We start from the raw sequence: 206,183 nt of genomic DNA, 5'->3' as shown, positions 1-206,183 counted from the left end.
TAAGGAGAGGTAAATGGCTAAGGCAGAAAAAATTGAAATTTACGTCAATCTCTGCAAGGGTTGCGAGATTTGCGTAGAACTTTGCCCTGTTGACGCCCTTGAAATGAAAGATTTCAAGGCCGCCGTAAAAGATCTCGACAAGTGTATCGCCTGCATGCAGTGCGAGCTTAGATGTCCTGATTTTGCTATCGAAGTTTATAAGAAATAATATTAGGAGGAATTTGTGGCTAAACAAGTAAAGTTCCTTCAGGGGAATGAGGCTGTATGTGAAGGTGCTCTTTATGCGGGCTGCCGTTTTTATGCCGGCTATCCTATCACACCTTCCACTGAAGTCGCAGAGATACTTGCTGCGAGACTGCCCAAACTGGGCGGAAGATTTATCCAAATGGAAGACGAGCTTGCTGCTATGGCAGCTACTCTTGGCGGCTCTATAGCCGGAAAAAAATCACTGACCGCTACATCCGGTCCCGGTATGAGCCTTAAAATGGAGAACCTTGGTTACGGTTATCTGACCGAGATTCCCTGCGTTATCGTTAACGTTATGAGAGGCGGACCCTCAACAGGTCTCCCCACAGGTCCCGGACAGTCTGACGTTATGCAGGCTCGCTGGGGTACTCACGGAGATCACCCCTGTATAGCTCTGACTCCTTCGACTGTACAGGAACAGCTCAACGAAACCGTAAGAGCTTTCAACCTTGCTGAAAAATACCGTATGCCCGTTATCCTTCTTACTGACGAGATCATCGGTCACATGAGAGAAGCAGTTGAGATGCCCGAACCCGGCGATCTTGCAGTTGTTGACCGCAAGCGTCCCACTTGCGATCCTAAAGACTATCTGCCCTACAAACCCGAAGCTGACGGCGTAGCTCCTATGGCCGATTTCGGTTCAGGCTATCGCTATCACATAACAGGTCTTAACCACCTTCCCGACGGTTTCCCTTCTAACGACGGTAAACTGGCTCAGGCTGACGAAATCCGCCAGCAGAAAAAAGTTGACGACAACTATGACGAGATCGTTGTTGTTGACGAAATGATGTGCGACGATGCAGAGATCCTTATCTTTGCATTCGGTTCAACAGCACGTTCTGCTAAAGAAGCGGTTCAGATGGCAAGAGCGGAAGGTATTAAGGTAGGTCTTTTCAGACCCCTTACAATCTGGCCTTTCCCCGACAAACACCTTCTGAAATACAAAGGTAAAGTTAAAAGAGTTATCGTGCCCGAAATGAACCTTGGACAGACAGCTCTTGAAGTTGAAAGAGTGCTGAAAGGATCCCCTGAAGTTGAAGGAATATTCCAGATTGACTCAGAACCTATCAACCCCATTACCATCCTCAACAAAATCAAGGGGGGTAAATAATGTCCTACGATTACAGCAAATACCTCAGAAAAGGTAAAATTCCTCATATCTGGTGCCCTGGCTGCGGCTACGGTATCATTATGAAATCTATGATAAGAGCAATCGACAGCATCGGCTGGGAAAAAGATGATGTTGTTATGACATCAGGTATCGGTTGCGCTTCACGTCTTCCCGGTTATGTGGATTTCAACACTCTCCACACAACTCACGGACGTTCACTCGCTTTCGCAACAGGCGTAAAAGTTGCGAACCCCAAACTCAATGTTATCGCTATGGGCGGTGACGGCGACATGACGGCTATCGGTGGTAACCACTTTATCCACGCTTGCCGTCGTAACATTAACATCACTTGCTTCGTGTTCAACAACTTCATCTACGGTATGACCGGCGGTCAGTATTCGCCCACAACGCCCAAAGGTTCACGTGCGACTACATCTCCCTACGGTAACTCCGACAACCAGTTCGACATTGCTCAGCTGGCTATCGGTGCAGGTGCTACGTTTGTTGCAAGAACAACAACTTACCACGCTGTTCCCATGGAAAAACTGATGAAACAGGCTCTTGAACACAAAGGTTTCTCTATTGTTGAGATCATCGCCGGATGCCCCACAGGCTACGGACGTAAAAACAAACTTGCGAGCCCCGCAGGTATGATCGAATGGCAGAAAGAGCACTCTGTGGCAATTGCACAGTGGGAAAAAATGACTGACGAAGAAAAAGCAGGCAAATTCCCGATAGGCGTTCTTCATGACGTTGAAAAGCCCGAATACGTTGAAGCATATGATGCTAACGTCGGGCTGAGCTAAGAGGTGATATAATGGCTAGACATCAAATCAGACTCAGCGGTTCAGGCGGTCAGGGTATGATCACGGCAGGTATCATCCTCGCAGCCGGTGCATCCGTTCTTGAGGGCAAAAAAGCCATCCAGTCTCAGTCCTATGGACCTGAGGCGCGCGGTGGTGCTTCCAAAGCGGAAGTTATTATCAGTGACGAAGAGATCTACTATCCGAAAGTAATGGCTCCCGACGTTCTGGTTGCTCTTACTCAGGAAGCGGCAGACAAATATTCCAAAGACCTTGTGGACGGCGGTATCCTTATTCTGGATGACCTTATGGTCAAAACTGCTCCCAAAGGCAACTGGAAAGTTTACATGATGCCTATCATCCGCACAGCCGCTGAAAAAGTGGGTAAAGCGATGGTTGCAAACGTGGTAACTCTTGGCGCTCTTAACGAAATCTGCGGATTCGTTAAACCCGAAACCCTTGAAAAAGCGGTTCTTTCCAGAGTTCCCAAAGGCACAGAAGAGCTTAACAAAAACGCTATCAATGCCGGTATCGAGCTGGCTAAGGCTGCAAAAGCGCAGTAAGCGATTTTATAAGTTATCAGAGAGCCCCGCTCAAAAAAGCGGGGCTTTTTTTGTTAAAGCATCTATATCCTTCGAATACTTACATTTAAGCCGGTATGTGATATTCCACATTCAATGCCATTTCCGTTTGCTCGTATATAAATATAAGCTAAACTTATTAATAATAAAAATATAACATTTATCAGTCAAATAGTTGCATATTTACAATTAAACACTAAACATCGGGAGGCTATATGAAGATGTCGTTTAAAATGAAGGTGCTTGTTCCGGTTATTACAGCGGTTGTTGTTGCGTTTATAGCCGCGGACATCTTTATTTACAACGGATTGAAGGGAGACATCCGGTCTATCGCTTCGGGGAGTGCGGAAAATCTTGCAAACAGATACGGAAACGAGTTGAAAGAGGACGTCGGTTCCGCTCTCTCCGTTGCCAAAACCCTTTCCGATACCGCCTCTATGCTCACCTCTTCAGGCGCTCCGGTTTCAAGGAAAGAGGTGCTGGACATGCTTGAGCACGTTCTTGAGAAGAATCCGAATCTTTTTGATGTGTGGATCGTATGGGAACCGAACGAATACGACGGGAAAGACGCTGAACTGGTTGGAACCAATGCCGACGGCACCAACGAAAAGGGTCAGTTCTGCCCTATGCCTTACAGGGACAAGGGCGGGATAGCAAGGTCTTTTACAACCTCCATGTATGAATCCGGCTCTGTCAGCGACTGGTATCTGAAACCTCTGAAGACCGGAAAACCGTTTATAGCTGAACCCGCGACCTATTCGTTTGACGGAAAGGATATTATGACGGTAACGGTGAGCTACCCGTTCTCTGTGAACGGAAAAGTGATAGGCGTTGCCGGAGCCGATCTGCTTCTCGGTGATGTCAGCAATATGATATCGAAGATAAAAGTTTATGATACAGGATTTGCGTTCCTCGCAACGAATGCTCTGACAGTAATTTCGCATAACGACAAAGAGAAAGAAGGACAGAAACTCACGGAACCGGAAGCTGCGGAGGCTATTGAAAAAGGTACTGCAATCAGCCTTATAAATAAGGATACGTTCACCATATACTGTCCTGTCAAAGTTGATGAAATTGACTACACCTATCTGTTCGGAGTACAGATACCCTATTCGGAGATATTCGCCGTACTTGGTATACTCAAAAATACCATATTCGTTATAGCGGTTCTTGCTACAGCAATTATAGTGATCATTGTTCTTGTCACCATAAACAGACTGGTTAACAGGCTCGGCGGAGAACCTGATGTGGTTATTGACGTTATGCAGAAGGTGGCAGACGGGGATTTCACTGCTGAAATGAAAGTCAGGCCTGACGACAGAACCAGTCTTGTCCACTCTGTGAAGCAGATGACAAACAGTCTTGGCGAGATGATAAAAGAACTTCAGGACACGGCTGAAACACTGCGCACATCCAGCGCAGACCTCTCATCCGGCGCTGTTGAGCTCTCTGCAGGTATGACGGAGCAGTCGGGCAGCACAGCGGTGATAGCTACCGCCGCAACGGAGATGACTGGTACCACAAATGACATAGCCCAGAACCTCAGTAACATTTCGGAGTTTGCGAGACTCACATGGGAAAAGGTTAATACAGGCAGAACTGCCGTTGAAGAATCACTCACCGGGGTAATGCGCATTAAGGATACTGTTGACGAATCCTCGGAGCTTGTGACAGGACTTGGCGAGAAATCCGACGAGATAAACAACATAGTAGGAGTGATAAGCGATATTGCCGACCAGACGAACCTTCTGGCGCTTAACGCGGCGATTGAAGCGGCGCGGGCGGGTGAGAACGGCAGAGGTTTTGCCGTTGTCGCGGACGAGGTGCGCAAACTGGCGGAGAGAACCCAGCAGGCGACCACAGAGATATCATCGCTGGTGTCCGGCACACGTGCGGAGGTTGGCAAGGTCACGTCCTCCATGAACGGTGTGACTAAGCAGGTGAGCGACGGAGTAGCCTCGTCAGAACGCATATCAGGAATTCTGAATGAGCTGGAGCAGGAGATATCCAAACTTCAGAGTATGGTGGACAATATCTCCTCCGCAACACATGAAATGGCAGCGACCAGCGACCAGATATACAACGATATAAAGAGTGTGGCGATAATCTCGTCTGAGGTTAAAAACACCGCGGACAACATAGCCGAAAACTCATCGGGTCTGGCGGAGATTTCCGACAGGCTGAAACGGAGTATGGAGAGGTTCAGAGTCAAATAATCCTTGACTAATTGGCATATGCCCATATGTTGTAAGTGGTGAAGATACACAACGAGGTGGTACCATGAAAATATGTTTTCCCGTTGAACAGGATAATGGGCTGGAAAGCCCGGTATACGGTCATTTCGGCTCTGCGCCCGGTTTTGTCACATTCGACACTGAAACACAGCAGACGGGGTTTATAAACAACCGCGACGCTGTTCATGAACACGGCGCATGTAACCCTGCGGCAGCGCTCTGCGGAGCCGGTGTCGATGCGGTTGTTGTGGGAGGAATAGGTCAGGGCGCCATGATGAGGCTTATGCAGGACGGCGTGAGCGTTTATCAGGCGAAAGACGGCAGAGTGAGTGCCGATGCCGAGAATTTCATGCAGAACAGACTGCTGAAACTCGGAGGCAGGGAAAATCTCTGCGGTGGCGGTGCCCACGCGTGCGGCGGTCATTAACGTTTTTTTCCGTCGAACTTTCAACACTCCAAACTTCTTGACAAACAACCCCCTTTGAGTAATTTTTAAGCTCAGAGGGGGTTTCTTATGAAAATATGTTTTCCCGTAGATTCTTTTCAGGGCATGAAAAGCACCATAACACACCATTTCGGCGCTGCGCCCTGTTTCATAACCTATGAGACCGATACGAGTGAGGCGGGACTTCTCTATGCACAGGATCTCCAGACTACGGGTTCGTGCAACCCCTCCATCGAACTTGCAAATCAGGGCGTTGAGGTTGTCATAACCGGCGGAATCGGTCCCGGTGCACTGCAAAGGCTTATGGACAACGGAGTCCACGTTATGCAGGCGAAAAGCGGCATAGTTGAGGAAGATCTCGAAAATTATACCAAAGGATGCCTCACCGTTTACGGTTACGACGAAGGCAAGTGTGACTGCAACGGCTGATGTTTAAACCTGAGCTGAAAGACGTCCCCGAAAATCCCGGGGTATACCTTTATATCGGAAAGAACGACGAGATTCTCTATGTGGGCAAAGCGAAGAACCTGAAAAACAGGGTCTCCTCGTACTTTACCGATATGGAGCACAAGCCGCTGAAAACGCTGAAAATGCTGGAGGCGGCGCGGGACTTTCGCTTCGTTGTAACAACCAGCGAGGCGGAGGCGCTGCTCCTTGAAAACAATTTCATCAAAACCGAAAAGCCGCGATACAACGTCCGGCTCAAGGATTCCAAAAGCTACCCATATATACGTATAACAGACGGGGAGTACCCGAAATTACTCATTACCCGCGAATCAGGACACTCAGGCGAATATTTCGGTCCTTATACGGACGTTACTGCTCTCAGGGGGATCACAGAGGAGATCCTGAGAGCGTTTCCGCTGCGCACCTGCACCGATACGAAATTTAAAGAGGGCAGGGTGTGCCTGAAATATCAGATAAAGCAGTGCTTGGGTCCCTGCGAAAACCTCATCAGCCGCAACAGATACGCAGATATGGTGAAAGAGGTGCGGGATTTTTTTAACGGGGATTACGAGAGTATCAAGGAGCGCCTGACGGCAGAGATGATGCGCCTTTCCGACCGGATGGATTTCGAGGAGGCTGCGAAGCTACGCGACAGGATACGCAACATTGAAAAGCTGTTCATAAAGCAGACTGTGGTGCTTTCGGAGGACAGACGGAGCATAGACGTTTTCGTGCCCCACACAATAGATAACGTTTCCGGTATAACGGTTCTGTTCGTCCGCGGCGGGAAGCTGGTGGGCAGCCGCACGGATATCTTTGAGGACGAAAACCCTGAGGACGTTCTTGAATCGTATATTTTACAGTTATACTCATCCGTTGTGAGCTTTCCTGATATGATATCGGTTTTCGGTCTGGACGAGACCGACACCCTTCACGATGCTGTGGAGCGCAGTGCCGGAAGAAAAGTTATTCTCCGGAAACGCGGGTTTTCACAGCTATATGCTCTGGGACTTGAAAACGGCAGGATACAGACTGAACTTTATCTGAGAAAACTCAGCAGACGCAGAGACATCAGCCTGCGACTGAAAGAGATTACCGAATACGATGGCGAGATAAAACGCGTTGAGTGCGTGGACATCTCCCACCTCGGCGGTAAGGGCACTGTGGGTGTATCCGTCGTCACTGTTGACGGGGATTTCGCACCGCCGCAGTATCGGAAATACAGGATAAAATCTGCTGAAAACGATGATTTTGTATCGATCTACGAGCTGTTTTCACGCAAGTTCGAAAATATAAAAGAGGGCAGCGAACCTCTGGCTGACCTCTATATAGTTGACGGTGGTATAGGGCAGCTCAACAGCGCTCTGAAAGCCATGCAGGAGCAGGGTGTTACGGCAAATTTCATCTCCATATCCAAAGGTCGCTCCATAAAATTCATGAAGGACAGGCAGGAGGATTCCATAGAGTCCATCCATCTTCCGGGCAGAAAGAACCCGCTGAACCTGAAAAAGAACAGTCCGGTTCTGCTCTTTGTGCAGAAGATAAGAGACGAGGCGCATCGTTTTGCAATAACATACAGCCGGAAACTGGCTCTGAAAGACTTCAAAAAATCGCCGCTTCTGGATATTGCCGGAATGGGAGAAAAATCACTCAAAAAGATACTTGAGAACTATCCTGACATATATAATGAGAAAGAACTCTCTGCGGATGAAATTGCAGCAGCGTGCAAAATACCGCTGCCACTTGCGGAGAAAGTGATTCTATTTGTAAAATCCGTTTAATTTCAGTGAATTGTCTTTTCTTCAAGTCTCTGTTAAGTCACACGATAATTTGAATTTTGCAGAAATCGTGGTAAAATATTGCAGAGTACTTAAAGGAGGACTTTATGAAGGTTAAAAGGTTATTGTTATCGGCAGCAGCAGCCGCGCTTCTGCTGCCTTCGACGGCTTTCGCAGGTCTGTTCGATCTGACGGTTTCGTCAGGCGGCGATTCATATTCCGAAAGCTATTCAAAGGTCGAAGATCTGTTCGACAACTTTGATGTAGAGGAGATTTCACCCCACTTTTCTGGCTTTAACGAGGACACTTCCGGTGCGGATATGGTTATCGATTTCAGAGGACTGCCCGCATATCTGACCATCGCCCCCAACTCTAACAAGTATATTCTGGATATCCCCTCGGTGGGCATCTATGAAGAGTTTGACGGCGCAACAAGAGACGAAAGTTCCGATAAACTGGAAGACTGGTTCAAAAAGGACGGCGGAGACGCCATCACAAAAATTATGAAAAAACTGGCGGCAGACACCGGAACAGACCCTATTGCGGGGAACCCTTCGTCGCTGATGAGCCGTATGTCCGCTATGGATTACGATATGGCCGTCAACCCCGAATCAAACGTTATGGAGCTGAACGGTCAGGCTTCTCCCGATCTGAATGCAAACCTTATCTCTGTTTTCGCCAGATACAGCAACTATAAGGTTGACGGCGTGAAGAGCAAGGAATATGCTCTTCCGCTCGCATACACCATCCGTTTCAACGGTTCAAAAAACACTCTGGCAATAAGGCTTCCCATGTCTCAGGTTACAGTTGAGGATTCAACCGCGTATAATGTCGGTCTGGGGCTTGCTCTCGGATATCAGGTTGCGGACAACTGGAGGCTGACTCCTGCCGTGGGTTACGGCGCTGTTGGTTCAATAGACCTTGGTTCTGTCGGTCAGATAGTTTCCGGCTCACTCACCAGTTCATACATGTTCCACCCCGGAAAATTTCTTCTGAATATGGGTAACATGGCTGGTTATTACAAAACTCTGCCCTTTAAACAGGGCGATTACGACATCGACCCCGACATTCAGAACACAGTTGTCAGAAACGGTCTGAATTTCATCATCCCCATTGGTGAGGCCAAAACAAAGTCTCTCGATCTGTTTGTCACCGATACAAGATACTTCGGTTCAGATCTTTACATTGATCAGTACAATGAAATAGGCTTCTCCTACGGCTATATGAAGAACACCATTAAGGAGAAGAACGGTAAATCCAAAAGCTATATAACCAATCTGCGTGCAGGTCTCACATACATGACGGCAGATAATGCTGACGGATTTACGGTTAATTTCGGCTGGTCGTTCTGATATCACCGCATTATTGCTTATAACACTTCGCATTTTTGCGTTGCCGGATGAAGAAAATTGTTCTGATGTATTCAATATACACTGCGAACAATTTTTTCACCGCCGCCTTAAACTGCCAGGTTCTAAGCAATAATTAATTTAACGCTTCGCATTTTTGCCAACATATGAAAAAAGCCCGTCAAAACAGACGGGCTTTTCTTATTTTCTGCGGCAGACTTGAGCAGTCGATAAATCAGGCAAGGCGTATGAGCAGGTCGCCAGCCTCGATCTTGTCCCCTTCCAGAAGCAGAATGTCTTCCACAACGGAGTCGATGGCAGCCGCAATTTTGGTCTCCATCTTCATGGCTTCGGTGATAAGCAGGATGTCGCCCTTTTTAACACTGTCGCCCTTTTTCACGTTCATTTTTGTTATCTTGCCGGGCATTGTTGCACAGACGTCTTTGGGGTCTGATATGTCGCCCTTGGCATTGGACTTGATTATTGACGCAAGAGTGTCGTCCTTAACCATTACGGAACGGGGTTGTCCGTTCAGTTCGAAGTAAACTTTTCTGCGTCCCTTCTCGTCCGGTTCGCTGATGTTGATATATCTGATGATGAGTGTTTTTCCCTCTTCAATGTCCGCTTCTATCTCTTCCTCTTTGTGCAGGGGATAGAAGAAGTCTTTTGTGGCGAAAACGGAAGCGTCGCCGTATTCGTTTACGAATGAAACATATTCCTTGAACACAGCGGGGTACAGAGCGTTTGAAATCTGCTCTTCGGGTGTGAAGCTGCGTCCGAATTTTGCTTTCAGCTCGTCGTGCGCCTTTTCAAAATCATAGTCCTCAAGCAGCTCGCCTGGGCGGCAGTCCAGAGGTTTATCGCCTTTCAGCACTATGCGCTGAAGCTCTTTCGGGAAACCGCCGTAAGGCTGTCCGAGCATCCCTTTGAAAAAGGATACGACTGAGTCAGGGAAGTTCAGCGTTTCGCCCTTTGTATAGATATCGTCCACTGTGAGGTTGTTGCGCACAAGGAACAGCGCAAGGTCGCCCACAACCTTTGACGAAGGTGTAACTTTGATTATATCGCCGAGCTCGGCGTTAACAGCCGTGTACATGTGGCGGACTTCCTCCCATCTGTCGATGAGCCCCATAGCCTCAACCTGAACGATGAGGTTGGAATACTGACCGCCCGGTATCTCGTGGATGTAAACTTCCGCTGTGGAGGCCTTCAGACCGGATTCAAAGGGGAAATAGTACCTGCGCACCCTGTCGAAATAGTCGGATATCTGCTGAGTGGTTGCTTTCTCCAGCGAGGACGATTTGGGTTGACCGTCCAGCGCCGCCATGATGGAGTTCATGTTCGGCTGGCTGGTGAGCCCGCTCATGGCGCTGACCGCAGCGTCGATTATATCTGCGCCCGCTTCAAAAGCCATCAGAGCCGCCGCTTCAGCGTTTCCGCTGGTGTTGTGGGTGTGGAAATGGACAGGCAGTCCGGTCTCCTCTTTAATAGCTTTGATAAGCGCTTTCGCTGCATAGGGTTTCAGCAGTCCAGCCATATCTTTGATGCCTATTATATCTGTTCCCGCCTCGGAAAGTTCTTTGGCAAGAGATGTGTAATATTTAAGAGAGTATTTTGTACGTTTCGGGTCTGTGATGTCTCCTGTGTAGCAGATTGCCGCCTCGGCGATGCGTCCGTGTTTCTTGACCTCTGCTATGGCGGGTTTCATCTGGTCAACCCAGTTGAAACAGTCGAATATGCGGAACACGTCCATTCCGTTTTCGCAGGCGAGTCTGATAAACTCTTTTACCACATTGTCGGGATAGTTTGTGTATCCCACTGCGTTTGAGGCGCGAAGGAGCATCTGGAAAAGGATGTTCGGGATGCGCTCGCGAAGCTGTGCCAGCCTGTCCCAAGGAGATTCTTTAAGAAATCTGTATGAAACGTCATAGGTTGCTCCGCCCCACATCTCCATAGAGAAAAGCCCGCTCATGTGGTGTGCGTAAACGTCAGCTATCTCAAGCATATCCTTTGTGCGCAGACGGGTAGCCAGCAGTGACTGGTGCGCGTCGCGGAATGTGGTGTCGGTGAACAGCGCCTCTTTTGAAGTGCGCAGATATTTCATAACGCCGTCAACGCCTTTGCGGTTCAGTATATCCTTTGTGCCGGTAGGCATCGGTGTGCCGAAGGGAACTCTGGGCGGATTTATCGCCGGAAGCACTATCCCTTTGCCGAGAACAGAGCCTGAAGGGTTGTTTACAATGTTGTTGGCAAGGAATTTGAGAGATTTTGTCGCTCTGTCCATGGGTCTTTTAAATTCGAAAAGCTCTTTTGTGTTGTCCACAAAGGTTGTTGAAGCCGCGCCAGATTTGAAAGTCTGGTGATTCAGCACGTTCTGCAGGAATGGCATGTTGGTTTTCACGCCTCTGATGCGGAACTCGCTTAGGGCTCTGACCATTTTCATTACCGACTGGTCGAAAGAGTGGGCGTGGGTGGACACCTTCACCAAGAGGGAGTCATAGTGAGGTGATATTTTGGCGTTTGCAAAACCATTACCGGCATCCAACCGCACGCCGAACCCTGTGGCAACTCTGTATGCTTCTATCTCCCCGGTGTCGGGGAAGAAGTTGTTTTCCGGATCTTCTGTTGTGACACGGCACTGGATTGCATATCCGTTTTTACGAATGGTATCCTGTGTCGCCATGTCTATGTGTGACGAGCTTAATGGCTCGCCGGAGCTTATAAAAATCTGGCTCTGAACAATGTCAATGCCGGTTATGTTCTCTGTTATGGTGTGTTCAACCTGTAGTCTGGGGTTTACTTCGAGAAAGAAAAAGTCCTGATTCTTATCGACGAGAAACTCTACGGTAGCAGCATTGACCAGTCTTGAGCGTTTGCCTATGGCGATAGCCGCATCGTACATTTTGTCCAGAGTTGACTGTGCAACGTTAACTGAGGGCGCTATCTCGATGAGCTTCTGGTGGCGTCGCTGAATTGAGCAGTCCCTCTCGAAGAGGTGCACGATATTACCCTGTTTGTCCGCGAGAAGCTGAACCTCTATATGTTTAGGCTGTTCAATGTATTTTTCTATTATGACATCGCCGTTGCCGAACGCTTTCAGTGCTTCGCTTCTGGCGGATTCGAAGTTGTCCTCAACGTCTTTTCTGTTGAACGCAACACGGATTCCGCGTCCGCCGCCTCCGGCGACTGCCTTCAGAAGCACGGGGTAACCGATTGATTCGGATGTGGTTATTGCTTCTTCAAGGGTGGGTACCACGCCCAGAGAACCCTCTATGACAGGGATTCCGCACTCTTTTGCAAGTATTTTTGCATTCTTCTTGTCACCGAACATTTCGATTGTTTCAGGATTGGGTCCTACAAATATGATTCCCGCGTCCTTGCACTTCTGGGCAAATACGGCGTTTTCAGACAGAAACCCGTATCCGGGGTGGATGGCATCCACCTTTTTATGTATGGCGATCTGAATTATTTCATCCATATTGAGATAAGCGGCAACAGGGTCGAGACCTTTGCCTATGAGATACGCTTCGTCCGCCTTGTATCTGTGGAGGGAGTATTTGTCTTCGTCGGAATAGACCGCAACCGTTCTGATACCCAGCTCGGTGCAGGCTCTGAATGTACGGATGGCTATTTCGCCTCTGTTGGCAGACATAAGTTTTTTAATTCTCATATTTACTCCCTGTTTCTGTACTTCTGCTCGGATAATATAACGCAATATCTAAAATGTCAATAGTCTAAAATCCCTTGGTAATCAAGCATTATGGCATATATGCTCTTTAAACCGCGTTATATATATGCTTTTTATTTGATAACAGGATTAAAATTATTTTTTATAGTTCAAAACAGGCAGAATTTTTACTATCTATTTGAATTCATAATAATGAGTGTGAGTATTAGTTGAATCGCCTTTGTTTCTAATTATTTATATGACTATAGGTGAAAAACCTATTTGTCTTTACAGAACAAAAGTTTGGTTATATAGTCAATACTGTTGAAAGAGGTGACCGATGAGAAATATAATTCTTATGTTAATGATACTGATCTCCGTTACTGCCTATGCCGAAACGGTTGAAAGCGTTCTGGCATCGCTGGATAAGATAAAAAGCTACTCTGCGGATTTTGTACAGAAAACCGAGCTTGAAGGTTTCGGCTCCGATACCTATTCCGGCAGACTTTATATCAAAAGCAGAAGCAGAGCCATGTGGGATTACCAGAAACCCTACAGACAGTTTTATCTTTTTGACTCCAAAATGATGCAGTTTTATGACAGCGAGACAAAGCAACTGATTAAACAGAAGCTCGATCCTACTGCTAACGCCTTCATGAGACTGATGTATAACCCTTCCGACATGAGAAAGGATTTCACTGCATCTTTCAACGACGCGACAGACAGGCTTACCCTTAATCCTGTTAAAAAGGATTCAGGAATCGGTGCAATAACGTTTACTGTAAAAAGCGGCGTGATAACCGGTATTACCACAAGGGATCAGAACGGAAATAACACAAGTATCGTGCTGACCAACATAAAGATAGATCCGGAAATTTCTGACAGCGTATTCAATCCTTCAGTGCCTAAAGATACCCAGATATTCAACCACTGATGTTGCTTGGCTGTGATATGCGGCGCACTTCTGCGTTGCCGCTGCAAAAAATATTGCTCATGTACTGACTATGTACACTGCGCATATTTTTTGCGTGTAGCCTTGAATTGATTGCGTCTGACAGCCATGCCGATTTCATATTTGCTCGTCACGCAGCCCTTCTGCTGTTAGAAGAATTCCGCGGAGCATATTTGCAATGATTTCTCCGGGCATAGGCTCTGTTCTGTATGACTGGTGAAAAAGGTACAGACCTCTATTTTCAGTTCAGATAGTCTGTGATGTTTGCTGTGGGTTTGCCGACGTGGTAGCCCTGAATATAGTCAATGCCCATGTCGATAACCTTTCTGCGGACGCTTTCGGAGTGGACAAACTCTGCAACTGTTTTGATGTTAAGTTGATTCGCAAACTTGATTATGGTTTCAACGATTATCTGCGACTGTCTGTCGTGGTCGATGTTCTTTATCAGCGAGCCGTCTATCTTTATGATATCTACATTCAGCTCAGACAGGTATACAAAGTTTGAGTAACCGGAACCGAAATCGTCTATCGCTACCATGGCGCCTGTCTTTTTCAGCTCTTTTATGAAATCGTTTACCACTGCGAAGCTCTCTATGCCTTCGGATTCCAACAGCTCAAAAATGACCCTGTTGGCTATCCCGCTGGTTTTCAGCGTGTCCAGGATAAACTTGGATGTGGATTCATCCATTATATCCTCTATGGAGAGGTTTATGGTGAACATGAAGTTATTATGCGCAAATGTTTCGAATGATCTTGTCATCATACGTTTTGTAATATGCTGGTAGAGTTTGGTTTTTTTGATGATGTCAAGGAACTGGAAGGGTGTTATCACCTCATCGTTGTCGATTATACGCACCAGACATTCAAATTTTTCCACTATTCCGGTTTTTGAATTTGCTATGGGCTGATAATAGGGCAGGAGGTTATTTTCGTTCAGTGCGCGTTTGACAATTTTTGTCCAGCGTATATCTTTCTCATATTCGTCAACCATGTCCATGGTTGTGTCGTATATGACATAGGGATGTTTTTTCTTCTCTGCAAGGCGCATCGCCATGCCCGCTTTTTCAAATACGTTTCCTTTTTCTGCGGAAACTCCGGCTGTGACTGATATGTCAATTTCAATTTCAAGTTCTTCGTATTTGACTGTAAACTCAAGATGGTCGCTCAGCTTGCCCATCAGTGCTTCCAGATCTTCGCGGCTCATATCGGAATCTGCCAGCATGGCGTATTCATTGCCGTGGAATTTGTAACATTCGAAGTTCACGTCGCACTGGAATGAGCTTATGCGCTCGCCCAAATCTATAAGAACGAAATCGCCGATGATGAAACCGTAGGTCTCGTTTATCTTCTTGAAAGAGTCGATGTTCAGCAGTATCAGCAGAGGATTTTTTATGCTGTTAAGGTCGCTTACGAGTTTGTTGCGGTTGGGAAGTCCGGTGAGGTGGTCTGTGTAAAGCTGATTGGTAAGCTCTATGTTCAGCTCTTCAAGATCTTTGTTTCTGGTCTCTATGTCTTTTTTATATCTGGAAAATATCTTTTGGACGTGTCTTGAGAAGTACCATGATATGCCCGCCGCAAAGAGTGCGGAAAAGAAGAAGAGCACAAGAGAGTACCGCGTGTTCCTGTTCAGTTTCTCCTGAACAGCGGTGTTCTTTTCCGCTACTATGTCTGTGAGGTCGTCAATGTTTACCGCGGCGCACATAAACCAGCCCCACTGTTCCATCATCCGGCAGTGGGCTATTACCTGTGCTTTTTCGTTCCAGTCTTTGTATTCCTGCTCATAAAAAACGTATTGGCTGTTTTCCTGCATGGATCCTGCGATGAGATCTTTAAAATATTTGACGCCGCTGGAGTCTTTTATATCCATAAGGTTTTTGCCTGAAAATCCGGAGTTTCCGGGTATTGAGAGTCCGGTTCCGTCGGCATTGAGCATGAAATAGTGTCCTTTTTCGTCGAAACGCACAGAGTCAACACGGGTTATAAGCTGTTTTGTAACGCTCTCTTTCAGTTCGGAACGGTTAAAAGCTGAACCGAGATACCAGTCTGTGTGGGGGATACTTCTTACATAAGCTGTCTGCTGTATGAATTTTGTTCCATTGGTTTCTGCTGGCATGGTGTTTTCAACATAAACGCCCTTGTCGCTGACAGCGCCTATTTCATCTCGCACAGGATACATGCCGTAAGGAGATTTCAGATTGTACAGGTTAGTGCCTTTGGGAAACAGCGGGTGGAAAATGACCGTTCCGTGTTTGTCGATGATATAAAGGTTTCCCGGCGAAGTGTCTCGGTCATACTGTGAAATGTATTTTTCAAACGCAGCGGTATAAGCGCCGTGTTTAAGAGGTGTGGTTTCTTTCAGAAACTGTGCCACGTCAATGGCGTGGTCGACTCGGTCTTTTATGATTTCGCACATGGTCTGCTTGTTTCTGGAAGCGTAATAATCAACCATGTTAAACATTCTGTCCAGTTCGCCTGAAAGAATGTTTTTCTTTGTTTCTATGAATGATTTGACCAGTTGTGAACGTTCGGCTTCATATTCGTTTTTCGTTTGATTTGCAATAAAAACAATCATGGCAACTGTTATTATAAGTATCACAATTACCATGTTAATCAAACTTATACGACCAATGTTATTCTCATTGAGATATTTGCCGAGCATGATACTTCCTGATTAACTACTATTTTTAATAATACCGTATCAGCTACGTTATAAGCAACTGATATTATTAAATTGGGTAAAAATACGCTTCCTGAATATCATAGTCTATGCGCTCGGCCATAACCTCTATGGGATCCGCCGCACGGTACATTATTCCGGTACGTTTCCCCTTAACAAGCTCGGCTTTTTTTATGTACTGATAAACGTCTCCCTGAATTGATTCCAGTGTCACGGTACCTTTAAGCATGAGCGTGGGCAGATATACCGACAGCCCGAATGGACCGACGGAGGTTATTATGGCTGCGAATGGTTCGTCCATATGTTTCATGAGGTATTTTATCTTTTTGAAACGTTCGATATCCCTTTCCGCGTTTTCCGCCCTCTGTTCGTTCTCTGTGGACTTCTGGCAGGCGGTGTCTATATCTGTTGTTGTATTGTAATGTGCGGAGAATAGTCTGTTGCATATGAGCCTGTGCACCATCAGGTCGGGATAGCGGCGGATGGGGCTGGTGAAGTGTGTATAAGACTCGGAAGCAAGACCGAAGTGACCTATGTTGTTGGTGTTGTATTCCGCTTTTGCCATGGTGCGCACGAGTGCCGGACCAAGGATATCTCCGTAGGGAGATGCGGCGACGATATCGCTGACCTTCGCAACTTCTTTCGGTGTGATGTCTTTTATGGATACCGCCAGCCCGAAGGTTTCTGCCAGTTCAGCAAAATCCCTGAGTTTAAGCGGATCCGGTTTGTCGTGTATCCTGTAAACCGATTTATCGACGTTCTTTTCCAGAAATTCAGAAACAACTTCGTTCGCTTCTATCATAAAGTGTTCGATGATGCGGTGGGAAAGGTGTCTTTCTGCGGCACGTATCGCCGTGACCTCACCGTTTTCGTCAAGGTCAAACTCGGTTTCCGGGAAATCGAAATCCAGCATTCCGTCCTTTTTTCTGCGTTTCATGATTAACAGCGCCAGTCTTTCGGAATCTTTGATTAGATCAAGAACGTTTTTGTCGTCCTCTTTCTCTTTTCCGTCCAGCACAGACTGAACGTAGGTGTATGTCAGCCTTCTGTCGCTTTTTATTATTGATCGGTAAAGGTCTGCGCGTTTCCTGTGACCTTTTTCGTCATATGTTATCTTGGCGGTAAGTGTCAGCTTTTCTTCGTTGGGGCGGAGACTGCAAAGGTTATTGGATAGCATCTCCGGCAGCATCGGCACTGCAAATTCGGGGAAATAGAAGCTGGTGCCCCTTGTGAAAGCCTCTTTATCTACTGGGGTGTCAGGATGCACGAAGTGACTTACGTCGGCTATATGGACGTAAAGGACGTATCCGGTGTCGGTGACTTCAACAGATATTGCATCGTCAAAGTCTTTTGCCGTTTCCCCGTCTATGGTTACGGTGGTCAGCTCACGGAAGTCAGTACGTTTTCCCTGTTCTTTCAACAGTTTCTGAGCTATGGAGGCGACATAGGTTTCAACCTCCTGCGGATATTCACGCTCAATGCCGTATCTGTTGAGCACGATGAGGTCTTCAATGCGCGGGTCTTCCAGCTTTCCCAGACGCTTTGTGATTTTGCCTCTGCCTGCTTTCTGACCATCCGGGTATGCGGTCAGCTCGACCATAACAACGTCGTCGTTTTCAATGCCTTTGGCGGATGCTGCTGAAACATATATGTAGGAGTTGAATTTTTTTGTCATGGGTACAACGCGCAGTATTCCGGCAAGGTTTTCCGCTCTGCCTATAATCTGCTGCACCGAGCGCTCGGTTATCTCCAGAACCTTGCCTTCGGGTTTGCCGCGGAAAGATTCAACTGACACTTTCACTCTGTCGCCGTGAAGAGCACCGCCCATCTTGTTTCTGGGGATGAAGAGGTCTTTCCCGCCGCCGTCAACTGTAAGAAAACCGTACCCGTCCGGATGCAGATCCACCTTGCCGGTAAGAGTTTTACGTTCCTCTCTTTCCGTCTGGCTCGATGCGCTGTATGTACCGTTACGGTTGGCTTTAACTTTGTGCTTGCGGGTAAGTTCCTTCAGCTCAGCCTTGAGCATTTTGGGATCTTCCTGCGTCATGGAAAGAAGCTGCTTGAATGTGAGGGGCTTGCCCGCACTTTTTATGGTTTTAAGAATCCTGCTCAAGGTCGTGTTCCCTCACTTTTTTTCTAAAGGTATTTCTGTTTATACCTAAGATTTTTGCGGAAATCGACTTATTATTTCCAGTCTTGTCAAGAACCGCTTTCATGAGAGGGAATTCCACTATTTTCATATATTCTTCATATGCGTTGTTGCCGTCTGAAAGTGTTTCGGACTCGATGATATCCAGCGCCAGCTTATAAAGGTCGTTGGATGTGCTTTTGGATCCTGCCGCCGGATTATGTTCAAAAATCTTTGCGGGCAGGTTCTCCGGCATGATAATGTCGGTTTCGGCGTTAACTATCGCGTATTGAATGGTGTTTTCCAACTCGCGTATGTTGCCGGGCCATCTGTATGCCGTCAGTGCCTCAAGCGCCTCTTCGGAGCAGGTGAGCACGCGGTCTTTGATGTTTTTATGTTTATGGAGAAAGTGATTTGTGAGGTAAGCGGTGTCTTCTTTGCGTTCATAGAGTGGCGGAAGCTCGATGGAAACGACGTTCAATCTGTAATAAAGGTCTTCGCGGAACTTGCCCTGCGCCACCAGTTCCTCAAGGTTTCTGTTGGATGCGGCAATTATTCTCGTGTCCAGTTTAAGGGTACGGCTGGAGCCGACCTTTGTAACCTCTTTCTCCTGAATGACCCTGAGCAGTTTCGATTGCAGCCCCATATCCATCTCGGAAATCTCGTCGAGGAAGATGGTTCCTGTGTGAGCTTCTTCAAATTTACCCTTTTTATCGGTGACAGCACCTGTGAAAGAACCTTTTTCGTGACCGAAAAGCTCACTTTCAAGGAGTTCGTTGGGTATCGCCGCCATATTTATGGGGATAAAAGGTTTGTCGAAACGGGCGGACTGACGGTGAATCATCCTTGCCACAACCTCTTTTCCCGTTCCGGATTCTCCGAGGATAAGCACGTTTATGTTCGTCTTGGATATCTTGCCTATGAGCTTGTATATCTCAAGCATCTTTTTGTTTTTCGTTTCGAAGTCGTATTCTTTTATATCGGCTATCGGGTGCTGCTCAATTTTTCCGCAGAGTGCAATAACCTTGTTTTTAAGCTGATTAAGGTCAAAAGGTTTCGGAAAGAAATCTTTTGCGCCTGATTTTATGGATTCGATGACGTTTGAACCTGTGTCCTGCGCCGTCATGATTATGAAATGAGTGTCTTTGTATATGGCTGCCCATTTTTCGGTCAGTCTTATACCGTTGTGCTCGCCGAGGAAAATATCCACAAAGCAGATGTCCACACCTTTAGAAAGGTAATTCTCTGCCATATAGGGATCTTCTGTGGTCAGAACATCAATTTTCTCGTCTGTAAGTCCTTCTTTTAAGAGCCATAGGATGTTCGTTTCATCGTCAACGGCAAGTACACGTATCTTTCTCATGGAGTGACTATACACCATGATGAAAAAATAATCAACAAAAGTAATAGGGAATAATCACATTAATGACTATTTAATGTGCAGTATTTTATATGAGGACGAAAAAAAAGGCACTCTTTTCAGAGTGCCTTAAATGATTTATGGATTTTTTAAAGCTCTATTTCCACTGTGCAAGTTTTTGTTTTGCAAGTCTTGCCGCATCCGAATCCGGATAGTCCGCAACGAGTTTTTGCAGTGTGGATATGCTGTTGTCCTTGTCGGAAAGGCTTCCGTAGCAGTATGCCAGTTTAAGCATGGCATCCGGCACCTTGTTTCCGTTGGGGTATTCGTCCAGCAGCTCTTTAAATTTAGCGGCTGCGCCGTTAAAATCCTTCATGCCGTAGCGGATTTCACCTACCCAGTACATTGCGTTGTCGGAACGTTCATCTGCGGGATATTTTTTAAGGAATTCATTGAATTTCGCTTCGCTTTCAGGGTATTTCCCGTTTCTGTACAGCTCATATGCGTATGTATAAAGGCTCATCTTGTCCTGCATGTTGTCTTCGATAATGATGACATCGGAGGAACTTTTGACAGGTGCCGCAACGGAAGGCTCCGAGTCCATCGGAGAGGGCAGGGGAGCGCCCTTGGCAGTGGTTGTTGTGCCTTTTTCAAGTGCGGTGACACGGTCTTTCAGGTCGATGATATCTGTGTTCATCACAGTCATCTCTTCACGAAGCTGTGCCAGTGCGTCTGAGTTTTTATTGATGTTTTCGGAGTTTATCCTGATGTTTTTGTCAAGATCTTGAATTTTGATCTGCATGTCGCCCATTGTGGACTGAATGCCGAGCATTTCATCCTTGATGTTGTTCATGCTTTTCTGGATAAGCAGTTCGTCGTTTCCGCAAGCGGAAAGCGCCAGTCCGGCAAGAATAACTACGGCGGCCTTTTTCATTACTCCTCCTTTCATTATAACAGGAAAGCGTCTACTTTCTGTACAAGTATATCTGTGTCGGGCTTGCCAATAAAAAGATTTGCGCCGACTCCCAGCACCTTTCTTTCGTTTTCTTCGGAAGCCAGAGAGGAGAAAACGATTACGGGTATTGTTTTTGTCGCTTCCATCCCGCGGATGGTCTTAACAACGAATGCGCCGTCGGTGACGGGCATTTCAAGGTCGGTTATCACCAGATCAGGTGTTTGTTTCATAAGCTGGTCAAGCAGCAGCTTTCCGTTTTCAAAAGCAAAAACGGTGTAGCCGGCCTGTTCAAGGTGCGAAGCGAGGAATCTTCTTATAACGGATGAATCCTCGGCAAGAAACACCACTTTCCCCTGACGCTGTTCTGATTTTGAATAATCAATGTTAACGTCTTTAAGGGCTGTGTCGGGGTTCAGTTCCAGAACTATCTTTTCAAAGTCAAGAAGCTGTATAAGGTTTCCGCCTATGTCGATAACGCCGAGAACCGTTTCCACAAGGCTGAAATCCGTCATGGAAGAATAGTCTTTTATATCCGCCCATGTAATTCTGTGTATGCGTACAACTTCATCCACAACAAAACCGTTGTATTCGTGGTTGAAGAAAGTGACGATTATTTTTTTGTCGGCATAGTCGTTTTCATATTTGAGTCCCAGCCACTGGGCAAGATCGATGATAGGGATGAGCTTTTGTCTGATATTAGCGGTTCCCACAACGGACGGATGTGCATCAGGAACGCGTACTATCTGGGGAAATCTTATTACTTCCCTGACCTTTGCAACGTTTATGCAGAAATGGTGCTCTTTGTTGTCCGTGCGTATGATAAATTCGACGATTTCAAACTCATTGGTACCCGTTTCAAGAAGTATGCCGTGATCTAATGCCATATACGACCTCTCATATTGTAATATGCTAGCATGATTATTCATTACTTTCAATCTTTTTACTGTTTCGCTGCCGATATGCGTCGCATGATGTCGTCAGTTCTTCCTTAGAACTGCTCACATATTTTTTATATGCTCGCAGCTCCTTTGTAAGCCCTTCCTTATCCTGCTCGCATCTCGGCAGCGAAAGCTATCTTTTGTCGCATGATGTCGTCAGTTCTTCCTTAGAACTGCTCACATACATTCCTTACGCCCGCAGTCCTGTGTAAATCCTTCCTCATCCTGCTCGCATCTCGGCAGCGAAAGCTATCTTTTGCCGCATGATGTCGTCAGTTCTTCCTTAGAACTGCTCACATACATTCCTTATGCCCGCAGTCCTGTGTAAATCCTTCCTCATCCTGCTCATCTCACAGATATCGTTCTTGCACTTGCCCTCTTTTGCTCTATGATGTAGTATTAAAAAATGCGAAAACTGTTCGGGATATTTCTTATTTCATTATTGTGCGCAAATGCGTGGGCTGCGGGGATTTATCTGCGCAGCAAAGGGCATTTCAGCGAGCTTGTCATCACCGGTATTGCGGACAAAGTGATGTCTGTAAGCAAGGGCAGCGACATGCTTGCCGTTGAATCGTCCGTGGTTCTTTCCGGTATAGACGGAACACGTATAAAAGACCCCTTCATCCGCTCCATAGCGGTAAACGGGCGTATACTCACAATTTCACTTTTCCCCGGCAACGATTATACGGTTAACACCAGAGGAAAGGATTTCAGGCTGGTTGTTGCCAAGAAAAAACAGACGGAAACCATCAAGACCGGATACGGGATAGAAAAACCCATAGCAACGAAAGACATGCTTCAGATTGAAAACACCAAGCTGGATACGGTTCTTTCCAGAATAGACGGACTGATGGCATCCAAAAACTATACCGAGGCGATGAATCTTGCCGAAAGCGTGGTTAAATCGCAGCCGGACGGCTATTACAAACAGGAAGCCTATTTCCGTCAGGGACTTATTTATCTGTATACCGGCAAGGAAAATTATAATAATTATGTATTCGCATCACAGGTTTTCGATAATTTTCTGAAACAATATCCTGATTCTTTCCGCAAAAAGGACGCCATGATAAAATCTGCCGAGGCGAAAGAATCGGCTCAGTTGTACAACGAAGCGATTTTTGCATACAATAATGTAATCAAAACCCTGCGCGCACCGGATGTTATAAAGACAGCCTACGAGCGGATAGCGGATATATACACCGAAATGGGCAAGTATAAGGACGCCATCGAAACCCGCAGGGAACTGGTCAGCAATTTCAAATCAGAGGCGGGACGCCAGAGCGCGCAGATAGGTATGCTGCAGGCAAAGATGAAGGATTATGATCTTGCATACTCCTCTTTTCTCACGGTTATGAACAGCGGAGCGGATCTTGAAAAGCTGGGACCGGAAGTTCTTTATACCATGGCGGAAGTATTTGAAAATAAATCCCAGCCGGAGACGGCGCGGGGGCTTTACGAAAAGGTCTATTCAAGATTCCCATCAAGCCGCGAGGCGGATATGGCGGCATACAGATCTGCAATGCTGCTGAAAACCACAAATCCGCAGATAATGGATGCGCGTCTTGAATACTGTTCTAAAACATTCGGCAAGAAGAAAGGCGGTATGCTCTGTTCCGTTGCCTATGCCGCAAGGCACCTTGCTAAAAAAACGTCTGATCAGTGGGCGGACTACCTTAAAGTTCCGCTTGCCTCGCAGGATATAGACCTGCGTTCCGAGGCGGAAATACTTATCATACGTTCTCTTTTCAGAGAGGGACAGTATGATGCTGCGGACAGGAAGGTTGCCGAGTTCATAAAACGCAACTACACATCCGACCACCTTCAGGAGATATACAATATCCGTCAGCGCATCCTGCTTACCAAGGCTAAGGACGCTTATCAGAAATCGAATTATGCACAGGCTAAAACCATAACCGACGGTATTCTTAAAGAATATCCAGATACTCCTTATAAGAAAGAGGCTCTTGAGATATTGCAGGATATCAGCTTCGGAAACATCAGAGACCTGTTCAAAGCCGGAAAATATAAAGATACGGTTGATAGGCTGAACAAATATCTGGCGGAAAATCCGGATCTTGTCAACCCTTCCAAATGGCTTGCCATGCTGGAAGAGGCGAAATACAACTATACGAAACAGGTATACGCAGCAAAAAACTATAACGGAACCATAACCGTCGCGGGTGAATATCTTGTGTCATTCCCCAACGGAAAGCACAAAGATAGTGTGCGCAAAATGCTTGAATCCGCAATTTCAGCCGTTATAACAGACAGCTACAGAAAACAGGCATATATTCAGCTTGTGGGCACATATGACAAAAACCAGACGACGATACTCACGAGCCGCAATCCTGATTTTAGAGACAGAATGAACAGTTATGCCGCATTTGCGCTTTATAAACTTGGAATGTCGGCGAAAGCGGAGAAGATACTCGACCGTAACAAAAACGGTAAAAACCCGTACTATGTGCTGACGTCACTCATGCTCGGACGTGCTGTACCGAATGCGAATCCGAATATATTTTCCACAGGTATGATGGACTATCTTGTTCAGGAGCTTGAGAAAAAAAATCCCGACCTCCTGCTGCACCTGCTGTCAAAGTATACTAAAGACCCTGCATATGCCGCGAAAGAGACATACGATATCAGTAAGGGCGTTTTTGACGATATAAAACGTGAAAAGATGCTTTTTGACCTCTATATGAAGGTTGATTCCGACCCGAAAGCACGTTTCAAAGGCTATGATGAAATATATCTTGATACAGGAATATCGTTCTTTAAGAGGAATAATTTTGACAGCGCTGTTAAGGTTCTTGAGCAGTTTAAGCTGATACATACACCCCGTGATGACAAACGTGCCGAGGGATTGTATTATCTTGGAAAGGCTTATCAGAAAATGGGCAAAGCGGATCAGAGCAGGAATGCTTATATGGAGCTGATGGAAACTGTGCCCAAATCCGTTTATGCGTCTGCGGCTAAGTCAGAACTGGAGGACACTAAGTGGCGGAACTCCCTGAAAAACTAGATAAATCAGGTGAAATGGAGATGCTCGCTCAGGCGTTTGCCGCCTTCAGCGAGGCTTCGGCAAAACTGGAGCAGAAATATTCCATAATAGAAGAGGAAGCAAAGAAGCTGCGGGAAGAGGTTGAAGAGAAAAACCTTCAGCTTTCAAAACTCAGCAGTCTGCTGGAGTCTGTGCTGAATAACTCAAACAGTTGTGTGCTCGCTGCTGACGACAGTGGTGTTATTCTTGTGAAAAACCCTGTGGCAGAATGCTTTATAACAGAACTTGGAACTGATGCTTTTACTTCAATGCTGAATATGCACAGGGAATCAGGAGTTTTTGATCACGAAGAGGATGGGAGAACTTTCCGCATCTCTGTGGGGCGGCTGGAAAACCTTGAACAGAAGGGCTATGTATACGTTATAGACGATGTTACACATATTAAGCAGCTTGAAACCGAGAGGCAGAGGGATGAAAAACTTGTTCTGATGGGGGAAATGGCAGCGAATATTGCCCATGAGATACGCAATCCGCTGGGCAGCATAGAGCTTTTCGCATCTCTTCTGGAGCGTGATCTGAAAAACGATGAATCCGGCACCAAGCTCACCCGCTCCATAGTTAAAGGAGTGCGGACCATAAACTCGATAATATCCAATATCCTGTTGTTCACCAAAGAAATAAAGCTGGAACCGCAAAACAGGTTCGTAGCCGATATCGTGGACGATGTGGTACTATATCTGCAACATCTTATGAAAGAAAAGAATATCAGATTTATAAACAGGATAAATGAAGAACACGTTGTCCGCTGCGATACCGAGCTTTGCAAACAGGTGGTGATGAACATTGTTCATAATGCCATTGAGGCTGTGCCGGAAGGCGGTATGATAGTCATAGAATCGTTCAGTGAACCAGAAAGGTCCGGCTTCACTGTAACGGACAACGGAAGCGGCATAAGCGAATCAATGCGTAAAAAACTGTTCATTCCGTTCCAGACCACAAAGGCGAAAGGAACAGGGCTTGGACTGGCTATCGTTTATAAAATTTTGAAGGCGCACAGCGGACAGATTTCCGTTGAAAGCGACGGAGCGACCCACACCAAGTTTATTGTGGAATTTCCCGTTTAAAGATAAGGGGTTGGTATGGATCTTTCATCTAAGAGATTACTGATTGTTGACGACGACGACAACATGCGCGAGGCTATGATAGAGACTGTCCGGCGTATGGGTGTTTCCGTGGATCATGCCTGCGACGGTCAGGAGGGCTTTGAAAAGGCTTCAAGAACGCCGTACGATCTTATAATCAGCGACATGCGGATGCCAGTTGTTGACGGGATGGGGATGCTGAATCTCATGATGAGTTCGGGGATAACGTCACCCGTATGTTTCGTGACTGCCTTCGGAACGGTGAACAACGCGGTGGACGCCCTTAAAATGGGCGCATTTGACTATATACTGAAACCGTTCGCTCCGGAGGTTATAGAGGAACTGGTGCGCAGGGTGCTGGAGCTTGAAGACGTTGCTCCATCGTCCAAACGGAAAAAGAATACGGCAATATTCCGCAGTGCCTTCATGGCACAGCTCTTTTCCCTTGCACGCGACGTAGCCGCCAGCGAGGCGACAGTGCTTATCACAGGGGAATCGGGTACAGGTAAGGAAGTTTTTGCCAGATACATACACGAAAATTCAAACAGGAAGAATGGTGCGTTTGTCGCTGTAAACTGCGCTGCTCTGCCGGATAATCTCATAGAATCAGAGCTTTTCGGTTATGAAAAGGGCGCGTTCACCGGAGCGGTGAACCGCAAGCCGGGCAAGTTTGAGCTTGCCGACGGCGGCACAATCCTGCTTGACGAACTTGGCGAGATACCGCTTCATCTGCAAGCTAAACTTCTTCGCGTATTACAGGAAAAAGAGATTGAGAGGCTTGGCGGCACGAAACCCGTTCGCATCAATGTGCGGATACTTGCCACGACCAACCGCGACCTGAAAAAAGAGGTTGAGGGCGGGAATTTCCGCGAAGATCTGTATTACCGTCTGAACGTCATATCCATAGAGCTTCCACCCCTGCGCGACCGCAAGGACGATATTCTGGAGCTTGTTTCATTTTTTATAGAAAAATACTGTCAGATAAACGGAAAAAATCTTTGCAGACTTGGGGAGGACGCCAGAAACGCTCTCCTTGCATACGACTGGCCTGGCAATGTCCGCGAACTGGAACACACGATTGAACGTGCCGTGGTTCTCTGCCGCGACGATATGATAAACGAAAAAAACCTTTTCCTGCATGGCATTACCATAAATCAGTTTCTGCTTGATAAGCAGGAGATTTCAGTCGCTTCCGGCGATGTGCAGCCGCAGGAAACAGCGGCGGTTGCAGTTCAGGAAAGGGTGACAGGGATGACGCTTGGCGGCACCATTGCCGATATGGAGCGGGAGCTTATCCTGAATACGCTTAAACAAACCGACGGTAACCGTACACGCGCGGCGGAGATGCTCGGCATCACTGTCCGCACCCTGAGAAACAAACTGAACGAATACCGCGAAATGGGCATCGACGTTTCAGGCGACTGAAAATAAATGTTTATCGTGTAAACATAAATTTGTCCGCAGGTTTTTTGCGTGCTGACCGTTCGGCATAATTCATGAAATCTTTAATAAAAATCCATATTTTCTGCATTTTTTATTAATTCAGGCACAAATATTGCTTGCTATGATGCAGGAGGAAAAAATGGACGGTTTATTCAGCAGAATGGGAATCGACAAACTTGGATACGCGCTTACAACGGCGTCTGTCCGCAACGATGTTATCTCTCAAAACATTGCTAATGTTGATACTCCCGGATATAAGGCGAAAGACCTGAAATTTTACGATGTTATGAACGAGTATCTGGGCGAAGGGAAAAAATTACCACTCGCAAGAACAGATGCGAAACATCTTCCTCCGGCAGAAATGGTTTCAGATCCGCAATCTTTCGTTTATGACCAGAATAACCCATCTGTCCGCAACGACGGAAACGATGTTAACGAGGACTACGAAATGAGCCAGATGGCCGAGAACAGCATTCGTTATCAGATGCTTTCGCAGCTGACAGCGGGTAAGTTCACTAAACTGAAAGAGATACTCCAGAGCAAGTAGGGTAAGAGGCAGACATGAGCTATTTTGACATAATGGGCGTAGCCGCCACCGGAATGAGCGCACAGCGGATAAGAATTTCCGCTATTTCGTCTAACCTCGCAAATGCGCAGACAACAAAAACTGCGGAAGGCGGACCATATAAACGCAAGGATGTTATCTTTCAGACGATTATGGATGGGGAGAACAGCGGCGGTGTCAAGGTTGACAGGGTTGTTCCCGATGAGAAGCCGCCCCTCCTGAAATATGAACCGGAGCACCCGGATGCCAACGAGGAAGGATATGTGGCATATCCCAACATAAACCCCATTGAGGAGATGGTGAATATGCTGGAGGCGTCCAGAAGCTATGAAGCGAACACAACAGTGCTTAACACGGCGAAACAGCTTGCCCTGAGAGCGCTTGAAATAGGAAAGGCTTAACATACGTCTGAAATCGCAGGAAGTTATTTCCTGATTTGATAAAAAGGTTGTAAAACAAGGGTCATGTATATTATATTATAGGAGCAGGGGTCAGGTATGTCCGAAATAAATAAAATGAATTTTTTACTGCCCAACAAGCTGGAGACAACCACCTCCTCTCAGTCTGCCAAGACTGACGACAAAGTGGATTTCTCTGCTATGCTCAAAGATGCCCTTAAAGACGTTAACGACGCTCAGCTTACGGCTGACGACGCCGTTCAGAAAGTGCTGAGCGGAGAGAATAAAGACATACATTCCACCATGATAGCCCTGCAAAAGGCTGATGTTTCTCTTAAAATGATGCTTGAAGTGCGTAACAAGATAATGGACGCATATCAGGAAATAATGAGGACTCAGGTCTGATTTTTTCTTTTATCTGATGTTGTTTTAAGGATAGCTATAGGCGCAGGAAGCGCCTCACGGATCATAAATTTTTGTTGTTCACGGCAAAAATTATGTGTAGTGTGAGCGCAGCAATCGGTTTATCCGATGCGGAGCGTTACCTTAAAATGACAGGACGTCATTTTAAGGATAGCTAGGCGCAGGAAGCGCCTCACGGATCATAAATTTTTGTTGTTCACGGCAAAAATTATGTGTAGTGTGAGCGCAGCAATCGGTTTATCCGATGCGGAGCGTTGCCTTAAAATGACAGGACGTCATTTTAAGGATAGCTTAATTGTGAGGGTGTATGGCTCTTGGGGACATAGTTTCCCAGTTTCAGGAAACTTTTAAAAAACTTACTCTTCTTCAGAAAGTATCTGTTGCCGCTGCTGTTGCGGCCGTTGTTATTTCTGTCATCGTAATCGTCTATTGGGCGAACCGTCCAGTTTACAAAATGCTTTTTGCCGGACTCACACAGGAGGACGCGGCGTCTGTAATCGAAAAACTCAAAGGCGAAAAAATTCCTTATAAACTGGAAGATAACGGCGGAAAGATAACCGTTCCTGAGCAGTATGTCTATGAAACGAGGCTTAATCTCGCAAAAGAGGGCATACCTACCGGAGGCGGCGCCGGTCTTGAGCTTTTTGACAAGTCTTCATTCGGCATGACTGAGTTCATGCAGAACATAAACTATCAGCGTGCCCTTCAGGGGGAACTTGCCAGGACAATCTCATCCATTAAAGAGGTTGCGGAGGCCAGGGTGCATCTCACCCTGCCAAAAGACAGACTGTTTATTTCAGACGAAGAGGAGGCAAAGGCCTCCGTTGTTTTGCGTCTCAGAAACGGTGAAAACATCGGACGCGAAGAGGTTAAGGCGATTGCCGCTCTGGTTTCCGGTGCTGTTAAGGGGCTTAAAAAAGAGAACGTGCAGATTGTCGACACGTCGGGAAGGCTTTTAAGCGAGTTTCTGACAGACGATGCGGAACCTCTGATGCTCACCCAGACACAGCTTGAGTACCAGCGCAAGGTGGAAAAGGATCTTGAAAACAAGGTTAACGAGATACTCGGAAGCACTCTCGGACAGGGAAGCGCCGTTGCAAAAGTTACGGCTGACATAGACTTCGCAAAGCGCGATGTCACCAAAGAGGAATATGACCCTAACCCCGTGCTTCGCTCTCAGCAGTCCCTTGAGATTAACAGCACAAACAGTCCGCAGACACCGGAAGGCGTACCAGGCGTGCAAAGCAATCTTGCGGAGCCGGACATAACTCCGGCAGGACAGAATCAGGAATACAACAAGAGCGAGGAGACACAGAACTTTGAAGTGGGCAAGACTGTAACGGTCGAGCAGAAGCCCTATGGAACTATAAAAAGAATAACTGTTGCTGTTGTTGTTGACGACAAAAAAGAGCCGGGAAAAGACAAGGACGGAAACGATATTCTTGTTGGTAAACCGAGAACGCAGGCGGAGATACAATCGATCAAAAATCTTGTGTCCATGGCTGTCGGTTTCAACGCCGACCGCAAGGATCAGGTTGAGGTGACGAATATCTCTTTTGACACCACAGCGAAAGATCAGGAGAACACCGAACTTAAAAGGGAGAAAACAATGGAACTTGTCACCATGCTTTCAAAATACGCCCTTGCGGTGGTCATTGTGCTTCTGTTTTATTTCCTTGTTGTCCGCAGGATACTTAAAAAGATGGACAAACCTGTCACCGTTCACGAGGACGGTTCAATTACATACGGTGATCTCGGACGCGATGACGTCGGGCTTGACCTCAATATGAACGAGAGATACCCCAAGTCGCTTGAAGAGCTTGAAAAAGAGATTGAAAACGAGCTGAACGAAGGCGCTCCGCTTGATGTGGAGACTGTGAAGTCCAAAGTCATGCTCAAGAAGATAGAGGAATTTGCATCGGAAGACCCCGAAGCAATGGCAAACCTTGTGAAAACCCTTTTGAAAGGAGACTAACGGCTTATGCTGTCTGAAGAAGGACTCAAGCGGGCAGCCGCTATCATGATTGCACTCGGCGAAGAAGTTATTGCGCCCGTTATGGCACATCTGGACGAAGATGAGGTTGCCGAGCTTTCAAAGGAAATTGCCACAACAAGAGTGGTTTCTCCGGAAAAAATGGACGAGTACATCGAAGACTTCTACAATATGATGCTCGCCAAAAAATTCATTGCAAAAGGTGGTCTGGAATATGCGAAGAGTGTTCTTGTAAAATCACTGGGACCTGAACGCGCCAGAAAGATCATCGACAGACTTACAAAAATGCTGGAGCAGTCATCGGGATTCGACTTCCTTGCGAAGATAGACCCGAAACAGCTTGCAAAATTCATACAGACAGAGCACCCTCAGACGATTGCGCTTATCCTTGCGCACCTTGACCCTTCACAGGCTGCGGAGTCTCTGGCACAGCTTCCCGAAGAGATGAAAGCGGACATAACCCTGCGTATCTCCAATTTGCAGGATATTTCGCCTTCGGTCGTTAAAACACTTGCGCGTGTTCTTGAGGAGAGGTTCGAATCGCTGTCCTCCTATAACGTTGAGGTCGGCGGTGTCAAATCCGTTGCGGAGATATTCAACCGTATGGACAGAACCACGAGCAAGAACACTCTGGAAAAACTGGAGAAGGAAAGCCCCGAACTTGTCGCAGCAATCAGGGATATGATGTTCGTTTTCGAAGACATCAAGGCTCTCAACGACGTTGCCCTTCAGGAGATACTGAAAAAAGCCGACAAAAAAGCCCTCACCATGGCTCTCAAAGGAACCGACGAGGAGATGCAGGAGCGTTTCTTCCGGAATATGTCCAAGCGTGCAGTTGAGACCATGAAAGAGGAGATGGAATACATGGGACCCGTTAAGCTGAAAGAGGTGGAAAAGGCTCAGCACGAGATTGTTTCCATCGTCCGCGAGCTTGAGGAAGAGGGAATCGTCAGCATCGGCGGAGGCGACGAAGAGCAGTACGTTTAACAGCGGGTGTGGGGTAGCGTATGTCCAGAATAATCAAAGACCAGAACCTGAACCCGAAAAGACTGCGAAGCTATGACTTCACCGTTTATGAAGAGGTGGAGCGCGGGCAGAAAAATTACGACTATAATAAAATCGGGGAGATGGAATATACCCCCGGCGAGGTCGGACTGACCGTCCGCAGTTTCGATGAAGACGTGGAACTGCACAGGGCTGTTGTCGTTCAGGATGCTGTTGTCCAGTCAAAAAAATTCGTGCCTGAATCATTCGATAATCAACCGAAAGAGATGGTCGTTCATAAAGAACCGGAAGAGGTTGTCGAACCTTTGCCCGAACCGGAACCGGAGAAGCCGGCAATAACCGAGGAACAGCTTGAGGCGGTGCGCCGCGACGCTTATCAGAAAGGCATGACAGACGGACTTGTCCGAGGTCAGGCTGACGGTGAGCAGAAGGCAAGAAAGGCATATGAAGCCCAGCAGGCGGACTATCTGGCAAAATTGCAGGCTACCTATAACGATGTCATCAAGCAGGTCAGCATCTATAAGGACGCCGTGGGTCAGCTCGACGCACAGCTTCCAGACATAGTTTCATCCATGGTTGCGGATATTATAGGTACCGAACGCAAAATAAATGATAAAATAGTCATTTCCGTCACAAAAAGGAGCATTGAAGCGCTCAAAGAGATGGAAAAGGTTATTTTTATGGTAAATCCCGACGATGTGGACGCTATGAACAGCGTTTTTCCCGACTATGAAACCTTGCCCGACAGAAACGTCATTAAGGGCAGTCTGAAAGTTCAAACCAATGTCGGCGAGCTGAACTTCTGCATTGAGCGGATGCTTGCCGAATTTGTGGAAAGGATACATGAAGAATTTAGCGCGCCTGAAGGCAGTTGATCATAAACCGTCCATACAGATAAAGGGTAAGGTTACGAAGATTGTCGGTCTCACTATCGAGGCGGACGGACCTCTTCTTGGTATCGGTACTAGATGCAAGATTGAGGGATACGGCGGCAACGAGATACTTGCTGAAATCGTCGGCTTCAAAGACGACAGGATAGTGCTTATGCCATACGGGGAGAGCGAGGGTATCGCACCCGGAGCGCCCGTCACAAACGAATCTTACGGAAACACGGTGAAAGTGTGCGACGGACTTCTGGGCAGAGTGCTCGACGGTCTGGGCAATCCGCTTGACGGTAAAGGTCCCATAAGGGATTTCGAACTGGTGAACGTCTATAACAGCCCTCCGCAGGCGCTTGAGCGTGAAATAATCAGAGATCCGATCGCAACGGGTATAAAAGCGATAGACAATCTCATTACAGTGGGCATGGGGCAGAGGGTGGGCATCTTCGCCGGTTCCGGCGTAGGTAAATCCGTAACCCTCGGTATGATAGCCAGAAATACCAGCGCCGACGTTAACGTTATCGCCCTTATAGGTGAGCGTGGACGGGAGGTGCGGGAGTTCATAGAGCGAGACCTCGGCGAAGAGGGACTCAAGCGCAGCGTTGTGGTTGTGGCGACATCCGACCAGTCTGCACTTGTGCGTAAACTGGGCGCGTTTGTCGGGACGGCAATAGCTGAATATTTCAGGGACAAGGGACTGAACGTTATGCTTATGATGGACTCTGTCACCCGTTTTGCCATGGCGCAGAGGGAAATAGGGCTTACTGTAGGCGAGCCTCCCACCACGAAAGGTTACACCCCCTCAGTTTTCGGTCTGCTGCCTAAGCTGCTTGAACGTGCAGGTACCCGCAAAGGACCCGGTTCGATAACAGGGCTTTACACCGTTCTGGTGGAGGCGGACGACATGAACGACCCCATAGGCGACACTGTGCGCTCCATCATCGACGGGCACATAGTGCTTTCCCGTGCACTGGCGGGTAAGAACCACTATCCCGCCATAGACGTACTCAACAGCGCAAGCAGGCTTATGAAAGAGATAGTCTCCGAAAATCAGTATGAAAACGCTGGACGTTTCCGGGACCTTCTGGCTACATACAATGAAGCGGAAGACCTTATCAATATCGGCGCATACGTTAAGGGCAGCAACCCGAGAATCGACGAATCGCTGGCGAAAATAAACGACATGAACGGATTTCTTAAACAGAGGATAAACGAATCATTCTCCCTTGAGCAGAGTGCGGAAATGATCAATAAAATAGTCGGCACCGCATGAAAAAACAGTTCAGACTGCAAAAAGTTCTTGAATACAGGGAACGCATTGTAGAGATTGAAAAGGGAAAACTGTCCGCGCTGAATACTAAACTGCTGGAAAACAGAAACGCCATTATGGCGATTCAGAAAGAGATAGATTCGAAAGTTGAGGAGAGCGATTCGGCGCCCGCCGCAATGATGCTTCTTTACGATAAATATATAAAAAAACTGAACGATCAGAAGTCTGTCCTTATCAAAACAAGAAAGCAGCTTGAAACCGCGGTGGAGATCCAGAAGAAAAAAGTTCTGGACTCAATCGAACGTCACAAGGTTATGGAAAAGCTGAAAGAGAAACATATAGAAAATTTCAGGTCGTACCTGAACAAAGAAGAGATGAAGCTGATAGACGAGCTTGCAGTCTCAAGGAGCGGAAGAGGAGATGAATAAACTGTTTGCTGCCGTGCTTTTTGCGGCGCTGTCATTCGCATCGGTACACGCGGAAAATCTGGCGGATCTTCAGGCTATTTCAAAGCAGCTTGATGCCAGAAAAAAAGATCTTGATACGCGTGAAAAAAACATAAGAATTAAAGAGGAGAGGGTTAAGGCGCTTGAAGAAAACCTTATCCAGAAAGAGATAGAGATACGCAAGATGCAGGATGCCGTTACGTCGCGGCTGAAGGAGATAAAGGTTCAGGAGGATAAAAACCTCGACAAACTTGCAAAGGATTACAGCTCCGCAAAAGCGAAAAACGCCGCGCAGGTCATAGTTAAAATGGATCTGGACAAGGCTGTTCAGCTTTTCCAGAGGCTCCCCTCCATGACAGCGGGAAAAATAATTTCAGCTATGGGAACCATCGATGCGGAATATGCGGCGAAGATATCTGAAAGACTTACACCGGACAAGATTCAGGGTGTTCAGAAGTAATGTATCCGTTTCTGCACGAAGAGGCTGTGAAGTTCCAGACACCCTCCGTTGAACCGGACGTGGGCGAGTTTCTGGAAACCTTCACGATGGCACTGAGACCCGCAAAGATACTTGAAATAGGCTGCGGAATCGGCGTTTCAAGCTATTATATGGCAAAAGGATCCGGCGGTGCGGAAATGACCTGCATAGACCGTAATGAAATGCGGCTGGAGCAGGCGCGGCGCATCTGCGAGGAATTTCCCGATACAAAATTCATAAATGCCGACGGGGTTGAATATATGCGTGACTGCAAAGAGAGTTTCGACATGATATTCATAGACTCCATGAAGCGGCAGTACCCGATTGCTTACTATTATGCCGAAAAACTGCTTAACGACGGCGGCTTTATCGTGCTTGACGACATGTTCATGTACGGGCACGTTTTTGATGCCGACTGCGAGATACCCAAGCGCTACGCCGGGGCTACCGTTGCCCTGCGCGAACTCATAGCACATATAAAGAATACGACGGCGTGCAGCGTTCTGCCCCTTACGGGCGGTGTTGTCGTCGCAGCGAAGAGGAAATGATGAAAAAACCGGAACTGCTCGCTCCGGCAGGAAGTTTTGAAAAACTACAGGCGGCTGTTCAGTACGGCGCGGATGCTGTCTATTTCGCCGGAAACGGCTTCGGGCTTCGCGCACGGGCGGGCAACTTTGATACGGAAGAGATGGAGAAAGCTCTCAGGTTTCTCCATTCGAGCGGAAAAAAAGGATACGTAACCGTCAACGCGTATCTGAAAAATAACGAGTTCGACGGTCTGAAAGAATATTTCGGTCGGCTTTCGGAGCTTAAACCGGATTCGGTGATAGTTTCCGACCCCGGCGTGTTCCGCTATGCGAAAAAATACGCGCCGAACATCCCTATACACATAAGTACGCAGGCGAACGTGACCAATCTTTCCGCCGTTGAGTTCTGGCATGAACTGGGAGCGGAACGGGTTATACTCGCGCGGGAACTGTCAGGCGAAGAGATAAAATATATCTGCAAAAACACCTCCTGCGAAGTGGAGGCGTTCGTTCACGGCGCAATGTGCATCTCAATGTCAGGCAGATGTCTCATAAGCAACTATATGACAGGCAGGGATGCCAACGCAGGGGACTGCGCCCAGTCCTGCCGATGGAACTATGCCCTTGTGGAGCAGAACCGCGATGGTCAGTATTATCCCGTTGAAGAGGACGAGCGAGGCACTTATTTCTATAACAGTAAGGACTTGTGCCTTATAGACCGTATAGGCGAACTTGCGGATGCGGGCGTTAAGAGCCTTAAAATAGAGGGGCGCATGAAGAGCGTCATGTACGTTTCCGTTGTGACGGGGGTGTACAGAAAGGCTATCGACAGAGCCGCAGAAGGCGACCACACCGCGGACAAGGAATGGTTTCGTATGCTTCAAAGCGTCAGCCACAGGGAATATACCGAAGCCTTTTATGACGGAGATGCAGACCATAATACCATGAACTACGGCACTTCAAACTATATCCGCGGATGTGAATATCTGGGGCAGGTGCTTGAACCTGTGGAGGGCGGCACGCTTATTGAGGCGAAAGCGAAATTTGCGCCGAATGAGGCAGTCAGCGTCCTCACGCCGGACATGGAGGAGACGGATATTCTTACAGGAAAAATAACCGAACCTAACGGAAGTCCTGTGGAGTTCACCAAACCAGGTATAAAATGTATCCTGAAAGGGCTGACACTCCCCGCAGGAAGCATAATAAGACGATACGAGAAACAATAGATGCGTTACAACGAACTGGTAGACCTTCTGAACCTGTACAGCAGAAAATATTATACAGAGGACAATCCTCTGGTTTCCGATGCGGAATACGACAGGCTGTACAACGAACTTGTGTGCATGGAGACCGAAGACCCGTCAATAATCAAACCAGACTCACCTACACAGCGCGTCGGCGACAGACCCGTCAGTGAACTTGAAAGCGTTACCCATGATGTGAAGATGCTCTCCCTCTCAAACGTTTACAACGAAGAGGAACTTGAACATTTCATAAATTCCGCGGAAAAAGAGGCGGAACGCGAACTGGACTACGTTGTTGAACCCAAGATAGACGGGCTTGCCGTGGTGCTCACATATGAAAACGGCGTGCTTGTCCGTGCCGCCACACGCGGCGACGGCGTGGTGGGCGAGGATGTCACCCATAATGCCAAGACTGTTCTTTCGCTGCCGCTATCAATAGACTATCAGGAAAAACTCACCGTCAGAGGCGAGATATACATGCCTGTGAAGGCTTTCGAAAGGCTCAACCGCCAGCAGGCGGAGAAAGGACTTAAACTGTTCGCAAACCCGCGCAACTGCGCCGCAGGTTCGCTTAAACTGCTGGACAGCAGGATAGCCGCTGCCCGCGGGCTTGATATTTTCGTTTACGGCGTTGACCACGGCGGCAGCAAGAGCCACCACGAAGACCTCGAATTTCTGCGTTCACTGAATTTTCCCGTGAACCCCCTCATAAAGAGATGCACGGACTTCAAAGAGGTCGGAGAGCACGTCGAATACATCGGAAGCGTTCGGACATCACTGGAATACGATATTGACGGTGCAGTTATAAAAGTTGACTCAAAAGAGGCTCAGGACATTCTGGGCGTAACCGTAAAAGCCCCGAAATGGGCTACCGCATATAAATACCCTTCTCAGGAGGCAACCACTAAACTCCTCGACGTTGATTTTCAGGTGGGGCGCACGGGAACAATCACACCCGTTGCTAAACTTGAACCTGTTTTTCTTGCGGGGTCAACTATTTCCAACGCTACTCTTCATAATTATGACGAGGTGGCACGTCTCGGTCTTCTCATCGGCGACAGGGTAGTCATACGCAAGGGCGGGGACGTTATACCCAAGGTTGTGATGGCTGTTACCGACGTGCGCAAAGGGGACGAACGGATAATAGTCTATCCGACTGCCTGCCCCGTCTGCTGCACCCCTCTTGAAAAGGACGAAGAGGACGTGTCCGCAAGATGCCCTAATATCAGCTGTCCGGCGCGGGTGAAGCTGTCCATACTGCATTTCGCATCCCGCAAGGCAATGGATATTCAGGGATTCGGTGAGGCACTGGTGGAGATGCTGGTTGACGGCGGCCATATTCACGATATAGCGGATATATATGAAACTGACTTCGATTTCCTTAAAACACGGGACGGTTTCGGTGAAAAATCCGTTGAGAATCTAAAAAGCGCCATTGAAGAATCCAAAAAACGCCCTTTTGACAAAGTGCTTTTCGGTATAGGGATAAAGCACGTCGGCGAGCGCACGGCACAGGTTCTGGCGGAGCATTTCGGAGATATTGACACGCTCATGCAGGCATCCGTTGAGGAGCTTGTCGCCGTAAACGACGTTGGCGAAGAGACGGCGAAAGCAATTTTTGAAGCATTTCGTACCGAAAGGGTGATATCATTGATAAACAGGCTGAAAAATGCAGGTCTCAGGTTTGTCTATGAAAAGGCGGAGAACGCTTCGGATTTGCTGGGCGGAAAAACCTTCCTCGTAACAGGCACCCTCAGCAGACCGAGGGAATATTTCCATCAGCTTATAAAGGACAACGGCGGTAAGCTGCTTTCCTCCGTTTCAAAGAATCTTGATTATCTTATTGCCGGTGAAAAATCCGGTTCGAAACTGGAAAAGGCACAGAAGCTCGGAATTGCCGTTATAGGCGAAGAACAATTTATGGAGATGCTTAATGTCTGACAAAATCTATATAATATCCGACGGTACAGGACAGAGCGCCGTTAACATCATGAAGGCAGCCCTTCTGCAGTTCAACGAGCCTAACATAAAACTGTCAGTCTATTCCATGGTGCACGAGGAGGTGCAGCTGCGTTCAATTCTCGAACATGCGAAGATAGACAATTCGGTTATCGCCTGCACAATGGTCGGAACGGTAAACAGAAGCATTGTCAGGCAGTTTTGTGAAGAGAACGAACTCCCTTTCATTGATATACTGGGTCCTTCTCTGGACACCCTCGCACAGCATCTCAACAAGACTCCGCTGGAAACGCCGGGTGTTCTGCGGAAAGTGGACGAAAAGTATTTTAAGCGTATCGAGGCTATGGAATTCACACTTACCCACGATGACGGAAAGACACTGCGCGGTATAGCCGAGGCGGATCTGGTTATTCTCGGACTTTCCAGAACGTCCAAGACTCCGACATCGTTTTATCTTGCCCAGCAGGGCTTTAAGGTTATCAACGTTCCCCTCGTTCCCGAAGTGCCCATCAGTGAGGAGATATACAAAATAGACCAGAACCGCATTGTTATCCTTATGATGGAACCGGAAGTTTTGCAGAAGGTGCGCAGTGCGCGTCTCAGACACTACAGAACCACCAGCACTTACAACAATATCAACAAGATATTCGAAGAGGTGGAGTTCTGCTATGAACTGGTGCGCAAAAACCGCAAATGGAACATGGTGAACACCACCAACAAATCCATTGAGGAAACCGCGAGAGAAATTATCCATTCGGTATACGGACGCGACATGGAACTTTAAACATATTTATGTCATAAACTTAACATAGTCATCTTAAATTATTAGCATATTAAGTAATTATTCTGTTTAATTAATCTATAAACTTTGTTGTTGATAAATCCTTTGCGATATAATAGTCTCTTCTGACCGTTATTGTGGAGGATTTATGAAAAAAATTTTATTATTTTCCGCACTGCTTCTTTCATCGGCATTTTCCGCCTTTGCAGGACACGTCGATACATATGGTATCGGCTCCAAGGCTACGTCGATGGGCGGTGCGGTGGTAGCAGGGATCGACGATCCCTTCGCCGTGTATTACAACCCCGCGGCTATGTCAAACATCCAACAGCCAATGCTCTCTGTTGGTACCCACCTTGTGGATCCGCACCTTACCATTAAACAATACAGGGTAAACACATCCGGTGCTCTTGCGGATGATTCATTCGGCGCGGACGGCATCAAAGACGAAGCCGATCTGCTCATCGTGCCCCACATGGGCTATGTTCACCCTATTACCGACAAACTTACTTTCGGCGTTGCTTTCTATGTTCCTTACGGTCTCGACCTGAAATGGAACGCGGATCCGAATGAAAACCCGGCAGCGTACAACACATACCACTCATGGTATATGAGAGAGGTTGTTACACCCTCTCTGTCCTATAAAGTGAACGATAAACTCTCTATCGGAGCAGGCATCTCCATCGGCAAGGCGAAGGCAGGCAACGAAAGAAAAAGATACGTTCCCGAAAAGATGAAGAACTCAACATATATGGCAGGCGTAGCACAGGCGAACGGGGTTCCCTCTGCTCAGGCTCCCGCTGTCGGCGCGGCTCTTGCGGCAGCATACACAGAGCTTGACGGCGCTGACATTGATATGGAATATGAGGACAACTTCAACTGGTCTTATAACCTCGGCGTTCTTTATAAATTCACCGACAAACTTACCGGCGGTATAACCTATCGCAGTTATTCAAACATCGACCTTGAGGGCGATGCGGAAGTAACTCCGGAAATGGCATACTGGAAAAACGAGAATCTGGGCTCCGATACGGCTGTGGATACCCCTGATTCAATTCAGTTCGGGCTTGAATACAAGGTCACTCCCAAGTTCAAAGTTGAGGCGGATATTGTGCGCACATTCTGGAGCCGCATCGGTTCCTACACAGTGTATATGGACGATTATCTGCTCCAGTCAGAGCTTGATCCAACATTTATTCCCGGTGCGAATGAGGAGTATTTCGAAAGGAACTGGAAGGACACATGGCAGTACAGAGTCGGTGCAGAGTATCTGCTTAACGACAAAGTAGCTCTCAGAGCCGGTTACTACTATGACCCTACAGTTGTCCCCGAAGACACCTTCGACGTTCTCTGGCCGGACTCTGACAAACACGTCTTCTCAGGCGGCGTTGGTCTTAATTTCGGAAAAGTTACAGTTGATACCGTTGTTCAGTACATACTGATAAGCGAGGTCACAATAGATTCAGGCTCAAGCCACAACCTTGACGACAGCTATTCCAGACCCGGTCTGCACGATGCGGATGTTTCCGCTGTTGCTGGCGGACATATCTGGAGTTTCGGTGTAACTGCTTCCTATAAGTTCTGATATCACAGGGCGCAGATTGACGCTGCGCCCTTTCCTTTTCTCTTTTCTTTGGCAATCAAATCCAGTATCATACACATAAAAATGAACAACGGAGACTGACCCGCCATGCTGTCAAGAAGGGATTTTTTAAGGATATCCTGCATAGCTGCCGTCTCGGCATCTCCTGCTGCTGCTTTCGGGGAGATTCTGCATAAATTCAACGCGGAACCGGAGGTTAAGGACAGTGTATTTTTCAGTAAAGACTATTTTAATAAAATAAAGGATTTCGACCGCAGTTTTGCCGACGATTTCATGGCGTCGCCGCAGGAATATGCGATGATCCGTTCATGCCATATGAAGATACGGGCGGTGATGAACTACGTCGGTTTCGCCAACTTCAACATACTGAATTATGACGATATGCTGAAGCTGATGGGGCGTATAGCGAAACTTCAGGGGCTTAACGCCCGTGAGCAGAAATACGTTGAGGAGCTTTTCAACCGCGATGCGGCGGTTTACGGATTTTACGGTGAAAAAGTGATGACCTCCCTCACAGACAGCATAGACAGAAACGAAATAGTTAAAATGCCCGGTACAGGACACTTCATATATAAAGAGGCGGTCGCAACCCATAACAAAATAATGAAGGACATGCGCAGCCTTACGCTTACATCCGGCATAAGGGGTATCGTAAAACAGCTTTATCTGTTTCTTAATAAAGCGGTTCAGACGAAAGGCAACCTCTCTATGGCTTCCCGTTCTCTTGCGCCGGTTGGCTATTCATTCCACGGGGTGGGTGATTTTGACGTTGGCATACGCAACTGGGGTGCTGACAATTTTACAGAGCGTTTCGCAACCACAAAAGAGTATGCAAGTCTTATCCACGGGGGATACATGCGTATCCGCTACGATGAAAAAAATCCATATGGCGTGCGATTTGAACCGTGGCATGTGAAAGTGGTCTGATGACGGGAGTTTATTCTGTTATAGAACGGCACGTCCTGTCGTTTTTTCAAAGGCTGACACTCAGCTACAGTTATTTTATCAGTAACGAACTGCGCAATCACGCGGCGGCTGCGGCTTATTATATGCTGCTTTCACTCATCCCTCTGGTGCTGTTTCTGTTTTATATATTTGACACATTCCTTTCTAAGTATCCTAATTTTTCGGAAGAGCTGTTCTATCTGCTTTATACCTTCAATGAAAATATTTCGCCTCAGATGTTTAAAGACCTTGGGATATCAGGCAGTGCAGGAAGCGCGTTAGGGATAGTCGGTCTTCTTAACCTTGTGTGGTCGAGCAGACTGATACTGGTTGCCATTCAGCGCGCGTTTTTCGTCATTTTTCCATCGGAGAATAAACGTAATTTCCTGATGGAGAACGTTATCGCGTTTGTTATACTCCCCGTAGTTTTTGCGCTGGTTCTTCTTCTGTCGGTTTTCAGTGGTCTGAAAGGGCTTATAATAGAGTATCTTACGTTCTTTAATATCACAGGGGTAATGGTTATTCATACCATTTCGGTTGTTTCCAGCGTAGTTGCTGCATTTCTCAGTTTTTTGCTGGTATTCGCCAGTTTTAAATATATACCTGTGAAAAAGCCGGATAACAAAAGCGCTGCAAAGGGTGCGGTTCTGTTTCTTGTGCTTTACGGTGCAGTAAAATTCGCGGCTTTCGGTATGTTTCATCTGTTCAGCGTCAGCACGGCATACGGTATTGTCGGGTCTGTTATCGTAATTCTTGTGTGGGCATATTTCGTTTTTATGATATATCTTTTCTGTGCCCAGTTTGTTTTCGTATGCTACCGCGCGGATATCCTTATACTTAACAAGCTGTTTTCACTGGAAAAACCATCGCCGCTTTTCATGCGGATGAACAGTCATCTCCTTTCGAAGTTCACCAGAACTCTGAAAGAGGGAGAGATACTCTTCAGACAGGGCGATTCCAGCTTTGACGTATATTATATAGAGGACGGCAGTATGCGCATCATCATCGACGGCAGGCAGGTCGGTGTTGTCGGGGCAGGGGAGATATTCGGCGAGATGGCGCATATCACAGGCGAAACAAGAACAGCAACCTTGCAGGCGGACAGCGAAACGCGGGTGCTGGTGCTTTCCCCCTATGAGTTCGACGAGATAATGAAAGACAGCTACGTTTTGTCGCGCCGTATAATGACCGCTCTCTGCGGGAGACTGCGCAAAACCGATGCCGCTTTAAGCAGGCTGAGCACGGGAGAGGAGTAGTGTGCCGGCTCTCAGTCTGTTCAGAAAAGTCAGAAAGTCTTTTCGAAATATTTATTGACAGACCTACCCGTTTCACCTATAAACTTTAGTTCACCCTTATAACGTCCTAGAGGTGCGTTTAAAAATGTTTGCTACTCTGAATGATAAGCTCAACGGCGTATTTAAGAAGCTGAAAAAGCAGGTACGTCTTGATGAAAACAATATAACAGAAGCACTTAAAATGGTGAGGATGGCTCTGCTGGAGGCGGATGTCAACTATAAGGTCGTTAAGAACTTTATAGGAAGCGTTCAGGCAAAGGCTATGGGCGAAGAGGTTTTAAAGAGCCTCACACCCGATCAGGTCTTCATTAAGATAGTGCATGATGAGCTTGTTGAAATTCTCGGCGGAAAGGACTACGACGAGGGCAAGATAAGGCTGAACTCGCAGCCTCCCACCGTTATCATGATGGCGGGTCTCCAGGGTTCCGGTAAAACAACTTCCGCGGGCAAACTCGCGGGTCTGCTGATGAAGCAGAAGAGGAATGTTCTGCTCGTTGCGGGCGATATATACCGTCCCGCTGCGATAGACCAGCTTGAAACTCTGGGTAAACAGCTCAACTGTGACGTTTACTCCGACAGACAGAGCAGAGACGCGGTTAAAATTGCCGCAGACGCTCTTGCATATGCTAAAAAGACCGCGAAAGACGTGGTTATCATAGATACCGCCGGACGACTCCACATTGATGAGGAGCTTATGGCGGAACTTGTCCGCACAAAAGAGGCTGTTACGCCTGACGAAATCCTTTTCGTTGCGGATGCGATGACAGGTCAGGATGCCGTTAACGTTGCCAAGAGCTTTAACGAAAGCCTTGAGGCGACAGGTATAATCCTTACCAAAATGGACGGTGATGCACGAGGCGGAGCTGCGCTTTCTATCAAGGAAGTGACAGGCAAACCCCTCAAATTCATCGGTACAGGCGAAAAAATGACCGAGTTCGAGGCTTTCTATCCCGACAGGATGGCATCCCGTATCCTCGGCATGGGCGATATCGTCACTCTGGTTGAAAGAGCTCAGGAATCCATTGAGGACGGCGATGCCGAAGACATGGCCGAAAAGATGGCTAAACACGGTCTCGACTTTGACGATATGCTCAAACAGTTCAAAATGATAAAGAAAATGGGCTCCCTTGAGAGCATTATGCGCATGATTCCGGGACTTGGCAACGTCTCTATGGGCGATATGGACGAGAAGCAGTTCAAAAAGATTGAGGCTATCATCTTCTCCATGACACGCCATGAACGTAAAAACGCCAAGATACTCAATTCCGGAAGAAGAAAAAGAATAGCAAGAGGCAGCGGAACATCCGTCGCCGATGTTAATAGACTTGTCAATCAGCTCAATCAGATGAACAAGATGATGAAGCAGATGAAAAAGAAACTGGGCGGCTCCAATAAGCTGAACCCTGCCATGATGAGAGATTTTCTCAAAATGAGATGACAATAATAACAGTACAATAATAAGTGAGGTACATTTAAGTGGCTACCAGAATCAGACTTGTAAGACTCGGACGTAAAAAAAGACCCTTCTACAGAATCGTTGTTTGCGATGCACAGGAAAGACGCAACGGTAATTTCATCGAGATCCTCGGCTATTACAACCCTATCCCCGCTGAGGCAGAAGTGAAAATAGACACCGAAAAAGCTCTTGACTGGCTGAAAAAAGGCGCACAGCCTTCCGACACAGTTAAAAATCTGCTGTCCAAACAAGGCGTTATAGCTCAGCTTGCAGCATCTAAATAAGCACTGTTGAATACAGAGGTGAACCATGAAAGAGCTTGTTGAATTTATCGTTAAGTCTCTGGTTGATAAACCCGAGGCTGTGGAGCTTAAAGAGGTTGAGGGTGAGAAATCCGCAGTTCTTGAGCTTCGTGTGGACTCTGCCGACCTCGGCAAAGTTATCGGCAAGCAGGGACGCACGGCAAAGGCTATCAGAACGATAATCAATGCCTCCGGCGTTAAAAACGGAAAGAAAGTCGTTCTGGAAATTCTGGACTGATTTTCCCATTGCAGAGGAGATAAAGATTCCCTGCGGCGTGGTTCATGAAATTTATAAAGATCGGGAAACTTGTTAACACACACGGGCTTGACGGACTTCTGCTGATGCAGGTGACCACGGAAAGCCCGGAAGTTCTGGAAGAGATGCAGTATATGATGCTTTCTAAAGAAGGCAAAGTGAAGGCGTCTCTTGAAGTAGAGTATATGAAGGACTACAAGGGAATGCTCCTTGTGGGCTTCAAAGGGGTGGAGGATATTGAATCCGCCCTGAAATACAAGGGGATGGACGTTGTTCTCCCTGAAGAGATGCTCCCTGAGCTTGAAGGCGAGATTTACTGGCACGAGCTTGAGGGGTGTCGGGTGTTAGACACTGACGGAAATATGGTGGGGACTCTCATCGACTATATGGAGGCGGGCGCCGCAGAGGTGTTCCGTATTCAGGGTGAAAATGGGACTTACCTGATTTCCAACAATAAGGATCACGTTACAGAGATTAACGTGAAAGAGAAAAAACTGGTTATCAACCGAGAGGGGCTTATAAGTGAAAACGTTTAATATCCTTACGATATTTCCGGAGATGTTCACTTCGCCCTTTTCGCAGGGTGTTCTGTCTAAGGCTGCGGACGCCGGCTTCTTTACCTTAAACCCCGTTGACATAAGAAGCTACACCACGGACAAACACAGAATCACCGACGATTACCAGTACGGCGGCGGACAGGGACTTGTTATGAAGCCTGAACCTATCGTGACTGCTGTCAGAGACCTGAAACAAAAGGATGGCGATACCCACGTCATACTCATGGACCCGAGGGGGAAGAAATTCACCCAGAAGGACGCCGAAAGGCTCCGTGAATATGATAGCCTCACATTCATCTGCGGACGCTATGAAGGCGTGGATGAACGGGTTGTCGGTCTTTGCGTTGACGAGTCGCTCTCACTGGGCGATTTTGTTCTGACAGGCGGCGAATTTGCCTCGATGGTTATGATAGATTCCATAGCTAGGCTTCTGCCGGGCGTTTTGGGTGATGAAAACTCGCCTCTGGAGGACTCTCACACCTCCGGAATGCTGGAGTACCCTCATTACACAAGACCCTATGAGTTCGAAGGTCAGTCGGTGCCTGAAATTCTTCTATCCGGGCACCACGCGGAGATTGAAAAATGGAGAAGACAGAAATCCATCGAAATAACCGCGAAGAACAGACCTGACATGCTCAAAAATGCAGATTTAAGTGCCGAGGACAAAAAATATCTTGACACAATCGCATTAAAAAAGAAAATATACGTCGCACTTCTGCACTATCCGATGAAGGACAAGGAGAAGACAAACGTTGCAACGTCCATTACCAACATGGATCTGCACGACATCTCCAGAACATGCACAACGTTTGACGTTAAAAAGTATTTCGTTGTGACACCTCTTCAGGCACAGAGAGAGATAGCCTCGCGGGTTATCGACCACTGGCTGAAAGGATACGGTGCAACATACAATGTCAACCGCAAGGAGGCCTTTGAGCGGACAAAGCTCGCAGAGGGACTTCTTGATGTTATATCAGAAATCGAAAAGCTCGAAGGCGAGCGTCCGGTGGTTATAGCCACCACGGCGCGGGATTCCAGGGCGAACATCGGTTTCGAAGAGACGGCGAGGCTTGCAGAGGAAAAACCATGCCTGATAATTTTCGGCACTGGCTGGGGCTTCACCGAAGACGTTTTCAAAATGTCGGACAGGGTGCTTAAACCCATAAAGGGGGTCGGACCTTTCAACCACCTTTCGGTCAGAAGCGCCGTGGCCATAATACTTGACAGGATACATAGTTTTTAGGAGGCTCATCCATGAAAAATAAACTTATCGCTTCTGTTGAGGCGATGTTTAAAACTGAAAAAGAAATGCCTGCTTTCCGCTCCGGCGATACAGTAAGAGTTTACTTCCGTATCATCGAGGGTAACAAAGAGCGTATACAGGCGTACGAAGGTCTTGTTATCAAGATCCACAGAAACAGCACAAACTCAACTTTTACAGTGAGAAAGATGGTTGGCGACATAGGCGTGGAAAGAACTTTCCCCTATTGCTCACCCCGTATCGACAAGGTTGAACTTATCAGAACAGGTAAAGTCCGTCAGGCAAGACTGTTCTACATGAGAGACCTGCGCGGTAAAGCTGCGAGAATTAAAGAAAGAAGGAAAGGTCTTTAATTTAAAATCTGCTTGACACAACGTCACAGATTAAATAAATTAAAAGGCTCACATTTTTGACGAGGTTTACACATGAAAAGCTATTGGGCAAAACCCGACGAAATAGAAAAAAAATGGTACGTTCTCGACGCTAAAGGCAAGGTTCTCGGACGTATGGCTACTGAGATCGCAATGACCCTTATGGGCAAAAAGAAACCGATCTACACCCCCTCCATCGACACAGGCGACTTTGTTATCGTTATCAACGCTGACAAATTCATCGTCACCGGCGCTAAGATGGACGACAAAATGTACTACAGACACTCCGGCTATCTCGGCGGTCTTAAAGAAAGAACCCTTAAAGAGCAGCTTGAGAAGAAACCCGAAGACGTTATCAGAATGGCTGTTAAAAACATGCTTCCCAAAACAAAAATGGGCAGAGCAATGATCAGCAAACTTAAAATCTACACCGGATCAGAGCATCCTCATGCTGCTCAGAACCCCGAAGTTTTTGAGATATAAGGAGACTATTGATGGCTGACTATACATACGGAACAGGCAGAAGAAAAACATCCTGTGCCAGAGTTTTCATCAAACCCGGCAAAGGTGTTGTCACTATCAACGGCAAAGAGCCTGAGGCTTATTTTGAGAGACCTACTCTCACAATGATCAGCCTCCAGCCCCTTTCAACTATCAGCGCTGAGGGCAAGTTCGACCTTTACATCACTGTTAAGGGCGGCGGCAAAAGCGGACAGGCAGGCGCAGTTCGTCACGGTCTCGCAAGAGCACTTTGCGAATTCGATGCAGCAAACCGTCCCGCACTGAAAAAAGAAGGATTCCTTACCAGAGACTCCAGAGCAGTCGAGCGTAAGAAACCCGGTAAACCGAAGGCGAGAAAGTCTTCTCAGTTCTCCAAACGTTAATGCAACAAGCCCGGCTTCATCGCCGGGCTTTTTTTTTATTGGCTTTTATATGCGGCGCATTACTGCGTCAGCTTCTTTTCGGAACTGCTCACGTACTTTTATGTACGCTCGCAGCCCGCTCAAAAAATCTTCCTTGTAGTGCTTGCATCAAAAAGCCAAGTTTAAAGCAAGCCCTGTCTCTGCAAGGGTGTCAGCCCGAAGCAGTCTCATGCCTCAGAACGTAAGCACCTTCCCGCTGCTGATAACAAGCTCCGCAAGTTCGTTCATTGTGCTTTTAACCTCCGGCGAGAAATAGGGTTCGTTCTTGTGTATGCCGCAGCGAGCCTGACAGGTTCCGCAGACTTTCAGAACAAGACCTTTCTCCATAAGTTCTTTCAGCATGACCACAAGGTCTGTGTCGTAATAGTCCGGCTTAACCGTCTTATCCCTTGCGAGGTCAACGGAATCGTTCATTAAAAATATGCAGACTTTACGCTCTTTCTGTAATAAAGTAGATGCCAGGCGAAGCGCGTTCCATGTTTTGTCGCTTCCGTCATAAGGGGTATTGTTGAGGATAATAAGTAAGTCCATGTTTTACCTCTGTTGCATATTTAGCTAAATTGCTAAATAATGTTAACTTACTATCATAGTTTAGGCAAGGGGAGTTATGAGCGATTCCGTAAAGTTCGCCAGAATTTTCAAGGCGCTGGGAAATAAGACAAGGCTTGCAATAATTCTTAAAATACTTAAAACGCCGTATGTGTGCAGTGCTGATATGTCTCCTGAAAACACCGACATCATCAGTCAGGCAACATGTGTGGGAACCATAGCGTCGGAATTCAACTACAGTCTGCCGACAATATCAAGACATCTCAAAGAGCTGAGGGATTCCGGTCTGATAAGGATGTATAAATCGGGCAACAGGATAATTGTCGAACCGGATATGGACGCTCTGCGCTCAGTCAAAGAATTCATCATTTCATTATAACCTTTCCAGACGGGATTCCGCCGGAATATGCAAATACTAAAAATAAACAGTGCTTTGTTGATGAAATCCAATCATGAGGTATAATATGTCTGGAGGCGAAATGAACTCACCAAGTGAAAAAGCGGAAAGGCTTGTAAAGCGGTTAAAGCGCAGACCCATTCTGCTCATTGGGTTTCTGGCGCTGACAGCCGTAATGGTGAACATCGTCCTCTTCGTCTACATCCAGTACATCGCGGAAGTTCGCTCCGCAAAACATTTCATCGAAGCGCAAGGAAAGATTGTTTCCTCTGATCTTGAAAAATACCTCGCGGAAGACAACGCATTTGGTATTTTTACCCTCATAACGCGCCTCACAGACGCAGTACCCCATCTTGACAACATTGCGGTCTATAACGCCGAAGGTCTTTATATGGCAGACGGCAAAGTGGACAGAGACAGTATTACCCCCGATGCCGATAATATAGTTTTCCGTTTGTCCCTAACCGACAAGGTCGGCACCCGAATAGGTACGATGGAGTTTTTCATCAGCAGGACATCGATAGTTAAAGGAATTGTGACAAACATAAGCGGATTGGTTCTGCTAAACCTGCTTATCATAGTTTCAGGTCTTTTGACGGGACTTTACCTCAGCCAGAGAATGACAAAACCCATCAGTGACTTTTCAAAACTTCACGAGGAAAACAGGCAGAAGCACGAAACGCGCATGGAGAACCTTTCTTTCGGTCTGGCGCAGGAACTCGCCGAGCCGATAGAGGAGATAAACCGTATTGTGGACAGCCTTGAGAGACAGGGTGTGCGCCACGGGGAGATAATGTCTATCCGCGGCGAAACCTTCCGTCTAGGGGAGAGAATAGGTGAGTTCGTTGAATACTCTCTTCCTGTAAGAATAACGACCGCAAACATAACTCTTGCGGAACTGGGCGACGACATAAGGCGTAAGTCCGCCAGATACGTGCAGAAGAATCTTATAACAGCAGTACATTATACCGATGATGTACGCGTCCGCGTGGACAGGGCGAAGATAGGAAAGATAATAACCGTGCTTCTCAGTAATTCACTTGAGGCGGGGGCTAAGAACGCTGTGCTTCATCTTAACGTTGTTAAAAAGGGAATGGAAATCATATATGAGGACGATGGTGCCGGGTTCGGCGAAGCGGATATGGATAAACTCTTTCTGCCTTACTACACAACAAAGGATGACGGTTCAGGTTTGGGGCTTGCGGTATGTGCAGCAATTGCTGAGGCGATGTCTGCGGAGATAACAGCCACGCACGGCGAAGAGGGCGGAGCTAAGTTTCGTATTATGATCCCCTGCGAGGTCAGCGAGTTAGTCTGACAGTATTCACAATATTGCCGAAATCATCCGCAGAAAGTGTCAGAGTTTTTTTAAACTCTATCCTGTTTTCGTCTATTTTGTATCGGATGCCTCTGTATCTGTCGCGCAGGAGGTTTTCAGCCCGCTCGACCCGATCCATTCTTTCGCTGTCGATTGGCAGTGTCAGCCTTGTGGCTTTGCACGATTCATCGTGAAAATCTATCTCAAGGGATTTAACTTTTTCCAGCGTAAAACTTTTGCCGAGTCCCAGGTCGCGCAGCGGCGAAACCACGCCTGTTTCGGCGAGTGCACGGAAACCAGGTCTGCTGGCAGGATCGTCGTCGGTGTTCGTGCCGTCAAATATAACTTCAGTTCCTGCATATTCGGCTATCTTAGACAGTACCGCCCTTTTGCAGTGGTAGCATCTGTCCGGAGTGTTCTCAAAAAATACGGCAGGCATGTCCGCCGGTGCTGTAATGTGCACAACGCCGACCTTTGCGGATATCTCCGCCGCTTTCTCTATTTCATATCCGAAAACATGTCCGCCTGTGCAGGTGAACGCCTTAACGTTCTCCGTACCCATATATTCAGCGGCAAGCATCAGTACAGCAGCGCTGTCCGCTCCCCCGCTGAGGGCGACGTATGCCGTTTTAAACCGTTTAAAATACGCTTCCAATGAATCCGCCGCCTATGACTATATCGTCTTTGTAAATGCACGCCACCTGCCCCGGTGTGGGGGCAAATTCCGGCGTATCGAATAAAATTGTCGCTGTGTTGGAAGGCTGAATCTCCACCATACATCCTGCGGGCGCCATGCGGTAACGCACCTTAACCTCTGCACGGAAGATCCTGTCGTGGTCGGAAGGGTATTCAACGTCGGTGAGCTTAACGCCTCTGCCTGTGACCTCATCTTTGTCCGAAAGCACTATGTCTCCGGTTTTTGGGTCTATTGATTTAACAAACAGCGGTTCATGATATCCTATATCCAGCCCGCGCCTCTGTCCGACTGTATAATAGATAATTCCTTTATGTTCTTTAAGTTTTTTGCCATCTTTAATAAACCAGCCTCTGCGTATCGTCGATGGGTCAATGTGTTTTTCGAGAAAATCACCGTAATCGCTGCCCATGAGGAAGCAGATGTCCTGACTCTCCTTTTTTTCGGCAACGGACAGACCAAGTTCTGCGGCTTTGGCTTTGACATCGGCTTTGGTCATTTCCCCCAGCGGAAATTCAACCACGTCAATCTGGCACTGACGAAGAAGTGAAAGGTAGTATGACTGGTCTTTTGTGTGGTCTGTGCCCTTTGCAATGCGGTAATTTTCGCCGTACATTACTTTTCTGGCGTAATGTCCGGTGACTACCTTTTCCGAGCAGGTGGATTTCATTTCACGGAACAGATAGTTCAGTTTTGCGTTCCTGTTGCACCATGCGCAGGGGTTGGGTGTTTTGCCTAGTTTATATGTTCTTATGAAATAGGATATAACATCTTCTTTAAAGAAGTCGGTGCAGTCGGCGGCATACCAGGGAATTCCAAGCTCCTGTGCGGCTTTTTCGCCGTCAGCAAGCGCCTGTTCCTGCCCTTCAAAAAATTTTATGGTAACTCCCTGAACGTCGTATCCCTGTTCTTTCATGATGTGTGCTGTGAGGGTGCTGTCAACGCCGCCGCTCATGGCGACCAGAACTTTCGTTTTCAAAATCATGCTCCGTTTCTGATGTATGGTCTAACATAGTTCAGTACAGGGCTTTTTTCAACAGAGGATATTTGACTTATTTCTGTTTTATAGTATGTTAATATAATCAGGAGAGAAACTTATGATTAAAGCGGTATTCTTCGATTTCGGCGGAGTTATGGCTGACGAGGGCTGGGTAAACGGTTTAACAGACATTGCCCATCACCATGGCTTCTTACCTCATAAATTTTTTGACGATGCGTGCGATGTGCTCTGGAGCACCGGATACATGTACGGGCGTGCGGATGAGGAGACGTTCTGGGAAAAACTTGGCGAGCGTTACGATTTTAAGATGTCTGTGGACGAGATGCGTAACGTTATATTCGGCAGGTTCACCATGCGCCCCAGGGTTATCGGACTGATAGAGCGCGTCAATGCGGCAGGGTACCGCACGGCGATACTGAGCGATCAGACGAACTGGCTTGATGAGTTCGACGACAGATACGACTTTTTTAAGCTGTTCGACCGTGTGTTCAATTCCTATGAACTGGGCATCGGCAAAAAGATGCCGGAGGTTTTTCCGCTTGTCTGTCGCGAGATGGGCATCGAACCGCAGGAGGCTCTTTTTGTTGACGACAACGAGGGACATATAGCACGGGCGAAGGAGTGCGGGCTAAACACTGTTCATTTTATTGATGTCGATGAAGGCATTAAAGAGATAGAAAAAATGATTAATCTTTAGGAGGATCATTCATGTTCAGACTGGATAAGGAGACCACCGCTTTTGTTGTTATCGATATTCAGGAGAGGCTTGTCAAAGCCATGGATCCAGAAGTCCTGAAAAAGATAACCGATAATTCCGCGAGACTTATTAAAGGCGCAAACGTACTTGGCATAAAGACACTTGTCACTCAACAGTATACCAAGGGACTGGGGGCGACCGTGCCCGAACTTGCAGAACATCTGAACTGTGAAGCCATAGAAAAAACCTCCTTTTCCTGCTGCGGGGAACTGAGTTTCATAAATCAGCTTAAAACTGCCGGAATCGATACAGTTGTGCTGTGCGGCATGGAAACCCACGTCTGCGTGCTCCAGACCGCTCTGGATCTGCTTCAGGCAGGATATAAAGTACACGTCGCCGCGGATGCCGTCTGTTCAAGGTCAAAATTCAACTGGCAAATTGCTCTCGGATATATGGAAAAGGCCGGTGCTGTTATCACAGTAACTGAAACGGTTCTCTTCCAGCTTGTGGGCGGCGCAGGGCGCGACGGATTCAAAGAGATATCGGGACTTGTGAAATAGATTGTGGGAAAGGCAGAGGTTTTTGCCTCTGCCTTTAACGATGTTAGTTGGGTTTAACTTCCTGTTGGGCGGGTTGTTCTGCTGTCTTTTCTGTCTGAGCCGTGTCGGCTTTTACCTCTGTTTTAACTTCTGACGCGGTTTCTTTTTTAACCGCTGAATCGGCTGCTGCAGCTTTGTCTGTTTCGGAAGCGAATGCGGATACTGAAGCGAGCATGAGCGCTCCTGCGAATACTAAGGTGATAAGTTTTTTCATGATCATTCTCCTTGTTATTAATTGCCGATATTTATAAAGCAGATTGCGTGCCATGTGGTTATTTGTCGGTAAGATGCTCATAACAAACATAAAATCATATTTTTTTTATCAGTTTTTAAAGCACTTTTTGTATGGATTATCAGTCATGTTTTTTCTGTCCGGTTAGTTATCAGTAAGTTAAAATGTATGAATTTTCCTTCATCTCAAATGGTGGTGAAATTATGAAATAATGTTATTTACGTTATACTTATTTTTTGCATGTTGTTTATTGAATGTGGTTAATGCAGGTGCTAAACTGCATCTATGAAACTTAACGGAATATTCGCACGGCTGATAGCTATGAATTTCATTCTGCTGGCTTTCCTTTCGATATTCATGTCGGTTATATTCATGAAGATCCAGAAGCTGAACGGACTCATGGAGCGCGTCACACTTGTTGAGATACCTGTTATAGAAAGGGCGGACAGGCTTAGCGGGATAATTCTGCGGCAGATAGAGTTCAGGGAGAAGTATCTGATATCCATGGATACGGATTTTCTGCGGCAGTATGAGCAGTACGGAGGTTCATTCCGCTCTGTGCTGAAGGAGTTGGATGCGATAATCAGCGGGGGGAGCAAAAAAGAGGCTCTGGAGCGGCTGAAAACGGCGTATGCTTCATTTTCTGCAGAAGAGAGTACATATATGCTCGGCGGGGGACAGGAGGAGCATATGCCCTCTGTGAACGGCGTGTCGTCGGCACTGGAACATCTGCGGGGCATAGCTGCACAGAAAAGGGAAAAGGGGCTGCGCACTTCCGGAAAACTTGTTGAACAGGTGAGAACCGAGGCATTCGCTTTCATCGTCACAGGCGGTGTTCTGATTGTTCTTCTTGCTCTGACGAACACAAAGAGCATAGCCGTACCTATCAGGAAGCTGAGTGAAAGCACCCGAAAGGTTACTGACGGGAGTTATCCAGAAATGGTCTGCCACGGAGGACCCTCCGAGGTCAGACGGTTGTCTGAGGATTTCGGTGTTATGGTGCGCAGGCTGAAAGAGAGCGACGAACTGCGCACAGAGTTCATCGGAAACGTGTCCCACGAACTGCGCACACCGCTGACCTCAATACGCGAAGCCTCTGCAATGCTGAAAGAGGGATATTTTCATGACGACAGGGAAAGCTCTCTGCGTCTTTTGAATATCATAGAGACGGAAAGTAATAGAATGATTAACTCTGTCAATAATATACTTGAAATCACCCGCCTTGACCTGGCACAGGATACATATGAAATAATTAAAACGGATATAAACCGCATTGTCGTTTCGTCCATCGAAAAAACAGCTCCCATAGCCGCCCGCAGGGGAATTACGGTTGTGAACACCATAGAACCTGATCTGACCGCTTTTGCTGATGCAGAGAAGCTGTCTCTGGTGTTTGACAATCTCATCGGAAATGCGCTGAAATATTCAGGTGCTGGTACACAGGTTAAAATTTCGGCAACTTGTTCCGGCGGAGTTGTGACCGTTTGCGTTGCAGACAGCGGCGCTGGTGTGGATGAGGCTGAGCTTTCGCTTATCTTCGAGCGCTACAGGCTGGGAAGCAACCGTTCGTCTGAGTATAAAGGTTCCGGTCTGGGACTTGCCATTTGCAGAAAAATAATCGAAAAACACGGAGGCAGTATATGGGTGAAGAGCGAAAAGGGCTGCGGAAGCAGGTTCTGCTTTACACTGCGTGCCTGATGTTTTTTTGCGGCGGCTGCGCGTTTACAGGGGCTTCCGATGGGGGCTTCGCAGTGAATCTTGGCAGAGGCGACTGTGAACAGGCGTATGCCGGTCTGGAAAACCTGAAAAGAGCGCTGGACGACAGGGATTTGTTCGGTTATGTGATACTTTTTACAGACAGTAACTGCCGCTTTTATGATGAATCGCTTGCACAGGCTTATTACAGCAGGATGAAAAGCATCTACCCTGAAAGCCGGTACACTGCATATGCCGGATACGTCATGGAACAGTTTGCAAGGGAGCGGACGGCAGGTGCCTTAAACTCGGAAACAACAGGAAAACTCAGGCTGGCTCAGAAGAAAATTCAGGAGAAGGAAGCCGAAAACTCAGCTCTTTCCGAGGCTCTGAAAAAGTCTGAGGAATCGTATAATAAAATTTCCGATGAAAACAGAGAACTAAACGAGCGTATAAAAGCTCTAAGTAAAGAAAATGAGAACATCAGGCAGCAGCTTGAAAAAATGAAAGAAGTTGATATGAAGATAGGCAGGAAAGTAATTGGGAAATAAAACGGCAAAAGTGCTCATCGTTGACGACGACAGAAGTCTGCTTGAGATTCTGCGGCTGCGGCTTTGCAGCAGCGGATATACGCCCTATGCTGCTGAAAGCAGTTCAGAAGCGTTGCTTCTTGCAAAGACGGAGATATTCGACGCTGCTGTTTTTGATATGCGCATAGACGGCAGAACGGGACTTCAACTCATGCGGGAAATTAAAACCATAGACAGCGGACTGCCAGTCATCTTTCTCACAGCATACGGAACAATAGGAGACGCGGTTCAGGCTATGCAGGAGGGCGCCTTCAGCTACCTTACTAAACCGTTTGACCATAAAGACCTGCTTTTAAAGATTGAAAAAGCCGCAGCACAGAGCGCATCGTCCCGCCGTATTCTCAGAGCAGGAGCCGGAGAGGACGATTCCGCCATGGCGGGAACAATCATCGGGGTGTCGGAGAAGACCAAAATACTGCGGGAGCGGATTGCCATCGCAGCAGAGAGTGATGCGAGCGTTTTTATATATGGCGAAAGCGGCACAGGAAAAGAGCTTACAGCTCGTATGCTTCATGAATCCGGTTTAAGGAAGGATGCACCGTTTGTCGCGGTAAACTCCTCCGCAATACCTGAAACCCTCATTGAAAGCGAGTTGTTCGGTTATGAAAAGGGTGCTTTCACGGGGGCGGACAGAAAAAAGAAAGGCTATTTTGAGCAGGCACACCATGGCACGATATTCCTTGACGAAATATCCGAGATGCCGTTTGCTATGCAGACAAAACTGCTGAGGGTGCTTGAAAACCGCGAGATTTCACCGCTTGGCGGGGAAAAAGTTACAAAACTGGATTTCCGGCTAATCACCGCTTCAAACAAGAACCTTCTTGAAAAGATAGAAAAAAAAGAGTTTCGTGCAGATCTGTTTTACAGAATTCATGTTATTCAGATAGAGCTTCCGCCTCTGAGAGAACGGATGGAGGATATCCCGCTTCTCTGTGGTCATTTCATCCGTAAATATGCGCAGCGGTATGGAAAAAACATCACCTCCATCTCTGATGAAGCCATGGACAGACTTATGATACACGAATGGGCGGGAAATATCAGAGAGCTGGAAAATGTTGTCGAGTGCGCAGTTGTGCTTGCGCAGAAGGACTTTATCAGGGCTGACAGCATCCGTTTTGCCGGTGATACGGATAGGCAGGTACAGATATACAGAGAAGCTAAGAGGCGTTTTGAGGAAATATTTTTAAGGCAGCTTATGGGCAAAACCAAAGGGAACATAAGTAAGGCGTCAAAGCTGTCAGACATATACAGAGCCGATCTTTACGATCTTCTGAAAAAACATTCGATAAATCCAGCCGATTTCAGATAAAAAGGCGGTCTTTCGACCGCCCTTCTGTTGTTATTTCTGCCATCCTTCCGGATTCTTTTTGTAGTAGTTTTTCATCTTTTCGGGGTCGGGAGTCATGGTGTCTTTGCCGGGTGTCCAGCCTGCGGGGCAAACTTCGCCGTGTTTACGTACGAACTGAAGCGCGTCGAGGTTTCTGAGTATCTCTGTTACGTTTCTGCCGATGCCGAGGTCGTGGATCAGTTCGAACTGAACTTTGCCTTCGGGGTCGATGATGAAAGTTGCGCGAAGAGCCATTCCGCCGTCAAGCAGAACGCCGTAGTCTGTTGCGATTGTTTTTGTGAAGTCAGCGACAAGCGGATATGCGATATCGCCGAGACCGCCCTCTGTTCTGGGAGTGTTAACCCATGCAAGGTGGCTGAATTTGCTGTCTGTGGAAACGCCGATTATCTGTGCGTCTCTTTTTGCAAACTCTTCGTTTGCGTCAGAAAGCGCTGTGATTTCTGTGGGGCATACAAATGTGAAGTCCAGAGGATAGAAGAAAAGAACTACCCATTTGCCTTTATAGTCTTCAAGGCTGACGTTTTGAAATTGTTTGTTGAGGACTGCCGCCTCTGAGAAAGCAGGTGCTTGTTTTGTTACAAGGCTCATTGTTGTTACCTCCGTTGTAGTATGAGTTACTAATAATTTTTATTAATAGTATCCCTCTTTTTAGAAGTTGTCAATATAAAAATGAGATTAAAATTGTCTCTTTAATGTCAGATAATTATAGTTCTTTCTGATATGCGGTGATTTCCTCTTCATCGAAGAAGAACATAAATCTGTTTAGAGATGAACGTTTTATGATTTTGCCGTCCGGCAGAAGCTGATAGACCGACTGAATATTGTAATTGTATGCGTCGCTGCGCCCTTTTTCCCAAATCCAGTTTTTCAGGACTATGGAATCGCCGGAACGGGTGAGAGAACAGCTTCCGAGGTCGCTGATATCAACGCATGAGTAGCTTTTGTTGTCGCGTTTTATGAATCTGTAAGTGTATTGTGTCTTTATTCCTGCGTTGTCCACAAGTGTTTCCTGCATATAGACAGCGCCGTTTTCGGAGTACGCCTTCATAGTGGATTCGAAAGTGTATTTTGCGTTGCCGAAGATATCCACGCGGACACCGCTGCCTTTGTATACGCCGTCAAACACTTTTTCGGGAATTGCGTATGCACCTGTCTGCATGGTGCTTTCCGCACCAAGGGTGGTTATGCAGCCTGTCAGCAGAGACATCATCGCCATCAGCATAATAATATGTTTCATGGGTTGATTATATCCTGAGTTATGCGGAAGTCAAAAGGAAATTAGAAGATGATAGGCTTCTGTCTTGAGTTCCTGACCTCTTCGAGGTGGCTGTCCCATACGATTTTGCTGATAACGTTTTCGTTGCGCAGAGACAGTTTATGGAATTTAACGCCTGCGATGCTGTCTGTTACCCACATTACAACGCCCTCAAGGGGTTGAAGTTCATATTTGCCGCTCATGAAATATACGTCTTCGCAGTTAAGGCACGCCTGTTTTGTCAGACAGCTTTTCGTGCGCAGTTCCACCATATCTCCTACCTGAAGAATGTTTTTCTGTCCGAAACAGATCCCTCCGGCACTGATATCAAGTGATTTCGTGCGGAAGCAGATGTTTCCCGTTTCCGTTTCGGGTACTCCGGGTCTTATGACACTGGTAATGCAGAGGTCAATATTGACCCTGACCCTCATGAATTCACGCCGGTTAACTACTTTTTCTGGTAGGAATGCCATGTTATCTCCTATGTCTATATCATCGTTATTTCTGATGATAAATCAAGGGAAAAATAACACGAAAAATGTTATTATATATGAAGTTTTTTCATATAATCCGAAATAATCATTCTGTGGTCGAAAGCTATTTCATCCGGCAGTTTGTCCAGAGGAAAGAACACTGCATTTTTCGCATCGTCTCCGGCTTTCGGCTGCTGCGCAGATTCGGTATAGTAAACTGCGGTTGCCGTGTGTCCGCGTTTGTCCCTTTTCGGGTCGGAATATATGCCGAGCAGATCTATAGTATCCGCTTTTATGCCTGTCTCCTCAAAAAGCTCACGCATAGCAGCGTCTTCAACTTTTTCGCCGTAGTCCACAAAACCGCCGGGTATCGCCCAGCCGAAGGGTTCGTTCATCCGTTCTATGAGAAGGATGCTGTCGCCGTTTCTGACTATCACGTCGGCTGTGAGTTTAGGAGTGTAAAGGTAGTGTCCTCCGTATTTGAACTGAACGCTTCTGAATACGGTCTCGCAGTATGGTGCGGACAGGCCGTGCTTTTCCAGCGTTCTGATGACGGGACCGAGTATTCCGTCTATCTCAGGATTTTTGAGTCTTTCTATGTCCTGAAGCATACTCGTTTTATAATTGTTGAGCTGGTCGCGGTATTGTATTTTTTCGCGCCACTCTTTTTCGGTGATTGTCACGCCCTCCAGCTTTGCGGCGGCGACAGTTTCTTTAACCATCTTCTCTATCAGTTCGAAGATGAGCGGGTTTTTCATCATTCGTCCGCAGGTGCTTTCAAGAAGCGCCGAAAGGGGATTGTATGCGACGTTCCAGACCAGTTTGCTCCACAGAGTGTGCTTTATGTCCGGTGAAATGGTTGATACTATTTCACTCTTGTCGAAAATTTCCTTGATGGGCTGTTCAAAACGTTTTGCACCTTCGCTCCACGCGCCGAAGATACATTCGCCTGTACTGGTGTGGTTTACGGTTCCCGCAGGCTCTATCCAGAGTCCCACGAAGAGGCTGGCACCTATTGTGCGGTCAGCGCCGAAATGCTTTGCAAGCACTTCCGGATTTTCCACTCCGTTCTGAAAGGAAATGATACAGCCGTCGTCCGCCAGATTATCTTTAAGCTGTTTACAAACATCATCGGTATCCTGTGATTTTACGCAGAGGATGATAAGCCCGTATTTACCTTCGGCTCCGGCAACAGCTCTCACCGGAATCACGGGCTCGCCGTATTTCCAGCTTTTTATTCTGAGTACGCCTGTTTCCTGCATGGCGGCAAGGTGTCTGCCGCGTGCCATAAGTTCAACGTCAAAACCGGCTTTTGACATCAGACCGCCGTAAAAGCTGCCGATGGCTCCGGCTCCGGCTATGAGAATTCTTCTATTCGAAAGCAATTTAATTCTCCGTCACTTAAATACTATTTCCGTCTCTGAAAGTTTCGCTTTCAGGTTTTTGCGTCTGCCGAGTTTACTGTTTAAGAGAAGTTCGCTCAAAGGATCTTCAATGAGAGATTGCAGCATACGCCTGATAGGTCTTGCTCCGTATGTGAAATCGTATTCGGAACTGAGTATGTGTTCCTTCACCTCTTCATCGATTTCGATTGATTTGCCGATGTCGGCAAGCCTTCTGTTCAGTTCGTTTACCTGCAGGTCGATTATTTTGAACAGTTCCTGTTTGCCAAGCGGTTTAAACACGATAACGTTGTCCACCCTGTTTATGAACTCCGGCGGAAAACGGTCTTTCAGTTCGCGGTTTGCGTTTGAGCTGAATGCGCCGTAGTCGATGGTATTAATCTTCTCCGCGGTTTCGAAGCCCAGAGACTTTTTGTTAAGGCTCAGTTTTGTGCCGAGGTTGGAAGTCATTATCACTATGGTATTTTTAAAGTTCACCTTGTGTCCTAAACTGTCGGAGATGTGTCCGTCGTCAAGGATTTGCAGGAGTACGTTGAGCACTTCAGGGTGCGCTTTTTCAATCTCGTCGAAAAGCACCACGCTGTAAGGTTTCCTGCGCACAAGCTCGGTGAGTTTTCCTCCCTCTTCGTATCCGACGTATCCGGGAGGAGCGCCTATAAGTTTGGAGGCGTTGAACCGCTCCATATATTCACTCATGTCTATGCGGACAAGAGCTGATTCAGAACCGAAAACCAGTTCCGCAAGTTTCTTCGCCACTTCTGTTTTTCCCACGCCTGTGGGACCCATAAAGATAAACGATCCCAGCGGTCTGTTGGGGTTGGAAAGCCCTGCAAAGCTGCGTTTAACGGCTTTTGCCAGTGCCTCCACCGCTTCGTCCTGTCCTATGACATGTTTTTTTATCTCTTTGTCGATTACGGATATCCGCGCAAGGTCGTCCTGCTGGAGCTTCTGCACCGGTATTCCAGTCATGTGGGCGACAACCTCGCTGATGTTGTCTATGTGCAGTGTGGGCCAGTTGTCCTCAAGCTGTTTTTCCCATTCCTTTTCAGTTTCAGCAACTTTTTTGGAAAGACGCTCAACATCCTTTGAAAACTTATGGATATCGTCGTAATCCGACGCTTTCAGCTTTGCGTCGCGGGTTGTTCTCGCCTCGTTCAGCTTCGCCTTGAGTTTAAGGAGTGCTTCCGGCACCTGACGTACTGCAAGTTTCAGTCTTGAGCAGGCTTCGTCCAGCACGTCGATGCTCTTGTCCGGCTGGAACTTGTCGGTTATATATCTGTCGGTGAGTCTGGCTATCTCCTCCAGAACCTCGTGACCTATCAAAACCTTGTGAAAATCTTCATAGTAACGTTTGATTCCTGAAAGTATCTCCACCGTTGCGGGCACAGAGGGCTGCTCAACGGGTATTGTCTGAAATCGTCTGTTCAATGCGCCGTCTTTTTCGAAATTTTTGCGGAATTCGTTAAGTGTTGTTGCTCCGATACACTGGAAAACACCCCTTGCAAGTGCGGGTTTAAGCATGTTCGAAGCGTCAATGGAACCTTCCGCAGCTCCGGCACCGACCATGGTATGTATCTCGTCTATAAAGATTATTATGTTTCCGTCAACCTCAATCTCTTTGATGAGGTTTTTCATCCTTTCCTCGAACTGACCGCGGTATTTTGTTCCGGCAACAACGTTGCCAAGCTCAAGCGAGATGAGTCTTTTGTTGCGCAGGAAATCCGGTATGTCGTCGGATACCATGCGAAGTGCGAGACCCTCCACTATTGCAGTTTTACCCACGCCCGGTTCGCCTATGATAACGGCGTTGTTTTTGATGCGCCTGCCCAGAATCTGGATAAGCCTTTCAATCTCCTTGCCTCGTCCTATGACCGGATCGAGCTTGCCCTCCCTCGCCTGCGCGGTCATATCTCTTCCGAATTCGTCTATGGTGGGCGTAGCTGCCTGTCCCTGTTTCTTGCTGTATGTGCGGATAAGTCCGGCTATCTCGTCGCGCAGGGGCAGAAGTTCAAAGCCCAGCTTTGAAAGCAGCATGGATGCTTTGCCTTTTTTCTCTTTAAGAAGTCCCAGAAGAATATGTTCTGTGTTGACATATTTTGTGTTGAGGATCTTCGCCTCATCCACAGCATAGTCAAGAACGTTTTTTCCTGCCGGGCTGAAAGGCAGACTGCCTTTTATCATGAGGTTATGCCCTTTCTCGCTTACGCTTTTCACATCGTTCATGAGCATTGTTACGTCTATGCCCCTTTTTGTGAAAATTTCGGCGGCGATTCCGGAACGTTCACGCAGAAGCCCCATAAGGATATGCTCTGTGTCGATAGACGACTGCATAAGCCTTTCGGATGCTTCTCTTGCGAACAGTATTACTCTTCTGGCTCTGTCGGTGAATAATTCAAACATGTTAATATCCCTAAATAAGTTAAATCTATTATATTGCGTGCGGGTATGGTTTATCAAGGACAATCTCAATTACCATGAATATATAACCCGACTGAAACGCTCGCAATAAAAATTGAGTTGACACATTGGTGAGTAATAACAATAATATTTTAAGTATTTAATGCAGCGGGGTGTTTTATGACTCAAAAAAATCTTTTCGCAGTAACGCTTATCGCGGCGGACAGACCCGGTATCGTCGCCGCAGTGTCTAAGATATTCTATGAAAACAGCTTTAACATAGAGGATTCAAGCTCAACCCTGCTACAGGGCTTCTTTTCCGCTATTTTCATCGTAAGCAAAGAGGGTGTGACAGCGGATGATGTTAAGAAAATATTCTCCGGTCTGGAAAAGACAATGAACATAGATTTCAACGTGCAGGCTATGAGCGAAGCTGGCGTTAAACCAATAGGCGAACACTTCATAATCTCTGTCTACGGTTCGGACAAGCCGGGCATTGTGAACAGGGTTGCCGAATATCTTGCCAACAGGGAGATAAACATAGTTGATCTGCAAACAAAAGTGGCAGGTTCGGAAAAAAGCCCCATCTATCTGATGGTGCTTGAGGTTATCATCGATCCCAAAATGATGGGAACAGGCTGGGAAGACGACCTGAAAAAAATATCCAGAGAAATGGGTACAGACGTAAATATCAGACAGATAGAAACATACGAGTTTTAATATATGGCAGTCAGAGAAGTATTGAAATATCCCGATCCCCGTTTGAAGGAGATTGCGGAAGATGTCGTTGAAATTAACGATTATATAAAACAGGTTATAACAGACCTGACAGACACAATGGAAGCCTCCGGACATTCCACAGGGATAGCCGCCACACAGATAGGCGAAAACGTGCGCATTGTGGTTGCGGATGCTTCAAAAAACGCGAAATGCGAGGTTAACCACGGCAGGCTGGTTCTTATCAACCCTGAGATAATCCAGTGGGAGGGCATGATTCAGTTCCGCGAGGGATGTATGAGCGTGCCTGACTATACAGGAAACGTTAACCGCGCAAAAAAGATACTTTTGCGCTATCAGGACGAGAACCTTGAGCAGAAAGTTATCGAGGCGGAGGATTTCGAAGCTGTTCTGCTCCAGCACGAAACCGATCACCTTGAGGGCACTCTGTTTCTGGACAGGGTCATTTCAAAGCGTACCGACCTTTTCCGCAGAAAGAAATTCAAGTAATTATCTTGTAAGTGTTTCGAGAGCAACCTGTTCGTTTTCCTGCGGATGAACGTTCTTCTGTCCGCCGTTTACGGCGAAAAGAACCATAAACCCTAAGAATATCACCATCGTTATGTGTATCGCATATCTGTCCATGTTTTCCTCCTTTTTAGTAATATAAAGCGGTCAGACGACAACTGCTGTCGTCTGTCTCCGGAAATTTTTGGCAGCGGGACATCTCTGACGACAACCGCTGTCGTTGTGGTATACTCCGTCATGAACAAACTTTACGTAGCCCTCAACCTGATAAGACTTCTGAACGAGAACAGAACCGTTACGTCGGCGATAGTCGCCGAGGATATGGGGATAAGCCTGCGCACTGCACAGCGCTATCTGATGGAGATGAGCCACCTGCCTGGCGTATGTTACGATGATGCCCGCCACTGCTGGTATATGACGGAAAAATACGGACTGTCGGAAAGTTATCTGAAACAGGACGAACTGGCTGTTCTGTCCGGTCTTTTCGATTACGCAGAAAACATTCTCAATAATGATTTTTCACCTGTCCTGCGCAAGATAAAGAAAAAGGTGATCTCCGCGTCGAAAAGGGAGCGTGTGGTACGGTTTTTAAAGCAGGATTCAATCGAGTTCGACAAGATTGCCGACGTCTTCACAGAAACAGAGAGCTATATAATGAACAGACAGGAGATTTCCTTCCTGTACAGCAAGAACGGCAGGATTTACACGATAAAGCCGTACAGAATAATTTACAGCGACGGGTTCTGGTATCTGGCGGGTGGAAAGGGTGCGGAACTGCGTAAATTCAGCCTCGACTTAATGACTGACATCAAGCCCACCGGAAGGCTTTACGATGAAGTGCCGGAAGGGCTTGACAGCGCCATCGACGATGCGAAAAGCATTTTTTTCGACGCATCCGGCAAGATTGTTGTCGAGTGCACCATGGCACACCCGATGGCTGAATACCTGCGGAGGAAACGTTTTTTTCCTAACCAGCAGATACTTGAGGAGTACGACGACCTGAGCGTGAGGTTTAGCTTTACGGCGGGTTCGGAGCTTGAATGTGTCAAACTCTGCCTTGAATGGCTGCCGCATATAAGGATAGTTTCACCTGCCGGATTCAGAGATTATCTGACTGATATTCTTAGACAATCCATAAAAATAAACGGGCTTTTGCCAAATAATTAGAGATTGACTTAGTAATGCCTCAGGGCTACTATATCCTATCATGACAGTTATTTTGCTTCTCATCGTCGGTTTTGTTACGGGTATAATAGGGGCGCTTCTGGGTATCGGCGGCGGTTCAATAATTGTGCCTATACTTGTGCTCTTTTTTGACGTACCCATGCACTATGCCGTTGCGGTGGGACTTATGACAATAGTTTCAACAAGCACTGCCGTTGTCCCTGTGAACATCATGAAGGGTTTTGTAAACCTGCGTTTCAGCATATTTCTTGAAACTCTTACGGTGCTTGCCGCCTTCATAGGCGGAATGGTGGGCAACCATACTCCGGAACATCTTCTTGAGATAAGTTTCGGGCTTATTCTGTTTCTGATAGCGCTGCTCTATGTGCGCGAAAGTTTCAAAAAATCCGATGCAAATACCTATGAAAATTCATATACCAACCGTTTTTCCGATGAATATTTTGATACTGAACGTGGCGAAAAGATAAAATATACCCCTGTCAAACTGCCTATGGTTGCGCTGGTATCATCGTTTGCCGGATTTGCATCCGGTTCACTGGGCATCGGCGGCGGGGTTATAAAAGTTCCTGTGATGAACCTTGTTTCCAGAATCCCCATAAAGGTTTCAATTGCCACCAGCAATTATATGATAGGGCTAACCGCCGCAGCCGGAAGTATTCCTTATCTCATTTACGGTAAATCCTCTCCCGTGACATCTATTACAATGGTTCTGGGGGTTATTTTCGGCTCAAGGCTTGGTGCTTCAAAATTTCAGAAGGTAACGGACAAAAGACTGCGGATTATGTTTGCTGTTGTTCTGGCTGTTATAGCGGTGCAGATGTTCTATAAGGGGATACAATGATAGACGAAGTGCTTAAAAGACGTATAGCAAAGATATATTCGTTTACTACAAGAGTCAGCATTGTCCTTGCGTCTGCCGTCATCATGCTGTCGCTGGTTGTCAAATATATCTTTAAGACCGATATCCCTTTAGACAGGTATACGGCGCTTTTCACCGTTTTTCTTCTCATTGCCACACCGTTCACTGGTGTTTTCATCGCTTTTCTGTTTTATCTAAGCGAAAAGAACAGAGCCATGACCTTCTATTCCATCGCCATCATACTCGTGCTCATAGTCAGCATCATCCTTAAAATTCATTAATATCAGCTGTTTCCATGTGCATATAAAAATCCGTTGCAAAATTACTAATTAGTAATATATTCATTGTCACAGGAGAAAAAAATGAAATCGAAATACTCATACGGACAGAAGGCTGACAGAGCGATGCGCACATGGATAGAGATTGCCAGAGCTTTTTCAACAATACGCGCAAAGGAGAACGAATTCATTGAGTCCAAAGGTCTGACCATACAGCAGTTCGGGGTTATGGAGGCGCTTTACCATATGGGCGGGCTTACAGTTGGCGAGCTGACAAAGCTGGTTCTAAGCACACCCGGAAACATGACTGTTGTTATTAAAAATCTTAAAGAGAAGGGACTTATAGAGACAAAACATCCGGAAACGGACAGGCGGGTAACAGTTGCATCAATAACTGAAGAGGGCGGCGGAATAATTTCAGAGATATTCCCTGATCATGCGAAGAACATGGAGGGGTATTTCGAATGTCTGTCGGACGAGGAGCAGGATACGCTTTCCGCTATCATAAGAAAACTGCGGAAGGCTAACAGGAAAGGAGGCTGATATGTCAATGAAGATACACAGAGCGAAAGACAGGGGGGGTGCAGACCACGGCTGGCTGAAATCTGCTTTCAGCTACAGTTTTGCTGAATATTTCGATTCGTCGAGAATGGGTTTCGGCGTACTGCGCGTGGTTAACGACGATATTATAGAGCCGTCCGCAGGTTTTCCGCTGCATCCGCACAATAACATGGAGATAATCACCATCGTGACGGAGGGTGCTGTTGCTCACGGGGATACCATGAACAACAAAACTGTTATAAAAGCGGGTGAAGTGCAGAAGATGAGCGCAGGAAAAGGACTTATGCACTCGGAATATAATCCGTCTGACAGTGAAACGCTGAAATTGTTCCAGATATGGATACGCACCCGCGACAAGGATATTAAGCCTGAGTATGATCAGCGCAGGTTTGATCTTGAGAGTGCCCGCGGCGGGCTTGTTACGCTGGTTTCAGGAGACGCTTCCGACGGCGGACTGGTAATACATCAGGACGCATGGGTGCACAGAGGGCTTTTCAGCGAGGGGCAGGAGTGCGAGTACAATCTGCGCAGAAATGGGAACGGAGTGTTCATTATGTCCGTTGACGGAAAAATATCCGTTAACGGTGAAACGCTTAACAGGCGCGATGAGGCTACGTTCACAGCACACTATACAATAAAATTCAGAGCTGAAACGGATGCCGACGTGCTTCTGATAGAGGTTCCTGATAAATAACCTGAGACGGCTCGTAAGAGCCGTCTGTTTCTATATATCCATAGCTGCCGGCGGCAGAAACTGTCTGGCGTATTTCACATGTATGCCCGATTCCAGCAGAAGATGATATAGGTTTTCGTCGATGTGTCCGTCGCGAACCATGTATCCCATTATCTCTATGGCACGGCTCAGGGTGCCTGGACCTTTATAGGGTCTGTCCTCGGCAGTGAGCGCCTCAAAGATATCTGCAATCGCTATTATCCTCGCCCTGATAGGTATATCTTCCCCCTTCATGCGATAGGGGTATCCGGTTCCGTTCAGCTTTTCGTGGTGCAGTCCGGCTATGTTTATTACGTTGCACATGTTTTCAGGAAATTTAATTTCACTCAGCATCATAACTGTTTTAACAACGTGGTCTTCAATTACCTGTCTTTCCGCCGCTGTGAGTGTTCCTCTTGCTATCGAAAGTTTTTCAACCTCGTCGTCATTGAGCAGAGGCAGAAATCTGCCGTCAGACATTTCTATCTGAATCTTTCCGAGGTCTTTCAGCCATTCAATTACGCTGGAATCAAGATTCTCTCCGCCTTTGTTAAGGCTTTCCAGGGTTTTCATATGCTGTCCGGCTTTTTCAATCTGAGCAGACAGCTTTCCGTCGTCATGAAGTTCACCATTCCGTTCTTTGTATGCTCCAAGAGTCAGATTCAGTTTATAAAGTTCCATTTTAAGCCGAATAAGCTCTATACCGTTTATAATTCCTTCCAGTTTCAGGGATTTATCCATTATCCATTCAGGTGTGCTTATCTTTCCGCAGTCGTGCAGAAGCGCCGCAACCTTCAGCTCGTTTATCTCGTCCTCGGTTACTGTGAAATCGGAGAAAACACCTTCCTGCATCTGATTGGCGGCGCTAAGAAGTTCGTGGGCAATCCATGGAACCCTTTTACAGTGTCCCGCTGTGTAAGGAGACTTTGCATCGATTGCAGTTGCAATGGCGTTAAGAAAAGAGTCGAAGAGTACCTTCTGCTCGTCGAACATAATAGCATTGTGCAGGGCGGTTGCCGCTGTGGAGCTGATTGTTTCCATTCTCTTCTTGTCGGATGACGAATAGAAATCGCCCTCCGGAGCCGCTGTGAGCATGTATCCCATATATGAGGTTCCGTCAGTGAGAGGCACTATCATAACAGATTTATAATAATAATTTTTTCCGCCTGAGGATATGAACAGACCGAAATCGTTGATTATCTGCACTCTGTCCATATTTGCGAATATCATACATGTACCTGAATCAACGAAAGAGCTGAAAATTCTGTCGGAATCTTCGCCCCTGTTCGCGAGCAGCCTGTATGTCTTTGTGTTTTTATCAAATTCAAGAACGACGCCGACCTTTCCCCCTTCGTAAGAAAGTCCAGTTTCGTCGAGCAGTATGGAACCTATACCGGAAGGTTTCAGTTCACGGTTAAGCCTGTCTGCGGTGCGCTGGAGAAGGGCAAGCTCTCTGTATGCGGAAAGAGTTTCCGCGGAGACTGCGCGGCGTGCGTGTTCGCACTCTATCATGGAGTTCAGGGAACATGCGAGAGCGTCCGCAATATTGCAGCAGAGTCCTTCATTGTCGCGACCGGAATAAACAAAGAGACCGCCCATGCGTTCTCCGCTGATGCCCAAAGGGCGTGCGGCAGAAAACTCATTTTCCGGGTTTTCAGGATACTGGCAGAATACGTTACCGCCGGAACCTATGCGGAACCCAAGAGCGTTTCCCGTTGCCTGAGCAAAGGAGCAGAGAATTGATTTTGCCTGCTGAGGGCGCAGATGTTTCTTCAGCAGGTTAAAATTATCATGCGAGTCCAAGGAGTTTCCCCGCAAGTTCAAGAACTTCGTCAGGGTCGAACGGTTTTGTCATAAAGAAGTCTGCGCCGTTGCAGACACCCTTTTCCCTGTCTGTTTCCTGTCCCTTGGCTGTGAGCATGATAATCAGCGTGCGCTGAAGCTCACCATCGGATTTAACAGCTTTACAGACCTCGTATCCGTTCATTTCCGGCATCATAACATCGAGAAAAACAAGATCCGGGCGTACAGAGGAGATCATGTCCAGTCCGCTTTTTCCGTCGGACGCCTGATGAATCTCCACTTCTGTACCGTGCAGAAATTCGATGTCTTCAAGCGTTTGTTCAAGGAGGGAGCGGATATGAACTTCATCGTCCACAATCAGAATGCGTTTCATTTTCTAAACCTCACTGTTTATGCGGCAGGATGAGCAGTTGAATGCTTTCGTATGAGCTTATCCTGTGCAGATCGACATATTCCATCATATCGGCGGGAATCACCACCAGACCCTTATAGCCGCTCTCCAGCTTCGTTTCGAGATCATGCGGCTGGCACATCTCGGCGTTTTTCGGAGAGATGGACGGAATTTCGACGCTACGTCCGCAGTCCTGTCTGCAAATTATCAGGCAGGCATGGCAATCTTTCAGTTTTTCTTTATTTATCAGCATAAAAACGCTGTCAATCAGTCGCTGTTCGTTTATGGGCTTGTCAAAGACAACATCTCCGTTGGCGGCGAAACTGTCGTTGAATGCGGAGAGCACTACAATAGGGATATCTTTCAGCTTTTCGTCCTGTTTCATGTTGTCGATGGCGGTCTTGCCGTCCATAACAGGCATTGCGATATCCATTGTGATAAGGTCAGGGCTGAACTTTTTCGCCATATCGATGGCAGTCCTGCCATTGTCGGCAGTTGCCACACGGAAGCCGTATGATGTGAAAAACTGAGTGAGCAGAGAGCGTATGGCCATTTCGTCGTCAACGACCAAGATCAGTTTTCCGTTCGCATCCTGCACTTCCGTAATACCTGTTTCCTGCACCATTGCGGGCAGGGTAAAGCTGAACGTGCTGCCCTGATTAAGTGCGGAGCGCGCCCATATCTTTCCGCCGAAACGGGTGATTATTTCGTGTGAAATGGAAAGTCCCAGTCCGGTTCCTTTCGGTTTCTCCTCAAGTGTATCGCCGTGGCAGACCTGACGGAATTTATCGAAGACAGCTTCCGCTTCTTCCGGCGGGAAACCGCAGCCCGTGTCCACTACGTCCACCTGAACGAATCCGCTGCCGGTTTCGTATGCTCGGACAGTGACTCTGCCCTCTTTTGTGAATTTTGACGCGTTGTTCAGAAGGTTGACCGTGACCTGAACGAAGCGGTCGTAGTCACCGAAGACATACGGCAGGGCTTCGGGGATATCTGTCGTAAGTTCGATTTCCGGTCTGTCGTCGAACTGCCCTTTTGCGGCGTTAACCGCGTGGCGGAGCATTTCGGACATGTTAACCGGTTCCTCGCGCCACTGTGCTTTCTGCGACTCTATTTTCGAAAGGTCGAGCACGTCGTTTATAAGTCTTGTAAGCCTTTCTGTTTCGCTGAGAATTATCGAAAGGTTCTCTTTTATCTTCTCCGATTTCGCTGCAAGAGCGGGGTTGTCTCCGGTTAGAGGCACAAAGAACCGTTCGAAATCCTTTCCTATGAGTTTAGAAAAACCCCTGATGGATGTCAGCGGTGTTCTTAGTTCGTGGGATACGGACGAGAGAAAATCAGATTTGAGTTTATCCAGTTTCTGAAGCCTTTCGTTGGCTTCGGAAATGTCTTTATAAGCCTGATGAAGCTCGCTTTCGGCTTGTTTCAGTGTTGAAATGTCCATGGCGACGGACAGACAGCCGACTATTTGTCCGTTCTCCTTTATGGGGGTTATGGCGAAGCTGACGGGGAAACGGCTTCCGTTTCTGCGGCAGAAAACCCCTTCGTTTATCTGTGATGATATCCGCGATATGACCTCTGCATGTTTGTCTCTGTCGGACATCAGTGTGTCGGTGTTCGCCATGAGGGTCACACAGTTGTTCAGAAGATCTTTGTTGTCGAAAATATCGAAAAAGCTCATTTGCCGGGCTTCTTTTTCTGTATAACCAAGCATGAACTCAGCCCCTCGGTTGAAAAGTATTATCTGACCGTCAAGGTCGGTGGCTATAATCGACATCTGCATGGCAGCATCCATTACAGCTTTCAGAAAACCGCTTGCAGACTCGAATTTCTGCATGAGAGATTCCGCTTTTTCAAACTGCTCTATTACAAGTTTGGTGGTAATCTCCGCCGCCTCGTGGGAAACGCGTATCTCCGAGCGCAGCAGGTTATTTTCAGACATAAGTTTTTCGACTATTCTGCCGTCAATCATACTGTTTCTGATACTCTCCATGTACTGATATTCCATAAGGAGCCGTCCCGGCTGACGATTTTGTCAGTCCTCTTTAGCATATGAATATCTTTTTTCCGCTGTCCAGCCTGTGAACAGCACAGACAAGGCAGGGGTCGAAAGACCTGATTATGTGCCCTATTTCGATAGGGTTATCGATATCCGCCACTTTCACGCCCTCAAGTGCCTTTTCCCATGCGCCGGGAAGTCCTGCGTCGTCCCGCGGCGAACCGTTCCATGCGGTGGGGGTTATTATCTGATATTTTTTTATTGCTTTGTCTTCAACGATTATCCAGTGTCCGAGAGCGCCCCTTGCGGCATCGGTCAGCCCTATTCCCCGTCCGTCTTTTATCTCTCCGTATGGAGTGTAAAACGGTGAATTGCCAAGCAGTTTTGCCATTTCGTCTATCCATGCAAGGGCTCTGGGGAAGAGTCTCGCCGGGCGCGCCAGCCTTGCCATCTGCCTTGTGAGAGACGATGTGCCTTCGGTTCTTACCAGCTCAGTAAAGAGCGGTATGCCGTTTATTATCATCTGAGCAAGAGGTCCGGTTTCCACAGGTTTTCCGTTGTAGCGCGGTGCTTTAACCCATGAGTATTTCCTGCCTTCCTCTCCGCTCGCCTCCGGTTCCGTCATGCCTTCAAACGGGTGCCGCGCTCCTTCATATCCGTTGAACCATGAGTGGGATATTGCTTCTGCAATACGGCTCTGGTCAAACTCAGTTACGTTTACCCCTTCCGCGTATCCGCAGCGTATCAGTTTTTCTCTTCCGTGGCTGGGGTTTACGTCCGAGTCTGTGGGTATGTCGAAAGCTCCGTATGAAAGGAAGTTGTCATAGCTTCCGCCGATGGCGTCAAGTCCTATGCTCCTGCCGAAACGGATGAGAAATCCCATGTCGCTTTCGCTGTGGTCCGCGGATGCGGCGAGCCATTCGTCAAGCTCCTGTTTCGTACTGATATCGTTAAATCTCTCAACGCTGCATCCGAGTATCTGTTTTTCGTATGCTTTCATACATTGAACGATGAGGTGTCTGCACTGTACAATGTCGTGGATTGTGGGAACGTTCGTAACGCCGCCGGGTACCATGAAAGAGGTGTGCGGCCACTGACCGCCGAGGATGGCTATTATTTCGACAATGGTTGCCGAGCTTTTGACGGCGGAAGCGCATCTAGTGCCCCTGAGTGGCGCGTATCTCATTGCCGCCTCAGTGTATAACTCATTTGATGCGTATGCGGGGTTAACGAAATCCGGCATGAACATGAGCACCGACTGACGGAGGTCGCTTTGTATCATTTCCATCATGCCCGTTATGTTCTTTATGCGCAGCGCGTTGTCCGGCGGAGTTGTCCCGCATAGACTGTCCAGCGCTGCTGATGCAGCCGTAAGGTGTGAAAGACTGCATATCCCGCATATTCTGGGGGTTATCACGAGTCCGTCCAGAGCACCGCGTCCGCACATTATTTTTTCGAAGCCCCTGTAAAGGGTGCCGACGCTGCGCGCCTCTGTTACTGTATTGTTTTCAAAATCTATTTGCAGCGTAAGGTCTCCCTCAACTCTGTTGACGGGGAAACTGCATGATATTTTTGCCATGGCAGACTCCTATATCCTTGTCTGGCGTTTTTTAAGCCGCAAAGGTGCCGCCGCGGCAGCCATGCCTTTGTATACCATGTAATGTGCGCGGCTGATGCCGTTCGGCAGTGCGATTGGGATGCCCTCGATGTTTTTTGTATCGAAGAACGGATATTCCTGCGGAAAGTCCGGATTGTTGCACCCGAAGCAGGGCACGCCCACTCTGGGTTTTGACGAGCGCTTGCTCCAGAGAAGTTTGTTGCATGAACCGCCTGTGAGCGGACCGTGGCAGCCGAGGTGAAAGAACAGGCAGCCCTTTTCACCGAAATCGTTCTCTTCAACGCGGTATTCATGGTATTCGTTGCGGGTGCACCCCTGATGTACCATCATTCCGTACCATGCGAGGGGGCGGTTGTATTCGTCCAGTTCTATCTCGATGCCGCTGTTGAGCATGGCGAGTATGCTGGTGAAAATTTCGGGGTGGCAGGGGCAGCCTGAAAGGTTGATTACAGGCAGTCCGCCGCCTGAAACATAGTCAGCGCCGAGAAGTCCGCCCTTTTCCTTTCGGGTGAACTGAATACCTGTCGCCTGTGTTTCAGACCCGACACCTATCCCGCCGAAGGATGCGCAGGTACCCAGCGCAATGATGTACTGCGCTTTCTTAGCAAGGGACATGAGTATATTTTTTTTCGGAACTCCGAACTTCAGGTCAAACATGCCTGTGCTGGCGGGACCTTTCAGCACATTTCCCTCGACAACGAGTATGTCCAGAGGGATTGAACCGTTTTGGAGAGATTCCAGCAGTTCGTGCTGTTCCTTGTGGGTTTTGATTGATAGGGAAGGGTGATAAAGAGGGTTGATTTCAAGATCAACGAAAATATCAACCAGATTGGGCTTATCGAGATTAAGCAGAGAGACACTGTCGCCATCACAGCCGCCGCAATGCAGCCAGTAGACGTTTTTCATAGGTTTCTCCAATAAGAAAATTAAATAATCATGAAAATATGCTTACAAAGTGCACATACTTTCAAAAAAAGTTTATCAAATATCGACACAAGGTGTCAATTATTCTTACATTTTTGCATAAAAACTGTAATCAACTGGTAATTATGCAAAATAAAATATTTTTCTCTTTATATGTGATATTTACCTACCCGATAGTGCAGGAGAGCCGTAAACATTTGCTCATTCCGGGTCTTTGTAGCGCTCTTTAATGAGTGCTATTTTTGCATATGCTCTGATAAGAGCGTCCACCGCTTTCGGGTCGAACATTTTTCCGCGGTTGTTCTCTATAAACTGAAGTACGTCCTCTTCCGCCCATGCTTCCTTGTATACCCGTTTACTTCCAAGCGCGTCGTAAACGTCTGCAAGGCAGACTATTCTTGCGGAGGGGTGTATCTCCTCTCCCGATATCCCTCTCGGATATCCGCTTCCGTCCCAGTATTCGTGGTGGTCGCGGGCTATGACAGCGCTTGTCTGGAGCAGGGGGCGGGATGAGTTTTTAAGCATGTTGTATCCTATCTCAGTGTGGGTGCGCATGATATTCATCTCTTCGCTGCTGAGTCTGTCGGGTTTGAGCAGAATGGAGTCCGAAATGCCTATTTTTCCTATGTCGTGCATGGGAGATGCCATCTTAAAAAGCTGCGCCTGTTCTTCGTGGAATCCCATTTCAATTGCTATGGTGTAGGTGTATTCGGAAACGCGTTTAACGTGGTAAGCGGTTTCTTTCGAGCGGCTTTCCACAACCTCGCCGAGGTGGTGGATTATATCTATCTGGGTTTCCTGTATCTCTTTGTTAAGTATGACATTGTCAAAAGCGATGCCTGCGTTGTGGTTGAATATGGTGAGCAGGTTTTCAATCTCCGGTCCGAGATCCTGTGAGCAGTCCTCAATGAAAAGCAGGTGTATCTTGTCCTTCATAGTGGGGAAATAGCCGACGTAGTGACTGTCGATGAAGCCGCTTTTCTCTTTTATTACAGCCTCTTTCAGATAAGGAACAATTTCTGTCGGGATCGGTGTGCATGTGTCAATATTCACACCTATGCACTGAGTGAATCTGCCTGTGGCGGCGATTATCCTGAAATCGCTCTCGCCTGTGCGCGCTGCTGTAAAGCCGGAAGTGCTGACATAATATGAGTTTTCCAGACCGAGTATTGACACCACCTGAGTGAGCACGCCCTGCGCGAGCTGTTCAAGGTTCTGGCGCTGGAAAAGGTTTGCTGTGGAATTGATTATCTGTTTCAGACCCTCGCTGTTGCGGTTTATGATGCGCAGGTCGCGGTATGAGCGCAGAGCGGAGAACATGGTGGTGTAAAGCTGCTGGCTGGTGAGTTCCGCTTTGTTCTTATAATCGTTGATGTCATATTCTGCTATGACCTTTTTTTCCGGCGCTTCGCCGGGCTGTCCCGTGCGCAGGATTATCCTGCTGAACCTGTTGCCCATCTCGCCGCGTATCATCTTCGCAAGGTTAAGACCAGCTATGTTGCTCTCCATCACCACGTCAAGGAGTATAACGGCGAAGTCCTTTATCTGGTTCATTATATCAATCGCTTCCTTTGCGGAATATGCGCTGTAAAATTTCAGTTTTCTGTCTTCGAAGATAAAATCGTCAAGAACCATCTTTGTGGTGGTGTGGATATCCGGTTCATCGTCCACGATAAGCACTTTCCAGAAATCTTCTCCATGGCTAGCCATGGGGCTGTCAAGGTCGTCTTCAAGTGCAAAAATAAGGTTGTCGCCGCTGTTAGTCATTTCTTTTCTCCATTAACAGGCATGGTTATAATGAATGTTGTTCCCTGTCCCGGTTTGCTTTGTGTTTTTATGGTGCCGTTCAGCTTTCTGCTGATCAGATTGTAAACTATGTTCATGCCGAGCCCCGAACCGCCCGCATTGCGTTTTGTGGTGTAAAAGGGTTCATATATGCGGGAGAGCTGTTCTTCGTTCATGCCGACCCCGTTGTCTGTATAGGTGAAAACCAGACTGTCTCCTTCCGGTTCTGCTTTAATCTCTATGACGCCGTTCTCTATCTCGTCGAATCCGTGTACGAGGCTGTTGATTATCAGATTACTGAAAATCTGCATAAGTGCGCCCGGATATGACTCTATCGTAAGATCTTCCGGGGCGTGCAGATATATTTTGTGTCCCGTGTTTTTGAACCGCGGGCTGAGACTCTGAAGTATGTCGTTGAAGTAGTTTTTTACATTAAAGATGCGCGGATGCTCGCTGGTCTGGTCAACGGCAACCTGTTTGAAACTGCGCACAAGAGCGCCCGCCCGCAGAAGGTTTGCGGAAATGCTGTGCAGTGACTGCTCGGCGGTCTCGAAAAATTTGTCCAGATCGCTCTTTTTCATCTGCCCCGCACCGTATGCGGCAGTGAGAGCTTTCAGCTTATCCTCAAGGTATGTTGCCGTCGTGACGCCTATACCCACAGGAGTGTTTATCTCATGGGCGACCCCTGCCACCAGATTACCCAGAGAAGCCATCTTTTCCGCTTCTATAAGCTGATTCTGAGTCCGTTTAAGGTCTTCCAGTGAGTCTTTAAGGTCTTTTGTGCGTGCCGCCACGCGGTCTTCCAGTTCGCGGTTGAGTGCCTCCAGTTCTCTTTCCCTAAGTAACAGCGCCTCGTTGGTGTGCACGCCTGACATAATTGTGTAACCGGAGAGAATGAGGATAAAGAAGAAAATGGAAATTGTGTAAAATATAAGTTTGGCGACCTGTGATGCCGCCTCTTTTTTTATGTCGTTAATATATATGCCGGTTCCGACGATCCATTTCCATTCGGGAAATGCTTTGACATAGGATATTTTCGGGATGATGGTGCCGGCGTCGTCCTTCCACTGCCACATATAGTCAACGTAGCCTTCGCCGTTAAGTTTTACAGCCTGAACCATGTCATTGAAGAGATGTTTTCCTTTCGGGTCGGTGAAATCGTCAAGCATTTTCCCGTCCAGATCAGAGCGGTAGGGATGAACAACCATGCGGGGTTCATAGTTTGTTATCCAGAAATAGTCTTTGCGTTCCGGACCGAATTTCATTCCGGCAATGATCGCCGCCGCCTGTGTTTTCGCCTCTTTTTCGGTTATTTTGCCCTGCTGCGCAAGTTTCCGCTGATATTCTATAACGTCGATGGCGGTCTGGGTGAGGTCGTGAATCTGAGCTTTCTTCTGTTCCAGCAGACGTTTTTCAACATCCGGAATGTGTATTCCGAAGATTATGAAAACAAAAAGAGTTACGGATATTCCGATAGGGAGTACGACTTTAACCCATACGGGGATAGTTGTTTTCATAATTGTCACCGCAACAAAATAAATAAAAGCTCATATGTTGATATGAGACAGGTTTTTGACAAAGGCTAAGAAAGATTAGATTGCTTAATCCTTTCAGTCTTCGCAAAGACGTAAGTAGCTGTCATTGCGAGGAAGCCGTCAGGCTGACGCGGCAATCTCATCGGGTTTAAGTTGTTTGTCATCAGTCCGGCTCGTATATAGATATGAGACAATGTATTATTTTAACACAGAAAAACAAAAATAAAAGTTAAAATATGTAAAGAAGCCCCCGCTTTTGGCAGGGGCATGGATGGGTTTAGCTTCTGTAGTCGGCGTTGATTGCAATATATTCCCTGCTGAGGTCGCATGTGAACACTTGTGCAGTTCCAGAACCACAGTTTAAATCCAGCGTTATGCTTATTTCGGACTGTTTCATTATTGCGGCGGCTTCTGGTTCCATCTTTTCGTCGATGATAAGTCCGCCCTTGGCATAGAGAAGGTCTTCAAAGTAAAGGTCGGTTGTGCTTTCGTCCGCTTTAACTCCGCTTGCGCCTACACAAGCCATGAGCCTGCCCCAGTTCGGGTCTTCGCCGTGGAACATTGTCTTCACCAGAGGGGAGTTGGCTATGAGGAACGCGCATTTTTTCGCGTCTTCGTCGCTGTCCGCACCTTTCACGTTCACTGTGATGAATTTCGTTGCTCCTTCACCGTCCTTAACAATCATTTTTGCAAGCTCAAGACATACGTGAGTCACAGCCTCTTTAAACTCTTCCATGTCGGGGATGATGCCGCTCATTCCGTTCGCCATAAGTACAACTGTGTCGTTGGTGCTCATGTCGTTGTCAACGGTGATGCTGTTGAAAGAGCCTTTCACAGCGTCCGAAAGTGCCGCTTGCAGATTTTTTTCGCTGACCATTGCATCGGTGGTGATGTAGCAGAGCATGGTTGCCATGTTGGGGGCTATCATGCCGGCACCCTTTGCCGCACCCGCAACGACGTATGCGCCGTTTGCGGTTTCAACCAGTACGCCCGCCTGTTTCGGGAAGGTGTCGGTTGTCATTATGGCTTCGGCAAACGTATCGGAGTTGCCGTCGTCCAGTTCGTCCACAAGCTCGTCAATGTGCTTTACCATCCGCTCAACGGGGAGCTGAACGCCTATCGTTCCTGTGGAACCCGTCAGCACCTTTGCCGCGTCTATGCCGAGGCTTTCCGCCAGTGCTGCCGCTAGTGTTTCACAGTTCTGAATGCCCGCTTCGCCTGTACAGGCGTTGGCATTTCCGCTGTTAACCAGTATCGCCTGAAAATCCTTCGAAGTTTCCATGGCTTTTATGGCGTGTCTGAGTGGGGCAGCCTTAAAGGTGTTCGCTGTGAACACCGCCGCAGTTTTGCACGGAACTTCCGAATAGAGGAGGCAGAGGTCTTTTTTATCCTTGCCTTTACCTTTAACATCCGCATTAACTGCGCTTGCGAGGAATCCGAGGGGTGCGCATACACCCGCCTTGTTTATCTTCTGTATCATTGTTGTCTCCTGATTTTTCAGATGAAATTGCCGAACCCGCTCCGTGGGGTTCGCAATGACGCTTACGTCTCTGCGAAGGCAATCCCTGTTATTTTAAAGTATACCAGCCGTCTCGTCCAGACCGCACATGACATTCAGGTTCTGCACGGCGGCGCCGCTTGAACCCTTTATCAGGTTGTCGATGCAGGACACGATAATCAGTTTTCCGTCTTTCAGAAAGAGCGATATGTCGATGAAGTTTGTATCAACAACGTCTTTGATGGACGGAACGTGTCCGTTGTCATAGATGCGTACGAAACGTCGGTCTTTGTAGAAAGCCTTCATACATGAGGCAAGCTCTGCAAGGCTTTTGTCGGTTTTCGCGTATATGGTTGTTTCTATACCCTTGTTTACGGGAAGCAGATGCGCCGTAAAGGTTACGTCCGCTTTTTGTCCTGTCCTTTCAAGGATATGGTTCATTTCAGGATTATGTCTGTGTCCGAATATGTTGTAGGGTCTGAAATCCTCGTTCACCTCGCTGAACGAGAGCGTAAGGTCCGCCTTTCTTCCTGCGCCTGTGGTGCCGGATTTGGAATCGGCTATGACGTATGAAGCGTCTATAAGTCCGTCTTTAATAAGGGGGAAGAGCGGCATTATCACCGTTGTCGGGTAACAGCCGGGGTTTGCCACCATGTCTGTATTCGCTATCTCTTCGCCGAATATCTCAGGTATGCCGTAAGCCGCTTTTTCAAGCAGGTCAGGGAAGATGTGTTTTGTTTTGTAAACGGTTTCGTAGAGCTGCGCGTCCTTTATCCTGAAATCAGCCGACAAATCAACCACTTTCAGCCCTTTGCCGTGGAAGAAATCCGCAGCCTGCTGTGCCGCTGCGTGGGGCAGACAGAGGAATACCGCTTCGGACTCCGCGGCAACTTTTTCATAGTCTCTGCCGATGATAACGGTGTCGCACAGGTTCTTAAAATAGGGGTAGACCTCGCTGAAAGCCTTGCCTTCATATGTCTCGCTCACAAGATGTCCGATGCGGAAGCGCGGGTGTCTTACCAGAATTTTGATGAGTTCGTATCCGGTATAGCCCGTTGCTCCGATGACGGAAACTATCATTGCGCCCCTCCGTATTGATTGATAATCAGAAAACATAGTACAAAATGCCTCTAAAATCAAAACAAATATATATGATATAATTAATTTTGCTTTGACAGTGAACTATAATGTCTTAAAATGAATCATATAGAAAAATTATATAGTAAAAATAATTGGGAGGGATTGAAAATGCAGGTAAAAGAGACTGATCTGCCGGGTATCGGGCGAAAATTCATTCTGGAAACTAAAGAGAAGGGCAGAGTTATCGTTATTGTCCACGACAACGGAACAAGGGAAATGTATGTTCCCGACCCGAAAGATCCGGATGAAAGGCTTTCCGTTGGGACTTTCACCGACGATGAGGCAAGAAAACTGGCCGGGATAATCGGCGGAATGGCTTATAAGCCGAAAGCACTTGAAAACATCGATATTGAGATAGACGATCTTGTTATAGAGTGGCACAGGATAGATCCTGCCTCTTCATGGATAGGCAAAACGATAGGCGAACTGAAGGTCAGGCAGTTAACAGGTGTTTCGGTTATTGCCGTCGTTGAGAAAGAGAAAAAGAATATCGTTCCCGGACCGGATTACAAATTCGTATCCGATTCTGTCCTTGTTGTTGCGGGGGAAAGACAGCACATAAAGCTGTTCAAAGAACTCCTCGCCGCGAAATAGCAGGGGAGGCTGAATGGATGCAGTTGTACTTGAAATAGGTTTCGCGCTTGTTCTTATAGCCTCCGTGGGGCTTATTGCCGAGCGGTTCAGGTTTTCCGTCATACCGTTTTACATAATTGTCGGGATGCTGATGGGTCCTCATGTGCCGCATATGGGAATACTTGATTTCCGGTTTCTTGAAAGCTACGAATTTATCGAGTTCATGGGCAGGCTGGGCGTGCTCTTTCTGCTTTTTTATCTTGGACTTGAGTTTTCCGTAAGCAGGCTTCTGAAATCAGGAAAATCCATTGTTGCGGGCGGCGCTTTTTATGTAGGGCTTAACTTCGTGTCAGGACTTTTGCTGGGCTGGATGCTGGGTTTTCCTCTTAAAGAGACCATGGTTGTGTGCGGAATCATGACAAGCTCTTCAACGGCGATCGTTGCGAAGGTGCTTGTTGATCTGAAGCGCACGGCGAACCCCGAAACGGAAATTATTATGGGTATGATAATGTTCGACGACCTTTTCATCGCCATACATATGTCTTTCCTGTCCGGTCTGGTTCTGAGCGGTGCAACGTCCGTCGGCGCAATAGCGAAAACTTCAGTGTTTGCTCTGGGCTTCATTCTGCTGTTCATTGCTGCCGGACGCAGGTTTATGAAATATATCGACAAATCTCTGGATATAAAATCCTCCGAGCTGTTCCTGCTTACGGTGGCAGCGCTGCTGTTCGTCACTGCGGGGCTTTCGGAGACAGTGCACGTTGCCGAGGCAATAGGCGCACTTCTGATTGGTCTTGTGCTCGCTGATTCAGTACATGGAAAGCGCATTGAACACATGATAGTGCCTTTCAGAGATTTTTTCGGAGCCATGTTCTTTTTCAGCTTTGGTCTGAGCATTGACCCAATGTCCCTCGGCGGTGCTGTCGGAGCGGCTTTTATCGGAGTTCTGCTCACCATAGCGGCGAATTTCATTTCCGGCAGGATAGCTGGACGCATAGCAGGTGTTTCGCCTAAAGCGTCCACTAATATAGGTTTTACGCTGGTTTCCAGAGGGGAGTTTTCGATAATCATGGCGAGTATCGGCAAAGCGGGCGGGCTTTTGCCCGTACTCCAGTCATTCGCAGTGGTATATGTGCTTCTGCTGGCTGTTCTGGGGCCGCTGCTCACGAAGGAATCTAAGAATATCTATATGTTTTTCAAATTCATCGGCGACAGATTCAGGCGGGTTCCGCAGGAAAAAAATTGAAGCGGAGGCGAAAACCTCCGCTTTTTTTATCTGCCGAAAATCTCTTTCAGATATTCCGTGAACCGTTTCCATGATTTTTCATCGGCATCCTTACGGTAAGATGGAGCGCCGAATACAGTGAACGCGTGGGGAGCGCCGCTGTAAGTGTGCATTTCGTGCTTAATGCCTGCTTTTTCAAGAGCCTTTGCAAGTTCCGCGAAAGAGTCCATGCTGACAGCAGTGTCGGCTGTGCCGTGGAATATCACAACCTCGCCTTTTGCTGTTGTCCAGTTCTGGTCGGGCGGGGTGTCGAGACCTCCGTGGAATGAGATGAAAGATTTCAGCGGAATGCCTGTGCGGGCGTATTCCAGCGCAACAGTGCCGCCGAAGCAATAGCCTATGATAACTGCGTTGCCGACGTCAGCGCCCTTTGCCTTTGCCGCTTCATATCCGGCGTTCAGCAGTCTGCGCATTTTGGCTCTGTCGGCGTAAAGCTCACCTGTGAGACGTTTCTTATCTTCAATGGCTTCGGGACGAACACCCTTGCCGAACATATCTACGGCAAAAGCGGAATAACCGAGTTTGTTAAGCATCGCAGCCCGCTGCATTTCATATTCGTCCAGACCGTTCCAGTCGTGGACAATGAACACCAGCGGTGCGGATTTCGAGGCGGGGGCGTAATAGCCTTCGTACTCTTTGCCTTCAGATTTGTAGGTCACGGATTCGCCTGCATAGACAGTTCCGGCGACGAACAGGGAGAAAATAAACATGAACAGCCGCTTCATATGAAACTCCTTTGGAGGTATTTGCAACTATAATCAGCGTCTGTATTCAAAACGGCAATAGATTTCTGTCAGCAGCATTCCGATTCACATTTTTCAAGGGCGTGGAGGGCGTCTTCGTCCTCTGTCCGGTCGAAAAGCTCGCCTATCATGGAAGCGCAGGAGCACACAAGGTAAAGAAGCTCCTCTTTCGGGTCTTTTTGCGGGTCGCGGAGGTAATAGCCTTCGGGTATGCGTTCCACAAATCTTTCCCAAAATGCGTTTGAATACTGTGTCTCCTTCAGAACTCTCAGAAGGTGGTCAACAACCTGACACGCATTTTCGAAACAGTTTATGTTTTTAAAACTGACGTAGCTCTCATCAACCTTTATCTCTTTTTTGCAGTCACACATTTTATACACCCTCGGATTTTTATGCTGTTATACAAAATAACGCTTAATATTTTAATGGTATTGTATGTATAATTACTGACATTTTGCGAAAGGGTGAAATATGACCGAAGTGTCGGGGATAACTTTTCAGTACGTTCTGAAGGCTCTTGAAGCGAACGCCGGAGTTGCTGTGGATGAGATGCTGGAGTTTCTCGGTCTTGACGGTTCCGTTTTCCGGAACGAAAAGATAGACGGCGGGCATCTTCCGGCTGTGTTCAGGTATTGTATGGAAAAGACGGGAAATCCGCATCTGGCGCTTGATATAGGTCAGTCCATTCCTTATCAGTCGCTTGGACTTCTGGGTTATCTGCTTCTTAACACACCTACTTTGAAGCAGATGATCGAGAAGTTCAGCAGATATCAGCAGCTTATCAGCAGTCTTTTGAAATTTCATTTCGCAGATGACGGAAAATATTATAAATTTGCAGTATACATCAACGAGAATATGAATATACCCGTTCCGGCGCACCATGCGGAGGTGCATCTCAGCGCTGTTCTGAATATTCTTTCACAGATTCTCGGTCAGAAGGTTGTTCCGGCATATGTATTTTTTTCACGGAAACGGGTACGGGACTGCGCAATGTATCATGAGCTTTTCGGCGAACATCTCTTTTTTGAAAAGGAGGAGAACGCGGTTTTTTTTAAAAAGGACGAACTGAATATTCCGGTCAGCAACGCGAACCGCACCATGCTGGAATATTTTGAGGCTCAGGCGAATGCTATTCTCAGCGAGATGGGGAACAGTTCATGGTTCAACCGTGCTGAGAAGGAGATTCTAAAGAACATCGGCGACAGAAACGTTACCATAGAGCTTGTGGCTGGCGGTCTGAAGGTTGGTGTGCGTACATTGCAGAACTACCTTAAAAATGAGGGAAAGAGCTTTTCGCAGGCACTTGCGAACGTTCGCCGCAGTCTGGCGGAGCATTATATAAGAAACACACGGCTGACCGATTCAGAAATATCGGCACTGCTTGGTTATTCAGAGGTCAGTGCCTTTTACAGAGCTTATAAAAAATGGAATTTTGACACACCGAAAAAACTCAGACGGGAGGTATAGTATCGGGCACCAGTTCATAACGGATTACAAGCGTTGAGATTTGTGTTAAAATTAAAGTGATTATTCGTTTTCATCGGAGTGTGTTATGAAGCGATTTTTACTTTTAATATGTATTTTAACCGTTTCTGTTTTTCTGCTGGCTGGCTGCGGATTATCCGGCAGTTCCGGCGGCGAAAACACCGAAACCGTTAAGGTAGGCGCCCTTCTGCCGATGACAGGTTCAATGGCATCCACCGGAAAAGGGATGGAAATAGCTGTTAAACTTGGTATCGAGGATGTTAACAGACACCTTGAGGTTTCAGGTTCACCCGTCCGTCTGAGCGCTGTCTATGCGGACTCCGCCACAGACCCGTCAACAGCCCTTGAAAAGCTGAAAGAGTTCCACGCGCAGGGAATAAAATTCGTCATCGGTCCGGGGAGCAGTGCGGAAGCGGCGGCTGTTCTGGACTATGCCAACGCGAACGGCATACTGCTTATAAGCAGCAGCACGGCACCGTCCCTCGCCATTGCCGGCGATAACCTCCTCAGACTCGCCCCGTCCGATGAAAATCAGGCGAAAGGGCTTGCCATGATGATGAACCGCGAGGGGCATACACGCCTTATCACGGTCAACCTCGACAACAATTACGGAAACGAGCTCTCAGCGGCTGTCCGCACTGAGTTCACAACCCTTGGCGGCAGTGTGGAGGCTTCTTTCACATATCCTGCGGGAACACAGGACTTTTCCGCTCTGGTTGCCCAGATAAAGACCGCTGTTGATGCCGCCGTCGGGACATACGGCGCTTCTGCCGTGGCGGTTCAGCTCTCCTCTCTGGAAGAGGCTGTCGCTCTTTTTGATGCGGCGCGGGGAACCACGCTTGAAAACGTGAGATGGTACGGAAGCGACGGAAACGCAGACCAGAGTATCTTTTTTGCAAATGCCGATTCTGCCGCTTTCGCCGCGGCTGTGTCCCTTATGAGTCCTGAGTTCACCATCGACGAGGAAGCACTCGCCATGCCCAAAAAAGTTATTCCCGACCGTGCCTTACGCGAGAGAATATATACTCTGAACAACGGAGTGACAAATGTTTCGTCCCTTGTTGGTTACGATGCCGCCTGGCTTATCGGTCTTGGTCTGATGGAAAAGGGTGCGTCCGCTTCTGCGGACGATATTATTCAGGCTGTATTCGATGTGACAAGCAACACCGAACCCGGTCTTGCAGGGGTCAGCGGAAGGCTGGAACTGACTGCGGCAGGGGACAAAGAGGACAGCGGATACAGCTTCCACAGGATGATAAGTTCTTCCGTGTCTCAGGTTACTGACGCTTACACATTTTCCGGCGTAACTCCGCAGATAATTACAGTCTCTTCAACGGGGATAAGTCTGCCGGATGTTCCGGGCGGAACAATAAAGCTGGGCGTTCTGGTTCCCAAAACCGGAGGACTGGCTCAGGCAGGAATGTCCGCACTGAAAGGCATTGAAAACGCCGCCGATTCCATAAACAGCTACTATGCGTTTTACGGATCGTCCAACAGGGTGGCGCTCTCTGTTGAAGACACTGCGACGGATCCCGACACTGCGGTTGCAGCACTTAAAAAACTGCACGGGGAGGGGATTACTCTGGTGACAGGAGTTATCAGCAGTTCCGTTGCCGAGGCGCTTCTGCCTTATCTCAGCTCATACGGCATGACCCTCATTTCGCCGGCGGCTACTTCCGATGCGCTTGCTGTGAGCGGGGATAATCTGTACAGATTTATCCTTTCCGATGCGGAGATGGCAAACGCACTCACAATGCTTCTGAAAGAGGACGGAAAGACTGACATAACAATAATATACAGAAACGATACTTGGGGCGGCGAACTGGCGCAGAGCGTAGCGACAGACCTTGCCGCGGCGGGGCTGACAGTTAAGGCTTCAATAACCTATGAACCGGATTCAGTATCATCATACAGGAAGGCTGTAGACAGCGCGGAGGACGCAGTTTCGTCTTCGACCGAGGGAAAAAGTGCCGTTCTTCTGCTTTCTTATGAAGAGGGTACGCAGATACTTGAATACTCGTCAGGATCGTCGGTTCTTAAAGGTGCCGCATGGTACGGCGGTGACGGATTTGCCAAAAACTCGTCGCTGTTCGATTCAGATAAGGCTGCAAATTTCGCAGAGGAGACGGGGTTCACATGCGCCATATACTCAATCATAGAGGTTGGCAGCAAGACCGTTCCTGAACCGATATCCAGAATGGTGGTGCGGGACAAACTGCATGAAAAACTTGGTTATGACCCCATCACATATGCTTATACTGCGTGGGATTCAGTGTGGATAGGTGCGCTGGCATACGGCGGTTTTGTGAACGATTCCGCAACAACCCTCGGCGGGCAGATAAACACGTTTGCGGGGAAATATATAGGACTCAGCAACTATATGGCACTTAACTCGGCTGGTGACAGGCGTTTCGGGGAATACGGCTTCTTCACTGTTAAGGATGGTAAATGGGCGCTTACGGCGACGTATCACCATACGCCGATAGATTTCCCGACACCTGCAATCACAAGACCATAAAATAAAACAGGGGCGGATTTTCCGCCCCTGATAAATATGAGAAATCAGTATCAGTTAGTTACTGATTTGAGGCAATAAGTAGAGGTGTCAAGAGCCGGCAGAATCTTACCGGGCAGATTTTCAAAATATTGCACAAGCGGGATATAGTAAAGTATTGACGTATCTTCATAAACTGAAGGGTCTGCATCACGGACTCTTTTGAAAGAAAGGTAGTTGTCTTTACCCTGCGCAGTGAACGAGTTGGTTGCTACCGTATACACTGTGTTTGCAGCGATGGTCGACCATGTTCCCGCTGTTCTGTCCTGAACCTCAACATTAGTTATTACACTTCCTTCGGCACCGCTCAGATTTACATCGTATCTAAGTCCTGACGCGTATGGAAATGCACCTGATGAACCTGAGTGCAGCGAGTAGTATGCGGCTTCGTTGAGTACCTGAACAATATCAGATCCTTTCATATTTATCATTGCGACAGTGTTGGAGAATGGGAGAACTGCTATTATGTCTCCCATTGTTATTGTCCCCTGATTGATCGTTGTGCGTACACCGCCTGCATTCTGGATAGCTATGTCTATAGCCGGGTTCGTTTGCTTAAACGCGTCGGTAACTATCTGTGCTGCATAGCTTCCTGTCGGTGTTGAGCCGGCTGTGAATGCGGACGGGATCCTGTCATATCCAAGAGTGGTTGTAACAGTTCCCACAACTTGCGACATAGCCGCTGTTATCTGGTCTCTGTATGGTTTCAGTATATTTTCAATGGTCGTGTTTACTTCTTTGGTTCTTAAAAGACTGGTTTTGTTAATGGCAGTAATAAGGGCTGTTTTTACAGTTTCTGAAACATCGACAAAGGTACCCGATCCATCTTTCTGCTGATAGGGACCGCCAACGGGGATGACCAGCTTTCCCTTTGCCATCTGTGCGATACCGTCGGCAGAGAAATCCACGTTAAGTATCCCCACCGCTCTGGCGTAGCACCATGCCGTCACAACATGAACAGGGTTGCCGTCCGGGGCGGAGACTGTGGTTGGATAAGAACCCAGATCTTCTTCTTTTATGCCGTCGTGAGTGTACCCTTCAAAAGGACCTGTCTGGTTGTCATATGTTTGCTTCAGTCCCACCTCTGCAAGCTGTGAAGGGTTGCCTAACAGGTCATGGGTGTCGCCGCCGACTATAACGTCGATGCCCGAAACATTTTTTGCAAGCAGCAGGTCGTTGTAGTATCCAAGGTGACTGACAAGGATTATCTTGTTAATTCCCTGAGCTGTGAGTTCGGCAACATATTTTTTCGCCGTGTCAATTTCGTCCGTAAATTCGACGTTATCTGACACCATTGACGAATTTTTTGTCTTTTCGACTTTCAGAATACCGAGAAGGGCTATCTTCTGCCCGTCTATTTCTTTGATTACATAAGGTTTTATCTTGTCCTTAACTCTGTAGAGAGGACTTTCAGGTTTGGGAGTTATGTTTGAAGAGAGGATAGGGAAGTTCGCTATCTCAATAAGTTTTGCAAGTCCTTCATCCCCTTCATCAAACTCGTGGTTGCCCAGAGTATACCCGTCAAGAGCAAGCTCGTTAAAGACTTTGAAGTCAGGTTCGCCTTTGAACATTGAGAAATACAGCGTTCCATTCAGCTCGCCGCTGTTCACAACGATGCTGTTCGATGTTCTTTCTTCCTGTATTACCTCTGCCAGTCTGGCAAAGCCGCCCATTTGTACACGTGTGGCCACTCCGTCGATAGTTAAATCATATGCCGAACTGTCCAGATACGAGTGGTGATCGTTAGTGTGGATCAACTTAACGCTGACTGCCGAGTTTTTTGGCGCATTGTCCTGTGGTTCTTCGTCATTATCATCGTTTCCACATGAGTACAGCAAAGCGCTGAGACTGATAACCAGTGCGAAATGCAAAAGCAGTTTTATCCACTTTTTTGAATACATTTTTGAGATACCCCCTCTAAAATTAGTAAGCGTACTTTATCGTGTATTTTTCATGGATTTATTATGCGCAAGTCAGGGAAATGAGATTTAATTCAAGTTAATATCATTTATAATTGGATATCTGTTCTGTGCAGGCGGGAATACCCGCTTATTTAAGCGAATTTTTGAAACTGGGGACAGGATAACAGTTGAGGTGCGCCCCTTAATTTAGCATCATATGCACAAATATATTTGGGGAATACGGCTTCTTCGCTGTTAAGGACGGTTAATGGGCGCTTACGGCGACATATCAACATACGCCGATAGATTTCCCGACACCTGCATCACAGGACCTTAAAATAAAACAGGGGCGGATTTTCCGCCCCTTACTTTTTCTATCGTGTTTTGAACTTATCTGCGATGGCACGCATGTGCGAACTTTTTTCACCGAGATATCTCGACGTTTCCGCGATGCTGTTCGACACCTTGCCTGTGTGCGCCATATTGTCGTTTACGTTTTCGATGCTGTTCAGCGTCACTTCCAGTGCAGAAATACTCTGGGTCATCATCTGGGTCAGACTGACAATGTTTCTGGTGATGTCCTCCATCGTCTTTTCAACCTCTCTGGTGAAATCCTGAATATCGGTGATGCCCTGATTCATGCTCTGGGCGTGGTCTTTGTTGCGGTCAATCTCGCTCACTATTCCTGTGATTATCTTCGTGTTGTCCGAAACTATCGACTTTATGTCGTTCGTTGCGCTTGTTGTGCGCTCGGCAAGTTTGCGTATCTCGTCTGCAACAACAGCGAAACCGCGTCCGGCTTCTCCCGCCCGTGCCGCCTCAATGGCTGCGTTCAGCGCCAGCAGGTTTGTCTGGTCGGCAATCTCGTTGATAAGGTTGGTTATGCTGTTGATATCGTTCGAGCGCTGTTCAAGGGCATAAATTGTTTTGCTGAGCGATTCAACAGACGATGTCATTTCGTTTATCATTCCTGTGATAGCCATTACGTTGTTAAGTGAAGACGATATCGCCTCTCTCTTTTCATTCACACTGTCGGTGATTGCGGAGAGGTTGTGTATGTTGTCGTGCAGGGTTGCTGAAACCTGCTCGGAAGACGCGGATATGGTGGCGATACTTGAAACGTTGTCCTGAACGGAGCCGTTTATTGTATCCATGGACGAACGGATGTGGGAAACGTCGCCGTCAACGTCCTCGATCTTGTCTTTCAGCTCGGCTATCATATCCCGCAGGTGTCCGATGAAATTGTTTATCTTGGTTCTCAGGGTGCCTATCTCGTCCATGCGCCTCACTTTCATCTCGATGGTGAGGTCGCCCTGACCGGAGCAGAGGTCGTCCATTATGTCGTTAGCCTTCTGGAGCCTTTCGAAAACCAGCTTCTGCATGACAGCTATGAGTATGACGACGAGGGATACCCCCGCCACAAGCAGGAGAATGTAGTTTATCCATGAAGCTGTTTCGATTTTTGAGATGGAAGAGGAGTCCAGCGACACCTTATAGAAGGAGTTGACACTTCCTTCCGACCATTCCCTGTGGCAGCGCAGGCAGTATTGTGCCGTTGTTACCGGGTAGTAGAATGTTGTTATGCCGTTTTCCACATAAAGCACCTCTTTGTCCTGAGATGCGTGGGACAGGTCTTCGGATTTTCCCACCGATTCGGGGTGAGAAGAATAGCGCACCAATCCCTGCGGAGTCAGCAGCGAGAACTCTTTCACGAGTTCGTAGTCGCCTATCTCGGTGAGCAGTTCGCTGAACAGTGTCATGTTCCCCTTTTTCAGCGAGTCGTATGTGGACATGAAAATCATCTCTTTCAGGTAGTCCATGTACTGATTCATGGCGGTTTTCGTGAGAGAGTTTTTGCGCATGTCCATAACGATGAGAACGGCGAATATCGCCAGCAGCGGGGCGAGGATATAGAGTGTTGCCCGAAATTTTATGGATTGTTTAAAGTCTTGTTTCACGGCTATTTCTCCATCTGTTTTTTCATTTCAGACCATGTAAGGTCTTTGAATGACTCTTCCTCAAGGTAGAGCGCCGTTCTGAACGGAAATTCCTGATGTATGCAGCCTATGCAGGGTGCGTTGCTTTCGATACAGACGCTGACTTTGCCGTTCCATCTTCTTGTGGGGCAGTCGGAATAGGTCACGGGACCTCTGCACCCGTTTTTCAGGAGGCAGTTCAGCTTCTCCGTTTCGAAGTTCTTCGTATAGTGTCCCTGATTGAAAGCCTGATAGCGTCCGCACTGGTTGTGTATCAGGTCTGGATAGTACTTTTTCGGTACGCCTTTAACAAGTTCGGGTATCTTGCCGGTTGCGACGATATAAGCCACAGTGCCAAGGAGCCTGTCGGGGTTTATGGGGCATCCGGGTATCTTTATCAGAGGCTTATTAACCTTCATCCGCCGCATGTATTCGTCGATTGGTATGGCTCCGGTGACGTTCTGATTGGATGCCGGAATACCACCGTAGCAGGCACATGTGCCCGAAGCAACAACCGCCGCCGCCTTTTTCATGAGCTTATGGAGATAGTCGTACATCGGTTCGTCGTTGAATATGCAAGCCTCTTTCATTCGGGCCGGAACTGAGCCTTCGCAAACGAGGTAGAATGGACCGGAGTTTGAAACCTCTATTATGGAGCGCATGTAGTCGGTGCCTTGACTGAACGAGAGGTTGGGATGCACCTGAAGCCGCACTATATTACTTATAAAATTGATGAAATCCTCTTCGTTGCCGTATGTCGCAGAAATGCTGCATCCGGTGCAGCACTGTGACTGGATAAAGATGAGCTGCGGGCGTTTCGATTCGGAAAGACGTGTGAATCCTTCTGCAACCTCATTGGTGAACACACAGGAACCGAACACCATGGATGAAACCTTTGCGCAGTTTTCCAGAAACTGCCTTCTTGTCATGTTCATGATGCGCCCCCTTAATGCACGGAACAGGCTGTGCAGGGGTCATAGCTTCTTATCACCCTGCCCACTTCGATGGAGTTTTCGGAGCTGTATGCAACCGGCGTTCCGACGAGGGACTGTTCCACAACACCCCGTTTGCCGTTTGCCGCGGGACCGAAATTCCATGTGCTCGGCACAATCATGTTATATCTGGTTATTTTACCGTTCGACGCTTCGATTTGGTGGATAAGGTCTCCGCGTGCCGCAAGAGAAAGCCCTATGCCCTTTCCGCTGACCTTTCTGGCGAAGTCCACCTGCCTTATGGTCGGTTCGCCGAAACGATATGAATCCAGAAGATTGTACATATGGTCGAGGAGTATCCTGGTTTCAGCAGCCCGCGCGACGTGGCGCGCCATGGTGGAAGACTTGACGGGTGCGCCGAGCTTTTTCATCATGCCGCTGAAATAGCTGTTGTTACCTATTATCAGTCTTGCCAGAGGTCCTACCTCCACAGGTTCGCCTTTATATCTGGGCGATTTTGTCCAACTGTAAGCGTTTTTCTTTTTCGGGTTCGGATTTCCGCTTCCGTCGTAAAATGAGGTATCGAGATATTCCTTAACGTTAGCCATGGAAAAGGCTTCCCTTTTGCCGTTTAAGATGACTCCGCTCTCGAATATCGGTTTACCCAGCGCTGTGAACGTTTTATTTGAGTAGAAGTTGCCGTAGCTTACCCCTATGTTGAAATATTCCTTGAAATGCTTCGCAACCGCCATAACGTCGGGGATGTAACAGTTGACGGTGAAGTGTTTCACCTTTTCAAGAACGTTGTGATAATACATCAGCTTATCCGGCGTTATGTCCGTCGTTATGCCGCCGGGCAGAACCGCATGGGAGAAAGGAGCCTTCGCGCCGATTATCGCCATGCCGGAAGCTCCCATGCTGCGTATCTTCAGCGCCTGAAAATAGTTTGCAACGATGCCGAGTGCCGTGGAGGTGTGGGTTATATAGTTTCCCGCGTTGCGCTTGAGAACGAACTGTGGCTTGGTCTTTGAAACCCAGTTTTTGAGCGCCAGAATCTCCGTGTCCCCGCCGTTATAGTTAAGTATCTGCGTGAAATCTACAAAGTCAGGTACGCAAAGAGTATAAAAATGAAGAAAATGGTCTGTGATAAGGTGCAGACCAAGAATCATGTCCCTCAGGATATGTCCGTTTCGGGGAGAGGGGTTGTTGTAAAGATCTTCAAGCGCAATAATAGACGCAACGCCGTGAACCTCGTGGCACACGCCGCAAACTCTCTGGGCTATTCTCGCCGCGTCAACCGGATGTCTGTTTTCAAGGAATTTTTCAAAGCCGCGATACATCTGTCCGCTGATAAAGGCATCGGTCACCCTTTGGCTGTCGGTGTGTGTTTCAACCTTGAGATGTCCTTCAATCCGTGTCAGCGGCTCGATTGCGATGGTTTTAGACATGCAGGAGCCTCCAATAAGAAAAAAATAAGATATCACCCTGTGGATGAATATTACCATGGTTCATTAGGCGCGCAACACGAATCGCATATCTTTTTAATCGTTGGCAGTCTATTTGTCTTATATTAAAAGGTTTAAATTTTTTTATACATGTGAAAACATGGTGATTTAAATGCTAACTATATCCTGTTTTATTCAACTGGAAGTTTAATTGTTTTATTATATCTCAGACGGGTAAATCAATTGGAGTGATTAAAATGCGTGGCTGTATAAGTTAACAGTTGAGAGACGCACCCATATCTTGTATTATCTGCACAAATATATTTCGGGAGATGACGATGAATATCTTCGAAGAATCCAAAAAATTTATTCCGGGCGGAGTTAACAGCCCTGTGCGTGCCTACGGCTCCGTGGGCGGCGACCCTGTTATTGTTAGGAGCGCGAAAGGTTCTAAAATCTACAGTGAAGACGGAAAAGAATACATAGATTATGTCTGCTCCTGGGGACCCATGATAACAGGTCACGCAGACGACGATATCATAAACGAGGTCAGGCACGCCGCTGAACTCGGCACAAGTTTCGGTGCACCCACAAAGGCGGAACTGGACATTGCTAAGCTCATCTGCGGCATGGTGCCTTCCGTTGAGATGGTTCGTCTGGTGAGCTCCGGCACGGAAGCGCTCATGAGCGCCATCCGCCTTGCCCGTGCCTACACAAAACGCGATAAGATAATCAAATTTGAAGGCTGCTACCACGGTCACTCCGACAGCCTGCTTGTTAAATCCGGCAGCGGACTTCTGACATTTAACCAGCCATCAAGCCCAGGTGTTCCGGAAGATTTCGCGAAACACACACTTATAGCTCAGTACAACGATATTGAATCTGTTAAAAAGCTGATATCAGAGAACAAAGGGCAGATAGCATGTCTCCTTGTGGAACCCGTTGCAGGCAACATGGGACTTGTTCTGCCGAAAGACGGTTTTCTCGCGGATCTTCGCAAGGCTTGCGACAGCGACGGAATAGTTCTGCTTTTCGATGAGGTCATCACCGGTTTCCGCATCGCTAAAGGCGGCGCACAGGAATATTACGGCGTGATGCCCGACATCACCACAATGGGCAAGATAATCGGCGGCGGGCTACCCGTAGGTGCTTTCGGCGGAAAGCGCGAGATAATGTCCATGATGTCCCCTATCGGTCCCGTTTATCAGGCTGGAACTCTGTCCGGCAACCCCCTTGCCACTGCGGCAGGGATAGCGATGCTTAAAAAACTTTCCGAACCGGATTTCTATAAGAATCTGAAAGCAAAGTCTGATATTCTTTACGATGCAATGGCTGACAACTGTAAAAAACTCGGACTGAACTATGCCTTCAACCGCGTTGAATCCATGGCTTGCATGTTCTTCACAGAGGGGCGTGTTGACAGCTTTCAGGATGCAATGAAGTCTGACACCGGCAAATATGCTAAATTCTTCCACGAAATGCTCAACCGCGGCATCAACCTTGCGCCCAGCCAGTTTGAGGCGATGTTCGTCTCTTCTGCGCACACTGAGGCTGACCTTGAAAAGACGGCGAAAGCACACTTTGAAAGTCTCAAAGCTCTGTAGAACGGCGTAATAATAATGGTGCAGAAAAGAGAGGTAGACAAGTTTGTAAAAAGAATGGCGAACGCCAGTTCGGTGGGAACATCTCTGGCGTTCTCGGTTATCATAGGCGGCGCCATGGGCTGGTGGCTGGACAAAACATTCGGCACAAAGCCATGGCTTTTTCTGCTTTTTCTCATATGCGGGATAATAGCTGGATTTAAAAACATGGTTTACTTTCTGAAAAAAACAGACTTGTTAGACGATGAAGATAGAAAATAAAATATTAATTCTGTCATTGATTTTTTGCGGAATATTGTATACAGTATTCACGTTTGTATTTGAACCTGCGTTTTGTAACGGTATAGCGGCGGGTTTTCTGCTGGGTGCCGTAAACTTCCGCTACCTTTCTAAGGGCGTGCGGAAAGTTGTTGACGAGGGCAGGGCGGGTCTGATGGTTCTCTGGGGAATGTTCAGGCTGCTGGTTTCCGGTTTTTTTGCATGGTACTGCATAGTACCGCTTGAATTAAACGTTACAGGTATGCTGGTCGGGCTTACTATCCTGCCCGTGTGTGTGCCGATTGTTGCGATATATAACAATTTAAAGGGGAAGAATGATGGAACACCCGCTTAATGTATCCATGCTCTTCGGCATGGGCTTTTCCCATACCTACTGGCACGTTGTCATGACGTTCATCGTTGTGCTCGTCTGTCTTGCGCTGGGCGGTTTTGCACTGCGTGCGAAGGCCGAAGTTCCAGGCAGAGGTCAGAACGCCGTTGAGCTTCTGGTCAAAGCTATCTACGGAATGTGCGACGACGTTATGGGACACCACGGAAGACCTTACATTCCGGTTATCTTCGGTATCGGTCTTTATGTGGCATTTTCAAACCTGCTTGGTCTGATTCCCGGTTTCCTTGCACCAACTTCAAACCTTAACTCAACCGTTGCTCCCGCACTGGTTGTTTTTGTTTTATACCAGTACATAGGTATAAAGACCCATGGTTCCCACTACATTAAACATTTCCTCGGACCGGTTTCGTGGCTTGCGCCTCTGATGCTCATCATCGAGCTTATCGGGCACCTCGCAAGACCCCTTTCTCTGTCCATGAGGCTTTTTGGTAACATCTTCGGTGAAGACCTCGTTATCATCATCCTGTTCATGCTTGTTCCTTTCCTTGTTCCGCTGCCCATGTTCTTTCTGGGCATCTTCACAGGACTGCTTCAGGCGTATGTATTTATGATGCTTTCAATGATCTATATCAGTGGTGCACTTGAAGAAGCACACTAAGAGATATAATTAACACGGAGGACAAAATGTCTAAACTTGTAAGAATCGTTCTTTCTGTTGCTGCACTTTTCGCAGTTGCAGGCGTAGCTTCCGCAGCTGAAGCAGGTGCTGTTGCAGACGCTTCATGGGCAAAATACATCGGTGCAGGTCTTGCTATCGGTGTTGCAGCTCTCGGTACCGGTATCGGTCAGGGTAACGCTATCAAAGGTGCTGTTGAAGGTATCTCCAGAAACCCCAGCGCTGCTGGTAAAATCTCTACAACAATGATCATCGGTCTTGCACTGATCGAATCACTTGCTATCTATGCACTTGTTGTAGCTCTTATCCTTCTTTTCGTTGCTTAATATCAAAAATAATGATGGGGCGGACATTTAACGGGTGTCCGCCCTTTCGGCTTTATCTAGGGGGTTGCCATGTGGCAAAAGCTGAAAGAGTTTAGCAGGAAAGATCCTCTCATCTTTACCTTGATATTGGCAGTGATAATCGCGGTCGGCGGTTACGGCTCATTGCAGATGATGCATGCGACAAGCAAGCCTGAGTTCTGCAAAACCTGCCACCCGAAAGAGGCTGTCGAGGTAAGAGGCGAGTACTATTCCTTCAGAAAAGGTATCCACAGCGAGGCCGGCGTCGGCTGTCTCGACTGTCACGGCGCACCCGGCATTCAGGGCTATTTAGACGCCCACGTTGTTGCCGGTATGAGAAGCCTTTATCACGAAATCTTTACGTCTGAAGAAGATGTCATCAAGCATCTGACAGAATTCGGTACCGATCCTAAAGCTGCTGCACATGCCGCATCTCTGGATTCATGCGTTTTCTGCCACTCTGACGATTTCAACAGAAAAATCAGACGCAACACTATGATCAAGGTTCTGGGCGAATTCAGACCGATTGACGATGTTGTGAATCCGGAATACCGCGAAAAATTCGGTAGACCCGATATAATGAAAGAAGGTCCCATCGGAGTTAACCCCGATCACCTTAAACACTACAAAGCAGGCGTAACCTGCTTCGACTGTCACCTTGGCATTGGACACGCGGGCGTTAAGAACCACAAACCCAAAATGGAAACCTGCTTCAAATGTCACGATGAAAACAGAAACGTTGCGAAAGTTCCCGCAAACGATAACTGTGCAGTGTGCCACACTATGCAGAAAGGCGTTCAGCAGGGTACATATTCCAAATCTGTTAAAGGCGACGCATGGTACATGGCAGACCTTCAGTGTTCAGACTGCCACGACGATGCGTTCTCCAAACCCACTCCTGAAAAATGCGCCTCATGTCACGATGCCAGCTACAGTGACATCATGAAGGAGACACAGTCCGCATATATGCAGAAACTGGCGAAAGCTCAGTCCACTCGCGACAAATATGCAGGTCAGAGAAGGGGTATGCCCGCAGCCAAACTTGCACTCTTCAATGAAATGAAAAACATCCTCCGTATTCTGGAGAACGACGGATCAAAAGGCGTTCACAACCCCGAATACTTCGATATGATGTTTGACAAGGTTGCAGAACTTGCAACAGCCATCGACACATGGACTCCGCCCGTTGAAAAGGTTGAGGAACATGCACAGCAGAAAAAACACGAGGAACCAAAAGAGGAAGCAAAACCCGCTGGTCCCGTTAACACTGCAGAAGATATGGCTATGCTCGAAGGTTCTGAAACCATAAATCTTGCAGAGCGCCACGTTCCGGCACCCACAAAAGCACCCGTTATCTTCGACCACAAAGGTCACGCTGAAAGGGTAGCATGTGCGGAATGTCACTCTGAACCCGGTGTTCTGAAGTTTGAAGTGAAAGAAGTTAAAGGTTCCAAAAACGTCTTCCACGACGAGCTTTGCATCAAGTGTCACAAAGAGAAGAAAGTTAAGACTTCCTGTAACACTTGCCATAAGAAGTAATCACCGAGGGGCGGCTCAAAACCGCCCCTTTTTTTTTGGGCGCTTATATGCAGCGCTCTACGTCGTCAGTTCTCGCTCGGAACTGCTCACATACTTGTTTGTATGCTCGCAGCCCTCTCTCTCGTTCTTCCTTGTATAACTTGCATCTAACCACCAAAATTCAGGAGAACAAACGCCTTGAACTGCTCGCTTCTAAAAAGCAAACCAATAGCTTGTTAACACTTATCAAATCACCAATTATAATGTCTTCATTCATTCTTTAATGGATTTTCCCACTGCGATTGATTATAACTGTAGATATTCATTGCATAGGGGAGAATCGATGAGCGCACAGGAAAAGAACGTCAAAAAGGTACTTATCCGCAGTCTTTTGTCTATAGTGATAGTTTTCATAGCGGCATGGAGTTTCAGCCTGCTGTATGAAGGCAACAAATACAGACTGCTGGATAAATTTGACAAACAGGCGGAAGAGAACAGCTCATTAAAGGCTTATCACAGACTGCACTTCGAAGCGAAACTGGAATGTGGAGCCTGCCATGAGGGCGGAGTTAAAGAGAACGAACCCATTAAAAAGACAAAAGAGGGTATGTGCTTCACCTGCCATGACAAAATAAGAAAAACAGCAAAAGTGCCGGACAGCACACTTTGTACCGCCTGTCACACAAAACCCGTAAAATGGTAATGGAGGAAAATATGATAAATGCCAGAGGGATGGCATGTCCCCAACCCGTTCTGCTCATGAAAGCGGAGCTTGACAAAATAACCGAGGGCGTTGTGTCCATAACCGTGGACAACAAAGGCTCGTGCATAAACGTGAAGAATTTTTGCGAGGCTAACGGATGTACGGTCTCTGTCAAGGAGATTGAAGGCGGCTGTTACCAGATAGACGCGGCGAAAGGCTACGACTGCGCCATTGCTGAAAAACAACCGGAAAGTTCTGCCAATGCAGTGGTCTTTATAACAGGAGAATGTGTCGGCAGCGAGGAGCAGGAGCTTGGTAAGATGCTCATGAAAGGCTTCATCGGCAATCTGAAACATGTAAATCCGCTCCCGAAAACTGTAATATTCGTCAATAACAGTGTTCGCATGGTAACTCTCAATCTTGAGACTGCTGAAATGGTGAAAGAGCTTGAGTCATTTGGTGTGGAAGTCCTTGCGTGCGGAGCCTGTCTTAACTATTTTAATCTGGTGGACGAGCTGAAAGCGGGCAAAGTGACGGACGCGCTTACAGTTGCCAACAGGCTTTTTGCTGCGGACAAAATTATAAGACTTTAACAGGTGCCAAATTGTTTCCACTGTCAGATTCCTTTAAAACAGGAATATACCCCGTCGTAACATGGGGTATAATACTGATAAACGTGGTTGTTTTCTGGATGATGTACATGGGTGTGAACCCGCATCCTAACCAGTATGTCATGGAATACGGATTGATAGCCCGCAATCTTTTTATGCCGTCCGAGGTTCTGCCGTTCTCTGAAAAGGTGACTCCGCTGATAGCCCATATGTTTATGCACGGCGGTTTTATGCACATCCTTGGCAACATGTATTTCCTGTTCATCTTTGGCGACAATGTCGAAGAGCGGATGGGGCATTTCGGCTTTGCCGTCATGTATTTTGTGTTCGGTTTGTGTGCAGCCGGTGTTCAGGTACTTTCCGATACCGCTTCGCAGATACCTATGGTTGGAGCAAGCGGTGCGCTGGCGGGCGTTATGGGCGCATATCTCATATATTTTCCCCAGTCGCAGGTGCGGACGCTTTTCCTGCTGCCGTTTTTCATCCGCATAATGGATATTCCGGCGGTGATATACCTGCTTCTGTGGCTTGGGATGCAGTTTCTCGGAGTGCTGGGCAGCGGTTCCGGCGTGGCTTTTCTTGCGCACATCGGCGGATTTGCCGCAGGGGTTGTTGCCGCACTGATACACAGAGGTTTAAGCGGTACGCCGCATAGAAGATATTACAGAATATAATATGAGATTGCTTCGCTTCACTCGCAAAGACGTCTCTGCGAGGAACATTGCGACGGGGCAGTCTGATTTTTTTTAAGGAGGGGGACTATGTGCCTTGGATTTCCCGGAAAGATAGTAACAATGGATGAATACTCCGCTGTGGTGGACATAGCGGGCACTAAACGCGAGGTGTCTACGATGATGCTGCCAGACGAGGTCGTCATAGGCGACTGGGTTATGGTGCACGCAGGCATGGCGCTTGCGAAGATGGACGAGGAAGAGGCTATAAAGACCCTTGAGGCGCTCTCCGAGCTTGCTGACGAGATGGACAGGATGGAAACGGATGAAGCTCGTTGAGGGATTCAGAGACAAGGAGCTGTGCGCCGCTCTTATAAAACAGATACAGAGGGAAGCCACAGGAAAATACAGATTCATGGAGGTCTGCGGCAGTCATACCATGGCGATAGCCAGATTCGGCATCCGCAGCGTACTTCCAAAGAACATAGAGCTGGTCTCAGGGCCCGGTTGCCCCGTCTGCGTAACTCCCCAGTGCGAGATAGACGGTATCTTCAAACTGGTTGAAAAGGACGCCGTTATCACCACTTTCGGCGATATGATGAAGGTGCCCGGCAGCAGGGGACAGAATTTGCAGGAGCTTAAAAGTGCCGGAGCGGATATCCGCATAGTGTTTTCTCCTCTGGACGCTATAAAGGTGGCAAAGGAGACAGGCAAAGAGACAGTTTTCATCGGTATCGGTTTCGAGACCACAGCCCCCGCAGTGGCTTCCGTTGCTCTGGTTGCCAAACAGCAGGGCGTAAAAAACGTGTCCGTAACACCATATAACAAGACCATGCCGGAGGTGCTCGGCATCCTACTCGATGACGAGAACCTCAACATAAACGGCTTCGTCTGTCCCGGACACGTCACAGTGGTGACGGGAACATCCCTTTACGATCCGATGGTGGAGCACAACATGGCGGCTGTTATAACCGGATTCGAGCCTGTGGACATACTGTCTTCAGTGCTTGAGATGGTGCGTCAGGTGAACACCGGAAAATACGAAGTGAAAAACATGTACGGCAGGGTTGTTTCTGAAGAGGGCAACAAAAAAGCTCAGAACATCCTCAACACCGTATATCAGAAGCAGGGATGCTGGTGGCGCGGCATCGGCTGGATAGAAGACAGCGGTCTGGCATTCAGACCGGAATATAAAGAATACGATGCGTTTGAGAAATTCGGCATCAGCCTTGAAGGGGAGAAGGAAACCCCCGGATGCAGATGCGGCGAGGTTCTGAAAGGATACATCAGAGCCAGCGAATGTCCCCTTTTCGGCAGCGCCTGCACACCGGACAGCCCAGTGGGTCCCTGCATGGTGTCTTCAGAGGGAGCGTGCGCGGCGGTATTTAAATACGGAGAATAAGAGATACTACACGGCAATATCATAGGGCTGAAGCCCCAGCAGATAAAAAGACTTGAGAATTTATACGGGCGCAAAGCGGGCACGCGGGAGGTTATCCAGCCGGAGCTTGCAAAGGCGCTCTGTTCAATTTCCATGGAGATAAACAGGCAGGTCGGCGTTCTTGCCGACAGGAAGGGTGCTGTTGAATTTGTGATAGTGGGCGATACCCGCGGACTTTTCATTCCTTCCCTGTCGCGTTTCAGGCTTGTGCCCGGAAATCTGCGCGGCATAAGGCTTCTGCATACACATCTTTACCGCGAGAACATCACCGAGGACGACATCACCGACCTTGCGCTTCTGCGTCTGGACAGCGTTACCGCCGTATATTTCGACCCGCAGGGCAACCCCAACGGGCTGAAAACGGCACATCTTCTGCCGCCGGATGCGGACAGCATGTACTCATATCTGCCCGATACCGACATTTACAGGCAGAAAACCGACTATGAACACTTCATAGCCGAACTGGACAGCGAAATAGCGTCCAAAACAAAGAAACTGCACAAGGTGCAGGACAAGCCCTATGCGCTGCTTGTGGGCTGTTATAAGTCGAAAAATTTCGGCGAGGACAACATGGCGGAGCTGAAAGAGCTTGCCCGTAGCGCCGACATGGAGATAACCGACACTGTTATTCAGGTGAAAGACCAGATACACCCCAAATATGTGATAGGTTCCGGTAAGCTGAAAGATATCGTTATCAAAGCTATGCAGACCGGAGCGGAGTTCCTTGTGTTCGACAACCCGCTTACCCCTGCGCAGTCCCGCTCCATTGCGGATTTCACCGATATGAAGATTATAGACCGTCCACAGCTTATTCTGGACATCTTCGCTAAACGGGCAAAGACCAATGAGGGAAAGATACGCGTTGAGCTTGCGCAGATGAAATATCTGCTGCCGAGGCTTACGACGAAGGACGACGCACTTTCGAGGCTCACAGGCGGTATCGGCGGGCGTGGTCCGGGTAACACTAAACTTGAGATAGACAAAAGACGCGTGAACGAGAGGATAGCCTTCCTTTCGGGCAAGCTGAAACAGATAGAGAAGAACCGCGAGACCATGCGTTCCCGCAGAAACCGGAACGAACTGCCCGTTGTATCGATCATCGGCTACACCAACGCGGGCAAGTCTACGCTTCTGAACAGCCTGACCCAGAGCGAGGTATACGCGGACAATCTTATGTTTGCAACACTTGACACCAGCTCTAAAAGGATACGTTTTCCGGAGGAGAAGGACGTTATAATCACCGACACGGTGGGGTTCATACGCGACCTTCCGGAAAATCTGAAAGGCGCTTTCAAATCCACGCTGGAGGAACTTGCGGAGGCTGACCTTCTGGTGCACGTTCTGGACATTGCGTCCGATGGGTTCAATGCGAGGGCGCGTTCTGTGGAGCTGATTCTTGCGGAGCTTGAGCTTTCTGACAGGGACAAGATACTGGTGCTGAACAAGATAGACCTACTGGAAGATTTCGAGCGGGAATATCTGGCAACGGGCATAGTACCCGACGGAGAAGAGCCGGAAAAATATTCGCGAATTTTCGATGTTGAAAACCTGATTCAACGATATAATAAGGTATGTCTCGTAAGCGCGACGGACAGAAGAACGTTCCGTCAGCTTCTTGAGATGATACGGCTGTCCCTCTTTTCCGGCGGGAAAGAGGTGGATATAGACATTGAAGGCTATTTCGGGCTGAGGGCATATGACGGAGACACTGACACCTTCTGAGGTTATTCAGTTTCGGGCTGAATGTTACCGCAATCTGGACGGAAAGGGCGTTTTCAGCCTCTATTCCGAGCGCAGCGATCTTTGCCGTTTTTTCAGTGAAGATTCGTTTTCAGAACACTTTTCAAAACAGACTGCCGGATGCACCCACGCGGGTGTAAAGATAGTTACCGAGCAGGAGAAAGGAGGGCTTGCCGAGGTGAAGTACATCGAGTACATCCACGAAGGCGCAAGCCTTGTTTCATACTATTCAAAAACCGCTCTGGTGACGGAAGACGGGCAGTGGAAGATTCTGCGGGAATCCAGAGAGGTTCGTAAAAACGCCATAACCGCTTGATAAAAAAAATTTACTTTTATGTCAAATAGTGCTTGAAAAATTGATGGGAATATCTTATAAGTATTCCCTGCTTACACGGAGGAGTGTCCGAGTCTGGTTTAAGGAGGCGGTCTTGAAAACCGTTGAGCGTGTGAGCGCTCCGTGGGTTCGAATCCTACCTCCTCCGTTTTATATGTTCTCTTGGGAGTGGTGGCCGAGCTAGGCCGAAGGCGCTCGCCTGCTAAGCGAGTATACGGCATTAAACCGTATCGAGGGTTCAAATCCCTCCCACTCCGTACCAACTTCTATTAAAGAGGATGTCATGAAAAAAATAATCACACTGTTTATTGCTTCCGTGTTCGCTTTCTCCTGTTCTCAGGGCGTTGTTGACAAAGACAAAGCAAAAGAACAGCAGGCTCCCGCAGCAGAATCCGCTCAACCCGCTGATCCTCATGCCGCTCCCGCAGACGCAGACCCACACGCTGGAATGAACGCTCCGAAAGAAAGAAAAGTGAACGTTCCCAAAGAAGTATCAGACAAATACAAAAGTCTCATCCTTGAAGTTAAAAACACAGCGGACAACTCAACCGTTCAGGCTGACGTAATTATCGGTCAGAAAGCCGAGGTTCAGGGAACACCCTTCGCTGTTGAAGTTGAATACTATATGCCCGACTTCGTTATCGAAGCTGACGGCACAATCACAACAAGAGGCGTTGAAGAGAAAAACCCCGTTGCCAAGATTAAAGTCTACAAAATGGGCGAACCTTTCTTCGACGGATGGCTTTTCAAAAACCACCCATCTGAGCACGGGAATTTTAACGATCCCAGCTACAGCATTACAATCGTAAAATCACAGACTAAGTAAATGAGAGCGGCTCTTAGGAGCCGCTTCATACTGCCTGAAACACGAGATTGCCGCGCCGCTGTGCTCCTCGCTGAGACATAAACTGATGTCATTGCAAGGAAGATTCAGGCTGTGAAGCAATCTCATTTGTTTTTATTGTTTGCAACCCTGAGTTGCCCGCATCTAAAAGGCAAGTTTCCTGGTATGTCTGCTGAATAATTCCATATAAATAATTCAATATTAATATGTATTAATTTCGAAAATTCACTGACTTTCATCCTGTATATTACCGATATTTTTAATCGGAGGATACAAGATGCAATATCGCAGGATACTCGGCGCAATACTTATTTGCGCGTCGGCTCTTTTTGTTGCCGCATGTAGTTCTGACAGCGACACAAAAACTACCGATGTCGAACAACCGCCATCAAACGAAGACAAAGCAGTTTCTGTTCTCATCAATGAACTGAAGGTCAACATTCCCGAAGATGAACACAAAATGCAGTTCATCGAACTGAAATCCACACCCGGTACAGTTTTAAACAACATCTATGTCATTGCTGTTGACGGTGACGACGACGAAGATGTTACAGGCGAAAACCCCGGCTATGTGGACTATGCTGGGAAACTCAATCTGACGGTCGGTTCCAACGGTCTCATAGTAATAAAAAATCCGAATGAATACAATGACATGCCCTCTGCCACAACTGTTGTGAACGACGCGGCAATCCGCACATATGATGAAGACGTGGACGGAGACCAGTTCAAAGACGGTATCCTTGAACACGACAGCATTACCTATATGGTTGTTTCAAGCGCAACCGCAATCACCGCAGGCACAGACCTTGACGCAAACGACGACGGGACTCTTGAGCTTCCCTCAGGAGCGGTTGTGATGGATTCCGTGGGCTGGCAGGCGGATGAAACAGGCATTGTTTACACCGAAGCCTCACTGACACAGTCCGCAAGCAGTCCAGACGCGGCAACAAGATTCTACGGAAACGAGGATAAAAACTCTGTTGACGCATGGGCAAACGGCGACATTTTCGAAGATCCGGCAAAAGATGAAGACGAAATGCCCGCAGAACTTCTTTACGACCCTGCGGAGGCAAGCGTTTCACTTCCTCCAAACGCAAAGCTGACCCCTGGGGAGGATAACTTTGTCCAGGCTCCATTTGTTCTTCTGAACGAATACAACAACGGCTATAACGGCGGACTTTACGAATATATTGAGATAACGGCGAACCCCGGTCAGTCTCTCGACAACATCTATGTGGCTGTTGTCAAAGGCAGCGCGGGCGGCGTTCCGGATTATGCGAAAAAACTTTCAGGATATTCCGTCGGGCTTAACGGTCTTGCGGTAATAAAAAATACAGCCTCGTACACCTCAACAGTACACAACAGCACCGTAACGATTTCCGAGCCTCTGTTTTCGGGCTCAGGTGCGCTTTCTGCGGGCAGCACCAGTGTTATGCTTATCTACAGCCCGGACAAAGCCGTTGCCGTGGGGACAGACCTTGACGCGGACAACGACGGTGAGGTGGACAGCGGCTATGTTGTCGATTCAATCGCATGGTCAACTGGCGCTGCCGGTGACATCCTTTACGGTTCAACCGTTTTTGACATAGCATCCATCGGCAATACGGTTGACGCGGCATCAAGATACATGGACAACAGGGCGGTTTCAGAAAGCTCATGGACATACGGAAAACTTGACACCGCAACGGCTTATTCTGTAACATCATCCAAAAACGTTCCCTCCGGCGCGGAGATAACCCCTGGGTTTACAAACGTTTCCGAGCTTACGTCATATCAGGTTAAACCAACACTCGAAAGCGCAAGAACAACCCAGATTCCGCCCGACGCAGACGACCCTGCGTTCTGGATTCACCCCACTGACAACACGAAATCACTGATATTTGCCACACAGAAAGAGGCGGGTTATTCTGTGTACAACGTCAGCGGACAGACACTTACTGACGTTAACCCCGGCAACGTAAGATATAACAACGTTGAAATCATGTACGGTTTCAGCCTCGGCGGGCAGACGGTTGATCTTGCTGTATTCAGCAACAGGCAGAACGACAGGTTCGCAATATACACGATATCCGAAAACGCTCCCTATCTGACCGACGTTACGGACTATGCGGCAGCAAAACTGTTCGGCGGAGATGACGGCGAAAACACGGCTTACGGTCTTGCAACCTATAAAAACCCGACCACCGGCGCTTTCTACGCGTTTGCTACCCAGAACGATTCGAACCTTGTCAGACAGTTCAGACTGACTGAAAACGCAGGAAAAGTGACATGGACTCTCGTGCGTACAATCACTATGAACGCGGGAGACGACGACGAATACGCGGAAGGAATGGTTGTTGATCAGGAGTACGGAATACTCTACATCAATCAGGAAGGCGTAGGCGTTTACAGAGTTACGGCGGAACCCGAAGGCGGGGATGTCACCCTTGACAACGCGCTTTTCGAAGAGGGCGACTATAACCTTTACGCGGACATAGAGGGTATTTCAATCTATTACAGAAGCGGCGGCGAAGGCTATATCATAATCTCCAGTCAGGGGAGCAATACCTTCAGCGTTTTTGACAGGGTCACTAACGCCTTTATAGCCAGTTTCACGGTTATAGACAACGGTAAAGGGGTCGACGGCAGTCAGGACTGTGATGGTCTCGACGTCATAAATTACCCCATAGGATCAACGTTCGCGCAGGGTGTTCTGATAGTCCACGACGGTCAGGATACCAACAGCACCACAGGCGATGTTTCCACAAACTTTAAGTGGATTAAATGGTCTGATGTTGCGGCTGAACTGGGTCTTGTCGTCGATACGGCATACAGTCCAAGAACGGCTGTAAAAAGATAAAATGTCCGGGGCTCTGTCTTTAAGGCAGAGCCCTTTTTTTATATTATTTCGCAGAGACAGGCGAGTGTCTCGCCATCGTATATTGAAACGATGCGGCTTTTCTCTTCGTCCGCAATCTTAACGTCAACGAACTTTGTTTCAGGCTTTATCTCGTGGTTATAGAACAGCCCCACCGTTCTTCCCGTAAAGTCCATGTCAGAGGAGGCAAGACTGAGTATCTCGCCGTATCTTATGTTGTTCATATGGGTGTTTATGTCGAAATCCGCGGGACGGAGTTGAACCTGCACCGACCTGTCATAGCTGTCTGCGTCTTTTCTGTCCCACCCGTCTATAATGCCGCACATGTTGCATACGTTTTCGCTCTGATAGTCCTCAAGCATCGCCTGTGTCACACGCACAGGGCGTTTTTTCTCTATGTCGATGTAAAGCCAGATGCTTGAGCCTCTTACGCAAAGCTCGCCGTCGGCGCGTATCTCATAGTTTCTGAAACCCTTGAACCTGTCCAGCCCGCGGGACCATGTGCGCACGGATATCTCTTTTGAAAAGTCGGGGAACACAACGGCATGGAGCATGAGTCTGTTAAGAACCCATATGTTTCCTTTGCCCATGTAGCTGTCTGCGGAATAGCCGACGCTTGCGGAGTGCGCCACTGCCGCTTCCTGAAAAATTTTAAGCACGGCATCGAAACGCATTTTTCTGTCCGCGCCGTAGTCCGAAATATCTTTATTTCTTGTATAATCGTAAAACATTTGTAATGTTAACTCCTAAATTCGCCAAAGGTCAATCTTTTACTATGCAGATAAACGTTTTGACGGGTATAATGCGCGGAAAAAACGGAGGTATTTATGGAAGTTACAGTACAGAAGTTTGAGAATATTAAAACAGCGAGTGTCCGTCACGTCGGTGCATACGATCAGTGTACACCTGCATGGATGACACTTATGATGCACCCGTCAGTGATGCCGCTTGTTACAGATAAATCCATGTTCATCGGTATATGCTATGACGACCCTTCAAAGACAGATCAGTGCCGCTATGACGCGTGTGTGACCTGCCCCGAAGATTTTCAGGCGGCGGCTCCCGTCGCCGTTACAGTTGTGGAAGGCGGCGACTACGCCGTATACAGACACGTCGGCAGCTACTACGGGCTGGCGGAAGTTTACAGACGGCTCTTTGAGGAATGGCTTCCTGCCAGCGGACGCGTTTATAAAAATGATATGCCCACAATCCAGATATACAGAAATCTGCCCATAAACACGCCGGAGGAACAGCTTATCACCGACGTTTGTGTTCCTCTCGGATAAATAATACGGCGGCTTCGCGCCGCCTTATCTCATCATGCCGAGAATATAAGGTACCGTGTATTCTGTTGTCAGAATTCTTTTGCCTATGGAAAACTGCTGAAATCCGTGCTTTTCAAAGGTATCCAGCTCTTTCTGAATGAAACCGCCCTCGCATCCCACTGTGAGGCACAGAGGCTTTTCAAATTTCTCAATTTCAGCCCCCGCCGGGTGCGCGATATATCTTTTTTCAGGCATTTCAGAAAGCCCGCTTTCTATGAATTCCATGAAATATCTGTGGAACGTTACCTCAGGAGGTAAGGTGTCCTTTGACTGCTGCAAAGCGTCAAAGATATATTCATCGGTGCGCTGAAGGTAGGGGCTTTCCCAGTAGCTTTTGTCCACGCGCCATGAGTTTATTATGTGGATGTTTTTTATTCCTGCGCAGACCAGACCGAAGAATATCCTTCTGAACACCTTCGGGCGGGGCAGTGCCAGAACGAGGCTGACGGATATGGGGGTGGGCGGTTCCTGCTCACAGTCAAGCCGCAGACCGATGCCGTCCGTCTGCATATCGGTGATCAGAGCGTTTCCGAGCTTTCCGCCGAGTATTCCGGCTTTCAGACTGCCGCCGATACCGAGTTTCAGTACGTGCCTTATATGTGCGCATCTTTCGCCTGTGATGTAAGCGGAATCGCCGTTCGTCTCTTCGGGTTTTATGAGGATGATGTTCATGAATGGACTATAGAAAAATCGGACGGAAAAGTAAAGCAGGCGGTCAGAGAACGACGGAAAGTATTCTGGAAACACCGGGTTCCTGCATGGTCACACCGTAGATGGAGTCTGCCTCCGCCATGGTTTTCTGGTTATGGGTGATGATTACGAACTGGGTGTCTGCGGAAAGGGTGTGCACCATCCTCAGGAAGCGGTCGATGTTGTTCTCGTCCAGTGGCGCGTCTATCTCGTCGAGGAAGCAGAAGGGGGTGGGGCGGTACAGGAACAGTGCGAAAAGGAGCGTGCAGGCGCCCATCGCTTTTTCTCCGCCGGACATTAGGTTCATATTCTGGAGCCTTTTGCCGGGCGGCTGTATAAAAATTTCAACGCCGCTGTTGAGTACGTCGTCCGGAGTTGTAAGAGTCAGGTCACAGGTGCCCTGTCCGAATAAGATAGAGAATACCCGTTCAAAGTTTTTCTTAACACCTTCAAATGTTTCACTGAATATCTGCGTGGTATTCTCGTCCATCTCGCGGATGAGGTTATGGATACTTGCCACTGCTTCTTCGAGGTCGTTCTTCTGCGCAGTCAGAAATTCGTTGCGTTCCTGAATTTCGTTGTATTCTGTCTCAGCGGTCATGTTAAGGGGACCAAGCTCGTCAATTTCCCGTTCTATGCCGGACAGCTCGGTTTTAGCCTTCGCAGGCTGGAAGTCTTCCATATCCATCTCGAAGTCTTTGACGTTCATCTGGAATTTTTCTTCGAACGCCTCCCGCAGATTCGATATGTCAGATTCGAAGCGTTCCTTTTTCTTTTCGGCGTCGAAGATGTCGTCCTCAATGCTGCGTATCTCAAGGTTGTATTTGTCAATCTGCTTTCCGGTTTCTTCCATTTGTTTTTCTGTTTCTGCTATGTCTGTATCCAGACGGAACTTCTCTTCGTTCAGCAGGTGTCGTTTCTTTATGATGTCCTGAAATTCGCTCCGTTTTGCGTCCAGCCTGTCTTTCAGGTTAACGATGTCGGATGTGAGAAGCTGTGAAAGTCTGTTTTTAGCTGCGTTCAGTTTGACAGTGGATTCAGATATATCTTTGTCAATGAAGCCGAGTTCCCTAACGAAACCGTTTATGCTCTCCTGTACGCCGCGCAGTTCCACCTTGTATGCGGAGTGTTCGTCACGCACGTCCTCGTACATGGCGTCGATGTCTTCCAGTTTGCTGTTCAGTTCCTCTTTGCGCTGTTCCGCCTCAGCCATCTGCGCGGAGAGGTCTTTGTTCTGTTTGGTGTAGAGTTCAATTTTTTCTTCGCAACGCTTTATCTCGTTGCCTATGTTAACAATTTCGCTGTCTATTATAGCTGCGCGCTTCGTCATGCGCTCGTGTTTCTGTTTTATGTCGGCTATGCTGCGTTCCTTGTCCTTTATGTCAAGGGTGGCTGTCTGTTTCATCTGCTGGAGTTCTTCCAGCTTGTCAGAGACAGTCTCCAGGTTGTCGGAAACGTCCGGTATCTGCTCCGAGATGCCTTCCAGAGCGGTTTCAGCGTCTTCAATCTCTATTGTGCACTGTTTTATCTCCGCCTGAAGTTTTACAACTGCTTCCCGTTTGTCGTCAGCACCTGGTTTTCTGTATATGAGTCCGTTTGCGACCACAGCACCGTATTCTTTAACGGACTGTTCCGCGGATTTCAGCAGTTCCTGTACGTCGGAGTCGAAAACGAAGCGCACCGTATGTTTGACGGACGCGACCCCTTCCAGCACAGTTTCTTTTTTTGATGACGGGAAAACCACAAGGTCGCCGTATTCCCGCACCAGCAGAGGGCTGAGTTTTTCGAGCAGAAGATATCCTCCGAATTTTTCCATCAGAGCGGAGTTGTCCTGACCGGAGGTCTCTGTTTTCAGTCTGTTTGTAAGCATGTTCAGCTTTGATCTGGCTGAGTTTATCTCAAGTTTCTTCTCGTTCGCTTTGTTTTCCAGAATATTCAGTTCGTCTTTAAGCTCCGAATATTTCTCTTTATAAGTGTCCAGTGTGTCGTCTATGGTTTCAATTTCTGTTTGCAGGCGTTTAATCTCCTGCTCGGTGACGATGATGTTGTTTTCGGTGAACTGTGTATCGCGGATGCTCTCTTCCTTCTCCTGTGCCAGCCGTTCCTTGTCCTTTTCATAACGGGTCAGCATGGTCTCGTTCTGGAAGATTGCGTTTCTGGTCTCTGAAGCTCTGTGGGCGGTTTTCAGATATTCATCGTCCGCGCCGAATAGTTCCTCTTTAATGTCTTCGCGCATGGTTTCGTAATCGCTGATGCGCTCTTCTATTTCGTCTATTTTTTCCTGCAGGGCGTTTATTTTGTCGGTCTGGTTAACTTTTGATTCCAGAATACCCGTTCTGCGGTCGGTGAGTTCAGCCAATTTTTTCTGCAGGAAAGAGATGTCGCTGTGAAGTGTTTCCTTGCTCTTTTCCGCCGCTTCAATCTCGTTTTCAAGCAGTCTTATGTCCGCTTCGGCTCTGCCCGATTCCGCTTCGGCTTTGATTATGGCATCGTTTTTTTCGTTAAAATTTTTGCGTAGTTCCGCCGCTTTCTGGCGAAGCTGCGTTTCTGCCGCCGTAAGTTTAGTGAAACGCTCCGTGTGACCGGAAAGGTTGATTTTAAGTGTGTTTATGGTGTTAAGAACTTCGGAGAGCTCTTCGAACGTTTTCTGGTATCTGTGGTAGATTATCGCCTTCTGCAGAGAGGACTGACGCTTTGCAAGGTCGCGGTATCTGCGCACCTTTTCCGCCTGAAGTGTAAGAGTTTCAAGCTGTCCGCGTATCTCGGCAAGGATATCTGTAACACGGCTGAGGTTGTCCTTCGTCTGGTTAAGCCTGCGTTCCGCATCTTTTTTGCCCTCTTTGAAGCGCATAACGCCTGCGGTCTCTTCAAAAAAAGCTCTGAGCTCTTCGGGGCTGGACTGGATTATCTTGTCCACTTTTCCCTGTTCTATGATGGAGATTGATTTTGTGCCGAGACCGGAGTCGTAAAATATTTCGCGTATATCTTTAAGACGGCATTTTTTCCCGTTTATGAGGTAATCACGTTCACCTGTACGGTAGTGCTTTCGCGTTACGGTTATTTCGCTGAACGATCCCCATTTTGAGGTGAGGTTTTCGGGCAGCTCGGACAGGGTAAGGGATACCTCCGCGAAGCCGGAAGCCTTTCTGTGCTGTGACCCTGCGAATATAACATCGTCCATGTCCGCGCCGCGCAGTTCCTTTGCGCTCTGCTCGCCGAATATCCAGCGGATAGCGTCAAGGATGTTGCTTTTACCCGAACCGTTGGGACCGATTACGCAGGTTATGCCGCCGGGAAACTCTATGACGGTCTTGTCCACGAAAGATTTAAAGCCCTGAACCGTAAGCGATTTGAATTTCATTTAATATTGTTATTTCAATTCAGTCAAAAAAACAAGCGAAATTGATTTTACAGCTTACGGATGTCTGGTAAAGTTATATTATATTTCATAACGTACCATAAAGGTAATACACAATGAACGATATCAAAGTCATGGTTGAGCGCTTAAAAATCGAGCTGGACAAGCTGGGGGAGTCTCCGAAAGAGAGCGAGGTGGGAGCACTTATAACTCATATATTCGGATGCAGAGGGTGTGATATCTCCTGCTTTCTCACCGACAGCGACGTTTTTCAGACTATGCTCGACGCCATCCCCGTTCCCGTATATTACAAAAACACTAACGGGATCTACCTTGCCTGCAACAAAGCACTCTGCGAGGCATACGGATTTGCCCGCAAAGAGATTGTCGGCAAGACCGCATATGACTTTTTTCCAAAGGACACCGCAGATTCCTTTGCGGAGGGAGACAGAGCGTTGATTCATGAGTGTTCGGAAGAGCGTGTGGAGCACAGGGGCAGGTTTCCGGGGATGGAAGACGGGTTCCATATCATACACAAGAGGGCTTTTATACGCGGCGGCAGGGTTGAGGGCATAATCGGGGTCATTCTGGATATGACTGAGAACAAAAGGGTTGAGGATACCGCATGGGCATCCGAAGCGTTCTTTAAATCTCTTTTCGAAACGTCGCCTATGCCGATTGTTGTTATTAACGGCTTTTACATGATTATGGATATGAACACCTCCGCTGCGCAGTTCTTTCATCCGTCGGCGGCTGTTCCCGGACAGGAGATTTCAGCTCTTTTCAGATACCATTCGGACTTTGAAAAGGTGATGTCAGCGTCCGGCGGCGGCACCAGAGTTGAGGTGCTGGGCAACGGCGGAGTCACTGAAATGATAGCGATGGTCAGTTCAAACGTTTTAAACGGAGAAACATGCCACGCTTTCGCCTTTATACGGACGGATATCTGATGGAACAATCCGACAATGCCAGCAGGGGTAAGGTTTTTGAAGAGTTTGCATACAAACAGAAACCTGAGATAGCGATATCCCCCGACAGAATGACAGTTGATGTTGTAATTCCTGACATACCGCTTTATGCCGATGTTTTCGAACTTCTGGCTGAAGCGGGAGTTGTTTACGGAATAGATACGGCCGTTGTGCGCGATATCAACAGTCAGCTTCTGCATGGCGACAGAATGGAAAAATCATATGTAGTTGCAAGGGGCAGGGAGCCTGCTCACGGGCAGGACGGCGAACTTATCCTCCGCTCCGCCAGACCGCAGGACATCATTTTGTCTTCCGACGAACTCGTAAGTGTTGATTACCGTATATACAAACAGAAACAGCTTGCTCTTGCGGAAAAGGATCAGCCCATTGCCATGATAATCAGCCCAACCGCCGGAAAAGAGGGTATGGATGTCTGCGGCAGGGTTCTTCCGGCAAAAAACGGAAGAGATGTGGAATTGGAACTAGGCAGGAAAGTATATAAAGACGGTAAAAAAGTAATAAGCCGCATAGACGGACTTGTGGAATACGGCAAGGTTCGCGGAGTGATACATCTTAACGTAAGTCCGGTCTACCTTGTGCCGGAAGACGTGGACTTTACCACCGGAAATATAGATTTCCCCGGTTCTGTCATTGTGAAAGGCAGCATAAAGGCAGGATTTGAAGTCCGTGCAAAAAACGAAGTAGTTGCAACCACTATCCGCGGTAGGGTTATCGCCGGCGGCGGAGTGATGGCACGGCAGGGTATCATAGGCGGGCAGGAAGCGGCGGACATCTACTCCGAAGGCTCTGTTTACGCAAAATTTATCCATAAGGCAAAGATAATCACCAACGAAGGCGTATATGTTAAGAAATCCATAATGAACTCAGAAATATACGCCGAAAAAGAGATTGTGGTTGACGGTGTGCCCGGAAGCATAATCGGCGGCAAGGTATTCTCTGTTGAGGGGATTTCTGCAAAGATTTACGGTTCGGAGGCGTATATAAAGACGGACGTTGCCATATTCACATCCGTTAAGGACGTTATGGATATGCGGAAAATGGTAGCGAAACGTTACGAAACTTCCAAGATGCTGACAAAGCTGGAGACTTATCTGGGCAACAATAAAGAGATTCTGATGCGCCAGAGCGAGCAGAAGCGGGTTATGATCGATAAACTGCTTATAAAGCGCGAACAGCTCCGCAAAGAGATTGCCGCACTTGATAACATGATTAAAGAGACACAGTCCAAACTTGTGTTGAAAAACGACAGCAAAATTTATGTCGGCAGATATGCTTATCCGGAAGTTAAGTTTATGATTGGAGGGCGCTTTGTGCTTACGAAAGACAAAACGTCCAGAGGATGCTATTATTTCGACGATAAATCCGGCGAGGTTGAGTTCGATTACGGCTAGAACATTCTCCTGTTAGACTGAGCATACTTAAACCGAAACTGCGGCTAGATGCTTAAAAATTTGGAATTGAAGGCGTATCCGTCGCCTGTTTCCTCTATGAGACCCATCTCCATAAATTTTTTCACGTCCCTTGCTGCAGTTGTGCGGCTCACTTTTCCGTAATAAGTTGTGAAAGGTTTTTTCAGCAGCATATCTTCATAGCGGAAGACATGTCCTGTCCTGTTCAGCATCATAAGAAAATCGTATTGACGCTTTATCAGTTCCTTTTCATCCAGCAGTCCGGCAAGGTATTTTTCAAGACTGTTGCGGCGGATGTGAGCAAGGTTCGTCCGCGTTCCCTCTTCAATCATCACTATGAGTCTGCGGGCGGCAAAATCTGCAAAACCTGATATGTCCGACGTTCTGTAAAATTCGGCGGAGCGGGCGAGGTATTCGTCTCTGTTTTGCGCGTATATTTCCTGAAGAAGATACGGAAGGGCGTTAAGTCCGTGCTTTCGCATAAGAAATATGCCTGCCGCCGCTGCGGTTTTGTTGTTTGCCGTGTGGAAAGGCTGTATTTTCTTCAGGTGCATCTGAAGCAGCAGTCCTTTAAGGAAAGGGCTTACGTTTGCGGTTTCACCGCATGTCAGCCATTCTGTCAGGTGCTTCATAAGAAAATTTACGTCCAGTGCCGATGCGGGCGGTGTCCATCCGGTGTCTCCGTCTTCGCAGCGGGCTGCGCTTTTTCTGTAGATGCCGGATTCGGGTATCTCCATATTACTGGTCAATTCTGAGTGGAACAGTGTGGCAAGTTCCGGTGTAAACGGCTCGCTGAGCCTTTCCTCCGCTGTTTTCAGCGCGCAGAAAACATTTATCGTGCCTATGGACTGGATGTCCTGTGTGAAGTTGCTCCGGTCGTGGGTGATTATCCTGCAAACCTGTTCAAAGGTGACATCGCTGTCATCCATGCTGATGAGTCCGTAAACACATCTTGCGGTCAGGTTATCGGTGAGATATGCGAATGCGCCGGGGCGCGATGGGATATCAAGAAGCATCTCAAGGGAGGATATCACAGGCTGAACGTCTGCCGATACCTTTGAGTTGAAAACATAACTGCTTGAATGGAAAGTGTTGACTGTTCTCACTGCGCACCAGTATTGATTAAATTTTAATCAATACTATTACGGCGGAGAGGATTATTCAAGTCCTTTCGCCTGAATCCACAGATTTTCCATCTCTTCAAGGGTAGCCTCTTCGCATGAGCTTCCCCGGCTTTTCAGTTGTTTTTCTATATGGCTGAAACGTTTAATAAATCTGTCGTTGGCTTTTCTGAGAGCCTCGTCGGGGTTAACCCTGCAGAAGCGCGCCATGTTTATCACCGAGAAGAGCACGTCGCCTATCTCGTGTTCCATCTTTTCCCTGTCGTTTTCTGCGAATGCCTCTTTGAACTCGCTGATCTCCTCGTCCATCTTTGCCATGCAGTCTTCCGGTTTTTCCCAATCGAAACCGACCTTGCGTACTTTTTCCTGTATTTTCAGCGCGCGCATCACGGAAGGATAGGCGGCGGGGATATCGCTCAGTATTGATTCGGCTTTTTTGGCTTTCTTCTCTTCTTTCTTTATTTCGTCCCAGTTGGCGAGCACCTCCTGGGAGTCCGAAACAGACTTTGTGCCGAAAACGTGCGGGTGTCTGCGGACAAGTTTTGCTGAAACTTCAGCCAGAACTTCGTCTATATTGAACCTCCCTTCGTCCTCTGCCATGACACTGTGGAACACGGTATGAAACAAAACATCACCCAGTTCCTCACGTATGTTCGCTATATCCTGCCTGTCCAGTGCGTCCAGAAGCTCAAAAGCCTCTTCTATAAAGAGATTTTTAGTTGAAAACAGGTTTTGCTCTCTGTCCCACGGGCATCCGTTCTCACTCCGGAGCGTTTTGACTATTTTAACTAAATTTTCAAATTCTTCACTCATTTAATTGCTTTCCTGTCCGATAAATTATAAAATACTATAATGATTCAATCATGAAAGTTACGGGGAGTTATTGAACTCAATTTTGAGGTGAAGTATGCACTTTATTAAACTAAGTATCAAGCAGTATGTTTCCATCGGGGTGTACATAGGGATACTGCTTATTACTATCATACTGTCCGGGTATGACTATCTTTCTCTTCGTACAGCTATGATAAAAGATGCTGCGAATGACATGCAGTCCATGTCGGATATCATTAACGACAGGCTCAAAGAGAAACTGGATGATATATCGCTCACTGTCAAATCTATAGCCGAAGATCAGGAAACGGCTGCCATGCTTGCGGCGGGCGACCGTGATGGTCTGGTAAACAAATATCAGAAATATTTCAACTCTGTGAAGGATGCCGGTGTGGTTCAGTTTCAGTTTCACACTCCCCCGGCAACAAGTTTTCTCCGTCTTCACAAAGTTGAAAAGTTCGGCGACGACCTTTCCGCTTTCAGGGGCACCGTTATTCAGGCTAACAGCACGCTTAAACCCGTTATAGGTCTTGAGGTCGGCAAGGGCGGTCCCGGTCTGCGTTCGGTTTTTCCTGTTATGTCTCAGGGACAGCACGTCGGTTCCGTTGAGTTCGGCGGTTCCATTGACTCTCTTGTTGACTACATGAGCAAATCTTTTGGCGTAACCTATGCAGTCGGTATCAGAGAGGACGTGATAGCAAAATCCGAAGGGATGGAGCGTCAGGCTTCCGACATAGATAAAGAAGGCATCAGATATTATAAGAATAATCTTGAGCACCCTGAAAATTTCATCAACTCATATGCCGGAAACGGAATAGTGAAACTCGAAGGGCACAGCATATATATGTATATCTTCCCGCTTAAAGACTACAAAGGTGAGGAGATGGGTAATATCCTGTTTTTCAAGGATATGACCCCGCAGCTTAAAAGCGCTTTCATAGCCGCAGTTAAGAAATTTATCATAGGCTTTGTGCTCGCATCAATTTTTGCGGTGATATTGTACTATACTCTTCAGTATTATCTCAAACTTATCGACAAGATAGGTAACATTGCCGATGCTGTTACGACAGGCAACGGCGACCTTTCCAAACGCCTTCCCGTTAAGAAAGAGGGCAACGAGCTTGAAACAGTATCGTTTAAGATGAATAACTTTCTCGGTACGCTTGATAAAAACCTTACTAAGACAATACACACTTTGGGCGATCTGCTTTCCGGTATAATGCCCATCTACTATGCTCTGGTGGACGTGCGCAAAGCCGCAAACCAGAACGTTGACCTCTCCGCAACAGTAGCAGCCGCGGGCGAGGAAATGAGTGTTACAGTTGAGGAGATTTCACGCAACACAGCAGACGTTGCCGAGAAGGGGGAAAAAACCCTTGTGATGGCACAGGAAGGCTCCGCCATAGTTCAGGAAGCTACGGAAAAAGCCGAACATGTTAAAGAGGTTGTTGCGTCACTTGCAACGGACATCAACTCCCTTACGGAAAACGCAAGCACCATCGGTTCTGTCGTTAACGTTATCAACGATATATCCGAACAGACAAACATGCTTGCGCTGAACGCTGCAATTGAAGCCGCAAGAGCGGGTGAGGCGGGCAGAGGCTTTGCCGTGGTTGCAGACGAGGTTCGAAAGCTGGCTGAAAAGACTCTGGCATCTACCAACGAGATAGAAAAAATTGTAAAAGTAATTCAGGAGAACGTTAAAAAAGCCAACGGGAATGCGAAACTGGTTGAAGAGAACATCATTGAGCAGGTTCACGCCACAGAGAAGGCTAACGAACGGTTTAATGAGATACTTCATTCCGTTATGGATCTGAACGCTCTTCTTCTGAACACATCAACTGCTTCCGAAGAGCAGGCAAGCGCCACTGCGGATGTTGCCGGAAATATTGAGAAGGTTGCGGAATCTTCTAAAGAATCCAGAGACAGGGTTGAAAACCTTATGGACGAGATAGACGGTCTTATGGATTCGCTGAGCAATATCGAAAAAGACCTGATACAGTATGAACTTTCATGCAAGTCTCTGCTGTTTGTTAAGGCGAAGATGGCACACGTCAAATATCTTAAAAACGTGTACAACGCTTTTATGAAAGGCGTGCCGCCTACCAACCTTAAAGACCACACAAGCTGCGATTTCGGCAAAATGTATTATGCCAAATCCTCGCAGGATGTCTTCGGCAGTGACCCCGATTACAAAGCTATTGAGAAGCCGCACTCCGAGGTGCATAAACTCTCTCACCAGATAGCCGACCTTCTGCAGAAGGGCGAGCGCGAAAAAGCACAGAATGTCCTTTATGAAATGCGCAAGAACGTTGAGCATCTCATCGGTCTTCTGGACAGAATGTTTGAAAAGGCTAAGTGCCTGTAAGTATATATACGGCGCACCGCACGGTGCGCCTTTTTTACTTTATAAACCGTCAAAAGATACGATTTTATTCTTATGAACATCGACGAAGCGGCAGCCGCATATCTTGACTTTATGCTTAACGAAAAGGGAGCTTCCCGCCATACCCTTGTCAATTACTCAAAAGACCTCGCAGACCTCTGCTCATACCTTGAGGAATCAGGTATAAACACCGTTGAAGATACGGATTTCTTTATGCTGCGCGGATTTGTCGCCATGCTCTATGAAAAGGGCTTCTCAAAATCCACTGTTGAACGGAAAATAGCATGTCTGAAGTCATTCTTTAACTATCTGCAGAAAAAGAATAAATCAGAAGATAACCCCGCCAGGATGCTGAAATTTCCTAAGAAAGAGAAGAAAGCGTTCGAAGTGTTCAACATCGACAGCATCATGACACTGCTGGAACTACCCAAAAAAGATGAGCCTTTCGGTTTGCGGGATGCCCTCCTGCTTGAGATGATGTACGGTACAGGAGTGCGCGTCAGCGAGCTTGTGGGGCTGGGTATAAACGACATAGATTTCGGTGGACTGCGCATACGTGTTAAAGGGAAGGGCAAGAAAGAACGCATTGTGCCCATTGCCGATATGCACGTTGAGATGATAAAGACTTATCTGGACAGACGGGCGGATGATTGCGGCGGATATGTCAAGGACGGAGAAGCACTGTTTATCAATAAACTGGGGACACGTCTCACCGACAGGTCGGTCAGGCGCATCGTTGAGAAGTATCTTCTGATTGCCGGACTCCCGCTGGATTATTCACCCCACTCGTTCCGACACACCTACGCAACCCATCTTCTCGAAGGCGGAGCTGACCTGCGAACCATCCAGACCCTTCTGGGGCATGAGTCACTGTCCACTACGCAGAAATACACCCACCTTAACCTCTCAGAACTCCTCAAGGTGTACGACAAGACCCACCCCAAAGCCCGTAAATAAATGATTGCTGCTGATATGCTTCGTTCTGCTGTGTCAGCTTCCGTTCGCTCGCAACACGTACTTCTGTGTACGCTTTTGCTCGTCTCACGTAATCTTCCTTTCATAACTCGCATCTGAGCAGCAATCTTCTCTGCTGATATGCTTCGTTCTGAGGCGTCTCCATTTTCCGTCTTTGCGAGCGAAGCGAAGCAATCTGCACCGCGTAGAATTTCCGGTGCAACACGTTAATGACGTAGGCGCAGATCACAGCGTCATTCCACCCGACTGAGAGCGCCGTCCTGCCCTATCTCAAGCAGGATAGTGAATTCAACTCCCTGTGGGCAGTTTTTGAACTTCAACTGTCCGTTGAAGCAGTTTGTTGTGACCATTTTTGCAGTATAAAGTCCGAGCCCCGTTCCGTGGCTGTTGTCCTTTGTTGTGAAATACGGCATAAATATCTTATCTTTTATCTTTTCGTCAATTGATTCCCCGTTGTTTCTGATGCAGATTGAAACAAGACCGGAGCTGACTGCGACGTTCACTTCAATCAATCCTTCAGATATAAGATGTTTTTTTAATGCGTCGTATACAGCTTCTTTCGCGTTGTCTAAAATATTTGAGAATACTAAATTAAATTTAACTATATCAATTGTTTTGCACGTCAGAGATTCGACGGATGCCGGATATTTGTCAAAATTATCATATTCTTCAGTTTTACCGCAGCATGTAAAATTGAATTTGATCTTGATATCGTTGAAAGCGAGTTCTGGTTGGTACAGTTTAAGCAGGTCAAATATATGATATATAAGGTTTTTTCTGATCTCATTTCCGACATTGTTGTATGACGATATAAAACTGTCTATGATTGAAGACATGTTCTGTATTGTGTTCATTGCGACTTTGCCGAATTCGCTGATGTCTTCGTCCTGAAGCCTGTTTAGCTCGTGCAGTTCACAGAGATCCTGCACAGAGAGAGCGAGCACGTTCAGCGGCTGCCTCCAGTGGTGGGAAATAGAGGTGAGTAGCCTGTGCATATCGTTTTCACGCTCCTGCAAAAATCGGCAGCGTTCTGTTTTTGAAATGTCATAGCTGAGTTCCGCGGGATTTATGTAATCAGTTTTTTCGCCAGCCGGCAGAATCTTTACAACCTCACCTTCGTTCTGTGCTGTAAATTTGTTCAGTTCATGTATGGAAGAGGACGGAATTTTAACTAATAAGTAACGTAAATCAGACATATATCACCTTAAAACTGTACAATGCCCCTGAAAATCTGATATCATAATTGCGTCTGACCCATGCAATGGATAGTGCTGGGTTGTGTATTTTTATCAGTGTGTTAGAAGATTTCAAGTGCGGCATTCAGAACACAGTCTGTATACAACATTATATTATATAGTCAAGATTCGTCAATAGTATAATGTAAGTATATTCTATTCATTTGTGTTGATACTTAGAATATTGTCTAGTTATGTGCAAAAAAAATAATCATTTAGTTGAGATAGGTCAGCGCATTAAAGACGCCAGAAAAGCCAGAGGGTGGTCACAGGAGACTCTTGCGGAGCATGTCAACATCCATGCGACGTATATGTCACAGATTGAAACAGGCAAAGTTAACATGACCATCAATATTTTGAAGTCAATTTCAGAATGTCTGAACATTTCAATGCGTGACCTTGTTTCGGATACCCCGGAAGAGGAAGAGCTTCCAAAGCTGTTGAGGGATGTGAAAGCAGGTTATTTCAGAACCGACGATGAAGAACGCGGTTCATACATGAAAGCCGTGCGCGGCATAATCCACGCCTTCACATCAAGGGGTAAATGATCCCGCACAGCCTTTAGTCAGTGATAAGCTCAAATTCCTGAGTATCTTTGTTATAGTTATACACTTCTCCGGTATCTATCACATAATACCAGCCGTATATATTCAGTTTTCCGTCCTTGTATCTTTCGGCAATAAGCGGGTAGGAAAGGATATTTTTCATCTGTTCGACAATGTTAACCTGTTCGGTTATCCATTCCCTTTCTTCTTCCGTTGCATCGGGATAGTTCTCTTCCACCTGTTCGCGTACATTTCCCGCCTGTTCAAGCCAGTGTTCAACGTTCGGTATGTCGCTGAAATATTTGCGGTCTTTAAAGAGCGCGTTGCAGCCTCCGCAGTTTGAGTGTCCGCAGATAACGATGTTTTCGACACCAAGTGTTATAACAGCAAACTCAATTGCTGCGGTCGTTGCGGCATATTCTTTGGAGATGCGGTATTTGGGCACTATGTTTGCGATGTTGCGGACGACGAAAAGCTCTCCGGGCATTGCTTTTGTGATAAGTTCCGGGACAACCCGCGAATCGGAACACCCTATGAACAGGGTATGTGGCTGCTGCCCGTGTCCGAGTTTCTGGAAAAATTCTTTATGTTTTTCGAAGCTGCGCTCGCGGAAGCGCACTGCTCCTTTGAAAAGCTGATCCATGCGGTCTCCTGAAAAAAAGGGTCTGCACCGTCGGTACAGACCCTTGTAAGTTATCAGATAACGGGGCCGCCCGCAATAATTTCTGCGGAGGTGACCGCCTCGTACTTTTTGAAGTTTTCTTTGAAGCCGCTTGCGAGGCTTTTAAGTTTCTCCATGTATTCGTCCTTGTCTTTCCAGCTTTCGATGGGATGAAGAACGTCGGCGGGGATATCGCCCAGAGTTTTGGGGATTCCGAAACCGAATACCGGATCAGCCGTAAATTCTGAGTTATTAATTTCACCGGAGAGTATCGCTTTGATAATCTTGCGGGTGTATTTGATCTCAAATCTTTTGCCGACTCCGTAGGGTCCGCCTGTGAGACCTGTGTTTACAAGGTAGCAGCTTGCACCGTGTTTAACAATCTTGTCTCCGAGCAGTTTTGCATAAACGGAGGGGTGCCATACCATGAAAGGCTCGCCGAAACATGTGGAGAACACTGCTTTCGGCTCTGTAACACCTTTTTCAGTGCCTGCAACTCTGGCTGTGTAGCCGGAGATGAAGTGGTACATTGCCTGAGGAACTGTCAGTTTGGAAACAGGGGGAAGAACGCCGAAAGCGTCGTAAGTAAGGAAGATAACCACATTGGGGTGCCCGCCTTTGCCTGCCTCAACAATGTTAGGCAGAGAATTGATGGGATAAGACGCTCTTGTGTTCTCTGTGAATTTCTGGTCGTCAAGGTCGATTTTTCTCTTGTCGTCCATTACCACGTTTTCAAGGATTGTGCCGAATTTCTGTGTACATGCGTAGATGTCGGGTTCCTGAACGGGTGAAAGGTTGATAACTTTTGCATAGCATCCGCCTTCAATGTTGAAAACACCCTCATCGCTCCAGCCGTGCTCATCGTCACCGATGAGGTATCTGTCGGGATCTGTTGAAAGGGTTGTCTTGCCTGTGCCGGAAAGACCGAAGAACAGAGCAGTGTCACCTTCGTGTCCGATGTTTGCGGAGCAGTGCATGGACATGATGTTCTTTTTGGGCAGAACATAGTTCATAACTGTGAATATGGATTTTTTTATCTCGCCTGCATAGCTTGTTCCGCCGATGATAACGAGTTTCTTTTTAAAGTTGAGCATGATAAATGCTTCGCTGTTTGTGCTGTCCTCTTCGGGATTGGCGTGGAATCCGGGACATCCGATAACTGTGAAATCCGCAGCGAAATCCGCGAGTTTGCTTTCATCGTTTTCTGTGATGAACATGTTGCGCGCAAAAAGGTTCTGCCATGCCGAGTCGCTGATAACGCGTACTTTCAGTCTGGAGTGTTCCTCGGCGCCGGCATAACATTCCTGAACGTAAAGCTGTTTGTTCTGGAGATATGCTTTAAGTTTTCCGTAAAGTTTCTCGAATTTTTCTTCGGAGATGGCGACGTTTCCCTTGCCCCAGTTGACGTCGGCTTTGGTTGTGTCCTCCTCAACGATGAACTTGTCGTTGGGCGAGCGTCCAGTGCATCTGCCTGTAAGGCAAACCACAGCGCCTTTATCGGCGATTTTTCCTTCGCCGTTTTTAACGATTTCTTCATACAGTTCAGCGGCTGTGAGGTTCTTTTTGACTACACCGAGATTGGTGAAGCCATAGCCTTCAAGTCCGCACATCTGAGCTTTACTCACATTGTCCTCCTGATGGGATGAAAATAGTATGGGGTTTTGCAAACGCGACATTCTACACGATTGCAAAGCGGTGTTCAAGTTATATTTAACAATTTTCTGAATGGAGTTTTTTGCGTCAAAGTATTTTATTATAAATAGTTTATGTTCTAAATGACCTTATTTGCTTTTTCAATATCAATATTTAAATAATCTGAGAATTGTAATAAGAGAATAATTTACGGTGAAAATTGTCCGAAATTAGTTTTTATTCTGTTTTTTGATTTTTTCATCAATTCTTGCATTTCGCATAACACATCTATATAATCCCTGCTGAAATGGAAATGTTCTTTATTCCTGCCGACGACAGGCACATAAAAAAAGAGAAAGAAAAGGCAAGGGAACTGCGCCATACCCAGTGGTGGAAAAACAAGCTGGCAGAGGGCGTATGTTATTACTGCGGCGAAAAATTTCCGCCCGCAGAGCTTACGATGGATCACATTGTGCCCATAGCCCGCGGCGGGATGTCCACAAAGGGCAACGTTGTGCCCGCATGTAAAGAATGTAACAATAAAAAAAAATATCTATTGCCCATAGAGTGGGAAGAGTATCTGAATACTCTCAAACGGAGCTGATATGACAGGTCACGAGATACGAAAAAAGTTTCTGGAATATTTTAAGAAGCATGGACACGTTGTTGTCGGTTCATCGTCCCTTGTTCCTGCGGACGATCCTACGCTTCTTTTTACAAACGCGGGTATGAACCAGTTCAAAGACACCTTCCTCGGACGCGAAACCAGAAGCTATTCCAGAGCCGCCACATGCCAGAAGGTTGTGCGCGCGGGCGGAAAACACAACGACCTTGAAAACGTGGGCGTAACCTCACGTCACCATACATTTTTTGAAATGCTCGGCAACTTTTCCTTCGGTGATTACTTCAAAGAGGACGCTATAAAATTCGGCTGGGAGTTCCTTACAAAAGAGATGGGGCTGCCCGCGGACAAAATGTTCGTATCCGTTTACAATGACGACGACGAGGCTTTCGCCATCTGGCGTGACGTTATCGGTCTGGACGAAAAAGACATCGAACGCCGCGGCGAGAAGGACAACTTCTGGTCAATGGGCGACACCGGACCATGCGGTCCCTGTTCGGAGATACATATCGATCAGGGCGAAGGCACAGGCTGCGGAAGACCCGAATGTGACCGCAACTGCGACTGCGACAGACACCTTGAACTGTGGAACCTCGTTTTCATGCAGTTTGACCGTTCCGCCGACGGTACTCTGACACCCCTTCCCAAACCCAGCATTGACACAGGAATGGGGCTTGAGCGTGTGACATCGGTTGTTCAGAAGGTGACAAGCAACTATGAAACCGACCTTTTCAAACCCATCCTTGAGTTCATTGCTGAGCTTGCAGGACATAAATACGGCACCGACGCTAAAAAAGATATATCCGTCAGAGTTATAGCCGACCACAGCCGTTCCACGACGTTCCTTGTAGGCGACGGCGTGCTTCCGGCGAACGACGGACGCGGCTACGTTCTGCGCCGCATCATGCGCCGCGCAATGCGCCACGGCAAAATGCTCGGCTTCGAAGGTCTTTTCTTCCACAAGGTATGCGAGTTCGTGGTGGACTTTATGAAAGGTCACTACATCGAGCTTGCAGACAAAAAGCCATTCATCTCCAAGGTTGTTACTAACGAGGAGCAGTCTTTCAGCAGAACTCTGGGCACCGGACTTAAAATAATAGATGAACTTCTGGAAAAGCATAAACAATATAAAGTTATAAGCGGAGAAGACATTTTTCGCCTGTATGATACGTACGGATTTCCTGTGGATCTGCTCACGGATATTGCCGAGGATGCCGGTTACGGACTTGATACCGTCGGTTTTGAGCAGGAGATGCAGGCACAGCAGGAACGCGCCAAGAAATCCTGGGCGGGCAGCGGAGAAAACAGGGTGGCTGATATCTATATCCAGCTTGCCAGCCGTCTGCATACGGAGTTTACAGGCTATGACAGCCTGAAAGAGTCCACCACCGTTCTTGCGATAATAAAAGACGGCGCGGAAACAAACAGAACTGACGGCGAGTGCGATATAGTGCTTGCGAGATCCCCGTTCTACGCGGAGGGCGGCGGTCAGGCTGGCGACTGCGGATACATCAAGACCGACACGGCAGTGTTTCGGGTAACAAAAACCTCAAAATACGGTGAGGGCATGATAGCCATGCACGGCACGGCTGAACTGGGCGCTATCATCAAAGGTGAAAACGTTACGGCAGAAGTTGAAAAAGCAGCCAGAAAAGCTACAGAAAAGAACCATACTGCAACGCACCTTCTCCATAAGGCACTGCAGGAGGTTCTGGGTGACCACGTGCGTCAGGCGGGTTCAATGGTCACACCGGACAGACTGCGTTTCGACTTTAACCACTATGCGCCTGTTTCCCATGACGAAATTGAGCGTATTGAAGAGAAAGTGAATGCTGTTATTCAGGAAAATGATGAAGTATCAAAAACATACATGAGCAGGGACGAAGCTGTCCAGGCGGGGGCAATGGCTCTTTTCGGCGAGAAATACGGCGAAAGGGTACGCGTTGTCCGTGTTGAGGATTTCAGTATGGAGCTTTGCGGCGGATGTCACGTCAACAGAACGGGAGACATCGGATTCTTTAAAATTGTCAGCGAGGCTTCCGTGGCTTCCGGCGTGCGCAGGATAGAAGCTGTTACCGGTATGAATGCCCTTGCATATGCACAGAAGACCGACAGCGTTGTTAAAGAGGCTGCAAAACTGCTTAAAGCGGCTCCAGATAACGTCCTTTCCAGAATGGAAGAGACCATGGACGCGCTGAAAGAACGCGAACGCGATCTTAAAAAGCTGGGTGACAAAATAGCTTCCGCACAGTCGGAGGAACTGCTTGACAACGTAGTTGATGTTAAAGGCGTTAAATTGCTTGCCGTAACCCTTCAAAACGCTGACACGGACGCTCTGCGTAAGTTTGTGGACACAGCGCGCGACAGGATGAAGAGCGGTGTTGTTGTGGCAGGTTCCGTTAACGACGGCAAGGTTATGTTTGCTTGCGGCGTTACTAAAGATACAATGGACAGGGTTAAAGCGGGCGACGTTGTCCGCGAAGTTGCGAAGATTGCCGAAGGCTCCGGCGGCGGGCGACCCGACATGGCTATGGCGGGCGGAAAGAACCCCGCGAAGCTGGGCGAGGCTATAGCCGCTGTGCCTGCTGTCTTGGAAAAGCTGATTGGCTGACGTTTGCAATATTTCGGAAATTCAAAAGCGAGTATCATTATATAAACGCAGAACTCTGGCGGCGACACCCCGTGTTGCCGCTGTTCTGCTCCTTCTTGTGCCGCACGGCACGCAGCACAATGTAATTCTGACCAAAAGGGTTCGCAGTCTCGACCATCACGGAGGCGAGGTTTCTTTTCCCGGTGGGAGCGTAGACAGGGGCGAAAGTCTCTGCGGCGGTGCACTGCGTGAAACATGCGAAGAGATAGGCATCTGCGGAGATTCCGTGAAGCTGCTGGGGGCTCTTGACGACGAGATGTCCCGCTGGGGGCACAGGGTAACCCCTTTTGTCGGTTTAGGGTGCTGTACTGATTTTAAACTCCAGCAGGCGGAAGTTGACCGCATATACAATGTTCCGCTGAAACATTTCGTTTCCAGAGAAACTTATTGGACAGAGAAATGGTTTCGCGGTCAGCAGTCGCGGACGGTTCATTTTTTCAGATTGCAGAACGATATTGTCTGGGGACTTACGGCGCTTATCCTCAATAAATTTGTGCACCTGCTGTCCGAAGAATAATGTTGGCAAAGAGAGTGATTCGGTCTATTATGTGAAATATAGCGGAACACGGGAGGAGAATGTGAAAGCTGAATACATTAACCCTTTTATAGCCTGTACCATCAATGTCTTCGAGACCATGACGGGGCTTAGACCTGTCAAGGGTGATCTATACATCAAATCTGACGAAAACCTGCATTACGACGTGTCCGCGGTCATAGGCATAGTCGGCGACGTGGTTGGCTACGTTTCTGTGAGTATGCCGGAAGCCCTTGCAACAAAGGTCGCCTCTATCTTCCTTATGGAGGAGAAAGAGGATGTCGATACGGACGTGGGCGACGCCATAGGCGAGCTTATCAACATGATAGCCGGCAGCACAAAGAAAATGTTCACGGACAAGGGGCATAAATTCAGCATATCCGTCCCAAACGTTGTTGTTGGCAAAGGACACACAATTCAGCGACCAGCACACATCATCTGTGTCGGCGTCAAATTCAAACTGGAGAATACCACTTTTGTCATTGAGATAGCGCTTAAAGACAAAAACTGATATTCTGTCGTATCCAAATTATTTCATTATCAGGGTTGACTGCGCAGAAAACAGGAGGAATCCATGATCAATCCGTCTTTATTTAACTGCGTAACCAGAACAGATTTCGGTCAGAACCGCCTTTCCATGCTTAAAAAAAGGCACGAGGACATCTTTTCAAAGTATAAAAACGACAACCCGCTCTTTTTCAGTTTTGCCGGACTGATGATGAACCATATGCCGGCTAACTTTCTCAGCTTCCTTTCCGACGAGGATCTGGACGGATTTTTTTCATATGCCTTTAAGCTGTTCGACGGACGGAAAAAGAAGAAGATATCCGTTACGGCGGAGGATATAGACTCAAAACCGTTTTTCGTCGGCAATTTCAGCCTCGTTTCCATTGTCACCGACGACAGACCCTTCCTTTACGACAGTGTATGGTCTTATTTTCAGGAGACGGGTACGAAAGAACTTTTCATACTCCACCCCATTTTCAGCACGGAAAGGGACAAACAGGGAAATCTCACGAAAGTTTCCGAGACTGCAATCGGCTCGCGGAACGAATCGTTTTTCCTTATTTTTCTTGAACACACCGAGGCTTCGGAGCTTAAAACCATAACTAAGGCGCTCACTTCTGTTTACGAAAGCGTAATTGCCGCAGTGGACGATTTCCACCGCATAACCGAGCTGATGCACAACCTCGCCTCTGAGCTTCGCGAAAGCGAGCCGGAGGTATCAAGGTTTGTGCACTGGCTTCTGCAGGACAATTTCATCTGGCAGGGCGCCGGAATAATTAACATAAACACTGAGGATGCAAGCTGTACCCGTTCGGATATCGGCATATGCAGGTTCACTGATGGCGACACTGATGCGCAGCATCTTATCTCCGTTATCGAAGGCGGCAAGCTGAACTACGTTGACGGACACCCCGTTGTCGTGGACATCTCCCTTGAAAGGTCGCAGGTGAAGACCCGCGGATTTCTGAACAGGCTGATGTTTGTTAGCAGACACGGAAAATTCATCCGCGTTGTGGAGGTCTTCGGTCAGTTCACCTATAAAGGGCGTAAATGCCCGCCTCACGAGATACCTATCGTAAGAGAGAAGATAAAGGATACACTCGACCATTTCAATTTTGTTCACGGTTCCCATGATTATAAATGGGTTCGATCCCTCATCGATGATTTCCCCAAGATAGAACTTTTCAATTTCAGCACTAAGCTGATGATAGAGACCCTTGAGCTTATACTTACCATGCAGGGGTCTGAGCAGATACGTATCTGCTACCGCGATTTCAGACCGCTGAACAACCTGTTCTTTTTTATCGCGCTTCCGTTTGATAAATATTCCACGGAACTGGTTGGGGATCTGAAAGAATTTCTGGCAGAGTTCTTCGATGCGGAACTCCTTGACACGAGCATTCGGGAGGACGAGCATAAACGCTATTACCTTCATTTCCACCTGTTCCTGAGAGACACTGAAACGCTGGTGAAAACTGACGACAACCTCCTGAAAAACAGGATACTCTCCATGCTGCGCACATGGGATGCCAACCTATACGACCTGCTTCACGACAGGCTGGATTCATCCGACATAGACAGGGTATACACGAAATACGTCCACGCACTAAGCGAGGTCTACCGTACGAGAAACAGCCCTGAGGCGGGCTTTGCCGACGTTATGGCTCTGGAACGTCTTGAGGGTGTGAAGGCACGGATATACGCAGAGAGCGGACGTGCGGTGTTGAAGATTTACGCTGCGTCAAGATTTCTGCTTACCCAGCTTATGCCTGTTCTGGATAACATCGGGCTTAAAGTTTACGAAGAGGACACCTTCCGTCTTGCTCTTCAAGGGGGCGAAAGATACATTAACGCGGTTTATCTTGCCGATATCGAGCATCCGGAAGAGTTTTGCGACATGTACAAGGAAAACCTGCCGCAGCTTATGGTGCATGTTTTAAGCGGAACAGCGGAGAATGACAGGCTGAACGGGCTTGCAGTAACGGCAACGCTTAAATACCGCCAGATAGCGGTTCTGCGTGCTCTGCGCAATTTCGTGCGTCAGATAGACACAGGCTTCACCCTCATGACCCTTACAAACGCGTTCGTGAACAATCCTGATATAGCCGGGCTTATTGTCAGGCTGTTTGAGGAGAAGTTTGATCCGTCCCTTAAAAAGACGGACGCAGCAGGTATCACAGAACAGATAATATCATTGATAGATAAAGTCGTTTCCGCGGCGGAGGATAAGGCTCTGCGCTATTTCGTTCAGGTAATATGCGGCATGGTTCGCACTAACTATTACTGTGTGCCGGAGCGTTCCTACATCTCGTTCAAGGTGAAAAGCCGCGAACTTGACATTATCCCCGAACCCCGACCACTGTTTGAGATATTCGTTCATTCCGCACAGATGGACGGCATACATCTCCGTGGCGGAAAGGTGGCAAGGGGCGGACTGCGCTATTCCGACCGACCGGACGACTACCGAACGGAGATTCTTGGGCTGGTGAAGACCCAGATGGTGAAAAATGCGGTGATAGTTCCCGTAGGCTCAAAGGGCGGATTCATCGTTAAAAACTCGCCCAGAGATAAAAACAACGTAATTGCTCAATATAAGAACTACATACGGGCACTGCTGGACGTTACCGACAACATCAGAAACGGTAAGGTCGTTCACCCCGACAACGTGAAAATATATGATGAAAAAGACCCGTATCTCGTTGTTGCCGCAGATAAAGGTACTGCGGCGTTCAGCGATATCGCAAACTCTGTTTCCCTTGAGCGCGGTTTCTGGCTTGGCGACGCATTCGCATCCGGAGGCAGCGCGGGTTACGACCATAAAAAGGTGGGCATCACAGCCAAGGGCGCGTGGGAATGCGTTAAACGCCATTTCCGCGAGACCGGAAAGGATATCCAGAAAGAGGAGTTCACCGTTTTCGGCATAGGCGATATGGGCGGCGACGTTTTCGGCAACGGTATGCTGCTGTCAAAGAAGATACTTTTACAGGCAGCGTTCAACCATATGCACATCTTCCTCGACCCGTCCCCGGATGCTGAAAAAACCTTCGCCGAACGCAAAAGACTGTTCACGCTGGGCGCATCCGGTTCATGGACAGACTATGACAAAAGTCTGATATCAGAGGGCGGGGGCATTTTCGAGCGTTCCGCCAAAAAAATAGACCTTTCAGCTACTGTGCGGGCGATGCTTGATACCGACAGACAGCACGTTTCCGGCGAAGAGCTTGTGGGGCTTATCCTGCGTATGCGGGCAGAGCTGATGTGGAACGGAGGCATAGGCACCTATGTCCGCGCATCCACGGAAACCAACTCACAGGTTGGCGACCCTGCGAACGATTCCGTGCGGATAACTGCGCATGAGCTTCGAGCGGCTGTGGTGGGCGAGGGAGGAAACCTCGGATTTACCCAGAGGGCGCGCATTGAGTATGCAAACGGAGGCGGGCGCATAAACACCGACGCGCTGGACAACTCCGCAGGCGTGGATATGTCCGACCACGAGGTAAACCTCAAGATAATGTTCTCAAAGCTGATGAAAGACGGCGACATGAAAGACGGCACCGAGCGCAACGCGTACATCAGAAAGCTCACAGCACAGGTGGAGGCGCTGGTTCTGCGTGACAACTACTTGCAGTCAGGCTGTATCAGCATGGCGCAGAGGGGCTATGAAACAGGCTCGGTTATATACAGGGAGTTTGCGAAACACCTGCGGGACATTAAACTTCTGGATTTCAACATTGAAAAGATCGAATTTGCCGACACCGACAGAGCGCCGGCAAGACCGGAACTGTGTGTTCTGCTCGCCTATTCGAAGATTTTCCTTTACGGGGAGATAGAACAGGGACTGGATGTTGAAAACGAACTGGTCAGGCGTGAATATATGAGCTATTACCCGAAAGATATGCAGGAGAAATACGGCGAAAAACTGTATTCCCATATCCTGCGGAGGGAGATAGCGGCGACAGTGATTGTAAACAGACTCATAAACCGCACGGGTCCCGTGTTCTTTTATGAGCTGTATAAAAACAACAACATAGATTTCGTGAGGCTTGTGAACGCCTATATGCTGGCGGAGGACGCTCTTGAGCTGAAATCCATCCGTCTTGAGCTTGAGGCTCTGGACGGGAAGGCGCAGTGCGGTTCCATCTATGCCGCCATGGAAGAACTGGAAAAGACCATGAAGGTGGCGACTGTGTGGATAACCGACGGGGCGAGAGCACAAAAAGTTAAGGAAAACAGAGAAACCTTCTGCGAGATCGTAAGGCTCATCCCCAGATATCTTTCAGAAGGACTGAAAGTCAACCATGATGCCATGTGTGCGGAGCTTGCGGGCGGAGGAATCCCGGCGGCGCTTGCGAAAAGGGTTGCTGCTGTGCGCTATGCAAAGGCGGCGTTCGACATCTTCGATATACACTCCAGAACCGGCAGACAAGTTAAGGATATACTTACTGCATATTACGAAGCGGATTCAGTTTTTTCAATTACGGAACTGACAAGCGGGATAAAATCAGTTAAGATACGAACCGAATGGGAGCGGGTGAATATGGAGAGCCTTGTCAGCCGCATAAAGCAGATACAGAAAATGACCGCGGTGTTCTTCTGTGAAAAGGGCAGGGCGCACCTCAACGGGCTGAAGGCTTCAGAAAGGACGTTTTTTGAGAACTATAACGCGTTTCTGGTGTCTGTGAGAAGCAGGGACATCGACAGCCTTGTGCCTTACAACGTCGTTGCGGATATGTTCTCTCGCCTTGCGGAGAAATTCGGAGAAAACTGATGGTAAATAAAAAACTGATTTGTACGATTATAATTTTTATACTCTGTTTCGGAGGTTATGCTTTGGCGAATGAAACAGCAAAGCTGGACAACAATGTTACGCTTATTTACAAATATATTCCGGGGGTAAAGGTCGTTTCAGTCCAGACATGGATGAAGACTGGCTCTGTCAACGAAACGCCCGCTGAGAGCGGAATTTCACACTTTCTTGAGCATATGGTGTTCAAAGGCACGAAGAAATATAAGCCCGGAGAGATAGACACTGTCGTGGAAGGCAAGGGCGGAGTTATGAACGCCGCCACCAGCAAGGATTACACCTTCTATTATATAAATATCCCGTCATACAATGCTGAGGTCGCGTTCGACACCATAAGCGAAATGGTGTTCCGTGCCTCGTTCATCCCCGACGAGATTGAGAAGGAAAAACCCGTCGTCGTTCAGGAGATTAAGATGGGCAAAGACCGTCCCACGTCCGGTATGTGGGAGGAGTTCTCAAAGGTAATGTTTAAGGACACACCATACGAACGGGAGATAATCGGTACGGAAGAGACAGTAAACTCCTTCACGCACGATATGCTTGCGGACTATTACAACAGATACTACCACCCGGACAATATGACGCTGGTGGTTGTGGGCGATATTCCGTATGACGAAGTGCTCGGTCTGGCGAAAAAGTATTACAGCGACAAACGAAGCGTCAAGGCGGGCGAACGTTACAGCAAGGACGGCGTGACCAAAATAGATAAGCCTGTGGAACTGTCTGTTAAAAAAGATATAAATCAGGAATACGGCATACTGGCATATCCCGCGGTCGGCATATCGCAGATAGACATCTTTGCTATGGAAGTTCTGGGCGAGATACTTTCCGGCGGCGAGTTCTCGGTGCTTAACCAGAAGTTCAGGTATGACAAAGACCTCGTAAACAGCATAAACGGCGGATATTACGGACTTAAACACAGAGGCACCTTCCTTTTCACATATAACAGCCAGATAGGCAGGGGCGAAGACATCAAAGCGGAGATTCTGAAAACCGTAAAGGATATCGATCAGTACCTAACCGATGAAAATATCGAGAAAGCAAAAAACAGGCTGATAAGCCAGAACCTGTTCCAGCGTGAGAAAACGTCAAGCGAAGCGAATGATATCGGTTATTCATACACCGTGGAACAGCCTTCATATTATGATAATTTTGTTGAAAATATTAAGAAAACAGATAAGCTAAGTATAAAGAATGCCATAAAAACTATTTTCAAGTCGGACTACGTTTGGGTCAAAACAATGCCCGACGGAAAAAGTGAGTAATCATGAATACTTCCGACCTTATCCCCGTTAAAAGGGGCGGACTGCCGGAGACGTTGCGCGAGGCGCTGGAAACCGGTCTGTCTGACAGCTATCGTATATTCAACCTGTACGGACACAAAGGAACAGGGAAAACCTCCTTCGCTGATTTTCTGAGGAACGACCTCAGTTCTGAAAATTATCTTGTTATGTATATGGACGCCCAGAAATGCTGTGCCTGCTATCCAGAGCAGGGACTTCTCGAACTGAGAGACTGCGTTTCCGGCGAAACTGCTGACTTTTTCGCAGTTTTCGACATATCCGTCCTTGTCCGCAGCGAAAAGATAAACGGTAAGCTGAAAACCGAGGCGGAATGTTTCTTCCGGTATAATTCACCGCTGATGTCCGGAGTTTTTGAGAAGGCTCCGTCTAAATACACCTTCACCCGCAGCATGTACGACGAGGTGGGCAAGTGCTTCTCCGAGGAGTGGTTCAACACTGAGGTGCGCCCCAAGGTCATGAGCATGTTCAAAGAGGCGAACCATATCAACTGGCAGATATGTGCGGACAGCTTCGCGTCGTGTCTTAAAAAGATAAAAACGGCTGCCGGGCTTGAGCCTGTGCTGATCATTGACAACGCGGAGAACCTTTACGAAGCATACGACAGCGGCATGAGCTGGGTTACGAAACTTGCGGAAAAGGCGGAATGCGGCACTGTCATCTATATTTCGGAAGAGCTGCTCCCGCAGGAAAAATTCGGATACGTTTCCCATGAGATTCAGTCGGACGTTTTTACCCGTCTTGAATCTGATGAGTTTTGTAAAAAGAACGGACTGGAACGAGAGTCCATGTGCGAGCTGATTTTTGAAAATACTGACGGGCATCCCGCACTCACGGCTTTCAGCCTTGAAACCTATAAACTCATAAGAACGGGCGAAGGACACGAACCGGGACCTGAAATTTTTGAAAGCAACCCACAGAGCATCGTTCATATGAACCTCAGCAGTCTTAAAACCGACGAATCGGTTATGGCTAAACTTTTAAGCTGCTGCCGCGTGTTCGACGAGGGACTGTTCAAGGCGGTTGCCTCTGAGTTTACTGAGTACTCCGACACCTACGAGCTGTTCAGCAATTTTGTTACGCGCAGCTTTGCAAACGATATGGGCGGCGGTTTCTACTGTATCCACCCGCTCTATGCAATGCACAGCCAAGCGGTTCTGGATTCCGATCTGCTTGAAAACGTAAACTATTCGGTATACCGCTACCACATAGGCGCGGCTGAGAGTAATTGCGACTACAAGGATCTGACATACCACATAAAAGAAGCTATTTTTCACGCCATGCACGTCATGGAGATAGACGGTTTTGTGGAGTGGTTCTCGTCCCTTGAGAAAAAATTCTACACAGTTGAGTTTTTCAACTTCTGGCTGGATATGCTGGAAAAGGCGAAAGAGCATATCGCCGGCATCCTTGGGGATACGCACCCTCAGATTTCCGTGTATTTCGATAAGCTCGCCTTTATGTACCTGAAATCCGGCAGACAGGTTTCGGCGGAAAAAGTGCTTCAGGACAGGCTGCACGCGGCAGAGGAGAAATCAGGTAAAAACTCAGCCGACGCAGTGCCTTATATGAATAAACTTGCTAACTTCTACATAGATACCGGTGACTATAACGCCGCCGAAGCCATTATGAAGAAGGGGCTTGAGATACGGGAGAAATTTCACGGCAAAAAAAGTGCGGATTATGCGGACAGCGTGCTGAAACTCGGAAAACTCTATCACGTTGCAGGGGACAGGGAAAGCGCTCTGAAAAACCTCAGCGAGGCGGAGGAGATATACGACAAAACGCTTGATGTTAAAGACGCGGCGCGCCTTGAAGCGGACGAGGTCATGGCGTCAATATACAGCGCGGCAGGGCAGATAGCAAAAGCAGCGCTTATCTATCATAAACTTACAACCGTTAAGAACGAAAAGATGGGTGCAATGAGCAAAGAGGCTGTCAAAAGCCTCGGCGACTACGCACAGATAGTTTTCAAAAACGGGAACGGTCGTAAAGCTGTGAAACTTTACGAAGACCTCATCAGCAAAACAAAGAAAATATACGGCGAAAACAGCCGCATGACAGCAGCCGCTGCGAACGACCTTGCCGTTGCCTACCAGAAGGTTAAAGAGTTTGAAAAATCAGAGACCATGCACACGGAGGCTCTGAACATCAAACATAACATATACGGAACAAACCACCCCAGCACCGCAGTTTCATACACTAACTTCGGACAGCTTAAATATGCTATGGGCGATCTGAAAAACGCGGAGCCCTACTATTTCAAGGCACTCCAGATATACGAGAAAGTGTTCGGTTCCAAACACGAAAAGACCGCCGTAGGGCTTAATAATATGGGATTTATCACATCCCGTATGGGACAGTTCGAGCGTGCGCAGGAGTATTATGAAAAGGCTCTTGAGATCAAAAAAGAGATAGGCGGTGAAAGGAGCATTTCCGCTGCCGCGGCAATGAACAATCTCGGCGAACTTCTTTACAGAATAGGAAAAAGGGACGACGCGAAAGAGTTTCTTTCAAGCGCATATGATATCTACAGAGAAATAATGGGCGATGAGCATGAGTATACTAAGCTGGTTGCGAAGAACCTCGCCGCCGTCAGCTGATATTGCCGCTTATATGAGTCGCATTACTGCGTCAGTTTTCCCTCGGAACCGCTCACATACTTTATATGTATGCTCGCAGCCCTCTCGGGTAGCCTTCCTTGTACTGCTCGGTTCGGAGCATTTCACGTGAAGAATGACGTCTTTGCGAGGAAACCACAGGTTGACGAAGCAATCTAAACCACATAGAATTATCAGTACAATATATTAATGCCTAAGGGAGCAGATCGCTTAGGCGCTGCGTTTCTTGCGAAGACATAAAAACGTCTCTGCGAACCCCGCAGGGGTGGAGCAGTCCCGTTCGTGATTTTAATCAACAAAAAAACCCGCTCATCTGAGCGGGTTTTCTTATGTGTTTTTTAAGCAGTTATCAGAACTTAACGTCTGTTTCGCTTTCCCAGAGACCGTGTATATTGCAGTATGATGTTGCAATAAGTTTGCCGGGCTGGGTAAGTTTCAGCTTGAATGTTGAGCAGGGGTCAGCGTGTGCAGGTCCCTGATTTGCGCCCGCAACAGCTTCGCCGTGCGCCATGTATTCGAATCTCGCAACGTTGATAAGGTTGCCGGATTCGGGTTTGAAGTAAACTGAAATCCAGTTGATAAAGTGCTCTGTTGTGTTGGGGTGGGCTATCTCTTTACCCACGGAAACCTCAACTGTGAATGCTTCGCCTGAAACGATTTTTTCGGGCAGTACAATAACAGGAACGTGCTTTTCTGATTTGTAATCTGCTGATTTAACAAGTTCTCCGATAGCCATTTCGTCCTCCTGATTTGCTTTTGTTCATGTGATGATCTATGTATACCACAAGTTTTACGTTAAATCAAACTAATTTTGTCTGATTCTGAATGTTTTCTGCTAAAAATTATCTGTAACCCCTAAACAGTGAAATACTCCGCAGAGGCGTTATGAACAATTATAGCACATGTTGAGTATTCCGGTACCATTTCATAATTTTCTGTAAGTTTTACGTCAATTTCCTGAAAACCTAAAAAGCTGTCCAGTTGGGCGTTCTGTGCGAGTTCGGGACATGCCGGATAGCCGAAGCTGTATCTGCGTCCCTGATAGTTCAGACTTATCACCCCGTGGGCGGATTTTGCGTCTTTGCCGTCAATGCTGAGCTGCGCGCGTATCTGTTTGTGGAAATATTCCGCCAGCGCCTCGGTCAATTCCGTGAAGAATCCGTGGTACTGGTAATACTCCTTGTATTCGTGTGCGTCGAAAAGCTGTTTGCAGAGTTTTTCCGCCTTTTGCCCCACCGTCACCAGATGGAAGGCGACCACGTCTTTCCTGCCGGATGAAACGGGCAGGAAATAGTCGGCGAGACATGCGCCGTTTTCGATGCTCTGGCGCGGAAACTCGAACACAGAGAGAATTTCGTCCGTATCATCTTTATAAACAATGAGCTTTTCGCCGTCGCTATTGCAGTTATAGAACCCGTATCGGGCGGAAAGCTCAACCAGATTTTCAGATTTGACCCTTGCGACTGTCTTGTCATATTCAGGGTAAACGGTCTCTTTCAGCAGTGTCGAATATTCGTCTTCCGACATATTCTTCCGGCTGTAGCCCCATCTGTGGTTAAACAGCGCCAGCTTGTTCATATATTCAAGCACTGCGTCGAGGTCGATGTTTTTAACGGTTTCAGCGCCTTTGAAAGGAGCCAGCGGAATATTGTCGGCGACTTCCGGTCTGCGTATCTTAACGACCTTTGGTTTTGCTTCTTTCATGGGCTTTTCAGGTGCTTTTCCGTCGCTTTCGCCGCCGTCCAGCACTTTGAGCGCATCGAAGGCATCGCGGCAGTAGTGCACCATGCCGGGCATGATGGGCTTGCAGTCCTGCTCAACGAATTTCTCCGTGAGCGCCGCGCCGCCCAGCAGAACCTTTGTGCCGACGTTCTGGCGCATCAGCTCCTCTATGTTTTCCCGCATGATGTTGGTGGATTTAACGAGCAGACCGCTCATACCGATTGCGTCAGCTTTAACCTCTATTGCCTTCTTAATCATTTCTTCAACGGGTACCTTGATGCCGAGGTTGTGAACGGTAAATCCGTTATTTGACAGTATGATATCCACAAGATTCTTGCCTATGTCGTGCACGTCGCCTTTAACTGTGGCAAGCACTACCGTGCCGCGTGACTGAGCGTCGCTGCGTTCCATATAGGGTTCGAGCAGGTTGACGGCAGCCTTCATGACCTCTGCGGACTGTAGAACGAACGGCAGGAGCATCTTTCCAGCGCCGAAAAGCTCGCCCACCTCTTTCATGGCGGGAAGCATTATGTTGTTGATTATCTCTATGGGTGCGATGGTCTGCCGCAGTTCGGTCAGAACGGGTTCCAGACCAGCCTTTTTTCCTCTCATGATGTGCTGTTTAAGTGTCTCGTCCGCAGGGAGGTTCTGTTTCTCCTCCTGTTTTTCAACACCCTCTTTGGACGCGAAATATTCAATGAACGCATTAAGCGCGCCCTCTTCTCCGTTAAGGAGGGCTTTGCAGTGTTTCACATCCTCCGCGTCTATCATGGATTCGGGTATGACCTTTGACGCGTGGACAATAGCCATGTCCAGCCCGGCGGCGACCGCTTCGTGGAGGAATACGGAGTTTAAGAGCGGACGGCTTGCCGCTGACAGTCCGAACGAGATGTTCGAAAGTCCGAGAACTGTCTTCGCGCCTTTAAGCTCAGTTTTTATCCGGCGGATGGCGTTAAGCGTTTCGATAGCGGCGGTGGTCAGTGTTGCGTCTCCGCTTCCTATAGAGAAGGTCAGCGGGTCGAAGATAAGGTCTTCGGGTTTCAGTCCGTACTGCTCCGTATAGACCTTGTAAATCCTTTCAGCTATGGCAAATTTTGTATCAGCGGTCATTGCCATTCCTGTTTCGTCGATGGTGAGCGCTATGACAGCAGACGGATGCTGTTTAACTATTTTCAGGATGCGGTGGAGTTTTTCGCCTCCGTCCTCAAAGTTTATAGAGTTTATAACGGGTTTGCCCGCATAGTGTTTCAGTGCAGTTTCGACAACGTCCGGTTCTGTGGAGTCCACAACCACTGGCGCTGTGAGTGTCTTGTTGAGCAGCAGCATGAACTGCCGCATGTCCTCTTTTTCGTTCCTTCCGGCGTATGCAACACAGATATCGGTGAAGTGCGCGCCTGTGTCCTCCTGTTCCTTTGCGACGAATAGCATTCCTTCAAGGTCTTCTTTCAGAAGCAGTTCGCGGAAAGCCTTGCTGCCGTTGGCGTTTGCCCGTTCGCCTATGAGTGCGGGAGCGGGGGACTGCACAATGGACGTTGCGAAGTAAAGACTTGCACACTCGCCGTTGTATTCACCTGCTATGGGGGCTTTCGGTTTGTTGCGGTCTGCAACGGGGCGCAGTGCGCGTATGTGGTCTGGAGTTGTTCCGCAGCATCCGCCGAGGACTGAAACGGGGAATTCCTTTATAAGACCTTCCATTATCTCTGCCATGCGTTCGGGAGTCATGGAATAGACCATCTGTCCGCCCTTATTTTCCGGCAGTCCGGCATTGGGCAGACATGAGATGCGTCCGGCGAAGTTGTTTGAAAGAGTAGCTACAGGGTGATGCATCAGGTCGGGACCTGTGGCACAGTTAAGACCGAGTGAGAACACCGGATAATCGCGTATCACGGTCGCAACCGCCGTAAGATCGCTTCCCATCAGCATTGTTCCGTTCTGCTCAACGGTGACGGACACCATTACAGGTGCCTCGGAACCGTTCGCCTCTTTTGTTTCAATAACAGCGTTGAGCGCCGCTTTTATTTGCAGAAGATCCTGACAGGTCTCTATTATGAACAGATCCACGCCGCCTTCAAAAAGCGCCTGAGCCTGTTTTCTGTACATGTTGAAGAGTTCGTCGTATGTTATCTGTCCGAGGCTGGGCAGTCTTGTTCCTGGACCGATGGAACCCGCAACGAATTTTCCGTATTTATCCGCCGCCTGTCTGGCAATCTGTGCGCCTTTCAGGTTCAGCTCATATGTCATGTCCTCAAGTCCGTACTCGGACATAACGAGTTCCGTGCCGCCGAACGTATTTGTTTCGATAACGTCTGCGCCCGCCTCAAGGTACTGCTCGTGTATCTCGCGGATGATGTGAGGCGCGGCGACGTTCAGCCATTCGCTGCATCCCTGTTTCCCCTGCCACACTTCGTCCGTTATTTCATATTTCTGTATTGAGGTGCCCATTGCACCGTCGAATAATATTATTCTGTTTTTTGCGTATTCACTGAACATCCGATTCTCCTGTATGCCTATAGGTTTTATCCGAAAGCCGCTCCTGTGTAAAGGGCTGTGTGTTGTTTTTTTGTGCGTCCTCCAATAAAATATTGATATTGAAACCCCGAAAGGGTAAGATTTTGAACCGAAAAATGAAAAAAAGGGATTAAAATGCAGGAAAAAAAGATACCCAACCCCAGAACAATAACAATGACAACATCAATGGAAGTGCCTATTACGAGAGGCACGGTTGAATACATAGCAGGAATTAACCCCGAAGAAACGTGGGCAACGGTTCTCGGCGAGGAGATAGACGAGGACGGTCAGAAAGCTATCGGCAGAAAGCATCTTGAGATGATACGCGAGGTGGAACAGACCGACGAATATAAGGCGAGGCTCACCGATTTTATGCAGGAGACCGTGAAACTGTTTCAGGCTATCACAAAAGGCGACAAGGACACCATGCGCCCCTATGTCGGCGGAAAAAAGTTCAACTTTGTCATAGGTATGCCCAGAACCGGCGGCACAACTGTCTATAACGCTCTCTCCTCCGCATACGGCTGGCCGTGGGAAAAGCTGCTCTTCTCCATGACACACAACTCCATGCCCAACGCTGTTTTTGTTCAGCCCAATCCCTATTCAGAGTTTGATATGGGCTGGAGACTGCCGTGGAATTTCAATAACGTGCTTTTCGAGCTTTGCCAGTTTCTCGTATATGCAAGCCGCGAAGCTACCGACAGCAAACATATCTTCCTTAAAAGCACTCCCCTGTCATTCGGCATAAAGCTGCTGAACTTCCTGTTCGCCGATCAGGCGCAGTACATCGTCACAGTACGCCATCCCGGAGCCATCGCCCTTACGAAAAACACCGGCGAAGAGGTAACGAGAGAGGATCACCTTGAGGTTATGTCTATGTGGGCGAATCTCTATTCGTCCATCGTGCGCGAGTGCAGACCCCTCGGCAACATCGTAATGGTGGAGTACGGTCCGAAAATGACCGAGTTTATAAACAACACGTTTGAAAAGAGAAAATACGGTTCAAGGGTCGAAGAGACGACTTATTTTGAGTACGACGAATATGATAAGGATTTCTATAACAGTGATACCGTTCAGCGGGCTTTCGACTATGTGAGAAACTCGTGGAAACTGTTCGGAATGGATTTCCCCATTCCTGATAAGTGCATATAAGATAAAATACGAGATCGCCGCGTCGCATATGCTCCCCGCGAAGACAAATATCCGTCTCTGCGAGGAAGCCGTCAGGCTGACGCGGCAGTCTCATTTATCCGTGCTATTTTATTCCGTTAACCCTCAGCAGACTGTCGTTGTCGGGCTGTCTGCCTGCGAACTGTTCAAAAAGCTCCATCATGTCACAGCTTCCGCCCTTGCTCAGCACCGTTTCCATGAACTTCACGCCTGTTTTGCCGTCGAAAACACCGTTTTCAACAAATATGCTGTATGCGTCGCATGAAAGGCGTTCCGCCCATTTATAGCTGTAATAGCCCGCAGCGTAGCCGCCTGCGAATATGTGGCTGAAACCGTTCTGGAATCTGTTGTATGCCGGAGGCAGAATTATCGACGTTTTTTTCCTGATATCGTCCAGTATCTTCTGCACTTCACCCGCCGTGTATGCGTCCGCATGGATGGTCATATCGAATATGCCGAACTCAAGCTGGCGCAGCATTCCGGAAGCCGCCATAAAGGTGCGCACGCCGTCCAGCCTGTCTATCATTTCATCAGGCAGAACTTCGCCTGTCTTATGATGTTTTGCAAACATTTTAAGCACGTCCCTGTTATATGCGAACAGTTCAAGGAACTGCGAAGGAAACTCTATAACGTCCCATTCAACACCGTTAACACCGCTTACATCCGCCTCGTCAACGTCGGAGAGCAGGTGGTGCAGAGCGTGTCCGGTCTCGTGGAAAAGGGTTACAACGTCGCTGTGGCGCAGCAGGGAAGGGTTGTCCGGTGTTGCAATGGGGAAATTGCCGCATATGAGCGCCGTAGCGGGGACAGTTTCGCCGTTCGCATCTTTGTGGTGTGTCTGCCATTCGTTCATCCATGCACCGTCACGCTTGCCTTTGCGTGCCTCAAGATCGGTGTAGAGCCTCGCGAACAGTTTTCCGCTTCTGTAAATTTCGTAAACCTTTACGGTTTCGTGCCAGACTGGTGCCTCAACCTGTACGAAAGTGATGCCGAACATCTTTTCAACAAAGGAGAAAAGCCCGTTAACCACGGAATCCTGCTCGAAATAGGGGCGGTATTCCTGTTCGTCGTATCCGCACTTGACCCGGCGCAGCTTTTCTGAATAGTATCCAGTGTCATAGCTTGCAATGTCGGGGAGATTTGCCAGCTTTTTCAGCTCTTCCATCTCCTCTTTTCCCTGATGATATGATTTTTCCGCAAGGTCAGTGAGGAAGTTGAGCACTTCTTCGGGGCTTTTTGCGTTTTTGCGTTCCAGTGACAGGTCTGAAAATCTCCTGAATCCGAGAATTTCAGCCATTTCTTTACGGAGTTTCAGAGTTTTTTCTATTATTTCAGCGTTCTGCGGTGCTCGGGTGCAGAATGCTCTGTACAGTTTTTCGCGTATTTCACGGTTGGGTCCGTATGCCATGTATGCCATGTAGCTGGGCAGTTTCAGGGTAAAGCTCCATCCTTTTTCACATTCCGCAGCTTTCAGGTCGGTTTCCGGTATCCCTTCAACGTCCTTTCTGTCTTCGATGATAAGCTCGAAAGAGTCTGAATCTTTCAGTATATTCTGGAAAAAATCGGTGGAAAGCTGTGTAAGCTCAAGGTTGATCTCCATAAGCCTCGCCTTCTGTCCGTCGGGCAGGTGTACGCCTGAAAGTCTGAACCCTTTCAGCATCTTTTCCAGCACCTTCACCTGCGCAGGTGTCAGCACTGCTTTTTCGGCTTCGTATACTGCCAGCACAGCTTCATAAATATCGGTGCGCTGCCCCATCTCGGTGCCGTATTTGGTTATTTCCGGCATACAGTGGTTGTATACGTCCTGAGTTTCCTCGGTATTGTTCACATAGTTTACATGAGAAACGGGGGTTATGAACTCGTTTATGCGCATATCCGCTTCCATCATAGGGCGGATAAAATTCGTATAATTTTTTGAAGGAATTTTCAGAAGTTCGTCTATCTGCCGTCTGTTGCCGTTTAATATATCGTCCATTTCGGTTTTTGCGGTTTTAAGCTGTTCGGGTCTGTAGTTTATGAACATATTTCTCCCCTTGATTTGATAATCGCTTTAGAATACATATAATATCGGGAGGCAGGATTGGAAAGGATAAACTGCCGCAAATGCGTACATTTTTATGTGACATGGGACAAAAAGTTCCCCTACGGGTGCAGGGCTATGGGATTCAAAACGCAGACCATGCCGTCTTTGAGAGTATTCCAGACGTCCGGTATGGACTGTCTGCAGTTTGTTGAAAAGAAATTCAGTAAAGAATGACCGGTTCCTTAACCTGCATACTGTCGTCTTTTACCTTTATGGCGCCTTCGAGCGAGAGTATTTTAAGGCATTTTGTTACAGATTCCCTTGAAGCTCCTATCATGTTCGAAAGCTCCTGATGGGTGTACTTTCTGATGGTGAAGTATCCGTTCACAGGTGTCTGTTCATCCTTTACGCTGTCCAGAAGGAACTTCATGATGCGCTCCTTAACGTTCAGAAACGCGAGGGATTCTATCAGTTCGTCAGCTTTTCTGAGGCGTTCGGTGAGTGTTTCCAGCAGATAGAGCGTTACGTTGAAATCCTTTTGCAGAAGTTCGTTGAGAGCTTTGCGCGGAACGAGGACTATCTCGGAAAGTTCGTCCGCAATGAGCGTTCCGGTGCGCCCGAGACCGTCTATCATGCTCATTTCGCCGACTATTCCGCAGGGGAATATCACCGAAAGGATTATTTCGTCGCCGTTTCCGTCAACAAGAACAACGCGGAAACTGCCCGATATAACGACGTACAGGTCGGTACCTACGTCGCCCTTGTGGAACACCACTTCATCTTTGGCGAATTTTTTTATTTTACAGAAACTTGCAAGTCTCTCAAGATCATTTCTTTCCGTAGTTTCAAATATTGCCGCTTTCGCAAGCTGTTCAGCAAGATTCACACAGTCCTCCGGTTAAAGATAGCATATTGTAAACCATGTTTAGTTATAAATCAAAATAAGGCTAATTTACACCATCTTTTTTTATTATATCGAACAATTCGCGTACAAGTTCAGTTTCGTTAACCTTTTTTATTGCTTCGCCTTTTTTAAAAATGATACCGAGCCCTCGTCCGCCTGCGATTCCATAGTCCGCGTGTTTCGCCTCGCCGGGTCCGTTTACGGGGCATCCCATAACGGCTATGCTGATGGTATCGTTGAGTTTTGAAGCGAGTTCCTCAACCTCTTTTGCCAGTGCCTCAAGCTGTATTTCCGTGCGTCCGCAGGTTGGGCACGAGATTATCTCCGGTCCGCGGCGGCGGATCTCAAGCGCGTTAAGAAGCTGCCATGCGACGCGCACTTCCTGTTCGGGGTCTCCTGTGAGAGATACCCGCAGGGTGTCGCCGATTCCGTTCAGAAGCAGAGCACCTATGCCGGCTGAGGATTTCACTGTTCCAGCGAAGAAGGTTCCGGCTTCCGTAACGCCTATGTGCAGGGGATAATCCGACTGTTCCGAGAAGAGCTTATACGCCTGATAGGTCAGAGGGACGCTGCTTGCTTTCAGGCTTATCTTCATGTCGTAAAATCCCATGTCCTCTATGAGCTTTATGTTTCTGAACGCCGATTTAACCAGCGCCTCAGGGGTTATTCCGTGTTCTTTCAGTATATCCTTTTCCAGCGATCCGGCGTTGACACCCACCCTTATGGCGGAACCGTTCGCCTTTGCTGCGTCCACAACGGCGCGCACCTTTTCTGCGGAGCCTATGTTTCCGGGGTTTATGCGTATTGCATCCGCCCCGTGCTCCATGGAGGCTATTGCTAGTCTGTGGTCGAAGTGTATGTCCGCTATTATGGGTATCTGCACGGCATCCCGTATGGAGCGGAAAGCCTTTGCCGCCTCTTCATCAACGACGGCGCAGCGAACAATTTCGCAGCCGGCGGTTTCCAGTCTTTTTATCTGTGCTATGGTGGCTTCGGTGTCCCTTGTGTCGGTGTTTGTCATGGACTGAACCGATATGGGCGCGCCGCCGCCAACAGCCACGCTGCCTATATGTATCTGTCTGGTGTTTCTTCTGTTTATCATTTCAGTTTTTCCAGTTCGGAAGTAATTATCAGTTTTATCTTTTCGAGCTCTGCCGCGTTAACCGCCTCGTAGCGTGTAACAAGCAGAGGTTCCGTGTTGCTCGCCCGCACCAGTGCCCAGCCCTTTTCAAACTGTATCCTGATGCCGTCTATATCGGTTATTTTTTTAACGCAATGGGTTCCGTTTTCCATATAACGTGCGAACACGCCGGAAAGTTTCACTATCAGATCAAATTTTTTGTCGTCGGGGTAGGGTTCCCTTATTTCAGGCGTGTTCACATATTCCGGGATTGCCGCCGTCATATCCGCAGATTCATTGAATTTTCCGCTTAAAAGTCCGTTCACATATGCCCGCAGAAGCCTGAGCGAAGCGTATATTCCGTCGTCGAAGCCGAAATAGCCGTCGGCGAAGAAGAAGTGCGAACTCATCTCCCCGCCTATTACAGCGCCCACCTCTTTCATCTTCATCTTTATCATGGAATGACCCGATTTGTACATAACAGGTTCCATCCCTCTGGCGGCGATGAACTCATACAGCCCCTGACCCGCTTTAACGTCGCCAACTACTTTGCCGCCGCGGTGTTCATCCGCTATGTCGTCGGCGAAGATGCAGAGCAGTTCGTCGCCCCATATCATCCCACCCTTATTGTTCAGTGCGCCCAGCCTGTCCGCGTCGCCGTCATAGCTTATGCAGAGATCCGCCTGCTTTTTCAGCAGCAGAGCCTTTGCCTCCGCCAGATTCTTTTCCACGGTGGGGTCGGGATGGTGTCCGGGGAAGCTGCCGTCTTCAACGCAGTAAAGCGGAAGAACCTCTACGCCCAGATATTCGAAAAGCTGCGGTGCAATGGTCGCCGCCGTGCCGCTTCCGCAGTCTATGACGACCCTGATATCTTTTGAAAACCGCGCAACGTCCTCTTTCAGTCCGTTGAACGTGGTTTGCATGTATTTGATGTATGCTGTTTTAATATCGAACTCTGTGACAGTTCCCTGTTTTTCGGGCGCAGGAAATCTGCCTGCCGCGATATCTTCGTAGATGCGCATTATTTTTTCGGAGTGGTAAACGGTATTTTTCGTACCCACTTTCAGCCCGTTAAACTGCGGCGGATTGTGGCTGCCTGTGACCATGATATAGCCATCCGCAGAGGTGCAGTACATGGAATAATATGTAAGCGGTGACGGGCACACACCCAGAAGCTGAACGTCGGCACCGCCTTTCACCAGCCCGCGGCACACCGCTTCCGCCAGTGCGACTGACGAAAAACGTACGTCTCTGCCAAGTGAAATGAGCGGGTGATTTTTACCCGTCTCCCGTCTCACGTGTTCTGCAAAGACGCAGGCGGCGCTCTCAGCAACGCTGTCCGTTAATTTTTCGCCGTAAACGCCCCGTATATCGTAGCTTCTGAAAATTTCTTTAATCTGTAACATTATTGACCTGCGGAAAATCTTTGTGGTATAATCTACACATGAAAAAAATAGCATGTTTTATTAATGATAGCAACCTCTTGGAAAGAGTGAAGGAATTTTGCGGGCTTGAAAGGTTTCAGGATGAGGTTATCTCCGGACCGGAAGAGTTCGTCTATGACGTTGCGACAGTACTTTATATCACAGACGATTCCCACGCTCTTGCTCCGGAAGGTGTCAGAGATATAAAAGTATGCTATGTCGGAACTGAGAATCCAAAGGTCTCAGGCGTTATGTTTCTTCCTTTGGATTTTAAAATGATACATATGCGCTTGCTGGTTGACGCCGTTATCCACAACGGCTGTTTTGAACCGAGCATCGCCTCTGTTATTCCTGAGTTTCTGCACCAGTCGTTCAGGGTTAAAAACGATATCTTCAATGTTGAGCGAATCGTTTATGCTCTCACAAAGGATTTTGTATATTTCCTTAATTTCCAGTCACTTGAGAAGGTGCGTGTCGGGCTTGCGGAGATGCTTACAAACGCCATAGAACACGGCAACCTCGGTATCACGGGCGAAGAGAAGATGCACGCCACGGAAAACGGCACCTATTACGACCTGGTAAGCTCCCGTATGAGCGACTGCACTTATATGTCCAGACACGCCACGTTCACCTATTATGTTGACGCGGAAGGGCTTAAAATGAGTCTTGAGGACGAGGGCGACGGATTCGACGTTCTCAGCCTGCCGGATCCCACGGATCCGGAAAGCCTCCTTAAACTCCACGGACGCGGCATCCTTATCACAAGAATGTATTTCGACGAAGTAAAATATAACGACAAAGGAAACCTCGTTTCCCTGTCTAAGAGGTTCTGATGCTTTATCTGCTGGGCACCAGAGGCACACTGCCGGTTTCAGGACAGAAATTTGTTAAATACGGCGGAAACACTACCTGTCTCATGGCACCTGTTGACGATAAAACCTGTATCATATTCGACGGCGGTACAGGCATAATGAACCTCAACAAATACGACAACTTTGAGGAATTTCATATCTTTCTGTCCCATCTCCACTGGGATCATATTGTCGGCGTACCCATATTTCAGGCTTTTTATAACCCCAAAAAGAAAATAAACATCTATCTGGAAAACAAGGAGACCCTGCACTCAACAGATATTCTCGACGTGCTTTTCAATCCTCCTTTTTTTCCTGTTCCAAAATCCAAGCTGCGGGCTGAGATAAAGCTGAACCTCATCGAAGGCGGAGACCAGTTCAGATTCGGCGACATACAGATACATTCTGCCGAAGGCAACCATCCCGACGGCGTGCTTATGTTTAAAATAGTTTTTCCCATGAAGAGCATACTCTATACATCCGACTTTGAGCACGGAACGCCTGTTGACGATTTCCTTATAGAATTCGCATATGGGTGCGACTATATGATATATGATACAACTTACTATCCTGAAGAATATATGGGCGGTAACGGGCTTATGAGCAAAATAGGCTGGGGGCACTCGACGTATATTCAGGGAATTGAGTTTGCGAAAAAAGCCAAAGTGAAAAATCTGGTCATGGCACACCATAACCCCGATTACGACGATATTATGCTTGATGAAATGCAGATACTTGCAAGAAGGTTATTTCCAAATACAGTAGTAGCATACGACGGCATGATCCTGTAATATTGCCTTTTATAACACTTCGCATTTCTTCGTTGTCCTCAGAAAAATCTGCCTCACATACTCTTAATGTATGCTCGTTGATTTTTCATCGTCCGCCTTGAACTGCTCGGTTCTAAAAAGCAATTAAGTGTAACATTCTGTCTCTATTCTTTTAAGTTTCTATTTTTTTCCTCATTTCTTTTTCCATGGCTTAAATACCGAAACATAAATAGTGAATATTATTATTCCGTTCTGAATCGAACCGAATATCAGATTCATTTTCTGGTTATAGAGATATGCAGTGTCTGTAAGTGCGGCGATGCCCAGTTTGCCTGAGATAAGCATCATATTTTTTTCCCATACTCCAAGATAAAAGGTTCCGAAAAGGATTGCCGTGATAGTAACAACCCATTTAAAAGTCAGCCAGCGGTGCTTAAAGAATCCCCAATTGGTAAATATGGAATAGATAAAACCTGTTATCAGACAGCCGATAGCTCCGAAAATAACGACTATATATGTATCAATGAAATGGATACTGCTGTTAATACCGTAAAGCTCGCCGCCGTCACTCACCCCCTGTTTCAGAAAGTACATCAAACATAAAGTAAAGCCACCAGCCGCCCAGCATGCTGCGGTAAAAATATGTATTGTTTTTAATATCTTCTGTCCGTTTGTGCTTAGTTTCATGGCAAAACCTCCGGTTTATATTGACAATATGCTGTCATAATGACATTGTATTGTCAATAATAAAGTTGAGGTGAAGTTATGCAGCATTCGGAAGCCGGGTTGAAATATACAGATCTTATACTGGCGGTGTTCAGGCTGAACGGACAGCTTATTCTTGAAGGTGACAGACTTGCGAAAGAAGATGGGCTGACCAGCGCAAAATGGCACGTTATGGGTGCATTGATATATTTCGGCGAACAGAATATTACAGTTTCGCGAATTGCATCCAGAATGGGATTGAGAAGGCAGGGTGTTCAGAGGATTGTCAACGAGTTATACGAAAACGGTCTGGTTATTTTTGAGGATAATCCTTATCACAAAAAAGCCAAACAGATAGTGCCGACAGATGAGGGAATGAAAAGATTTAACTCCGTCATGGAGAAGCAGATTCCATGGGCAAACGAACATGGTGGAGGCTTGAATGCGGACGAGCTTGAAACCACGCTTAAAGTCGTAAGGATGATCTCCGCAAGACTGCCTTAACTGCTTACTATCCTGTTTCGTCCTGACTGTTTTGCTGTATAAAGCCTTTCGTCGGCGAGTTTAATTGCTGCCTCGGCTGTGTCGTCCTGTTTGAACTGTGCAACGCCGAAGCTGGCTGTTACGTTGAAAGAGCAGTCTTTCAGGCTGAAATTGGTGGCTTCCAGCTTTTTCCGTATCATTTCGGAGACATGCACGGCGTTTCTGACATCGGCGTTCACCAGCATGATCATAAACTCCTCGCCGCCGTAGCGGAAAGCGAAATCTGTTTTTCTTATGTTCTCTTTAATGAGCTGAGCCATGTGCTTGAGTACCTGATCGCCAACCTGATGCCCGTATGTGTCGTTGACTGACTTGAATTTATCTATATCCGCCATTACGACACTGAAAGGAGTCCCCATCCTTTTGAAACGGTCAATTTCCTCTGCCAGTTTGATATCCATATATTTGCGGTTATAAAGCCCTGTCATGTGATCCTGAATGGATTCGTTCTTATATCTGTTGAGATCCGTCTGGAGCTGGTTAACCTGTTTCTTGTACTGCTCAAGCTCGTTGTTTACATTTGAATATTCTGAGGCAATGGTGCCGAGATGGTCTCTTTTTGTTGTTGTCTTCTGGTCGAAAGTGTTCACGAATGAGGAGAATGAATCGAGCATTTTTGATTTAAGATATTCGATTGAGTCTTCACTTTTGAGGATTCTGTGCATATCCTGAGCTTCGTTCAGCAGTTTTTTATCCATGGCGAGATCTTTTTCCACAAATTCTATGTTGTGTCCGAGACTGCTCGTCAGGTCAGCCTGAAGGTTAACGAATTTTGAAAAAACGTCGTCGATGAAGGCGCTGAACTTGTGCTGTCGTTTTTCCAGCGAAAGAAGATGGTCGGAAAGCGTCCGCAGGAGGGCGTCCATAGCCTCGTCGTGGGATTTTTTCGGGTCGAAAACCATGTCCTCAACACTTTTAAGTCCCTGATCCGGAACAAACCCGCGCAGAGGGGTTACGTATTTTAAAACATCGGATTTATCCCCGCCGGACATGACTGTCTGAACGAGATTTCTAAATTCCATATTTTCTGAAAGGTAATTCGATATGGTTGAAGACGACACCTTCGATTTTTCGACTGCCATCTTTTTTAGAACAGTCGTAATAATTTGCCCGAGCTGCACAGCAGCGTATGCCGATTTATCCGCCATTTCCCCGCCCTTAATTTAAATTTACAGTATTATTTGATAAAATTTAAAGTGATGCAACTACAAAATTATGTAATTTTGAACCATGCGTTTCCGTTGTTTCTCTGCTTGATTTTTCATACGTAAAAGGGCAAAGTATCTGTTGACTTATACTGCAAGTTTTGATAAAAAATCTCTGACTTGTACACTGTATACAGAATACCGTTTTATAAATTCTGACCTACCGGAGGGGATTGCGTCCATGCTTTACATCGATTACACTCTTGCCATCCAAATTGTTCAGTTTCTGGTGATTATCTTCATCGGAAAGAAAATGATTCTCGATCCTGTCATGGGAACCGTGAACTCCCGCGATTCCAAAATCGAAGGTATGAAGAAAGAGGCAGAAGACCTTAAAGCAAAAGTTGAGCAGTACAAAGCCGACTATTCCGAGAAAATGGCTCAGATGCGTGTCGAGCTTGCCGACTACCACAAAAAGATAAAAGACGACGCTTCTAAAGAAGCTGCGGCAAAAGTTGCCGCCGTTAAAGCGGACGTTGACGCTAAGATACTCTCTGCCCGTTCCGAAATCCATGCAGAAGCCGCAAAAGCAAAAGCTGAGATGGACTCCATGGTAAAAGAGATATCAGACCTTATCGCAGACAGAATAATGCTTTCCGCATAATACCTTTAGGGGGATATAGTGAAAAAGGTTCTTACAGCACTATCGATTGGACTTGTGTCCTTTGCGGCCTTTGCCTCCGAACACGGCGGCGAACATGCACCGGACATGCACGCTCTCTGGAAAAACTTCGGTTTCAGAGCTCTTGTGTTCGTCCTTCTTGTTGTTATCCTTGTTAAACTCGCTAAAAAACCTCTTCTTGACTTCCTCGACAAGAGAACAGCCGACATCGAAAAAGCCATTAAAGATGCTCAGGATGCCGCTGCAACCGCCAAAACGGAGCTTGCCGAATATGAGATCAAGATGAAAGGTTTTGAAAAAGATCTTGAAACGATGAAAGAGAACTCTCTGAAAGCAGCAGAAGCAGAAAAAGTAATGATTCTGGAAGATGCTGCAAAACAGGCGGATAAACTGAAAGCCTTTGCAGAAAATCTCATCGATTCAGAGCTTAAAAGAGCCAAGGTTCAGCTCAAGAAAGACGCCGTAATGGCTGCCATCGCAGCAGCAGAGGCGAAGATCGGAAAAGAGCTTGACGCCGACAAACAGAAAAAGATTCTTGAGGACTACATCAGGAAAATCGAGGTGGCAGGGTGAAAGAAAATATAGTTGCCGCACGCTACGCCGAAGCTCTTTTTCAGGAGGCGCAGGCTGAAAAGAAACTGGATCAGGTCATTGCACAGCTCACAGGTGTGACAGCGGCTTATGACCAGTCAGATGATTTCAAAACGCTTATTAAAAGCCCGCTCATCTCAAAAGGTGAAAAACAGGCTGTTATCGACGTCCTGAAATCAAAAGGCATAATCGACGAGTTCCTTTACAAATTTCTTCAGCTTCTTGTGAGCAAAAACAGACTTAGCCTGCTTGAGCTTATTTCCGCTGAGGTTAAGGCTATGGACAGAAAAGCGAAAGGAGAGGCAGAGGCAGTTGTTACCGTTGCAGCAGCAATGGACGACGCTTCGAAAGCCACTCTTAAAGCTGTTCTGGACAAAATTACCGGTAAAAAAGTTACCCTTTCCGAAAAAGTTGACCCCTCCATTCTGGGCGGCGTTGTCGCACAGGTGGACAGCAGTCTTTATGACGCTAGCGTCAGAGGACAGCTTAATAAGATTAAAGAACAGCTGGTATAAATAATTTAAGGAGATTGGCTAATGCAGATCAAAGCCGAAGAGATAAGCCAGATCATTCGTGATCAGATTAAGAACTTCGACCAGAAAGTTGAGATGCAGGAAGTCGGTACCATCATCACTGCCGGTGACGGTATCGCTAAAGTATATGGTCTCGACAATGCTATGGCGGGAGAGCTTATTGAGCTTCCCGGCGGAGTTTACGGCGTTGTGTTCAACCTTGAGCAGGACAACGTCGGTCTCGTTATTATGGGTGAATATGCCCACATCCGTGAAGGAGACACCGTTAAAAGAACAGGCAGAATTGCTTCTGTTCCCGTTGGCGAAGCTCTCATAGGACGTGTGGTTAACGCCCTTGGACAGCCTATCGACGGCAAAGGCGCCATCGATACGAAAGAATTTGACGTTATCGAGAAAATCGCTCCCGGTATCATCAAAAGAAAACCCGTACACGAACCCGTTCAGACAGGTATAAAAGCTATCGATGCTATGATCCCGATCGGCCGCGGCCAGAGAGAGCTTATCATCGGCGACCGTCAGACAGGTAAAACTGCCATCGCTATCGACACCATCATCAACCAGAAAGGTCAGAACATGATCTGCGTTTATGTGGCTGTCGGTCAGAAAAGATCAACTGTTGCAAGAGTTGTGGATACTCTGGAGAAACACGGAGCAATGGAATACACTATCGTGGTTTCAGCTTCCGCTTCAGATCCCGCATCAATGCAGTATATCGCTCCCCTCGCTGGAACAACAATGGGCGAATACTTCCGCGACAGAGGCAAACACGCTCTGGTTATCTATGATGACCTTTCAAAACAGGCTACAGCATACAGACAGATGGCACTGCTTCTCAGACGCCCCCCCGGTCGTGAAGCGTTCCCCGGCGACGTTTTCTACCTTCACTCACGTCTGCTTGAAAGAGCGGCAAAACTTTCCGATGCTGAAGGCGCAGGTTCACTTACAGCCCTTCCCATCATCGAAACACAGGCGAGTGACGTTTCCGCATATATCCCCACAAACGTTATCTCCATTACCGATGGTCAGATATTCCTTGAGACAGACCTTTTCTACTCAGGTATCCGTCCCGCGGTTAACGTTGGTATCTCCGTTTCAAGGGTTGGCGGTTCCGCACAGATAAAAGCAATGAAACAGGTTGCAGGACGTCTGAGACTTGACCTCGCACAGTTCCGTGAACTTGCGGCGTTCGCTCAGTTCGGTTCCGACCTTGACGCAGCAACGCAGGCGCAGCTTAACAGAGGTGCCAAACTGGTTGAGATCCTTAAACAGGGTCAGTACAAACCTTTCAACGTTGCAGAGCAGATCGCGATTATCTTTGCCGGTGTTAACGGTCTCCTTGATGATGTTGCTACCTCATCACTTGCTAAATTTGAGGCTGAGTATCTCTCATACCTGAAAAGCAGCAAGCCCGAAATTCTTGAGGAAATCAACACTAAGAAGGCTCTCTCCGACGAACTTACAGCTAAAATGAAAGCTGCTGTTGCGGAGTTCAAAAAAGTCTTCACAGCATAAGGAGCTGTTAAATGCCGGGTGTAATGGACATAAAACGGAAAATTAAATCCGTTAAGAACACGCAGAAGATCACAAAGGCTATGAAAATGGTCTCCGCCGCCCGTATGAGAAAGGCGGAAGAGGCTATGACAAATGCCAGAGCTTATGCGAATAAGATTTATGAGCTTGTCGGCGGTATAGCCGGCAGAGTGGAGGCCGACAGCCATCCTCTTCTGGTTGCCAGAAAAGATGTTAAGAACGTTTGCCTCGCCATTATAACCAGCGACAAGGGTCTTTGTGGTGCGTTCAACTCAAACGTGGTAAAAAAGACGCTTGCGTTTGCAAGGGAAAACCAGGACAAGAACATCAAACTCATCTGCATCGGAAAGAAAGCATTTGATTTCCTCGGCAAGAAAGAGTTTGAGGTACTTGAAAAATATGTCTCCTTCGGCGGGAAGATAACTTACGACGAAGCGAACGAAATCGGCGACAAACTGGTTGCTTACTTTTTGAGCGAGGACGTGGACGAAGTTCATATCGTACACAACGAGTTCAAATCTACCGCATATCAGGTTGCGAAGGTTACAAAGGTTCTCCCCCTCGTTCTGGAAAAGCAGGAGGAAACTGCGGATACGACAGATTATATCTACGAACCGCAGGCCGAAGCTCTTCTGAAAGAGATAATGCCCAGATACATCAACTTCACCGTATTCTTCTCAATACTTGAGTCGATTGCGGGCGAACACGGCTCAAGGATGGTTGCGATGGACAACGCCGCAAGAAACGCAGGCGAAGTTATCACAAAACTGACGCTCACCTTCAACAAGGCTCGTCAGTCCGCAATCACCAACGAGATTCTGGACATTGTGAACGGTGCTGAAGCACTCAACGGATAACAGAAAATTACAATAAACTGGAGATCAGGAAATGGCTGAAAACAAAGGCAAAATTGTTCAGGTTATCGGCCCTGTAGTGGACGTTAAGTTCGAAACAGGCCATCTTCCCGAAATCTACAACGCCCTTGAAATCCAGGGTGACGGCCGCACAATTATTTGTGAGGTTGAGCAGCACCTTGGAGAGAACATCGTACGTTCAGTTGCGATGACCTCTACAGACGGCCTTGTCAGAGGATCGGATGCCATCGACACGGGTAAGCCCATATCAGCTCCCGTAGGCGACAAAGTTCTTAGACGTATCATCAACGTTACAGGTGACCCTGTTGACGAACAAGGTCCTATCGAGTGCAAAGAGCGCTGGCCTATCCACAGACCCGCTCCTCTGCTTGAGGATCAGGATACAGGATATCAGATTCTTGAAACTGGTATCAAAGTTATCGACCTTCTCGAACCCTACACAAAAGGCGGTAAAACCGGTCTTTTCGGCGGTGCGGGAGTTGGTAAAACGGTTATCATCATGGAACTTATCAACAACATTGCGAAACAGCACGGTGGTTACTCCGTTTTCGCGGGTGTTGGTGAGCGTACCAGAGAGGGTAACGACCTTTACCTTGAAATGTCCGAATCGGGCGTTCTGGATAAAGTTGCCCTGGTGTATGGTCAGATGAACGAGCCCCCCGGCGCGCGTATGAGAGTTGCGCTTACAGGTCTTACCATTGCGGAATACTTCCGTGATGTTGAAGGTCAGGACGTGCTTCTGTTCGTTGACAACATCTTCCGTTTCTCTCAGGCAGGTTCCGAGGTTTCGGCTCTGCTTGGTCGTATGCCCTCTGCGGTTGGTTACCAGCCTACACTGGGTACAGAGATGGGTGAGCTTCAGGAAAGGATTACATCTACATCAAAAGGTTCTATTACTTCCGTACAGGCTGTATACGTTCCTGCGGATGACCTTACTGACCCCGCTCCCGCTACGACATTTGCGCACCTTGACGCGACAACAGTTCTTTCACGTCAGATCGCAGAACTTGGTATCTACCCTGCGGTTGACCCGCTGGATTCAACATCCCGTATTCTTGACCCGAACATCGTTGGTCAGGAACACTATGATATTGCCCGCGGTGTTCAGGCAGTTCTTCAGAGATATAAAGAACTTCAGGACATCATCGCCATCCTTGGTATGGAAGAGCTTTCTGAAGTTGACAAACAGACCGTTGCAAGAGCTAGAAAGATCCAGAGATTCCTTTCTCAGCCCTTCCACGTTGCAGAGCAGTTCACAGGTACACCCGGTAAGTATGTGCCTCTGAAAGAAACTGTTAAGGCTTTCAAAGCTCTGCTCGCAGGCGAAGTTGACCACCTGCCCGAACAGGCATTCTATATGGTCGGCGGACTTGACGAGGTTTATGCAGCGGCTGAAAAACTTAAAGCAGGCAGCAAATAATGGCAGAGACTGTAAGGCTTGAACTTGTTACTCCGGTGAGACAAATTCTCTCCGAGGATGTAGACGAAGTGATAGCACCCGGCGTAGAGGGCGACCTTGGTGTTTTGCCCGACCACGCACCTCTCCTTACTGCTTTGAGAGTTGGCGAGCTTGCCTACAGAATTAAAGGCAAACTCGAATACGTTGCGATAGTCGGCGGCGGATTCCTTGAAGTGAACAACAACAGGGTTATCGTGCTTGCAGACGATGCCGAACTCGGTCACGAAATTGACCTTGAAGAGGCTGTTCAGCGAAAACTTAAAGCGGAAGCAGCTCTTGAGCGCGAGCGTAAAGCTGACGAGAAAACGTTCAAAGCTGTGGAGATTGAGCTTATGAAAGAGCTCATCAGAGTGCAGATCGCTGAGAAGTATAAGGGAGCCAAATAGGACTTCTTTAACAACTAAATCGAAGGGCAGCTTAACGGCTGCCCTTTTTGTTTTAGCTTTTAGCGCTTATATGCGGCGCATAACTTCGTTCTTCGTTCAGAAATTCTCCTCATGTACTTCAATGTACACTGCGGGAATTTCCTCACAAACGTCTTGTTCTGCTTGCATCTAAATGCTAAATTTAATGCTGGTATCGTCTCTGCGAGGAGCGGCATCGACAAGGCAGTCTAATCTTATTATGAGTGTGATTCATGAATATCTGTTTCATCAACTTCAACAAACACTGGGGCGGAGTGAAAACATGGACGATTGATTACGGCAGCCAGCTTGTAAGGCGCGGACATAATGTCGTTGCCGTCGTGCGCCCGAATACTCCCTTCGTTCAGAAATGTATCGACGCAGGTTTTGAGACATTCGTCATGCGCCCTGGTATGAAATATAACCCTGTGACCATTCTGAAAATCGTTTCCATACTTAAAAGCCGCAGGATTGATGCCGCAGTGGTGAATATTTCCAAGGACGTAAACATTGGCGCTGTTGCCTGTAAGCTGGCAGGCGTACCCGTATACCACCGTGTCGGTTTGCCGCAGGACTATAAAAACACCGCAGAAGAGCGGTTCCTGCATAAGCTCCTCAAAGGAATAATAGTTCCGAGTCAGGGACTTAAAGATGATATATCAAAACTGCCGTGGATTCGTAAAGGCATAATAAGCGTTCTTTACAACAGCAAAGACAGGGCGAAATTTCCGTCTAAGATGCCCACAGAATCGGTAGATATAACAATCGGAGTCTCAAGTCAGCTTTCAGTTACAAAAGGGCATATCTATCTGCTGGATGCGGCGCGCAGACTTGCCGACGACGGCGTAAGGTTTAAGCTGAGGATAGCCGGAACAGGCGGACACGAGGCACAGCTTAAAGAATACGTCGGTATTCAGGAGCTTCACGATTACGTTGAGTTTTGCGGGTTCCAGACGGATGTTCCCGCTTTTTTGAAGAGTCTGGACGTATTCGCGCTACCCAGCCTTGAGGAGAATTTCCCGAACACACTCCTTGAGGCGATGTTCACTGGGCTGCCCTGTGTGGCTTTCAATGCAGGAGCTGTGAAGGAGCTTACGGGGGATGCCTGCATCGTACTTGACAAAAGGGATACGGACGGGCTTTATGAATCCGTGAGGCTCTTTGCCGAACACCCCGATATGAGAAAAAAATACGGACAGGCAGCAAGGAAGAGGTGTCTCGACCTGTTTGACATAGAAAAGAATACTGAAAAACTTGAGCGTATTCTAAGCGGAGAAGTGATATGACCGTACAGATGTCCATAGCTTTTGTTCTGGCAATGTCTTTGTTTGTGGCAAGCCCCGGACCCGGTGTGCTTGGTGTTGTGGCGGAGAGTATGCGTAACGGGCTGAGAAGCTCTGCATATTTCATCCTCGGCATGATAGCGGGTGATATGGTCTATCTGGTATTCGCCATATTCGGACTTGCCGCCGTTGCGTCGGTGATGGGCGAAGCGTTCATGTATATTCGTGTAGCGGGCGGTATTTACCTGCTGTATCTGGGTATCAGACTTCTGCTTTCAAAAGAGGAAAAGAGGGCAAAAGCAGATCTTCCGACAGGAAAAGGACGCTTTCTCGGCGGTTTTTTCATAACGATAACAAACCCTAAAGTCGTAATATTCTACTGCGGTTTCCTGCCGAACTTCATGGATCTGACGAAACTGTCCTTTTCGGACGCGCTGATAACCGCTGTTCTGGTGTCATTCGTGATAAGTTGTGTGATGGGTTCATATGCCTATGCGGCGCATAAAACCGGCAGATTTCTGAGCGGAAAGAGCGGACGGAAACTGAACCGTGCCGCGGGAGCAGCTCTCATCGGCACGGGTTCGTTTCTTATATTCAAAAGACCTTAAACTTTGAATTTATTGACTATCTCATAAAGATTGCCAGCCTCGTTCTCCTGTTCCGCGATGGTTGAGGAGACGTTTGAAAGGGCGGCGTTGCTCTCTTCTATGCTGGAGGAGATGCTCTGAACGTCGCTGTTTACAGAATCAATGGTTGTCATCTGTTCCGAAACAGAGTTGTTTATGAATGTGTTAGCCTCTTTTATGTCTATAACCGAGCCGACTATGGTGTCAAAGACGGATCTTGTCTGTTCCATCATATGAACACCCTCGTTCACGGATTCTTCGGCTGAGTCCATGTTTCTTGTAGCGGATTTTGTTTCAGACTGGAACTCTGTGATAATGGAGTATATCTCGCCTGTGGCGGACTGTGTGCGTTCTGCCAGTTTGCGCACTTCATCGGCTACAACAGCGAACCCTCGTCCGGCTTCTCCGGCTCTTGCGGCTTCGATGGCGGCGTTGAGTGCCAGCAGGTTTGTCTGGTCTGCAATGTCGTTTATCACGTTTACAATATCGGCTATTTTTGCCGACGATTCGGAGAGGTTGTGTACAGTTTCTCCCAGTTCGGTCGTTTTTTGTTTGATATCGCCTATCTTGCTGACGGTCTTATCTATCATGCCCTTACCGCTGTTGGTTATATCTGCGGCCTTTTCTGCCTTTTCCATTGCGGACTGGCAGTTGTTCATTATTTCCGCTGTGGTGGTATTCAGTTCCTCCATTGCGGAAGCGACTGATGATATGCTGTGCGCCTGCTCCGCGAAGGTACTGCTGAGTTCTTCTGTTGTGGATGCGAGGTCTGTTGTGCCTTTGGAAACAGTTGAGGAAGATCCCTGCACGTCGCGTACGATGTTGCCCACGTTCTCAATGAATTTATTGAAATAGCCTGAAAGATCGCCTATTTCGTCGTTCGCGGTTATGGGGATGCGCTGTGTGAGGTCGCCGTCTCCTGTTGCTATGTCCTTTGTCACTCTGGTGAGTCCTCTTATTTTATCGACGACGAGTTTCTTGATTGAAAACAGAGCTGCGGCTGTGAATGCTGCTATGAGCACCAGCGCGGTGATGATTATCATATTCCTGAGTTTGTATGCTCCGGCAAGGGCTTCGTCCCTGTCCATCTTAACGATCAGTCCCATGTCTGTTCCGAAGAATTTCACTGGGAGATATGATGCCATTACCATGCTGCCTGAAGCGGATTTAGCCGTCACGGAACCTGTCTCGCCGTTAACTGCTTTTTTGCCGTAATCGGTTTCAACTTTCATAACAGCGACTGTGGTTCCTGCTGTTTTAACTTCAGGAAAATCCATTGTATCGGTGAATCTGCTGTCGCTGCGCATGTATCCGTCTTTGCCTATGAGGTATGCTTCGCCTGTTTTTCCAAGTCCCGCCTCTTCATACGCGCCGTTGAAGTTAGTTATGTTGGTTATGACTGCCGGGTTGAGCTGGAATACTATGTAACCCAGTTTTTCGCCGTCAACCCGTACAGTGGTACCAACGAATGCGGCGGGTTCGTTCCAGCTTGGTATATAGGGTGCGAAATCGGAATAGTATACTTTGTCCCCGTCTTCATTTTCCATAGAGGCAAACAGTTTGCCGAGACCTGAATCTTTAATGTACCCTTCTTTAAGGTTAAGACCGAGGTCCATATCTTTGCTGACGGAGTAAAGGACGTTTCCGTCGTTATCTATCAGATAGATGTCTTTCAGATGCAGCTTTTCCATGATGCTTCTGAACTGGTGGTGATACTGTGAATGGGTTGTGCAGTATGAGCAGATGTGTTTTGCTCTGTCCAGCTTCATCCTGTTGTTTACGTCGTTGGGGTTTTCGTATATAAATATCTGCTGAACAAGTTTTCCGCTGTACGATTGCGGGAGATAGGCGGATGCGGACTGCTTCTGCTGAGAGTTTACAACGCTGAAGTTTATAGAGCCAAGGTAGTCCTTGTCGTACATAGAGGTGAGCATGGAATCAAGCTGCTGTTCGTCAGTTTTTAGAAAATCCGGCAGTTTTGCGAAACCGTCGGTGAAATCCTCAACAGCGACAAGCGTTCCCTCCTGTGAGGCGATAACCTGCAAAGAGGCCGTTACGTTCGATGAGAATTCTTCTATTGCCAGTTTCTGTGAACGGCTTATGGAGTCGAGTTTCTGTGTAGTTGCCTCGGTAAGGCTGTTTATGCTGCTTCTTACGGAAACCAGAGTAACTATAAGACCAAGCAGTACAAATCCTGTAAGGGTGATAAGAGACAGCTTTAAACTGATTGATATGCGCTTTTCTTTTTTCATGTGTCAGACCCGTTTCATATATTCAGAAATCATGATATGTAAACTTCGAGATTATGTAACTACACAGAAATAATGTCAATAATAATATAAAACAGGAATTGCATGTTTGAAAATACAGTAGACCCGATAATAAAAGGCGATATTCAGATATTCCAGCCAAAGAACGGCTTCCGTTTCGGAGTGGATTCCGTATATCTTGCTTGGTTTAGTCAAATATCTGTGAATAAAAGAATTATAGATATCGGTTCCGGCAGCGGGGTTATCAGCGCGCTGCTTGCGAAACTGAAAAACGTTAAGAGCATAGATGCGCTTGAAATGCAGCCGATTATGTTTAACTGTTTGCAAAGAACAGTGGATGTATGTCAAATTCAAAACAACGTTAAATTATTGAATCTTGATATAAGGTCATACAGACCGGATTTTCAGTATGACGGAGCTGTCTGCAACCCGCCGTACCGCGACCCTTCGTCAGGCAGGGTTCCTGAGGATGAAACTGAGCTGAACGCACGGTTTACCACCACAATGACCGCTGACGACATCTTTTCTTTCTGCCGCAGTTTTCTCAAGTTCGGTGCTCCGCTGTTTCTAAGCTACGATGCGGACATGATGCCCGTACTTTTTGAATCGGCGCATAAGTACAATTTCGAGGCGAAAAGGCTTATGCCTGTCTGCCCCGATGTAAATATCAAACCAAAAGTGATTCTTATGGAGTTCCGCAAGGGGGCAAAACGGGAGCTGTCGTTCGAGTCTCCGCTTTACCAGAAGATAAACGGCGAACCGTCGCCTCTGCACAATAAAATTTTTTCAGGAGAATGGATTTGAAGTACGAAACTTATATAAAAGATACTGCTTACGGCGGCTATGGCGTCGGAACCATGCCCGACGGACGTGTTGTGTTCATTCCGCATACCGTTGAGGGTGACACGGTTAGCTACTTCGTTACAGAGGATAAGAAAAACTTCACATACGGAGCCATGACAGAGCTTGTCAGACCTTCGGAAAAGCGCGGCGAAAGCTACTGTCCTCACCTCGGTATATGCGGCGGCTGTACTTTCGGTCATATCGCAACTGAGCATCAGACTGAAATAAAAAAGAATTTCGTGCTGGGACAGTTCAAAAGGGCTGGTATCTCTCGCCCTGAACCTGAGATTTATTCCGCTGATTTCAGAGGGTTCCGCAATCGCGCAACTTTTCGTATAAGAAACGGCAGGATAGGTTTTTATAAATTCAAATCCAACGATTTTCTCGCTGTAGACGATTGTCCCGTAATCAAAAAGAGCATCGTTGAAAAGGCGAAGGCGCTTGCGTCCACCACGGGCGGCAGCCACGTGCTTTACATTACGGAGAATGAGGCGGAACAAGCGCTTGGCAGTACAGATGCGCCGTTTAAGGGGCTGTGCGGTTTTGCCGGACTTGAAACGGCGGATGGTGTCCACGGCGTTAAAACAGTTCCGTTTGAGACAAAATACGGCGTTTTTCACGCAGGATTCGGCACTTTTTTGCAGGGAAACAGGTACCTTTCCGGTCATTTGCAGGATTTCGTATATGAAAACGCAGAAGGCGCAAATGGGCTGGAACTGTACTGCGGTGCAGGATTTCTGACTCTGGCGCTGGCAAAGAAGTGCAAAAAGGTGACAGCCTCTGAGATTTCAAAGCAGTCCATAGCCCTTGCAAAGCGCACTGATCTTGAGAACGTAAACTGGCTGGCTGTGTCCAGCGAAAGTCTTATGTCAAGGCTGAACGAGCGCTATGACATTATAACTGTTGACCCGCCGCGAACCGGACTTGATAAGAAGGTCACCGATTTCATAAAGACAAGCGGCGCGAAGAGGGTTGTCTACATTTCATGCAGCCCCGACACGCTGGCGCGTGATATTAAAAGGCTTTCGGAACGCTACAGTGTCACAAAGCTGGCGGTTGCCGACATGTTCCCCGGTTCATACCATGTGGAGACCTGCTGCCTGCTTGAGCTTTAATGCCTTATGACGGATACGGCGCTATTGAGGGCTATTCCGCCGATTATAAGCAGTATTCCGGCGAATCCGGCGGCATCGGGCATCGGCTCGCCGAGAAAGAGTACACCGCCTGTGAGCGCGAAGACCACCTCCAGCGCCTGTGTCGATTCCACGGCGGCGAGCCATTTTATATCAGTTTTGACCATATCTGTTGCCTTAAAGAACAGTAGAGTTGCTATCACTCCGGAAAAGAGCGCAACAAGAAACGCCTGAAAAGCCTGATTGGCTGAGGGTGCGCCTGAATCTGAAAAACCGTATGCAGCAAGCCCCAGCCAGAAGGGCGCACTGCACAGCGTCATTCCGTAAACCCTTTCAAGGGTTGATATATTTTCAGTGCATATCTGCATCATCTTTCTGTTGCCAAGAGGATAGGCGACTGCGCCGATGAGTATGGGGAGAAGGGTATGTGCTGCTGATGCGGCTGATATTTCCGAATCTCTGAACTGAAGCATAAAAACGCCTGCGAGTATCACCGCCGAAACTGAAAGGTTCCGTATGGAAATCCGCGTTTGAAACAACGGGGCAAGCAGAACCCCTGCAGTGATGGTTATCTGCCACGAAGCGGCTATCAGCCATGCGTTCCCGTGGTCGCCCGCATATGTTACGGGAGCATAGAACAGCCCGAACCCGACTGTGCTCCATAGAAACCATTCTTTCGGATTTCCGGCTATAGCGGAGTGTATCCCGCCGAGTCCGCACCGGATCCTGACCGTTACGGCGAGTAAGGGCAGGGTGAAAAGGTAGCGCAGGCTGGCACTCCAAACCCAGTTTCCGCCGGAAAGATACATGCTTTTGTTCAGAATAAAGGTGAATGCGAAGAAAAACGCTCCCGCTGCACCCAGAAAAACTGCTTTTTTCATGTTTAAATTAAGTAAGATCCTCCGATATGAATTTGATAAGCTACAGCAGTTTCTTATGCAAATCAACAGCAGAAACAGTCAGTTGTCTGTGCAGTTTCCCTGAATTTTGTTCAATATGCTTGAAAAATTATGTCGATATTTATCAATAGCTTAATATGCTGTATACATAGTTCTTGACTGTCAAATTAAGTTTCTTTACAATTTCCTTTTACGCTTGAAGAGATACCATAGGAGGAAAAATATGAAGAAACTGCTTCTGTTTGCCGTTCTTGCGGCAATGTTTGTTTTTGCAGGATGCAGCCAGAAACCGAAAGAAGAGGCTAAACCTGCCGAAGCTCCCGCAGCCGAAGCCGCAGCACCCGCTGCAACAGGTGATGTTATTAAAATTGGCGTCGCAGGCGCACATTCCGGCGACCTTGCGTCCTACGGTCTTCCCTCCGTTAAAGCTGCCGAGTTCGTTGTTAAAAGCATCAACGACAAAGGCGGTCTGCTGGGTAAAAAAGTTGAACTTGTTGTTGTTGACGACGTTTGCAAACCCGAAGTGGCTGTAAGCTCCGCCAACAAACTTGTTTCCGAGCACGTTGTAGCCGTTCTCGGTCACATATGTTCCGGCGCTACAAAAGCGGCTATGGGAACTTACCTTGCGGCTAAGATACCCGTTATGTCCCCCTCCGCAACAAGCCCCGAACTTACAAAATCCGGCGAATATCCTAACTTCTTCAGAACAATCGCCCCCGACGACTCTCAGGCAAGACTTGAGATTGACTATATCACAAATGTTCTGAAACTTAAAAAAATAGCTATTATCCACGACAAAGGCGACTATGGCAAAGGTCTTGCAGAATTTGCAAAAGGCTTTGCAGAAGCTGACAAAAAACTTGAAATAGTTCTTTACGAAGGTATCACACCCGGTGCAGTTGACTATTCCGCTATCGTTCAGAAGATCAAACAGTCCGGCGCTGAAGCTGTTCTTTACGGCGGATATCACCCCGAAGCGGCTAAGATAGTTACTCTGCTGGCTAAAAAGAAAATGAACGTTAAGTTCGTTTCCGACGACGGTGTTAAAGACGACACTTTCATCAAAGTTGCAGGTCAGTATGCTGAAGGCGTTTATGCGACAGGTCCCAAAGACGTGTCTAAAAACCCTCTTGCAATCGAAGCCACCAAAAAACATAAAGACGCATACGGCGAAGATCCCGGCGCGTTTTATCTGAACGCTTACACTGCAATGCTCGCAATCACAAACGCTATAGAGAAAGCAGGTTCAACCGACTACGATAAACTCACCAACGCTCTCAGAACTGAAGATGTCGAAACACCCATCGGCAAAATCAAATTCGATGAGAAAGGCGATGCTATCGGCGCCGAGTTCTCTGTTTATCAGGTTAAGAACGGCGTTTACGTAGAAGTACAGTAACAATTCAACAGATATTGGCGGGGAACGGCTGGTTCCCCGCTTTTTATTCCGGCTTGAGAAAACCAAAAAGAGGTTATCATGGATTATTTCCTTGAACTGTTCCTCGGCGGACTGACGAGGGGCAGCATATACGCTCTTATCGCACTCGGATACACCATGGTTTACGGAATCGTCCAGCTTATCAACTTCGCTCACGGCGAAATATATATGATAGGTGCATTCACGGCACTGATAATAGCCAGTGTTCTGACAATTCTGGGACTTAACTCCATCGCGATATTAGTAATAGCAACTGCGGCGGCGATAGTATATTCTTCCGCATACGGATACACAGTCGAAAAAATTGCTTATAAACCGCTGAGAAACGCTCCGAGGCTTTCGCCCCTTATCAGCGCAATCGGTATGTCCATTTTTCTTCAGAACTATGTGCTTCTCGCGCAGACATCCGATTTCCTTCCTTTCCCCAGATTAATACCTGAGTTCGCTTTCATGGAACCTGTTTCACATATTTTCAGTTCTGCCGAACTGGTCATCGTTTCCACAACAATGATAGTTATGGTGCTGCTGACGCTGTTCATCAAGTTTACCAACATCGGCAAAGCTATGCGCGCAACAGCACAGGACAAGACGATGGCTCTGCTCATCGGTATCGACGTTGACAGGGTTATCTCCGTAACATTTATAATCGGTTCTTCTCTGGCAGCGCTTGGCGGCGTTCTCATCGCAAACCACATCGGACAGATCAACTTTTACATCGGCTTCATCGCCGGTATCAAGGCTTTCACCGCAGCGGTTCTGGGCGGCATCGGTTCAATTCCCGGCGCTGTGCTCGGCGCTCTCATTCTTGGATGGACGGAGAGCTTTGCAACGGGTTACGTCTCAAGCGACTATGAGGACGTTTTCGCGTTCGCACTTCTTGTGCTTATACTTATTTTCCGCCCTGCCGGACTTCTCGGCAAGGCTGAAACCAAAAAGGTGTAGGTATGGCACAGGAAATACTTAAATCGCTCAAAGCAGCACTATGGTTCATGTTTCTGACATTTCCCATAATGGTGATAAAGGTTAATACCGTTTATAAAACGATAGAATGGCGCTGGATGAATATGATTTTCATAGGCGTCGGCATATTCGTCGGTTCTTTCATATGGCGCTGGCTGCTTAACCGCAAGGACAGACCCGTCGCTAAAAAGGACTTTGTGCCTGTATCCACGCGTGTTCAGGCATATCTCGCCGAAAATCCAATGGCGAAAAGAGCGCTTCAGGGCGTTCTGCTTGCTGCACTTCTGTGCTTCCCCATTTTCATGGATGCCTATCAGATAAACATTTTCACAGTTGCTCTGATGTACATCGTTCTTGGACTCGGACTTAACATAGTTGTTGGTCTGGCGGGACTTCTCGACCTCGGATATGTAGCTTTCTATGCTGTTGGTGCATATACCTATGCGCTGCTGAACACAACCTTCGGGCTGTCTTTCTGGCTTGTGCTCCCTATTGGCGGTGCTCTGGCGGCGATTTTCGGTATACTGCTCGGCTTTCCGGTGCTTCGTCTGCGCGGAGACTATCTGGCAATCGTTACGCTCGGTTTCGGAGAGATAATCCGTCTGGTGCTTGAAAACTGGAATGATTTCTCACATGGACCCAGCGGTATCGCCGGGATAGATAAGCCGGACTTTTTCGGTCTTGAACTGAATCTTAACCAGATGACGGACGCTATTTACTATATGATGGTAGCGTTTACCATAATAACCATATTCTTTGTGGGCAGGCTCCAGAACTCCCGTATCGGGCGTGCTTGGCTGGCTCTTCGCGAGGACGAGATAGCCTGTCAGGCTATGGGGGTCGGACGTACCAGAACGAAACTCATGGCGTTTGCTCTTGGCGCGACATGGGCTGGTCTCATGGGCGTTGTGTTCGCAGCTAAGACAACATTTATAAACCCTGCGTCGTTTACATTCCTTGAGTCCGCGATAATCCTTTCAATCGTGGTTCTCGGTGGTATGGGTTCGATTCCGGGCGTTATTCTCGGCGCACTCATAATGATACTGCTGCCGGAATATATGCGCTCCTTCTCAGAATACCGTATGATAGTGTTCGGCGGGGCGATGGTTCTGATGATGGTTTTCCGTCCGCAGGGACTTGTGAGCAATTTCCGAAGGAAATACTCGTTCCACGGCGTTGACGAAAGGCTGGGCGGCTGATATGGAAAATATACTTGAAGTAAAAGGACTAACCATGGATTTCGGCGGACTTCGTGCCGTGGATTCCGTGGATTTATATGTTAAACCCAAAGAGATAGTGGCGCTTATAGGACCGAACGGCGCCGGAAAGACAACGTTTTTCAACTGTGTGACAGGCATATACACCCCGACAAAGGGCGATATACTGGTTTCTTCAAACAATGGAAGCGCTGTCCGCATTAACGGTTTCAAACCCAACAGGGTAACGGAACGCGGACTTGGCAGAACCTTTCAGAACATCCGTCTGTTCCCTAACATGACCGTTCTTGAAAACGTTATGATTGGAAAGCACTGCCGTCTCTCGGCAAAGATATTCGGTGCTCTTTTCCGCGACAAAAAGACACGTGCAGAGGAGCTTAAAGCGGCGCAGGAGTGCTACACCATACTTGAAAAGCTGGGACTTGAAAAGGCTTGCGATGAGCTTGCGAGCAATCTGCCCTATGGCGACCAGAGAAAACTTGAGATAGCTAGGGCGCTCGCCACAGAACCAAAGATGCTCCTTCTGGACGAACCTGCCGCCGGTATGAACCCGCAGGAAACTGTTGAGCTGACACATCTCATCCGCAGGATAAGAGATACGGAACAAATTGCTATCCTGCTGATAGAACACGATATGAAGCTCGTCATGAACCTGTCCGAGCGCATATATGTTATGGATCACGGACAGAAGATAGCCGACGGAACTCCTATGGAGATAAGAAACAATCCTGAGGTTATCAAGGCATATCTGGGGGAGGATATTGATGCTTGAGATAAGCAACATCAATGCGTTTTACGGAAACATTCAGGCACTGCACAATGTTTCAATAAACATAAAGCAGGGTGAGATTATAACCCTTATCGGTGCCAACGGAGCAGGAAAGACCACTACTCTTATGTCTATCAGCGGCATCGTGAACCCGAAATCGGGGGAAATCCGTTTCAACGGCGAAGTTATAAGCGGAAAAAAACCCGATAAGATAGTTCAGATGGGACTTGCACATGTACCGGAAGGAAGACATATTTTTCCCTATCTGACGGTCATGGAGAATCTTGACCTCGGCGCTTACCTGCGCAAGGACAAGGAGAACGTTAAAAAGGATCTGGAACACGTTTTCGACCTGTTCCCTAGACTGCGCGAGAGGAAAAACCAGCAGGGCGGAACACTTTCCGGTGGTGAACAGCAGATGCTTGCAATTTCCAGAGCGCTTATGGCGCGTCCGAAAATGCTGCTTCTGGATGAACCTTCTCTTGGTCTTGCCCCTCTTATTGTTAAGCAGATCTTTGACATCATCAAGCGTATCAATCAGGAGGACGGTACAACCATTTTCCTCGTTGAACAGAACGCTAACCTTGCGCTTAAAGTGGCGCACAGAGGCTATGTTATGGAAAACGGACATATAACACTTGAGGACGACGCGCAGAAACTGCTGGTGAATGAAGAGGTCAAAAAAGCGTATCTGGGGATATAAATGAAAAAACTGTTCATAATTTTCTTAGGAGTGATTTTTATCATGGCAGGAAAAGCAAAAGCGGATACACCCGTAAAAGCAAAAGAAGCAAAGCCCAAAACCACTGAGGCGAAAGCTGAAAAACCCAAAGCAACAAAACCGAAAGCGGCAAAAGCCCCTATGGTCGTGTTTGAAACGACTCAGGGCAAGATAGTTTTCAAACTGTTCCCGAAAGAAGCTCCCAAAACGGTTGAGAATTTCGTGGGACTTGTGAATAAAGGCTATTACAACGGCATCATCTTCCACCGCATCATAAAGGATTTCATGATTCAGGGCGGCGACCCCACAGGTACGGGACGCGGCGGCGAATCACTCTGGGGCGGCAAATTCGAGGATGAATTCAGTCAGCTCACGTTCAGCAAGAAAGGACTGCTCGCCATGGCGAATGCAGGACCCAACACCAACGGAAGCCAGTTCTTTATCACGACGGTGCTTACACCGTGGCTGGACAACCGCCACACAATCTTCGGTGAAGTTGTAGATGGCTACGACGTTGTTGAAAAACTGGAAAACGTTCGCACCGGATACGGCGACAGACCCGTTGAGGAGCAGAAGATTATCAAGGCATACGTTAAAAAGTAATCAAGTCCCGTAGGGCGGACTCGCTCCGCCATTACATATATAAGCCCGCATGGACTCGTTTCTGTGCGGGCTTTTTTATTGACGGTTATATGCGGCGCATTACATCGTCAGTTTTCAATTTCTCGGGTCATGTACATCAGTGTACACTCCCCCTTCGAAATAGAAAGCCTTCCTTGTCCTGCTTGCATCTAACCGCCAACAGGAGGGAGTGCGGCGCATTACGTCGTCAGTTTTCAATTTCTCGGGTCATGTACATCAGTGTACACTCCCCCTTCGAAATAGAAAGCCTTCCTTGCCCTGCTTGCATCTAACCGCCAACAGGAGGGAGTGCGGCGCATTACATCGTCAGATTTCAATTTCTCGGGTCATGTACATCAGTGTACACTCCCCCTTCTAAATCGAAAGCCTTCCTTGCCCTGCTTGCATCTAACCGCCAACAGGAGGGAGTGTGGCGCATTACGTCGTCGCTTTATTCGACAAATAGTTTAAAGTGGACTCATTCAGCCTTAGGCTAGTGCTTCTCGCGAAGACAAACGGTCGTCTCTGCGAGGAACGTCGTGACGAAGCAGCCTCTCTTTGAAGTACGATATTATTTGTGTGATGCGCTCTAAGAAGCTAACAGTAAATCAGGGCATAAAAAAAGGCGGTTCAAACGAACCGCCCCTTTTACTATTTCTGTTAGACAGAAGTATCTATTAACCGCAAGTTTCGGGCTGATCAGAGTCAGCAGCGTGGTCGAACAGATATCTGAATACGTTCTGGAAGTCTTCTTCAGTTTTGATACCTTCTTTGAATTTACCGCCGCAAGGAAGTTTAGCGCGGTTATTGAAAGCGTCTTTCCACTGAGCCTGTGTTTTTGTAGATGCACCTTGTTTCTGTGCAAGAGTTGTGCCGTCAGCGCACATAGTGTGGTATCTTTTCCAGAGTCTTTTACCTTTTCTTCCGTCGCCGCCGTTAAAGTCGAAAGCGAAAACAGTTGAAGCTGTGAAAGCCAGAGCCAGAACCACTAACATGATTTTCTTGAACATTTCAACACTCCTTATAGCAACCAATATATTGGTTTATAGTCATATTTGAAGATATCACTATGCTCACATAATTTCAAGGTTTTTTTGTATACAATATACATAAAAAAATTAAGAAAATATTGATACAATAAGGTATTAGTTAAAATATACAATTCGGATGTATGAAAGGTATCTGAGGTTTCCAAAACAGACATCATGTTTTGTGTTAAATTTTTGGTATTCGTGTAATAATATAGGTATATCTTGCAATATACAAAAATATGAGTTAAAAAAGATAAGGATAGTATTAATACTTTTTTGGTATTAAGCTAATATCGGAGGCAGATATGCAGAAACTCAGATTGTTTTATTGTGTTGTCGCTGCGGCTGTTCTTATTCCCGCCGCGGCATTTGCAGCATCGGCGGTGTCCGAGGGCGAAAGACTCGGCAAACCCTGCGCAGGGTGCCACGCCACAAACGGATACGCTCCTGGTGAGTACATCGCGCGGATTGGCGGTCAAAACCCGGAGTATATGACAAAGGTCATGAAAGAATTTGCCGCAGGCAAGCGTACCGGCAGTGTTGAGATGTCGCTTCTGGCGAAAGGCTATTCCGAAGCCGATCTTGCTGCTATCTCCGAATATTACGGCGGCAAAGCATGGAAAAACTCAGCTAACAAAATCGACTCTAAAAAATCCGCGGCAGGGCTTAAACTTGCCAAGGTCAGCGGCTGTTTCGACTGCCATGGTGCAAAGGGTGAAGGTATCGACGCTTTTCCCAGAATAGGCGGACAGAACTCCGGATACCTCTATGAGGCTCTGAAACGCTATAAAACGGATAAAATAACTTCCGAAGAGATGGCACTGGTTAAGGATATGTCCGACAGCCAGCTTGAATCCCTTGCGCAGTATTTTTCGGGCATCAGGAAATAGGGGGCGGATATGAGCATTACAAGACGTAACTTTATAAAATACACCTCTGCGGCCGTAGCCGGTGCATCTGTTTTCGGGCAGGTTAACACAGCTTCCGCAGCGACAGGCGTGATAATGCCTAAAAAAGGTAAGAGAATAGTTGTTCTCGGCGGCGGCTGGGGCGGGTGCACGGCTGCTAAATATGCAAAGATGGAAGATCCTTCCGTCGAGGTAATACTCGTTGAGAGAGACCCGAAATTCATCTCATGCCCGATAAGCAACCTTGTTATTGGCGGTCAGAAGACCATGAAGGATATCACCTTCACAAGAGATAAACTGGCAAAAAACTACGGCATAAAAATAGTTTATACCGAAGCGACCGCACTTGATCCGGTTAAAAAAGCGCTCACCACAAAAGCGGGCACTCTTGAATATGACAAACTCATCGTGTCGCCCGGTATCAGCTATGACTACGCAGCGATAGAGGGGCTGGACAACCCAGCCGCCATCAAAAAATTTCCGGCGGCTTTCAAGGCTGGAGCTGAAACAGTTGCTCTCAGGGAGATGCTGGTTGCGATGAAACCCGGCGGAGTCGTTGTTCTCGCCGTACCGCCGGCTCCTTACAGATGCCCCCCCGGACCCTACGAAAGAGCGTCTCTCATCGCGAATTATCTGAAAAAGAACAAGAAGGGTTCGAAGATAATCGTTGTTGACGCAAATGACGATGTCACTTCCAAAGGACCGTTGTTCAAAAAAGCATGGGCGGATTATTACAAAGACATTCTTGAATATATCCCTGATGCGGCTGTTACAAAGGTTGACGCTTCAACTGGCGTTATAACCACTGAGAAGGGTGAAATAAAATCAGACGTGGCGAACATCATCCCCACCATGACAGCGGGCAAATCCGCTTTCGATCTTGGGCTGATGAATAAGCCGGAGGACAAATTCGTCCGTGCGGATGCCTATACGCTTGAGTCTTATAACTTCAAAGACGTATACGTCATTGGCGACGCTACCCACAACGGCGCGGTTGGCGGCGTACCGAAATCCGGTTACATAGCGAACTCCATGGGCAAGGTTGCGGCAAGTGCTGCTGTGCGTACGCTGAACGGTCAGGAACCGCTTGCGCCTTCGCTGATAAACACTTGCTACAGTATGGTGAACGACAACGAGGCGATATTCGTTGCCGCAGCTTATAAGTACGATGCCGTGAGCAAACGTATCATCTCCGCAGCAGGCGGAACATCCCCCGAACGTTCAGTTCTCTTCGGACACCATGCCGAAGACTGGGCACTGGGAATCTGGAACGATATCTTAGGTTAATGAACAGGCGGGGCTTCGGCTCCGCCTTTACTTTATTTATCTGTAATTTGACCGTCGTTGTGTTATTATTTATGAAACTGGCGCAACGGTGGAGCTATGAATCACGAACACATCGGAAAGCTGTTCAACAGCTATCAGCTCAACGAAAAAGATAAAGAGAATATAGCGGCTGCATGGGAGCATATCAGCGGTCACGTCACGGAGTTTTCCGACGAACTGCACAGCCATGTTATGAACTTTGAACATGCCAGAGCATTCCTCAAAAACGATGCGGAACTCGCATACCACAAGCAAAAGATAGAATACTGGCTTGTTCAGCTTTTTTCCCGCGCGTACACTTCGGAATATTACGATTACCTTGACCATATAAATAAACTGCACAAACGCATCGGGCTTCCGCCCAACTACATAAATTCCACCTTCACGTTTATCAGAAGGTTCATAAGGAACAGGATAAGCGGCGCCGGTGAATCCGTTTTGATCGATTCAGTGGAAAAACTCATAGATATCAATCTGGAACTGCTCAGCACACACTATGCCGGAGAGGATTTTGAGGCGGTGTTGTCCGATATCAGACTGTTTCGCGAGTCGCTGGATAAGGGCTATGTTGTGCCGTTTGCACAGCCTATTTTTGATGCGCAGACCCTTGAAATTGCGGGTTATGAGTGCCTGTGCAGGATAGATCATCCCCAACGTGGCATCATTCCGCCGTTCAGATTTCTGGAGGTAGCGCGCCAGATAGACATGTACAGCGACATCACGCGCATAATGTTCGAAAAATCGTTTGCCTTCTTCTGCGCAACGGAAAAGACGTTCTCGCTCAACGTAGCGTTTTCGGATATCAGAGATGCTGAAACTTCCGCTTTTATATGCGCCATAATAGAAAAATATGTGCCAAAGCAGAGACTTATCATCGAGATAGTAGAGACGGAAGAGCTGGAGGTCAACGAGATAATCTATGACTTCTGCAAAAAGATGCGTGGATACGGTGTTTTGATAGCTATTGACGATTTCGGCTCCGGCTTTTCAAACTTCAATAATATCAGTAAAATATCGCCGGATTTCATCAAGATTGACGGTTCGCTGATAAAGGATATAGAGACGAATTTCATAAACAGGGCTGCCGTTGAGGGTATAGTTACCACCGCGGCAAAGCTGAACATCAGAACTGTGGCTGAATACGTTCATTCGGACATTGTTATGAAGATTTGCCGGGACATGGGCATAGATAAGCTGCAGGGATTTCATCTTGGCAGTCCCGTCCGCCTGACGGATATATAAAAAAACGGAGGCTTTAAACACCTCCGCTCCATAGTTTTTTAGTGGTCGTGGGTTCCGCAGCCGCATGAACCGCAGCAGCCGTCCATCGAAAGCTCAGTGAGCACGCCGTTTACACTTTTGGGGTGCACGAATGCAACCTTTTTGCCGTGCGCGCCGTCCATAGGCTCTTCGTTGATGAGTGTCGCACCGTCAGCTTTCAGCTTTTTCAGTGCTGTTGTGATGTTTGCAACGGAATAGGCGATGTGGTGTATTCCCTCGCCCTTCTTCTCAAGGAATTTTGCGATGGGGCTTTCGGGGCTTGTGGGTTCAAGGAGCTCTATGTTGCTTTCTCCTACCTTAACGAATGCAACCTTAACTTTCTGGCTCTCAACTTCTTCGTAGTGATAGGGTTTTATTCCCATCGTGACGTAGAATTTCGTAGCCTCATCAAGATTTCTTACGGCTATACCTATGTGGTCTATCTTCTCAAGCATACAAATCACCTCTAGCTTGTCAATTTTTTAAGCAGGGGAGCAACTACAGCGGGGTTTGCCTTGCCTTTGGATGCTTTCATTATCTGACCCATGAAAAATCCCTGAAGTTTGACCTCGCCGCCTTTAAATCTTTCTGTTTCCGCGGGGTTAGCGTCCAGCACCTGTTTAACGATTGCTTCCAACTCGTCTTCGTTGCTGTTCTGGACAAGCCCTTTTTCGGCAACGATATCTGCGGGTTTTTTACCTGTTTCGGCAGTTTCGTCAAAAACCTGTTTTGCTATGTTTCCGCTTATTTTGCCTTCGTCTATGAGTTTTACTATCTCGGCAAGGTTTTCAGGCGATATGCCCGCCTCAAAGATAGTGCACTGTTTGTCGTTCAGTCTGCGCATCAACTCGCCCATTATCCAGTTGCAAACGGCTTTGGGGTTGTTGTGTGCTTTGACAGCCTGTTCGAAGTATTGTCCGTACGCTTTGGCGGAGACGAGGAAGTCCGCGTCCATTCCGGACAGCCCGTATTCGCTCATGAAGCGTGCGAGCTTCGCGTCGGGCAGTTCAGGCATCCATGCCTTGAGGTCGTCGATGAATTTGTCTTCAAGGACGATTGGCACAAGGTCGGGATCCGGAAAGTAACGGTAGTCGTGTGCGTCCTCTTTTCCGCGCATGGAGGCGGTTATGCCTGTATCCGCGTTGAAAAGGCGCGTCTCCTGAACTATTTTTCCGCCTTCGTTCAGAACTTTTTCCTGACGTTTCTGCTCATATTTGATAGCTCTTTCAACGTTTCTGAAAGAGTTTACGTTCTTTATCTCGGCGCGTGTGCCGAACGGCGCGTTTGAATCGGGGCGGATGGATACGTTTGCATCGCATCTCATGGAGCCTTCCTCCATGTTGCAGTCGGAAACCTCAACGTATTCAAGGATGGTCTTGAGTTTCATGAGGTATGCCTTCGCCTCCTCCGCGCTGCGCAGGTCGGGTTCGGAGACTATCTCCATAAGGGGGGTACCCGTGCGGTTAAGGTCAACAAGGCTGCATCCCGCTTCGTGGTTCAGCTTGCCGGCATCCTCCTCGATGTGTATACGGGTGATGCCGATGCGCTTCTGTGTGCCGTCCTCAAGCTCGATATCGATGTATCCATGCTCACAGATAGGCAGCTCGTATTGTGAAATCTGATAAGCCTTGGGCAGGTCGGGATAGAAATAGTTCTTTCTGGCGAACACGCTTTTGCTGCGTATCTGACAGTTAAGCGCCAGTCCCGCCTTAACGGTGTATTCCACCACTTTTTCGTTGAGTACGGGGAGAACGCCGGGCATACCCAGACAAACGGGGCATACGTTGGTGTTCGGCTCCGCTCCGAATTTATTTGAACAGGTGCAGAAGATTTTGCTGTCGGTTGACATCTGCACGTGTACTTCAAGTCCTATTACGGGTTCATAGCTCATCTTTTATATCCTATTATTTCAGTTTTTCGGGCATAACGGGCAGTTTCGCCTGTTGTTCAAAAGCGTATGCGAGGTTGTAAAGTCTTCCCTCGTCAAAGTATTTACCGAGAAGCTGTACGCCCACGGGCATACCGTCCGCTCCGAATCCGCAAGGCATTGAGAGTCCGCAGCCGCCGTAGAGGTTCAGCGATATGGTGTTTATATCGCTGAGGTACATCTGGAGCGGGTCACTCATCTTCTCACCCGCTTTGAAAGCTGTTGTGGGTGATGTGGGGCAGATTATCGCGTCAACTTTTTCGAAAGCGTTCACGAAATCCTGCTTGATCAGGGTTCTGACCTTCTGTGCCTTGATATAGTACGCGTCGTAGTATCCCGCGCTGAGAACGTATGTACCAAGCATGATGCGGCGTTTGACTTCGTCGCCGAATCCCTGTGAGCGGGATTCATAGAACATATCTTTAAGGTTGTCCGCGTCCGCTCTGAAACCGAAGCGGATACCGTCATAGCGTCCGAGGTTGCTTGATGCCTCCGCGGTTGCGATGATGTAATAGGTTGCGACTGCATATTCAGTGTGGGGCATACTGATTTCGACTATCTCACAGCCCATGCCTTCGTATGCTTTGATGGCTTTGTTGACACACTCGCGTACGTCCGGCGCTATGCCTTCTGCGAAATATTCTTTCGGAACGCCGATTTTCATGCCTTTAACGTCGCCTGTGAGGTATTTTGCGTAATCCTCCTGCGCAACGTTAAGGCTGGTTGAATCTTTTTTGTCATATTTTCCGATAACGGAGAGTATCGCCGCGTTATCGCTGATGTTTGATGTCATGGGACCTATCTGGTCGAGAGACGACGCGAACGCGATAAGACCGAAACGTGAGACCCTGCCGTATGTAGGTTTCATACCTGTGATGCCGCAAAGGGATGCGGGCTGACGTATCGAACCGCCTGTGTCGCTGCCGAGGGCGAAGGTTGTAAGTCCTGCCGCAACGGAAGCCGCCGAACCGCCGGATGAACCGCCGGGAACGCGTGACGTGTCCCACGGGTTGCGTGTCTTTTTGCGGTATGCGGTTTCGTTGGAAGAACCCATTGCGAACTCGTCCATGCTCAGTTTGCCGAGGCAGAGGAAGCCTGCATCCTCAAGGAGCTGCGCCGCAGTACCCTGAAACGGAGGCACGAAGCCCTCCAGAATTTTCGAGCTGCAAGTGGCCGGCATATCTTTTTGGATGATAAGGTCTTTCAGCGCCATGGGGATACCTGCGTAAACGGGCAGGGTCTCGCCTTTGGCACGTTTTTCGTCAACGGCTTTCGCCTGATTGATAACGTTTTCGTTTATGTAGTTGTATGCGCAGATTTCGCCGTCGTATTTGCTTATCCTGTCCAGATAAAACTGCGTAAGCTCTGCGGATGAAAATTCTTTTTTGTTGAGAGCCTCTGAAAGCTCTTTCAGTGTTTTTCCCAGCATCTTTTTTAACCCCTTACTCTATCACTTTGGGAACGCGGAACATTCCGTTTTCGGACTGGGGCGCGTTTCTGATTGCGTCCTCGTTTGAAAGTGAGGCCTCCGCCTTGTCCGGGCGTGTTACGGTATAGATATCCAGCGCGTGTGATGTGGGTTCTATATTGTCTGTGTTCAGTTCGTTCAGCTTATCAATGTAGCCTAAAATGTTGTTCAGGTCGTTTGTGAATCTTTCCGCCTGTTCATCGTCAAACTTGAGTCTGGCGAGGGTTGCGATGTGCAGTACATCCTTTTTTGAAACGGTTTGGGACACTTTGCATACCTCTATGGTTTTAATGAGAAATGATATTATGACTTTCTTTCGTTTATTTTTCAAGTTTGATGTTGGTTATTATAATGTAATATGCGAAATTAATAATGAGTTTGCCGCACTGCTCTGCGGTTTGCAAAGAAGTCTTTGTTCGGAAGCAAACTTTCTGTTCATGGGGGCATTATGAAAATATTGGTTACGGCGAAACTGCCGTATGACGTTAAAAAGCATCTGGCGGGACATGAAGTTGATTACAACGACAGTGAGAGCGGGCTTACGCCTGCACAGCTCGCCGAAAAGGCGAAGGATGCGGACGCGGTTATCAGTATGCTCAGTGATAAAATAACGCCTGAATTTATCGACGGCTGTCCGGAACTGAAGGTGGTTGCCAACTATGCCGTCGGTTTCAACAATATAGACGTTGCATATGCAAAGAGCAGGGGCATAACCGTCTGCAACACTCCGGACGTACTGACACAGGCGACTGCGGAGCTTGGTTTCAGCCTTATGATGGCAGCCGGAAGGCGCATTGTGGAATCAGACAAGTTTACCAGAGCCGGAAAATTCCACGGCTGGAAATCGGATATGATGCTTGGAGTGGATTTCTTTGGCAAAACAATCGGAATATTCGGGTTTGGACGCATCGGTCAGGCAGTGGGTAAAATGGCATCGGGCTTCAATATGAATATTCTTTATAATGCGCGCACAAGAAAGTTTCAGCAGGAACTGCTGACCGGTGCAGTAATGGCAGATTTTGACGAACTTGTTTCAAAGTCGGATTTTGTTGTGATAACTGCTCCGTCAACGCCCGAAACAAAGCATAAATTCACGCTGGAAACGTTTAAGAAGATGAAAAAGACCGCAGTGCTGGTGAATATCGGCAGGGGTGAGATTATAAAAGAGGCTGATCTTGCGGAAGCTCTGGAGCAGAAGCTGATTTTTGCTGCGGGACTGGATGTTTACGAGTTTGAACCAGCCATTGAACAGCGTCTTTTTGCACTGGACAACGTTATCCTCGCACCTCATATAGGCAGCGGCACGACAGACACCAGAAGCGCTATGGGCGCTCTCTGCTGTGACAGCATATTGAGCGTTTTTGAAGGTAAAACACCTCGCAACGCACTGTAATATATAAAAAATGCCGCGCCAGTTTCATACTGACGCGGCTTCTTTTTTAAGGTTCTAAAATTTCAGTGTGGCGAACAGGTCGTCGTAAGTTTCCGCGCGCCGGATCATCTCGACGCTGCCGTCCTCTTTCAGAAGCAGTTCGGCGGAGCGGAGTTTTCCGTTATAGTTGAAGCCCATTGCGTGTCCGTGTGCGCCTGTGTCGTGGATTACCACTATGTCGCCCTTATTTATTTCAGGCAGTTTTCTGTCCACGGCGAACTTGTCACAGTTCTCACAGAGCGAACCGACGACATCGTAAACACGGTCTGCCGGGGCGTTCTCTTTGCCCATGACTGTGACGTGGTGATATGCTCCGTACATACCGGGGCGCATCAGGTTTGCCATGCTTGCGTCCACGCCCACGTATTCCTTATATATATGTTTTTCGTGTACGGCTGTTGTCACAAGGTATCCGTAAGGTCCTGTGATGACCCTTCCGCACTCAAGGTAGATATAGGGTTTCAGACCTTTGGAAGCCAGAATATTTTCGTACTGAACTCGAATCTTTTCGCCCAGTTCTTCAAGGTTCACCTCACTATGTTCGGGTTTATAGGGGATGCCTATTCCGCCGCCGAGGTTGATGAACTCAAGGTCAATACCGATCTTTTCAGCTATTTCAGCAGCCATTTCAAACAGGATAACCGCCGTTTCGACGAAATAATCTACGTTAAGCTCGTTTGAAGCCACCATTGTGTGCATACCGAAACGTTTACAGCCTTTTTCCTTCATAACCCTGTAGGCTTCAAACATCTGTTCGCGTGTGAGACCGTATTTTGCCTCTTCCGGTGCGCCGATGATGGAGTTTCCGCCTTTGAGCGGTCCGGGGTTATAGCGGAAACAGATGACTTCCGGCAGTGTTCCGCACGATTCTTCCAGGTACTGAATGTGGGTAAAGTCGTCGAGGTTGATTATAGCGTTTTGTTCGAATGCCTTTTTGTATTCGCTTGCGGGTGTTTCGTTTGATGTGAACATTATCTGTTCGCCTGTGATCCCCGTCATATCGCAAAGAAGAAGCTCCGCCATAGAGCTGCAGTCTGCACCGAAGCCCTCTTTGTTCAGCACTTTCATGATGCTGGGGTTGGGCAGTGCCTTAACAGCGAAATACTCCTGAAATTTCGGTGCCCATGCGAAGGCGTTTTTGAGCCTTTTTGCATTTGCAATTATCGCCTTTTCATCATAAATGTGAAATGGCGTGGGATATTTTTCGATGATCTTTTCGATCTGATCCTTGGTAAACGGTACTTTTTTTTCTGACATATCACTTTCCAAAGTAAAATTTTTACACCCTAACATACAAAGCATGGTAATTCAACGGTTAATAGGAGTGGTGAGCATATGCTGAATCTGGTATACTTAAAAATATTAAGGTTATGTTCAAATTATTCTTGTGATTTTTTACCATAATGATACAAAAATGGTGGAAAATAGCTTGATTATAGTATACTATTGTTTAATACGTTTGTTTAAAGGTGTCAAAATTGAAAAAGAATGCAAAACAGAAAATACTTGAAGCAGCAATGGACGTTTTCGGAGAGCAGGGTTTTCGTTCCGCAACAGTGCGTGAAATATGCAAAAAGGCAGGAGTAAACATTGCTTTGGTAAATTACCATTTCAAAAGTAAAAAACTGCTGTATTTTGAACTTTTCAACGCCATATCTACCGATATCGACGGAAGATATCCCCTTGAAAAGTTTGTTAAGCCGGATATGACGAAGGAAGAGAAACTGAAAGGGCTGATAATTATGCTTGTCAGCAGGTTTTTCGGTCCCGACGGACTTTCCAGCTCGAAATCAAGACTGAAGCTGGTGAACCGTGAGATGCTGGAACCCACAGACGTCATGGAGGAGACCATACTTCAAAAGATGGCGGAATTTAAAACGGCAGGCAAAGAAGTTTTCAGTGATTTTCTTGGCGAAGATATTTCCGATGAAACGACTAATATGCTCATGATCAGTATCGTCGGTCAGTGTGCGTATCCCATGTTCTCCACCGAACTTCTCAGAAAAGCAGGACTCATTACTTTACCCATGAACGAATTCTGCAAATTGCTTGCCGGACACGTTTATGAATTCAGTCTCAAGGCTCTGGAGAATATGCGGAGTAAATAAATATGAAGAAAGCGGCGGTCATAGCAATTGCTGTCATTTTAGTTGCTGTTGCTGTTGTTCTGGTTATCAGAAACGGCGGAGACGGCGAAACCGAAAATATCGTTTTTTCTGGAACGGTGGAAGTTACTGACGTTTTGCTGTCGTTCAAAATATCTGGAAGGGTGACCGAAGTCCTCTTTAAAGAGGGGGACAGCGTTCCCGCCGGAACGGTGGCGGCAAAGCTGGACGACGCAGACCAGCGGCTTGCGGTCAAAACTGCCGAAGCTAACGTCGCCGTGAGCGATGCCGCATTGCAGGAGCTTCTGGCAGGCAGCCGCAGACAGGAGATAATGAACGCGCAGGCGTCAGTGGATATGGCAAATGCGGCTCTCCTGCGGTCTAAGAACGATTTCGATCAGGCTTCCGCAGACAGGGACAGGTTCGAATATCTGTATAAAAACAACGGACTGAGCAAGTTCGACTTCGAACAGTATGACACCCGATATAAAAAATCCGTAAACACTGTGAAAGAATCCGAGGGGGCACTTAAATCTGCACAGGAGCGCCTCAGCCTTGCACTTGAAGGAACACGCAGCGAGACTATAAAAAAGGCTCACGCCTCGCTGGAACTGGCGAAATCCCAGCTTCTCACGGCGAAGCAGAACCTTGAATACACAGTGCTGAAATCTCCCGTGAGCGGAAGGGTGCTTACACGCTCTGCGGAACCGGGTGAGTTTTTTCAGGCGGGCAGCCCGATACTTAATGTCGCGGATCTGAACGATTCGTGGGTAAGGGGCTACGTCGGAGAGAAGGATCTCGGCAGGATCCACCTTGGCGATATGGCTGAAATCCGTTGTGATTCATATCCTGACAGGGTGTTTAAAGGCAGAATATCATTTATCGCCGACGAAGCGGAGTTTACCCCCAAATCCGTGCAGACTCAGGAGGAGCGGGTCAACTTTATGTACAGGATAAAGGTCAGTCTGGACAACAGGGAACAGCTTCTTAAAACGGGGATGCCAGTTGACGGGACTATTGTCCTGAGCAAGTGATGAACGGCGGCGCATTTGCCGTCTCTGCGGACGGCATAATCAAGCGCTACGGCGGAACATGCGCCGTGGACGGAGTTTCCCTTAACGTACGCCGCGGCGGGATATACGGCTTGATAGGTCCGGACGGAGCCGGAAAAACAACCATGCTCCGCGTCATAGCGGGTATTCTGAAACCTGACGGCGGCGAGGCTTTCGTCTGCGGTCATTCATGCGAGCGGGAGCAGATAGCTGTCAAAAATTCCATTGCATATATGAGCCAGAAATTCGGTCTCTACCCCGACCTGACTGTTCTGGAAAATATAAAACTCTATGCCGACCTCTACGGTGTTGAAAAACACGGTATGCGGGAGCGCATCGACGAACTTCTCGATTTCAGCTATATGAAGCCGTTCAGGCACAGACATGCAGGAAAGCTGTCCGGAGGGATGAAACAGAAACTTCAGCTTATCTGTGCGCTTGTGCATAAGCCTGAGGTGCTGCTTCTGGACGAACCGACGAACGGCGTTGACCCTGTGAGCCGAAGAGATTTCTGGCGGATACTTTACGGGCTGGTGGCGGAGGGTATGACCATTCTTATGAGCACGGCTTATCTTGACGAGGCGGAGCGCTGCAACGTCATAGGCTTGATGCACAAGGGTAAAATAATAGCTGAGGGTACTCCGGAAGAGGTTGTTGAGAAGAGCGGCATAAAGGTTTTGAGCGTTAAGGACGGAGGCGACAGAAGCCTGGTTAAAAAGCTGAAAAACCTTCTTGGGAGCGACCGTGTGCACGCATACGGCGACAGACTGCGCGTTCTGACATCGGACATAGAGGGTGATACGGAAAAACTGCTCGGATTCGTACCGGAGGCAGTCGTTGAGCCGGACAGACCAATGCTTGAGGATATTTTTATGAGTATCGGCGGCAATGCCGATGCTGATGAGAATATTCTTTCGCTCATTGCCGGCGGCACCGGCGGAAAGACCGGAACAGCCCTTGATGTGCGTGGACTTACAAAACGGTTCGGCGACTTTACCGCTGTTAATAACATAAGTCTGACAGTGCCTTACGGAGAGATATTCGGCTTTCTGGGACCTAACGGCGCAGGGAAGAGCACCACAATAAAGATGCTCTGCGGACTTCTGCCCGCAACATCCGGCGAAGGGATGGTGGGCGGCGTGGACATAGTGCGCAGCCCTGAGACCATAAAATCGAAAATCGGTTATATGAGTCAGAAATTTTCATTATACGAAGATCTTAAAGTTTATGAAAATATAGATTTCTATGGCGGGATATACGGTCTGGCGGGAGCGGAGCTTGCGAAGCGGCGGGACTGGTCGCTGAAACTGGCGGGTCTTGAGGACAGAAAGAACCTCATGACATCGGAACTTGTTGGCGGTTGGCGGCAGAGGCTTGCCCTTGCCTGCGCAATACTTCACAAGCCTTCAATAGTGTTCCTTGACGAACCCACCAGTGGTGCAGATCCGGCAAGCAGAAGGCTTTTCTGGGCTATCATAAACGAGCTCGCTGGCAGCGGTGTCACTGTTTTTGTCAGCACCCACTACATGGAGGAGGCTGAATACTGCGACAGACTGGCTCTGATCTTCCGCGGCGATATGATAGCCATGGGCAGACCATCGGAACTTAAAACCTCGCAGATGCAGGATAAAATAATAGAAGTCCTTACCGCAGACCCGTTTTCTCATATGGAACCGCTTTCGAAGCTGGACGGCGTTCTGGACGTATCCCTGTTCGGTGCCGGACTGCATGTGAGAACCGTCGGTGCGCAGGAAATAAATATCAAAAAGTATTTTACTGATAAAAATATAGACGCGCAGGTGCAGCGGATAGAAGCCACCATGGAGGACGTTTTTGTCTCCATGATAGAAAGGGCGGACGGAGGCGGAAAATGATGGTTAGCCCCAGACGTCTGAAAGCTATGGTAATCAAGGAGTTTCTGCATATCCTGCGGGACTGGCGCAGCCTGTTTCTGGCGATTGCCATTCCGGTTATGCTGATACTGCTTTTCGGATATGCGCTTAACACCGATCTGAAAAATATTCCCACCGCGGTTGTCGATCTTTCAGATACGCCACAGAGCAGGGAGCTTGTGAGCCTTTTCGACGGTTCCGCATATTTCAGCGTTTCCTCGCGCGCAGAAGGCTACGGAGACATGCAGAGCCTCATGCGAAAGAAAAAGGCTCTGGTGGGCATAATCATCAAAAAGGATTTTGCGGAGAGGGTTCTGCGCGGCGAACACACCGAGATTCAGGTACTGGTTGACGGCAGCGACGCCAACACGGGACGTATGGCGTTGAACTACGTTCAGGCGCTTTCCGCCATATACAATGCGAAGCTCTCTGCAAAGGCCGTGCAGACCGACGGGGTAAGGATAACCGTTCTTCCACGCGCATGGTACAATCAGGGCATGGTCAGCACATATATGATAGTTCCGGGGATTCTGGCAATCGTTATGGCGGTTATCGCGGCTATGCTGGCGAGCGTAACCGTTGCGCGGGAATGGGAGACGGGAACGATGGAACAGCTTATAAGCACGCCTGTTACCCGGCTTGAGCTGACATTCGGCAAATTCATTCCTCTGTACTGCATCGGTCTGGCGGATATCATCATTGCCGTATGGCTGGGGCGGCTGGTTTTCGGGGTGCCCATGCGCGGTAATCCGGCGCTTCTGTTCTTTGTTGCAACTATGTTTCTCACTGGGGTTCTCTTCTTCGGACTTCTTTTGAGCATAACCATGAAAAAGCAGGTGCTCGCCAATCAGATAGCCCTTGTCACCGGCTTTCTTCCTACGATGATACTCAGCGGTTTTGTTTTCACAATTGCTAACATGCCTCTGCCGATCCAGTTTCTGACATATATTTTTCCCGCCAGATACTTTGTAGCCATGTTAAAAAGTATATATCTGAAGGGTGTGGGCATTGAGATAATATATGTGAATTTTCTGTTCCTCTGCGTGTACACTCTTATAATGATAGTGGCGGCGAACAGACGGCTTAAACTGAGGCTGAACTGATGATTATAAAACTGAAAGCCATGCTTGTCAAAGAGCTTAAACAGATGCTGCGCGACCCGAAAATGCGTATGATCGTATTCGTTTTTCCTCTGCTTCAGCTCATGGTTTTTTCGTTTGCTCTGACAATGGATGTTAAAAACATAGATATAGCCGTTGTGGACTACGACAGGTCTGCACACAGCAGGGAACTGACTGACAGCTTTGAAGCCAGCGGCTATTTTGTGGTGCAGCACAGACCGGAGAGCACAGAAGATGTGAAAAAACTGCTGGACGAAGGCGACGTGCGCGGTGCTGTGGTTTTTCCGAAAGGGTTTGAAAAGGGAATTCTTTCAGGAAGAGGCGCATCGGTTCAGGTTATCGCAGACGGCACAATGAGCAACGATGCGGGAATTATAATGAACTATGCCAACGGTGTTGTTAATACCTATGCCGCCGGAAAGAGCGTGAAGGTTACGGAGGCTGTGACATTTCAGCAGCGCAACCTGTTCAACCCGAACCTGCTCAGCCGTTTTTACTATGTGCCCGGGCTTATCACCCTTATGATGATGGTGACGGGCATGGTGCTTACGAGTATTGCCATTGTTCGTGAAAAGGAGATAGGAACCATCGAACAGGTTATGGTGACACCCATAAGCCGGACTGAGTTTATCATCGGCAAAACTGTTCCGTTCATGCTTACAGGGTTAATCACCACGACTCTTATGTTCATTCTGGCATATTTTATCTTCGGGATAGCTGTTAAGGGCAATATTTTTCTGCTGTTTGCTGTGGTGGTTATGAGTATAATAACATATCTGGGGCTGGCTCTTCTGGTGAGCGCTTCCGCACGAACCCAGCAGCAGGCGCTGCTTACGTCGTTTTTTCTCATGATGCCCAGCGCGCTTCTCAGCGGGTATATATTTCCTGTGTCCAATATGCCCGAACCCGTGCAGTATTTCACCTGTCTTGTACCTATGCGGTGGAGCCTTGAGGGCATAATCGGAGTCGTCATAAAGGGTGCGACGGCGGCGGAACTTTCAAAACAGCTTATTTGGCTTACCATACACGCCGTTTTTTTTATGGTCTTCGCTTCAATGAAGTTTAAGAAGACTCTGGAGTGATATGAAAAGACTTTTTGTTTACGGGACACTTATGTCTGGGCTTGACAAAAATGGCAGAATGGCGGGAGCGAGACTTCTCTGCCGTGACTGCCGCACACTGTCGGATTTCAGCATGTACATATATGAAGGGTTTCCGTTCGTTTTCGAGGGCAGAAACAGGTACCGCATCAAAGGCGAGCTTTACGAAGTGCCTGCGGATGTGCTTAAATGTCTTGACGAATACGAAGGCGGATTCTATTTCCGCAAACTTACCGAGGTTGAGTGCGGCTGCGACACAATCACCGCATTCATGTATTTCGGAAGGGGACACTTTTTCGGCATGAAAGAGGTCTCGGACGGGGACTATAGAAAATTTTCGGGGGAGAAATGAGAAACAATTCCGCAATGGTTGTATTTTCCGGCGGGCAGGACAGCACAACCTGTCTTGGCTGGGCTTTGAGAAAGTTTGAAAAGGTGCACACAATCACGTTCAGCTATGGTCAGAACCATTCCATCGAACTGGTTCAGGCGGAAAAGATAGCCGAAAAGATGGGTGTCAGCCACAGAATAGTCGATATATCTTTTTTTGCCGGACTGGTGGATTCCGCGCTCACAACCAAGGGTGCAGACGTTTCCGAACGCCATCCCAGACTGAAAAATCTGCCTGCGTCATACGTTCCGAACCGCAACGCGCTGTTTCTGACCCTTTCCCACGCTTATGCGCAGCTCAAAGGGTGCGACAACCTGGTGGCGGGGGTCTGCGAAACGGATTTTTCAGGCTATCCTGATTGCCGGATGGTGTTTGTTCAGGCTCAGGAAAGGGCGCTGAATCTAGGCAGTGAAACGGAGCTTATGATACATACGCCTCTTATGTACCTGAACAAAGCGGAAACATTCAAGCTGGCGAAGGACTGCGGCGTTCTTGATATGGTGCTTGAAGACAGCCACACCTGCTACGAAGGCGACAGAACCGTCAGACACCAATGGGGCTACGGCTGCGGCGGATGTCCTGCATGTAAACTGCGCGCAAAAGGCTACGAGGATTATCTGAAACTTTAGATTAGCTTGAATCTGCGGGAAGAGGTGCGGCGAAGCTGTCTTATCTTCTTACGTTTTCTATGAGCACCCGCAGACTGGAAAGAAACTGGGCGAAATTCTTGGAATCTACAAGAACAGAGGAGGCGTCCGGCTGGTTGAACGTTTTTGCTATCTCCGCGAAAAGGTTGAGCAGGAGTGCGTTTTCTGTTTCAGGCACAAGAATCATAATTATCACCTGTGCCGGGCTGCCGTCGGATGAATCGAAATTTATTCCTGCGCGTGATATGCCGACGGCTATCAACGGTTGCTTCAACCCTTTAACCCTCGCGTGTGGAACCGCCACCCCGTTTGAAAGTCCGGTTGGCATGAGTCTTTCACGCTCAATGAGTTTTTCCTGTATCATATTCACATCAAGACCGGTTTTCTGAAACAGGACGCTCATTTCCTCTATTACCTCTATCGGTGTGCGAGCCGAAACCTTGCTCATGAAATACTTGTCGGAAAGGTAAGAAACAAAACGTCTGCCGGGTTTGAGCTGCAATACCCGTTTTACCACCGGACCGCAGAACAGTGATGTTGCAAGCGCCATCACCAGAAGCGAAACGAAGAGCCTTTCGTCTATTACCCCCATCTGCAGAGCGAGCAGGGCAAGGATTATCTCCATGGCTCCACGCGCGTTCAGTGCAACTCCTATGGCTATTGACTCCCTGTTCGAAAGTCCGCTGAGTTTAGCGGTTATGCCGCTTCCGAATATTTTGCCAGCAAAGGCTATTATGATTATCACCATGGTGAGCATGAAATCGAAATTGGCGGTTATATTCACTTTCAGACCGATGCTTGCGAAAAACAGTGGTGCGAAAACGAAGGAAACAAGCTGGGTTATGGTCTTTTTTGTGTGTTCTGACAGGTGTTTGCTGTCACCCAGAGCAACGCCGGCGAGGAACGACCCGAATATGGCGTGTATGCCGATTGCTTCGGCGGCGGCGGCGCTGAGAAACGTCAGTACCAGCACAAAACCAAGGGTGCCGGCAGGCCAGCTCAGGTATGCCTGAACCCATGTAAGTGCCTTGTCTATGATTTTCCGCCCGATGGTGAGCATCACTGCGGAGAAGAGTATCGTCATGATAAGCGTGGCGGCGATGCCTGACGCGCCAGAGTGCCCTAAGCCGAAAAGGGCAAGTATAACTGCGAAAACAAGCCAGCCGATAAGGTCGTTAAGGACTGCCGCCGCAATAGTTATCATTCCCAGTTCACTTCGGTACAGATTCAGATCCATAAGGGTACGGGCGATGACAGGCAATGCCGAAATTGACATTGCGGTGGCTATGAACAGGGCAAATATGGTATCGTAGTGCCCTACAGCAGCCCCGAACTGTTCGGGAAACATGTACGCCGCTCCGAAACCGACTGCAAAAGGGATTATAAGTCCGCCCATTCCTGTTATGGCAGCTATGCGTCTTGCTTTTATGATGGCTGCGAACTCGACCTCCATACCCGCTACAAGCAGGAACAGAGCTATGGATACGGATGTGATGCCCTCTATCATGGATGCCGTGTGCCCCTCGGCGGGGAACATCCAGTGGAGCATATCGGGAGAGATATATCCGAAAACGGTGGGACCGAGCACAAGTCCGGCGATTATTTCGCCAAGAACCGCAGGCTGGTTCATGCGGCGGGCTATCTCGCCGAAGCTCCACGCGAAGAGCAGGAGAACACCTATCGACAGAAAGAGAGGAGCTGCAACTTCGGTCGAACCGTGCATCTGTACCTCGATTTCGGAAAAATTTAATGGATTATGTATTAAATGACTTCGTTTTGCAACGACTTATTCAGTGATGTGGAAACACACTCACAGGAAGTCGCATTGCTGAAACCAAGAAGCGCAGAAAGGTGTTTAATCGGCCTTCCTGATAAGGATTTCAACCCTTCTGTTGCGTTCTCTGTCCTGTTCGGAGATGTTAGGGGCGACAGGCTGGTATTGACTGTATGCCACCGCACTGAAACGTTCAGGGTCAAGAGCTGGATTTTTCAGTATGGCTTTAAGGAAATTGACAGCGCGCGCGGAAGAAAGTTCCCAGTTGGAAGAATAGCCGCTGCCTTCGGAAGGGTTGTCATCTGTATGTCCGGCAACCTGAACCTTTTCCTGAGTCTTTTCAAGCATAATGGACAGATCATAAGCAATCCGGTCTGCCTCCGGCAGAAGTTCCGAACCGCCGGAAGGAAACAGCGCTATATCGCGTATGGTTATCATCAGTCCTTCGTCGGTCATGGATGTTGCTATGTATCCGGGAAGGTTTTCCATGTTGATGTACTGGTTGACTTTCTTTTGCAGAGTTGCCAGTTCGCCCTGTTTCGGCGGTATCATCTCACGTGTTGCCTCGCCCTGGTCGCTTGTTTTCTCGTTATTGTCTGTGGAGTGTTTCTGATTGGAAGGCTGTATCGAAGCATCCCCCATAACCCCTTTCTGGGATGTGAAGATGATACTGAAAACTTTACTCATTTCCATCAGCTTTTGTTTGTCTGTCTGGCTTGTGGCAAAAAGAACGATGAAAAGCGCAAGCAGAAGGGTCAGAAGGTCGGCATAGGGTATGAGCCATGTTTCATCGACGTGTTCTTCGTGCTTCGGACAGCGCTTTTTTTTAGCCATATTAAAGTTCCGGTGTTTTTCTTTCGTGTGCTTGCAGGAAAACAGCGAGTTTGTCCTGCATTGTCGATGCGGAATCACCCGCCTGAAGGGACATTATTCCTGCGAAGACTATTTTTTTAAGCTCCGCTTCGTGGTGCGACATCCTTTTCAGCTTGTTACAGAAGGGGTGGCATATAACGTATCCCATGAAGATACCGAGCAGGGTTGCTATGAACGCCGCAGCAATGGAGTGACCGAGTTTTTCAATATCCGAAAGGTTACCAAGAGCGGCAACAAGACCCACCACCGCACCGAGAACTCCAAGGGTGGGGGCATAGCCTCCCGCCTGTGAAAATATGGAGGCGAAACCGTGGTGGCGCTCCTCCATAAGGTGTATATCCTGATCCAGAACATTTTCAACAAATTCCGGTTCACGACCGTCTATTATCATCATAAGACCTTTTTTTATGAAAGGATCCTGCATGTCGGAAGCATGAGGTTCAAGGGCGAGCAGACCGTCCCTGCGCGCTATGGAGGCATAGTGGAGAAAAAGCTCCATAACCTCTTCCTCTTTCATGAGTTTCTGACCAAATAAAACTTTTTTAAGCAGTTTCGGGAAGGCTTTCAGATCACGCATGGGGAAGGCGTTAAGAACAGCCGCAGCCGTTCCTCCTATAATAATAAGGTATGCCGCCGGCACCAGAAGTGCGTGGAGAGCAACGCCCTTCATAACCATACCGACACCCAAAGCTATTATCGCTACTATGAGACCTATTATAGTTGACGGTTCCATCATTTAACCTCTTCTGAGATTGTATCATATTTATACACAAGATTTTATATTGTGCAAGCCAGTTGTTTCGGCGCAGCATTTAATGCGTTATAGGTCAGCTCTCAGAGATTGAAGTAAGATATTCCCAGCGTTCATACTTTTCGAGAATTATAATATCAAGTTCATCTACAACTTTTTGTAGTTCTGCAAGTCTGGAATAGTCGGCTTTTCCGTTATGCAATTCATTTTCAGCTTCGGCTTTACGTGTTTCCAGAGCCTCGATATCCGCCTCAATGGTTTCGAATTCCTTTTTTTCAGCATAGGACAGCTTTTTGATGTTTTTGGTTTTTGGTGGTTCATCCGTCTGTTTCTTCGGTTCTTTTTCCTGCTTTTCCTGAGCTTTTGACTCCATAAACTCGGTAAAACTGCCGTAGAACATGTCGATATTGCCTTTTCCGTCGAAAACCATCAGCTTGTCCGTTACTCTGTCCATGAAACAGCGGTCGTGGGAGACAACGGCGATACATCCGTCGAAATCAGCGAGAAAATCCTCAAGTACGGAGAGTGTCTTTATGTCCAGATCGTTGGTCGGTTCGTCAAGAATCAGGAAGTTAGGGTTCTGCATCAGTATTATGACAAGGTGCAGTCTGCGTTTTTCTCCGCCGGACAGCTTTTTGACAGGTGTGCTGTGCATCTGGGACGGAAACAGGAATTTTTCAAGCATCTGCCCTGCGCTTATGCTCTTGCCGTTTGGCAGCAGTATGTTTTCTTTGACATCCCGCACTATGTCTATGATGCGCTTTTCCGGGTCAAGCTCGCGGCTGTGCTGGTCGAAAACGGCGAAACACGTGTTTATGCCCGCTGTTATTTCACCTTTGTCCGGCTGTTCCTGACCTGCGATAATGCGCAGAAAGGTGCTTTTTCCGGCACCGTTAGGACCCACTATGCCCAGCTTCTCCTTGTGACCGAAAACGTAAGAGACGGGATTGATTATCTGCCTGCCGCCGTAGCTCTTTTCTATGTCCTTTATCTCAAGGATTACGCCGCCCAGTCTGCGCCCGGTTATCTCAAGCTCAAGCGCATCGGGACGTTTTACAATCTCCCTGTTCTGCATGTCCGTAATGCGGTCTATGCGTGCCTTCTGCTTTGTTGAGCGCGCTTTTGCCCCCCTGCGCAGCCATTTCAGCTCGTTGCGCAGGATGTTCTGTATTCTGTCCTCTTCCCTTGCTGCGGACTGTTCCATTTCGGTCTTTTTTTCAAGGTAATAGGAATAGTTTCCTGAGAAAGTGTATATTGCGCCCCTGTCTATTTCTATGATGTTATTGCATATCTCATCAAGGAAGTACCTGTCGTGGGTGACCATCAGAATGGATTTTGTCGTCCGTTTCAGATAGCTCTGGAGCCACTGTACGGTCTCTATGTCAAGATGGTTGGTTGGTTCGTCCAGAACCAGCAGATTGCCTTCGTCTATGAGAGCCTGCGCCAGAGCCACCTTTTTCAGCATTCCGCCGGAAAGGTTCTCCATCAGCATTGACAGGTCGTTTATGCCAAGCTCTCCGAGGATTGATTTTATCTCCGATTCATACGCCCACGCGTTCAGTCTGTTCAGCTCGCCTATGGTGCTGTCAAGGCGCGTTTTGTATTCGTCCGTGTCCTGAGGGTGGGAGCAAAGGCTTTCGTATTCTCTGACAAGTCCGACCAGAGTGCTGTCGCTGCGGAAGATATGGTCGAGTATGGTGTCGCCCTGCTCAAACTGCGGAAGCTGGGGCAGCCAGTTTATCCTGCACTGTCTGTTCCATGAGACTGTTCCGCCGTCGGGCTGTTCATCCTTCGCTATCATACGCAGCAGGGTCGATTTGCCGCAGCCGTTGATGCCGATGAGTGCTGTCTTTTGTCCTTCCTCAATGCCGAAGGAGATATTTGTGAAGAGGGTCTTGTCCCCCATAGTTTTTGATACCGAATCCACAGATACGAGGTTCATGATGTTCCTTTGAGGTTTTTTAGGATGATAGCAAAGGGGATGGCAGGGGTAAAGCGAAAAAAGGGCTTCCTGAGAAGCCCTTTTATGGAATTATTTATTTCTGTCCGCCGCCGAGCGCTTTATAAAGGCTGATACGGCTTGTCAGGTCAGCCTCTCTCACAGAGACCAGACCTATCTGTGCATCAAACAGTGACCTCTGTGCATCGAGCACCGCAAGATAGCTGTCTATACCTTTTTCATAGCGCAGAAGAGAAAGCTCATATGCGCGCTTTGCGGCTGCCGTCTGTGCTTTCTGTGCGTCAAATTGTTTGCCGTACGTTGCCTTGGATGAGAGTCCGTCCATAACCTCTTTGAAAGCGGTCTGGATGGTTTTTTCATAGGCTGCCGCGGCTATCTTCTGGTTATTGTTAGCATTTTCCAGATTTATCCTGTTTCTGCCTGCATCAAATATAGGCAGATTTATTTTCGGTGCGAAGCTCCACGCGAAGGTTGAACCTGAGGAGAACAGGTCGCCAAGCTCGCCGCTTGCCACGCCGAAATAGCCTGTAAGGGTGACAGAGGGGAAAAATGCCGCTCTTGCCGCGCCTATGTTGGCGTTATAGGATATAAGGTTCTGCTCGCTCTGGCGAACGTCTGGTCTGTTAAGAAGAACGTCCGATGGCAGACCGACTGGCAGTTCTTTTATGAACTCAACGCTGTCTATGTCCTCTTTCAGAAGCGATTCGTCTATCTCCGCTCCGGCAAGGAGGTTCAGAGCGTTCTTATCAAGCTCTTTCGCTCTTGTATACTGCTGGATGGAGGCTTTTGCCGCTTCAACGGCTGAAACCGCCTGAACAAGGTCAAGCTCTGTGCGCACACCCGCGTCATAGCCCCTTTTCACAAGGGAATAGGAGTCCTGACGGGTTTTCAGAGTTTCTTTAGATATCTCAAGCATTTTTGAATCCGCAAGGTACGCAAGGTAAGCGTTGGCGGTTTCGGCAATGAGTGACATCTGGGTTGCTGTTCTCGCCTCTTCTGTTGCCATGTACTGACGCAGAGCGGCTTCGTTAAGGCTTCTTATCTTGCCGAAAAGGTCAACCTCGTAAGAAGTGTTGACGTTTGCGGAGAAGGATGAGCTTGTAACCGACTGACCGGAAGAGCTTGCGTTTTCAGGAACGGCAGTTCTGGAACCCTCTGCCGAAAGGTTCACAGAGGGGATAAGGTCTGCCTTCTGAATCCTGTATGCCGCTCTTGCCTTTTCAATGTTCAGTGCAGCGGTGCGCAGGTCTCTGTTGTTGTCCAGAGCAGTCTGTATAACATTCTGCATGTTTTCCGAGCGGAAATAGTCTTTCCATGCTATATCGGCTGCCTTCTGTTCGGAAATTTCCGTTTTCGTTCCGCCCCATTTATCCGCAACAGGCATGTCGGGACGCTTGTATTCAGGCGCCATGGTGGCGCACCCTGCCATAAGAGTGACCGCCGCCGCAGTTATCACGAGTTTATTTAACATTGTCTATCTCCCTGCGGATAATCTTTCTTCCGAACTTGCCTCTGATCATGATGAAGAACATCGGCACAAATATCATTGCGAGGAACGTTGCCGCAATCATACCGCCGATAACTCCGATACCGATGGCGTTCTGGCTGGCAGAACCCGCGCCGTTTGAGATGGCGAGGGGCGTAACGCCGAGAATGAACGCCATAGAGGTCATTACGATGGGACGCAGCCTCATTTTTGATGCGTGCATCGCTGATTCTATAAGACCCATTCCATGGTCAAAAAGTTCGCTTGCAAACTCGACGATAAGGATGGCGTTCTTCGCCGCCAGACCGATGGTGGTAAGCATACCCACCTGGAAGTATACGTCGTTTGACATTCCGAAGAATTTGGTTGCCGCAACCGTACCGAAAATACCCATGGGAACGATGAGGATTACCGCAAAGGGCACCGCCCAGCTCTCATAAAGCGCTGCGAGACAGAGGAAAACCACCAGCAGCGATATGGAGTAGAGAAGCATGGTCTGTGAACCCGCCTGTATCTCTTCATATGAGAGACCGGACCATTCGAAACCTATGCCTTTGGGCAGCTTCTGCGCCAGTTCGCCCATAATATTCATTGCTTCGCCGGAGCTTACGCCCGGTGCAGCCTGACCCATAATCTGCTGTGAAGAGGTGCCGTTATACCTTTCCAGCTTTGGCGAACCGAATGTCCAGTGCGCTGTGGCGAATGAGGAGAACGGAACCATTTCACCTTTATTGTTCTTTATGAACCACTTGTTTATGTCATCAGGTACCATACGGGAAGTTGCGTCACCCTGTATGTAAACCTTTTTGATACGTCCTTCGTGGAGGAAGTCGTTCACATATGAAGAACCCCAAGCCGCCTGAAGAGTTTCGTTGATATCAGAGATGGAGAGACCCAGAGCGGACGCTTTTTCGTGGTCTATATCAACTTTATAGAGCGGCACGTCGGACAGACCGTTGGGACGAACGCCAACAAGTCTTTTGTCCTGTGCAGCCATTCCAAGCATCTGGTTTCTGGCGTTCATAAGTGTTTCGTGTCCGAGGTTTGCCCTGTCAACAAGCTGCATGTCGAAACCGGTAGCGTTACCCAGCTCGATGATTGGGGGCGGGAAGAAAGCGAATACCATTGCATCTTTGATGGGATACATAGCGCCCATTGCTCTCTGCGCTATGGCTGCCGCTTTCTGGTCGGGTCTTTTTCTTTCAGACCAGTCTTTCAGCCTGATAAAGCCGAGACCTGTATTCTGTCCGCGTCCAGCGAAGCTGAAGCCTGAAACTGTGAACACGGATTCAACGTTGTCTTTTTCCGCTGTCATGAAATACTGTTCAACTTTTTTGACAGTTTCCATGGTTCTTTCCTGGGTTGAACCGGGAGGTGCCGCAATCTGTACGAAGATGATACCCTGGTCCTCGTCCGGAAGGAACGATGTGGGGATGTGTACGAAAAGATATACCAGTCCGCCTATGATGAGACCGTAAAGAAGAAGGAAACGACCTGTTTTCGCTGCGACGTAGCCGACACTGGATTCGTACATATCACGGCTTGCGTTGAACATTCTGTTGAACCAGCCGAAAAATCCTGTCATATGCTCTTTGTGCCCTTTTTCAACAGGTTTGAGCATGGTGGCACAGAGTGCGGGTGTAAGCACTAGCGCAATCAGCACCGACAGAGCCATCGCCGAAACGATGGTGATTGAGAACTGACGGTAAATTGCACCGGTTGAGCCTGCAAAGAATGCCATGGGAATGAACACCGCAGACAGTACCATTGCGATGCCGATAAGTGCGGAGGTTATCTGGTCCATGGATTTGCGCGTCGCATCCCGCGGACTCAGCCCTTCCTCACTCATGATACGTTCAACGTTTTCAACAACAACGATGGCATCGTCCACCAGAAGACCGATGGCAAGAACCATAGCAAACATCGTAAGGGTGTTTATGGTGAATCCGAATGCCGAAAGCACGGCAAATGTTCCCAGAAGAACGACCGGAACCGCAATAGTCGGGATAAGAGTCGCCCGGAAGTTCTGGAGAAACAGATACATTACGAGGAACACCAGTATGATGGCTTCCACAAGGGTTTTGATAACCTCGTGTATGGAAAGCTCAACGAAAGGTGTCGAGTCGTAAGGATAGATAACTTTAAGCCCTGCGGGCATATAAGCTGAGAGTTCGTCTATTTTTGCTTTAACAAGTTCTGCGGTTTCAAGAGCATTTGCTCCTGTGGCTAGGCTCACAGCCATACCTGTTGCGGGCATACCCTTGTATCTGGTTACAAAGTCGTAACTCTGAACGCCGAGTTCAACCTTAGCAACGTCTTTAAGCCTTACCTGTGAACCGTCCGAATTTACCTTGATGAGTATTTTGTTAAAGTCGGCAACGGTTTTAAGTTTGGACTGAGCCGTAACGGTGGCGTTGAGCTGCTGACCTTTGATGGCGGGTGTTCCGCCGAGCTGACCTGCGGAAACGTCGGCGTTCTGCGCCTCGATTGCGGATGAAACGTCGGCTGTCGTGAGTTTATAGCTGTTCAGCTTCGATGGATCCAGCCAGATACGCATTGCGTACTGCTGTCCGAAAACTGTAAGAGTACCGACACCCGGAACACGGCTTACAGGATCCGCCACTTTGGAGTTCAGAAAGTCGCCGATGGCGTTCTGATCCATCTTGCCGTCTTCTGAATAGAAACCGGCAACCAGAAGAAAGCCTTTTGATGACTTGGCAACAGTTACGCCCTGTTCCTGAACTTCCTGCGGAAGTGTGGACATGGCGGACTGGAGTTTGTTCTGTACCTGAACCTGCGCAATATCCGGGTCTGCCTCCGGCTCGAAAGTAAGTGTTATGGTCACGTTACCTGTGGAGTCGCTGGCAGAAGAGAAATAACGCAGATAGTCGATACCCGTCAGTTTCTGTTCGATAACCTGGGTAACGCTGTTTTCAAGCGCTTCCGCTGACGCACCGGGGTAGTAGGCGCGTATCTCGACAGAGGGCGGGGCTATGCGGGGATACTGCTCTATGGGCAGTGTTTCTATCGCCAGGATACCCCCAAGCATAATTACGATAGCAATCACCCATGCAAAGACTGGGCGGTCTATGAAGAATCTTGACATCTATTCAATCCTTATTTCTTTTCATATGGAACGGTTTTCACTGTCGCGCCGGGCTGAACTTTCATAAGTCCTTCGACCATGACCACGTCGCCTGCCGCAATGCCGCTGTCAACGAGCCATTTATCGCCCACGACAGATGAAACCTTAACCGGTGCAGGGTTGATTACGTTGTCCTTGCCGACCTTGAAAACTATGGTGCTGCCGTCTGCATTGCGGACAACAGACTGCTGAGGAATCAGTATAGCGTTTTCAACTTTTGACTGAACGAGTCTTGCGTGGACAAAAAGTCCGGGGAGTATGTCCATGTTCGGGTTGTCAAAAAGAGCGCGAAGCTCAACCATACCTGTGGATTCGTCAACGGTTACATCGGAAAACTGAAGGTGTCCAAGGAGTTTGAACGCCTGTCCGTTTTCAAATACAAGCTCCACAGGGGGAGTGCTGCCCATAGTGTTTTTAAGGTTCATGACCTCTTCAGCAGATTGGGTTACGTCAACGTAAATGCGGTCAAGCTGCTGAACCGTCGCCAGCGCATCCGCCTGATTCGCAGTCACCAGTGCGCCTTCGGTTACGGAAGATTTACCAACGCGTCCCGAAACGGGGGAGAGTACCTTTGTATATCTGAGATTGATCTCAGCCTGAGCAACGGATGCCTTTGCCACCGCGATATCTGCCTTTGCCTGTGCAAGTGCGGCTGCTGCGTCGTCATAGTCCTGTTTGCTGACGGCTCCTGCCTTAACAAGCTCTGCATATCTTTCAGCTTTAGCTCTAACTGACATAATGTTAGCTTCTGCTTTCTGAAGTGCCGCCACGGCGCTGTCATAAGCTGCCTGATAGGGTGCCGGGTCTATCTGATAAAGCTGCTGACCCTCTTTTACGTTTCCCCCCTCAGTGAACATTCTTTTGAGTATGATTCCGGAAACCTGCGGGCGTATCTGCGCCACGCGGAATGCGGATGTTCTTCCGGGAAGTTCTTTGCTTACAGAAACTGTCTCCGGTGCGGCAGTGATAACCGTTACCTCTGTCGGAGGCATTGCACCTGCCTGACCCTGCTGAGCGGCAGGTTTTTTTGTCATCCAGTACGCAGCTGCAATAACAACGATAGCTAATGCGGCGACGGCGAATAATACCTTGTTTTTCATCGCTTTTTCCTCAAAAATCAGATTTATTCTACAATCAGGAGCCTTTTGAGCAGCCTGATAACATCCTGTTTCATCTTTTCCATGTCATAGTTTTCGATACCCTGACACATTACAGACTGGAAAGTGCCTATAATAGTTCCCCATATCATCTCGGCAAGCACGAGCGGATCCGCTTCAACTATCTGTCCGTTGTCGATTCCACGTTTAATGGTCTCTGTAAGTGGTTTGATGATCATTTCGTTCTTTTCGATGATATCTTCCTCCACGGTGCGGTATTTCTGCATGAAAGCAAAATATTTGTTAACACGTTCAAAAGATTCAAACGTATAGTCCAGAAATTCGCAGAGACTTGCCATTGGGTCTCTGTCTGAACTGAATATACGCATCTTTTCCGCTGTGAAGGGTTCTACGAACTCATTATGAACATAATGGAAAAGCTCCTCCTTATTGGCAAAATAATTGTAAAGAGTTCCCTTTGCCACTCCGGAGTGCTTTGCCACCACCTCCATGGTGATGGGCGCATTTTTATCTATGAGAGAGAGCACGGATTCCACGATCTCTTTCTTCATCATTTCGTCCATCATCTTTTTTTTCTTTGAAATGGTATTCACTTTTTCTCCGTTAAACAAATGTTTGGGGTCTGACTGGTCAACAATATGACCGTTCGGTCATTTAGTCAATATATAACTTTGTGAAATTTTCTCCATGATTTAATTTGCATTGATAATTAAGAAAAAATATTTATAATGAATAAAAAAAGGAGAGAAAGAATGATTGGTTTCGGTCTTATCACCCTTGCGTTTCTGGTTTTCGGTCTTGCAGCGGCCGTGCTTTTCATCTGGACCATAGTAGATATAATACGCTCGGATTTCAAAGACGGAGCAACAAAAATAGTATGGATAATCGCCGTTATAGCCTTCAACTTTCTCGCTATAATTATCTACCTCATTTTCGGAAAAGAAACGAAAGTAAAAAAAGAAACGCAGTCAAACCCTATGGTCGATTAAATTTAAATTATCGGTGTGCATTTTTCACAAACGCTTGTTTGTCAGGGTTATTGCCGTTGACAAATGACAGTTGCGGTGGTTTTATTGTTTAATATTTATTTAAAATGCAGGTTTGTCTGATGAACAGGTTTCCATCTGGAAAGTGGCTCGCGGCCGCTCTCTTTCTTCTATTTCTAATAGATATAATATTTGTATGTTTCAGTTATTATATTTCAAAAGACGGACTTCTGCGTGAAATAGGCAGTGAAACGAAATCAGCGGAACAGATGTTTACGTCCAGTATGGATTTTTCTGCAAGGTATATGCAGGAGATAGCCGCTTTCATAGCGGCAGACAGTACGACACAGAAACTTTTCTATAAAGGTGTTAAAGCTGCTCAGACGGGTGATGAGGAGCTTGAAAGTAAATACCGCGAACAGCTTTACGATCATATAAGCGACGGCTGGAACCAGCTTCACGGTACATACGGCATTACTCAGCTCCATTTTTTTATGCCCGGCGGTGCAACTTCATTCCTTCGAATGCATAAACCTGGAAACTATGGCGACGACCTGCGCGGAGTGCGCCTGAGCATTGAAGATACCAATTCCTCGCAAAGTCCTAAAAATGGTTTTGAGGTCGGAAGGGTTGAAGCCGGAATACGCGGAGTTGTTCCTTTCTTCTACACACAGTCGGGCGGTCAGCCTGTTCATATAGGTGCTCTGGAGGTCTGTTCATCGTTTGATACTATTCTTAAAACCCTTAAAGACTCACTTTCAGCTGATCTTGCGGTGTATCTTTCCGTTTCAAAGCTGCAGCATACTATGTGGCAGTACCAGTACATAAACAAGCTGAACGAAACCTCCCCGGTGAACGGATATATAGTTGAGAACACCACTACAAGCATCGTTCAGGACGAAATAGAGAAAAATCCAGAATACAATATATTTAAACGCGACAAACCAAGAATCTTGCAGGACGGAAGCGGCGTTTATTACATAAGCGCTTTTCCGTTTTACGATTATCAGTCAATACGCGATAAAAAGGATGAACCTGCCGGATACGTTGTCATAAGAAAGGATATAACAGCTCTTTACGCCAAATTCAGACAAAATAATAATATGATACTGGCTTATGCCGTTGCAGCGTATGTGCTGGTTGTAATGGGTTGTTATGCGGCATGGAAATACGGCTCGCGTATGTTTATGGACATAATAGACCAGAGGACGAACGAACTTATAGCCGCAAAGGTTGAGGCTGAACTTGCGAACAGGGCGAAGAGTGAGTTCCTTGCAAACATGAGCCACGAGATACGCACACCCATGAACGGCATCATAGGCATATCCGACATAATAATGAAACAGGATATACCTGACAGGATACGCGATCAGGTGGAGATACTGAAAAGGTCGGGCAGGCTTTTGCTTGGTATTGTGAACAATATCCTTGATTTTTCAAAGATAGAGGCAGGGAAGATGCACGTTAACAGGGAGCCTGTAAAAATTCGGGACGAAGTTGACGGCATAATCTGTATGCTGGGGGTTTCTGCATATGCCAAGGGACTTGAGCTTGTTGTGGATTATGAAGATAATCTGCCAGAGGCTATCGTCTCCGATAAAATGTGGTTCGGACAGATTCTTGTCAATCTCATAGGCAATTCGCTTAAATTTACCGATAAGGGATGTATCACTCTGAAAATCAGCTATTCGCCGGAAACATCAATGATCGTTTTCCGCATTTCCGACACAGGTATCGGCATACCGGAGGAGAAGGCGCAGGAAATCTTCCGTCCGTTTTCGCAGGCGGGCATATCGACAGGGAAATACGGCGGAACAGGGCTTGGACTTTCCATATGCAAATCCGTTGTGGAGGAACTTGGCGGCGAGATAGGTTTTTATAATAACGAAGAGCGCGGGTGTACCTTCTGGTTCACACAGCCTGCGGACAGAAAGTCAAATGTGGTCAGCGTCCGTTTAGACCTTTCTAATATTACTTTCCAGACAATGCTGAAATGCTCTTCACAGGAGCGGTGGGTAATAAGATGCCTTACGGAATGCGGAGCGAAATATCACGGAAAGTATCTTCTGGATACATTTACCCGCGAAAACGGCGAATTTGTGGTCATTGCCGATGCGGAACTGTTTTTCAGCAAAGATATAAACGAGCGGCATAATAGTTTTCATATGAGCGGTGTCCGTTACATACTGCTTGAGGACGGTGCGGATTCACATCTTCCCTTTGAAAACATAGATTACATGCGTTTTTCTGTTATGACCAAGCCTGTTTTCGATGAAAAGCTGATCTCAGAGGTGAAGGAGAGCAGGTCTTCCGGAGCAATGGAAAAAAAACGCAGTGCATATGACGGTATTTTCGCTGGATACAGGGTTCTTGTTGTTGAAGACAATGAAATAAACCGTCAGGTTATCACAATATATCTCAGAATATGGGGCAGCGAGTGTGTTTTTGCAGACAATGGCAAACAGGCTGTTGATATTGCCGCGGGAGGCGGTTTCGACCTGATTCTGATGGACTGCCTTATGCCGGTTATGGACGGATATCAGGCTACGGAGGTTATCCGTAATATTGAACGTGCCAAAAAAACACCCAGAGTCCCGATAATCGCCATGACTGCAAACGCCATGCAGGGCGACAGGGAGACGTGTATAAGCGCTGGAATGGATGATTATATCAGCAAGCCTTTTAACGAAGACGAGGCGGTTGAAGCCATTTCCAGATGGATAACGCCAATGGTCACAGCGAAAAAGGAAATTGCCGGGCCAGTGCACACAGATATAGATTCGTTTGACAGAGCGTCATTTGACAAACTTGCTGCGATGCTTGGTGATAATATGCCGCTTCTGCAGGAGTTTGTAACAACCTATCTGCATACCAGCGAACAATACATCAAAGATATGATAACCGCAGTGCAGGGCAAGGATAATGCGCAGATGCTGATGGCCGTCCATTCACTGAAATCAGGCAGCGCCTCGATGGGCTGTATGAGGCTTTCGCAGCTATGCGGCGACGCCCAGAGTATGCTGAAGAATACTGAGAAATTCGTAGGCGGAGAGATGGCAAAACTTATAATTGAGGAGTATAAGGAATCATCCGCGCTTCTGGAGGAATATTTCAGGCAATATCAGAACGGAAAATGACCGTGATGTTACGTCCCTCCTTTTTCGCATGGATAAGGGCTTTCTGTGCATTTTTTATTAGTACGGATTCGTCTGAACCGTATTCTGGAAATATTGCCGCCCCAACGCTTGCAGTCACCGATATATCCCGTTCGCCGGTATGAAATGGCTCACTGAACAATATTCTTATTTTTTCCGCCTTTTCAAACAGGTCTTTTTCATCCGCAACTCTCGGCAGCAGGACTGCAAACTCATCTCCGGCGAGTCTGCATACGATATTTTCTTCTGAGAGCTTTATCCTCTCCGCGGCTTTCCTGAGCAATGCGTCTCCTGTGCTGAATCCGTATTCGGCGTTTATCATCCTGGAACCGTCAATATCTGCTATTATCACCGCTCCGCAAGCGTTGACCAGTTTTGCCGCCTCTATTTCGTCTTCCAGTCTGGATATGAAAAACTCTCTTTTCGGCAGCCCCGTTATGCGGTCATATTTTTTAAGTTCCGCTATGCTGGCTTCATAGTGCCTGCGCTGGGTTATGTCCCTTGTGACTCCGAGCAGTCCGATAAAATCATTCTTTTCGCTGTACAGTCCGGTAACGTTCACATCGACCCAGATTGTAGATCCGTCTTTGCAGGGCTGTTCCAGATCCGCACGGAAGCCGGGGAACGGAACCCCTTTTGCAATACATTCCTTCAGAACTTTCAGCCCTTCGTTAACTATAAGCCGTGAATCCGGCATCAGCACCTGATCCAGCGACATTGCCATGACCTCTTCCGGCGTGTAGCCGCGCATCTTTTTGACAGAAGGGCTTGCGTATGTCAGCCTGCCGTTGATATCCATTGTCCAGATAACATCCGAGCAGTTTTCCGCAAGGAGCCTGTGACGTTCTTCGCTGATTTTAAGCGCGTCGCGCATCATTTTTGTTTCGGTGATGTCTATGGCTGTGCCTATGACGTAGGTTTCGCCCTTATACTGTATCGTTCTGCCGGAATGGTCTATCCATCTGGTTTCGCCGTTCTTTTTCCGTATCTTCATTTCATAGCGGTCGGGTACGTTTTCACCCCTTGCTCTTGCACGGGTTCTTTCTTTTGCAATTTCGCGGTAGTCGGGATGTATGAACTCGAATTCCTCCATATGCAGAAGCTCTTCCCGCTGGTATCCGGTAATCTCGGCAATTGCCGTGTTTGCGGTCACTATTTTCGTGCCTTTAAGCATGTAGATTGCGGCGGTGGAGTTTTCCACTAATGTCTTGTACTGCTCCTGTGCCTCGGACAGCTCGTGGTTTATCTGCTCGTTCTGGCTGCGGTTTTTTTTCATTCTTTTAAATAGGAGAAAGATATAGAACACAAGTCCTAATGCTATCAGGATAAGAACAGGTATTGTCAGTCTGCTTAAAAATGAGGTTTTTTCCTTAATTTTTTCAGAATAGAGAAATCCGTCGAAGCTGAAATCCGGTTTAAGCATACCGAGGCTTTTGTACACTCCGGCTATGTGTTCCCACCTTCCCGGGTTCATATAGCCTATTTCAACCAGTTCCGGTTTCAGCATTTCGTCCATCTCTTTTGCTTCATGAAGATAGAAGTCTTTCGGGTGTTTTGATGAATATTTATTTAATATAACGTCGGCTATCTCCTCTTTGTGGGTCATGGCGTAGTACCAGCCTTTAAGGGAGGCGCTGCGGAAGGCGGCAACTGTGTCAGGATCAGTGTTTATCATGTATTCTGATGTGAAGAGGTTGTCACCGTAAAAGTCTATTCCGGCGGCTCTGGGGTCAAACACCTGATAGGGTATGTGCTCTTTTTCGAGATAATAAGTCTCGTTGGTGACGTATGCGGAGATTGCGTCCACCCGTCTGTCGATGAGGTCGCGGGTGTCAAAGGTATGCGGGATAAACCGGAGGTCTCCTGGTGAAATCTTCTCCCGCTGAAGATAAGCTATAAGCTCTTCGGACTGTCTTTCGAACATGACCTTTTTGCCGGGGAGGTCATGGATGGTCTTGAGCCTCTTTTCATCCTGAAGAGTCAGAATGACCAGCGGGGAATGTTGGAATATTACGGCAAGAACAACTACGGGCTGACCGTTCTGTCTGGCGAGCAGAAGGCTGTTTGTTCCCACTCCGAACTGCGCCTTTCCGCTTAAAACCTCGCCTATGACGTCCGA

The 206,183-nt window shown here is 47.8% G+C and carries 182 protein-coding genes and 2 tRNA genes (1 of these 184 running past the window's edge); 120 read left to right on the top strand and 64 right to left on the bottom strand.

The window, feature by feature from the left end; genetic code table 11:
• Positions 1 to 13: 13 nt before the first annotated feature.
• The 9 genes from Q7P67_RS06495 (at position 14) to Q7P67_RS06455 (ending at position 8,997) form a co-directional block, all read left to right on the top strand.
• Entirely contained in the window at positions 14 to 208 is a 195-nt protein-coding gene (locus Q7P67_RS06495) for a ferredoxin family protein (protein WP_132874186.1), read from the top strand.
• A 15-nt stretch (positions 209 to 223) separates the two neighbouring features.
• Positions 224 to 1,357: a 2-oxoacid:acceptor oxidoreductase subunit alpha gene (locus tag Q7P67_RS06490; protein WP_303851133.1), complete on the top strand. Its 1,134-nt coding sequence runs from the start codon at positions 224 to 226 to the stop codon at positions 1,355 to 1,357.
• Positions 1,357 to 2,163: a 2-oxoacid:ferredoxin oxidoreductase subunit beta gene (locus Q7P67_RS06485; RefSeq protein ID WP_303851132.1), complete on the top strand. Its 807-nt coding sequence runs from the start codon at positions 1,357 to 1,359 to the stop codon at positions 2,161 to 2,163. Before Q7P67_RS06490 ends, Q7P67_RS06485 begins: the two co-directional genes overlap by 1 nt.
• An 11-nt stretch (positions 2,164 to 2,174) precedes the next feature.
• On the top strand, positions 2,175 to 2,723 hold the full coding sequence (locus Q7P67_RS06480; RefSeq protein ID WP_303851131.1) for a 2-oxoacid:acceptor oxidoreductase family protein: 549 nt from the start codon (positions 2,175 to 2,177) through the stop codon (positions 2,721 to 2,723).
• Positions 2,724 to 2,956: 233 nt separating this feature from the next.
• Positions 2,957 to 4,957: a methyl-accepting chemotaxis protein gene (locus Q7P67_RS06475; RefSeq protein ID WP_303851130.1), complete on the top strand. Its 2,001-nt coding sequence runs from the start codon at positions 2,957 to 2,959 to the stop codon at positions 4,955 to 4,957.
• 64 nt (positions 4,958 to 5,021) lie between these two features.
• The gene (locus Q7P67_RS06470) at positions 5,022 to 5,402 is read left to right on the top strand and encodes a NifB/NifX family molybdenum-iron cluster-binding protein (protein ID WP_303851129.1); all 381 of its coding nucleotides are present in this window, start codon (positions 5,022 to 5,024) and stop codon (positions 5,400 to 5,402) included.
• A gap of 87 nt (positions 5,403 to 5,489) precedes the next feature.
• The gene (locus tag Q7P67_RS06465; protein ID WP_303851128.1) at positions 5,490 to 5,849 is read left to right on the top strand and encodes a NifB/NifX family molybdenum-iron cluster-binding protein; all 360 of its coding nucleotides are present in this window, start codon (positions 5,490 to 5,492) and stop codon (positions 5,847 to 5,849) included.
• Entirely contained in the window at positions 5,849 to 7,648 is a 1,800-nt protein-coding gene (gene uvrC, locus Q7P67_RS06460; protein WP_303851127.1) for an excinuclease ABC subunit UvrC, read from the top strand. Before Q7P67_RS06465 ends, uvrC begins: the two co-directional genes overlap by 1 nt.
• Before the next feature lie 104 nt (positions 7,649 to 7,752).
• Positions 7,753 to 8,997, top strand: a complete 1,245-nt coding sequence (locus Q7P67_RS06455) for a hypothetical protein (protein ID WP_303851126.1) — start codon at positions 7,753 to 7,755, stop codon at positions 8,995 to 8,997.
• 232 nt (positions 8,998 to 9,229) lie between these two features.
• Here Q7P67_RS06455 and Q7P67_RS06450 read toward each other — a convergent pair whose 3' ends face one another.
• Complete coding sequence (locus Q7P67_RS06450) at positions 9,230 to 12,664, bottom strand: pyruvate carboxylase (RefSeq protein ID WP_303851125.1); 3,435 nt, start codon at positions 12,662 to 12,664, stop codon at positions 9,230 to 9,232.
• A 337-nt stretch (positions 12,665 to 13,001) separates the two neighbouring features.
• On the opposite strand from Q7P67_RS06450, the gene lolA reads away from it, so the two are divergent.
• Positions 13,002 to 13,595, top strand: coding sequence for an outer membrane lipoprotein chaperone LolA (gene lolA / locus Q7P67_RS06445; RefSeq protein ID WP_303851124.1), 594 nt, complete (start codon positions 13,002 to 13,004; stop codon positions 13,593 to 13,595).
• A 259-nt stretch (positions 13,596 to 13,854) separates the two neighbouring features.
• On the opposite strand, the gene Q7P67_RS06440 is transcribed toward lolA, so the two are convergent.
• From Q7P67_RS06440 to Q7P67_RS06420, 5 genes are all read right to left on the bottom strand, one after another.
• On the bottom strand, positions 13,855 to 16,185 hold the full coding sequence (locus Q7P67_RS06440) for an EAL domain-containing protein (protein ID WP_303851123.1): 2,331 nt from the start codon (positions 16,183 to 16,185) through the stop codon (positions 13,855 to 13,857).
• A gap of 154 nt (positions 16,186 to 16,339) precedes the next feature.
• Positions 16,340 to 18,403: a ribonuclease R gene (gene rnr, locus Q7P67_RS06435; protein ID WP_303851121.1), complete on the bottom strand. Its 2,064-nt coding sequence runs from the start codon at positions 18,401 to 18,403 to the stop codon at positions 16,340 to 16,342.
• Positions 18,387 to 19,781, bottom strand: coding sequence for a sigma-54 dependent transcriptional regulator (locus tag Q7P67_RS06430; RefSeq protein WP_303851120.1), 1,395 nt, complete (start codon positions 19,779 to 19,781; stop codon positions 18,387 to 18,389). Before Q7P67_RS06430 ends, rnr begins: the two co-directional genes overlap by 17 nt.
• Before the next feature lie 154 nt (positions 19,782 to 19,935).
• Positions 19,936 to 20,712 carry a tol-pal system protein YbgF gene (gene ybgF / locus Q7P67_RS06425; protein ID WP_303851119.1) on the bottom strand — a complete coding sequence of 259 codons (777 nt, stop codon included), beginning with the start codon at positions 20,710 to 20,712 and terminating at the stop codon, positions 19,936 to 19,938.
• Between the two features lie 14 nt (positions 20,713 to 20,726).
• The gene (locus Q7P67_RS06420; protein WP_303851118.1) at positions 20,727 to 21,617 is read right to left on the bottom strand and encodes a chemotaxis protein CheV; all 891 of its coding nucleotides are present in this window, start codon (positions 21,615 to 21,617) and stop codon (positions 20,727 to 20,729) included.
• Positions 21,618 to 22,077: 460 nt separating this feature from the next.
• On the opposite strand from Q7P67_RS06420, the gene Q7P67_RS06415 reads away from it, so the two are divergent.
• From Q7P67_RS06415 to rpsI, 27 genes are all read left to right on the top strand, one after another.
• Complete coding sequence (locus Q7P67_RS06415; protein WP_303851117.1) at positions 22,078 to 24,693, top strand: tol-pal system YbgF family protein; 2,616 nt, start codon at positions 22,078 to 22,080, stop codon at positions 24,691 to 24,693.
• Positions 24,669 to 25,796 carry a nitrogen regulation protein NR(II) gene (locus Q7P67_RS06410; protein ID WP_303851116.1) on the top strand — a complete coding sequence of 376 codons (1,128 nt, stop codon included), beginning with the start codon at positions 24,669 to 24,671 and terminating at the stop codon, positions 25,794 to 25,796. Before Q7P67_RS06415 ends, Q7P67_RS06410 begins: the two co-directional genes overlap by 25 nt.
• Before the next feature lie 15 nt (positions 25,797 to 25,811).
• Positions 25,812 to 27,239 (top strand): sigma-54 dependent transcriptional regulator, encoded by a 1,428-nt coding sequence (locus Q7P67_RS06405; protein WP_303851115.1) that lies wholly within the window; start codon positions 25,812 to 25,814, stop codon positions 27,237 to 27,239.
• Between the two features lie 157 nt (positions 27,240 to 27,396).
• Positions 27,397 to 27,804 carry a flagellar basal body rod protein FlgB gene (gene flgB, locus Q7P67_RS06400; RefSeq protein ID WP_303851114.1) on the top strand — a complete coding sequence of 136 codons (408 nt, stop codon included), beginning with the start codon at positions 27,397 to 27,399 and terminating at the stop codon, positions 27,802 to 27,804.
• Between the two features lie 14 nt (positions 27,805 to 27,818).
• On the top strand, positions 27,819 to 28,223 hold the full coding sequence (flgC, locus tag Q7P67_RS06395; RefSeq protein ID WP_303851113.1) for a flagellar basal body rod protein FlgC: 405 nt from the start codon (positions 27,819 to 27,821) through the stop codon (positions 28,221 to 28,223).
• 96 nt (positions 28,224 to 28,319) lie between these two features.
• Positions 28,320 to 28,625 carry a flagellar hook-basal body complex protein FliE gene (fliE, locus tag Q7P67_RS06390; protein WP_303851112.1) on the top strand — a complete coding sequence of 102 codons (306 nt, stop codon included), beginning with the start codon at positions 28,320 to 28,322 and terminating at the stop codon, positions 28,623 to 28,625.
• A gap of 325 nt (positions 28,626 to 28,950) precedes the next feature.
• Entirely contained in the window at positions 28,951 to 30,618 is a 1,668-nt protein-coding gene (fliF, locus tag Q7P67_RS06385) for a flagellar basal-body MS-ring/collar protein FliF (protein ID WP_303851111.1), read from the top strand.
• Between the two features lie 6 nt (positions 30,619 to 30,624).
• A complete protein-coding gene (fliG, locus tag Q7P67_RS06380; protein WP_303851110.1) occupies positions 30,625 to 31,623 on the top strand; it encodes a flagellar motor switch protein FliG in 999 nt (332 codons plus the stop codon).
• Between the two features lie 20 nt (positions 31,624 to 31,643).
• Positions 31,644 to 32,516 (top strand): FliH/SctL family protein, encoded by an 873-nt coding sequence (locus Q7P67_RS06375; RefSeq protein ID WP_303851109.1) that lies wholly within the window; start codon positions 31,644 to 31,646, stop codon positions 32,514 to 32,516.
• Positions 32,485 to 33,795, top strand: coding sequence for a flagellar protein export ATPase FliI (gene fliI / locus Q7P67_RS06370; RefSeq protein WP_303851108.1), 1,311 nt, complete (start codon positions 32,485 to 32,487; stop codon positions 33,793 to 33,795). Before Q7P67_RS06375 ends, fliI begins: the two co-directional genes overlap by 32 nt.
• The gene (locus Q7P67_RS06365) at positions 33,792 to 34,220 is read left to right on the top strand and encodes a flagellar export protein FliJ (RefSeq protein WP_303851107.1); all 429 of its coding nucleotides are present in this window, start codon (positions 33,792 to 33,794) and stop codon (positions 34,218 to 34,220) included. Before fliI ends, Q7P67_RS06365 begins: the two co-directional genes overlap by 4 nt.
• Positions 34,213 to 34,698, top strand: a complete 486-nt coding sequence (locus Q7P67_RS06360) for a MotE family protein (protein WP_303851106.1) — start codon at positions 34,213 to 34,215, stop codon at positions 34,696 to 34,698. Before Q7P67_RS06365 ends, Q7P67_RS06360 begins: the two co-directional genes overlap by 8 nt.
• Positions 34,698 to 35,264 (top strand): O-methyltransferase, encoded by a 567-nt coding sequence (locus Q7P67_RS06355; RefSeq protein ID WP_303851105.1) that lies wholly within the window; start codon positions 34,698 to 34,700, stop codon positions 35,262 to 35,264. The genes Q7P67_RS06360 and Q7P67_RS06355 overlap by 1 nt, the downstream gene beginning before the upstream one ends.
• On the top strand, positions 35,264 to 36,469 hold the full coding sequence (locus Q7P67_RS06350; protein ID WP_303851103.1) for a U32 family peptidase C-terminal domain-containing protein: 1,206 nt from the start codon (positions 35,264 to 35,266) through the stop codon (positions 36,467 to 36,469). The genes Q7P67_RS06355 and Q7P67_RS06350 overlap by 1 nt, the downstream gene beginning before the upstream one ends.
• Positions 36,470 to 38,428, top strand: a complete 1,959-nt coding sequence (gene ligA / locus Q7P67_RS06345) for an NAD-dependent DNA ligase LigA (protein ID WP_303851102.1) — start codon at positions 36,470 to 36,472, stop codon at positions 38,426 to 38,428.
• Complete coding sequence (locus tag Q7P67_RS06340; RefSeq protein WP_303851101.1) at positions 38,421 to 39,230, top strand: pyruvate, water dikinase regulatory protein; 810 nt, start codon at positions 38,421 to 38,423, stop codon at positions 39,228 to 39,230. The genes ligA and Q7P67_RS06340 overlap by 8 nt, the downstream gene beginning before the upstream one ends.
• Before the next feature lie 145 nt (positions 39,231 to 39,375).
• Positions 39,376 to 40,812 (top strand): OmpP1/FadL family transporter, encoded by a 1,437-nt coding sequence (locus Q7P67_RS06335; RefSeq protein WP_303851100.1) that lies wholly within the window; start codon positions 39,376 to 39,378, stop codon positions 40,810 to 40,812.
• 105 nt (positions 40,813 to 40,917) lie between these two features.
• Positions 40,918 to 41,757: a M15 family metallopeptidase gene (locus Q7P67_RS06330; protein WP_303851099.1), complete on the top strand. Its 840-nt coding sequence runs from the start codon at positions 40,918 to 40,920 to the stop codon at positions 41,755 to 41,757.
• Positions 41,757 to 43,031, top strand: a complete 1,275-nt coding sequence (locus Q7P67_RS06325; protein ID WP_303851098.1) for a YhjD/YihY/BrkB family envelope integrity protein — start codon at positions 41,757 to 41,759, stop codon at positions 43,029 to 43,031. The genes Q7P67_RS06330 and Q7P67_RS06325 overlap by 1 nt, the downstream gene beginning before the upstream one ends.
• A 124-nt stretch (positions 43,032 to 43,155) precedes the next feature.
• Positions 43,156 to 44,508 (top strand): signal recognition particle protein, encoded by a 1,353-nt coding sequence (gene ffh, locus Q7P67_RS06320; protein WP_303851097.1) that lies wholly within the window; start codon positions 43,156 to 43,158, stop codon positions 44,506 to 44,508.
• 38 nt (positions 44,509 to 44,546) lie between these two features.
• A complete protein-coding gene (gene rpsP / locus Q7P67_RS06315) occupies positions 44,547 to 44,810 on the top strand; it encodes a 30S ribosomal protein S16 (RefSeq protein WP_303851096.1) in 264 nt (87 codons plus the stop codon).
• Positions 44,811 to 44,835: 25 nt separating this feature from the next.
• On the top strand, positions 44,836 to 45,066 hold the full coding sequence (locus Q7P67_RS06310; protein WP_303851094.1) for a KH domain-containing protein: 231 nt from the start codon (positions 44,836 to 44,838) through the stop codon (positions 45,064 to 45,066).
• Between the two features lie 44 nt (positions 45,067 to 45,110).
• Positions 45,111 to 45,620, top strand: coding sequence for a ribosome maturation factor RimM (gene rimM, locus Q7P67_RS06305; RefSeq protein WP_303851093.1), 510 nt, complete (start codon positions 45,111 to 45,113; stop codon positions 45,618 to 45,620).
• Positions 45,607 to 46,884 (top strand): tRNA (guanosine(37)-N1)-methyltransferase TrmD, encoded by a 1,278-nt coding sequence (gene trmD, locus Q7P67_RS06300; RefSeq protein ID WP_303851092.1) that lies wholly within the window; start codon positions 45,607 to 45,609, stop codon positions 46,882 to 46,884. Before rimM ends, trmD begins: the two co-directional genes overlap by 14 nt.
• A gap of 11 nt (positions 46,885 to 46,895) precedes the next feature.
• Positions 46,896 to 47,255, top strand: a complete 360-nt coding sequence (gene rplS / locus Q7P67_RS06295; protein WP_303851091.1) for a 50S ribosomal protein L19 — start codon at positions 46,896 to 46,898, stop codon at positions 47,253 to 47,255.
• 72 nt (positions 47,256 to 47,327) lie between these two features.
• The gene (rplM, locus tag Q7P67_RS06290) at positions 47,328 to 47,756 is read left to right on the top strand and encodes a 50S ribosomal protein L13 (RefSeq protein WP_303851089.1); all 429 of its coding nucleotides are present in this window, start codon (positions 47,328 to 47,330) and stop codon (positions 47,754 to 47,756) included.
• An 11-nt stretch (positions 47,757 to 47,767) separates the two neighbouring features.
• On the top strand, positions 47,768 to 48,157 hold the full coding sequence (gene rpsI, locus Q7P67_RS06285; protein WP_303851088.1) for a 30S ribosomal protein S9: 390 nt from the start codon (positions 47,768 to 47,770) through the stop codon (positions 48,155 to 48,157).
• Positions 48,158 to 48,370: 213 nt separating this feature from the next.
• Here the strand turns inward: rpsI and Q7P67_RS06280 are convergent, their stop codons facing one another.
• Positions 48,371 to 48,727: a DsrE/DsrF/TusD sulfur relay family protein gene (locus Q7P67_RS06280; RefSeq protein WP_303851087.1), complete on the bottom strand. Its 357-nt coding sequence runs from the start codon at positions 48,725 to 48,727 to the stop codon at positions 48,371 to 48,373.
• Positions 48,728 to 48,803: 76 nt separating this feature from the next.
• Between Q7P67_RS06280 and Q7P67_RS06275 the strand changes: the two genes are divergently transcribed.
• A complete protein-coding gene (locus Q7P67_RS06275; RefSeq protein WP_303851086.1) occupies positions 48,804 to 49,124 on the top strand; it encodes a helix-turn-helix transcriptional regulator in 321 nt (106 codons plus the stop codon).
• Between the two features lie 85 nt (positions 49,125 to 49,209).
• Positions 49,210 to 50,460 carry a HAMP domain-containing sensor histidine kinase gene (locus Q7P67_RS06270; RefSeq protein WP_303851085.1) on the top strand — a complete coding sequence of 417 codons (1,251 nt, stop codon included), beginning with the start codon at positions 49,210 to 49,212 and terminating at the stop codon, positions 50,458 to 50,460.
• On the opposite strand, the gene Q7P67_RS06265 is transcribed toward Q7P67_RS06270, so the two are convergent.
• On the bottom strand, positions 50,444 to 51,115 hold the full coding sequence (locus Q7P67_RS06265) for an asparagine synthase-related protein (RefSeq protein ID WP_303851084.1): 672 nt from the start codon (positions 51,113 to 51,115) through the stop codon (positions 50,444 to 50,446). The two genes, Q7P67_RS06270 and Q7P67_RS06265, sit on opposite strands and share 17 nt — an antisense overlap.
• Positions 51,099 to 52,139 (bottom strand): tRNA 2-thiouridine(34) synthase MnmA, encoded by a 1,041-nt coding sequence (gene mnmA, locus Q7P67_RS06260; protein WP_303851083.1) that lies wholly within the window; start codon positions 52,137 to 52,139, stop codon positions 51,099 to 51,101. Before mnmA ends, Q7P67_RS06265 begins: the two co-directional genes overlap by 17 nt.
• A gap of 112 nt (positions 52,140 to 52,251) precedes the next feature.
• On the opposite strand from mnmA, the gene Q7P67_RS06255 reads away from it, so the two are divergent.
• Together Q7P67_RS06255 and Q7P67_RS06250 are read left to right on the top strand one after the other, a co-directional pair.
• Entirely contained in the window at positions 52,252 to 52,851 is a 600-nt protein-coding gene (locus Q7P67_RS06255; RefSeq protein ID WP_303851082.1) for an HAD family phosphatase, read from the top strand.
• 11 nt (positions 52,852 to 52,862) lie between these two features.
• Positions 52,863 to 53,411 carry a hydrolase gene (locus Q7P67_RS06250; protein ID WP_303851080.1) on the top strand — a complete coding sequence of 183 codons (549 nt, stop codon included), beginning with the start codon at positions 52,863 to 52,865 and terminating at the stop codon, positions 53,409 to 53,411.
• Between the two features lie 43 nt (positions 53,412 to 53,454).
• Here Q7P67_RS06250 and Q7P67_RS06245 read toward each other — a convergent pair whose 3' ends face one another.
• A complete protein-coding gene (locus tag Q7P67_RS06245; RefSeq protein ID WP_303851079.1) occupies positions 53,455 to 53,664 on the bottom strand; it encodes a hypothetical protein in 210 nt (69 codons plus the stop codon).
• Between the two features lie 303 nt (positions 53,665 to 53,967).
• Between Q7P67_RS06245 and Q7P67_RS06240 the strand changes: the two genes are divergently transcribed.
• From Q7P67_RS06240 to Q7P67_RS06230, 3 genes are read left to right on the top strand one after another with little or no spacing between them, the layout of a single operon-like run.
• Positions 53,968 to 55,380, top strand: coding sequence for a HAMP domain-containing sensor histidine kinase (locus tag Q7P67_RS06240; protein ID WP_303851078.1), 1,413 nt, complete (start codon positions 53,968 to 53,970; stop codon positions 55,378 to 55,380).
• Positions 55,323 to 55,928, top strand: a complete 606-nt coding sequence (locus tag Q7P67_RS06235) for a hypothetical protein (RefSeq protein WP_303851077.1) — start codon at positions 55,323 to 55,325, stop codon at positions 55,926 to 55,928. The genes Q7P67_RS06240 and Q7P67_RS06235 overlap by 58 nt, the downstream gene beginning before the upstream one ends.
• Positions 55,918 to 57,276 (top strand): sigma-54 dependent transcriptional regulator, encoded by a 1,359-nt coding sequence (locus Q7P67_RS06230; RefSeq protein WP_303851076.1) that lies wholly within the window; start codon positions 55,918 to 55,920, stop codon positions 57,274 to 57,276. The genes Q7P67_RS06235 and Q7P67_RS06230 overlap by 11 nt, the downstream gene beginning before the upstream one ends.
• A gap of 30 nt (positions 57,277 to 57,306) precedes the next feature.
• On the opposite strand, the gene Q7P67_RS06225 is transcribed toward Q7P67_RS06230, so the two are convergent.
• From Q7P67_RS06225 to Q7P67_RS06205, 5 genes are all read right to left on the bottom strand, one after another.
• Positions 57,307 to 57,903, bottom strand: a complete 597-nt coding sequence (locus Q7P67_RS06225; protein ID WP_303851075.1) for a peroxiredoxin — start codon at positions 57,901 to 57,903, stop codon at positions 57,307 to 57,309.
• Between the two features lie 115 nt (positions 57,904 to 58,018).
• Complete coding sequence (locus Q7P67_RS06220) at positions 58,019 to 58,552, bottom strand: DUF3833 family protein (protein WP_303851074.1); 534 nt, start codon at positions 58,550 to 58,552, stop codon at positions 58,019 to 58,021.
• Positions 58,553 to 58,593: 41 nt separating this feature from the next.
• On the bottom strand, positions 58,594 to 59,043 hold the full coding sequence (locus Q7P67_RS06215) for a PilZ domain-containing protein (protein WP_303851073.1): 450 nt from the start codon (positions 59,041 to 59,043) through the stop codon (positions 58,594 to 58,596).
• 71 nt (positions 59,044 to 59,114) lie between these two features.
• Entirely contained in the window at positions 59,115 to 60,428 is a 1,314-nt protein-coding gene (locus Q7P67_RS06210; protein WP_303851072.1) for a 2-dehydropantoate 2-reductase, read from the bottom strand.
• Between the two features lie 12 nt (positions 60,429 to 60,440).
• Positions 60,441 to 62,846 (bottom strand): ATP-dependent Clp protease ATP-binding subunit, encoded by a 2,406-nt coding sequence (locus tag Q7P67_RS06205; protein ID WP_303851071.1) that lies wholly within the window; start codon positions 62,844 to 62,846, stop codon positions 60,441 to 60,443.
• Positions 62,847 to 63,023: 177 nt separating this feature from the next.
• Here Q7P67_RS06205 and Q7P67_RS06200 point away from each other — a divergent pair, with 177 nt between their 5' ends.
• Both Q7P67_RS06200 and def read left to right on the top strand, forming a co-directional pair.
• Complete coding sequence (locus tag Q7P67_RS06200; protein ID WP_303851070.1) at positions 63,024 to 63,563, top strand: glycine cleavage system protein R; 540 nt, start codon at positions 63,024 to 63,026, stop codon at positions 63,561 to 63,563.
• 3 nt (positions 63,564 to 63,566) lie between these two features.
• Positions 63,567 to 64,070: a peptide deformylase gene (def, locus tag Q7P67_RS06195; RefSeq protein ID WP_303851069.1), complete on the top strand. Its 504-nt coding sequence runs from the start codon at positions 63,567 to 63,569 to the stop codon at positions 64,068 to 64,070.
• Here def and Q7P67_RS06190 read toward each other — a convergent pair whose 3' ends face one another.
• Positions 64,071 to 64,205 (bottom strand): hypothetical protein, encoded by a 135-nt coding sequence (locus Q7P67_RS06190; RefSeq protein WP_303851068.1) that lies wholly within the window; start codon positions 64,203 to 64,205, stop codon positions 64,071 to 64,073. It abuts the gene before it with no gap.
• A gap of 120 nt (positions 64,206 to 64,325) precedes the next feature.
• Here Q7P67_RS06190 and Q7P67_RS06185 point away from each other — a divergent pair, with 120 nt between their 5' ends.
• From Q7P67_RS06185 to Q7P67_RS06165, 5 genes are all read left to right on the top strand, one after another.
• Positions 64,326 to 65,255, top strand: coding sequence for a YafY family protein (locus Q7P67_RS06185; protein WP_303851067.1), 930 nt, complete (start codon positions 64,326 to 64,328; stop codon positions 65,253 to 65,255).
• A gap of 40 nt (positions 65,256 to 65,295) precedes the next feature.
• Positions 65,296 to 66,114 carry a sulfite exporter TauE/SafE family protein gene (locus tag Q7P67_RS06180; RefSeq protein WP_303851066.1) on the top strand — a complete coding sequence of 273 codons (819 nt, stop codon included), beginning with the start codon at positions 65,296 to 65,298 and terminating at the stop codon, positions 66,112 to 66,114.
• The gene (locus Q7P67_RS06175; protein WP_303851065.1) at positions 66,111 to 66,413 is read left to right on the top strand and encodes a hypothetical protein; all 303 of its coding nucleotides are present in this window, start codon (positions 66,111 to 66,113) and stop codon (positions 66,411 to 66,413) included. The genes Q7P67_RS06180 and Q7P67_RS06175 overlap by 4 nt, the downstream gene beginning before the upstream one ends.
• A gap of 81 nt (positions 66,414 to 66,494) precedes the next feature.
• Positions 66,495 to 66,953 (top strand): MarR family winged helix-turn-helix transcriptional regulator, encoded by a 459-nt coding sequence (locus Q7P67_RS06170; RefSeq protein WP_303851064.1) that lies wholly within the window; start codon positions 66,495 to 66,497, stop codon positions 66,951 to 66,953.
• Position 66,954: 1 nt separating this feature from the next.
• The gene (locus Q7P67_RS06165; RefSeq protein ID WP_303851063.1) at positions 66,955 to 67,665 is read left to right on the top strand and encodes a pirin family protein; all 711 of its coding nucleotides are present in this window, start codon (positions 66,955 to 66,957) and stop codon (positions 67,663 to 67,665) included.
• A 30-nt stretch (positions 67,666 to 67,695) separates the two neighbouring features.
• Here the strand turns inward: Q7P67_RS06165 and Q7P67_RS06160 are convergent, their stop codons facing one another.
• From Q7P67_RS06160 to argC, 9 genes are all read right to left on the bottom strand, one after another.
• Positions 67,696 to 69,486 carry an HD domain-containing phosphohydrolase gene (locus Q7P67_RS06160; protein WP_303851061.1) on the bottom strand — a complete coding sequence of 597 codons (1,791 nt, stop codon included), beginning with the start codon at positions 69,484 to 69,486 and terminating at the stop codon, positions 67,696 to 67,698.
• Positions 69,473 to 69,859 carry a response regulator transcription factor gene (locus Q7P67_RS06155; RefSeq protein WP_303851060.1) on the bottom strand — a complete coding sequence of 129 codons (387 nt, stop codon included), beginning with the start codon at positions 69,857 to 69,859 and terminating at the stop codon, positions 69,473 to 69,475. Before Q7P67_RS06155 ends, Q7P67_RS06160 begins: the two co-directional genes overlap by 14 nt.
• A gap of 10 nt (positions 69,860 to 69,869) precedes the next feature.
• Entirely contained in the window at positions 69,870 to 71,885 is a 2,016-nt protein-coding gene (locus Q7P67_RS06150; RefSeq protein WP_303851059.1) for an ATP-binding protein, read from the bottom strand.
• A gap of 37 nt (positions 71,886 to 71,922) precedes the next feature.
• A complete protein-coding gene (locus tag Q7P67_RS06145; protein ID WP_303851058.1) occupies positions 71,923 to 73,455 on the bottom strand; it encodes a nickel-dependent hydrogenase large subunit in 1,533 nt (510 codons plus the stop codon).
• Between the two features lie 9 nt (positions 73,456 to 73,464).
• Positions 73,465 to 74,400 carry a hypothetical protein gene (locus Q7P67_RS06140; protein WP_303851056.1) on the bottom strand — a complete coding sequence of 312 codons (936 nt, stop codon included), beginning with the start codon at positions 74,398 to 74,400 and terminating at the stop codon, positions 73,465 to 73,467.
• 219 nt (positions 74,401 to 74,619) lie between these two features.
• Positions 74,620 to 76,185, bottom strand: a complete 1,566-nt coding sequence (locus Q7P67_RS06135; protein ID WP_303851054.1) for a response regulator — start codon at positions 76,183 to 76,185, stop codon at positions 74,620 to 74,622.
• Entirely contained in the window at positions 76,182 to 77,720 is a 1,539-nt protein-coding gene (locus Q7P67_RS06130; RefSeq protein ID WP_303851052.1) for a cache domain-containing protein, read from the bottom strand. The genes Q7P67_RS06135 and Q7P67_RS06130 overlap by 4 nt, the downstream gene beginning before the upstream one ends.
• 295 nt (positions 77,721 to 78,015) lie before the next feature.
• On the bottom strand, positions 78,016 to 79,218 hold the full coding sequence (gene argJ / locus Q7P67_RS06125) for a bifunctional glutamate N-acetyltransferase/amino-acid acetyltransferase ArgJ (protein WP_303851051.1): 1,203 nt from the start codon (positions 79,216 to 79,218) through the stop codon (positions 78,016 to 78,018).
• 93 nt (positions 79,219 to 79,311) lie between these two features.
• Positions 79,312 to 80,316 carry an N-acetyl-gamma-glutamyl-phosphate reductase gene (argC, locus tag Q7P67_RS06120; protein ID WP_303851050.1) on the bottom strand — a complete coding sequence of 335 codons (1,005 nt, stop codon included), beginning with the start codon at positions 80,314 to 80,316 and terminating at the stop codon, positions 79,312 to 79,314.
• A gap of 168 nt (positions 80,317 to 80,484) precedes the next feature.
• On the opposite strand from argC, the gene Q7P67_RS06115 reads away from it, so the two are divergent.
• A complete protein-coding gene (locus Q7P67_RS06115; protein ID WP_303851049.1) occupies positions 80,485 to 80,970 on the top strand; it encodes a cation:proton antiporter regulatory subunit in 486 nt (161 codons plus the stop codon).
• 13 nt (positions 80,971 to 80,983) lie between these two features.
• On the top strand, positions 80,984 to 82,195 hold the full coding sequence (locus Q7P67_RS06110) for a cation:proton antiporter (protein ID WP_303851048.1): 1,212 nt from the start codon (positions 80,984 to 80,986) through the stop codon (positions 82,193 to 82,195).
• A 26-nt stretch (positions 82,196 to 82,221) separates the two neighbouring features.
• Here the strand turns inward: Q7P67_RS06110 and Q7P67_RS06105 are convergent, their stop codons facing one another.
• Together Q7P67_RS06105 and cowN are read right to left on the bottom strand one after the other, a co-directional pair.
• On the bottom strand, positions 82,222 to 82,959 hold the full coding sequence (locus Q7P67_RS06105; RefSeq protein WP_303851047.1) for a dienelactone hydrolase family protein: 738 nt from the start codon (positions 82,957 to 82,959) through the stop codon (positions 82,222 to 82,224).
• Positions 82,960 to 83,027: 68 nt separating this feature from the next.
• Complete coding sequence (cowN, locus tag Q7P67_RS06100) at positions 83,028 to 83,348, bottom strand: N(2)-fixation sustaining protein CowN (protein WP_303851046.1); 321 nt, start codon at positions 83,346 to 83,348, stop codon at positions 83,028 to 83,030.
• A 100-nt stretch (positions 83,349 to 83,448) separates the two neighbouring features.
• Here cowN and Q7P67_RS06095 point away from each other — a divergent pair, with 100 nt between their 5' ends.
• Complete coding sequence (locus Q7P67_RS06095) at positions 83,449 to 84,444, top strand: AraC family transcriptional regulator (RefSeq protein ID WP_303851045.1); 996 nt, start codon at positions 83,449 to 83,451, stop codon at positions 84,442 to 84,444.
• A gap of 85 nt (positions 84,445 to 84,529) precedes the next feature.
• A complete protein-coding gene (locus Q7P67_RS06090) occupies positions 84,530 to 86,980 on the top strand; it encodes an ABC transporter substrate-binding protein (protein WP_303851044.1) in 2,451 nt (816 codons plus the stop codon).
• Between the two features lie 50 nt (positions 86,981 to 87,030).
• Here the strand turns inward: Q7P67_RS06090 and Q7P67_RS06085 are convergent, their stop codons facing one another.
• The 4 genes from Q7P67_RS06085 to Q7P67_RS06070 form a co-directional block, all read right to left on the bottom strand.
• A complete protein-coding gene (locus Q7P67_RS06085) occupies positions 87,031 to 88,917 on the bottom strand; it encodes a bifunctional UDP-sugar hydrolase/5'-nucleotidase (RefSeq protein ID WP_303851043.1) in 1,887 nt (628 codons plus the stop codon).
• Positions 88,918 to 89,291: 374 nt separating this feature from the next.
• A complete protein-coding gene (locus Q7P67_RS06080) occupies positions 89,292 to 90,875 on the bottom strand; it encodes a methyl-accepting chemotaxis protein (protein WP_303851042.1) in 1,584 nt (527 codons plus the stop codon).
• Positions 90,876 to 90,877: 2 nt separating this feature from the next.
• Positions 90,878 to 91,828 carry a hydrogenase small subunit gene (locus tag Q7P67_RS06075; RefSeq protein WP_303851041.1) on the bottom strand — a complete coding sequence of 317 codons (951 nt, stop codon included), beginning with the start codon at positions 91,826 to 91,828 and terminating at the stop codon, positions 90,878 to 90,880.
• 11 nt (positions 91,829 to 91,839) lie between these two features.
• Positions 91,840 to 93,273 carry a nickel-dependent hydrogenase large subunit gene (locus Q7P67_RS06070; RefSeq protein WP_303851040.1) on the bottom strand — a complete coding sequence of 478 codons (1,434 nt, stop codon included), beginning with the start codon at positions 93,271 to 93,273 and terminating at the stop codon, positions 91,840 to 91,842.
• Between the two features lie 329 nt (positions 93,274 to 93,602).
• On the opposite strand from Q7P67_RS06070, the gene hemL reads away from it, so the two are divergent.
• The 17 genes from hemL to Q7P67_RS05985 all read left to right on the top strand — a co-directional run bounded on the left by hemL (position 93,603) and on the right by Q7P67_RS05985 (position 107,202).
• Positions 93,603 to 94,874 carry a glutamate-1-semialdehyde 2,1-aminomutase gene (gene hemL, locus Q7P67_RS06065; protein WP_369696001.1) on the top strand — a complete coding sequence of 424 codons (1,272 nt, stop codon included), beginning with the start codon at positions 93,603 to 93,605 and terminating at the stop codon, positions 94,872 to 94,874.
• Positions 94,875 to 94,889: 15 nt separating this feature from the next.
• Positions 94,890 to 95,132, top strand: a complete 243-nt coding sequence (locus Q7P67_RS06060; RefSeq protein ID WP_303851038.1) for an AtpZ/AtpI family protein — start codon at positions 94,890 to 94,892, stop codon at positions 95,130 to 95,132.
• The gene (locus Q7P67_RS06055; RefSeq protein WP_369696000.1) at positions 95,116 to 95,484 is read left to right on the top strand and encodes an ATP synthase subunit I; all 369 of its coding nucleotides are present in this window, start codon (positions 95,116 to 95,118) and stop codon (positions 95,482 to 95,484) included. Before Q7P67_RS06060 ends, Q7P67_RS06055 begins: the two co-directional genes overlap by 17 nt.
• Positions 95,465 to 96,139, top strand: a complete 675-nt coding sequence (gene atpB / locus Q7P67_RS06050; protein WP_303851036.1) for a F0F1 ATP synthase subunit A — start codon at positions 95,465 to 95,467, stop codon at positions 96,137 to 96,139. The genes Q7P67_RS06055 and atpB overlap by 20 nt, the downstream gene beginning before the upstream one ends.
• 26 nt (positions 96,140 to 96,165) lie before the next feature.
• Entirely contained in the window at positions 96,166 to 96,483 is a 318-nt protein-coding gene (atpE, locus tag Q7P67_RS06045) for an ATP synthase F0 subunit C (RefSeq protein WP_295225500.1), read from the top strand.
• Between the two features lie 69 nt (positions 96,484 to 96,552).
• On the top strand, positions 96,553 to 98,040 hold the full coding sequence (locus tag Q7P67_RS06040; RefSeq protein WP_303851034.1) for a cytochrome c3 family protein: 1,488 nt from the start codon (positions 96,553 to 96,555) through the stop codon (positions 98,038 to 98,040).
• A gap of 322 nt (positions 98,041 to 98,362) precedes the next feature.
• Entirely contained in the window at positions 98,363 to 98,722 is a 360-nt protein-coding gene (locus Q7P67_RS06035; protein ID WP_303851033.1) for a cytochrome c3 family protein, read from the top strand.
• A gap of 11 nt (positions 98,723 to 98,733) precedes the next feature.
• Positions 98,734 to 99,315 carry a sulfurtransferase-like selenium metabolism protein YedF gene (yedF, locus tag Q7P67_RS06030; RefSeq protein ID WP_303851032.1) on the top strand — a complete coding sequence of 194 codons (582 nt, stop codon included), beginning with the start codon at positions 98,734 to 98,736 and terminating at the stop codon, positions 99,313 to 99,315.
• A gap of 11 nt (positions 99,316 to 99,326) precedes the next feature.
• Positions 99,327 to 100,007 (top strand): rhomboid family intramembrane serine protease, encoded by a 681-nt coding sequence (locus tag Q7P67_RS06025; RefSeq protein WP_303851030.1) that lies wholly within the window; start codon positions 99,327 to 99,329, stop codon positions 100,005 to 100,007.
• Between the two features lie 87 nt (positions 100,008 to 100,094).
• Positions 100,095 to 100,343 (top strand): HypC/HybG/HupF family hydrogenase formation chaperone, encoded by a 249-nt coding sequence (locus Q7P67_RS06020; protein WP_303851029.1) that lies wholly within the window; start codon positions 100,095 to 100,097, stop codon positions 100,341 to 100,343.
• Complete coding sequence (hypD, locus tag Q7P67_RS06015; protein WP_303851028.1) at positions 100,330 to 101,406, top strand: hydrogenase formation protein HypD; 1,077 nt, start codon at positions 100,330 to 100,332, stop codon at positions 101,404 to 101,406. Before Q7P67_RS06020 ends, hypD begins: the two co-directional genes overlap by 14 nt.
• Positions 101,407 to 101,538: 132 nt before the next feature.
• Complete coding sequence (gene hflX, locus Q7P67_RS06010; protein ID WP_303851027.1) at positions 101,539 to 103,167, top strand: GTPase HflX; 1,629 nt, start codon at positions 101,539 to 101,541, stop codon at positions 103,165 to 103,167.
• Positions 103,142 to 103,501, top strand: a complete 360-nt coding sequence (locus Q7P67_RS06005; RefSeq protein WP_303851026.1) for a hypothetical protein — start codon at positions 103,142 to 103,144, stop codon at positions 103,499 to 103,501. The genes hflX and Q7P67_RS06005 overlap by 26 nt, the downstream gene beginning before the upstream one ends.
• Before the next feature lie 77 nt (positions 103,502 to 103,578).
• Positions 103,579 to 103,667 (top strand) — tRNA-Ser (locus Q7P67_RS06000).
• 17 nt (positions 103,668 to 103,684) lie between these two features.
• Positions 103,685 to 103,776: transfer RNA gene (locus Q7P67_RS05995), tRNA-Ser, on the top strand.
• A gap of 26 nt (positions 103,777 to 103,802) precedes the next feature.
• A complete protein-coding gene (locus Q7P67_RS05990; protein WP_303851025.1) occupies positions 103,803 to 104,345 on the top strand; it encodes a hypothetical protein in 543 nt (180 codons plus the stop codon).
• A 295-nt stretch (positions 104,346 to 104,640) separates the two neighbouring features.
• Positions 104,641 to 107,202 (top strand): phytase, encoded by a 2,562-nt coding sequence (locus tag Q7P67_RS05985; RefSeq protein ID WP_303851024.1) that lies wholly within the window; start codon positions 104,641 to 104,643, stop codon positions 107,200 to 107,202.
• A gap of 38 nt (positions 107,203 to 107,240) precedes the next feature.
• On the opposite strand, the gene Q7P67_RS05980 is transcribed toward Q7P67_RS05985, so the two are convergent.
• On the bottom strand, positions 107,241 to 107,951 hold the full coding sequence (locus Q7P67_RS05980) for an acyl-[acyl-carrier-protein] thioesterase (RefSeq protein ID WP_303851023.1): 711 nt from the start codon (positions 107,949 to 107,951) through the stop codon (positions 107,241 to 107,243).
• Between the two features lie 96 nt (positions 107,952 to 108,047).
• On the opposite strand from Q7P67_RS05980, the gene Q7P67_RS05975 reads away from it, so the two are divergent.
• The gene (locus tag Q7P67_RS05975) at positions 108,048 to 108,506 is read left to right on the top strand and encodes a GyrI-like domain-containing protein (protein ID WP_303851022.1); all 459 of its coding nucleotides are present in this window, start codon (positions 108,048 to 108,050) and stop codon (positions 108,504 to 108,506) included.
• Positions 108,507 to 108,530: 24 nt separating this feature from the next.
• Here the strand turns inward: Q7P67_RS05975 and Q7P67_RS05970 are convergent, their stop codons facing one another.
• A complete protein-coding gene (locus Q7P67_RS05970) occupies positions 108,531 to 109,217 on the bottom strand; it encodes an RsmE family RNA methyltransferase (RefSeq protein WP_303851021.1) in 687 nt (228 codons plus the stop codon).
• Between the two features lie 43 nt (positions 109,218 to 109,260).
• Positions 109,261 to 112,596: an AAA family ATPase gene (locus tag Q7P67_RS05965; protein WP_303851019.1), complete on the bottom strand. Its 3,336-nt coding sequence runs from the start codon at positions 112,594 to 112,596 to the stop codon at positions 109,261 to 109,263.
• A gap of 113 nt (positions 112,597 to 112,709) precedes the next feature.
• Here Q7P67_RS05965 and Q7P67_RS05960 point away from each other — a divergent pair, with 113 nt between their 5' ends.
• On the top strand, positions 112,710 to 113,543 hold the full coding sequence (locus tag Q7P67_RS05960) for a PAS domain-containing protein (RefSeq protein WP_303851017.1): 834 nt from the start codon (positions 112,710 to 112,712) through the stop codon (positions 113,541 to 113,543).
• Complete coding sequence (locus Q7P67_RS05955; RefSeq protein ID WP_303851015.1) at positions 113,507 to 114,973, top strand: DUF342 domain-containing protein; 1,467 nt, start codon at positions 113,507 to 113,509, stop codon at positions 114,971 to 114,973. Before Q7P67_RS05960 ends, Q7P67_RS05955 begins: the two co-directional genes overlap by 37 nt.
• A 44-nt stretch (positions 114,974 to 115,017) precedes the next feature.
• Here the strand turns inward: Q7P67_RS05955 and Q7P67_RS05950 are convergent, their stop codons facing one another.
• The gene (locus Q7P67_RS05950; RefSeq protein WP_303851013.1) at positions 115,018 to 116,097 is read right to left on the bottom strand and encodes a Fic family protein; all 1,080 of its coding nucleotides are present in this window, start codon (positions 116,095 to 116,097) and stop codon (positions 115,018 to 115,020) included.
• A gap of 51 nt (positions 116,098 to 116,148) precedes the next feature.
• Positions 116,149 to 116,925 carry a nucleoside triphosphate pyrophosphohydrolase gene (gene mazG, locus Q7P67_RS05945; protein WP_303851011.1) on the bottom strand — a complete coding sequence of 259 codons (777 nt, stop codon included), beginning with the start codon at positions 116,923 to 116,925 and terminating at the stop codon, positions 116,149 to 116,151.
• Positions 116,926 to 117,019: 94 nt separating this feature from the next.
• On the opposite strand from mazG, the gene Q7P67_RS05940 reads away from it, so the two are divergent.
• Together Q7P67_RS05940 and Q7P67_RS05935 are read left to right on the top strand one after the other, a co-directional pair.
• A complete protein-coding gene (locus Q7P67_RS05940; protein WP_303851009.1) occupies positions 117,020 to 119,311 on the top strand; it encodes a methyl-accepting chemotaxis protein in 2,292 nt (763 codons plus the stop codon).
• 72 nt (positions 119,312 to 119,383) lie between these two features.
• Entirely contained in the window at positions 119,384 to 120,286 is a 903-nt protein-coding gene (locus tag Q7P67_RS05935; protein ID WP_303851008.1) for a tyrosine recombinase XerC, read from the top strand.
• A 251-nt stretch (positions 120,287 to 120,537) separates the two neighbouring features.
• Here the strand turns inward: Q7P67_RS05935 and Q7P67_RS05930 are convergent, their stop codons facing one another.
• A complete protein-coding gene (locus Q7P67_RS05930; RefSeq protein WP_303851007.1) occupies positions 120,538 to 121,500 on the bottom strand; it encodes a sensor histidine kinase in 963 nt (320 codons plus the stop codon).
• A gap of 233 nt (positions 121,501 to 121,733) precedes the next feature.
• Between Q7P67_RS05930 and Q7P67_RS05925 the strand changes: the two genes are divergently transcribed.
• On the top strand, positions 121,734 to 122,087 hold the full coding sequence (locus Q7P67_RS05925) for a helix-turn-helix domain-containing protein (protein ID WP_303851006.1): 354 nt from the start codon (positions 121,734 to 121,736) through the stop codon (positions 122,085 to 122,087).
• A 13-nt stretch (positions 122,088 to 122,100) separates the two neighbouring features.
• Here the strand turns inward: Q7P67_RS05925 and Q7P67_RS05920 are convergent, their stop codons facing one another.
• Together Q7P67_RS05920 and pckA are read right to left on the bottom strand one after the other, a co-directional pair.
• Positions 122,101 to 122,727, bottom strand: a complete 627-nt coding sequence (locus Q7P67_RS05920) for a carbonic anhydrase (protein ID WP_303851005.1) — start codon at positions 122,725 to 122,727, stop codon at positions 122,101 to 122,103.
• A gap of 53 nt (positions 122,728 to 122,780) precedes the next feature.
• Positions 122,781 to 124,355: a phosphoenolpyruvate carboxykinase (ATP) gene (gene pckA / locus Q7P67_RS05915; protein WP_369696007.1), complete on the bottom strand. Its 1,575-nt coding sequence runs from the start codon at positions 124,353 to 124,355 to the stop codon at positions 122,781 to 122,783.
• A 329-nt stretch (positions 124,356 to 124,684) separates the two neighbouring features.
• Between pckA and Q7P67_RS05910 the strand changes: the two genes are divergently transcribed.
• The 7 genes from Q7P67_RS05910 (at position 124,685) to Q7P67_RS05880 (ending at position 137,399) form a co-directional block, all read left to right on the top strand.
• Positions 124,685 to 124,981, top strand: coding sequence for an HNH endonuclease (locus Q7P67_RS05910; protein ID WP_303851003.1), 297 nt, complete (start codon positions 124,685 to 124,687; stop codon positions 124,979 to 124,981).
• A gap of 1 nt (position 124,982) precedes the next feature.
• A complete protein-coding gene (alaS, locus tag Q7P67_RS05905; protein WP_303851002.1) occupies positions 124,983 to 127,610 on the top strand; it encodes an alanine--tRNA ligase in 2,628 nt (875 codons plus the stop codon).
• Positions 127,603 to 128,166, top strand: coding sequence for a CoA pyrophosphatase (locus Q7P67_RS05900; RefSeq protein ID WP_303851000.1), 564 nt, complete (start codon positions 127,603 to 127,605; stop codon positions 128,164 to 128,166). Before alaS ends, Q7P67_RS05900 begins: the two co-directional genes overlap by 8 nt.
• Before the next feature lie 61 nt (positions 128,167 to 128,227).
• Positions 128,228 to 128,695 carry a chemotaxis protein CheX gene (locus Q7P67_RS05895; RefSeq protein ID WP_303850999.1) on the top strand — a complete coding sequence of 156 codons (468 nt, stop codon included), beginning with the start codon at positions 128,228 to 128,230 and terminating at the stop codon, positions 128,693 to 128,695.
• 63 nt (positions 128,696 to 128,758) lie between these two features.
• Entirely contained in the window at positions 128,759 to 133,459 is a 4,701-nt protein-coding gene (locus tag Q7P67_RS05890) for an NAD-glutamate dehydrogenase domain-containing protein (protein ID WP_303850998.1), read from the top strand.
• A 62-nt stretch (positions 133,460 to 133,521) separates the two neighbouring features.
• Positions 133,522 to 134,760, top strand: a complete 1,239-nt coding sequence (locus Q7P67_RS05885) for a pitrilysin family protein (protein ID WP_303850996.1) — start codon at positions 133,522 to 133,524, stop codon at positions 134,758 to 134,760.
• A 2-nt stretch (positions 134,761 to 134,762) separates the two neighbouring features.
• Positions 134,763 to 137,399: a tetratricopeptide repeat protein gene (locus Q7P67_RS05880; protein ID WP_303850995.1), complete on the top strand. Its 2,637-nt coding sequence runs from the start codon at positions 134,763 to 134,765 to the stop codon at positions 137,397 to 137,399.
• 367 nt (positions 137,400 to 137,766) lie between these two features.
• Here the strand turns inward: Q7P67_RS05880 and Q7P67_RS05875 are convergent, their stop codons facing one another.
• Complete coding sequence (locus Q7P67_RS05875; RefSeq protein WP_303850994.1) at positions 137,767 to 138,153, bottom strand: class II SORL domain-containing protein; 387 nt, start codon at positions 138,151 to 138,153, stop codon at positions 137,767 to 137,769.
• Between the two features lie 119 nt (positions 138,154 to 138,272).
• A complete protein-coding gene (gene metH, locus Q7P67_RS05870; protein ID WP_303850993.1) occupies positions 138,273 to 141,629 on the bottom strand; it encodes a methionine synthase in 3,357 nt (1,118 codons plus the stop codon).
• Between the two features lie 153 nt (positions 141,630 to 141,782).
• On the opposite strand from metH, the gene Q7P67_RS05865 reads away from it, so the two are divergent.
• Positions 141,783 to 142,799: a sulfotransferase gene (locus tag Q7P67_RS05865; protein WP_303850992.1), complete on the top strand. Its 1,017-nt coding sequence runs from the start codon at positions 141,783 to 141,785 to the stop codon at positions 142,797 to 142,799.
• A 103-nt stretch (positions 142,800 to 142,902) separates the two neighbouring features.
• Here the strand turns inward: Q7P67_RS05865 and Q7P67_RS05860 are convergent, their stop codons facing one another.
• A complete protein-coding gene (locus Q7P67_RS05860) occupies positions 142,903 to 144,840 on the bottom strand; it encodes a M3 family metallopeptidase (protein WP_303850991.1) in 1,938 nt (645 codons plus the stop codon).
• 57 nt (positions 144,841 to 144,897) lie between these two features.
• Between Q7P67_RS05860 and Q7P67_RS05855 the strand changes: the two genes are divergently transcribed.
• Entirely contained in the window at positions 144,898 to 145,074 is a 177-nt protein-coding gene (locus tag Q7P67_RS05855) for a uracil-DNA glycosylase (RefSeq protein WP_303850990.1), read from the top strand.
• Here Q7P67_RS05855 and Q7P67_RS05850 read toward each other — a convergent pair.
• From Q7P67_RS05850 to Q7P67_RS05840, 3 genes are all read right to left on the bottom strand, one after another.
• Positions 145,061 to 145,726 (bottom strand): Crp/Fnr family transcriptional regulator, encoded by a 666-nt coding sequence (locus Q7P67_RS05850; protein WP_303850989.1) that lies wholly within the window; start codon positions 145,724 to 145,726, stop codon positions 145,061 to 145,063. The two genes, Q7P67_RS05855 and Q7P67_RS05850, sit on opposite strands and share 14 nt — an antisense overlap.
• A 61-nt stretch (positions 145,727 to 145,787) precedes the next feature.
• Complete coding sequence (ispG, locus tag Q7P67_RS05845; protein ID WP_303850988.1) at positions 145,788 to 146,846, bottom strand: flavodoxin-dependent (E)-4-hydroxy-3-methylbut-2-enyl-diphosphate synthase; 1,059 nt, start codon at positions 146,844 to 146,846, stop codon at positions 145,788 to 145,790.
• Positions 146,843 to 148,270: a phosphomannomutase/phosphoglucomutase gene (locus tag Q7P67_RS05840; protein ID WP_303850987.1), complete on the bottom strand. Its 1,428-nt coding sequence runs from the start codon at positions 148,268 to 148,270 to the stop codon at positions 146,843 to 146,845. Before Q7P67_RS05840 ends, ispG begins: the two co-directional genes overlap by 4 nt.
• Before the next feature lie 86 nt (positions 148,271 to 148,356).
• On the opposite strand from Q7P67_RS05840, the gene Q7P67_RS05835 reads away from it, so the two are divergent.
• Both Q7P67_RS05835 and Q7P67_RS05830 read left to right on the top strand, forming a co-directional pair.
• A complete protein-coding gene (locus Q7P67_RS05835; protein WP_303851135.1) occupies positions 148,357 to 149,121 on the top strand; it encodes an ATP-binding protein in 765 nt (254 codons plus the stop codon).
• Positions 149,121 to 149,930, top strand: a complete 810-nt coding sequence (locus tag Q7P67_RS05830; RefSeq protein ID WP_303850986.1) for an MBL fold metallo-hydrolase — start codon at positions 149,121 to 149,123, stop codon at positions 149,928 to 149,930. Before Q7P67_RS05835 ends, Q7P67_RS05830 begins: the two co-directional genes overlap by 1 nt.
• Positions 149,931 to 150,101: 171 nt before the next feature.
• Here Q7P67_RS05830 and Q7P67_RS05825 read toward each other — a convergent pair whose 3' ends face one another.
• Positions 150,102 to 150,503, bottom strand: coding sequence for a hypothetical protein (locus Q7P67_RS05825; RefSeq protein ID WP_369696006.1), 402 nt, complete (start codon positions 150,501 to 150,503; stop codon positions 150,102 to 150,104).
• Positions 150,504 to 150,695: 192 nt separating this feature from the next.
• Here Q7P67_RS05825 and Q7P67_RS05820 point away from each other — a divergent pair, with 192 nt between their 5' ends.
• Positions 150,696 to 151,118: a MarR family winged helix-turn-helix transcriptional regulator gene (locus Q7P67_RS05820; RefSeq protein WP_303850984.1), complete on the top strand. Its 423-nt coding sequence runs from the start codon at positions 150,696 to 150,698 to the stop codon at positions 151,116 to 151,118.
• On the opposite strand, the gene Q7P67_RS05815 is transcribed toward Q7P67_RS05820, so the two are convergent.
• Positions 151,115 to 152,239, bottom strand: coding sequence for a GGDEF domain-containing protein (locus Q7P67_RS05815; RefSeq protein ID WP_303850983.1), 1,125 nt, complete (start codon positions 152,237 to 152,239; stop codon positions 151,115 to 151,117). The two genes, Q7P67_RS05820 and Q7P67_RS05815, sit on opposite strands and share 4 nt — an antisense overlap.
• Positions 152,240 to 152,543: 304 nt before the next feature.
• Here Q7P67_RS05815 and Q7P67_RS05810 point away from each other — a divergent pair, with 304 nt between their 5' ends.
• The 9 genes from Q7P67_RS05810 (at position 152,544) to Q7P67_RS05770 (ending at position 160,267) form a co-directional block, all read left to right on the top strand.
• Positions 152,544 to 152,966 carry an ATP synthase F0 subunit B gene (locus tag Q7P67_RS05810; RefSeq protein ID WP_303850982.1) on the top strand — a complete coding sequence of 141 codons (423 nt, stop codon included), beginning with the start codon at positions 152,544 to 152,546 and terminating at the stop codon, positions 152,964 to 152,966.
• A gap of 18 nt (positions 152,967 to 152,984) precedes the next feature.
• Entirely contained in the window at positions 152,985 to 153,557 is a 573-nt protein-coding gene (locus tag Q7P67_RS05805) for an ATP synthase F0 subunit B (protein WP_303850981.1), read from the top strand.
• Positions 153,554 to 154,090, top strand: a complete 537-nt coding sequence (gene atpH / locus Q7P67_RS05800) for an ATP synthase F1 subunit delta (protein ID WP_303850980.1) — start codon at positions 153,554 to 153,556, stop codon at positions 154,088 to 154,090. Before Q7P67_RS05805 ends, atpH begins: the two co-directional genes overlap by 4 nt.
• Before the next feature lie 21 nt (positions 154,091 to 154,111).
• Positions 154,112 to 155,620 (top strand): F0F1 ATP synthase subunit alpha, encoded by a 1,509-nt coding sequence (atpA, locus tag Q7P67_RS05795; RefSeq protein WP_303850979.1) that lies wholly within the window; start codon positions 154,112 to 154,114, stop codon positions 155,618 to 155,620.
• 11 nt (positions 155,621 to 155,631) lie between these two features.
• Entirely contained in the window at positions 155,632 to 156,495 is an 864-nt protein-coding gene (atpG, locus tag Q7P67_RS05790) for an ATP synthase F1 subunit gamma (RefSeq protein WP_303850978.1), read from the top strand.
• Between the two features lie 31 nt (positions 156,496 to 156,526).
• Positions 156,527 to 157,933 carry a F0F1 ATP synthase subunit beta gene (atpD, locus tag Q7P67_RS05785; protein ID WP_303850976.1) on the top strand — a complete coding sequence of 469 codons (1,407 nt, stop codon included), beginning with the start codon at positions 156,527 to 156,529 and terminating at the stop codon, positions 157,931 to 157,933.
• Positions 157,933 to 158,358, top strand: coding sequence for a F0F1 ATP synthase subunit epsilon (locus Q7P67_RS05780; protein ID WP_295222277.1), 426 nt, complete (start codon positions 157,933 to 157,935; stop codon positions 158,356 to 158,358). Before atpD ends, Q7P67_RS05780 begins: the two co-directional genes overlap by 1 nt.
• A gap of 251 nt (positions 158,359 to 158,609) precedes the next feature.
• Positions 158,610 to 159,662, top strand: a complete 1,053-nt coding sequence (locus Q7P67_RS05775) for a glycosyltransferase family 4 protein (protein WP_303850975.1) — start codon at positions 158,610 to 158,612, stop codon at positions 159,660 to 159,662.
• Positions 159,659 to 160,267 carry a LysE family translocator gene (locus Q7P67_RS05770; protein ID WP_303850974.1) on the top strand — a complete coding sequence of 203 codons (609 nt, stop codon included), beginning with the start codon at positions 159,659 to 159,661 and terminating at the stop codon, positions 160,265 to 160,267. Before Q7P67_RS05775 ends, Q7P67_RS05770 begins: the two co-directional genes overlap by 4 nt.
• On the opposite strand, the gene Q7P67_RS05765 is transcribed toward Q7P67_RS05770, so the two are convergent.
• Positions 160,264 to 162,537, bottom strand: a complete 2,274-nt coding sequence (locus tag Q7P67_RS05765) for a methyl-accepting chemotaxis protein (protein WP_303850973.1) — start codon at positions 162,535 to 162,537, stop codon at positions 160,264 to 160,266. The two genes, Q7P67_RS05770 and Q7P67_RS05765, sit on opposite strands and share 4 nt — an antisense overlap.
• A 102-nt stretch (positions 162,538 to 162,639) precedes the next feature.
• On the opposite strand from Q7P67_RS05765, the gene Q7P67_RS05760 reads away from it, so the two are divergent.
• Positions 162,640 to 163,359, top strand: a complete 720-nt coding sequence (locus Q7P67_RS05760; protein ID WP_303850972.1) for a tRNA1(Val) (adenine(37)-N6)-methyltransferase — start codon at positions 162,640 to 162,642, stop codon at positions 163,357 to 163,359.
• Positions 163,356 to 164,513, top strand: a complete 1,158-nt coding sequence (locus Q7P67_RS05755; protein ID WP_303850971.1) for a class I SAM-dependent RNA methyltransferase — start codon at positions 163,356 to 163,358, stop codon at positions 164,511 to 164,513. The genes Q7P67_RS05760 and Q7P67_RS05755 overlap by 4 nt, the downstream gene beginning before the upstream one ends.
• On the opposite strand, the gene Q7P67_RS05750 is transcribed toward Q7P67_RS05755, so the two are convergent.
• Complete coding sequence (locus tag Q7P67_RS05750) at positions 164,510 to 165,412, bottom strand: multidrug resistance efflux transporter family protein (protein ID WP_303850970.1); 903 nt, start codon at positions 165,410 to 165,412, stop codon at positions 164,510 to 164,512. The genes Q7P67_RS05755 and Q7P67_RS05750 overlap by 4 nt on opposite strands.
• Before the next feature lie 241 nt (positions 165,413 to 165,653).
• Here Q7P67_RS05750 and Q7P67_RS05745 point away from each other — a divergent pair, with 241 nt between their 5' ends.
• From Q7P67_RS05745 to Q7P67_RS05720, 6 genes are all read left to right on the top strand, one after another.
• Complete coding sequence (locus Q7P67_RS05745) at positions 165,654 to 166,829, top strand: branched-chain amino acid ABC transporter substrate-binding protein (RefSeq protein WP_303850969.1); 1,176 nt, start codon at positions 165,654 to 165,656, stop codon at positions 166,827 to 166,829.
• Positions 166,830 to 166,907: 78 nt separating this feature from the next.
• Complete coding sequence (locus tag Q7P67_RS05740) at positions 166,908 to 167,810, top strand: branched-chain amino acid ABC transporter permease (RefSeq protein ID WP_303850968.1); 903 nt, start codon at positions 166,908 to 166,910, stop codon at positions 167,808 to 167,810.
• A 2-nt stretch (positions 167,811 to 167,812) separates the two neighbouring features.
• Positions 167,813 to 169,027 carry a branched-chain amino acid ABC transporter permease gene (locus Q7P67_RS05735; RefSeq protein WP_303850967.1) on the top strand — a complete coding sequence of 405 codons (1,215 nt, stop codon included), beginning with the start codon at positions 167,813 to 167,815 and terminating at the stop codon, positions 169,025 to 169,027.
• A 1-nt stretch (position 169,028) separates the two neighbouring features.
• Positions 169,029 to 169,817 carry an ABC transporter ATP-binding protein gene (locus Q7P67_RS05730; protein WP_303850966.1) on the top strand — a complete coding sequence of 263 codons (789 nt, stop codon included), beginning with the start codon at positions 169,029 to 169,031 and terminating at the stop codon, positions 169,815 to 169,817.
• Positions 169,810 to 170,517 (top strand): ABC transporter ATP-binding protein, encoded by a 708-nt coding sequence (locus Q7P67_RS05725; protein ID WP_303850965.1) that lies wholly within the window; start codon positions 169,810 to 169,812, stop codon positions 170,515 to 170,517. Before Q7P67_RS05730 ends, Q7P67_RS05725 begins: the two co-directional genes overlap by 8 nt.
• Before the next feature lie 159 nt (positions 170,518 to 170,676).
• Positions 170,677 to 171,138 (top strand): peptidylprolyl isomerase, encoded by a 462-nt coding sequence (locus Q7P67_RS05720; protein ID WP_369696005.1) that lies wholly within the window; start codon positions 170,677 to 170,679, stop codon positions 171,136 to 171,138.
• A 695-nt stretch (positions 171,139 to 171,833) separates the two neighbouring features.
• Here Q7P67_RS05720 and Q7P67_RS05715 read toward each other — a convergent pair.
• Positions 171,834 to 172,166, bottom strand: a complete 333-nt coding sequence (locus Q7P67_RS05715) for a cytochrome c (protein WP_303850962.1) — start codon at positions 172,164 to 172,166, stop codon at positions 171,834 to 171,836.
• A 326-nt stretch (positions 172,167 to 172,492) separates the two neighbouring features.
• Here Q7P67_RS05715 and Q7P67_RS05710 point away from each other — a divergent pair, with 326 nt between their 5' ends.
• From Q7P67_RS05710 to Q7P67_RS05700, 3 genes are all read left to right on the top strand, one after another.
• The gene (locus Q7P67_RS05710) at positions 172,493 to 173,077 is read left to right on the top strand and encodes a c-type cytochrome (RefSeq protein WP_303850961.1); all 585 of its coding nucleotides are present in this window, start codon (positions 172,493 to 172,495) and stop codon (positions 173,075 to 173,077) included.
• A gap of 9 nt (positions 173,078 to 173,086) precedes the next feature.
• A complete protein-coding gene (locus tag Q7P67_RS05705; protein WP_303850960.1) occupies positions 173,087 to 174,382 on the top strand; it encodes an NAD(P)/FAD-dependent oxidoreductase in 1,296 nt (431 codons plus the stop codon).
• Between the two features lie 96 nt (positions 174,383 to 174,478).
• Entirely contained in the window at positions 174,479 to 175,663 is a 1,185-nt protein-coding gene (locus Q7P67_RS05700; RefSeq protein WP_303850959.1) for an EAL domain-containing protein, read from the top strand.
• A 38-nt stretch (positions 175,664 to 175,701) separates the two neighbouring features.
• On the opposite strand, the gene mce is transcribed toward Q7P67_RS05700, so the two are convergent.
• Genes mce through gatC form a run of 4 tightly spaced genes read right to left on the bottom strand, consistent with a single transcriptional unit; the run spans position 175,702 to position 179,407 of the window.
• On the bottom strand, positions 175,702 to 176,136 hold the full coding sequence (mce, locus tag Q7P67_RS05695; RefSeq protein ID WP_303850958.1) for a methylmalonyl-CoA epimerase: 435 nt from the start codon (positions 176,134 to 176,136) through the stop codon (positions 175,702 to 175,704).
• Positions 176,137 to 176,147: 11 nt separating this feature from the next.
• Positions 176,148 to 177,572 (bottom strand): Asp-tRNA(Asn)/Glu-tRNA(Gln) amidotransferase subunit GatB, encoded by a 1,425-nt coding sequence (gatB, locus tag Q7P67_RS05690; RefSeq protein WP_303850957.1) that lies wholly within the window; start codon positions 177,570 to 177,572, stop codon positions 176,148 to 176,150.
• 13 nt (positions 177,573 to 177,585) lie between these two features.
• A complete protein-coding gene (gatA, locus tag Q7P67_RS05685) occupies positions 177,586 to 179,037 on the bottom strand; it encodes an Asp-tRNA(Asn)/Glu-tRNA(Gln) amidotransferase subunit GatA (RefSeq protein WP_303850956.1) in 1,452 nt (483 codons plus the stop codon).
• Positions 179,038 to 179,050: 13 nt separating this feature from the next.
• Positions 179,051 to 179,407: an Asp-tRNA(Asn)/Glu-tRNA(Gln) amidotransferase subunit GatC gene (gene gatC / locus Q7P67_RS05680; RefSeq protein WP_303850955.1), complete on the bottom strand. Its 357-nt coding sequence runs from the start codon at positions 179,405 to 179,407 to the stop codon at positions 179,051 to 179,053.
• A gap of 117 nt (positions 179,408 to 179,524) precedes the next feature.
• Here gatC and Q7P67_RS05675 point away from each other — a divergent pair, with 117 nt between their 5' ends.
• A complete protein-coding gene (locus tag Q7P67_RS05675; protein WP_303850954.1) occupies positions 179,525 to 180,469 on the top strand; it encodes a D-glycerate dehydrogenase in 945 nt (314 codons plus the stop codon).
• A gap of 54 nt (positions 180,470 to 180,523) precedes the next feature.
• Here Q7P67_RS05675 and lysA read toward each other — a convergent pair whose 3' ends face one another.
• On the bottom strand, positions 180,524 to 181,765 hold the full coding sequence (gene lysA, locus Q7P67_RS05670; protein ID WP_303850953.1) for a diaminopimelate decarboxylase: 1,242 nt from the start codon (positions 181,763 to 181,765) through the stop codon (positions 180,524 to 180,526).
• A 221-nt stretch (positions 181,766 to 181,986) separates the two neighbouring features.
• Between lysA and Q7P67_RS05665 the strand changes: the two genes are divergently transcribed.
• From Q7P67_RS05665 to queC, 7 genes are read left to right on the top strand one after another with little or no spacing between them, the layout of a single operon-like run.
• Positions 181,987 to 182,616 carry a TetR/AcrR family transcriptional regulator gene (locus Q7P67_RS05665; protein ID WP_303850952.1) on the top strand — a complete coding sequence of 210 codons (630 nt, stop codon included), beginning with the start codon at positions 181,987 to 181,989 and terminating at the stop codon, positions 182,614 to 182,616.
• A 2-nt stretch (positions 182,617 to 182,618) separates the two neighbouring features.
• Complete coding sequence (locus Q7P67_RS05660) at positions 182,619 to 183,647, top strand: HlyD family secretion protein (RefSeq protein WP_303850951.1); 1,029 nt, start codon at positions 182,619 to 182,621, stop codon at positions 183,645 to 183,647.
• On the top strand, positions 183,647 to 185,539 hold the full coding sequence (locus Q7P67_RS05655; protein ID WP_303850950.1) for an ATP-binding cassette domain-containing protein: 1,893 nt from the start codon (positions 183,647 to 183,649) through the stop codon (positions 185,537 to 185,539). Before Q7P67_RS05660 ends, Q7P67_RS05655 begins: the two co-directional genes overlap by 1 nt.
• Entirely contained in the window at positions 185,536 to 186,660 is a 1,125-nt protein-coding gene (locus tag Q7P67_RS05650; protein ID WP_303850949.1) for an ABC transporter permease, read from the top strand. Before Q7P67_RS05655 ends, Q7P67_RS05650 begins: the two co-directional genes overlap by 4 nt.
• Complete coding sequence (locus Q7P67_RS05645) at positions 186,660 to 187,760, top strand: ABC transporter permease (protein WP_303850948.1); 1,101 nt, start codon at positions 186,660 to 186,662, stop codon at positions 187,758 to 187,760. Before Q7P67_RS05650 ends, Q7P67_RS05645 begins: the two co-directional genes overlap by 1 nt.
• Position 187,761: 1 nt before the next feature.
• Positions 187,762 to 188,130: a gamma-glutamylcyclotransferase gene (locus Q7P67_RS05640; protein WP_303850947.1), complete on the top strand. Its 369-nt coding sequence runs from the start codon at positions 187,762 to 187,764 to the stop codon at positions 188,128 to 188,130.
• Complete coding sequence (gene queC, locus Q7P67_RS05635) at positions 188,127 to 188,798, top strand: 7-cyano-7-deazaguanine synthase QueC (RefSeq protein WP_303850946.1); 672 nt, start codon at positions 188,127 to 188,129, stop codon at positions 188,796 to 188,798. The genes Q7P67_RS05640 and queC overlap by 4 nt, the downstream gene beginning before the upstream one ends.
• A gap of 40 nt (positions 188,799 to 188,838) precedes the next feature.
• Here the strand turns inward: queC and Q7P67_RS05630 are convergent, their stop codons facing one another.
• From Q7P67_RS05630 to Q7P67_RS05595, 8 genes are all read right to left on the bottom strand, one after another.
• Complete coding sequence (locus tag Q7P67_RS05630) at positions 188,839 to 190,539, bottom strand: cation:proton antiporter (RefSeq protein ID WP_303850945.1); 1,701 nt, start codon at positions 190,537 to 190,539, stop codon at positions 188,839 to 188,841.
• A 132-nt stretch (positions 190,540 to 190,671) separates the two neighbouring features.
• Positions 190,672 to 191,424, bottom strand: coding sequence for a flagellar motor protein MotB (locus Q7P67_RS05625; RefSeq protein WP_303850944.1), 753 nt, complete (start codon positions 191,422 to 191,424; stop codon positions 190,672 to 190,674).
• Between the two features lies 1 nt (position 191,425).
• On the bottom strand, positions 191,426 to 192,196 hold the full coding sequence (gene motA / locus Q7P67_RS05620; RefSeq protein ID WP_369696004.1) for a flagellar motor stator protein MotA: 771 nt from the start codon (positions 192,194 to 192,196) through the stop codon (positions 191,426 to 191,428).
• A 94-nt stretch (positions 192,197 to 192,290) separates the two neighbouring features.
• On the bottom strand, positions 192,291 to 194,156 hold the full coding sequence (locus Q7P67_RS05615; RefSeq protein ID WP_303850942.1) for an ABC-F family ATP-binding cassette domain-containing protein: 1,866 nt from the start codon (positions 194,154 to 194,156) through the stop codon (positions 192,291 to 192,293).
• A 94-nt stretch (positions 194,157 to 194,250) separates the two neighbouring features.
• Entirely contained in the window at positions 194,251 to 195,645 is a 1,395-nt protein-coding gene (locus Q7P67_RS05610; RefSeq protein ID WP_303850941.1) for an efflux transporter outer membrane subunit, read from the bottom strand.
• The gene (locus Q7P67_RS05605; RefSeq protein ID WP_303850940.1) at positions 195,635 to 198,766 is read right to left on the bottom strand and encodes an efflux RND transporter permease subunit; all 3,132 of its coding nucleotides are present in this window, start codon (positions 198,764 to 198,766) and stop codon (positions 195,635 to 195,637) included. Before Q7P67_RS05605 ends, Q7P67_RS05610 begins: the two co-directional genes overlap by 11 nt.
• An 11-nt stretch (positions 198,767 to 198,777) precedes the next feature.
• Positions 198,778 to 199,905, bottom strand: coding sequence for an efflux RND transporter periplasmic adaptor subunit (locus Q7P67_RS05600; protein WP_303850939.1), 1,128 nt, complete (start codon positions 199,903 to 199,905; stop codon positions 198,778 to 198,780).
• A 23-nt stretch (positions 199,906 to 199,928) separates the two neighbouring features.
• Complete coding sequence (locus Q7P67_RS05595) at positions 199,929 to 200,516, bottom strand: TetR/AcrR family transcriptional regulator (protein WP_303850938.1); 588 nt, start codon at positions 200,514 to 200,516, stop codon at positions 199,929 to 199,931.
• Between the two features lie 159 nt (positions 200,517 to 200,675).
• Between Q7P67_RS05595 and Q7P67_RS05590 the strand changes: the two genes are divergently transcribed.
• Both Q7P67_RS05590 and Q7P67_RS05585 read left to right on the top strand, forming a co-directional pair.
• A complete protein-coding gene (locus Q7P67_RS05590) occupies positions 200,676 to 200,912 on the top strand; it encodes a PLD nuclease N-terminal domain-containing protein (protein ID WP_303850937.1) in 237 nt (78 codons plus the stop codon).
• A gap of 266 nt (positions 200,913 to 201,178) precedes the next feature.
• Positions 201,179 to 204,046 carry an ATP-binding protein gene (locus tag Q7P67_RS05585; RefSeq protein ID WP_303850936.1) on the top strand — a complete coding sequence of 956 codons (2,868 nt, stop codon included), beginning with the start codon at positions 201,179 to 201,181 and terminating at the stop codon, positions 204,044 to 204,046.
• Here the strand turns inward: Q7P67_RS05585 and Q7P67_RS05580 are convergent.
• On the bottom strand, positions 204,021 to 206,183 hold the 3' portion of the coding sequence (locus Q7P67_RS05580; protein WP_303850935.1) for a PAS domain S-box protein. The gene runs 198 nt beyond the window's last position; the window shows 2,163 of its 2,361 coding nt (coding positions 199-2,361); the start codon falls outside the window, past its right edge — the gene reads right to left on this strand; it ends in the stop codon at positions 204,021 to 204,023. The genes Q7P67_RS05585 and Q7P67_RS05580 overlap by 26 nt on opposite strands.

The sequence above is a fragment of the Seleniivibrio woodruffii genome, assembly GCF_029267515.1.
Taxonomy (GTDB): domain Bacteria; phylum Chrysiogenota; class Deferribacteres; order Deferribacterales; family Geovibrionaceae; genus Seleniivibrio; species Seleniivibrio woodruffii_A.
This window is presented reverse-complemented; position numbering and strand designations above follow the sequence as displayed.

Bases quoted from the DNA above. Each gene is read 5' to 3' on its own strand.
- Q7P67_RS05660 (WP_303850951.1), top strand. From the start codon at position 182,619: ATGAAGAAAGCGGCGGTCATAGCAATTGCTGTCATTTTAGTTGCTGTT.
- Q7P67_RS06225 (WP_303851075.1), bottom strand. From the start codon at position 57,903: ATGAGCCTTGTAACAAAACAAGCACCTGCTTTCTCAGAGGCGGCAGTC.
- Q7P67_RS05965 (WP_303851019.1), bottom strand. From the start codon at position 112,596: ATGAAATTCAAATCGCTTACGGTTCAGGGCTTTAAATCTTTCGTGGAC.
- Q7P67_RS05960 (WP_303851017.1), top strand. From the start codon at position 112,710: ATGAACGATATCAAAGTCATGGTTGAGCGCTTAAAAATCGAGCTGGAC.
- fliF (WP_303851111.1), top strand. From the start codon at position 28,951: ATGGCTCTTGGGGACATAGTTTCCCAGTTTCAGGAAACTTTTAAAAAA.
- Q7P67_RS05585 (WP_303850936.1), top strand. From the start codon at position 201,179: ATGTTTACGTCCAGTATGGATTTTTCTGCAAGGTATATGCAGGAGATA.
- atpA (WP_303850979.1), top strand. From the start codon at position 154,112: ATGCAGATCAAAGCCGAAGAGATAAGCCAGATCATTCGTGATCAGATT.
- fliG (WP_303851110.1), top strand. From the start codon at position 30,625: ATGCTGTCTGAAGAAGGACTCAAGCGGGCAGCCGCTATCATGATTGCA.
- Q7P67_RS05725 (WP_303850965.1), top strand. From the start codon at position 169,810: ATGCTTGAGATAAGCAACATCAATGCGTTTTACGGAAACATTCAGGCA.
- Q7P67_RS05710 (WP_303850961.1), top strand. From the start codon at position 172,493: ATGCAGAAACTCAGATTGTTTTATTGTGTTGTCGCTGCGGCTGTTCTT.
- atpE (WP_295225500.1), top strand. From the start codon at position 96,166: ATGTCTAAACTTGTAAGAATCGTTCTTTCTGTTGCTGCACTTTTCGCA.
- Q7P67_RS06280 (WP_303851087.1), bottom strand. From the start codon at position 48,727: ATGGACTTACTTATTATCCTCAACAATACCCCTTATGACGGAAGCGAC.
- Q7P67_RS06330 (WP_303851099.1), top strand. From the start codon at position 40,918: ATGCTGTCAAGAAGGGATTTTTTAAGGATATCCTGCATAGCTGCCGTC.
- Q7P67_RS05920 (WP_303851005.1), bottom strand. From the start codon at position 122,727: ATGGATCAGCTTTTCAAAGGAGCAGTGCGCTTCCGCGAGCGCAGCTTC.
- Q7P67_RS06325 (WP_303851098.1), top strand. From the start codon at position 41,757: ATGACGGGAGTTTATTCTGTTATAGAACGGCACGTCCTGTCGTTTTTT.
- Q7P67_RS06365 (WP_303851107.1), top strand. From the start codon at position 33,792: ATGAAAAAACAGTTCAGACTGCAAAAAGTTCTTGAATACAGGGAACGC.
- gatB (WP_303850957.1), bottom strand. From the start codon at position 177,572: ATGAGCTATGAACCCGTAATAGGACTTGAAGTACACGTGCAGATGTCA.
- Q7P67_RS06250 (WP_303851080.1), top strand. From the start codon at position 52,863: ATGTTCAGACTGGATAAGGAGACCACCGCTTTTGTTGTTATCGATATT.
- Q7P67_RS05720 (WP_369696005.1), top strand. From the start codon at position 170,677: ATGGTCGTGTTTGAAACGACTCAGGGCAAGATAGTTTTCAAACTGTTC.
- rimM (WP_303851093.1), top strand. From the start codon at position 45,111: ATGAAATTTATAAAGATCGGGAAACTTGTTAACACACACGGGCTTGAC.
- Q7P67_RS05980 (WP_303851023.1), bottom strand. From the start codon at position 107,951: ATGTTTTACGATTATACAAGAAATAAAGATATTTCGGACTACGGCGCG.
- Q7P67_RS06415 (WP_303851117.1), top strand. From the start codon at position 22,078: ATGCGAAAACTGTTCGGGATATTTCTTATTTCATTATTGTGCGCAAAT.
- uvrC (WP_303851127.1), top strand. From the start codon at position 5,849: ATGTTTAAACCTGAGCTGAAAGACGTCCCCGAAAATCCCGGGGTATAC.
- Q7P67_RS05975 (WP_303851022.1), top strand. From the start codon at position 108,048: ATGGAAGTTACAGTACAGAAGTTTGAGAATATTAAAACAGCGAGTGTC.
- rplM (WP_303851089.1), top strand. From the start codon at position 47,328: ATGAAAAGCTATTGGGCAAAACCCGACGAAATAGAAAAAAAATGGTAC.
- Q7P67_RS05650 (WP_303850949.1), top strand. From the start codon at position 185,536: ATGATGGTTAGCCCCAGACGTCTGAAAGCTATGGTAATCAAGGAGTTT.
- metH (WP_303850993.1), bottom strand. From the start codon at position 141,629: ATGTTCAGTGAATACGCAAAAAACAGAATAATATTATTCGACGGTGCA.
- yedF (WP_303851032.1), top strand. From the start codon at position 98,734: ATGATAAATGCCAGAGGGATGGCATGTCCCCAACCCGTTCTGCTCATG.
- Q7P67_RS06450 (WP_303851125.1), bottom strand. From the start codon at position 12,664: ATGAGAATTAAAAAACTTATGTCTGCCAACAGAGGCGAAATAGCCATC.
- Q7P67_RS06495 (WP_132874186.1), top strand. From the start codon at position 14: ATGGCTAAGGCAGAAAAAATTGAAATTTACGTCAATCTCTGCAAGGGT.
- Q7P67_RS06430 (WP_303851120.1), bottom strand. From the start codon at position 19,781: ATGAGAAAGATACGTGTACTTGCCGTTGACGATGAAACGAACATCCTA.
- Q7P67_RS06455 (WP_303851126.1), top strand. From the start codon at position 7,753: ATGAAGGTTAAAAGGTTATTGTTATCGGCAGCAGCAGCCGCGCTTCTG.
- Q7P67_RS05775 (WP_303850975.1), top strand. From the start codon at position 158,610: ATGAATATCTGTTTCATCAACTTCAACAAACACTGGGGCGGAGTGAAA.
- mce (WP_303850958.1), bottom strand. From the start codon at position 176,136: ATGCTTGAGAAGATAGACCACATAGGTATAGCCGTAAGAAATCTTGAT.
- Q7P67_RS05730 (WP_303850966.1), top strand. From the start codon at position 169,029: ATGGAAAATATACTTGAAGTAAAAGGACTAACCATGGATTTCGGCGGA.
- Q7P67_RS06255 (WP_303851082.1), top strand. From the start codon at position 52,252: ATGATTAAAGCGGTATTCTTCGATTTCGGCGGAGTTATGGCTGACGAG.
- Q7P67_RS06215 (WP_303851073.1), bottom strand. From the start codon at position 59,043: ATGGCATTCCTACCAGAAAAAGTAGTTAACCGGCGTGAATTCATGAGG.
- Q7P67_RS05890 (WP_303850998.1), top strand. From the start codon at position 128,759: ATGATCAATCCGTCTTTATTTAACTGCGTAACCAGAACAGATTTCGGT.
- Q7P67_RS06130 (WP_303851052.1), bottom strand. From the start codon at position 77,720: ATGAAAACAACTATCCCCGTATGGGTTAAAGTCGTACTCCCTATCGGA.
- Q7P67_RS06340 (WP_303851101.1), top strand. From the start codon at position 38,421: ATGTCTGACAAAATCTATATAATATCCGACGGTACAGGACAGAGCGCC.
- cowN (WP_303851046.1), bottom strand. From the start codon at position 83,348: ATGTGTGACTGCAAAAAAGAGATAAAGGTTGATGAGAGCTACGTCAGT.
- Q7P67_RS05705 (WP_303850960.1), top strand. From the start codon at position 173,087: ATGAGCATTACAAGACGTAACTTTATAAAATACACCTCTGCGGCCGTA.
- Q7P67_RS06220 (WP_303851074.1), bottom strand. From the start codon at position 58,552: ATGAAACATATTATTATGCTGATGGCGATGATGTCTCTGCTGACAGGC.
- Q7P67_RS05615 (WP_303850942.1), bottom strand. From the start codon at position 194,156: ATGAACCTCGTATCTGTGGATTCGGTATCAAAAACTATGGGGGACAAG.
- argJ (WP_303851051.1), bottom strand. From the start codon at position 79,218: ATGATACAGAAGATAAACAAGGCGGGTGTATGCGCACCCCTCGGATTC.
- Q7P67_RS05675 (WP_303850954.1), top strand. From the start codon at position 179,525: ATGAAAATATTGGTTACGGCGAAACTGCCGTATGACGTTAAAAAGCAT.
- Q7P67_RS05815 (WP_303850983.1), bottom strand. From the start codon at position 152,239: ATGGCAGTCGAAAAATCGAAGGTGTCGTCTTCAACCATATCGAATTAC.
- Q7P67_RS06245 (WP_303851079.1), bottom strand. From the start codon at position 53,664: ATGAAAAAACTTATCACCTTAGTATTCGCAGGAGCGCTCATGCTCGCT.
- Q7P67_RS05880 (WP_303850995.1), top strand. From the start codon at position 134,763: ATGAATACTTCCGACCTTATCCCCGTTAAAAGGGGCGGACTGCCGGAG.
- rplS (WP_303851091.1), top strand. From the start codon at position 46,896: ATGAAAAATAAACTTATCGCTTCTGTTGAGGCGATGTTTAAAACTGAA.
- Q7P67_RS06465 (WP_303851128.1), top strand. From the start codon at position 5,490: ATGAAAATATGTTTTCCCGTAGATTCTTTTCAGGGCATGAAAAGCACC.
- Q7P67_RS05770 (WP_303850974.1), top strand. From the start codon at position 159,659: ATGACCGTACAGATGTCCATAGCTTTTGTTCTGGCAATGTCTTTGTTT.
- Q7P67_RS06040 (WP_303851034.1), top strand. From the start codon at position 96,553: ATGTGGCAAAAGCTGAAAGAGTTTAGCAGGAAAGATCCTCTCATCTTT.
- Q7P67_RS05940 (WP_303851009.1), top strand. From the start codon at position 117,020: ATGCACTTTATTAAACTAAGTATCAAGCAGTATGTTTCCATCGGGGTG.
- Q7P67_RS06135 (WP_303851054.1), bottom strand. From the start codon at position 76,185: ATGACTAACAGCGGCGACAACCTTATTTTTGCACTTGAAGACGACCTT.
- Q7P67_RS06470 (WP_303851129.1), top strand. From the start codon at position 5,022: ATGAAAATATGTTTTCCCGTTGAACAGGATAATGGGCTGGAAAGCCCG.
- Q7P67_RS05745 (WP_303850969.1), top strand. From the start codon at position 165,654: ATGAAGAAACTGCTTCTGTTTGCCGTTCTTGCGGCAATGTTTGTTTTT.
- Q7P67_RS05935 (WP_303851008.1), top strand. From the start codon at position 119,384: ATGAACATCGACGAAGCGGCAGCCGCATATCTTGACTTTATGCTTAAC.
- Q7P67_RS06475 (WP_303851130.1), top strand. From the start codon at position 2,957: ATGAAGATGTCGTTTAAAATGAAGGTGCTTGTTCCGGTTATTACAGCG.
- ybgF (WP_303851119.1), bottom strand. From the start codon at position 20,712: ATGAAAAAGGCCGCCGTAGTTATTCTTGCCGGACTGGCGCTTTCCGCT.
- Q7P67_RS05765 (WP_303850973.1), bottom strand. From the start codon at position 162,537: ATGAAAAAAGAAAAGCGCATATCAATCAGTTTAAAGCTGTCTCTTATC.
- Q7P67_RS06140 (WP_303851056.1), bottom strand. From the start codon at position 74,400: ATGAAAAACGTCTACTGGCTGCATTGCGGCGGCTGTGATGGCGACAGT.
- Q7P67_RS06115 (WP_303851049.1), top strand. From the start codon at position 80,485: ATGCAGGTAAAAGAGACTGATCTGCCGGGTATCGGGCGAAAATTCATT.
- Q7P67_RS05810 (WP_303850982.1), top strand. From the start codon at position 152,544: ATGCTTTACATCGATTACACTCTTGCCATCCAAATTGTTCAGTTTCTG.
- Q7P67_RS06035 (WP_303851033.1), top strand. From the start codon at position 98,363: ATGAGCGCACAGGAAAAGAACGTCAAAAAGGTACTTATCCGCAGTCTT.
- Q7P67_RS06155 (WP_303851060.1), bottom strand. From the start codon at position 69,859: ATGAAACGCATTCTGATTGTGGACGATGAAGTTCATATCCGCTCCCTC.
- Q7P67_RS06360 (WP_303851106.1), top strand. From the start codon at position 34,213: ATGAATAAACTGTTTGCTGCCGTGCTTTTTGCGGCGCTGTCATTCGCA.
- Q7P67_RS06090 (WP_303851044.1), top strand. From the start codon at position 84,530: ATGAAGCGATTTTTACTTTTAATATGTATTTTAACCGTTTCTGTTTTT.
- pckA (WP_369696007.1), bottom strand. From the start codon at position 124,355: ATGTGCGGACTTGAAGGCTATGGCTTCACCAATCTCGGTGTAGTCAAA.
- ffh (WP_303851097.1), top strand. From the start codon at position 43,156: ATGTTTGCTACTCTGAATGATAAGCTCAACGGCGTATTTAAGAAGCTG.
- Q7P67_RS06165 (WP_303851063.1), top strand. From the start codon at position 66,955: ATGTCAATGAAGATACACAGAGCGAAAGACAGGGGGGGTGCAGACCAC.
- Q7P67_RS05715 (WP_303850962.1), bottom strand. From the start codon at position 172,166: ATGTTCAAGAAAATCATGTTAGTGGTTCTGGCTCTGGCTTTCACAGCT.
- Q7P67_RS06055 (WP_369696000.1), top strand. From the start codon at position 95,116: ATGAAGATAGAAAATAAAATATTAATTCTGTCATTGATTTTTTGCGGA.
- Q7P67_RS06145 (WP_303851058.1), bottom strand. From the start codon at position 73,455: ATGGCAAAAATATCATGCAGTTTCCCCGTCAACAGAGTTGAGGGAGAC.
- atpB (WP_303851036.1), top strand. From the start codon at position 95,465: ATGATGGAACACCCGCTTAATGTATCCATGCTCTTCGGCATGGGCTTT.
- Q7P67_RS06180 (WP_303851066.1), top strand. From the start codon at position 65,296: ATGACAGTTATTTTGCTTCTCATCGTCGGTTTTGTTACGGGTATAATA.
- Q7P67_RS06190 (WP_303851068.1), bottom strand. From the start codon at position 64,205: ATGGACAGATATGCGATACACATAACGATGGTGATATTCTTAGGGTTT.
- Q7P67_RS06270 (WP_303851085.1), top strand. From the start codon at position 49,210: ATGTCTGGAGGCGAAATGAACTCACCAAGTGAAAAAGCGGAAAGGCTT.
- Q7P67_RS06020 (WP_303851029.1), top strand. From the start codon at position 100,095: ATGTGCCTTGGATTTCCCGGAAAGATAGTAACAATGGATGAATACTCC.
- Q7P67_RS05780 (WP_295222277.1), top strand. From the start codon at position 157,933: ATGGCAGAGACTGTAAGGCTTGAACTTGTTACTCCGGTGAGACAAATT.
- ligA (WP_303851102.1), top strand. From the start codon at position 36,470: ATGCGTTACAACGAACTGGTAGACCTTCTGAACCTGTACAGCAGAAAA.
- hflX (WP_303851027.1), top strand. From the start codon at position 101,539: ATGGAGATAAACAGGCAGGTCGGCGTTCTTGCCGACAGGAAGGGTGCT.
- mazG (WP_303851011.1), bottom strand. From the start codon at position 116,925: ATGAGTGAAGAATTTGAAAATTTAGTTAAAATAGTCAAAACGCTCCGG.
- Q7P67_RS05610 (WP_303850941.1), bottom strand. From the start codon at position 195,645: ATGTTAAATAAACTCGTGATAACTGCGGCGGCGGTCACTCTTATGGCA.
- Q7P67_RS06205 (WP_303851071.1), bottom strand. From the start codon at position 62,846: ATGTTTGAATTATTCACCGACAGAGCCAGAAGAGTAATACTGTTCGCA.
- hemL (WP_369696001.1), top strand. From the start codon at position 93,603: ATGACGATGAATATCTTCGAAGAATCCAAAAAATTTATTCCGGGCGGA.
- Q7P67_RS06485 (WP_303851132.1), top strand. From the start codon at position 1,357: ATGTCCTACGATTACAGCAAATACCTCAGAAAAGGTAAAATTCCTCAT.
- lolA (WP_303851124.1), top strand. From the start codon at position 13,002: ATGAGAAATATAATTCTTATGTTAATGATACTGATCTCCGTTACTGCC.
- Q7P67_RS05970 (WP_303851021.1), bottom strand. From the start codon at position 109,217: ATGAACATCATCCTCATAAAACCCGAAGAGACGAACGGCGATTCCGCT.
- Q7P67_RS05740 (WP_303850968.1), top strand. From the start codon at position 166,908: ATGGATTATTTCCTTGAACTGTTCCTCGGCGGACTGACGAGGGGCAGC.
- Q7P67_RS05625 (WP_303850944.1), bottom strand. From the start codon at position 191,424: ATGGCTAAAAAAAAGCGCTGTCCGAAGCACGAAGAACACGTCGATGAA.
- Q7P67_RS06355 (WP_303851105.1), top strand. From the start codon at position 34,698: ATGTATCCGTTTCTGCACGAAGAGGCTGTGAAGTTCCAGACACCCTCC.
- Q7P67_RS05735 (WP_303850967.1), top strand. From the start codon at position 167,813: ATGGCACAGGAAATACTTAAATCGCTCAAAGCAGCACTATGGTTCATG.
- Q7P67_RS05655 (WP_303850950.1), top strand. From the start codon at position 183,647: ATGAACGGCGGCGCATTTGCCGTCTCTGCGGACGGCATAATCAAGCGC.
- lysA (WP_303850953.1), bottom strand. From the start codon at position 181,765: ATGTCAGAAAAAAAAGTACCGTTTACCAAGGATCAGATCGAAAAGATC.
- Q7P67_RS05605 (WP_303850940.1), bottom strand. From the start codon at position 198,766: ATGTCAAGATTCTTCATAGACCGCCCAGTCTTTGCATGGGTGATTGCT.
- Q7P67_RS06275 (WP_303851086.1), top strand. From the start codon at position 48,804: ATGAGCGATTCCGTAAAGTTCGCCAGAATTTTCAAGGCGCTGGGAAAT.
- Q7P67_RS05590 (WP_303850937.1), top strand. From the start codon at position 200,676: ATGATTGGTTTCGGTCTTATCACCCTTGCGTTTCTGGTTTTCGGTCTT.
- Q7P67_RS06405 (WP_303851115.1), top strand. From the start codon at position 25,812: ATGGATCTTTCATCTAAGAGATTACTGATTGTTGACGACGACGACAAC.
- Q7P67_RS05830 (WP_303850986.1), top strand. From the start codon at position 149,121: ATGCTTTATCTGCTGGGCACCAGAGGCACACTGCCGGTTTCAGGACAG.
- Q7P67_RS06060 (WP_303851038.1), top strand. From the start codon at position 94,890: ATGGTGCAGAAAAGAGAGGTAGACAAGTTTGTAAAAAGAATGGCGAAC.
- Q7P67_RS05875 (WP_303850994.1), bottom strand. From the start codon at position 138,153: ATGGCTATCGGAGAACTTGTTAAATCAGCAGATTACAAATCAGAAAAG.
- Q7P67_RS05910 (WP_303851003.1), top strand. From the start codon at position 124,685: ATGGAAATGTTCTTTATTCCTGCCGACGACAGGCACATAAAAAAAGAG.
- Q7P67_RS05985 (WP_303851024.1), top strand. From the start codon at position 104,641: ATGCAATATCGCAGGATACTCGGCGCAATACTTATTTGCGCGTCGGCT.
- Q7P67_RS05840 (WP_303850987.1), bottom strand. From the start codon at position 148,270: ATGTTACAGATTAAAGAAATTTTCAGAAGCTACGATATACGGGGCGTT.
- Q7P67_RS05640 (WP_303850947.1), top strand. From the start codon at position 187,762: ATGAAAAGACTTTTTGTTTACGGGACACTTATGTCTGGGCTTGACAAA.
- Q7P67_RS05860 (WP_303850991.1), bottom strand. From the start codon at position 144,840: ATGTTCATAAACTACAGACCCGAACAGCTTAAAACCGCAAAAACCGAA.
- motA (WP_369696004.1), bottom strand. From the start codon at position 192,196: ATGGAACCGTCAACTATAATAGGTCTCATAGTAGCGATAATAGCTTTG.
- ispG (WP_303850988.1), bottom strand. From the start codon at position 146,846: ATGATAAACAGAAGAAACACCAGACAGATACATATAGGCAGCGTGGCT.
- Q7P67_RS06175 (WP_303851065.1), top strand. From the start codon at position 66,111: ATGATAGACGAAGTGCTTAAAAGACGTATAGCAAAGATATATTCGTTT.
- atpD (WP_303850976.1), top strand. From the start codon at position 156,527: ATGGCTGAAAACAAAGGCAAAATTGTTCAGGTTATCGGCCCTGTAGTG.
- Q7P67_RS06200 (WP_303851070.1), top strand. From the start codon at position 63,024: ATGACTCAAAAAAATCTTTTCGCAGTAACGCTTATCGCGGCGGACAGA.
- Q7P67_RS06005 (WP_303851026.1), top strand. From the start codon at position 103,142: ATGACGGAGACACTGACACCTTCTGAGGTTATTCAGTTTCGGGCTGAA.
- Q7P67_RS06235 (WP_303851077.1), top strand. From the start codon at position 55,323: ATGGGTGAAGAGCGAAAAGGGCTGCGGAAGCAGGTTCTGCTTTACACT.
- argC (WP_303851050.1), bottom strand. From the start codon at position 80,316: ATGATAGTTTCCGTCATCGGAGCAACGGGCTATACCGGATACGAACTC.
- Q7P67_RS06075 (WP_303851041.1), bottom strand. From the start codon at position 91,828: ATGAACATGACAAGAAGGCAGTTTCTGGAAAACTGCGCAAAGGTTTCA.
- Q7P67_RS06420 (WP_303851118.1), bottom strand. From the start codon at position 21,617: ATGGCATTAGATCACGGCATACTTCTTGAAACGGGTACCAATGAGTTT.
- flgC (WP_303851113.1), top strand. From the start codon at position 27,819: ATGAGCTATTTTGACATAATGGGCGTAGCCGCCACCGGAATGAGCGCA.
- Q7P67_RS05700 (WP_303850959.1), top strand. From the start codon at position 174,479: ATGAATCACGAACACATCGGAAAGCTGTTCAACAGCTATCAGCTCAAC.
- Q7P67_RS05865 (WP_303850992.1), top strand. From the start codon at position 141,783: ATGCAGGAAAAAAAGATACCCAACCCCAGAACAATAACAATGACAACA.
- gatA (WP_303850956.1), bottom strand. From the start codon at position 179,037: ATGCTGGGAAAAACACTGAAAGAGCTTTCAGAGGCTCTCAACAAAAAA.
- Q7P67_RS05645 (WP_303850948.1), top strand. From the start codon at position 186,660: ATGATTATAAAACTGAAAGCCATGCTTGTCAAAGAGCTTAAACAGATG.
- flgB (WP_303851114.1), top strand. From the start codon at position 27,397: ATGGACGGTTTATTCAGCAGAATGGGAATCGACAAACTTGGATACGCG.
- Q7P67_RS05600 (WP_303850939.1), bottom strand. From the start codon at position 199,905: ATGAAAAACAAGGTATTATTCGCCGTCGCCGCATTAGCTATCGTTGTT.
- Q7P67_RS05925 (WP_303851006.1), top strand. From the start codon at position 121,734: ATGTGCAAAAAAAATAATCATTTAGTTGAGATAGGTCAGCGCATTAAA.
- Q7P67_RS05990 (WP_303851025.1), top strand. From the start codon at position 103,803: ATGAAAAAAATAATCACACTGTTTATTGCTTCCGTGTTCGCTTTCTCC.
- fliE (WP_303851112.1), top strand. From the start codon at position 28,320: ATGTCCGAAATAAATAAAATGAATTTTTTACTGCCCAACAAGCTGGAG.
- Q7P67_RS06440 (WP_303851123.1), bottom strand. From the start codon at position 16,185: ATGATTGTTTTTATTGCAAATCAAACGAAAAACGAATATGAAGCCGAA.
- Q7P67_RS05760 (WP_303850972.1), top strand. From the start codon at position 162,640: ATGTTTGAAAATACAGTAGACCCGATAATAAAAGGCGATATTCAGATA.
- Q7P67_RS05930 (WP_303851007.1), bottom strand. From the start codon at position 121,500: ATGTCTGATTTACGTTACTTATTAGTTAAAATTCCGTCCTCTTCCATA.
- Q7P67_RS06350 (WP_303851103.1), top strand. From the start codon at position 35,264: ATGAAAAAACCGGAACTGCTCGCTCCGGCAGGAAGTTTTGAAAAACTA.
- Q7P67_RS06185 (WP_303851067.1), top strand. From the start codon at position 64,326: ATGAACAAACTTTACGTAGCCCTCAACCTGATAAGACTTCTGAACGAG.
- alaS (WP_303851002.1), top strand. From the start codon at position 124,983: ATGACAGGTCACGAGATACGAAAAAAGTTTCTGGAATATTTTAAGAAG.
- Q7P67_RS05630 (WP_303850945.1), bottom strand. From the start codon at position 190,539: ATGCACGGTTCGACCGAAGTTGCAGCTCCTCTCTTTCTGTCGATAGGT.
- Q7P67_RS05955 (WP_303851015.1), top strand. From the start codon at position 113,507: ATGCCACGCTTTCGCCTTTATACGGACGGATATCTGATGGAACAATCC.
- def (WP_303851069.1), top strand. From the start codon at position 63,567: ATGGCAGTCAGAGAAGTATTGAAATATCCCGATCCCCGTTTGAAGGAG.
- Q7P67_RS05825 (WP_369696006.1), bottom strand. From the start codon at position 150,503: ATGTACTTTCTGAAACAGGGGGTGAGTGACGGCGGCGAGCTTTACGGT.
- Q7P67_RS06240 (WP_303851078.1), top strand. From the start codon at position 53,968: ATGAAACTTAACGGAATATTCGCACGGCTGATAGCTATGAATTTCATT.
- fliI (WP_303851108.1), top strand. From the start codon at position 32,485: ATGAAGAATTTAGCGCGCCTGAAGGCAGTTGATCATAAACCGTCCATA.
- hypD (WP_303851028.1), top strand. From the start codon at position 100,330: ATGAAGCTCGTTGAGGGATTCAGAGACAAGGAGCTGTGCGCCGCTCTT.
- atpG (WP_303850978.1), top strand. From the start codon at position 155,632: ATGCCGGGTGTAATGGACATAAAACGGAAAATTAAATCCGTTAAGAAC.
- Q7P67_RS06095 (WP_303851045.1), top strand. From the start codon at position 83,449: ATGACCGAAGTGTCGGGGATAACTTTTCAGTACGTTCTGAAGGCTCTT.
- Q7P67_RS06150 (WP_303851059.1), bottom strand. From the start codon at position 71,885: ATGGAATATCAGTACATGGAGAGTATCAGAAACAGTATGATTGACGGC.
- Q7P67_RS06170 (WP_303851064.1), top strand. From the start codon at position 66,495: ATGAAATCGAAATACTCATACGGACAGAAGGCTGACAGAGCGATGCGC.
- Q7P67_RS06085 (WP_303851043.1), bottom strand. From the start codon at position 88,917: ATGTATTCAAAAAAGTGGATAAAACTGCTTTTGCATTTCGCACTGGTT.
- queC (WP_303850946.1), top strand. From the start codon at position 188,127: ATGAGAAACAATTCCGCAATGGTTGTATTTTCCGGCGGGCAGGACAGC.
- Q7P67_RS06070 (WP_303851040.1), bottom strand. From the start codon at position 93,273: ATGTCTAAAACCATCGCAATCGAGCCGCTGACACGGATTGAAGGACAT.
- Q7P67_RS06110 (WP_303851048.1), top strand. From the start codon at position 80,984: ATGGATGCAGTTGTACTTGAAATAGGTTTCGCGCTTGTTCTTATAGCC.
- Q7P67_RS06480 (WP_303851131.1), top strand. From the start codon at position 2,175: ATGGCTAGACATCAAATCAGACTCAGCGGTTCAGGCGGTCAGGGTATG.
- rpsI (WP_303851088.1), top strand. From the start codon at position 47,768: ATGGCTGACTATACATACGGAACAGGCAGAAGAAAAACATCCTGTGCC.
- Q7P67_RS05750 (WP_303850970.1), bottom strand. From the start codon at position 165,412: ATGAAAAAAGCAGTTTTTCTGGGTGCAGCGGGAGCGTTTTTCTTCGCA.
- mnmA (WP_303851083.1), bottom strand. From the start codon at position 52,139: ATGATTTTGAAAACGAAAGTTCTGGTCGCCATGAGCGGCGGCGTTGAC.
- Q7P67_RS06310 (WP_303851094.1), top strand. From the start codon at position 44,836: ATGAAAGAGCTTGTTGAATTTATCGTTAAGTCTCTGGTTGATAAACCC.
- Q7P67_RS06105 (WP_303851047.1), bottom strand. From the start codon at position 82,959: ATGAAGCGGCTGTTCATGTTTATTTTCTCCCTGTTCGTCGCCGGAACT.
- Q7P67_RS06375 (WP_303851109.1), top strand. From the start codon at position 31,644: ATGTCCAGAATAATCAAAGACCAGAACCTGAACCCGAAAAGACTGCGA.
- Q7P67_RS06335 (WP_303851100.1), top strand. From the start codon at position 39,376: ATGAAAAAAATTTTATTATTTTCCGCACTGCTTCTTTCATCGGCATTT.